This window comes from Paraburkholderia phenoliruptrix, from assembly GCF_019511605.1.
Classification (GTDB): domain Bacteria; phylum Pseudomonadota; class Gammaproteobacteria; order Burkholderiales; family Burkholderiaceae; genus Paraburkholderia; species Paraburkholderia phenoliruptrix_A.
In genome coordinates this window covers 1-166474 of the sequence record NZ_JAEUAV010000015.1, presented here as the reverse complement: position 1 = coordinate 166474, position 166474 = coordinate 1, and the positions used below count along the sequence as shown (strand labels likewise).

Annotated in this window: 162 protein-coding genes, 5 tRNA genes, 1 rRNA gene and 1 riboswitch; of the genes, 126 read left to right on the top strand and 42 right to left on the bottom strand. The window is 61.8% G+C overall.

Features of this window, described 5'->3' with window-relative positions:
- Positions 1 to 163 precede the first annotated feature (163 nt).
- The 50 genes from rrf to dsbD all read left to right on the top strand — a co-directional run bounded on the left by rrf (position 164) and on the right by dsbD (position 38355).
- Positions 164 to 277 (top strand): 5S ribosomal RNA (rrf, locus tag JNB89_RS19715).
- A 157-nt stretch (positions 278 to 434) separates the two neighbouring features.
- Positions 435 to 520, top strand: a tRNA-Tyr gene (locus tag JNB89_RS19710).
- Positions 521 to 561: 41 nt separating this feature from the next.
- A tRNA-Gly gene (locus tag JNB89_RS19705) sits at positions 562 to 635 on the top strand.
- Positions 636 to 651: 16 nt separating this feature from the next.
- Positions 652 to 726 (top strand) — tRNA-Thr (locus JNB89_RS19700).
- 63 nt (positions 727 to 789) lie between these two features.
- Entirely contained in the window at positions 790 to 1980 is a 1191-nt protein-coding gene (tuf, locus tag JNB89_RS19695) for an elongation factor Tu (protein WP_013340742.1), read from the top strand.
- Between the two features lie 64 nt (positions 1981 to 2044).
- Positions 2045 to 2120: transfer RNA gene (locus tag JNB89_RS19690), tRNA-Trp, on the top strand.
- Positions 2121 to 2156: 36 nt separating this feature from the next.
- Entirely contained in the window at positions 2157 to 2537 is a 381-nt protein-coding gene (secE, locus tag JNB89_RS19685; protein WP_013340749.1) for a preprotein translocase subunit SecE, read from the top strand.
- Position 2538: 1 nt separating this feature from the next.
- Positions 2539 to 3096, top strand: coding sequence for a transcription termination/antitermination protein NusG (nusG, locus tag JNB89_RS19680; RefSeq protein ID WP_007180147.1), 558 nt, complete (start codon positions 2539 to 2541; stop codon positions 3094 to 3096).
- 163 nt (positions 3097 to 3259) lie between these two features.
- On the top strand, positions 3260 to 3691 hold the full coding sequence (gene rplK, locus JNB89_RS19675; protein ID WP_007180146.1) for a 50S ribosomal protein L11: 432 nt from the start codon (positions 3260 to 3262) through the stop codon (positions 3689 to 3691).
- Positions 3692 to 4390, top strand: a complete 699-nt coding sequence (gene rplA / locus JNB89_RS19670; protein ID WP_006053278.1) for a 50S ribosomal protein L1 — start codon at positions 3692 to 3694, stop codon at positions 4388 to 4390. It abuts the gene before it with no gap.
- 299 nt (positions 4391 to 4689) lie between these two features.
- The gene (rplJ, locus tag JNB89_RS19665) at positions 4690 to 5193 is read left to right on the top strand and encodes a 50S ribosomal protein L10 (protein WP_013340748.1); all 504 of its coding nucleotides are present in this window, start codon (positions 4690 to 4692) and stop codon (positions 5191 to 5193) included.
- Between the two features lie 63 nt (positions 5194 to 5256).
- The gene (rplL, locus tag JNB89_RS19660) at positions 5257 to 5634 is read left to right on the top strand and encodes a 50S ribosomal protein L7/L12 (protein WP_013340747.1); all 378 of its coding nucleotides are present in this window, start codon (positions 5257 to 5259) and stop codon (positions 5632 to 5634) included.
- Positions 5635 to 6003: 369 nt separating this feature from the next.
- Entirely contained in the window at positions 6004 to 10110 is a 4107-nt protein-coding gene (rpoB, locus tag JNB89_RS19655; protein ID WP_013340746.1) for a DNA-directed RNA polymerase subunit beta, read from the top strand.
- Between the two features lie 21 nt (positions 10111 to 10131).
- Entirely contained in the window at positions 10132 to 14370 is a 4239-nt protein-coding gene (rpoC, locus tag JNB89_RS19650; RefSeq protein WP_013340745.1) for a DNA-directed RNA polymerase subunit beta', read from the top strand.
- A 201-nt stretch (positions 14371 to 14571) separates the two neighbouring features.
- Positions 14572 to 16419 carry a DNA helicase RecQ gene (gene recQ, locus JNB89_RS19645; RefSeq protein ID WP_220363326.1) on the top strand — a complete coding sequence of 616 codons (1848 nt, stop codon included), beginning with the start codon at positions 14572 to 14574 and terminating at the stop codon, positions 16417 to 16419.
- Between the two features lie 222 nt (positions 16420 to 16641).
- Positions 16642 to 17022, top strand: coding sequence for a 30S ribosomal protein S12 (gene rpsL, locus JNB89_RS19640; RefSeq protein ID WP_006053290.1), 381 nt, complete (start codon positions 16642 to 16644; stop codon positions 17020 to 17022).
- Positions 17023 to 17208: 186 nt separating this feature from the next.
- Entirely contained in the window at positions 17209 to 17679 is a 471-nt protein-coding gene (gene rpsG, locus JNB89_RS19635) for a 30S ribosomal protein S7 (RefSeq protein ID WP_006053291.1), read from the top strand.
- A 134-nt stretch (positions 17680 to 17813) separates the two neighbouring features.
- Complete coding sequence (gene fusA, locus JNB89_RS19630) at positions 17814 to 19916, top strand: elongation factor G (RefSeq protein ID WP_013340743.1); 2103 nt, start codon at positions 17814 to 17816, stop codon at positions 19914 to 19916.
- 46 nt (positions 19917 to 19962) lie between these two features.
- The gene (gene tuf / locus JNB89_RS19625) at positions 19963 to 21153 is read left to right on the top strand and encodes an elongation factor Tu (RefSeq protein WP_013340742.1); all 1191 of its coding nucleotides are present in this window, start codon (positions 19963 to 19965) and stop codon (positions 21151 to 21153) included.
- A gap of 125 nt (positions 21154 to 21278) precedes the next feature.
- The gene (gene rpsJ, locus JNB89_RS19620) at positions 21279 to 21590 is read left to right on the top strand and encodes a 30S ribosomal protein S10 (protein ID WP_006998489.1); all 312 of its coding nucleotides are present in this window, start codon (positions 21279 to 21281) and stop codon (positions 21588 to 21590) included.
- 201 nt (positions 21591 to 21791) lie between these two features.
- On the top strand, positions 21792 to 22451 hold the full coding sequence (gene rplC, locus JNB89_RS19615; RefSeq protein ID WP_013340741.1) for a 50S ribosomal protein L3: 660 nt from the start codon (positions 21792 to 21794) through the stop codon (positions 22449 to 22451).
- Complete coding sequence (gene rplD / locus JNB89_RS19610; protein ID WP_008923346.1) at positions 22451 to 23071, top strand: 50S ribosomal protein L4; 621 nt, start codon at positions 22451 to 22453, stop codon at positions 23069 to 23071. The genes rplC and rplD overlap by 1 nt, the downstream gene beginning before the upstream one ends.
- Positions 23068 to 23382, top strand: a complete 315-nt coding sequence (gene rplW / locus JNB89_RS19605; RefSeq protein WP_007180135.1) for a 50S ribosomal protein L23 — start codon at positions 23068 to 23070, stop codon at positions 23380 to 23382. The genes rplD and rplW overlap by 4 nt, the downstream gene beginning before the upstream one ends.
- A gap of 2 nt (positions 23383 to 23384) precedes the next feature.
- Positions 23385 to 24212 carry a 50S ribosomal protein L2 gene (gene rplB, locus JNB89_RS19600; RefSeq protein ID WP_013340740.1) on the top strand — a complete coding sequence of 276 codons (828 nt, stop codon included), beginning with the start codon at positions 23385 to 23387 and terminating at the stop codon, positions 24210 to 24212.
- A gap of 10 nt (positions 24213 to 24222) precedes the next feature.
- Positions 24223 to 24498, top strand: a complete 276-nt coding sequence (gene rpsS, locus JNB89_RS19595; protein ID WP_004199273.1) for a 30S ribosomal protein S19 — start codon at positions 24223 to 24225, stop codon at positions 24496 to 24498.
- A 10-nt stretch (positions 24499 to 24508) separates the two neighbouring features.
- A complete protein-coding gene (gene rplV, locus JNB89_RS19590) occupies positions 24509 to 24838 on the top strand; it encodes a 50S ribosomal protein L22 (protein ID WP_011490054.1) in 330 nt (109 codons plus the stop codon).
- 11 nt (positions 24839 to 24849) lie between these two features.
- Entirely contained in the window at positions 24850 to 25656 is an 807-nt protein-coding gene (gene rpsC, locus JNB89_RS19585; RefSeq protein WP_012434570.1) for a 30S ribosomal protein S3, read from the top strand.
- A gap of 2 nt (positions 25657 to 25658) precedes the next feature.
- A complete protein-coding gene (gene rplP, locus JNB89_RS19580) occupies positions 25659 to 26075 on the top strand; it encodes a 50S ribosomal protein L16 (protein WP_013340739.1) in 417 nt (138 codons plus the stop codon).
- A gap of 10 nt (positions 26076 to 26085) precedes the next feature.
- Positions 26086 to 26280, top strand: a complete 195-nt coding sequence (gene rpmC / locus JNB89_RS19575) for a 50S ribosomal protein L29 (protein WP_007180130.1) — start codon at positions 26086 to 26088, stop codon at positions 26278 to 26280.
- Complete coding sequence (gene rpsQ, locus JNB89_RS19570) at positions 26277 to 26549, top strand: 30S ribosomal protein S17 (protein WP_007180129.1); 273 nt, start codon at positions 26277 to 26279, stop codon at positions 26547 to 26549. The genes rpmC and rpsQ overlap by 4 nt, the downstream gene beginning before the upstream one ends.
- Before the next feature lie 289 nt (positions 26550 to 26838).
- Complete coding sequence (gene rplN / locus JNB89_RS19565; protein WP_006052212.1) at positions 26839 to 27207, top strand: 50S ribosomal protein L14; 369 nt, start codon at positions 26839 to 26841, stop codon at positions 27205 to 27207.
- Positions 27208 to 27216: 9 nt separating this feature from the next.
- Positions 27217 to 27525 carry a 50S ribosomal protein L24 gene (rplX, locus tag JNB89_RS19560; protein WP_013340738.1) on the top strand — a complete coding sequence of 103 codons (309 nt, stop codon included), beginning with the start codon at positions 27217 to 27219 and terminating at the stop codon, positions 27523 to 27525.
- Between the two features lie 17 nt (positions 27526 to 27542).
- Positions 27543 to 28082: a 50S ribosomal protein L5 gene (rplE, locus tag JNB89_RS19555; RefSeq protein ID WP_006052214.1), complete on the top strand. Its 540-nt coding sequence runs from the start codon at positions 27543 to 27545 to the stop codon at positions 28080 to 28082.
- Positions 28083 to 28089: 7 nt separating this feature from the next.
- On the top strand, positions 28090 to 28395 hold the full coding sequence (gene rpsN, locus JNB89_RS19550; protein ID WP_013340737.1) for a 30S ribosomal protein S14: 306 nt from the start codon (positions 28090 to 28092) through the stop codon (positions 28393 to 28395).
- Positions 28396 to 28409: 14 nt separating this feature from the next.
- The gene (gene rpsH, locus JNB89_RS19545) at positions 28410 to 28805 is read left to right on the top strand and encodes a 30S ribosomal protein S8 (protein WP_006052216.1); all 396 of its coding nucleotides are present in this window, start codon (positions 28410 to 28412) and stop codon (positions 28803 to 28805) included.
- 18 nt (positions 28806 to 28823) lie between these two features.
- Positions 28824 to 29354, top strand: a complete 531-nt coding sequence (gene rplF, locus JNB89_RS19540; RefSeq protein ID WP_013340736.1) for a 50S ribosomal protein L6 — start codon at positions 28824 to 28826, stop codon at positions 29352 to 29354.
- A gap of 12 nt (positions 29355 to 29366) precedes the next feature.
- Positions 29367 to 29732, top strand: coding sequence for a 50S ribosomal protein L18 (gene rplR, locus JNB89_RS19535; protein WP_006052218.1), 366 nt, complete (start codon positions 29367 to 29369; stop codon positions 29730 to 29732).
- 14 nt (positions 29733 to 29746) lie between these two features.
- Entirely contained in the window at positions 29747 to 30265 is a 519-nt protein-coding gene (rpsE, locus tag JNB89_RS19530) for a 30S ribosomal protein S5 (protein ID WP_006052219.1), read from the top strand.
- Between the two features lie 10 nt (positions 30266 to 30275).
- Positions 30276 to 30458 carry a 50S ribosomal protein L30 gene (gene rpmD / locus JNB89_RS19525; RefSeq protein ID WP_013340734.1) on the top strand — a complete coding sequence of 61 codons (183 nt, stop codon included), beginning with the start codon at positions 30276 to 30278 and terminating at the stop codon, positions 30456 to 30458.
- Between the two features lie 29 nt (positions 30459 to 30487).
- Complete coding sequence (rplO, locus tag JNB89_RS19520; protein WP_013340733.1) at positions 30488 to 30922, top strand: 50S ribosomal protein L15; 435 nt, start codon at positions 30488 to 30490, stop codon at positions 30920 to 30922.
- 46 nt (positions 30923 to 30968) lie between these two features.
- Positions 30969 to 32315 (top strand): preprotein translocase subunit SecY, encoded by a 1347-nt coding sequence (gene secY, locus JNB89_RS19515; RefSeq protein WP_013340732.1) that lies wholly within the window; start codon positions 30969 to 30971, stop codon positions 32313 to 32315.
- Positions 32316 to 32323: 8 nt separating this feature from the next.
- On the top strand, positions 32324 to 32542 hold the full coding sequence (infA, locus tag JNB89_RS19510) for a translation initiation factor IF-1 (RefSeq protein ID WP_004521905.1): 219 nt from the start codon (positions 32324 to 32326) through the stop codon (positions 32540 to 32542).
- A 20-nt stretch (positions 32543 to 32562) separates the two neighbouring features.
- Positions 32563 to 32679 (top strand): 50S ribosomal protein L36, encoded by a 117-nt coding sequence (gene rpmJ / locus JNB89_RS19505; protein WP_004199844.1) that lies wholly within the window; start codon positions 32563 to 32565, stop codon positions 32677 to 32679.
- Positions 32680 to 32720: 41 nt separating this feature from the next.
- Positions 32721 to 33086, top strand: a complete 366-nt coding sequence (gene rpsM / locus JNB89_RS19500; protein ID WP_006052223.1) for a 30S ribosomal protein S13 — start codon at positions 32721 to 32723, stop codon at positions 33084 to 33086.
- A gap of 28 nt (positions 33087 to 33114) precedes the next feature.
- A complete protein-coding gene (rpsK, locus tag JNB89_RS19495; RefSeq protein WP_006052224.1) occupies positions 33115 to 33519 on the top strand; it encodes a 30S ribosomal protein S11 in 405 nt (134 codons plus the stop codon).
- A 156-nt stretch (positions 33520 to 33675) separates the two neighbouring features.
- Positions 33676 to 34299, top strand: a complete 624-nt coding sequence (gene rpsD, locus JNB89_RS19490) for a 30S ribosomal protein S4 (protein WP_013340731.1) — start codon at positions 33676 to 33678, stop codon at positions 34297 to 34299.
- Between the two features lie 123 nt (positions 34300 to 34422).
- The gene (locus JNB89_RS19485) at positions 34423 to 35400 is read left to right on the top strand and encodes a DNA-directed RNA polymerase subunit alpha (RefSeq protein ID WP_006052226.1); all 978 of its coding nucleotides are present in this window, start codon (positions 34423 to 34425) and stop codon (positions 35398 to 35400) included.
- 181 nt (positions 35401 to 35581) lie between these two features.
- Positions 35582 to 35974, top strand: a complete 393-nt coding sequence (rplQ, locus tag JNB89_RS19480; RefSeq protein ID WP_006052227.1) for a 50S ribosomal protein L17 — start codon at positions 35582 to 35584, stop codon at positions 35972 to 35974.
- Positions 35975 to 36170: 196 nt separating this feature from the next.
- Positions 36171 to 36503, top strand: coding sequence for a divalent-cation tolerance protein CutA (gene cutA, locus JNB89_RS19475; RefSeq protein WP_431026595.1), 333 nt, complete (start codon positions 36171 to 36173; stop codon positions 36501 to 36503).
- Positions 36496 to 38355 (top strand): protein-disulfide reductase DsbD, encoded by a 1860-nt coding sequence (dsbD, locus tag JNB89_RS19470; RefSeq protein ID WP_220363325.1) that lies wholly within the window; start codon positions 36496 to 36498, stop codon positions 38353 to 38355. Before cutA ends, dsbD begins: the two co-directional genes overlap by 8 nt.
- A 351-nt stretch (positions 38356 to 38706) precedes the next feature.
- Here the strand turns inward: dsbD and hemB are convergent, their stop codons facing one another.
- Together hemB and yihA are read right to left on the bottom strand one after the other, a co-directional pair.
- Entirely contained in the window at positions 38707 to 39705 is a 999-nt protein-coding gene (hemB, locus tag JNB89_RS19465) for a porphobilinogen synthase (RefSeq protein ID WP_013340727.1), read from the bottom strand.
- 263 nt (positions 39706 to 39968) lie between these two features.
- Complete coding sequence (gene yihA, locus JNB89_RS19460) at positions 39969 to 40622, bottom strand: ribosome biogenesis GTP-binding protein YihA/YsxC (protein WP_220363324.1); 654 nt, start codon at positions 40620 to 40622, stop codon at positions 39969 to 39971.
- 217 nt (positions 40623 to 40839) lie between these two features.
- Between yihA and JNB89_RS19455 the strand changes: the two genes are divergently transcribed.
- The 5 genes from JNB89_RS19455 to msrQ all read left to right on the top strand — a co-directional run bounded on the left by JNB89_RS19455 (position 40840) and on the right by msrQ (position 46941).
- On the top strand, positions 40840 to 41508 hold the full coding sequence (locus JNB89_RS19455; protein WP_013340725.1) for a c-type cytochrome: 669 nt from the start codon (positions 40840 to 40842) through the stop codon (positions 41506 to 41508).
- A gap of 116 nt (positions 41509 to 41624) precedes the next feature.
- A complete protein-coding gene (locus tag JNB89_RS19450) occupies positions 41625 to 43823 on the top strand; it encodes a cytochrome c biogenesis protein ResB (protein WP_220363323.1) in 2199 nt (732 codons plus the stop codon).
- 4 nt (positions 43824 to 43827) lie between these two features.
- Positions 43828 to 45039 carry a c-type cytochrome biogenesis protein CcsB gene (gene ccsB / locus JNB89_RS19445; protein WP_013340723.1) on the top strand — a complete coding sequence of 404 codons (1212 nt, stop codon included), beginning with the start codon at positions 43828 to 43830 and terminating at the stop codon, positions 45037 to 45039.
- Positions 45040 to 45223: 184 nt separating this feature from the next.
- Positions 45224 to 46219, top strand: coding sequence for a protein-methionine-sulfoxide reductase catalytic subunit MsrP (msrP, locus tag JNB89_RS19440; protein ID WP_220363322.1), 996 nt, complete (start codon positions 45224 to 45226; stop codon positions 46217 to 46219).
- An 11-nt stretch (positions 46220 to 46230) separates the two neighbouring features.
- Complete coding sequence (gene msrQ / locus JNB89_RS19435; RefSeq protein ID WP_220363321.1) at positions 46231 to 46941, top strand: protein-methionine-sulfoxide reductase heme-binding subunit MsrQ; 711 nt, start codon at positions 46231 to 46233, stop codon at positions 46939 to 46941.
- 97 nt (positions 46942 to 47038) lie between these two features.
- Here msrQ and lysA read toward each other — a convergent pair whose 3' ends face one another.
- Entirely contained in the window at positions 47039 to 48301 is a 1263-nt protein-coding gene (gene lysA / locus JNB89_RS19430) for a diaminopimelate decarboxylase (protein WP_013340720.1), read from the bottom strand.
- A gap of 9 nt (positions 48302 to 48310) precedes the next feature.
- Positions 48311 to 48676, bottom strand: a complete 366-nt coding sequence (locus JNB89_RS19425) for a lipoprotein (protein ID WP_220363320.1) — start codon at positions 48674 to 48676, stop codon at positions 48311 to 48313.
- A gap of 35 nt (positions 48677 to 48711) precedes the next feature.
- On the opposite strand from JNB89_RS19425, the gene cyaY reads away from it, so the two are divergent.
- Positions 48712 to 49029 (top strand): iron donor protein CyaY, encoded by a 318-nt coding sequence (cyaY, locus tag JNB89_RS19420; protein WP_013340718.1) that lies wholly within the window; start codon positions 48712 to 48714, stop codon positions 49027 to 49029.
- Between the two features lie 106 nt (positions 49030 to 49135).
- Here cyaY and JNB89_RS19415 read toward each other — a convergent pair whose 3' ends face one another.
- Positions 49136 to 51529 (bottom strand): penicillin-binding protein 1A, encoded by a 2394-nt coding sequence (locus JNB89_RS19415; protein ID WP_013340717.1) that lies wholly within the window; start codon positions 51527 to 51529, stop codon positions 49136 to 49138.
- 254 nt (positions 51530 to 51783) lie between these two features.
- On the opposite strand from JNB89_RS19415, the gene pilM reads away from it, so the two are divergent.
- From pilM to JNB89_RS19380, 7 genes are all read left to right on the top strand, one after another.
- Positions 51784 to 52776, top strand: a complete 993-nt coding sequence (pilM, locus tag JNB89_RS19410) for a type IV pilus biogenesis protein PilM (protein WP_220363319.1) — start codon at positions 51784 to 51786, stop codon at positions 52774 to 52776.
- A complete protein-coding gene (locus tag JNB89_RS19405) occupies positions 52773 to 53513 on the top strand; it encodes a fimbrial assembly protein (protein ID WP_220363318.1) in 741 nt (246 codons plus the stop codon). The genes pilM and JNB89_RS19405 overlap by 4 nt, the downstream gene beginning before the upstream one ends.
- Complete coding sequence (gene pilO, locus JNB89_RS19400; protein ID WP_220363317.1) at positions 53510 to 54445, top strand: type 4a pilus biogenesis protein PilO; 936 nt, start codon at positions 53510 to 53512, stop codon at positions 54443 to 54445. The genes JNB89_RS19405 and pilO overlap by 4 nt, the downstream gene beginning before the upstream one ends.
- On the top strand, positions 54445 to 56292 hold the full coding sequence (locus tag JNB89_RS19395; RefSeq protein ID WP_220363316.1) for a type IV pilus secretin PilQ: 1848 nt from the start codon (positions 54445 to 54447) through the stop codon (positions 56290 to 56292). Before pilO ends, JNB89_RS19395 begins: the two co-directional genes overlap by 1 nt.
- Positions 56293 to 56398: 106 nt before the next feature.
- Positions 56399 to 56947: a shikimate kinase gene (locus JNB89_RS19390; protein WP_013340712.1), complete on the top strand. Its 549-nt coding sequence runs from the start codon at positions 56399 to 56401 to the stop codon at positions 56945 to 56947.
- Between the two features lie 11 nt (positions 56948 to 56958).
- The gene (aroB, locus tag JNB89_RS19385) at positions 56959 to 58035 is read left to right on the top strand and encodes a 3-dehydroquinate synthase (RefSeq protein ID WP_041729151.1); all 1077 of its coding nucleotides are present in this window, start codon (positions 56959 to 56961) and stop codon (positions 58033 to 58035) included.
- 55 nt (positions 58036 to 58090) lie between these two features.
- Positions 58091 to 59296 (top strand): deoxyguanosinetriphosphate triphosphohydrolase, encoded by a 1206-nt coding sequence (locus JNB89_RS19380; RefSeq protein WP_220363315.1) that lies wholly within the window; start codon positions 58091 to 58093, stop codon positions 59294 to 59296.
- A 282-nt stretch (positions 59297 to 59578) separates the two neighbouring features.
- Here JNB89_RS19380 and JNB89_RS19375 read toward each other — a convergent pair whose 3' ends face one another.
- Positions 59579 to 59959, bottom strand: a complete 381-nt coding sequence (locus JNB89_RS19375) for a DUF883 family protein (protein WP_025601828.1) — start codon at positions 59957 to 59959, stop codon at positions 59579 to 59581.
- A 351-nt stretch (positions 59960 to 60310) separates the two neighbouring features.
- Positions 60311 to 61036, bottom strand: a complete 726-nt coding sequence (locus JNB89_RS19370; protein ID WP_013340708.1) for an OmpW/AlkL family protein — start codon at positions 61034 to 61036, stop codon at positions 60311 to 60313.
- Between the two features lie 187 nt (positions 61037 to 61223).
- Here JNB89_RS19370 and JNB89_RS19365 point away from each other — a divergent pair, with 187 nt between their 5' ends.
- The 3 genes from JNB89_RS19365 (at position 61224) to JNB89_RS19355 (ending at position 68503) form a co-directional block, all read left to right on the top strand.
- On the top strand, positions 61224 to 61931 hold the full coding sequence (locus tag JNB89_RS19365; protein WP_013340707.1) for a transposase: 708 nt from the start codon (positions 61224 to 61226) through the stop codon (positions 61929 to 61931).
- A 292-nt stretch (positions 61932 to 62223) separates the two neighbouring features.
- Entirely contained in the window at positions 62224 to 66927 is a 4704-nt protein-coding gene (locus JNB89_RS19360) for a glutamate synthase-related protein (RefSeq protein WP_220363314.1), read from the top strand.
- A gap of 106 nt (positions 66928 to 67033) precedes the next feature.
- On the top strand, positions 67034 to 68503 hold the full coding sequence (locus JNB89_RS19355) for a glutamate synthase subunit beta (protein ID WP_220363313.1): 1470 nt from the start codon (positions 67034 to 67036) through the stop codon (positions 68501 to 68503).
- A 214-nt stretch (positions 68504 to 68717) separates the two neighbouring features.
- Here the strand turns inward: JNB89_RS19355 and JNB89_RS19350 are convergent, their stop codons facing one another.
- Positions 68718 to 70055: a D-amino acid dehydrogenase gene (locus JNB89_RS19350; protein WP_220363312.1), complete on the bottom strand. Its 1338-nt coding sequence runs from the start codon at positions 70053 to 70055 to the stop codon at positions 68718 to 68720.
- Positions 70056 to 70442: 387 nt separating this feature from the next.
- Between JNB89_RS19350 and JNB89_RS19345 the strand changes: the two genes are divergently transcribed.
- Complete coding sequence (locus JNB89_RS19345; RefSeq protein WP_220363311.1) at positions 70443 to 71357, top strand: tyrosine-protein phosphatase; 915 nt, start codon at positions 70443 to 70445, stop codon at positions 71355 to 71357.
- A 244-nt stretch (positions 71358 to 71601) separates the two neighbouring features.
- On the opposite strand, the gene JNB89_RS19340 is transcribed toward JNB89_RS19345, so the two are convergent.
- On the bottom strand, positions 71602 to 72939 hold the full coding sequence (locus tag JNB89_RS19340) for an ATP-binding protein (RefSeq protein WP_220363310.1): 1338 nt from the start codon (positions 72937 to 72939) through the stop codon (positions 71602 to 71604).
- Entirely contained in the window at positions 72936 to 73676 is a 741-nt protein-coding gene (locus JNB89_RS19335; RefSeq protein ID WP_013340700.1) for a response regulator, read from the bottom strand. The genes JNB89_RS19340 and JNB89_RS19335 overlap by 4 nt, the downstream gene beginning before the upstream one ends.
- Before the next feature lie 437 nt (positions 73677 to 74113).
- Here JNB89_RS19335 and JNB89_RS19330 point away from each other — a divergent pair, with 437 nt between their 5' ends.
- The 4 genes from JNB89_RS19330 (at position 74114) to JNB89_RS19315 (ending at position 75987) form a co-directional block, all read left to right on the top strand.
- Positions 74114 to 74305, top strand: coding sequence for a hypothetical protein (locus tag JNB89_RS19330; protein ID WP_013340699.1), 192 nt, complete (start codon positions 74114 to 74116; stop codon positions 74303 to 74305).
- Between the two features lie 45 nt (positions 74306 to 74350).
- Positions 74351 to 74518 (top strand): DUF6726 family protein, encoded by a 168-nt coding sequence (locus JNB89_RS19325; RefSeq protein ID WP_346655756.1) that lies wholly within the window; start codon positions 74351 to 74353, stop codon positions 74516 to 74518.
- Positions 74519 to 74521: 3 nt separating this feature from the next.
- Positions 74522 to 75241 (top strand): hypothetical protein, encoded by a 720-nt coding sequence (locus JNB89_RS19320; protein ID WP_220363309.1) that lies wholly within the window; start codon positions 74522 to 74524, stop codon positions 75239 to 75241.
- 77 nt (positions 75242 to 75318) lie between these two features.
- Entirely contained in the window at positions 75319 to 75987 is a 669-nt protein-coding gene (locus JNB89_RS19315; RefSeq protein ID WP_013340696.1) for a flagellar basal body L-ring protein FlgH, read from the top strand.
- A 56-nt stretch (positions 75988 to 76043) separates the two neighbouring features.
- Here JNB89_RS19315 and JNB89_RS19310 read toward each other — a convergent pair whose 3' ends face one another.
- The 4 genes from JNB89_RS19310 to JNB89_RS19295 form a co-directional block, all read right to left on the bottom strand.
- Positions 76044 to 76787 (bottom strand): response regulator, encoded by a 744-nt coding sequence (locus tag JNB89_RS19310; protein ID WP_013340695.1) that lies wholly within the window; start codon positions 76785 to 76787, stop codon positions 76044 to 76046.
- An 89-nt stretch (positions 76788 to 76876) separates the two neighbouring features.
- A complete protein-coding gene (locus JNB89_RS19305; protein WP_223216809.1) occupies positions 76877 to 77446 on the bottom strand; it encodes a hypothetical protein in 570 nt (189 codons plus the stop codon).
- 164 nt (positions 77447 to 77610) lie between these two features.
- Positions 77611 to 78072, bottom strand: a complete 462-nt coding sequence (locus JNB89_RS19300) for a hypothetical protein (RefSeq protein WP_013340693.1) — start codon at positions 78070 to 78072, stop codon at positions 77611 to 77613.
- A 316-nt stretch (positions 78073 to 78388) separates the two neighbouring features.
- The gene (locus JNB89_RS19295) at positions 78389 to 80140 is read right to left on the bottom strand and encodes an ABC transporter ATP-binding protein/permease (RefSeq protein WP_220363307.1); all 1752 of its coding nucleotides are present in this window, start codon (positions 80138 to 80140) and stop codon (positions 78389 to 78391) included.
- 393 nt (positions 80141 to 80533) lie between these two features.
- Positions 80534 to 80657, top strand: a riboswitch (TPP riboswitch).
- A 219-nt stretch (positions 80658 to 80876) separates the two neighbouring features.
- Here JNB89_RS19295 and JNB89_RS19290 point away from each other — a divergent pair.
- The 29 genes from JNB89_RS19290 (at position 80877) to tatC (ending at position 103397) form a co-directional block, all read left to right on the top strand.
- The gene (locus JNB89_RS19290; RefSeq protein WP_013340691.1) at positions 80877 to 82010 is read left to right on the top strand and encodes an FAD-dependent oxidoreductase; all 1134 of its coding nucleotides are present in this window, start codon (positions 80877 to 80879) and stop codon (positions 82008 to 82010) included.
- A 66-nt stretch (positions 82011 to 82076) separates the two neighbouring features.
- Positions 82077 to 82274 carry a sulfur carrier protein ThiS gene (gene thiS, locus JNB89_RS19285; protein WP_006052269.1) on the top strand — a complete coding sequence of 66 codons (198 nt, stop codon included), beginning with the start codon at positions 82077 to 82079 and terminating at the stop codon, positions 82272 to 82274.
- A gap of 203 nt (positions 82275 to 82477) precedes the next feature.
- Entirely contained in the window at positions 82478 to 83293 is an 816-nt protein-coding gene (locus JNB89_RS19280) for a thiazole synthase (protein WP_041729143.1), read from the top strand.
- Positions 83290 to 84402, top strand: coding sequence for a thiamine phosphate synthase (gene thiE / locus JNB89_RS19275; protein ID WP_220363306.1), 1113 nt, complete (start codon positions 83290 to 83292; stop codon positions 84400 to 84402). Before JNB89_RS19280 ends, thiE begins: the two co-directional genes overlap by 4 nt.
- Before the next feature lie 92 nt (positions 84403 to 84494).
- Complete coding sequence (locus JNB89_RS19270) at positions 84495 to 85316, top strand: ABC transporter ATP-binding protein (RefSeq protein ID WP_013340688.1); 822 nt, start codon at positions 84495 to 84497, stop codon at positions 85314 to 85316.
- Positions 85317 to 85324: 8 nt separating this feature from the next.
- Positions 85325 to 86092: a lipid asymmetry maintenance ABC transporter permease subunit MlaE gene (gene mlaE, locus JNB89_RS19265; protein WP_041729133.1), complete on the top strand. Its 768-nt coding sequence runs from the start codon at positions 85325 to 85327 to the stop codon at positions 86090 to 86092.
- A 94-nt stretch (positions 86093 to 86186) separates the two neighbouring features.
- Positions 86187 to 86741 (top strand): outer membrane lipid asymmetry maintenance protein MlaD, encoded by a 555-nt coding sequence (gene mlaD, locus JNB89_RS19260; RefSeq protein WP_135894970.1) that lies wholly within the window; start codon positions 86187 to 86189, stop codon positions 86739 to 86741.
- Positions 86742 to 86752: 11 nt separating this feature from the next.
- Positions 86753 to 87856, top strand: a complete 1104-nt coding sequence (locus JNB89_RS19255) for an MlaA family lipoprotein (RefSeq protein WP_013340685.1) — start codon at positions 86753 to 86755, stop codon at positions 87854 to 87856.
- Positions 87857 to 87994: 138 nt separating this feature from the next.
- Complete coding sequence (locus JNB89_RS19250) at positions 87995 to 88627, top strand: MlaC/ttg2D family ABC transporter substrate-binding protein (RefSeq protein WP_013340684.1); 633 nt, start codon at positions 87995 to 87997, stop codon at positions 88625 to 88627.
- Complete coding sequence (locus JNB89_RS19245) at positions 88624 to 88935, top strand: STAS domain-containing protein (protein WP_013340683.1); 312 nt, start codon at positions 88624 to 88626, stop codon at positions 88933 to 88935. Before JNB89_RS19250 ends, JNB89_RS19245 begins: the two co-directional genes overlap by 4 nt.
- A 290-nt stretch (positions 88936 to 89225) precedes the next feature.
- Positions 89226 to 90158 (top strand): ABC transporter ATP-binding protein, encoded by a 933-nt coding sequence (locus JNB89_RS19240; RefSeq protein WP_013340682.1) that lies wholly within the window; start codon positions 89226 to 89228, stop codon positions 90156 to 90158.
- Positions 90155 to 90919 (top strand): ABC transporter permease, encoded by a 765-nt coding sequence (locus JNB89_RS19235; RefSeq protein WP_013340681.1) that lies wholly within the window; start codon positions 90155 to 90157, stop codon positions 90917 to 90919. Before JNB89_RS19240 ends, JNB89_RS19235 begins: the two co-directional genes overlap by 4 nt.
- Positions 90920 to 90934: 15 nt before the next feature.
- Positions 90935 to 91174: a BolA family protein gene (locus JNB89_RS19230; RefSeq protein WP_006052280.1), complete on the top strand. Its 240-nt coding sequence runs from the start codon at positions 90935 to 90937 to the stop codon at positions 91172 to 91174.
- A 111-nt stretch (positions 91175 to 91285) separates the two neighbouring features.
- Positions 91286 to 92548, top strand: a complete 1263-nt coding sequence (gene murA, locus JNB89_RS19225; protein ID WP_220363305.1) for a UDP-N-acetylglucosamine 1-carboxyvinyltransferase — start codon at positions 91286 to 91288, stop codon at positions 92546 to 92548.
- Positions 92545 to 93243: an ATP phosphoribosyltransferase gene (hisG, locus tag JNB89_RS19220; protein WP_220363304.1), complete on the top strand. Its 699-nt coding sequence runs from the start codon at positions 92545 to 92547 to the stop codon at positions 93241 to 93243. The genes murA and hisG overlap by 4 nt, the downstream gene beginning before the upstream one ends.
- Before the next feature lie 60 nt (positions 93244 to 93303).
- Positions 93304 to 94626 carry a histidinol dehydrogenase gene (hisD, locus tag JNB89_RS19215; protein ID WP_220363303.1) on the top strand — a complete coding sequence of 441 codons (1323 nt, stop codon included), beginning with the start codon at positions 93304 to 93306 and terminating at the stop codon, positions 94624 to 94626.
- Positions 94627 to 94778: 152 nt separating this feature from the next.
- Entirely contained in the window at positions 94779 to 95849 is a 1071-nt protein-coding gene (hisC, locus tag JNB89_RS19210) for a histidinol-phosphate transaminase (protein WP_220363302.1), read from the top strand.
- Positions 95850 to 95912: 63 nt separating this feature from the next.
- A complete protein-coding gene (gene hisB, locus JNB89_RS19205; RefSeq protein WP_013340676.1) occupies positions 95913 to 96500 on the top strand; it encodes an imidazoleglycerol-phosphate dehydratase HisB in 588 nt (195 codons plus the stop codon).
- Positions 96501 to 96550: 50 nt separating this feature from the next.
- Positions 96551 to 97171, top strand: coding sequence for a YchE family NAAT transporter (locus JNB89_RS19200; protein ID WP_220363301.1), 621 nt, complete (start codon positions 96551 to 96553; stop codon positions 97169 to 97171).
- Positions 97168 to 97809 (top strand): imidazole glycerol phosphate synthase subunit HisH, encoded by a 642-nt coding sequence (gene hisH, locus JNB89_RS19195; protein ID WP_220363300.1) that lies wholly within the window; start codon positions 97168 to 97170, stop codon positions 97807 to 97809. The genes JNB89_RS19200 and hisH overlap by 4 nt, the downstream gene beginning before the upstream one ends.
- Before the next feature lie 214 nt (positions 97810 to 98023).
- Positions 98024 to 98776, top strand: a complete 753-nt coding sequence (hisA, locus tag JNB89_RS19190; RefSeq protein WP_013340673.1) for a 1-(5-phosphoribosyl)-5-[(5-phosphoribosylamino)methylideneamino]imidazole-4-carboxamide isomerase — start codon at positions 98024 to 98026, stop codon at positions 98774 to 98776.
- Between the two features lie 193 nt (positions 98777 to 98969).
- Positions 98970 to 99743, top strand: a complete 774-nt coding sequence (hisF, locus tag JNB89_RS19185; RefSeq protein ID WP_013340672.1) for an imidazole glycerol phosphate synthase subunit HisF — start codon at positions 98970 to 98972, stop codon at positions 99741 to 99743.
- Between the two features lies 1 nt (position 99744).
- Positions 99745 to 100155 carry a phosphoribosyl-AMP cyclohydrolase gene (hisI, locus tag JNB89_RS19180; protein ID WP_013340671.1) on the top strand — a complete coding sequence of 137 codons (411 nt, stop codon included), beginning with the start codon at positions 99745 to 99747 and terminating at the stop codon, positions 100153 to 100155.
- Positions 100152 to 100544 carry a phosphoribosyl-ATP diphosphatase gene (locus tag JNB89_RS19175; protein ID WP_220363299.1) on the top strand — a complete coding sequence of 131 codons (393 nt, stop codon included), beginning with the start codon at positions 100152 to 100154 and terminating at the stop codon, positions 100542 to 100544. Before hisI ends, JNB89_RS19175 begins: the two co-directional genes overlap by 4 nt.
- A 123-nt stretch (positions 100545 to 100667) precedes the next feature.
- A complete protein-coding gene (locus JNB89_RS19170; protein WP_013340669.1) occupies positions 100668 to 101063 on the top strand; it encodes a DUF4870 family protein in 396 nt (131 codons plus the stop codon).
- Between the two features lie 91 nt (positions 101064 to 101154).
- Positions 101155 to 101520: a histidine triad nucleotide-binding protein gene (locus tag JNB89_RS19165; protein ID WP_013340668.1), complete on the top strand. Its 366-nt coding sequence runs from the start codon at positions 101155 to 101157 to the stop codon at positions 101518 to 101520.
- A gap of 262 nt (positions 101521 to 101782) precedes the next feature.
- The gene (tatA, locus tag JNB89_RS19160; RefSeq protein WP_013340667.1) at positions 101783 to 102022 is read left to right on the top strand and encodes a Sec-independent protein translocase subunit TatA; all 240 of its coding nucleotides are present in this window, start codon (positions 101783 to 101785) and stop codon (positions 102020 to 102022) included.
- A gap of 39 nt (positions 102023 to 102061) precedes the next feature.
- The gene (gene tatB, locus JNB89_RS19155) at positions 102062 to 102583 is read left to right on the top strand and encodes a Sec-independent protein translocase protein TatB (RefSeq protein WP_220363298.1); all 522 of its coding nucleotides are present in this window, start codon (positions 102062 to 102064) and stop codon (positions 102581 to 102583) included.
- A gap of 34 nt (positions 102584 to 102617) precedes the next feature.
- Positions 102618 to 103397 (top strand): twin-arginine translocase subunit TatC, encoded by a 780-nt coding sequence (tatC, locus tag JNB89_RS19150; protein WP_013340665.1) that lies wholly within the window; start codon positions 102618 to 102620, stop codon positions 103395 to 103397.
- Positions 103398 to 103578: 181 nt separating this feature from the next.
- Here the strand turns inward: tatC and JNB89_RS19145 are convergent, their stop codons facing one another.
- Positions 103579 to 104793 (bottom strand): Do family serine endopeptidase, encoded by a 1215-nt coding sequence (locus JNB89_RS19145; RefSeq protein ID WP_027212928.1) that lies wholly within the window; start codon positions 104791 to 104793, stop codon positions 103579 to 103581.
- 19 nt (positions 104794 to 104812) lie between these two features.
- Here JNB89_RS19145 and JNB89_RS19140 point away from each other — a divergent pair, with 19 nt between their 5' ends.
- The 8 genes from JNB89_RS19140 to JNB89_RS19105 all read left to right on the top strand — a co-directional run bounded on the left by JNB89_RS19140 (position 104813) and on the right by JNB89_RS19105 (position 111318).
- On the top strand, positions 104813 to 105559 hold the full coding sequence (locus tag JNB89_RS19140; RefSeq protein ID WP_013340663.1) for a Nif3-like dinuclear metal center hexameric protein: 747 nt from the start codon (positions 104813 to 104815) through the stop codon (positions 105557 to 105559).
- A gap of 228 nt (positions 105560 to 105787) precedes the next feature.
- Positions 105788 to 106408, top strand: a complete 621-nt coding sequence (gene petA, locus JNB89_RS19135) for a ubiquinol-cytochrome c reductase iron-sulfur subunit (protein ID WP_013340662.1) — start codon at positions 105788 to 105790, stop codon at positions 106406 to 106408.
- Positions 106408 to 107787, top strand: coding sequence for a cytochrome b (locus tag JNB89_RS19130; protein ID WP_013340661.1), 1380 nt, complete (start codon positions 106408 to 106410; stop codon positions 107785 to 107787). The genes petA and JNB89_RS19130 overlap by 1 nt, the downstream gene beginning before the upstream one ends.
- A gap of 23 nt (positions 107788 to 107810) precedes the next feature.
- On the top strand, positions 107811 to 108566 hold the full coding sequence (locus JNB89_RS19125) for a cytochrome c1 (protein ID WP_220363297.1): 756 nt from the start codon (positions 107811 to 107813) through the stop codon (positions 108564 to 108566).
- A 96-nt stretch (positions 108567 to 108662) separates the two neighbouring features.
- The gene (locus JNB89_RS19120; protein WP_006052302.1) at positions 108663 to 109274 is read left to right on the top strand and encodes a glutathione S-transferase N-terminal domain-containing protein; all 612 of its coding nucleotides are present in this window, start codon (positions 108663 to 108665) and stop codon (positions 109272 to 109274) included.
- A 68-nt stretch (positions 109275 to 109342) separates the two neighbouring features.
- Positions 109343 to 109870, top strand: a complete 528-nt coding sequence (locus JNB89_RS19115) for a ClpXP protease specificity-enhancing factor (protein ID WP_135894979.1) — start codon at positions 109343 to 109345, stop codon at positions 109868 to 109870.
- 19 nt (positions 109871 to 109889) lie between these two features.
- Positions 109890 to 109965, top strand: a tRNA-Thr gene (locus tag JNB89_RS19110).
- A gap of 225 nt (positions 109966 to 110190) precedes the next feature.
- Positions 110191 to 111318 (top strand): methyltransferase, encoded by a 1128-nt coding sequence (locus JNB89_RS19105; RefSeq protein ID WP_220363296.1) that lies wholly within the window; start codon positions 110191 to 110193, stop codon positions 111316 to 111318.
- Positions 111319 to 111528: 210 nt separating this feature from the next.
- On the opposite strand, the gene JNB89_RS19100 is transcribed toward JNB89_RS19105, so the two are convergent.
- Entirely contained in the window at positions 111529 to 112821 is a 1293-nt protein-coding gene (locus JNB89_RS19100) for a TIGR03862 family flavoprotein (RefSeq protein WP_220363295.1), read from the bottom strand.
- A gap of 405 nt (positions 112822 to 113226) precedes the next feature.
- Between JNB89_RS19100 and JNB89_RS19095 the strand changes: the two genes are divergently transcribed.
- Positions 113227 to 113436, top strand: a complete 210-nt coding sequence (locus tag JNB89_RS19095; protein ID WP_013340656.1) for a DUF1059 domain-containing protein — start codon at positions 113227 to 113229, stop codon at positions 113434 to 113436.
- A gap of 169 nt (positions 113437 to 113605) precedes the next feature.
- Here JNB89_RS19095 and JNB89_RS19090 read toward each other — a convergent pair whose 3' ends face one another.
- A complete protein-coding gene (locus tag JNB89_RS19090; protein ID WP_013340655.1) occupies positions 113606 to 113926 on the bottom strand; it encodes a hypothetical protein in 321 nt (106 codons plus the stop codon).
- Between the two features lie 383 nt (positions 113927 to 114309).
- Between JNB89_RS19090 and JNB89_RS19085 the strand changes: the two genes are divergently transcribed.
- A complete protein-coding gene (locus JNB89_RS19085) occupies positions 114310 to 115152 on the top strand; it encodes a class I SAM-dependent methyltransferase (protein WP_220363294.1) in 843 nt (280 codons plus the stop codon).
- A gap of 54 nt (positions 115153 to 115206) precedes the next feature.
- On the opposite strand, the gene JNB89_RS19080 is transcribed toward JNB89_RS19085, so the two are convergent.
- Positions 115207 to 115761 (bottom strand): DUF1415 domain-containing protein, encoded by a 555-nt coding sequence (locus JNB89_RS19080; protein WP_220363293.1) that lies wholly within the window; start codon positions 115759 to 115761, stop codon positions 115207 to 115209.
- Between the two features lie 182 nt (positions 115762 to 115943).
- Positions 115944 to 116615, bottom strand: coding sequence for a TetR/AcrR family transcriptional regulator (locus JNB89_RS19075; RefSeq protein WP_220363292.1), 672 nt, complete (start codon positions 116613 to 116615; stop codon positions 115944 to 115946).
- Between the two features lie 162 nt (positions 116616 to 116777).
- Here JNB89_RS19075 and JNB89_RS19070 point away from each other — a divergent pair, with 162 nt between their 5' ends.
- Both JNB89_RS19070 and JNB89_RS19065 read left to right on the top strand, forming a co-directional pair.
- A complete protein-coding gene (locus JNB89_RS19070) occupies positions 116778 to 118061 on the top strand; it encodes an MFS transporter (protein ID WP_220363291.1) in 1284 nt (427 codons plus the stop codon).
- Between the two features lie 158 nt (positions 118062 to 118219).
- Entirely contained in the window at positions 118220 to 118813 is a 594-nt protein-coding gene (locus JNB89_RS19065) for a nitroreductase family protein (RefSeq protein WP_220363290.1), read from the top strand.
- Between the two features lie 76 nt (positions 118814 to 118889).
- Here JNB89_RS19065 and JNB89_RS19060 read toward each other — a convergent pair whose 3' ends face one another.
- Positions 118890 to 120371, bottom strand: coding sequence for an MFS transporter (locus JNB89_RS19060; RefSeq protein WP_220363289.1), 1482 nt, complete (start codon positions 120369 to 120371; stop codon positions 118890 to 118892).
- A 188-nt stretch (positions 120372 to 120559) separates the two neighbouring features.
- Here JNB89_RS19060 and JNB89_RS19055 point away from each other — a divergent pair, with 188 nt between their 5' ends.
- Positions 120560 to 121810 carry an Hsp70 family protein gene (locus JNB89_RS19055; RefSeq protein WP_220363288.1) on the top strand — a complete coding sequence of 417 codons (1251 nt, stop codon included), beginning with the start codon at positions 120560 to 120562 and terminating at the stop codon, positions 121808 to 121810.
- Between the two features lie 111 nt (positions 121811 to 121921).
- Here JNB89_RS19055 and JNB89_RS19050 read toward each other — a convergent pair whose 3' ends face one another.
- Positions 121922 to 122125 (bottom strand): cold-shock protein, encoded by a 204-nt coding sequence (locus JNB89_RS19050; protein WP_007180251.1) that lies wholly within the window; start codon positions 122123 to 122125, stop codon positions 121922 to 121924.
- A 428-nt stretch (positions 122126 to 122553) separates the two neighbouring features.
- Between JNB89_RS19050 and JNB89_RS19045 the strand changes: the two genes are divergently transcribed.
- The gene (locus tag JNB89_RS19045) at positions 122554 to 124149 is read left to right on the top strand and encodes an APC family permease (protein WP_135894988.1); all 1596 of its coding nucleotides are present in this window, start codon (positions 122554 to 122556) and stop codon (positions 124147 to 124149) included.
- Positions 124150 to 124258: 109 nt separating this feature from the next.
- On the opposite strand, the gene JNB89_RS19040 is transcribed toward JNB89_RS19045, so the two are convergent.
- The 7 genes from JNB89_RS19040 to JNB89_RS19010 all read right to left on the bottom strand — a co-directional run bounded on the left by JNB89_RS19040 (position 124259) and on the right by JNB89_RS19010 (position 130555).
- Positions 124259 to 125044, bottom strand: coding sequence for a DODA-type extradiol aromatic ring-opening family dioxygenase (locus JNB89_RS19040; RefSeq protein ID WP_220363287.1), 786 nt, complete (start codon positions 125042 to 125044; stop codon positions 124259 to 124261).
- A 182-nt stretch (positions 125045 to 125226) separates the two neighbouring features.
- Complete coding sequence (locus JNB89_RS19035; RefSeq protein WP_220363286.1) at positions 125227 to 125826, bottom strand: UbiX family flavin prenyltransferase; 600 nt, start codon at positions 125824 to 125826, stop codon at positions 125227 to 125229.
- 48 nt (positions 125827 to 125874) lie between these two features.
- Positions 125875 to 126186 carry a Grx4 family monothiol glutaredoxin gene (grxD, locus tag JNB89_RS19030; RefSeq protein WP_220363285.1) on the bottom strand — a complete coding sequence of 104 codons (312 nt, stop codon included), beginning with the start codon at positions 126184 to 126186 and terminating at the stop codon, positions 125875 to 125877.
- Positions 126187 to 126382: 196 nt separating this feature from the next.
- Positions 126383 to 127252: a peptide chain release factor N(5)-glutamine methyltransferase gene (prmC, locus tag JNB89_RS19025; RefSeq protein ID WP_220363284.1), complete on the bottom strand. Its 870-nt coding sequence runs from the start codon at positions 127250 to 127252 to the stop codon at positions 126383 to 126385.
- 6 nt (positions 127253 to 127258) lie between these two features.
- Positions 127259 to 128341, bottom strand: a complete 1083-nt coding sequence (gene prfA, locus JNB89_RS19020; protein WP_013340642.1) for a peptide chain release factor 1 — start codon at positions 128339 to 128341, stop codon at positions 127259 to 127261.
- Positions 128342 to 128470: 129 nt separating this feature from the next.
- Positions 128471 to 129757 (bottom strand): glutamyl-tRNA reductase, encoded by a 1287-nt coding sequence (gene hemA / locus JNB89_RS19015; RefSeq protein ID WP_013340641.1) that lies wholly within the window; start codon positions 129755 to 129757, stop codon positions 128471 to 128473.
- A gap of 87 nt (positions 129758 to 129844) precedes the next feature.
- Positions 129845 to 130555, bottom strand: coding sequence for a response regulator transcription factor (locus tag JNB89_RS19010; protein ID WP_013340640.1), 711 nt, complete (start codon positions 130553 to 130555; stop codon positions 129845 to 129847).
- Positions 130556 to 130755: 200 nt separating this feature from the next.
- Between JNB89_RS19010 and JNB89_RS19005 the strand changes: the two genes are divergently transcribed.
- Genes JNB89_RS19005 through JNB89_RS18995 form a run of 3 tightly spaced genes read left to right on the top strand, consistent with a single transcriptional unit; the run spans position 130756 to position 133505 of the window.
- The gene (locus tag JNB89_RS19005; RefSeq protein WP_013340639.1) at positions 130756 to 131019 is read left to right on the top strand and encodes a hypothetical protein; all 264 of its coding nucleotides are present in this window, start codon (positions 130756 to 130758) and stop codon (positions 131017 to 131019) included.
- Between the two features lie 19 nt (positions 131020 to 131038).
- On the top strand, positions 131039 to 132853 hold the full coding sequence (locus tag JNB89_RS19000; RefSeq protein ID WP_220363283.1) for an aminopeptidase P family protein: 1815 nt from the start codon (positions 131039 to 131041) through the stop codon (positions 132851 to 132853).
- A 28-nt stretch (positions 132854 to 132881) separates the two neighbouring features.
- Positions 132882 to 133505 (top strand): HAD family hydrolase, encoded by a 624-nt coding sequence (locus JNB89_RS18995; protein ID WP_220363282.1) that lies wholly within the window; start codon positions 132882 to 132884, stop codon positions 133503 to 133505.
- 123 nt (positions 133506 to 133628) lie between these two features.
- On the opposite strand, the gene JNB89_RS18990 is transcribed toward JNB89_RS18995, so the two are convergent.
- The 10 genes from JNB89_RS18990 to JNB89_RS18945 all read right to left on the bottom strand — a co-directional run bounded on the left by JNB89_RS18990 (position 133629) and on the right by JNB89_RS18945 (position 147715).
- Positions 133629 to 134753: a DUF748 domain-containing protein gene (locus JNB89_RS18990; protein WP_220363281.1), complete on the bottom strand. Its 1125-nt coding sequence runs from the start codon at positions 134751 to 134753 to the stop codon at positions 133629 to 133631.
- A gap of 378 nt (positions 134754 to 135131) precedes the next feature.
- A complete protein-coding gene (gene ettA, locus JNB89_RS18985) occupies positions 135132 to 136799 on the bottom strand; it encodes an energy-dependent translational throttle protein EttA (RefSeq protein ID WP_041728391.1) in 1668 nt (555 codons plus the stop codon).
- A gap of 237 nt (positions 136800 to 137036) precedes the next feature.
- Positions 137037 to 137348 (bottom strand): DUF3761 domain-containing protein, encoded by a 312-nt coding sequence (locus tag JNB89_RS18980; protein ID WP_220363280.1) that lies wholly within the window; start codon positions 137346 to 137348, stop codon positions 137037 to 137039.
- A gap of 96 nt (positions 137349 to 137444) precedes the next feature.
- A complete protein-coding gene (locus JNB89_RS18975; protein ID WP_220363279.1) occupies positions 137445 to 138533 on the bottom strand; it encodes a sn-glycerol-3-phosphate import ATP-binding protein UgpC in 1089 nt (362 codons plus the stop codon).
- Positions 138534 to 138611: 78 nt separating this feature from the next.
- Entirely contained in the window at positions 138612 to 139457 is an 846-nt protein-coding gene (gene ugpE / locus JNB89_RS18970) for a sn-glycerol-3-phosphate ABC transporter permease UgpE (RefSeq protein ID WP_013340617.1), read from the bottom strand.
- Positions 139454 to 140338: a sn-glycerol-3-phosphate ABC transporter permease UgpA gene (gene ugpA / locus JNB89_RS18965; protein ID WP_027212898.1), complete on the bottom strand. Its 885-nt coding sequence runs from the start codon at positions 140336 to 140338 to the stop codon at positions 139454 to 139456. Before ugpA ends, ugpE begins: the two co-directional genes overlap by 4 nt.
- 119 nt (positions 140339 to 140457) lie before the next feature.
- Positions 140458 to 141792 (bottom strand): sn-glycerol-3-phosphate ABC transporter substrate-binding protein UgpB, encoded by a 1335-nt coding sequence (gene ugpB / locus JNB89_RS18960; protein WP_220363278.1) that lies wholly within the window; start codon positions 141790 to 141792, stop codon positions 140458 to 140460.
- Between the two features lie 919 nt (positions 141793 to 142711).
- Positions 142712 to 144229: a hypothetical protein gene (locus JNB89_RS18955; RefSeq protein ID WP_220363277.1), complete on the bottom strand. Its 1518-nt coding sequence runs from the start codon at positions 144227 to 144229 to the stop codon at positions 142712 to 142714.
- A gap of 539 nt (positions 144230 to 144768) precedes the next feature.
- Positions 144769 to 146457, bottom strand: a complete 1689-nt coding sequence (locus tag JNB89_RS18950; protein WP_220363276.1) for a site-specific integrase — start codon at positions 146455 to 146457, stop codon at positions 144769 to 144771.
- Positions 146450 to 147715 (bottom strand): tyrosine-type recombinase/integrase, encoded by a 1266-nt coding sequence (locus JNB89_RS18945; RefSeq protein WP_220363275.1) that lies wholly within the window; start codon positions 147713 to 147715, stop codon positions 146450 to 146452. Before JNB89_RS18945 ends, JNB89_RS18950 begins: the two co-directional genes overlap by 8 nt.
- 1271 nt (positions 147716 to 148986) lie before the next feature.
- Between JNB89_RS18945 and JNB89_RS18940 the strand changes: the two genes are divergently transcribed.
- From JNB89_RS18940 to JNB89_RS31435, 7 genes are all read left to right on the top strand, one after another.
- The gene (locus JNB89_RS18940; protein WP_220363274.1) at positions 148987 to 150519 is read left to right on the top strand and encodes an alpha/beta hydrolase; all 1533 of its coding nucleotides are present in this window, start codon (positions 148987 to 148989) and stop codon (positions 150517 to 150519) included.
- Positions 150520 to 150813: 294 nt separating this feature from the next.
- Entirely contained in the window at positions 150814 to 151311 is a 498-nt protein-coding gene (locus JNB89_RS18935; RefSeq protein WP_220363273.1) for a hypothetical protein, read from the top strand.
- Positions 151304 to 153283 carry a hypothetical protein gene (locus tag JNB89_RS18930; RefSeq protein ID WP_220363272.1) on the top strand — a complete coding sequence of 660 codons (1980 nt, stop codon included), beginning with the start codon at positions 151304 to 151306 and terminating at the stop codon, positions 153281 to 153283. Before JNB89_RS18935 ends, JNB89_RS18930 begins: the two co-directional genes overlap by 8 nt.
- A gap of 24 nt (positions 153284 to 153307) precedes the next feature.
- Entirely contained in the window at positions 153308 to 155311 is a 2004-nt protein-coding gene (locus tag JNB89_RS18925) for a hypothetical protein (protein WP_220363271.1), read from the top strand.
- Between the two features lie 59 nt (positions 155312 to 155370).
- Positions 155371 to 158013 (top strand): DUF2726 domain-containing protein, encoded by a 2643-nt coding sequence (locus JNB89_RS31385; RefSeq protein ID WP_220363270.1) that lies wholly within the window; start codon positions 155371 to 155373, stop codon positions 158011 to 158013.
- 53 nt (positions 158014 to 158066) lie between these two features.
- Positions 158067 to 158591: a hypothetical protein gene (locus JNB89_RS18915; protein ID WP_220363269.1), complete on the top strand. Its 525-nt coding sequence runs from the start codon at positions 158067 to 158069 to the stop codon at positions 158589 to 158591.
- A complete protein-coding gene (locus JNB89_RS31435) occupies positions 158558 to 158764 on the top strand; it encodes a hypothetical protein (RefSeq protein WP_220363268.1) in 207 nt (68 codons plus the stop codon). The genes JNB89_RS18915 and JNB89_RS31435 overlap by 34 nt, the downstream gene beginning before the upstream one ends.
- A gap of 226 nt (positions 158765 to 158990) precedes the next feature.
- Here the strand turns inward: JNB89_RS31435 and JNB89_RS18905 are convergent, their stop codons facing one another.
- Positions 158991 to 161282, bottom strand: coding sequence for a hypothetical protein (locus JNB89_RS18905; RefSeq protein ID WP_220363267.1), 2292 nt, complete (start codon positions 161280 to 161282; stop codon positions 158991 to 158993).
- Positions 161283 to 161294: 12 nt separating this feature from the next.
- On the bottom strand, positions 161295 to 162581 hold the full coding sequence (locus JNB89_RS18900) for a hypothetical protein (RefSeq protein WP_220363266.1): 1287 nt from the start codon (positions 162579 to 162581) through the stop codon (positions 161295 to 161297).
- A 429-nt stretch (positions 162582 to 163010) separates the two neighbouring features.
- Here JNB89_RS18900 and JNB89_RS18895 point away from each other — a divergent pair, with 429 nt between their 5' ends.
- On the top strand, positions 163011 to 164387 hold the full coding sequence (locus JNB89_RS18895; protein ID WP_220363265.1) for an SIR2 family protein: 1377 nt from the start codon (positions 163011 to 163013) through the stop codon (positions 164385 to 164387).
- A 163-nt stretch (positions 164388 to 164550) separates the two neighbouring features.
- The gene (locus JNB89_RS18890; protein WP_220363264.1) at positions 164551 to 164754 is read left to right on the top strand and encodes a hypothetical protein; all 204 of its coding nucleotides are present in this window, start codon (positions 164551 to 164553) and stop codon (positions 164752 to 164754) included.
- Between the two features lie 157 nt (positions 164755 to 164911).
- Here JNB89_RS18890 and JNB89_RS18885 read toward each other — a convergent pair whose 3' ends face one another.
- Both JNB89_RS18885 and JNB89_RS31380 read right to left on the bottom strand, forming a co-directional pair.
- Positions 164912 to 165523: a hypothetical protein gene (locus JNB89_RS18885; RefSeq protein ID WP_220363263.1), complete on the bottom strand. Its 612-nt coding sequence runs from the start codon at positions 165521 to 165523 to the stop codon at positions 164912 to 164914.
- Between the two features lie 128 nt (positions 165524 to 165651).
- Positions 165652 to 165852, bottom strand: a complete 201-nt coding sequence (locus JNB89_RS31380) for a BPSL0761 family protein (protein WP_346656216.1) — start codon at positions 165850 to 165852, stop codon at positions 165652 to 165654.
- Between the last annotated feature and the right edge of the window lie 622 nt (positions 165853 to 166474).

Sequence of the window (166474 nt, the reverse complement as noted above, 5' to 3'; positions counted from 1 at the left end):
GGGATGCGCATGAACCCGCAGTGGGTTCGAGCCGGACACCCAGGTTGAGATCGTTGTTGTGCCAGAAACACCACAACCCGCTTCCCTCTGGTAAGCATCACCAGAAACTACTTCTTCCCAGATTGGCCGTGCCGCCCAAACGCGTCACGGCAACCCGTCAAAGCCTGATGACCATAGCGAGTCGGTCCCACCCCTTCCCATCCCGAACAGGACCGTGAAACGACTCCACGCCGATGATAGTGCGGATTACCCGTGTGAAAGTAGGTAATCGTCAGGCTCCCCAGCAGTGACCGCAACCCCACCCCACAAAGGTGGGGTTGCGGCGTTTACGGAGACACTGCTTTCGCAGCATATAAGTGAAGCATTTGGGTTCGGAACAGTCGAGTAACTCTTGACATTATGCGCTTGTTCCCCCATAATCATCAGTTCTCTACGGAGGGGTGCCCGAGTGGCTAAAGGGGGCAGACTGTAAATCTGTTGGCTTACGCCTACGTTGGTTCGAATCCAACCTCCTCCACCAAAATGCAAGCTGTAGCAGTTGTTGGGAATCCATGGGTCCTTGCGGGTGTAGCTCAATGGTAGAGCAGAAGCCTTCCAAGCTTACGACGAGGGTTCGATTCCCTTCACCCGCTCCAGCAGTATAGAAGCAACGCCCATGTGGCTCAGTGGTAGAGCACTCCCTTGGTAAGGGAGAGGTCGGCAGTTCGATCCTGCCCATGGGCACCAGAAGTACTCGATGATTGTTTGCGCCCGGCGCAACGTACGGAAAAATCCTCTTAGGAGTCGAAAATGGCCAAGGGTAAGTTTGAGCGGACCAAGCCGCACGTGAACGTCGGCACGATCGGTCACGTTGACCACGGCAAGACCACGCTGACGGCAGCGATCACGACGGTTCTGACGCAGAAGTTCGGCGGCGAAGCGAAGGCATACGACCAGATCGACGCGGCGCCGGAAGAAAAGGCACGTGGCATTACGATCAACACCGCGCACGTCGAGTACGAAACGGCTAACCGCCACTACGCACACGTCGACTGCCCGGGCCACGCTGACTATGTGAAGAACATGATCACGGGCGCGGCACAGATGGACGGCGCGATCCTGGTGTGCTCGGCTGCTGACGGCCCGATGCCGCAAACGCGTGAGCACATCCTGCTGGCGCGTCAGGTCGGTGTGCCGTACATCATCGTGTTCCTGAACAAGTGCGACATGGTGGACGACGCCGAGCTGCTGGAGCTGGTCGAGATGGAAGTGCGCGAGCTTCTGTCGAAGTACGACTTCCCGGGCGACGACACGCCGATCATCAAGGGCTCGGCCAAGCTGGCGCTGGAAGGCGACAAGGGCGAGCTGGGCGAAGTGGCGATCATGAACCTGGCCGACGCGCTGGACACGTACATCCCGACGCCGGAGCGCGCCGTGGACGGCACGTTCCTGATGCCGGTGGAAGACGTGTTCTCGATCTCGGGTCGCGGCACGGTGGTGACGGGTCGCGTTGAGCGCGGCGTCATCAAGGTCGGCGAGGAAATCGAAATCGTCGGTATCAAGCCGACGGTGAAGACGACCTGCACGGGCGTGGAAATGTTCCGCAAGCTGCTCGACCAGGGTCAGGCAGGCGACAACGTGGGTATCCTGCTGCGCGGCACGAAGCGCGAAGACGTGGAGCGTGGCCAGGTGCTGGCCAAGCCGGGTTCGATCAACCCGCACACGCACTTCACGGCAGAAGTCTACGTGCTGAGCAAGGACGAAGGCGGCCGCCACACGCCGTTCTTCAACAACTACCGTCCGCAGTTCTACTTCCGTACGACGGACGTGACGGGCTCGATCGAGCTGCCGAAGGACAAGGAAATGGTCATGCCGGGCGACAACGTGTCGATCACGGTGAAGCTGATCAACCCGATCGCGATGGAAGAAGGTCTGCGCTTCGCTATCCGCGAAGGCGGCCGTACCGTCGGCGCAGGTGTCGTTGCCAAGATTCTCGAGTAACGCCAGATAGTTCTCGTTAATCTGTAGTTTCGGGGTTGGCGGTGTCGTCAACCCCAAATGGTTTAGGGGTATAGCTCAACTGGCAGAGCGTCGGTCTCCAAAACCGAAGGTTGGGGGTTCGATTCCCTCTGCCCCTGCCAACTCTCGCGTCGAATGTGGCGCTTCGTTAAGGTGTTATGGCGAATCCTTCCGTCGAAACTGTAAATACATCCGGCGACAAGCTGATGCTCGTCGCGGGCGTATTGCTGGTCTTGGCCGGGTTCGTGGGGTTCTTCTGGCTCAACGGTCAGGAATGGTACGTCCGCGGAGCCGCCTTGGCTGTTGGTGCAATCGCGGGTGTTGCAGTCGGTCTTCTCTCCGCGCCTGGCAAGGGTTTCATCGCTTTCGCCAAAGATTCGTACAAAGAAGTCCGCAAGGTCGTTTGGCCGACTCGCAAAGAGGCTACTCAGACGACGCTGGTAGTGTTTGGCTTCGTATTCATCATGGCGATCTTTCTTTGGGTTAGTGATAAATCCATCGAATGGGCGATTTTCTCGGTGATTCTGGGTTGGAAATGATATGAGCGATACTCCGGCATCTCCGAGCGGCAAACGCTGGTACGTCGTGCACGCCTACTCCGGCATGGAGAAGAGCGTGCAACGTGCGCTTCAGGAGCGCATTGAGCGCGCCGGCATGCAAGACCAGTTTGGTCAAATCCTCGTTCCGACTGAAGAAGTTGTCGAGGTGAAAGGCGGTCACAAGTCGGTGACCGAGCGTCGGTTCTTCCCGGGCTATGTGCTGGTGGAAATGGAAATGACCGATGAAACGTGGCACCTCGTCAAGAACACGGCGAAAGTGACTGGCTTCGTGGGCGGCGCTCGCAATCGCCCGAGCCCGATCTCTCCGCGCGAAGTCGAGAAGATCATGTCGCAAATGCAGGAAGGCGTGGAGAAGCCGCGCCCCAAGACCCTGTTCGAAGTAGGCGAGATGGTGCGGGTGAAGGACGGTCCTTTTACCGATTTCAACGGCAGCGTCGAAGAAGTGAACTACGAAAAGTCGCGCGTCCGTGTTTCCGTTACCATTTTCGGCCGGGCAACGCCGGTCGAGCTGGAATTCGGTCAAGTCGAGAAGCTGTAATCTCAGAATTCTACGCAGCGCGCCAATGGGCGCGTTTCGTACTTCGCGCTTACGGTCCGCGTAATGGCCGTTGAGGAGCGCAAGTAGTCGGAGCTTCGGCGAACGCGCGCTACTACTCACTGAGTGTCCGCTGGTAATGCGGCGCTCCAAAGAGGTTTTCAACATGGCAAAGAAAATCATCGGCTTTATCAAGCTGCAGATTCCTGCAGGTAAAGCCAACCCGTCGCCGCCGGTCGGTCCGGCACTGGGCCAGCGCGGCCTGAACATCATGGAGTTCTGCAAGGCGTTCAACGCGCAGACTCAAGCATTGGAACCGGGTCTGCCGATTCCGGTCGTGATCACCGCGTTTGCTGACAAGAGCTTCACGTTCGTCCTGAAGACGCCGCCGGCAACGGTTCTGATCAAGAAGGCAGCGAAGATCGACAAGGGTTCGAGCAAGCCGCACACCGACAAGGTCGGCAAGATCACCCGCGCGCAAGCTGAAGACATCGCCAAGACCAAGATGCCCGATCTGACGGCAGCTGATCTGGACGCAGCGGTTCGTACGATCGCTGGTAGCGCCCGCTCGATGGGCATCACCGTGGAGGGCGTGTAAATGGCTAAGCTTTCTAAGCGTCTGCAAGCATTTGCAGCGAAGGTTGATCGTCAGAAGCTGTACCCGATCGACGACGCTCTGTCGCTCGTGAAGGAATGCGCAAGCGCAAAGTTCGACGAGTCGATCGACGTGGCCGTGCAGCTGGGCATCGACGCGAAGAAGTCGGACCAGGTGGTCCGCGGTTCGGTCGTTCTGCCGGCAGGTACGGGTAAGTCGGTGCGCGTCGCCGTGTTCGCACAGGGCGAAAAGGCTGAACAGGCTCGCGCAGCCGGCGCCGAAGTCGTTGGTATGGAAGACCTGGCTGAACAGGTCAAGGCTGGCAATCTGGATTTCGATATCGTGATCGCTTCGCCGGACACGATGCGCGTTGTCGGTACGCTCGGTCAGATCCTCGGCCCGCGCGGCCTGATGCCGAACCCGAAGGTCGGCACGGTCACGCCGGACGTCGCGACGGCAGTGAAGAACGCCAAGGCAGGTCAGGTGCAATTCCGCGTCGACAAGGCCGGTATCATCCACGCCACGATCGGTCGTGCTTCGTTCGAGCCGACGGCTCTGCGCAGCAACCTGAGCGCGCTTATCGACGCGCTGCAGAAGGCCAAGCCGGCGACCAGCAAGGGTGTGTACCTGCGCAAGGTCGCTCTGTCGAGCACGATGGGCGTCGGCGTTCGCGTCGATCAGGCGTCGCTCGCGGCACAGTAAGTAATTCATCGCCTCGGCGCAAGCCGGGGCGGTTTATGGGCTTTGGGCGGTTGTGCGGTGGCAGTTGCATCGTGCAACCGGTTGTCAAAGACCGTTGGCGGGCACGCATCAGGTAGGCGGGCCCTTAATGCAAAGCCAACGCAGATGGCGAACCCGAAAAAGTTTTGTAGTGATGAAGCTGTTGGATGCTCGCAGCGATGCGGGTGTCGGGCGGTCGAAATACTCCTGACTGGTCGGACGCCGTTATTGAACGCGGTACACAAGGCGCACGCTGCGTGTATCGAATCTGGAGGTTAACCGTGCCACTCAACAAAGAAAGCAAGCAGGCCGTCGTCGCTGAGGTTGCCGCGCAAGTCGCGAAAGCCCAGACCGTGGTTCTGGCTGAGTATCGTGGGATCACGGTTGGCGATCTGACCAAGCTGCGCGCGAAAGCGCGTGAGCAGCAGGTTTATCTTCGCGTGTTGAAAAATACGTTGGCGCGCCGCGCTGTCGAAGGTACCCCGTTTGCTCCGCTGGCAGAGCAGATGACTGGCCCCCTGATCTACGGCATCTCGGAAGATGCAATTGCTGCTGCGAAGGTCGTCAACGACTTCAGCAAGAGCAATGACAAGTTGGTCATCAAGGCCGGCGCCTACGAAGGCAACGTGATGGACAAGGCAGGCGTGCAAGCGCTGGCCAACATCCCGAGCCGCGAGGAGCTGCTCTCCAAGCTGTTGTTCGTTATGCAAGCACCTGTTTCTGGCTTCGCGCGCGCTCTGGCCGCGCTGGCAGAAAAGAAACAAGGCGAAGAATCCGCTGCGTAATGCACTTCAGCCGAGCGTAATTGATCGCTAGCTGTATCCGAATTCAATTTAGGAGTATTTCAAATGGCAATCGCAAAAGAAGACATCCTCGAAGCCGTAGGCTCGATGTCGGTTCTGGAACTGAACGAGCTGGTTAAGGCGTTCGAAGAAAAGTTTGGCGTGTCGGCAGCTGCTGTTGCAGTGGCGGGCCCGGCAGGTGCAGGCGGCGGCGCTGCTGCAGCTGAAGAGCAGACCGAATTCACGGTCAACCTGGTTGACGTTGGCGCGAACAAGGTTTCCGTCATTAAGGCAGTTCGTGAACTGACGGGTCTCGGCCTGAAGGAAGCGAAGGACCTGGTCGACGGTGCACCGAAGCCTGTTAAGGAATCGGTACCGAAGGCTGCTGCTGAAGAAGCCAAGAAGAAGCTGGAAGAAGCCGGCGCGAAGGCTGAAATCAAGTAAGTTTCAGCGCGCTGTGCGAAGGCTGGCGGTTTTTCACCGCCGGCCTTTTTGTGCTTTGTGGGGGACGCGTTTTTGCATTGCTGTCTGGCAACAATGCGACTCCCAGAAGCCAAAGAAAATCGCCTATCGGCAACATTGACCGGCGCTTCTCTTTGTCTTCTGAAGCGACTGCAGAAGGCAAGTTTGGTCGGGTAGCGGGCAACATAGGCATCCGCTGCCGTCAGCCAGCGGTTGGTAGCGGCCAACCACCAAGCTTCTAGGCTCGTTCAAGCCATCGGACGGCCATCGGGTCTCAGTCGGTGAACACTCGGGTTGTCTCATCAAGGTATCCTGCCTCGACAACAATGCCCGCCGTGATTCGGAGATCGTATGCAATATTCCTTCACCGAGAAGAAGCGTATTCGCAAGAGTTTTGCGAAGCGCCCCATCGTTCACCAAGTACCTTTCCTGCTGGCTACCCAGCTTGAATCATTCAGCACGTTTCTGCAAGCAGATACGCCGTCTACGCAGCGCAAGCCGGAAGGCCTGCAGGCCGCGTTCACATCCGTTTTCCCGATTGTTTCGCACAACGGGTTCGCACGTCTGGAGTTCGTCAGCTACATGCTGTCGCCGCCGGCGTTCAACATCAAGGAATGTCAGCAGCGCGGTCTGACGTACTGCTCGGCGCTGCGCGCCAAAGTGCGGCTCGTGCTGCTCGATAAAGAATCGCCGAGCAAGCCGGTCGTCAAGGAAGTGAAGGAACAGGAAGTGTACATGGGCGAAATCCCGCTCATGACGCCGACCGGTTCGTTCGTCATCAACGGCACGGAACGTGTGATCGTTTCGCAGCTGCACCGTTCGCCTGGCGTGTTCTTCGAGCACGACAAGGGCAAGACGCACAGCTCGGGCAAGCTCCTGTTCTCCGCACGTATCATCCCTTACCGCGGTTCGTGGCTCGACTTCGAATTCGACCCGAAGGACGTGTTGTACTTCCGCGTCGACCGTCGACGCAAGATGCCGGTCACGATCCTGCTGAAGGCCATCGGTCTCACGCCGGAACAGATCCTCGCAAACTTCTTCGTGTTCGACAACTTCACGCTGATGCCGGAAGGCGCGCAGATGGAGTTCGTACCGGAGCGTCTGCGTGGCGAAGTCGCGCGTTTCGACATTACGGACCGCGACGGCAACGTGATTGTCCAGAAGGACAAGCGGATCAACGCGAAGCACATTCGCGATCTGGACAACGCCAAGACGAAGTTCATTTCGGTTCCGGAAGACTATCTGCTCGGTCGCGTGCTGGCGAAGAATGTCGTGGACGGGGACACCGGCGAAGTCATCGCGAACGCGAACGACGAAATCACCGAGACCGTTCTCGAGAAGCTGCGCGAAGCGAAGATCAAAGACATCCAGACGCTCTACACGAACGATCTGGATCAAGGTCCGTACATTTCGTCCACGCTGCGTATCGACGAAACCGCCGACAAGATGGCCGCGCGCATCGCGATTTACCGCATGATGCGCCCGGGTGAACCGCCGACCGAAGAAGCGGTCGAGGCGCTGTTCAACCGTCTGTTCTACAGCGAAGACGCATACGACCTCTCGAAGGTGGGTCGTATGAAGTTCAACCGTCGCGTGGGTCGCGACGAGATCGTCGGCCCGATGACGCTGCAGGATGACGACATCCTCGCCACGATCAAGATTCTGGTCGAGCTGCGTAACGGTAAGGGCGAAGTCGACGACATCGACCACTTGGGCAACCGCCGCGTGCGTTGCGTCGGCGAACTGGCGGAGAACCAGTTCCGCGCGGGTCTCGTGCGTGTCGAGCGGGCTGTGAAGGAACGCCTCGGCCAGGCCGAAAGCGAAAACCTGATGCCGCACGACCTGATCAACTCGAAGCCGATTTCGTCGGCAATTCGTGAGTTCTTCGGTTCGTCGCAGCTGTCGCAGTTCATGGACCAGACCAACCCGCTGTCGGAAATTACCCACAAGCGCCGTGTTTCGGCACTGGGCCCGGGCGGTTTGACGCGTGAGCGCGCAGGCTTCGAAGTGCGCGACGTGCACCCGACTCACTACGGTCGCGTCTGCCCGATCGAAACGCCTGAAGGTCCGAACATCGGTCTGATCAACTCGCTCGCTCTGTACGCGCACCTAAACGAATACGGCTTCCTCGAAACGCCGTACCGCAAGGTCGTGGACGGCAAGGTGACCGACCAGATCGACTACCTGTCGGCGATTGAAGAAGGCCGTTACGTGATCGCTCAGGCGAACGCGGCCGTTGCTGAAGACGGCACGCTGACCGACGAACTGGTGTCGTCGCGTGAAGCCGGCGAAACGCTGATGGTGACGCCCGACCGCATCCAGTACATGGACGTGGCGCCGTCGCAGATCGTTTCGGTGGCTGCATCGTTGATTCCGTTCCTCGAGCACGACGACGCGAACCGCGCGTTGATGGGCTCGAACATGCAGCGTCAGGCTGTGCCGTGTCTGCGTCCGGAAAAGGCCGTGGTCGGTACGGGTATCGAGCGCACGGTGGCGGTCGACTCGGGCACGACGGTTCAGGCATTCCGCGGCGGTGTGGTCGACTACGTCGACGCAGGCCGTATCGTGATTCGCGTGAACGACGAAGAAGCGGTGGCGGGCGATGTCGGTGTCGACATCTACAACCTGATCAAGTACACGCGTTCGAACCAGAACACGAACATCAACCAGCGTCCGATCGTAAAGGTCGGCGACAAGGTTTCGCGTGGCGACGTGCTGGCTGACGGCGCATCGACGGACCTCGGCGAACTGGCTCTCGGCCAGAACATGCTGGTCGCGTTCATGCCGTGGAACGGCTACAACTTCGAAGACTCGATCCTGATCTCGGAGAAGGTGGTGGCCGACGACCGTTACACGTCGATCCACATCGAAGAACTGAACGTCGTAGCGCGCGACACGAAGCTCGGACCGGAAGAGATCACGCGCGACATCTCGAACCTGGCTGAAGTGCAACTCGGCCGTCTCGACGAGTCGGGCATCGTCTACATCGGCGCTGAAGTCGAAGCAGGCGACGTGCTGGTCGGCAAGGTCACGCCGAAGGGCGAAACCCAGCTGACGCCGGAAGAAAAGCTGCTGCGCGCAATCTTCGGCGAGAAGGCTTCGGACGTGAAGGACACTTCGCTGCGCGTGCCGTCGGGCATGAGCGGCACGGTGATCGACGTTCAGGTGTTCACGCGTGAAGGCATTCAGCGTGACAAGCGCGCGCAACAGATCATCGACGATGAACTGAAGCGCTATCGCCTCGACCTGAACGACCAGCTGCGTATCGTGGAAGGCGACGCGTTCCAGCGTCTCGCACGTATGCTGACCGGCAAGGTCGCGAACGGTGGTCCGAAGAAGCTGGCGAAGGGCACGAAGATCGAACAGGCTTACCTGGAAGATCTCGACCACTATCACTGGTTCGACATCCGCCTTGCGGACGAAGAAGCAGCAGCTCAGCTCGAAGCGATCAAGGACTCCATCGAACAGAAGCGTCACCAGTTCGATCTCGCGTTCGAAGAAAAGCGCAAGAAGCTCACGCAGGGCGACGAACTGCCGCCGGGCGTGCTGAAGATGGTCAAGGTGTATCTCGCAGTCAAGCGCCGTCTGCAGCCTGGCGACAAGATGGCAGGCCGTCACGGCAACAAGGGTGTCGTGTCGAAGATCGTGCCGATCGAAGACATGCCGTACATGGCCGACGGCCGTCCGGCTGACGTCGTTCTCAACCCGCTTGGCGTGCCGTCGCGGATGAACGTGGGTCAGGTGCTCGAAGTGCATCTGGGTTGGGCCGCGAAGGGTCTCGGCTGGCGTATCGGCGAAATGCTGCAGCGTCAGGCGAAGATCGAAGAACTGCGCGAATTCCTGACCAAGATTTACAACGAGTCGGGCCGCGCTGAAGAGCTGGACAGCTTCACCGACGACGAGATCGTGGAACTGGCGAAGAACCTGCGCGAAGGCGTGCCGTTCGCAACGCCGGTGTTCGACGGTGCGACGGAAGAAGAAATGTCGCGCGCGCTGGATCTGGCGTTCCCGGACGACATCGCGCAAAACCTCGGCATGACGCCGTCGAAGAACCAGGTTCGCCTGTACGACGGCCGCACGGGCGAGATGTTCGAACGTACGGTGACAGTCGGCTACATGCACTACCTGAAGCTGCACCACCTGGTCGACGACAAGATGCACGCGCGTTCTACGGGCCCGTACTCGCTCGTGACGCAGCAGCCGTTGGGCGGTAAGGCGCAGTTCGGTGGCCAGCGTTTCGGTGAGATGGAAGTGTGGGCGCTCGAAGCGTACGGTGCATCGTACGTGCTGCAAGAAATGCTGACGGTGAAGTCGGACGACGTGACGGGCCGGACCAAGGTGTACGAGAACCTGGTCAAGGGCGATCACGTGATCGATGCAGGCATGCCGGAGTCCTTCAACGTGTTGGTGAAGGAAATCCGCTCGCTCGGTATCGATATCGACCTCGACCGCAACTAATCGGACTACTGGAGAGAAGCGATGAAAGCTTTGCTCGATCTATTCAAGCAAGTCCAACAACCTGAAGTTTTTGACGCGATCAAGATCGGTCTGGCCTCGCCGGACAAGATCCGTTCGTGGTCGTTCGGTGAAGTGAAGAAGCCGGAAACCATCAACTACCGGACGTTCAAGCCGGAGCGCGATGGTCTGTTCTGCGCAAAGATCTTTGGTCCGATCAAAGACTACGAATGCCTTTGCGGCAAGTACAAGCGCCTGAAGCACCGTGGCGTGATCTGTGAGAAGTGCGGCGTCGAAGTGACGCTCGCCAAGGTGCGTCGCGAACGGATGGGCCACATCGAACTGGCCTCGCCGGTCGCGCACATCTGGTTCCTGAAGTCGCTGCCGTCGCGTCTGGGCATGGTGCTCGACATGACGCTGCGCGACATCGAGCGTGTGCTGTACTTCGAAGCGTATGTGGTGATCGACCCGGGCATGACGCCGCTGAAAGCGCGCCAGATCATGACCGAAGAGGATTACTACAACAAGGTCGAAGAATACGGTGACGAATTCCGTGCCGAGATGGGCGCGGAAGGCGTTCGCGAGTTGCTGCGCGCGATCAATATCGACGAACAGGTCGAACTGCTGCGCACGGAGCTCAAGAACACCGGCTCGGAAGCGAAGATCAAGAAGTACGCGAAGCGCCTGAAGGTGCTCGAGGCCTTCCAGCGTTCGGGCATCAAGCCTGACTGGATGGTGCTCGAAGTGCTGCCGGTGCTGCCGCCGGAACTGCGTCCGCTGGTGCCGCTCGATGGCGGCCGTTTCGCGACGTCGGACCTGAACGACCTGTATCGCCGGGTGATCAACCGTAACAACCGGTTGAAGCGTCTGCTCGAGCTGAAGGCGCCTGAAATCATCGTCCGCAACGAAAAGCGGATGTTGCAGGAAGCCGTCGACTCGCTGCTCGACAACGGTCGCCGCGGCAAGGCCATGACCGGCGCGAACAAGCGTCCGCTGAAGTCGCTCGCTGACATGATCAAGGGTAAGGGCGGTCGTTTCCGTCAGAACCTGCTCGGTAAGCGCGTGGACTACTCGGGCCGTTCGGTGATCGTGGTCGGCCCGACGCTCAAGCTGCACCAGTGCGGCCTGCCGAAGCTGATGGCGCTCGAACTGTTCAAGCCGTTCATCTTCAACAAGCTCGAGGTGATGGGTGTTGCTACCACCATCAAGGCTGCGAAGAAGGAAGTCGAGAACCAGACGCCGGTGGTGTGGGACATCCTCGAAGAGGTGATCCGCGAGCATCCGGTCATGCTGAACCGTGCGCCTACGCTGCACCGTCTCGGCATTCAGGCTTTCGAACCGGTGCTGATCGAAGGTAAGGCAATCCAGCTGCACCCGCTCGTTTGCGCGGCGTTCAACGCCGACTTCGACGGTGACCAGATGGCCGTTCACGTGCCGCTGTCGCTGGAAGCGCAAATGGAAGCGCGCACGCTGATGCTGGCGTCGAACAACGTGCTGTTCCCGGCCAACGGCGATCCGTCGATCGTGCCGTCGCAGGACATCGTGCTCGGTTTGTACTACGCGACCCGCGAGGCAGTGAACGGCAAGGGCGAAGGCCTGTCGTTCACGGGCGTCTCCGAAGTGCTGCGTGCTTACGAGAACAAGGAAGTCGAGCTCGCCTCGCGCGTCAACGTGCGGATCACCGAAATGGTCCACAACGAAGACAAGTCGGAGGGCGCGCCGGCGTTCGTGCCGAAGGTCACGCTGTATGCCACGACCGTTGGCCGTGCAATCCTGTCGGAAATCCTGCCGCCGGGCCTGCCGTTCTCGGTGCTGAACAAGCCGCTGAAGAAGAAGGAAATCTCGCGCCTCATCAACACCGCGTTCCGCAAGTGCGGTCTGCGCGAAACGGTGATTTTCGCCGACCAGTTGATGCAGTCGGGTTTCCGTCTGGCAACGCGCGCTGGTATCTCGATCTGTGTGGACGACATGCTCGTGCCGCCGCAGAAGGAAACCATCGTCGGCGACGCGGCGAAGAAGGTGAAGGAGTACGACCGTCAGTACATGTCGGGTCTCGTCACGTCGCAAGAGCGCTATAACAACGTGGTCGACATCTGGTCGGCAACGTCGGAAGCGGTCGGCAAGGCGATGATGGAACAGCTGTCGACGGAGCCGGTAATCGACCGCGACGGCAACGAAACGCGTCAGGAATCGTTCAACTCCATCTACATGATGGCGGACTCCGGCGCGCGGGGTTCAGCGGTTCAGATTCGTCAGCTGGCCGGTATGCGTGGCCTGATGGCGAAGCCGGACGGCTCGATCATCGAGACGCCGATTACGGCGAACTTCCGCGAAGGCCTGAACGTGTTGCAGTACTTCATCTCGACCCACGGTGCACGAAAGGGTCTGGCTGATACGGCACTGAAGACCGCGAACTCGGGCTACCTGACGCGTCGTCTCGTCGACGTCACGCAGGACCTGGTGGTGGTCGAGGACGATTGCGGCACGTCGCAAGGCGTGGCCATGAAGGCGCTGGTGGAAGGCGGTGAAGTCGTCGAGGCACTGCGTGACCGTATTCTGGGTCGCGTGGCGGTGGCTGACGTCGTCAATCCGGAATCGCAGGAAACGCTGTACGAAGCGGGCACGTTGCTCGACGAAGACGCGGTCGAAGAAATCGAACGCCTCGGCATCGACGAAGTGCGCGTGCGCACGCCGCTTACCTGCGAAACGCGCTACGGTCTGTGCGCAGCCTGCTATGGCCGCGACCTGGGCCGCGGTTCGCTCGTGAACGTCGGCGAGGCGGTGGGTGTGATCGCTGCTCAGTCGATCGGTGAGCCGGGCACACAGCTGACCATGCGTACGTTCCACATCGGTGGTGCGGCGTCGCGTGCGGCAGTGGCTTCGTCGGTTGAAGCCAAGTCGAACGGTACGGTGCGTTTCACGTCGACGATGCGTTACGTTACCAACGCGAAGGGCGAGCAGATCGTCATTTCGCGTTCGGGCGAAGCGATGATCACCGACGACCACGGCCGCGAGCGTGAACGTCACAAGGTGCCGTACGGCGCGACGCTGTTGCAGCTTGACGGCGCGCAGATCAAGGCCGGCACGCAACTGGCGACGTGGGACCCGATGACGCGTCCGATCATCACCGAGTACGGTGGCACGGTGAAGTTCGAAAACGTCGAAGAAGGCGTGACGGTTGCCAAGCAGATCGACGACGTGACCGGTCTGTCCACGCTGGTCGTGATCGACGTGAAGCGGCGCGGTTCGCAAGCTTCGAAGACCGTGCGTCCGCAGGTCAAGCTGCTCGACGCGAACGGCGAGGAAGTCAAGATCCCGAACACCGAGCACTCGGTGCAGATCGGCTTCCAGGTCGGCGCTCTGATCACCGTGAAGGACGGTCAGCAAGTGCAGGTCGGCGAAGTGCTCGCACGTATCCCGACCGAATCGCAGAAGACGCGTGACATTACCGGCGGTCTGCCGCGTGTGGCGGAACTGTTCGAAGCACGTTCGCCGAAGGACGCAGGTATCCTGGCGGAAGTCACGGGTACCACGTCGTTCGGTAAGGACACGAAGGGCAAGCAGCGTCTCGTTATTACGGACCTCGAGGGCAACCAGCACGAGTTCCTGATCGCGAAGGAAAAGCAGGTTCTGGTTCACGATGGTCAGGTCGTCAACAAGGGCGAAATGATCGTGGACGGACCGGCGGATCCGCACGACATCCTGCGTCTGCAGGGCGTCGAGGCGCTGTCGCGCTACATCGTGGACGAAGTGCAGGACGTGTACCGTCTGCAAGGCGTGAAGATCAACGACAAGCACATTGAAGTGATTGTTCGTCAGATGCTGCGCCGCGTGCAGATTACGGACAACGGCGATACGCGTTTCATCCCGGGCGAACAGGTCGAGCGGTCGGACATGCTCGACGAAAACGACCGCATGATCGCGGAAGACAAGCGTCCGGCAACGTACGAGAACGTCCTGCTCGGTATCACGAAGGCGTCGCTGTCGACCGATTCGTTCATCTCCGCTGCGTCGTTCCAGGAAACGACGCGCGTGCTGACCGAAGCGGCGATCATGGGTAAGCGCGACGATCTGCGTGGTCTGAAGGAAAACGTGATTGTCGGCCGTCTGATTCCGGCGGGTACGGGCCTCGCGTTCCACAAGGCGCGCAAGAGCAAGGAACTGTCCGACCGCGAGCGTTTCGATCAGATTGCAGCGGAAGAGTCGTTCGAATTCGGTACGCCGGAAACCCCGGCCGCCGAACAGCAGCACTCCGGCGAATAAGTCCGGGCGGCGCAAGCCGCCTGGGCTCAGCAGCCAGCGAAGCCGCTCAGTTTCGACTGAGCGGCTTTTTTTTATGCGCCGCTTCTTACGTGCTTTTGCCGATTCGTAGGCCGATGGCTAACGTTGTTGCAAAGCGCGGGCGCAGCACGAATGCGTTGGTAAAATTCGTGACACCCGTTTTACGCCGCCTCCGTCAAATTCATGTCCCGTCCGCTCGAAATCCTCAACGAAGTTTTTGGCTACCCCGCATTTCGAGGACAGCAGGGCGAAATTGTCGAGCACGTCGCCAGCGGCGGCGACTGTCTCGTGCTGATGCCAACGGGTGGCGGCAAATCGCTGTGTTACCAGATTCCGTCGCTTGTGCGCCGTGAGCGCGGCTTGGGCACAGGCATCGTGGTGTCTCCGCTGATCGCACTCATGCAGGATCAGGTCGCTGCGCTCACGGAAGTCGGTGTACGCGCCGCTTACCTGAACTCCACTCTTTCGAGCGCCGAGGCGATGGCGACGGAGCGCGCGCTGCGCGACGGCGAGATCGATCTGCTTTACGTCGCGCCGGAACGCTTGATGACGCCGCGTTTTCAGGAGCTGCTCGAGCGCACCCGTATCGGCTTGTTCGCGATCGACGAAGCGCACTGCGTGTCGCAATGGGGGCACGATTTCCGGCCCGAATACATTCAGCTGTCGGTGCTGCACGAGCGTTTCCCCAACGTGCCGCGCATTGCGCTGACTGCCACGGCGGACGCAATCACGCGCGACGAGATCATCCACCGCCTTGCGCTGGACGACGCGCGCGTCTTCGTGTCGAGCTTCGACCGGCCGAACATCCGCTACCGGATCGTCGAAAAGGACAATGCGCGCACGCAATTGCTCGACTTTATCCGCGCCGAGCATACGCGCGCCGACGGCACGACCGACGCCGGCGTCGTCTATTGTCTGTCGCGGCGCAAAGTAGAAGAAACGGCCGAGTGGCTCAAGGAGAAAGGCATGCGCGCGCTGCCTTATCACGCAGGCATGGAATTCGAGACGCGGCAGAAGCATCAGGAGATGTTCCAGCGCGAAGAGGGCATCGTGATGTGCGCGACGATCGCCTTCGGCATGGGTATCGACAAGCCCGACGTGCGCTTTGTCGCCCACCTGGATTTGCCGAAGAGCGTGGAAGGCTATTACCAGGAAACCGGCCGCGCGGGGCGCGACGGCATGCCGTCCAACGCGTGGATGGCCTATGGACTCGGCGACGTCGTCCAGCAGCGCAAGATGATCGACGAGTCCGACGCCGACGACGCCCACAAGCGCGTGCAAACGGGCAAGCTCGATGCACTTCTGGGCTTGTGCGAAGCAGCGACCTGCCGGCGCGTGCGATTGCTCGCTTATTTCGGCGAATCGAGCCAGCCTTGCGGCAACTGCGACAACTGCCTCGAGCCGCCGGCCACCTGGGACGCGACGCGCGAGGCGCAGATGGCGTTGTCCTGCGTGTTCCGCGCGCAAAGGGCAAGTGGTTTCAACTTCGGCGCCGGCCATCTGATCGACATTCTGCGCGGCAACCGCAGCGAAAAAATACTGCAGCGCGGTCATGAGAAGCTGACTACCTTTGGCATTGGCGCGGCGCTCGGCGAACCGGAATGGCGCGCGGTCTTTCGCCAGCTGGTGGCGTTCGGCTATCTGACGGTGGACCACGAAGGGTTCGGCTCGCTGGTTCTTACCGAAGCCAGCAAGCCGGTGCTGAAAGGCGAGCAGAGCGTCACGATGCGCCGCTATGTGAAGCCTACGCGCACGCGTCAGTCGTCGGGGCGGACGAGCGAGCGCGCGGATCCCACGGTCGGCATGGGACCGCGCGAGCGCGCGCGCTGGGAACGGCTGCGCGCGTGGCGCACGGAAACCGCGAAGAGCGACGGCGTGCCTGCGTATGTGATTTTCCACGATGCCACGCTCGCGGAGATCGCCCGCAACGGCCCCGATTCGATCGAGGATCTGCGCGGCATTCCAGGCATGGGCGCCCGCAAGCTGGACCGTTTCGGCGAAGAATTGCTGGAAGTCGTCGCGGCGGATTGACGCGGCGGGCATCACCAAGCGAGCTCCGCAGGTCTGCGAAGCATTGCAACCTGTTGACTCACTTAGTGTTTTCGGAATATTATGCTAGGTTCCGGTTCTTGGGATGCTTGCGCGCGGGCGCTGCCCGCATGGTTGTGACCCGAGCCGGAAGTTCGATGCGCAGGCGCTTTCGCTTTGCCCGAAAACAGATGCGTCGATTTTGTTCAATTTCAGGAATAAACAATGCCAACCATCAATCAACTGGTTCGCAAAGGCCGCACGTCGGAAACGACGAAGAGCAAGAGCCCGGCCTTGCAGGACTGCCCCCAGCGTCGCGGCGTGTGCACCCGTGTGTACACCACGACGCCGAAGAAGCCGAACTCGGCACTCCGTAAGGTTGCGAAGGTGCGCCTCACGAACGGCTTCGAAGTCATTTCGTACATCGGTGGTGAAGGCCACAACCTGCAGGAACACTCGGTCGTGCTGATTCGCGGCGGCCGTGTGAAGGACTTGCCGGGTGTGCGTTACCACATGGTTCGCGGCTCGCTGGATACCCAGGGCGTCAAGGATCGTAAGCAGGCTCGCTCGAAGTACGGTGCGAAGCGCGCCAAGGCCGGCAAGTAATCAGCCGGTCAGCAGTTCAGGTCGCCTGCAAAGGCGGTAATAGCGGTGGTGCCGGAATCGCCGGTGCTATCGAGTAAGTGGTCACCCGACCAGGCTGGTAAATCGTTGAGATGAATCGGGTTAGTTGGTGGCCGCGGGGCTAGATGGGTTCAACCCAGCTCCAACTGAAAAGTCAAAGGAAGAAACATGCCGCGTCGTCGCGAAGTCCCCAAGCGGGAAGTGTTGCCGGATCCGAAGTTCGGTAACGTTGATGTAGCTAAGTTCATGAACGTGCTGATGCTCTCCGGCAAGAAGTCGGTTGCTGAGCGCATCGTGTACGGCGCTTTCGAACAGATCCAGACCAAGGGTGGCAAGGACCCGCTGGAAGTGTTCACGGTAGCGCTCAACAACGTCAAGCCGGTGGTCGAAGTCAAGAGCCGCCGCGTTGGTGGTGCGAACTATCAGGTTCCGGTCGAAGTGCGCCCGTCGCGTCGTATGGCATTGGCGATGCGTTGGCTGCGTGAAGCCGCGAAGAAGCGCAGCGAGAAGTCGATGGCCCTGCGTCTGGCAGGTGAACTCTCCGAAGCGGCCGAAGGCCGTGGCGGCGCAATGAAGAAGCGCGACGAAGTTCACCGGATGGCAGAAGCCAACAAGGCGTTCTCGCATTTCCGTTTCTAAGCTTCCCGACCCCGGGTTAGCAGGCAAATACGGAAAGAAATTCCGGGCGGGTGCGCTTATCAGGCGCCTCGCCCGTTTGTGTTACAGCGCGATGGGTATTTTCTCGCATCGCGTCATCCCCATAGAGGATCAAAGTGGCTCGCAAGACACCTATCGAGCGCTACCGTAACATCGGTATTAGCGCTCACATCGACGCCGGCAAGACGACGACGACCGAGCGCATCCTGTTCTACACCGGCGTGAACCACAAGATTGGTGAAGTTCACGACGGCGCCGCCACCATGGACTGGATGGAGCAGGAGCAGGAACGCGGCATCACGATTACGTCGGCTGCTACGACGGCGTTCTGGAAAGGCATGGCTGGCGACCGCGCCGAGCACCGCATCAACATCATCGACACCCCGGGCCACGTCGACTTCACGATTGAAGTCGAGCGCTCGATGCGCGTGCTCGACGGCGCGTGCATGGTGTACTGCGCAGTGGGCGGCGTTCAGCCCCAGTCGGAAACCGTGTGGCGTCAGGCTAACAAGTACAAGGTTCCCCGTCTCGCGTTCATCAACAAGATGGACCGTACCGGCGCGAACTTCTTCAAGGTTTACGACCAGCTCAAGCTGCGTCTGAAGGCAAACCCGGTCCCGGTCGTTGTGCCTATCGGTGCAGAAGAAAACTTCACGGGCGTCGTCGACCTGATGAAGATGAAGGCGATCATTTGGGACGACGCGTCCCAGGGCACCAAGTTCTCGTACGAAGACATCCCGGCTGAACTGGTCGATTCGTGCAACGAGTGGCGCGAAAAGATGATCGAAGCGGCTGCCGAGTCGAGCGAAGAGCTGATGAACAAGTACCTGGAAGAGGGCGAGCTCTCTGAAGCGGAAATCATCAAGGGCCTGCGCGACCGTACGATCGCTTGCGAAATCCAGCCGATGCTGTGCGGCACCGCGTTCAAGAACAAGGGCGTGCAGCGTATGCTGGACGCGGTTCTGGACTTCCTGCCGTCGCCGATCGACATTCCGCCGGTTACGGGTGAACTGGAAAGCGGTGAAAAGGCTGAGCGCCGCGCTGCCGACGACGAAAAGTTCTCGGCACTGGCATTCAAGATCATGACCGACCCGTTCGTCGGCCAGCTGATCTTCTTCCGTGTGTACTCGGGCGTCGTCAATTCGGGCGACACGGTGCTGAACGCGACCAAGGACAAGAAGGAACGTCTGGGCCGTATTCTGCAGATGCACGCGAACCAGCGTGAAGAAATCAAGGAAGTGCGCGCGGGCGACATCGCTGCCGCGGTCGGCCTGAAGGAAGCAACCACGGGCGACACGCTGTGCGATCCGCAAAACCCGATCGTGCTCGAGCGCATGGTGTTCCCGGAGCCGGTGATTTCGCAGGCTGTCGAGCCGAAGACCAAGGCTGACCAGGAAAAGATGGGTCTGGCACTGAACCGTCTGGCTCAGGAAGACCCGTCGTTCCGCGTGCAAACGGACGAAGAATCGGGCCAGACCATTATTTCGGGCATGGGCGAGCTCCACCTCGAAATTCTGGTCGACCGCATGAAGCGCGAGTTCGGCGTGGAAGCTACCGTCGGCAAGCCGCAAGTGGCTTACCGCGAAACCATTCGCAGCACGGCGGCTGATGTCGACGGCAAGTTCGTCAAGCAGTCGGGCGGCCGCGGTCAGTACGGTCACGCTGTGATCACGCTGGAGCCGAACGAGCAGGGCAAGGGTTACGAGTTCCTCGACGAGATCAAGGGCGGCGTGATTCCGCGTGAATACATTCCGGCAGTCGACAAGGGTATCCAGGAAACGCTGAAGGCAGGCGTGCTGGCAGGCTTCCCGGTCGTTGACGTGAAGGTTCACCTGACCTTCGGTTCGTACCACGACGTCGACTCGAACGAAAATGCGTTCCGCATGGCTGGTTCGATGGCGTTCAAGGAAGCAATGCGCAAGGCAAACCCGGTCATCCTCGAACCGATGATGGCTGTGGAAGTTGAAACGCCGGAAGACTACATGGGCAACGTGATGGGCGACCTGTCGGGCCGTCGCGGTATCGTCCAGGGCATGGAAGACATGGTTGGCGGCGGCAAGATCGTTCGCGCCGAAGTGCCGCTGTCGGAAATGTTCGGCTACTCGACGTCGCTGCGCTCGCTGACCCAAGGTCGTGCAACGTACACGATGGAGTTCAAGCACTACGCCGAAGCACCGCGTAACGTGTCGGAAGCGATCATCAACGCCAAGTCGAAGTAATCGCGCGGCAAGTCATTAACGATTAACTTTTTGAAAGAAGAGAAACATGGCTAAAGGTAAATTCGAACGGACCAAGCCGCACGTGAACGTCGGCACGATCGGTCACGTTGACCACGGCAAGACCACGCTGACGGCAGCGATCACGACGGTTCTGACGCAGAAGTTCGGCGGCGAAGCGAAGGCATACGACCAGATCGACGCGGCGCCGGAAGAAAAGGCACGTGGCATCACGATCAACACCGCGCACGTCGAGTACGAAACGGCTAACCGCCACTACGCACACGTCGACTGCCCGGGCCACGCTGACTATGTGAAGAACATGATCACGGGCGCGGCACAGATGGACGGCGCGATCCTCGTGTGCTCGGCCGCTGACGGCCCGATGCCGCAAACGCGTGAGCACATCCTGCTGGCGCGTCAGGTCGGTGTGCCGTACATCATCGTGTTCCTGAACAAGTGCGACATGGTGGACGACGCCGAGCTGCTGGAGCTGGTCGAGATGGAAGTGCGCGAGCTTCTGTCGAAGTACGACTTCCCGGGCGACGACACGCCGATCATCAAGGGTTCGGCCAAGCTGGCGCTGGAAGGCGACAAGGGCGAGCTGGGCGAAGTGGCGATCATGAACCTGGCCGACGCGCTGGACACGTACATCCCGACGCCGGAGCGCGCTGTGGACGGCACGTTCCTGATGCCGGTGGAAGACGTGTTCTCGATCTCGGGTCGCGGCACGGTGGTGACGGGTCGCGTTGAGCGCGGCGTCATCAAGGTCGGCGAGGAAATCGAAATCGTCGGTATCAAGCCGACGGTGAAGACGACCTGCACGGGCGTGGAAATGTTCCGCAAGCTGCTCGACCAGGGTCAGGCAGGCGACAACGTGGGTATCCTGCTGCGCGGCACGAAGCGCGAAGACGTGGAGCGTGGCCAGGTGCTGGCCAAGCCGGGTTCGATCAACCCGCACACGCACTTCACGGCAGAAGTGTACGTGCTGAGCAAGGACGAAGGCGGCCGCCACACGCCGTTCTTCAACAACTACCGTCCGCAGTTCTACTTCCGTACGACGGACGTGACGGGCTCGATCGAGCTGCCGAAGGACAAGGAAATGGTCATGCCGGGCGACAACGTGTCGATCACGGTGAAGCTGATCAACCCGATCGCGATGGAAGAAGGTCTGCGCTTCGCTATCCGTGAAGGCGGCCGTACCGTCGGCGCAGGTGTCGTTGCCAAGATTCTCGAGTAAAATCGCGGATTAACTTGCAGTAAGTGGTGCCCGGAGCCGGGCGCCCGCCCCGGGCGGGCACCCGGCTCTACGTTCTTTTACTACCTGGCGGCGCAATACCGCCTCGCTCTTTTCAAGGAATTGTCATGCAGAACCAGAAAATCCGTATTCGCCTGAAGGCTTTCGACTATCGCCTGATCGACCAGTCGGCTGCTGAAATCGTCGACACGGCGAAGCGGACTGGCGCAATCGTTCGTGGTCCGGTGCCCCTGCCCACCCGCATTCAACGCTTCGACATCCTGCGCTCGCCGCACGTCAACAAGACGTCGCGCGATCAGCTCGAAATCCGCACCCACCAACGCCTGATGGACATCGTCGATCCGACGGACAAGACCGTCGACGCGCTGATGAAGCTGGACCTGCCGGCTGGCGTGGACGTCGAAATCAAGCTGCAGTAAGGCTCTCGGGCGTTGCCTGCCCGCGCGGGCGACGCTAAGTCTTTGATTGCTTGCGAAAAACGAAAAGCCTCGCTATAATGCAAGGCTTTTCGCGCATTTGCGCAAAAAAGTCGGTGTGCTGCAGCGTGGTTTCACGCCCGAAACGGCACCGGCATTTTGTAAATTAGCCCCGACCAATCGCAGTCGGGAATGGAGAAAACGATGAGCCTTGGACTCGTAGGTCGCAAGGTTGGCATGACCCGTATCTTCACGGCTGAAGGGGATTCGATTCCCGTTACCGTGCTGGACGTGTCCGACAACCGCGTGACGCAGATCAAGACTGTTGAAACCGACGGCTACACGGCCGTGCAGGTTGCATTCGGTACGCGCCGTGCATCGCGCGTGACGAAGCCGTTGGCCGGTCATCTCGCCAAAGCCGGTGTTCAAGCCGGTGAAATCCTCAAAGAATTCCAGATCGACGCCGCTAAGGCTGCCGAGTTGTCGAACGGCGCCGTGGTCGGTCCTGACCTGTTCGAAGTGGGCCAGAAGGTCGACGTGCAAGGCGTGTCGATCGGTAAGGGCTACGCCGGTACCATCAAGCGTTACAACTTCGCATCCGGCCGTGCATCGCACGGTAACTCGCGCTCGCACAACGTGCCGGGCTCGATCGGCATGGCGCAGGATCCGGGTCGTGTTTTCCCGGGTAAGCGCATGACCGGTCACATGGGTGACGAAACGGTAACGGTGCAAAACCTCGAGATCGCTCGTATCGACGCTGACCGCAAGCTGTTGCTGGTCAAGGGCGCCGTTCCGGGTGCGAAGGGTGGCAAGGTATTCGTTACGCCGGCCGTGAAGACGCGTGCCGTGAAAGGAGCGAAATAATGGAACTTAAGCTCCTGAATGCCAATGGTCAGGAAGGTGCAGGCGTTAGCGCGTCGGACGTCGTGTTCGGCCGTGACTACAACGAAGCCCTGATTCACCAGGTCGTGGTGGCGTATCAAGCGAATGCCCGTAGCGGCAACCGCGCGCAGAAGGACCGTGAGCAAGTCAAGCACACGACCAAGAAGCCGTGGCGCCAGAAGGGTACGGGCCGTGCCCGTGCCGGTATGTCGTCGAGCCCGCTGTGGCGCGGCGGTGGCCGGATCTTCCCGAATTCGCCGGAAGAAAACTTTTCGCACAAGGTCAACAAGAAGATGCATCGCGCAGGTCTCTGCTCGATCTTCTCGCAGCTGGCTCGCGAAGGCCGTATCTCGGTGGTCGACGAGCTGACGCTCGAAGCGCCGAAGACCAAGCTGCTGGCCGAAAAATTCAAGGCGATGGGTCTCGACTCCGTGCTGGTGATTACCGACACGGTTGACGAAAACCTGTACCTCGCGTCGCGCAACCTCGCCCACGTGGCGGTTGTCGAGCCGCGTTACGCCGACCCGCTGTCGCTGATCTACTTCAAGAAGGTCCTGATCACGAAGGCTGCGGTCGCCCAGATCGAGGAGTTGCTGTCATGAGCGAGATTCGCAAAAACGATCATCGTTTGATGCAGGTCCTGCTCGCGCCGGTGATCTCCGAAAAGGCGACGCTGGTGGCCGACAAGAACGAACAAGTTGTGTTCGAAGTCGCGCCCGATGCCACGAAGCAGGAAGTGAAAGCTGCAGTCGAGCTGCTGTTCAAGGTGGAAGTCAATTCCGTCAACGTGCTGGTCTCGAAGGGCAAAGCCAAGCGCTTTGGCCGCTTCATGGGCAAGCGCAAGGACGTGAAGAAGGCGTACGTCTGCCTGAAGCCCGGCCAGGAAATCAACTTTGAAGCGGAGGCCAAGTAATCATGGCAATCGTTAAAGTTAAGCCGACTTCGCCGGGTCGCCGTGCGATGGTGAAGGTGGTCAACAAGGACCTGTACAAGGGCAAGCCGTTCGCACCGCTGCTCGACTCGCAGTCCTCGACCGCCGGCCGTAACAACAATGGCCACATCACCACGCGTCATAAGGGCGGTGGTCATAAGCACCATTATCGCGTCGTCGATTTCCGTCGCAACAAGGACGGCATCGCAGCGAAGGTCGAGCGTCTGGAATACGATCCGAACCGTAGCGCGAACATCGCGCTGGTTCTGTACGCAGACGGCGAGCGCCGTTACATCATTGCGCCGAAGGGTGTGACCGTCGGTCAGCAACTGATGTCGGGTTCCGAAGCGCCGATCCGTGCAGGCAACACGCTGCCGATCCGCAATATTCCGGTCGGTACGACGATCCACTGCATCGAAATGTTGCCGGGCAAGGGCGCGCAAATGGCGCGTTCGGCCGGTACGTCGGCAATGCTGCTGGCTCGTGAAGGCATCTACGCACAGGTCCGCCTGCGCTCCGGTGAAATCCGCCGCGTCCACGTCGAGTGCCGCGCGACGATCGGTGAAGTTGGCAACGAAGAGCATAGCCTCCGTCAAATCGGTAAGGCTGGCGCGAACCGCTGGCGCGGTATCCGCCCGACGGTGCGCGGCGTTGCAATGAACCCGGTTGATCACCCGCACGGTGGTGGTGAAGGCAAGACGGCTGCAGGTCGCGATCCGGTGAGCCCGTGGGGCACGCCTGCTAAGGGTTATCGCACCCGCAGCAACAAGCGCACGACGAGCATGATCGTCCAGCGCCGTCACAAGCGTTAAGGAGTAGGCAATGGCACGTTCTGTAAAAAAAGGTCCGTTCTGCGACGCCCATTTGCTGAAGAAAGTTGAGGCGGCAGCAGCTTCGCGGGATAAGAAGCCGATCAAAACCTGGTCGCGTCGCTCGACGATCCTCCCGGATTTCATCGGTCTGACGATCGCCGTTCACAACGGCCGTCAACACGTTCCGGTGTACATCTCGGAAAACATGGTCGGCCACAAGCTTGGCGAGTTCGCACTGACCCGTACGTTCAAGGGTCATGCAGCCGACAAGAAGGCTAAGAAATAAGGGGCTCAAGATGGAAGTGAAAGCAATTCATCGCGGTGCCCGCATCTCGGCGCAGAAAACGCGCCTTGTGGCTGACCAGATCCGCGGTTTGCCGGTCGACAAGGCGCTGAACGTTCTGACGTTCTCGCCGAAGAAGGCTGCGGGAATCGTGAAAAAGGTCGTGCTGTCGGCGATCGCGAATGCGGAGCACAACGAAGGCGCCGATATCGATGAGCTCAAGATTACGAGCATCTACATCGACAAGGCTGCGTCGCTCAAGCGTTTCACCGCGCGCGCTAAGGGCCGCGGTAACCGCATCGAGAAGCAATCCTGTCACATCACTGTGACGGTCGGGAATTAAGGGGTCATACGATGGGACAGAAAATTCATCCGACTGGCTTCCGTTTGGCCGTCAGCCGCAATTGGGCGTCGCGTTGGTACGCGAACAACAACAATTTCGCGGCGATGTTGCAGGAAGACATCGGTGTTCGTGAATACCTGAAGAAGAAGCTGAAGAACGCGTCCGTCGGCCGCGTGGTGATCGAGCGTCCTGCAAAGAACGCGCGTATCACGATTTTCAGCTCACGTCCGGGTGTCGTGATCGGCAAGAAGGGTGAAGACATTGAACTGCTCAAGTCCGAGCTGCAAAAGCGCATGGGCGTTCCGGTTCACGTCAACATCGAAGAAATCCGCAAGCCGGAAACGGATGCGCAGCTGATCGCTGACTCGATCACGCAACAGCTCGAGCGCCGGATCATGTTCCGCCGCGCGATGAAGCGTGCGATGCAAAACGCGATGCGTCTGGGTGCTCAAGGCATCAAGATCATGAGCGCTGGCCGTCTGAACGGTATCGAAATCGCTCGTACGGAATGGTATCGCGAAGGTCGCGTGCCGCTTCATACGCTGCGTGCTGATATCGACTACGCGACTTCGGAAGCGAAGACGACGTACGGCATCATCGGCGTGAAGGTGTGGGTCTACAAGGGCGACACGCTCGGCCGCAACGACGCACCGGTGGTTGAAGAAGTCGCCGAAGAAAAGCGTCCGCGCCGCAACGCACGTCCGGGTGGCGATCGCCGTCCGCGTCGCGATGGTGAAGGTGGTGGCCCGGCAGGTGCACGCCGTGGCGCTCCTCGTCGTGCTGGCGGTGCCGGCGGCGACGGGAAGACTGGAGAATAACGATGCTGCAACCGAAACGCAGAAAGTATCGCAAAGAGCAGAAAGGTCGTAACACCGGCGTCGCAACCCGCGGTAACGCGGTGTCGTTCGGTGAGTTCGGCCTGAAGGCTATCGGTCGTGGTCGCCTGACCGCGCGCCAGATTGAAGCGGCACGTCGTGCAATGACGCGTCACATCAAGCGTGGTGGCCGCATCTGGATTCGCATCTTCCCGGACAAGCCGATCTCGCACAAGCCGGCGGAAGTGCGTATGGGTAACGGTAAAGGTAACCCTGAGTACTACGTCGCAGAGATTCAACCGGGCAAGATGCTGTACGAAATGGACGGCGTAACCGAAGAGCTGGCACGCGAAGCGTTCCGTCTGGCCGCAGCGAAGCTGCCGCTGAAGACGACCTTCATCGTGCGTCAGCTTGGCGCCTAAGGAGCAAATGATGAAGGCTTCCGAACTTCACCAGAAAGATCAGGCCGCGCTCAACAAGGAGCTGTCGGACCTGCTGAAGGCGCAATTCGGCCTGCGCATGCAACTCGCGACCCAGCAGCTCACGAACACGAGCCAGCTGAAGAAGGTTCGTCGCGACATCGCACGTGTGCGGACCGTCCTGACTGAGAAGGCGAACCAGAAATGAACGATAGCGTAAAAACCTCGCTCAAGCGGACGCTGGTCGGCAAGGTCGTCAGCAACAAGATGGACAAGACGGTCACCGTGCTGGTCGAGCACCGCGTGAAGCACCCGATTTACGGCAAGTACGTTGTGCGCTCGAAGAAGTACCACGCGCACGACGACGCGAACACGTACAACGAGGGCGACCTCGTTGAAATCCAGGAAACTCGTCCGATTTCGAAGACGAAGGCTTGGGTCGTGGCTCGCCTGGTCGAGGCTGCTCGCGTCATCTGACGCCGCGAAGCTGTAGAAGTAGTTGAAATCGCAGTAGATTTCGCTTGCAAGACCGAGATTATTTGTTATAATCTCGGTCTTCCCTCTTTATGGGAGCCCCGTCGCGGGCGAAGTTGGTGGGGGAAGCGGTTCAGGCGCCAGCCTGTCCCGAAGGATTCACCGGATTGCGATGGCGGGTTTCGTTTGCCGTCGCTGCTGTTCTAACCCAAGCAGCCGATTGGCTGACGGGACCAAGACTGACCGGGTGCGCCATGGTGGTGTGACCGGATTAAGTTGGGAAAGATAAACCATGATCCAGACCGAAACTCGGCTTGAAGTGGCCGACAACACGGGTGCGCGTGAAGTCATGTGCATCAAGGTGCTCGGCGGCTCGAAGCGTCGTTATGCCAGCATTGGCGACATCATCAAGGTGACCGTCAAAGAAGCAACGCCGCGCGGGCGCGTGAAGAAAGGCGAAATTTATAACGCCGTGGTGGTTCGTACCGCCAAGGGCGTGCGCCGTCAGGACGGCTCGCTGATCAAGTTCGACGGCAATGCCGCAGTGCTGTTGAATGCCAAGCTCGAACCTATTGGCACCCGTATTTTCGGGCCTGTCACGCGCGAGTTGCGCAGCGAACGATTCATGAAGATCGTTTCGTTGGCACCTGAAGTGCTGTAAGGAGTCGCGATGAACAAGATTCGCAAAGGTGACGAAGTTATCGTCATCACCGGCAAAGATAAAGGCAAGCGCGGTGTCGTGCTGTCCGTTGGCGATGGCAAGGTCACTGTCGAGGGTATCAACCTCGTCAAGAAACACGTCAAGCCGAACCCGATGAAGGGTACGACGGGTGGCGTGGAAGCCAGGACGATGCCGCTGCAAATTTCGAACGTCGCATTGGTCGACGCGAATGGCAAGGCGTCGCGTGTAGGCATCAAGGTCGAAGGAGACAAGAAAGTCCGTTTCCTTAAGACGACCGGTGCCGTGCTGAGCGCCTGACGCTGCGGAGTAAAAAAATGGCTCGTCTGCAAGAGTTTTACAAAGAAAAGGTTGTGCCCGGCCTCATCGAGAAGTTCGGGTACAAGTCCGTGATGGAAGTGCCGCGCATCACCAAGATCACCCTGAACATGGGCCTTGGCGAAGCGGTTGCTGACAAGAAGATCATCGAAAACGCCGTTGGCGACCTGACGAAGATCGCAGGCCAGAAGCCGGTGATCACGAAGGCACGAAAGGCAATTGCTGGCTTCAAGATCCGTCAGGGCTATCCGATCGGTGCAATGGTCACGCTCCGTGGTCAGGCAATGTACGAATTCCTGGACCGTTTCGTGACGGTCGCGCTCCCGCGTGTGCGTGACTTCCGCGGCGTGTCGGGTCGTGCGTTCGACGGTCGCGGCAACTACAACATCGGTGTGAAAGAGCAGATCATTTTCCCCGAAATCGACTACGACAAGATCGACGCACTGCGTGGGCTGAACATCAGCATCACGACGACTGCGAAGACCGACGACGAAGCAAAGGCTCTGCTCGCCAGCTTCAAGTTCCCGTTCAGAAACTGAGGTTACCGTGGCTAAACTGGCACTGATCGAACGTGAAAAGAAGCGTGCTCGCCTCGCTGCTAAGTACGCGCCCAAGCGTGCAGAGTTGAAGGCGATCATTAGCGATATGAGCAAGTCGGACGAAGAGCATTACGCAGCACGTCTGGAACTGCAACAATTGCCGCGCAACTCTAACCCGACCCGTAAGCGCAATCGTTGCGCAATTACCGGTCGTCCGCGCGGTACGTTCCGTAAATTCGGGCTGGCGCGTAACAAGATTCGCGAAATCGCGTTCCGCGGCGAGATCCCTGGCCTGACCAAGGCGAGCTGGTAATAGGAGAAACATAAATGAGCATGAGTGATCCTATCGCCGATATGCTGACTCGCATCCGCAACGCGCAGATGGTTGAGAAAGTCTCGGTGACTATGCCCTCGTCGAAAGTCAAGGTTGCGATTGCGCAGGTCCTGAAGGACGAAGGTTATATCGACGATTTCGCAGTGAAGTCCGAAGGTGCGAAGTCTGAATTGAACATCGTGTTGAAGTACTACGCTGGCCGTCCGGTTATCGAGCGCATTGAACGCGTTTCGAAGCCTGGTCTGCGTGTGTACCGCGGCCGTAACGACATCCCCGTGGTCATGAATGGCCTCGGCGTGGCAATCGTGTCGACGCCGAAGGGCGTGATGACGGACCGCAAGGCGCGCGCAACGGGCGTTGGCGGCGAAGTCATCTGCTACGTCGCTTAAGGCCGAAAGGAGAGAAACATGTCTCGAGTAGGTAAGAGCCCGATCGCGCTGCAAGGCGCAGAAGTGGCCCTGAGCGATGATCGCATCACCGTCAAGGGCCCGCTGGGTACGATTACGCAGGCGGCAAACCGCCTCGTGAAAGTGGTGAACGAAAACGGCATTCTGAAGATCGAGCCGGTTGACGAAAGCCGCGAAGCGAATGCGATGTCGGGCACGATGCGCGCACTGGTTGCGAACATGGTGAACGGCGTGACGAAGGGTTTCGAGCGCAAGCTGACGCTGGTTGGCGTTGGTTATCGTGCACAGGCGCAAGGCGACAAGCTGAACCTGTCGCTGGGTTTCTCGCACCCCGTGGTGCACCAGATGCCGGAAGGCGTGAAGGCTGAGACCCCGTCGCAAACCGAAATCGTGATCAAGGGGATCGACAAGCAGAAAGTTGGCCAGGTCGCTGCAGAAGTGCGCGGCTATCGCCCGCCGGAGCCCTATAAGGGCAAGGGTGTGCGCTACGCCAACGAGGTCGTGATCCTCAAAGAAACGAAGAAGAAGTAAGGGTGCGCAATCATGGATAAGACTCAATCTCGCCTGCGCCGCGCTCGTCAGACGCGTATCAAGATCGCTGAGCTGCAGGTCGCGCGTCTCGCCGTGCATCGCACGAACACGCACATCTATGCGCAAGTGTTCTCGCCGTGCGGCACCAAGGTGCTCGCCAGCGCTTCGACGCTCGAGGCCGAAGTGCGTGCGCAACTCGCCGACCAAACTGGCAAGGGCGGCAACGTCGCCGCTGCTACGCTGATCGGCAAGCGCATTGCAGAAAAGGCTAAGGCTGCCGGCATCGAATCCGTCGCCTTCGACCGTTCGGGTTTCCGTTACCACGGCCGCGTGAAAGCGCTGGCTGATGCGGCGCGCGAAGCCGGACTCAAGTTCTAAGGGAAGAATTCGTCATGGCAAAGATGCAAGCGAAAGTTCAGGCTGACGAACGCGACGACGGCCTGCGCGAAAAGATGATTTCGGTCAACCGCGTGACCAAGGTCGTGAAGGGTGGCCGTATTCTCGGCTTCGCCGCGCTGACCGTGGTTGGCGACGGTGATGGCCGCGTCGGTATGGGCAAGGGCAAGGCGAAGGAAGTGCCGGTCGCTGTCCAGAAGGCGATGGAACAGGCTCGCCGCAACATGTTCAAGGTGCCGCTGAAGAACGGTACCCTGCAACACGAAGTGCACGGCAAGCACGGCGCATCGATGGTTCTCCTCGCTCCGGCGAAGGACGGTACCGGTGTGATCGCTGGTGGTCCGATGCGCGCAGTGTTCGACGTGATGGGCGTGCAGAACGTTGTGGCCAAGAGCCACGGTTCGACGAACCCGTACAACCTCGTTCGTGCAACGCTCGACGGTCTGCGCAAGCAGTCCACCCCGGGCGATATCGCGGCGAAGCGCGGCAAGTCCGTCGAAGATATTCTGGGCTAAGGTGGACACCATGTCTGAAAAAACTGTCAAGGTCCAGCTCGTCAAGAGCCTGATCGGCACCCGTGATACGCATCGTGCAACGGTGCGTGGCTTGGGCCTGCGCCGACTCAACTCGGTTAGCGAGTTGCAGGACACGCCGGCCGTGCGCGGCATGATCAACAAGGTTTCGTACCTCGTTAAGGTCATCAGCTAAGCGGCTGACCAGGACTCAAGGAGTTGATAATGGAATTGAATAACCTGAAGCCGGCTGAAGGCGCGAAGCACGCAAAGCGTCGCGTTGGTCGCGGTATCGGCTCCGGCCTCGGCAAGACCGCTGGCCGTGGTCACAAGGGTCAGAAGTCGCGTTCGGGCGGCTTTCACAAGGTTGGCTTTGAAGGCGGTCAAATGCCGCTGCAACGTCGCCTGCCCAAGCGTGGCTTCACCTCGCTGACGAAGGAATTCGTTGGTGAAGTGCGTCTCTCGGATCTGGAAAAGCTGCCGGTCGACGAAGTCGATCTGCTGGCTCTGAAGCAAGCCGGTCTGGTCGGCGAGCTGATCAAGAGCGCCAAGATCATCGCGACGGGCGAGCTGAAGCGCAAGATCGTTGTGAAGGGTCTGGGTGCGACGAAGGGTGCGCGTGCTGCGATTGAAGCAGCCGGCGGCTCTTTTGCCGAGTAACGTGCAAGTTATTTGCCGTCACTAGCATTTGCATCGGAGAAGGTACTTGGCTAACAGCCCGAGTCTCGCAAAACCCGGTCGCAGCGCGGCGAAGTTCGGCGATCTGCGTCGGCGAGCAGTGTTTTTGCTGCTGGCGCTGATCGTCTACCGTATCGGCGCGCACATTCCGGTGCCGGGTATCGACCCGGACCAGCTGGCGAAGTTGTTCCAAAGCCAGTCGGGCGGCATCCTTGGCATGTTCAACATGTTCTCGGGTGGCGCGCTTTCGCGGTTCACGATCTTCGCGCTTGGGATCATGCCTTACATTTCGGCATCGATCATCATGCAGCTGCTGGCAATTGTTTCGCCGCAGCTCGAAGCGCTGAAGAAGGAAGGGCAGGCAGGTCAGCGCAAGATCACGCAGTACACGCGGATCTTCACGGTCCTGCTGGCGACGTTCCAGGCATTCGGCATCGCCGTGGCCTTGGAGAATCAGCCGGCTCTGGTGATCGATCCGGGAATGGTGTTTCGGTTGACGACGGTCGTGACGCTGGTGACCGGCACGATGTTCCTGATGTGGCTGGGTGAGCAGATCACGGAGCGCGGGCTTGGCAACGGTATCTCGATCATCATTTTCGGCGGTATTGCAGCGGGTTTCCCGAACGCGATCGGTGGTCTTTTCGAACTGGTGCGAACCGGCTCGATGAGCATCATCTCGGCGATCATAGTCGTCGCGCTGATTGCTGCTGTGACGTATCTGGTGGTGTTCATCGAACGCGGCCAGCGCAAGATTCTTGTGAACTACGCCAAGCGGCAAGTCGGTAACAAGATTTACGGCGGTCAGTCTTCGCACCTGCCGCTGAAGTTGAACATGTCGGGCGTGATTCCGCCGATCTTTGCGTCGTCGATCATTCTCTTCCCGGCAACCATCCTGAACTGGTTCAGTTCGGGGTCGCGCACCAGCTGGTTCGCAGACACGCTGCACAATGTGGCCGAAGCCCTCAAGCCCGGTCAGCCCGTGTACGTGTTGCTGTACGCGTTGGCGATCGTTTTCTTCTGTTTTTTCTACACCGCTTTGGTGTTCAACAGCAGAGAGACGGCCGACAACCTGAAAAAGAGTGGCGCTTTCGTTCCTGGCATCCGCCCGGGCGATCAAACGGCACGATATATCGACCGCATCCTCACGCGTCTGACGCTGGCCGGTGCGATCTACATCGTGTTTGTTTGCCTGCTGCCCGAGTTTCTGGTGCTGCGCTGGAACGTGCCGTTTTATTTTGGTGGAACGTCGCTGCTGATCATTGTCGTCGTCACAATGGACTTCATGGCGCAGGTGCAGTCGTACGTTATGTCGCAACAGTATGAATCGCTGCTGAAGAAAGCTAATTTCAAAGGCGGCGGCGTCCCGATGCGTTGAAAGGACTTATGGCCAAAGACGATGTTATCCAGATGCAGGGTGAAGTCATCGAAAACCTGCCTAACGCTACCTTCAGGGTGAAGCTGGAAAACGGCCATGTCGTATTGGGACACATATCCGGCAAGATGCGGATGCATTACATCCGAATCCTGCCGGGCGACAAGGTGACGGTTGAATTGACGCCTTACGATCTGTCGCGTGCGCGGATCGTGTTCCGGGCGAAGTGATTTGAAAAAAGGGTAATATCATGAAAGTGATGGCATCGGTTAAGCGCATTTGCCGCAATTGCAAGATCATCAAGCGCAAAGGCGTTGTGCGCGTGATTTGCAGCTCTGATCCGCGCCACAAACAGCGTCAAGGCTGAACGCCGCGCTTTTGCTTGCGCTTTTTGTTTGAGGAAAAACAATGGCTCGTATCGCAGGGGTTAACATCCCGAATCACCAGCATACTGAAATCGGCCTGACGGCTATTTACGGTATCGGCCGCACGCGCTCGCGCGACATTTGCGTCGCTGCTGGTGTGGCATTTTCGAAGAAGGTCAAAGACCTGAACGACGCAGACCTCGAAAAGCTGCGTGAAGAAGTCGGCAAGTTCATCGTTGAAGGCGATCTGCGCCGTGAAACGACGATGAACATCAAGCGCCTGATGGACCTCGGCTGCTACCGTGGTGTGCGGCATCGTAAGGGCTTGCCCCTGCGCGGCCAACGCACGCGTACGAATGCCCGTACGCGCAAGGGTCCGCGTCGTGCAGCGCAATCGCTGAAGAAGTAAGCGGAACTGACAGTTACAGGAAAACGTAATGGCTAAGGCTTCGAACAACTCCGCGGCGCAACGCGTTCGCAAGAAGGTCAAGAAGAACGTCGCCGAGGGCGTGGTTCACGTTCACGCGTCGTTCAACAACACCATCATCACGATCACCGATCGTCAAGGCAATGCACTTGCTTGGGCAACGTCGGGTGGTCAGGGCTTCAAGGGCTCGCGTAAGTCGACGCCGTTTGCAGCTCAGGTGGCCGCCGAATCGGCTGGTCGCGTGGCGATGGAATACGGCGTGAAGAACCTCGAAGTGCGGATCAAGGGCCCCGGTCCTGGCCGTGAGTCGGCGGTGCGCGCGTTGCATGGTCTTGGCATCAAGATCACCGCGATCTCCGACGTGACCCCGGTCCCGCACAACGGCTGCCGTCCGCCGAAGCGTCGTCGCATCTAAGACGCTGTTTTCGCTAGCGCCTGTTGCCGCCGGATCAAGTACCCGGCGAAACAGGCTGCTTGCGCTATTGAACTGACTAAGCCCACCGTTCGACCCAAAGGGCTCGGACTAGCGCGATTGCCCGCAGTCGCGTGACTAATCAACGAAGGAATCAACGTGGCACGTTATATCGGCCCTAAGGCCAAGCTGTCCCGCCGTGAAGGCACTGACCTCTTCCTGAAGAGCGCCCGTCGTTCGCTCGCTGACAAGTGCAAGCTTGACAGCAAGCCTGGCCAGCATGGCCGCACTTCGGGTGCACGTACGTCCGACTACGGCACGCAGTTGCGTGAAAAGCAAAAAGTGAAGCGCATCTACGGTGTGCTGGAGCGTCAATTCCGCCGTTACTTCGCTGAAGCCGACCGCCTGAAGGGCAACACGGGTGAAAACCTGCTGCAACTGCTCGAGTCGCGTCTGGACAACGTCGTGTATCGCATGGGCTTCGGTTCGACGCGCGCTGAAGCGCGTCAGCTCGTGAGCCACAAGGCGATCATGGTGAACGGCGTCGTCTCGAACATTCCGTCGATGCAAGTGAAGGCAGGCGACGTTGTCGCAGTGCGCGAACAGTCGAAGAAGCAGGCGCGTATTCTCGAAGCGCTGTCGCTGGCTGAGCAAGGCGGCATGCCGAGCTGGGTTTCGGTCGATTCGAAGAAGTTCGAAGGCACGTTCAAGCAGAAGCCGGAGCGCAGCGACATCGCTGGCGATATCAACGAAAGCCTGATCGTCGAATTGTATTCGCGGTAATCGGATCAACGGCCGGGGCACCCCGTTGCGTTGCGCAAGGGGGCGTCTCGGCTGTTTATTTTCAGGTTGTTACCGGTCAGCCTTATCGGTGTAACGAGCCGAGGGTATTGGAAAGGAAAACCTATGCAAACCAGTTTGTTGAAGCCCAAGATCATCGCAGTTGAATCGCTGGGCGAAAGCCACGCGAAAGTGGTCATGGAACCGTTTGAACGCGGTTACGGCCACACCTTGGGTAACGCGCTCCGGCGCGTGCTGCTGTCGTCCATGATCGGCTATGCGCCGACCGAAGTGACGATCGCAGGCGTCGTACATGAGTATTCGACGCTCGACGGTGTGCAAGAGGATGTGGTCAACCTGTTGTTGAACCTGAAGGGCGTGGTGTTCAAGCTGCATAACCGTGACGAAGTGACGGTTACGCTGCGCAAGGAAGGCGAAGGCGTGGTTACCGCCGGCGATATTGAACTGGCGCACGATTGTGAAGTGATCAACCCTGATCACGTGATCGCGCATCTGTCGAAAGGCGGCAAGCTCGACGTTCAGATCAAGGTTGAAAAGGGCCGCGGCTACGTGCCGGGCAACGTGCGTCGTTACGGCGAGGAATCGGCCAAGATCATCGGCCGTATCGTGCTGGACGCGTCGTTCTCGCCGGTTCGCCGCGTGAGCTACGCTGTGGAAAGCGCGCGTGTCGAACAGCGTACCGACCTCGACAAGCTCGTGATGAACATTGAAACCAACGGTGTGATTTCGCCTGAAGAAGCGATCCGTCAATCGGCTCGAATTCTGGTGGACCAACTGTCGGTGTTCGCTGCACTGGAAGGCACCGAAGCGACGGCTGAAGCACCGTCGCGCGCGCCGCAGATCGATCCGATCCTGCTGCGTCCGGTCGATGACCTCGAACTGACGGTTCGTTCCGCGAACTGCCTGAAGGCCGAGAACATCTACTACATCGGCGATCTGATCCAGCGTACCGAAAACGAACTGCTCAAGACGCCGAACCTCGGCCGCAAGTCGCTGAACGAAATCAAGGAAGTACTGGCGTCGCGTGGTCTGACGCTTGGCATGAAGCTGGAGAACTGGCCGCCCGCAGGGCTGGACAAGTAAGCCAGCAGTCAGCCGTGGCGGGACTCGCCGCTGCACTGGCAAAGACGCGGATTTTCCTTTAAAATCCGCGTCTTGTCTTTTTTCACTACCGGCCCGTGCGCTCGCTCCGTCCAGGTAAAACCTCGGGTGGAAGAAGTGCGATAGAAGAGCTGGACCAAAACTTTGAATCGAAGGAATTAACATGCGTCACCGTCATGGTCTGCGGAAACTGAACCGCACGAGCAGCCACCGTCTGGCAATGCTCCGTAACATGTCTAACTCGCTGATTGAGCACGAAGTCATCAAGACCACGCTGCCCAAGGCGAAAGAACTCCGCAAGGTTGTCGAGCCGCTGATCACGCTCGGCAAGAAGCCGTCGCTGGCAAATCGTCGTCTGGCTTTCAACCGCCTGCGCGATCGTGACTCGGTCACGAAGCTGTTCGAAGTGCTCGGCCCGCGTTACGCTACCCGTCCGGGTGGCTACCTGCGCGTGCTGAAGTTCGGCTTCCGAGTTGGCGACAACGCGCCGATGGCGCTCGTCGAACTGCTCGACCGTCCGGAAGTTGAAGAAGTTGAAGTGCAAGAAGCTGAATAAGCTTGCGGCGCTTAGTGTTCATGAAAGCCAGGCTCATAGCCTGGCTTTTTTGTTTCTGGCCCAGCAAGCGGCGATGCAGTCAGGCATGCGCAGGCTGGGCGGCGAAATGCCACATGCGCGCGTCCGCGCTAGGAGCGGCGCTCGCGGAGCAGGTGATACGATAGTGCGATACGACTGTGTATTGCCGGAGCCTGCTGTGAGCGTGAACGTGACTCTACTTCTGACGACTGTGCCCGGCGCGGTCGTCGCACAGAAACTGGCCGCGGATGCGCTCGCCGCGCGCCTGTGCGCATGTGTCACGCAGCTCGGTGCCGTGCAGTCGAGCTACCACTGGCAAGGTCAGATCGAAACGGCGCAGGAAATTCAGTTACTGTTCAAGACCAGCCCCGCGCGGGCGCGCGAGCTCGAGCAGTACCTACAGGCGCATCATCCCTACGACACCCCTGAAATTCTCTCGTGGCAAGCCGACGCGTCGGCCCCGTATGGCCAGTGGATCATTGCAGAAACTCAACGCCCGCTCCATGTTTAACTGCCTCAGTCGACGTGTGCGCCATGCGCTGCATGTCGCATTCTTCCTGTCCGTCTGCCTGATTCTCGCGCAGTTCACACCGCTTGCCCGTGCTGCGGACGACTTCCTTGACCCTGCGGTCGCCTTCAAGTTCAGCGCGACCGAAAAGCCAGGCGAAGTCGATGTCACCTACAAGATCGCGGACGGCTACTACATGTACCGCGAGCGTTTCGCATTCAAGACGCGCAACGGCGCTGCGACGCTCGGCGAGCCGCAATTGCCCGCGGGCCACATCAAATTCGATCAGACGTTCAACAAGGACGTCGAGACGTATCGCGATCAACTGACGATTCGGATTCCGGTGAAGCAGGCGGCTGGGGGATTCGACCTCGCTGTTACGTCGCAAGGCTGTGCGGACGCCGGCATCTGTTATCCACCGATGGAGCGCGTCTACCATGTGAGCGGTGCGGCATTGCTGCCGGCTGGTACTGGCGCCGCACCGCGGTCCACGGCGGGCGACGCCCCCTGGTATGAGCGTGCCACCAGCGCCGACTATGCGCAGTCGCTGCTGCAAGGCGGCGGCTTCCTCGCGATCGTCGGACTCTACTTCGTCGCAGGCATGGTGCTGAGCCTGTTGCCATGCTCGTACCCAATGATTCCGATTCTTTCAGCCATCATCATCGGTGAAGGCGCGCGGGTCACACGTCGGCGCGGTTTCGCACTTTCGCTGGCCTATGTCGTCGGGATGGCGCTTGTCTACACCGCTCTCGGCATTGCCGCCGCACTCGTGGGGCAAAGTCTCGGCGCGTGGTTGCAGAACCCGTGGGTGTTGGGCACGTTCGGCATTCTGCTGACTGTTTTCGCACTGACGCTGATTGCCGGCTTCGATATTGCGTTGCCGCAGCGCTGGCAGGATGGCGTGTCGCAGGCGTCGGCGGGCCACTCTGGCGGCAAGTTCGCAGCCGTGGCCGTCATGGGCGCGCTGTCCGCCTTAGTGGTCGGCGCCTGCATGACTGCGCCGCTTTTTGCGGTGCTCGCGTTCATCGCGCATACGGGGAACGCGGTGCTGGGGGGCGCGGCATTGTTCGCGATGGGCCTCGGGCTCGGCGTGCCGCTTCTGATCGTCGGCCTGGGCGCCGGCACCTTGCTGCCGCGCGCCGGCGCATGGATGGACGGCGTCAAGGTACTGTTCGGCGTAGTGCTGCTTGCCGCGGCGCTCTGGATCGTCTGGCCGGTGCTCGGCGCGGCGGCTACCATGCTGTTGAGCTCGCTCTGGTTGTTGATCGCGGCAGCATCGTTGGGATTTTTTGCGGCGCCTCTCCCGCAGGCGTCGATCTGGCGGCGGCTCGGGCGCGGATTGGGCGCCGCCCTCACCGTTTGGGCAGCGGTACTCCTCGTCGGGCTTGCAGCGGGTTCCTCGGACCCGTTGCGACCGCTGGCCGTACTGGCGGCGCGCGTTCCGCCAGGGAGCGCCGGGCTTCAGTCTGGGTCGCCCCAGACGGCCTCGCAGGTGGATCTCGCGTTTCAGCGGGTGCGCTCGACAGCTGAACTCGATCAGGCCGTCAAAGCGGCGCCACGGCCCTCCATGCTCGACTTCTACGCGGACTGGTGCGTAAGCTGCAAGGAGATGGAGAAATTCACCTTCAGCGACCCGCGCGTCCAGGCGAAGTTAAAGCAGATGAATTTAATGCGCGCCGACGTGACCGCCAACAACCCTGATGATCAGGCACTGTTGAAGCGTTTCGGCCTTTTCGGACCGCCCGGGATCATTTTCTTTGACCGCGGGGGCAAAGAAGTTCTTCGAGTGGTGGGGTACGAATCAGCTGACAAATTCCTGCGCTCGCTCGAGCGGGCGAGCGTCTCCGCGACCTGACTGGACGTCGCGCTGGCTTTGCGCCCGGCGGCGCATCAGCGCACGAGCACGGCAGCCCGAAAGCCCGAAAGCAGGCAGCAGCAGCACCCAGTACGCCGCAGACAGCCCACCACTTCAGCAGGCCACCCAACAGCGTCACGCCTGCCACCCGCTTGCGCTCCCTACCTCCACTTCCCCGACCAAGCACAAAAAAGGAGGCGCGACCACAAGGTCCGCCTCCCTCTCTTCCGGGCCAATCCGCCAAGCCCTCGGCAGCGCACCGCCCACGCGCATCAATCAATGCAATCCAATGCGCCAGACGCGGGAGCCGCGGCAGGCGCGGCAACCGCACCCACCAGCCCTAAAGCCACATCACTTCTGCGACCGCAAAATCCTCGCCGCATCCAGCGCAAAATAGGTCAAAACGCCGTCCGCGCCGGCACGCTTGAACGCAAGCAGTGATTCCATCATCGCCTTGTCGTGATCGAGCCAGCCGTTCTGCGCTGCCGCCTTCAGCATCGCGTACTCGCCGCTCACCTGGTAGACGTAAGTCGGAAAGCGGAACTCGTCCTTCACACGGCGCACGATGTCCAGGTACGGCATGCCTGGTTTGACCATCACCATATCCGCGCCTTCGTTGATGTCGGCCTCTACTTCGCGCAGCGCTTCGTTGGAATTCGCCGGGTCCATCTGGTACGTCATCTTGTTGCTCTTGCCGAGGTTCGTCGCGGAGCCCACGGCGTCGCGGAACGGCCCGTAGAACGCGGATGCGAACTTGGCCGCATACGCCATGATGCGCGTATGCACGTGGTCCTCGCTTTCCAGCATTTCGCGGATGGCACCAATGCGGCCGTCCATCATGTCCGAAGGCGCGACGATGTCGACGCCCGCCTCAGCCTGCGCGCGCGCCTGTTCGATCAGAATCTCGACGGTTTCGTCGTTGAGGACGTAGCCCGCCTCGTCGAGCACGCCGTCCTGCCCGTGGCTGGTGTAGGGGTCGAGCGCGACGTCGGTCAGCACCCCCAGTTCTGGGAAATGCTTCTTGAGTTCGCGCACGGCGCGAGGGATCAGGCCCGCCGGGTTGGTCGCCTCACGGCCATCGGGCGTTTTCAGCGACGGCTCGATCGCCGGAAATAGCGACAGCACGGGCACACCCAGCTCGACGCACTGCTCGGCGACCTTCATCAGCAGATCGACGGAGACGCGCTCCACGCCGGGCATCGACGCCACGGCCTGTCGCACGTTGGTGCCGTCTACCACGAAGACGGGATAGATCAGGTCATTGGTGGTGAGAATGTTCTCGCGCATCAGACGGCGCGAAAAGTCGTCGCGGCGCATGCGGCGCGGGCGGTAGTGCGGGTAGAAGCTCATGTGGGATCGAGAACTGTGGGTATCTTGAGTGGGGCGGTGACGCGGACGGTGCCGGTGGGGCCGGAGCCGCTCGCGGAAACTTTTCAAGACAATGGTATATCATACCGATCGAGCAAGGCGCCTGGCGCTGAGCTCCCCGCTTCTCCTCCCTGAGCGGGTGCCTGTCGTTTTTCGATTAGGCTGTTTGACCCGCCGTTAAAGCGGCGGGTTTTTTTATGGGCCGCCGAAACCGCATTTTTGGGCTTTGAAGCCGACCCCGCAATTTACTGCGCAAAGTTCTCTTCGCCCTTCACATCGGGGATAAGCCAGCTTTCGATCAGTTCGTGCGCTTCCTCGATACCTACCCGCTTGAGCGCCGAAAAGAGCTGCGCGGTCAGTTCGCCCTGGTAACCCGCGGCGCGGTATTCGGCAAGTCCCTTGTTCGTGGTGCGCAACGCGTTGACGCTTTCCTGGCGCGTCAATTTGTCGCATTTGGTCAGGAGCGCGTGAATCGGCTTACCGGTTGGCGCAAACCATTCGATCATCCGCCGGTCCAGATCGGTCAACGGACGGCGCGCATCCATCATCAGAATCATGCCGCGCAATTGCGAGCGCGATTGCAGGTACGTGGAAAGCAGCGCTTCCCAGTGAGCCTTGGCTGCGCCCGGAACTTCGGCATAGCCGTAGCCGGGCAGATCGACCAGATGCCCGGCGGGTTCATCGGCCTTACCCACTGAAAAGTAGTTGATGTGCTGCGTACGTCCCGGCGTCTTGCTCGCGAATGCCAGCCGCTTCTGATTGCACAAAATGTTGATGGCCGTCGACTTGCCCGCATTGGAGCGCCCGGCAAAAGCAATCTCTGGCTGAGCGGTGGCCGGCAGATCGCGCAGGTGATTGACGGTCGTGAAAAAGCGGGATTGGTGGAGCAGGAAGGACATGAGCAGGCCAGATTTCGAGACGCCGGGGAACCCGGAACGGGGACGGGTCAAGCCCGACTGGCGTCTTAGCGATTAGCGAGTTATTGTACAATACGATGGTTTACTGAAAACCTGAGGGGGCCAGCCCGCGTGCCTCGGCGGCTCCTGGCGGTCACTTGGGTCGCCGTCGTATTGTGCAAAACCTCTAAAATCCCACAAGACGAGACAGGGTGTGCGAATGAATCGACTGTGCAAGGCTCTGATGGTGTTTCAGGTAGCGGCAGGTCTTTCAGGTTTGGCAATTCAGGCACGAGCAGCAGATCCAGCAAAGGCAGATCCGGCAAAGCCGGACATTAATCGGGGGCAGGCAATCGCGGTGCAGGTTTGCGCGTCGTGTCACGGCGCAGACGGCAACAGTGCCGGCGGGGCGTATCCCAAGCTGGCCGGTCAGCATCCCGACTATCTCGTCAAACAACTCAAGGATTTCAAGCCGCAGCCCGGCGCGAAGCAGCCCGCGCGCAATAATGCGATCATGACGGGCATGGCTTCGGCGCTATCCGATCAAGACATGGTGAACGTCGCGGCTTATTTCGCGACGCAGGCTCAGAAGCCCGGCTACGCGCACAACAAGGACACGGTGGCGCTCGGGCAGAAGATTTATCGCGGCGGCATTGCGGACAAGGGCGTGCCGGCATGTGCAAGCTGCCACGGGCCCACGGGGCAGGGTATTCCGTCGCAATATCCGCGTTTGTCGGGACAATGGGCTGAATACACGGTCGCGCAGTTGACCGCGTTCACGCAGGGCCCCGGCGCGCGTAATAACAATGAGGCGATGCATGCTGTTGCATCGCGTCTGTCGGACAGCGAGATCAAAGCTGTTGCCGATTACATCGCGGGCTTGCACTAACAGGTCCGCGCGCAAGTGCAACCGGCCCGCCGAGGCCGGTGAAAAACAAGAAAAGGGTGGGGGCGTCGTAGCTACGATCGCCCTCCACCCTTTTTTGCTGTTCAGTCGGAGTATGAATGAGCGTCACCACGTCGGGTTTGCAGTCGAAGTCGGGCAATCGCGTCTTGCGCAGCGTCGTCGAGCTACTCAGTTCGATGCGCTTTGCGATTGCGCTGCTCGTGATCCTGTCCATCGCCAGCATCATCGGCACCGTTCTCACGCAGGACGATCCCTATCCCAACTACGTCAATCAGTTCGGCCCGTTCTGGGCCGACATCTTCCGCGCGCTGAGCCTGTACACGGTGTACAGCTCGTGGTGGTTCATGCTGATTCTGGGCTTTCTGATGGTGTCGGTGTCGCTGTGCGTGATCCGCAACGCGCCGAAAATGATCGCCGACGCGAAGAGCTGGAAAGACAAGGTCCGCGAAGCCAGCCTGCGCGCGTTTCATCACAAGAGCGAGTTCGCGGTGCAGGGCACACGCGAGCAGACGGCGGCGGTCCTCGGCAAACTGTCGGCGAAACTCGGCTACAAGTTTGTCACGCGCGAGTCGGACGGCGCGACGCTGATCGCCGCCAAGCGCGGCGCACTGACCAAGTTCGGCTACATCTCCGCGCACCTCGCTATCGTGGTGATTTGCCTCGGCGGCCTGCTGGACAGCAATCTGCCCATCAAGCTGCAGATGTGGCTCTTCGACAAGTCGCCGATCCGCGCCAACACGGTGATCAACGAAATTCCGCCGGAGCACCGCCTGTCGCAGTCCAACCCGACGTTCCGCGGCTACGCGTGGGTCCCGGAAGGACAGCACGTGTCCACCGCGATCCTCAATCAACCCGACGGCTCGCTGATCCAGGACCTGCCGTTCTCCATCGAATTGCAGAAGTTCATCGTCGACTATTACTCGACGGGCATGCCGAAGCTGTTCGCGAGCGACATCCTCGTGGTCGATCACAAAACCGGCGCGCGCGTGCCGGCGCGCATCGAGGTGAACAAACCGTTCGAGTACGACGGTGTGTCGATCTATCAGTCGAGCTTCCAGGACGGCGGCTCGCAAATGCAGATGACGGCCTACCCGATGACCGGCGCAAGCGCGAAAACCGCGCCGTTCGGCGGCACGATCGGCGGCAATGCGCCGTTGAGTTCTGCCACGCCGCTCGCGGACGGCCAGACAGTCGAATTCACCGATTTTCGCGCAATCAACGTCGAAAATATTTCGAACGCCAACGGCCAGACGGACGCCCGCGGCGTCGCCTCGCACCGCTCGCTGAAGGAAGCTTTCGACGAGCGGCTCGGTTCTGGCGCAAAGACCTCCAAGCCGCTCGACCTGCACAACGTGGGCCCTTCGGTGCAATACAAGGTGCGCGACAAGGACGGCCAGGCGCGCGAGTACAACAACTACATGCTGCCCGTCGCGGTGGGCGGCGAAAGGTTCTTTCTCGCGGGTATGCGCCTGAACCCCGACGATCCGTTCCGCTACCTGCGCATTCCCGCGGACGCGGGCGGCACCGTCAAGGAGTGGATGAACCTGCGCGCCACGCTGGAAAACCCGGCCGCGCGCGCGCAAGCCGCTCACCGTTTCGCGCTGCGCTCCGTTCCCGAAGCGAACCCGGAGTTGCAGCAGCACCTGGAAGAAAGCGCATTGCGCGTGCTGACACTGTTTGCGGGGGCGGACACGAGCGTGAAAATGCCGAACGGTCAACCGGTGGGTGGCTTTCAGGCCATCGCGGGTTTCATCGACCATTCGGTACCCAAAGGCGAGCAGGAAAAGGCCGCAGGCTTGCTGCTGCGCATGCTGGAAGGTTCCATGTGGGATCTGTGGCAAGAGTCGCGCGAGCAGCAGGGCGAGCCGCAGGCACAGGCGAATGCCGAGGCGAGCCGCTTCGTCCAGAGCTCGATCAACGCGATATCTGACAGCTTCCTGTATGGATCGCCGGTCTACCTGCAGCTCGACTCTTTCAAGCAGGTGCAGGCTTCGGTATTTCAGCTGACGCGCGCGCCGGGCAAAAAAGTCGTGTATCTTGGCAGCCTGCTCCTCGTATTGGGCATCTTTTCGATGTTCTACGTCCGCGAACGGCGCCTCTGGTTCTGGCTCAAAGATAGCGGGCAGGGCACGCAGGTCGTAATGGCCATGTCGAGCGCCCGCAAAACGCTGGACTTCGAGAAAGACTTCGCCCAGACACGCGACGCGGTTGGCGCCGCGTTGGGCGCCAAGCCCGCGGATGCGGCGTCCGGCAACGGCAGCGCGCAGTCCGCAAGCTCACAAGATTCGACCCGGTAATACCATGGACTTGACTCAGGTTTCCTCTTCTTCCCCTTCCTCCGCGCGGCCCGGCAAGTCGCCTGCGGACGAAGCGCTCAACGCGGCTCAATATGACGAGCGGCCGTTCCTGAAACGGCTTGGGGTGATCGACTGGCTGTTCGCCCTCGCAATGGTGGCGGGCGCGGGCTTTGCCCTGTCGCGATATCACCCGTTCATGAATTACTACGACAAGCTGGTGCTGGTGTGCTCGGTGCCGGTCTTCGTCGTACTGGGCTGGCGCTGGAAACCTGCGCGTGCGCTGATGGCGGCCATCGCAATACTGTCGCTGCTGGCTATCCAGATCTATCACGGCGACCTGAGCCGCGCCGACAACGCATTTTTCCTGAAGTATTTCCTGTCGAGCCAGTCCGCGATTCTGTGGATGAGCGCGCTCTTCGTATTCGCGACCGTGTTCTACTGGATCGGCCTGCTGTCGCGCTCGCCCACAGGCGCCGCAATCGGTTCGCGCATGACGTGGGTGGCCGTGGTGATGGGCTTTGTCGGCCTGATGGTGCGCTGGTACGAGTCGTATCTGATCGGCGCGGACGTCGGCCATATCCCCATTTCGAACCTCTACGAAGTGTTCGTGCTGTTCAGCCTGATCACCGCGCTCTTCTATCTGTATTACGAACAGCACTACAGCACGCGCGCGCTGGGCGCATTCGTTCTGCTCGTGATCAGCGCCGCCGTCGGCTTCCTGATGTGGTACTCGGTCGCCCGCGACGCGCAGCAGATCCAACCGCTCGTGCCGGCGCTGCAAAGCTGGTGGATGAAGATTCACGTGCCGGCGAACTTCATCGGCTACGGCAGCTTCGCGCTGTCGGCAATGGTCGCGGTCGCCTATCTGGCCAAGGAGCGCGGCGTGCTGGCCGATCGCCTGCCGGCGCTCGAAGTGCTCGACGACGTGATGTACAAGTCGATCGCCGTCGGCTTCGCGTTCTTCACGATCGCAACGATTCTTGGCGCGCTGTGGGCCGCCGAAGCCTGGGGCGGCTACTGGAGCTGGGACCCGAAGGAAACGTGGGCGTTGATCGTCTGGCTGAACTACGCGGCCTGGCTGCATATGCGTCTGATGAAGGGCCTGCGCGGCGCCGTTGCCGCCTGGTGGGCGCTGACGGGTCTGCTGGTCACGACCTTCGCGTTCCTCGGCGTGAACATGTTCCTGTCGGGGCTGCATAGTTACGGCAAGCTGTAATATTCGCCCGCCTGAACCGACAAAGAACCGCCGCGTGTTGTGCACCGGCGGTTTTTTTATGGCTGGCGGAATATTTGCGCATCGAATGTGTTCGTAATTAAGAGAACGCGTGAAATGGCCCGACGAGCGATCATCACTATGGCCCCGCTGGATAGCTGAAGCGCAGGCCGCAAGGAGCAGCACGATGTGGATCAAGCGAAGCGACAGGATTCAACTCACCGGCGACGATATCGCGCGCAGCGAAATCACGCCGCAGCACATTTTCGAGAACCGGCGGCGCCTGCTGCAGGCAGCCGGCGCATTGGCGCTCGGCAGTCTGACTGGCGTGAACGGCGAAGCGCTGGCGGCCTACACGTCGCCCGACCCGAAGGCGCAGAAACTGACGGCAAAGACCAACGCAAAGTTCGTCGCGCTCGACAAGGTCACGCCGTTCAAGGACATCACCAGTTACAACAACTACTACGAATTCGGCACCGACAAGGCAGATCCCGCCGAGCACGCGGGCACGTTGCGGCCGCGTCCGTGGAAAGTGAGCGTCGAGGGTGAGATCAAGAATCCGAAGGTGTACGACATCGACGAACTGCTCAAGCTGGCGCCGCTCGAGGAGCGCGTGTACCGCCTGCGTTGCGTGGAAGGTTGGTCGATGGTGATTCCGTGGATCGGCGTGCCGCTCGCGGAGCTGATCAAGCGGGTGCAGCCCACCGGCAACGCCAAATACGTGCAGTTCATTACGCTGGCCGACCCGTCGCAAATGCCGGGGCTTTCCACGCCGATACTCGACTGGCCGTACTCTGAAGGTCTGCGCATGGACGAGGCGATGAATCCGCTCACGCTGCTCACGATGGGCGTGTACGGTCAGGTACTGCCCAACCAGAACGGCGCGCCCGTGCGCATCGTGGTGCCATGGAAGTACGGCTTCAAGAGCGCGAAGTCGCTCGTGAAAATCCGTTTTGTCGAAAAGCAGCCGCCGACGAGCTGGAACACGTATGCGTCCAGCGAATATGGTTTTTATTCGAACGTGAACCCGAACGTCGACCACCCGCGCTGGAGCCAGGCGACCGAGCGGCGCATCGGCGAAGACGGGTTTTTCACGCCCAAGCGTAAAACGTTGATGTTCAATGGCTACGGCGATCAGGTGGCGTCGCTGTACCAGGGCATGGACCTGAAGAAAAACTTCTGAGCGACATGACGATGGCTTCCGACTCTCAACCCGCCGCCCGCATCGGGCGTCATGCGCCTCGCGCGCAGGCAGGTGCGACGGCGCCGGCCTCCGCGGCGGCGCGACGGCCGGCCGCCGGCTTGCGCTGGGTAGTGCCCGCGAAAATCGCGGTGTTTATCGCCGCCTGGTATCCGCTTGCGCGCATCGTGCTGTTCGGCTTGACCGACCGGCTCGGCGCCAACCCGATCGAGTTCATCACGCGTTCCACGGGGCTCTGGACGCTCGTCTTCCTGTGCATCACGCTGGCTGTGACGCCGTTGCGCCGGATCACCGGCATCGCGGCGTTCGTGCGGTTTCGCCGCATGCTAGGGCTCTACGCGTTTTTCTACGCGACGCTGCATTTCGCCACCTACCTCTGGTTCGACAAGTGGTTCAACGTCGAGGACATTGTCCAGGACATCGGCAAGCGGCCCTTCATCACCGTGGGCTTTGCCGCATTCGTGCTGTTGATCGCGTTGGCCGTCACGTCGCCGCGCGCGATGGTCCGCAAACTCGGTCGGCGCTGGCAGAGCTTGCATCGCGTGATCTATGCGATCGGCGCCCTGGCGATTCTTCACTTCTGGTGGATGAAGGCCGGCAAGCACGACCTGCTGCTGCCGAAGATCTACGGCGCGATCATGCTGGCGCTGCTGGGCTGGCGCTTGGTCGTGTGGCTGCGAGAGCGTGGATTGAAGTCGCGCTGAACGGGCGATCAGCGCGCGTTGCTCGCGTCAACACGAGAAAACAAAAGGCGATGCCCCTAGGGCATCGCCTTTTTCATGTGATCGCGAATCGGGCTGGTTACTCCGGCAAGACGGTTTCGCCGGCGAACAGCTGCTGTACTTCCTCGCGGGCGCGAACCACATGCGCTTGTGTACCATCTACCATCACCTCCGCGGCACGCGGGCGGGTGTTGTAGTTCGAGCTCATCACGAAGCCATAGGCGCCGGCCGAACGAATCGCCAGCAGATCGCCCGGCTCGACGGCGAGCAGCCGCTCGCGCCCGAGCCAGTCACCGCTTTCGCACACCGGGCCCACCACGTCGTACACATGCGCAGGCAGTTCGCGCTGGACCACGGCGTCGATGGCGTGATACGCCTCGTACATCGCGGGGCGGGCGAGATCGTTCATGGCCGCGTCGACGATGGCGAAGTTCTTTTCAGCGCCCGGCTTCAGAAACTCGACGCGCGTAAGCAGCACGCCTGCATTGCCGACCAGCGAGCGGCCCGGCTCGAAATACACCTCGCGATGGCCGTGACCGCGCGCCTCGATCCGGTCGAGCACGGTGCGCACGAAATCGCTTATGTCGGGGGGCGTTTCATCGTCGTAGGTAATGCCGAGACCGCCGCCGACGTCGATATGGCGAATCGTCATGCCGTCCTGCTCGATCTGTTCGACCAGTTCCAGGAGCTTGTCCACCGCGTCGAGATACGGCGCGACTTCGGTAATCTGCGAGCCGATATGGCAGTCGATACCCACCACCTCCAGGTTCGCCATGGCTGCCGCCGCCTGATAGGTGGCCCGGGCCTCGTCGAATGCAACGCCGAACTTGTTCGACTTCAGTCCGGTGGAGATGTACGGGTGCGTTTTCGCGTCGACGTCGGGGTTCACGCGCAGCGAAACCGGCGCCTTCTTGCCCATTTGCGCCGCCACCGCGTTCAGACGGTCGAGCTCTGGAATCGACTCGACATTGAAGCATTTGACGCCGGCGGCGAGCGCCTCGCGCATTTCGTTCGCATGCTTGCCGACGCCGGAAAACACCGTGTTTTCCGCTTTGCCGCCGGCCGCGAGCACGCGCGCCAGTTCGCCGCCCGACACGATGTCGAAGCCCGCCCCAAGCCGCGCGAACACGTTCAGCACCGCGAGATTGCTGTTGGCCTTCACGGCGACGTGCACGCTCGCGCGACGGCCGGCGCACGCGCTCGCGTAGGCGTTCCACGCTTCGGTCAGCGCCGCGCGTGAGTACACGTAGAGGGGCGTGCCGAACTGTTCGGCGAGCGAAACGGCGGACACGCCTTCGGCGTGAAGCACGCCGTCGACGTAGTCAAATGCGGGTCGAGTCATGCGAGAGTCTTATTGAGCGGGAGTGGCTGTGGCGGCCGGCTGGGAAGCCGATGCAGCAGATGCCGGCGAAACGGCGGACGTGGGCGGCGCGGACAGGTCGTTGGCCGGCGCGAGCGAGAGCGGTGTGCCGGAAGTGTCGGGAATGGAGTCTGCGTCCGATGCGGTCTCCGCACCCGGCTTCACTTCGTCGGGCGACGGCGGCTGCGTGCGGTCGATCGGCTTGGCCGGCAACGGCGGCACGGTGGGCAGATACAGCGAACCGCGCTGCCCGCAACCGGCAAGCGAACCGCCGAGCGCGCAACCTGCGAGAATGGCTAAACCCGCTACAATCGCGCGGCCGGGCGCCGCCGCGCGCATCCGAGATACGACTCGCATGACTGTCCCTGAATGAATAATCGATGGAGTTTAGCATGTCCGATAGTGATTACCTGACCCGCGCCGAGGCCGCGCTAGCCGCCATCGAACGCGCGCTGGACGACGCCGAGGCCGACATCGAACTGGAGCGCAGCGGCAACGTGCTGACCCTCGAGTTCGCGAATCGCTCGAAGATCATCGTCAATCTGCAGCCGCCAATGAGCGAGATCTGGATCGCCGCGAAGGCGGGCGGTTTTCACTACCGTTTCGTCGACGGCGAGTGGCGCGACACGCGCAACGGCAAGGAATTCTTCGCCGCGCTCTCGGAGTACGCGACGCAACAGGCCGGCGAACCGGTGCACTTCGGAGCGTAACCGCAGAGTAACTATGCTCGCGCTTGTCGAACCAGGCTGAAGGTGGAAAAAAGCCGCCGCGCATTCTGTGCGCGGCGGCTTTTTTCTGACAGGCGACGGCGCTGCGTCAGTGCCCGCGGAACAGATTCATGATGTCCTGCTTTTCCTGCTCGCCCACCTGTCCCGGCGCGGCGGATGCGGCGCTTGCTTCGTCCAGTGCCGCCTGACTGATGCCGACCGTAGCCACAAAGCCGTGGCCCGGTGTGAATTCGTCGAAGTACAACTCCGTGCCGAGCTCGACCACGCCGTCGGGCATCGGCATCTTGTATTCGGGCACGCCCTTGAGCGCACGTCCCATGTACTCGATCCACACCGGCAATGCGAGGCCGCCGCCGGTTTCCTTGTCGCCGAGACTGCGCGGGTTGTCGTAGCCGATCCACGCGATTGCAGTCAGCGTGTGCTGATAGCCGGCGAACCAGGCGTCGCGGGAATCGTTCGTCGTGCCGGTCTTGCCGCCCAGATCGGTGCGCTTGAGCACGTTCGATTTCGCGCCCGTGCCGCGTTGCGCGACGCTTTGCAGCAGGCTGTTCATCACGTATGCGTTGCGCGGCTCGATGGCGTGCGGCGCGCTCTGCTCGGCGACAAGCGGCTGCGCGTGTGCCACCACGACGCCACGCGGGTCGGTGACTTCGGCTATCAGGTATGGATTGATCCGATAGCCGCCGTTTGCGAACACCGAAAATGCGCCCGCCATCTGCAACGGCGTGACGAGACCCGCGCCGAGCGCCATGGGCAGATAGGCAGGGTGGCGGTCCGCGTCGAAGCCAAAGCGCGTGATGTACTGCTGCGCGTACTTCGTGCCGATGTGGTTGAGGATGCGGATCGACACCAGGTTCTTCGACTTCTGCAACGCGGTGCGCATGGTCATCGGCCCGTCGAAACCGCCGCCGTAGTTCTTCGGCTCCCATGCCTGGCCGCCGGTCTCCGCAGCGCTGAAAAAGAGCGGCGCGTCGTTGATGACGGTGGCCGGTCCAAGCCCCTTTTCGAGCGAAGCCGAATAGATGAAGGGCTTGAAACTCGACCCCGGCTGACGCCATGCCTGCGTGACGTGGTTGAACTTGTTCTTGTTGAAGTCGAACCCGCCGACGAGCGCGCGGATCGCACCGTCCTGCGGCACGACCGAGACAAACGCGCCTTCCACTTGCGGCAACTGGGTAATTGCCCACTCGCCTTCATCGTTCTTGACGAGACGAATGATCGCGCCCGGCCGCAGGCGCTGGTTCGGCTGTGCGCGTGCACTGAGCGCGGATTGCGCAAAGCGCAGCCCGTCGCCCTGAATGGTCGCGACATTGCCGTCGATAAACGTGGCCTGCACCTGCTTCGGGCTCGCGGCGGTTACGACTGCCGCGATAATTTCACCGTTGTCCGGGTGTTCGAGCAAAGCGTCGTCGATGGCCTGCTCGCGGTCGTCAGCATCGGCGGGCAAATTGATGAACGCTTCGGGCCCGCGATAACCGTGGCGCCGCTCGTAGTCCATCAGGCCCTTGCGCAACGCGCGATAGGCGACGTCCTGATCCGCGGAGTCGATCGTCGTCACGACGTTCAGGCCGCGCGTGTACGCTTCCTCGCGGTACTGCGCATACATCATCTGCCGCACCATTTCCGCAACATACTCGGCGTGTACGCTGAACTCCTTGCCCGCACCCTTGACGACGAGCGGCTGACGGCTCGCTTCGTCGTACTGCTGCTGGTTGATGTAGTGCAGCTCGTACATGCGTTGCAGGATGTACTCCTGACGTACCTTCGCGCGCTTCGGATTGACCACCGGGTTGTAGGCGGAGGGCGCCTTCGGCAAGCCGGCCAGCATCGCGGACTCCGCGAGAGTCAGGTCCTTCAGGTCCTTGCCGAAATAGACGCGCGCCGCGCTCGCGAAACCATACGCGCGCTGACCGAGATAGATCTGATTCATATACACCTCGAGAATCTGATCTTTCGTGAGCTTCGACTCGATCTTGTACGCGAGCAGCATCTCGTAGATCTTGCGCGTGTAGGTCTTCTCGCTCGAAAGGAAGAAGTTGCGCGCAACCTGCATGGTGATCGTGCTCGCGCCTTGCGTTGCATGGCCGTTGGTCAGCGCGACGAAGCCGGCGCGCGCAATGCCAGTGAGGTCGACGCCGCCGTGGTCGTAAAAGCGCGCGTCCTCGATGGCGAGCACGGCCTTTTTCAGGCTGTCCGGCACATCCTGGATGCGCACGATATCGCGCCGTTCCTCGCCGAACTCGCCGATCAGCACATGGTCGGCCGTGTAGATGCGCAGCGGCACTTTAGGCCGGTAGTCGGTAAGGGCGTCGAGCGAGGGCAGGTTCGGCGTGGCGACCACGAGCGCGTAACCGAGCACCAGCAGCACACACACGATACCCGCGACGATCAACCCGAAAAAACCAAGCAGGAGCTTGAGCCACAGCGGGCGTTTGCGCTTTGGCGGCGCGGGCGGCGGGGATGTGGGAGACGTGGATTGCATATAGGCACCAAAAAACAGTCCCGCGATTATAGCCGCCTCGCTTTTCAGCTTTCGGCGTGCTTACTGACAGTTCTTGACAAGTCCCTGCACTGCGTTGAGCGAGGCTTCACTGTAGCGGCTTTGATGATGGCCGGCGCGTGCACGACGCGACGTTAGCCATCTGGCCGAGTGTCGCTCAGACGCGCCCATCCGCACAATTGCCCCTCGCTGCTCGCGCTCGAATGGTTCGCCGCGCGAGTTTCAGGGAGGGCGTGATGACGATAAGAAGTTCATGGCTGCAAGCCGTGCAGGCAGGTATGCAGCGTTTCGCTGCGGGAATAGACGTGAGTTCGCAGGACGTCCGGCTCGTGGTGGTCAGTCGGCGTGCGCGCGCCAGCGCTTCGTTGCAGATCGAATATATGCGGACGGTGGCGCTGCCGGCCAATGCAATGGCCGGGATAGAGATTGCCGACCGTCAGGCTCTTGCACGCGCGTTGCGCGACGCGTTTGCCGGGCTGCCGCATCTGTGCGCGACATCCGCATTGCGATGCGCGATGGCCGTGCCGGCATCCGCGACGGTGATGGCCACGCTACCGCTCGCACGCCTCGCGGCGCAGAGCGGTTGCGCGGAAGACGGCGGCCACGAACTCGGCGAACTGGAGCCGGCGGTCATGAGCGAAGTCGAGCGCATCGCGGGACTGGAGCGGCATGCACTCGCCGTCGACTGGTTCGTGGATGAGCGGCCAACGCCGGTTCGCTCAGTGACGATCGCCGCGACGGGGCGTCAGCATCTCGAAGCGCGCATCGAATGCGCGGCGGCGGCGGGCATTTCGCTGACCGCTATCGACGGCGAGCCCCATGCCGCGCTGCGGGCCATGCGTTATGCGGCGGCTCGCGAACTCGATCCGCACGAACCATACGTGGCGCTGTGGATCGGCGCGGACGGCGTGCAAGGCTGGCGTCTGGTGGACGACAGCATCGCCGCCGAAATGCGTTACCCCGCACCCGAGCATTCCGATCTCGCCGACGCTTTGCGCGACCTCTTGCAAGGCCCCCAGTTCGATTGCGCGCTGGTGAGCGGCGAACTGCATCTGCTGGAAGGTGTCGGCTTTTCGATCGCGGACATCGCGGACGTTCTGGGCTGCACGGTGTTGCCATTTGAATGCGCCGCCCTGGGCGGCATCTCGCGCCAGGTGAGCGATCCGCTGCTGCATGAACCGGCCGCCGCCGTCGCATTCGGATTGGCGTTGCGCGGGGTGCTCGAATGAGCGCGACTCTTTTCGATGCGGGGCGTCTGAACGCGGCGGCGCAATTGCATGTCGCGCATGACATGCGGCGGCTTCGCGCCGCGCATGCGTTTCCGTCTGCTCCCGGCGGCTTCAATCTTCTGCCGCATAGGCAGCGCAAGGCGGAGCGCGCGCGCCGCCGATGTCTCATTGCATGGGCTGCAGCAGCGCTCGCCGGTTGTGTCGCTGTGGGCGCACTGGCCGGATATCAGGCGTTCGAAAAAGCGCGGCTCGATGCGCAGCGCGAGTCGGTCGAGCAAACACTTGCTCAACTCGCCGCGCCGTTGGCGGAGCATGCGCGCCTACTGCGCACGCGCGACCAGCAGCGCGCTGACGCCGCGCGAGCAAAGCGTCTCGCCGAGCCGCTGACCTATTTGCGCGACCTCCTCGACGCGCTCAGCTTCGAACCCGGCGACGGCGTGCTGTTGCAGCAGTTGCGCCAGCGCGACCACGAAACGGAACTGGTGGCGACTTCGCGGGCGCATATCGACTCCGCGCAATGGCTTAAGCGCCTCGGCGCAATTCGCGGCGTGTCGCGTGCGGAGATGAGCGAGTCGCATCACGCGTCGCCCAAGGCAAATGTGGACGGAGGCGCCGCTGGCGCAGTGCAATTCGGCGCTCGCCTGCACTGGGAGGGCGCGACGAAAAACGCGACCGCGAATGCGGCTTCGAGCGTATCGCCGAAAGCGGTTGCCGACTACACAGGAGGTTCGAAATGAGCACGACGTTTGCCGATTTTGCCGGCACACAACACGCAAGCCCGGCGCTGGCGCATTGGATCAGGCGTGCCCGCGCGCCGCTTCACACATGGAGCCTGCGCCGCCGCTGGGCCGTTGCGCTGGTGATCGCACTGGTGGTGTTCGGCCTTGGTGCACATGGCTGGATTGTCACCGATCTCGGCCGCGTGGAGGCAAGCCGAGCAGCACTGCATGCGAGCGTGCAGCGTCTAGCGAATGCCAAACGTGCGCTCGCCCAATTGCCCGCGCTGCGCCGGGAAGCCGACGCGGCAACCGGTGTGAGTGCGTTTGCTGCGGGTGTGCCGGCGCAGTGGACGTCAGCGGACGACGTGCGTGTCGTCTCCGAGCTTGCCGCGCAAAACGGCGTTCTGTTGCTCGCTGTCGAGCCAGGTGCGGCCAGCGGTACTGGCGCTCACGGCGAGCGTCCGCTGCAGCTCGCCGCGCGTAGCGACTTCATTCACCTCATGTCGTTCCTGCGCGGACTGACGGAGCTACCGGTGTTGATGGTTCCCGTCGACGTGACGATCAAGCGCGATGGCGCGTCGCTCGGCGTGAGCGCGACGCTGCGCGTCTATAGCGGCCTGCGTCCTGTGCCCGCAAGCCTCTCCGTGCAGGAGCTCGCCGACGCGAGCCTTGATTCGGACGACGAAGAAGATGTCGTGTTCTTCGATCCGTTCTCGCCGGCCCAGATGCAGGCCACGCACGATTCGCAGGGACTCGAGCAACTGCGCCTCGTCGGACTGCTGCATGATCGCGCGCGCGGCCTTGCGTTGATCGACACGCCGGACGGCGCAACGACTGTGGCGTCCGGCCAGCGGATCGGCGACGAGCGCTTCACGCGCTTCGATACGACCGCCATCACGCTTGCCAGGGGCGAGGCGACCCGAACGCTCGCGCTTGCGGAGGCGTCCTGATGAGCATGACGAAGCTGTTGGGCGCCGGAGCCCGCGCGTCCGATCGCGCGGTGGTGGTGTCGGGCTTACGTCGGTGCGTTCGCATCGGGCTGTCAAGCCGGCTGTCCATTGTGTCCCTTGTGTCCATTGGTAAGCGGAGGGAGCTGCCGGCCCGTCTGCCGCTCGCTCTGTCGAGCGCCCGGTCCATGGGGCTGCATTTGTGCGTACTGGTTGGCGCTGCGCTCGGCGGCAATGCCGCGCACGCCGCAATTCCATCGTTGCCGCCGTTGCCGGACTATATGCCGTCCGACGAGTCCGCGCTGACGTTCGACGCGCCCTACCAGGCAACGCCGCTGCCGCGCGCTGCGATTGCCGAAACGCCGAACCCGTTTCGCGACGATTCGTTGGACGACGCGGCCACCTCGCGACGATCAACTGCACCGGCACCGGACCCGGACCCGACGCCAGTTGCGGACAGCCGCACAGACGACGCAACCGACCCGTCCGACGGTTCGGTGCCGCTCGCGCGGCAAGCTGGGGCCCCACGCCGCGACGCCGCTGCGTCCGCCTCCGCACTGGAAGGCCCGCCGGTGCCGCTGCCGCCGCTCACGCGCTTGAGCGGTACGCCGAAGATCCCCGCGGACGCCACCCTCGCGGCCGACGACAAGCCGATTTCGCTGAATTTCCAGCGCGCCGAACTGGGCGCCGTGCTCAATGCGTTTGCGCAATTCACGGGCTTGAACATCGTGGCAAGCGAAAGGGTGCGCGGCTCGGTGTCATTGCGGCTCGACAAGGTGCCGTGGCGCGTCGCCTTCGACACGCTGCTGGACGTTCACGGCCTCGCGATGGAACGCCACGGAAACGTCGTGTGGGTCGCGCCAATCGCGGACCTGGCGGCGCGCGAGCGGCAACGCTTCGAGGCGCACGCGCGGGCGGCCGACCTGGAGCCGCTCGCGAGCCGCACGTTCCAACTGCACTATGCCCGCGCCGAGGACGTGCGGCGCCTGTTGACCGGCTCCGGCAACCAGCGCGTGCTGTCAAAGCGTGGCGCGGTGACCGCCGATCCGCGCACCAATCTGCTGTTCGTCACTGACCTGGAAGGCCGCCTCGCGCAGATCGCCGCGCTGCTCGATTCTGTCGACCGGCCGACGCGTCAGGTTCTGATAGAGGCGCGCATCGTCGAAGGCGAGCATGGTTTTTCGCGCAATCTGGGCGTGCGGCTTTCGATGGCCGGCACCAGCGCCGACGGCAGCACGCGCGGCCTGAGCGGCGGCAAGGACGGTCTCGTCTACGATCTGTCGGCCCGGCCGATCGCGGGCTTCGACGCCGCAACGGCGGGCCTGACGCTGTTTGCCGCCGGCGCCACGCGTCTTCTGAACATCGAACTGAGCGCGCTGGAGGCCGAGGGGCGCGGGCAGGTGGTTTCAAGTCCGCGGGTGGTCACAGCGGACCGGATGAAGGCCGTGGTCGAACAGGGCACCGAGCTGCCGTATCAGGCAAAGGTGGGGCAGGGAGTGTCGGGTGTGCAGTTCCGGCGCGCCACGCTGAAGCTGGAGGTCGAGCCGCAGATCATGCCGGACGGCCGCGTCGTGCTGGATCTCGACGTGGCCAAGGACAGCGTCGGCGAACAGACCGACGCCGGGCCCGCTATCAACACGAAACATGTGCAAACCCGCGTCGAGGTGGAAGATGGCGGTACGGTGTCGATCGGCGGAATCTACGCGACGGACGGCCGGGACGATGTGACTCGGGTGCCGGTCCTGGGCAAAATACCGATTCTAGGGGCACTTTTTCGCCATCGGGCTCATCGGGACCAGCGCAGCGAACTGGCTGTTTTCATCACGCCGCGCGTCGTTCAGACGAATTAGGGGCACGCTTGCGCGGCGCGAATGCGGCGGCGCGCAGGCTCGACAAGGCAGCCGCTTTGCCAGTAAGCTGCGGCACGAACCACACCGGATTAGCCAGAGGACACCGTTGCAAGCGCGGGACGCACACGCCAATGTATTTTTTGTAGGGCTCATGGGGGCAGGAAAAACCACCGTGGGCCGGGCCATTGCGCGCCGTCTCGACCGCCCGTTCTTCGATTCGGACCATGAAATCGAAGCGCGCACGGGCGCACGCATTCCGGTGATCTTCGAGTTGGAAGGCGAAGCGGGCTTTCGCGAGCGCGAGGCGAGCGTCATTTCCGAGCTGACCGGGCGCGACAATATCGTGCTCGCAACGGGCGGCGGCGCGGTGCTGCGGCCGGAAAACCGCGCGGCGCTGCAAAGCCGCGGTGTCGTGATCTACCTGCGCGCGAATCCGCACGATCTGTGGCTGCGCACCCGGCGCGACAAGAATCGTCCGCTTCTGCAAACCGAGGACCCCAAAGCGCGCCTCGAGGCGCTTTATGAAGTGCGCGACCCGCTCTACCGGGAGTGCGCGCATTTCGTCATAGAAACAGGCCGGCCTTCGGTCAACGGACTCGTCAACATGGTTCTGATGCAGCTCGAGATGGCCGGCGTCGCCAAACATCCTGCGTGATAATGGGTCGTATGATTACCGTCAACGTCGAACTGGGCGAACGCGCCTATCCCATCCATATCGGTGCCGACCTGATCGGCCAGACGGCTTTGTTCGCGCCGCACATCGCCGGCAATTCGGTCACGATCGTCACCAACACCACCGTCGAGCCGCTTTACGGCGACACGCTGCGCGCGGCGCTCGCGCCGCTCGGCAAGCAGGTGTCCACGGTCGTGCTGCCGGACGGCGAGGCGTACAAGAACCTCGAAACGCTGAATCTGATTTTCGACGCGCTGCTCGGCTCGCGCGCCGACCGCAAGACCACGCTGATCGCGCTGGGCGGCGGTGTGATCGGCGACATGACGGGGTTCGCGGCCGCCTGCTACATGCGCGGCGTGCCGTTCATCCAGGTGCCGACCACGCTGCTCTCGCAGGTGGATTCGTCGGTGGGCGGCAAGACCGGCATCAATCATCCGCTCGGCAAGAACATGATCGGCGCGTTCTACCAGCCGCAAGCCGTGATTGCCGACATTGGCGCGCTGCGCACGCTGCCCGCGCGCGAACGGGCGGCGGGCATTGCCGAAGTCATCAAGACCGGCGCGATTGCGGACGCCGGTTTTTTCCGCTGGATAGAAGAAAACGTCGAGGCGCTGAATCGCTGCGAGCCTGCGGCGCTTGCCGAGGCCGTCAAGCGCTCGTGCGAGATCAAGGCGTCGGTGGTCGCGCAGGACGAGCGCGAGGGCGGCCTGCGCGCCATTCTCAACTTCGGTCACACGTTCGGCCACGCCATTGAAGCCGGGCTCGGTTACGGCGAGTGGCTGCACGGCGAAGCGGTGGGCTGCGGGATGGTCATGGCGGCGGATCTCTCCGTGCGCTTGGGCTACCTGGACGAAGCGTCGCGCAAGCGGCTCGTCGACGTGATCGCCGCCGCGCATTTGCCGACTCGCGCGCCGGCACTCGGCGAATCGCGTTACGTCGAGCTCATGCAGGTCGACAAGAAAGCGGAAGCCGGCGCAATCAAATTCATTCTGCTGAAGCGTTTCGGTGAGACGCTCATCACCCAGGCGCCCGACGCCGAGGTGCACGCCACGCTGGCCGCCGCCGTCTGACAGGCGGCCCCACCAGCAGGCGCCGCGCGGCGCCGCCCATGTTTCGGAGAACCCGGTGACAGACAGGCGCAGCGACGATGTAAATCAGCACCCCACGGCAGGCGCGGCGGCGCTCGGCGTCCCGACGCAGGAAGCGCTCGAAGCGCACCTCGCGCCGTATGCCGCGCATTCGGCGCATTCGCGCGGTCGCCGCTATCCGGAAGCACCGCCGAGTGCACGCACCGAATTCCAGCGCGACCGCGACCGCATCGTTCACTCAACGGCGTTTCGTCGGCTCGAATATAAAACGCAGGTGTTCGTGAATCACGAGGGCGACCTCTTTCGCACGCGTCTCACGCATAGCCTCGAAGTCGCGCAGATTGCACGGTCCGTTGCGCGCAATCTGCGTGTCAACGAAGACCTCGTGGAGGCCATTTCGCTTGCTCACGACCTGGGCCATACGCCTTTTGGGCATGCCGGCCAGGACGCGCTGAATGAATGCATGCGCGAACACGGCGGCTTCGAGCACAATCTGCAAAGCCTCGCGGTGGTGGACGACCTCGAGGAACACTACGGCGCGTACAACGGCCTGAACCTGTGTTTCGAAACGCGCGAAGGCATTCTCAAGCACTGCTCGCGCGAGAATGCCCGGCGGCTAGGCGCGTTGGGAGAGCGGTTTCTGGAAGGACGGCAGCCGTCTATCGAAGCGCAGATCGCGAACGTGGCCGATGAAATCGCCTACAACAATCACGACGTGGACGACGGCCTGCGCTCCGGGCTGCTCACGGTCGAGCAACTGGCCGAAGTCGAGTTGTGGCAAACGCACTACGAAGCGGCGCGCCGCGATTTTCCGCACATAGAAGGCCGCAGGCTGATTCATGAGACGGTGCGGCGCATCATCAATACGCTGATCGTCGATTTGATCGGCACCACGCAGGCGAATCTCGTGCGTCATGCGCCCGATTCGCTCGACGCCGTGCGCGCCGCGCCGGCGCTCGTCGCCCATAGCGAGCCAATTGCGGCTCAGGCGGCGGCGTTGAAGCGCTTTCTGTTCAAGAACCTGTACCGCCACTACCGCGTGATGCGCATGGCAAACAAGGCGCGCCGGGTCGTCGTCGGTTTGTTCGACGCGTTCACCGACGACCCGCGGCTATTGCCGCCCAGCTACCAGTCGACCGATGCCGCGCTGCAACCGCGGCTGATCGCGCATTACATTGCTGGCATGACGGACCGGTACGCGCTCAAGGAGTATCAGCGGCTCTTCGTGATCGCCGACAACTGAGCAGAGTGAGCGGCATGGAGTGCCTCGCTCGCACGGCGCTCAGAGATGCACGCTCGCACGGGGGGCGACGCGGCACCGCGAGGCTGCGCGTCGAGCCCGACGCGCACCCAAGCCCAACCGACACCGCAAGCCCCGCCCCGCAGGCGCACCGCCTACGCCACGCGTCAAAGGCTGCCCGGCGTCGCTACAGTCGCGACGCGAGGCAGCCCGATCGAACTCGAGCCGCGGTCAGACTGCGGCTCGAGTTCAGCGTGTGTGCAAGGCTTACCGCAGTTGCAAACGTCACCGCATCCGCGAGGCAAACAGCGCACCCGCGATCAGCGCGACACCGCCTACGATCGCGAGCGTCTGCCACGGGTTCTCATGCACGTAATCGTCGGCATCGGAAAGCGCCACGTTGGCGCGTTCGCGCACCGCCTCGCGCGTGTCGTTCAAACGGGCGCGCGCGCTGTCCAGCTGCTTGCGCAGCTTGCCGCGCAGCGCCACGGCGTCCGCCTGCGTGCCGTCCGCCAGGGTGGATTCGAGTTCCGCCATCAGCGTGCGCAACTCGCCCGCTATGTCTTCGGCCGCATGGCGGCCGTGCCGGGCAATACGCCGCGCACGGCGGCTCGTGCTGGTCCAGGATTCGCCGAGGGCGTCTCGCGTGTTTGGAAGTGCTGTCATGGTCGCTCCGTCGATGAGGGTGAAAAGGCCCACGTTCACGGTTGCGTTAAACCACATCGCAACGCAGGAAACACCAGCAGAACGCAACTTCGGTGCCAAACCGTAAAGGCCCGGCGCACGGCGGTCTGCGCCGGTTTCGTCAGCACATATTTGCACGAAGCGCGCTGCGCGTGGGTCAAATTTACAAACGCAGTACGAGGCGGCGCGTCGCATCGGTAAAGCCGGCACGACGCCGTGTGGCGCACACCAAAGAAAAAACGCCGCCATTGGATGAATGACGGCGTTGTTCAAGCCACGGAAATTCGACTACCCTAATCGGACGGCATCATTCGATCGCGCACCGGTAAGGTGTTAGAAGCGGTAACCGATGTTGACGTAGGTGACGATCGGGTTCAGCTTGATCTTGGTTTGCGATTGCACGTTCAGCGTACCCACCGGCGTTCTCGCCTGCGTGTTGAGTTTGGCCGTCGTGCTGAGCGGCAGGTACGACACCGACACGCCCGCGAACCAGTGCTGGTTGAACGAGTAACTGAAGCCGGCATTAAACACAGGCTCCCACGAACTATCCGTAGTGACGCTGGTCGGACCATGCAGAACGTTAGCTTCGAATGTGCCGTTCGTGATCTTCTCGTCGGTGAACCAGATACGGCTCACGCCGATACCGAGATACGGGCGGAAGGCAGCAGTCGGAGCGTTGAAGTAATACTTGAACAGCAGAGTCGGGCTCCACTGTTTCGCCTGGCCAATCTTGCCGAATCGTTCGAGGCTGCCCGTGCCGTTCAGGTCGAACGAAGGCGGGTAGCCGACCACCAGTTCGGTGGCAATGTGATCGGTGACGAAGTAAGCCGCTGTGATGCCGATTGTGTCGGCGGAACTCAGTGTTGCTCCGGTGTTGGCTTCTACGATGTTGGTCGGGCTTCCGCCGATGCTTGTTACTCGCAGAGGCTGGCTGCTCGATTGAGGCGCAAGATGGAACCAGCCTGTTGAGATGGTAAAGCTACCGGCCGATTGTGCGTATGCTGCCGTTGTCATGCCGGCTAGCATCGCGGTCCCCACGACGGCCTGTTTTAATTTCATATGTGCTCCTCCAGAAAAGGCCCGCTCATTATGACCACAACGTTTGAAACTCACCATACGCGGCGATTAGAGCTTTCTCCCTAAGCTGCGCGCGCTTTCTGGCCTGGCCGCGCCGCGCCGAACCTCCGGCGCATGCGGTTCTTCGGACCTTCGGGTATGTACCAACGCGACTATCGGATACTTCAGCATGGCACGGCTTGCACGTCTTTATGTTCCTGACCAGCCGCAGCACGTCATCCTCCGCGGACTCGATCAGCAGCCTGCGTTCGTCGACGATCAGGACTATGAATTGTTCATCGACTGTTTGAAAGCGGCTTCGCGCGACCACCACTTGTCGATCCACGCTTATGCGCTCATGCCCGGCGCGGTGCAACTGCTCGTCACTCCCACGGAGGAGTCCAGCTTGCCCAAGGCAATGCAGGCAGTCGGGCGCCGCTACGTGGCGCACTTCAATCGCCGCTACGCGCGGCGCGGCACGCTGTGGGAAGGGCGCTATCGCGCGACCGTGATCGAGGGCGAGCGGTATTTTCTGCTGGCAAGCCGCGTCGTCGAAATGTGCCCGGTGCGCATGCAACTGGTGAGCGCGCCGGAAGACTACCGGTGGTCGAGCTACCGGCACCATATCGGTCTCACGCTCGACAGTCTCATCACCGACCATCCGCTTTACTGGTCGCTCGGCAACACCCCTTTCGAGCGGCAACGCGCGTACCGCGAACTGTGCGAGCAGCCGCTCGACGAACGCGAAGCAAGCCAGCTTCAGCAGGCCACGTTAAAGGGCTGGGTGCTCGGCAGCGACACCTATCGCGAATGGGCGGCGCGCGCGGCGAACCGGCGCGTATCTCCGCTGCCGCGAGGACGGCCGCGCAAGGTGCGCGAGACGCCGCAGGCGCAATAAGCGATATGAATCAGCAGTTTGTGTTTCAAACGGCATTTCGACATGCCGTTTTGTTTTGCCCTTTTATGATATGGCACCAATAAAAACGGGCTGCAATGCACTAAATTGATAATTGGGGATCGAACGCAACGTTTTATTTGCTATTCCATTGATTCGTCGCGTATATTCCGGATTCCGGCGTTTTGATATGCGCTGCTCGCGCATCGGAAAGCGCCTTCGCCGTGGCGGGTGTGCACGTGCGGCAACAAAAACGGTTTAACGGCCTGTCCGGCCCCTCACAGACGGTGTCCCCATGAACGATCACCAGCAACCGGCTCACCCGGTCCCCGCCGCGCAAGGGTTGTACGACCCGCAAAACGAACATGACGCCTGCGGCGTCGGCTTCGTTGCTCACATCAAGGGCAAGAAGAGCCACGAGATCATCGAGCAGGGCCTGAAGATTCTCGAGAACCTCGACCACCGGGGCGCCGTCGGCGCCGACCCGTTGATGGGCGACGGCGCCGGCATCCTGATCCAGATTCCGGACGGTTTCTATCGCGAGGAAATGGCCAAGCAGGGCGTGACCTTGCCGCCGTTCGGCGAATACGGCGTGGGCATGGTGTTCCTGCCGAAGGAACACGCGTCGCGGCTCGCCTGCGAACAGGAGCTCGAGCGCACGGTAAAGGCCGAAGGCCAGGTCGTGCTCGGCTGGCGCGACGTGCCGGTCGACCACACCATGCCGATCTCGCCCACCGTCAAGGCGAGCGAGCCGCTGATCCGGCAGATTTTCATTGGCCGCGGCAAGGACATCATGGTGACCGACGCGCTCGAGCGGAAGCTGTACGTGATCCGCAAGACCGCGAGCCACCGCATCCAGGCGCTCAAACTCAAGCACGGCAAGGAATACTTCGTGCCGTCCATGTCGGCGCGCACGGTGGTCTACAAGGGTCTGCTGCTGGCGGGTCAGGTCGGCGTGTACTACCGCGACCTGCAGGACGAGCGCACCGTCTCCGCGCTCGCGCTCGTGCACCAGCGCTTCTCGACCAACACGTTCCCTGCATGGGAACTGGCTCACCCGTACCGGATGATCGCCCACAACGGCGAAATCAACACCGTGAAGGGCAACGTGAACTGGCTGAACGCCCGTACCGGCGCGATCGCCTCGCACGTGCTCGGGGACGACCTGCCGAAGCTGTGGCCGCTCATTTATCCGGGCCAGTCCGACACCGCCTCGTTCGACAACTGCCTCGAACTGCTGGTGATGGCCGGCTACCCGCTCGTCCACGCAATGATGATGATGATCCCGGAAGCCTGGGAACAGCACACGCTGATGGACGACAACCGCCGCGCGTTCTACGAATACCACGCCGCGATGATGGAGCCGTGGGACGGCCCCGCTGCGATCGCCTTTACCGACGGCCGGCAGATCGGCGCGACGCTCGACCGTAACGGCCTGCGTCCGGCGCGCTACATCGTCACCGACGACGACCTCGTCATCATGGCCTCGGAAGCGGGCACGCTGCCCATTCCGGAGTCGAAGATCGTCAAGAAGTGGCGTCTGCAGCCGGGCAAGATGTTCCTGATCGACATGGAACACGGCCGCATCATCGACGACAAGGAACTGAAGGACAACCTCGCGAACGCCAAGCCGTACAAGAGCTGGATCGACGCGGTGCGCATCAAGCTCGACGAGATCGAGGCGAAGGCCGAAGACGTCGCGACCGAGCGCCGCGAAGCCGCGGCTCTGCTGGATCGCCAGCAGGCGTTCGGCTACACGCAGGAAGACCTCAAGTTCCTGATGGCGCCTATGGCGCAAGCAGGCGAAGAAGCCGTGGGCTCGATGGGCAACGACTCGCCGCTCGCGGTCATGTCCAACAAGAACAAGACGCTCTATCACTACTTCAAGCAGCTGTTCGCGCAGGTCACGAACCCGCCGATCGACCCGATCCGCGAAAACATGGTGATGTCGCTGGTGTCGTTCATCGGTCCGAAGCCGAACCTGCTCGACACCAACAACATCAACCCGCCGATGCGTCTCGAAGTGTCGCAGCCTGTGCTCGACTTCAAGGACATCGCGAAGATCCGCGCAATCGATCAGTACACGGGCGGCAAGTTCAGCTCGTACGAACTGAACATCTGCTATCCGGTCGCCTGGGGCAAGGAAGGCATCGAGGCGCGCCTCGCGTCGTTGTGCGCGGAAGCCGTCGACGCAGTGAAGTCCGGCTACAACATGCTGATCGTGTCGGACCGCAAGACCGATCGGGACAATGTCGCGATTCCGGCGCTGCTCGCTACCGCCGCCATTCACACGCACCTCGTGCAGCAGGGCTTGCGCACGAGCACGGGCCTCGTCGTCGAAACGGGTTCCGCGCGTGAAACGCACCACTTCGCGCTGCTCGCGGGCTACGGTGCGGAAGCCGTGCACCCGTACCTGGCAATGGAAACGCTCGGCCAGCTCGCAGCCGGTCTGAAGGGCGACCTGTCGCCGGAGAAGGCGGTCTACAACTTCACGAAGGCGGTCGGCAAGGGGCTGCAAAAGGTCATGTCGAAGATGGGCATTTCGACCTACATGTCATACACCGGCGCGCAGATTTTCGAAGCGGTGGGCCTCGCTGAAGACCTCGTGCAGAAGTACTTCAAGGGCACGTCGTCGAAGGTGGGCGGCATTGGGCTGTTCGACGTGGCGGAAGAAGCGATCCGTCTGCACCGCGACGCGTTCGGCGAGAGCCCGATTCTCTCGAACATGCTCGACGCGGGCGGCGAGTACGCCTACCGCGTGCGCGGCGAAGAACACATGTGGACGCCGGACGCGATCGCCAAGCTGCAACACTCGGCGCGCAGCAACTCGTATCAGACGTACAAGGAATACGCGCATCTGATCAACGACCAGACCAAACGCCACATGACGTTCCGCGGCCTGTTCGAGTTCAGGCTCGACCCGGCCAAAGCGATTCCGCTCGACGAAGTGGAACCGGCGAAGGAAATCGTCAAGCGCTTCGCGACCGGCGCAATGTCGCTCGGCTCGATCAGCACGGAAGCGCACGCCACGCTGGCTGTGGCGATGAACCGCATTGGCGGCAAGTCGAACACCGGCGAAGGCGGCGAGGACGAAAACCGCTATCGCAACGAACTGCGCGGCATTCCGATCAAGAACGGCGACACGATGAAGTCCGTGATCGGCGACGAAGTAATTGTCGACATTCCGTTGAAGGAAGGCGATTCGCTGCGCTCGAAGATCAAACAGGTTGCCTCCGGCCGCTTCGGCGTGACGGCGGAATACCTCGCCTCGGCCGACCAGATCCAGATCAAGATGGCGCAGGGCGCGAAGCCGGGCGAAGGCGGGCAGCTGCCGGGCCACAAGGTGTCGGACTACATCGGCAAGCTGCGTTACTCGGTGCCGGGCGTCGGTCTGATCTCGCCGCCGCCGCATCACGACATCTACTCGATCGAAGACCTGGCGCAACTGATTCACGACCTGAAGAACGCCAACCCGTCGGCTAGCGTGTCGGTCAAGCTCGTGTCGGAATCGGGCGTCGGCACGGTTGCCGCGGGTGTTGCCAAGGCCAAGGCCGATCACGTGGTGATCGCGGGTCACGACGGCGGCACCGGCGCGTCGCCGCTGTCGTCGATCAAGCATGCCGGCACGCCGTGGGAACTGGGTCTCGCCGAAACACAGCAGACGCTCGTGCTCAACCGGTTGCGCGGCCGTATCCGCGTGCAGGCGGACGGTCAGATGAAGACCGGCCGCGACGTGGTGATCGGCGCGCTGCTCGGCGCAGACGAGTTCGGCTTCGCGACGGCGCCGCTCGTCGTGGAAGGCTGCATCATGATGCGCAAGTGCCACCTGAACACGTGCCCGGTCGGCGTCGCGACGCAAGACCCGGTGCTGCGCGCCAAGTTCAAGGGGCAGCCGGAACACGTCGTCAACTTCTTCTTCTTTGTCGCGGAAGAAGCGCGCGAAATCATGGCGCAACTGGGCATCCGCAAGTTCGACGACCTGATCGGTCACGCCGAATTGCTCGACATGAAAAAGGGCATCGAGCACTGGAAAGCGAAGGGCCTCGACTTCTCGCGCGTGTTCTATCAGCCGCCAGTGCCGGCCGAAGTGGCGCGCAAGCACGTTGAAGAACAGGACCACGGTCTGGACCGCGCGCTCGACCACACGTTGATCGAGAAGGCGAAGGCGGCTATCGAGAAGGGCGAGCACGTCTCGTTCATCCAGCCGGTGCGCAACGTCAATCGCACGGTCGGCGCAATGCTGTCCGGCACGATTGCGAAGAAGTACGGCCACGACGGTCTGCCCGACGACACGATCCACATCCAGTTGAAGGGCACGGCGGGCCAGAGCTTCGGCGCGTTCCTCGCGAAGGGCATCACGCTTGATCTGGTCGGCGACGGCAACGACTACGTCGGAAAGGGCCTCTCGGGCGGGCGCATCATCATTCGTCCCACGAACGATTTCCGCGGCAAGTCGGAAGAGAACATCATCTGCGGCAACACGGTAATGTACGGCGCGATCGAAGGCGAGTCGTTCTTCCGCGGCGTGGCGGGCGAGCGTTTCTGCGTGCGTAACTCGGGCGCGACGGCGGTGGTTGAAGGCACAGGCGATCATGGCTGCGAATACATGACCGGCGGCACGGTGGTCGTGCTCGGCGAAACCGGCCGCAATTTCGCGGCAGGCATGTCGGGTGGCGTCGCGTACGTGTACGACCCGGACAACACGTTCGCGGGCAAGTGCAACAAGTCGATGGTCGCACTGGAGCCCGTGCTGCAACAGGCCGAACAGGAGCGCACCGTCGACCGTGGCCTGTGGCATGCCGGTACCACCGACGAAGCACTGCTCAAGGGTCTCGTCGAACGTCACTTCCAGTTCACGGGTTCGCCGCGTGCAAAAGCGCTGCTCGAAAACTGGGACGCGTCGCGCCGTCAATTCGTGAAGGTGTTCCCGACCGAATACAAGCGCGCGCTGGGCGAAATGGCCGCGAAGAAGGCGAACAAGGAAGTTCTCGCCGCCTGAGCCGTCAGCACGACGCCGCCACCCTTAGCCGTACCCGCCGCCGCTCGGCAATCCGATGCGCGGCGGGTCCAGATCACCCCTAGATACAGATAGAGAAGAGAACCACATGGGCAAGGCAACCGGTTTTCTCGAGTTCGAGCGCCGCCACGAGGCGTACGAAGCTCCGCTCACGCGTGTGAAGCACTACAAGGAATTCGTCGCGGCCCTCACCGACGACGAAGCGAAGATTCAAGGCGCGCGTTGCATGGACTGCGGCATTCCGTTCTGCAACAACGGCTGCCCGGTGAACAACATCATCCCGGACTTCAACGACCTGGTGTTCCATCAGGACTGGAAGAACGCGATTGAAGTGCTGCATTCCACCAACAACTTCCCCGAGTTCACGGGCCGCATCTGCCCGGCGCCGTGCGAAGCGGCGTGCACGCTCGGCATCAATGACGACCCGGTCGGCATCAAGTCGATCGAGCACGCGATCATCGACAAAGCCTGGGCCGAAGGCTGGGTTGCGCCGCAACCGCCGAAGCACAAGACCGGCAAGAAGGTTGCCGTGGTTGGATCGGGCCCGGCCGGCCTCGCAGTCGCGCAGCAACTCGCGCGCGCGGGCCACGAAGTGACGGTGTTCGAAAAGAACGACCGCATTGGCGGCCTGCTGCGTTACGGTATTCCGGACTTCAAGCTGGAGAAGTGGCTGATCGACCGCCGCATGCGCCAGATGGAAGCGGAAGGCGTGACGTTCCGCGCCAACGTGTTCGTCGGCAAAGCCGATTCGCTGCCGCCGTTTATCGGCAACACCGCGAAAGAAACGGTCACGCCGGAGCAGTTGAAGGAAGACTTCGACGCAGTGGTGATTGCGGGCGGTGCGGAAACGCCGCGCGATCTGCCCGTGCCTGGCCGCGAACTGGAAGGCGTCCATTACGCGATGGAATTCCTGCCGCAGCAGAACAAGGTGAATGCCGGCGACAAGGTCCCGCACCAGTTGCTCGCGAAGGGCAAGCACGTGGTGGTGATCGGCGGCGGCGATACCGGCTCGGACTGCGTGGGCACGTCCAACCGTCATGGCGCGAAGAGCGTTACGCAGTTCGAACTGCTGCCGCAGCCGCCCGAAGAAGAGAACAAGCCGCTCGTGTGGCCTTACTGGCCCATCAAGCTGCGCACGTCGTCGTCGCATGAAGAAGGCTGCTCGCGCGATTGGGCGGTTGCCACCAAGCGCCTCGAAGGCAAGAACGGCAAGGTCGAGAAGCTGATCGCGGCGCGCGTCGAATGGAAAGACGGCAAGATGCAGGAAGTGCCGGGCTCGGAATTCGAAATGAAGGCCGACCTCGTGCTGCTCGCCATGGGCTTCACGCAGCCGGTGTCGCCGGTGCTGGAGGCATTCGGTGTCGACAAGGACGCCCGCGGCAACGTGCGTGCGTCCACGGAAGGCGACAAGGCGTACTACACGTCGGTGGACAAGGTGTTCACGGCCGGGGACATGCGCCGCGGCCAGTCGCTCGTCGTGTGGGCGATCCGCGAAGGCCGCCAGTGCGCGCGCTCGGTCGACGCGTTCCTGATGGGCCATTCGGAGTTGCCGCGCTAACGTCGTCGGCTGCGGGCCAGAGCTTGCAGGAAGAGGTGGAGACGACACGGTGCCGGTCCGGAGCGATATCGGGCGGCACCGTTAAAGTGGTAAGAAGCAGCGGTAACAAGCAGCGGTAGAAGCAGCGGTAAGAAGCAGCGGTAAAAAGCAGAGCCGGGCGCCTCAACGAGGTGACCCGGTTTTTTTCGCGGGTCGGCATGGGACAGCGGTGCTGTCACTTGCCGTAACGCGCGAGGGTGAGCCCTTCCAGATCTATCTCGGGCTCGCGCTGTGCAATCAGATCGGCGACTACGCGCGCCGAGCCCATCGACATCGCCCAGCCGGTGGAGCCGTGGCCGACATTGAGCCACAAGTTGCCGATGCCCGACGGTCCGAGCAAGGGCGCGCCGTCCGGCGTCATCGGCCGGCGGCCGACCCAGAAGTGCGCGGAGGTGGGCGTCGCGGCGTGCGGGAACCAGTCCGCCAGCACTTTCATCAGCGTCTGTAAGGCCTGCTCGCGCAGCGTCGCTTCGCGGTTGCCGAGTTCCGCCGTGCCCGCTACCCGCAGGTTGTCGCCGAAGCGCGTAATGGCCGTCTTCAGCGATTCGTCCATGAGCACGGCGCGCGGCGCTTTTTCATCGTCGATGATGGGCAGCGTTGCAGAATAGCCTTTGACCGGATAGAGCGGCACCTTCACGCCGAGCGGCGCGAGCAGCGCCGCGCTGTCGACGCCCAGCGCGACCACCACGGCGTCCACCGGCTCGATCTGCGTGCCGCGCTCGCTTTGCATACCCACGCCACGCACCGTACCGCCTGCCACTTCGAGCGACGTCACGCGCGTGTCGAAACGAAAGCGTACGCCGTGGCGCTCGCAGATTGCACGCAGTTCGCGCGTGAAGCGGGCGCAGTCGCCGGCTTCGTCGTCGGGAAAATGGATGCCCGACACGGGCGTCGCACGCGCCCAACGCAGGCCCGGCTCGATGTCCACGCATTGTTTGGCGCTCACTTCCCGATACGCGACGCCCGCGTCGCGCAGCACCGCGAGCGCCGGTTGCGCGAGCTCCACGTCGCGCTCGCTGCGAAAGAGTTGCAGATAGCCCTGGCTGCGGCCGTAGTCGAACGGATGGCGGCTGCGGAATTCGCGCAGGCACTCGCTGCTGTAGTAGGCGATTCGCTGCATACGCTGCTTGTTGACGCGAAAGCGTTCGAGCTTGCATTCGCGCAGCCATTGCGCGATCCAGCGCCATTGAGCGGGGTCCAACGTCGGGCGAAAAATGAGCGGTGAAGCGGGCTGAAACACATGTTTGAGCATCTTCGCCGGCATGCCGGGCGCGGCCCACGGCGTCACATAGCCGGGCGCGATCACGCCCGCGTTGCCGAAGCTCGTGCCGAGCGCCACGTCCGGCTCCCGTTCGATCAGCGTGACCTTGCAGCCGTGCTGGACCAGATAAAAAGCGGTGGCTACACCGATCACGCCGCCTCCGAGAACAATCGTTTTCATGTGCTTATCTGGCAAATCAGCGGCAACGTGGGTCGCGGTCTCAGGTCGCAATGCGATGCAGGAGGCTGCCATGCCGAACACATTGCCTGCCTTTCTTGTAGAAGCGTGGACAGTACCGGTGTGCCGGCGGCGCGTGGGACCGTTTTCCATTCTACGGGGACTAGGCGTCGTGCGGCCACATCCGGTCAAGATTGGCAGCAAACGGTAAGCCGCCGATAGGAGAGATAAGAAGGCTGTTGCAGCCGGCACACCGGTAGCGCACGCCCGACAGCCGAGCCAACGTGCAAACATTGCTTACGAACTAATACGCCGTAACCAGAAGAATTATTGGAAACGTTAAACTGCGCCCGCAGCGTAACGGCTGCACGTTATTTACTCAGGCTTGCGCCTGCTACGTCGAATCGCCTGATGCCCGCCACCGCCAAAACCTGCCCGCCACGACGCCGCTATGTTGTGCCCATGGCCACGCCCGCACAGGCGCTTGCCGCGAGCCCATCGCGACGGGTTTTCCTGAAGCGCTCGGCGAGCGCGCTGCTTGCATCCGGCATGAGCAGCACGCTGCTCAGCGCATGCGGCGGCAGCGTGGACGACGGGCAGGGTGAGACGCCGCGGCTCGCATCGGTGGACAATTTTCGCGACGTCGCGGGCACTGCTGCGGGCTATCCGACTGTCGACGGCAAGAAGATGCGCCGCGGCGCCTTTTTCCGTTCGAATGCGTTGACGCTCAGCGTGGCCGACCAGACCACGCTGGAAAGGCTCGGCATTGTCGGCATCTTCGACCTGCGCACGCCGGGCGAGATCGAGCGAACGGCGGACATCCTGCCGCGCGGCGCGGTTTCGCAGGCGTTGGATGTATTGGGCGTGCGCGACTTCGTGCCACCCGCCTTCAATTCGGCGGCGGACGCGGTCGGGTTCATGGAATCGCAGGCACGCGGCTACGTGACCGGCGCCGCGCAGCGGGCGGGCTTCGGCGCGCTCTTGCGCCAACTTGCGGACGGCACCGGTGCGCAACTGTTCCATTCGAACGCGGGCAAGGACCGGGCCGGCTGGGTCGCGGCGCTTTTGCAGAGCATTGCGAACGTGCCGCTCGACGTGATCATGCAGGACTATCTGCTCAGCAACGTCTACCGCGCGCAGGCCATCAGGTCGATGAGGGACACGTTGCGTGCGCAGGACGGCGACGCCCTCGCCGCGATTCACGAGCCGTTGCTTGGCGTTCGGGAAAGTTTTCTGCAGGCAGGCTTCGATCAGGTGCAGGCAAGCTACGGGACGATGACGCGCTACCTCACCGAGGGTCTTGGCGTTTCGGATTCCGCAATCGAAAGCTTGCGCAGCAGACTCGTGGTTTCAACCACGGAGGGCAGCGGCGCGTAACACGCCGCCAGAAGACGCAAGCAAGAGACGCAAGCAAGAGACGCAAGCAAGAGACCCCGGCGCGACCGACCCGCCGGTCAAACGCGGGCAAAAAAAATCCGCCCCCAGATAAGCGGGCGGACTGAGAAGGGCGGCATCGAGGTTGCCAGGGCCAACTATAAGGCCTGCTGCGATCCGATACCCGATCCGGTAAGGCTGCGTAAGTACGGGCATCGCGCCGCCCCGTTGCGGTTTGGCCGGCACGTCACGCCGACACCGACGCCGACGCCGCCGCCAGCGCCGGCACGACCGGCAACTCGATACATACTTCCAGACCACCTTTCGCATGATTGCGCACATGGCAAGAGCCACCGCGATCGTGCGCGAGCCGCGCGACGATCGCGAGACCCAGCCCGCAATGGCCTTCTCCGCCGCGCGCGGCATCGAGCCTCACGAAGGGTTTCATCGCGGCCGCAATGCGGTCGTCCGGAATGCCGCCGCCGTGGTCGCGCACGCTGATGAGCCAGCGTCCGTCGCGCCGCGCGGTGGAAATTTCGACAGGCGGCGCGCCGTGCTCGAGCGCGTTCTCGACAAGGTTCGTCACGAGCCGGTCCAGCAACGTGCGCGGCAGCGTGAAAGACGGGCCCGCACGTAGATCGAGTCTGAACAACGGGGCTTCGTCGGGGTTGTCGCTGGCGTCGTGATCGGGAGCGGCGCTTGCGCTGTTCGCGCTGTCGGAAAACTGCTCGCGCAAGAATCCGTCGACAGCGACGGGCGGCCCCGCGTCGGCGGATTGGCCGGCGAATTCCAGGAACTGCTGGACGATGTTGGTGAGGGAATCCACATCGCGGATCAGCCCGGCCCGCTCGCTTTCCGCCACCAGCACGCTTGCACGTAGCTTCAGCCGGGTGAGCGGCGCTTTCAGGTCATGCGCGACGCCGGCCAGCATGACCGCCTGGTCGTCGCCGGCTTCGTTCAGGCGTCGCATCATGTCGTTGAACGAGCCGATCAGATCGCGCAATTCACGCGGGCCTTGCACCGTCACAGGCTCGGGCCGTCCGCCTGAGCCGAAGGCGCGCGCGGCGTCGGCGACGCGCGAGAGCGGGCGCTGCATCTGCCAGACCGCGAACAGCGACAGGATCAGCGCCGCCACCAGCATCGAAACGGCTTCGATCAGAAAGCGCGGCGGCGGCGGCAGGTGCACCGGCAGCACCACCCAGTTCGACTTGCCCGGAAACAGCACCCACAGTTGCGGCGGCCGCAGGTCGTCGACGGCGATCTGGGTGCCCGGCGGAAGCGTCTCGCGCAGATGCCGGGTCAACTGGACGACCAGATGGTCCGTCGGTTCACGCAGGTGCACGCTCGGCGGCATGTTCCAGGTCGGAACGAGATGAACGCGCATGGCGGGCGCGAGCGCCGCGCCCTGGATCGGCTCCCCGTTGACGGCCTGCAAGGCCAGCACGACGCCGCGTGCAAAGCCGTCGATCTCATGACGCGGCGGCTGCATGACGATGAGCACGAACCAGCCCGCCTGAATCGCGAGGAGCACCGCTGTGGAAAGCAACGCCATTCTGCCGAATAGCGTGTTCAGCGGGTTTCTCATGCGCCAGCGGCGGCCCCGTCGGCAAACGGTGTGCCGTCGGCGTCGGGCACGAACACGTAGCCTTTGCCGCGAACCGTCTGCACGTAGCGCGGATTGGACGGATCGTCCTCGATCACGCGGCGCAGGCGCCAGATCGGCACGTCGAGACTGCGGTCGCGAAAGGCAAGGTTGTCGCGGTGCACGAGGTCGTGAATCAGCACGCGCGACAACACCTTGTACGGGTTGTTGACGAAGATTTTCAGTAGCGCAAACTCACTGTCGCGCAATGGCAGCTTCGCGTCCGCGCGCGACAGCGAGCGCGTGGCGAAGTCCAGTTCGAAAGGACCGAACCTGTACGGCTTGCGGGCTTCAGGCGCGCTCGTGGTGGGCGGACCCCGGCGGCGCAGCACCGTGTGAATACGAGCGAGCAGTTCCCGCGGATCGAAGGGCTTGGTCAGATAGTCGTCCGCCCCGAGCGAGAGTCCGACGATGCGGTCGGCCACCGTACCGCGCGCCGTCACGAAGATCACTGGAATGTCGTCGCCGGCGGCGCGCAACGCGGTGAGCGCCCGCAGCCCGTCGGTGTTCGGCATCATGATGTCGAGCACGACGACCGACGGCCGTTCGCGCTCGAGCCGTCGCTGGAGATGGGTGCCGTCGTGCAGCACCGACGCGTCGAAGCCGTTCGACTGCAAGAACTTGCAAAGCAGATCGCGTACGACCGGATCGTCGTCGACGATAAGGACCTGTGGATTCATGGCGAAATTCTAGACCGACGCGCTCAACGCGCGGCCGACAGTTTTCTTACCAACGCTTACGTATTGCGCTGCCGCTTCGGTGCGAAGCCGGCAGATGAGCGCGTAAAGCCCGTCACCCAACGCTCACCGCATATTCCCACATAGCGCTCCTTGACAGCGCGCAGCACGCTGCCAGAGCGCATTCGCATCGCTTCGGGCCGCAAGGCGGAAACAATCCTGCTGCAACGGCAACTGCTGGAAACCCCTTGAAACCGGTCGTAAGAACCGCCGGAAAGCGCGCTTTTCTTCGTGCATCGGCGGGGCGGCGGCAGCGGGATGATTCGTCCTGCGATACGTCGCGCCGCACGCCGGCGAAGCCAAAGCCGCCGTGCATTCGTGCAGCCCGCGCGCGGCGCGCCGCAGACATCCAGCCAACCCAGCACTTTGCGAGGCTCACCATGACCGTTCCAGGCAAGCTCAATTCCACCCACTTTTCGTCGATCGCGCCAGCCAGGCCGGCGGAAAAGCCGGCGTCTACAGGCAGCGCCGCGAATTCCGCCAACACCACGCAAGCCAAAAGCTCCGCGACCCAGCAGCAGCCGTCGTTGCCTGCGGGTCTGGTGGGCCATCACGTCAACACCACCGCCTGACGTACCGAGGTTCGTGTGTCGACTCCGAAACTATCCAGGCGTCTGATACGCGCCGCTGCGTGGTTCGCGCTCGGCGCGGCGCTCGTGCCGCTCGACGGTTGCGCGGTGGCCGCGCTGCCGTGCCGGCTCACGTCGGCCACGTTGAAGATCATCCCGGTCGTCGGTCATGCGGCGGCCACCCCGTTCGACATGTGTTCATCCGCTATCGACTGAATCATGAGAGCCAAACGGATTGCCTGCGCGCTGGCGCTGCTGTGCTGCATGTGCCCGCTCACCGTGATCGCGCGCGATGCGGGCGTGATGGCCGCGCCGCCAGCTTCGAAAGACACGTTGGCCGACGCCCGACGGCGAACGCAGGACACGCCGTTCGCGTTCCGTGGCATTGCGCTTGGCATCACGCTCGACGAGTTTCGCGCCGGTTCGAACGTGCGGGCGACGCCGCTCGGCAGCGTGCCGGTCTGCGAGACCGACGTGCAGGCAGGCGCGCTCGGCATGCGGCTGAAGTCGCGCGAGAGCCTGACGGTCGCGTGCCACTGGGCGCATCGCGGCGATGACGGTTGGGCGCTTTCGCAAGCGGTGGTGGACGGCGCCCCGGCGGCCGAACATGTGCTGCGCTTTGCGCGCATGGGAGCTGAGAGCGATGGTCAAAGCGCGCTGCGCCTCTACGAGATGTCCTTCGTGATCGACGAAATTACCGCCGAGGACCTGCGCGATGCGCTCGTGGAGCGCTACGGCCCGCCGCGCCACGCGACGCAGAACGTGTCGTCGCCAGGCGCGCTTCCCGTCTACGTGTGGGAGAACGCGGTCAGCTCCATCACGCTGTGTTTCCTGCCCGGCACGCGCAACGGCACGCTCACGTACCTGCTCAAGGGCTCGGACGCGTGGGTCAAATCTGTCGTGCGGCAGTGGCAGGCGAGCGATGCGGAAGCCGGTTGAGATGCGCCGCGGCTCATGCGGTCATTGCAGTTGAAGAGTCGGCCGAAGTCAAACCCATAGAGGCCAGGAGTAAAACAATGCTTACGCTACGTGTTTCCGTCGCGCTATGCGCGGCGGCGGTTCTGTCCGCTTGTGCAAGCGGGGAGAGGTCGATTGTCGAAACGCCGATGGCGCCGCCGCTCGTTTCGGCGCCGCTGAACGTCAACACGCAGGGCGCTATCTACCAGGCCGGCACGCTGATGGTGCTGTACGAGACGCCGCGCGCGCAGCACATCGGCGACGTGCTGACGATCCGACTTTCCGAGTCGTATAGCGGCAACAATAGTTCGACCGCGGCCGCGAGCCGCGCGAGCAGCATTACCGCCGACGCCGCCGACAAATCAACGGGCGCAGCCGCGCGGCTTGCGAGGCTGTTCAATATCGGTTCGGCAAGCACGGATTTCAAAGGGCAGGGCAGCCTGACCGACGTGAGCGGCATGACCGGCACGCTCGCCGTGACCGTGATCGGCACCATGCCCACCGGCAATCTCATCGTATCGGGCGAGAAGGTGATTTCGATGAGCGGCAACCGCGACCGTCTGCGGCTGTCGGGTGTCGTCAATCCTAAGGATATCGAAGCAGGTAACTACGTCGCTTCGAGCAAGGTCGCGAATGCCCGCATCGAACAGGCCGGCACCGGCATGATCTCCGACGCGACGACCATGGGCTGGCTGCAGAAAATGTTCCTGAGTGTGCTGACGTTCTAGCGCGGGCCGCGGCGCGCTGCTGTGCGGTTCGCGTTGGGCTGCGACGGTTGCCGCGCTTATTCCGCAAGCGTGGCCGGGCCGCGCTCGGCTGCGCCTATCTCGCCATCGGGTACGAACACGTAGCCGCGTCCCCAGACCGTTTGAACGTAGCGCGGCTCGGACGGATCGACCTCGATTAGCCGGCGCAAACGCCAGATCGACACATCGAGACTGCGGTTGCGATGCGCCTCGCTGTTGCCGTGCAGTTTCTCCAGCAGTTGCGCGCGCGTGAGCACGGTCATCGCATGCGTGACGAACACTTTCAGCATCGCGAATTCGCTCGAGCGCAGCGCGATGCGCTCGCCGTCGCGGCGCAATTCGCGCGCCGGGAAATTCACTTCGAAGCGGCCGAACCGGTAAGGCGCGCGCTGTTCAGGCGCGCTCGGCGCAATCGAGCCGCGCCGCCGCAGCACCGTGCGGATTCGCGCGACCAGTTCACTCGGCTCGAACGGCTTGCCGAGATAATCGTCAGCACCGAGCTCAAGACCGATCACACGGTCGATAGGATCGGCGCGCGCGGTGAGCAGAATCACGGGAATGTCGTCGCCCGCCACGCGGAGCGCGCGCAGCGCACTGATGCCGTCGAGCTCCGGCATCATGATGTCGAGCACGACCAGCGCGGGACGTTCGTCGCGCAGCTTGCTTTGCAACGCCATGCCGTGCTCGAGGGTGGCGACCTTGAAACCGCGCCCTTCGAGATACTGGCTGACGAGATTGCGGACAACGGGGTCGTCGTCGACGACCAGAATGGATGGGTTCATCAGGTCATCTTAGTGTCCCGTGCGGGTGCGGCAAAGCCGGCAACGCTTTCCAATCCTTTCTCGCGTAAGGAAAAGCAAGCGGCCTATGTTTAATTGATCTGCGAAGTTTGCAGCGTCTGCCGGCTGAAATCGGTCCGGTCGATCACCATTCTGTCGATCAGCCCATTGAGCTTGGTGGACGCGGAGGAAAAGCGGTCGGTATTCAGGCCGCCTGTCTGATAGCGGGCGGTAACGAGAATGCGGCCGTTCTGCACGAGCGTGAGGTCGATGATCGACAGATACTGGATCGCATCGTCGCTGAACGAACGGCGGCCATAGTCGATCGCGGCGTTGTACACGAGGCGCGCTTCGCAACCTGCAGGCGAGGTGCCGGGATTGTAGACGTCCGAACGAATGCCGCGGCGCTCGAGCGCGAGTTGCAGCGCCGGCACGAAATCCCCGACCGACACTGCAGTGTTCACCTCGATGCAAACGTGGCTCACATCCGCGGGCCGGCCGCTCACGAAGGTCGGCGACGAATAGTTCGCGGCGATCGCGTAGCCGGCCTGAATCACCGAGCCGGTGGCGTCGGCAGCCTGAATGAGTGTCCACGCGCAGCCGTTCAGTGCGAACGTCAGCGCCGTGCACGCTGCAAGCCGCGCGCCGGGCCGCCGCAACATGACCCGCGCCGCCCGGGGGACTCGCGTGAAAGGGTCTGCACGTGTGCCAGGCAGGAAGGTCATGACGGAAAGCGAGGTGCGATAAACATGAACAACGCAGAAGCGCTTAGCGAGGCGCAAACGCGGTGAGCGATGCAACGTGTCCATCGTCGCGCGGGCACGATCTAGCGCGCGACGCGCAGGCGCAATTCGTTTTGACCTTGCACGCTCGCGCTCACGTTCACGCGACGACCGGCGGTGGTCACGATGAAATGCTGGCGTGTCGGTGTGTTGACGTCATGCACGACAGTCGGGAAGCACGCGGCGATGTCGGCGCCCATCTCCTCGAGCGGATCGTTGACGAAACCGTCGGCCTGCCAGTGCGCGCGCCAGTGGCAATCGTAGGCATGCGCGCTGGCGCGGCAGTCTTCGGCGCTTTGAATGCCTGGAAGTTGCGCGGCCGGCGCGGCGCGCAATTGCGTGAAGTCGGATGCTTCGACGATGTGCTTGAGCGCGGGGCACACGTCGGCGGGTTCGTTCGGCGGCGTGGTTTGCGCCGCGTGGGCGGTGCCTGCGATCAGCACGGCCGCGCCGAAAGCAAGCGCGAGACGATGAATCGAGGAACAGGCGGGGCGATAGAGTGACATGAGCGATAGTCCGTGAGCAGTGGATGGCGTGCGGGCCGCGGGGACGGCGCGCACGGCTATCGTCGCTGTTTCGGCCTTGTTTCAAAGGGCGGAAAAGCTTGCTCGCTTCGCAAATGCTTTCTAACTGTTCGCGTGCGTTTCCGAATGTTGCCGCGATTCAGACGCGGTTCTCATTTGCATGGACGTGAACGCTTCGCTCGGGTGTGCCGCAGTGACGCCGGCACCGACACCAGCACCGACACCAGCACCTGCGCCGGTGATCAGTGCGACGGGCTCGAAACCCCCCGGGCGTCGGCCGCGAGGTCACATCGCATAGTTAAGCCGCCACCGCTTCGGCGGCGCGCTCGACCTCGAGCGTTTCATCGTGGAATGCCGCCAGCGACTCGCGATGCGCGACGCTGACAATCGCCGCCTTCGGCAGCCGCTCGGTAAAGAGACGGTACAGACGCGCCTCGTTGTCCGCGTCGAGTGCACTCGTCGCTTCGTCGAGGAACAGATAATCCGGCTTGTGCAGCAGCACGCGCGCGGCGGCGAGGCGCTGTTGCTCGCCAGGCGAGAGAATGCGCGTCCAGTGGCCGGATTCCTGCAAACGGTCCGCGTATTGCGAAAGATGGCAGGTGACGAGCACCTCGCGGCATTCGTCGTCGGTAAAGGTGTCTGCCGCCGACGGGTATGCGAGCGCTGCTTTCAGCGTGCCGATGGGCAGGTAGCTCACTTGCGGGATGAACATCATGCGGGCGTTGACCGGCGCGTCGATTGCGCCGTCGCCGAACGGCCATAGTCCGGCGAGCGCGCGCATCAGCGTACTCTTGCCCGAACCGGACGGGCCGCGCACCAGCCAGCGCGAGCCGGGGCGAATCACAATGTCGCGGATCCGCGAGAGCGGGTTGCCGTTCGGCAGTGCGAGCTTGAGGCCGTCGGTGGCGAGCTTGTCGGCGTCGACGAAATGCAGGTTGATGCCGCCATGCGCGGTGGCCGGCGAGACGGATTCTTTCAGACGCGGCGCGTGCACGACACGCTTGAATTCACGCAGACGGTTGACCGTGGCGCGCCACTCGACCAGCGTGGAGTAACTGTTGATGAACCACGAAAACGAATCGCTGACGGTGCCAAACGCGCTGGAAATCTGCATCAGCACCCCGAACGTGAAGGCGCCGGCGAAATAACGCGGTGCGGCGACCACCAGCGGAAAGATGATCGCGATCTGGCCATAGAAGCTCAGCACGAAGGTGAGGCGCTTCGTGTACTTCATGACCTGCCACCAGTTGTCGCGGATGCGGCCGAACAGCGAATACGCGTTCTTCTTCTCCGTGTCCATGCCGTCGTAGAAGGCAATCTGCTCAGCGTTTTCGCGCAGGCGGATCAGGCCGAAACGGAAATCCGCTTCGACTTTCTGTGCCTGATAGTTGATCGGCACGAGTGGGTGCCCGATCTTCTGGATGACGAGCGATCCGACTACCGCGTAAAGCGCGGCCGCCCACACCATGTAGCCCGGAATATGCAGCGGCACGCCGCCGAGCGTGATGGTCAGCGCGCCGGCAAGCGTCCACAGGATCGTCATGAACGATACCAGGGTGACGACGGTGGACAGCAGGTCGAGCGTGAGCGAAAGCGTCGTGGTGGCGAACGACTGCAGGTCGTCGCTGATCCGCTGGTCGGGGTTGTCGGCGAGGCGGTCGCGCTCGATCCGGTAGAACGCGCCGTCGTGCAACCATTCGTTCAGATAGCGCCTGGTCAGCCACTGGCGCCAGCGAAAGCCGAGCATCTGCCGCAAGTAGCGCCCGTACACGGCGAGAATGATGTAGCCGAACGCAAGCCCCGAAAAGATCATCAGCAGATGCGGGAAGTCGCGCACGTTCTTGGTTTGCAGCGCGTTGTAGAAGTCCGCGCTCCAGCGGTTCAGGCGCACGTTGATCCACACGACCAACAGGTTCATCGCGATGATGGCGACAAGGAGCGCCCACGCCGTCTTTTTTTCTTCCGACACCCAGTAGGGCTTGATCAGGCTCCATGCGGAGACCTTGTCGTCGGGCGGCAGGGCAGGGCTGGCAGAAATATCTGTTCTCATGTGCGTCCTGAGGAGTGCTGTTCTATTTGGGCTGACGTGGCGACCAGCCATTCGGAAGTGCCCGGCCCGTCCGGGCGCCGCGTCTGGCGAGAGCACGTCGCGGCGCCAATTCTGGCGCCCAGCGCTTAAACGAGGATTAAGCAGCGGAGCGGAGCTTGCCGCAAGTCGGCCGCGCACCCCGCCGCGATACGTTGCGGCGGGCTTGCGCGAATGCCGCATTCGCCGCGCCATCTCTGCTGCATTGTGCCAGAGCGCCAGACGCTTACCTGGGATACCGCCCGGTCGCCTCGCGCGGAAGGAGAACGACGCAAAAACATAGTGCCGGATCAAGCCGCGTGCGCGGCGATGCGCCGCTCGTTTGCGAGCGCCGCGCCTTTTATGGTCTAATGACCTTTGACGAAACAGGGGTGCTTCGCACTTGAGCGGCGTGATTTCCACGCTGCGGCAGCGAGGCTGAGAGAGACCCTTTGCACCCGATCCGGGTAATACCGGCGCGGGAAGTTTCCGGAAGCAGCCAGTCTTCCATTCCCCGCCGGGCGGCGTACTCAAGACGAGCACGCCTGTTGCCCGGCCGGCCTTGCCCGCCGGTTTCGTCCTGGGTACGCGCTTCTTGTTGGCCGTACGGAAAGGACTCGATGACCGCCTATTGTTCAGTTATGTGTTTTGCTCCTGGCCGCGCTGCAAGTGACGCGCGCTGCATCGCTTTTACGCAGCGCCCTGAAACGGAGCTCGCCCGATGAGCCGCGCCGCGCAACAACCCGATTTCGCCGTGCTCGGTGGCGGCCTGTGCGGGCGCCTCGTCGCATGGCGGCTTGCCGGCGAAGGCCATCGCGTGGCGCTTTACGAACGCGGCGACGCCGCGGGTTCGCAGGCCGCCGCGTGGGTCGCCGCGGCCATGCTGGCGCCGCTAGCCGAAGCCGCCAGCGCCGAACTGCTGATCACGCGTCTGGGCGCGGCATCGCTCGACACATGGCCGCAAGTGCTGGCCGAGCTGCCGGAGCCGGTGTTCTTCCAGCGCAATGGCACGCTCGTGGTCTGGCATCACGCGGATCGAACCGAGGCGCCGTTGTTCGAAAGACGCGTACGCTCGAACGCCCCGGCTGAATTGCTGGACGGCGGCTTTGTCGCGCTCGCCGGCGAGCAGGTCGGTGCGGCCGAACCTGCGCTTGCAGGGCGCTTCAACCAGGGCTGGCTGTTGCCGCGCGAGGGGCAGCTCGATAACCGCCAGGTGCTGCGCGCTCTGGCGGCGGGGCTCGCTCAGCGCGGCGTGCAAACACATTGGAATACGCCGGTGCGCGACGACGCGCTGCCGCCGGCGCGCGTGACGATAGACTGCCGCGGTCTCGGCGCCAAACCCGTGTTGCCGACGCTGCGCGGCATTCGCGGCGAAGTGGCGCGCGTGCATGCGCCGGGCATCCGGTTGACCCGGCCGGTGCGGCTGCTGCACCCGCGCTACCCGCTCTATATCGCGCCCAAGCAGGACGACCTTTACGTGATCGGCGCAACAGAAGTGGAAGGCGAGGACATGTCGCCCGTGAGCGTGCGTTCCGCGCTGGAGCTGCTGAGTGCGGCGTTTTCGGTGCATCCGGGCTTCGGCGAGGCGCGCATTCTCGAGCTGAATTCGCAGTGCCGTCCGACCTTGCCGGATCATCGGCCTGCCTTGCTATGGGACGGCGGCCAGACGCTGCGAGTGAACGGGCTTTACCGGCACGGCTACATGATCGTGCCCGAAGTCGCCGACGAAGCCGCGCGCTTCGCGGCAGCGCTGCTGGACGGGCGCATCGGCGACGCCGACGCGTTCGCGCACTGGCAGCACGGCGCGCGCTGGAGCGAGCTGTTCCAGCAGGACCGCACGCGGGAGCCGGCATGAGCGCCGGCTCGCGGTGCGCGCTGCGGGCTTGCGCATTGGCCATCGACTGAACCGTAATTGAACGCCATGGACATTCATATCAATCAGAAGCCGTTGTCGCTGCCCGAGGGCGCGACTGTCGCGGATGCGCTCGCCGCCTACGGCGCGCGGCCGCCGTTTGCCGTTGCGCTGAACGGCGATTTTGTCGCGCGCACGCAGCATGCTGCGCGTGCGCTGCAACCGGGCGACAAGCTCGATGTGGTGCAGCCGGTGGCCGGCGGTTGACGATGGCTGGCGCGTGAGGTGGGCTCAGCGTGGGCAAGCGCCGCGCAAGCCCCTGGCGACGCCCGCGCAACGGCCACGCAATGGCCCTCGCGACAGCCATGCAACAGCCACGCAACAGCCACGCAACAGCCACGCCCCCGACGCACCGACCACGCTAATCCACGCAATCGCCGCCCTGCATTGCCGGAGACCAGATGATGCAAATGACTTCCCCCCAAACCGCCGACGCCCTCACGCTGTACGGCCAGACTTTCGCAAGCCGCGTACTGCTCGGCACGTCGCGCTATCCGTCGCTGCAGGCGCTGTCCGATTCGATCGACGCCGCGCGGCCCGGCATGGTGACCGTCGCGCTGCGCCGGCAGATGAACGAAGGCGGCGCCGAAGCCGGCTTCTTCGATCTGCTCAAGCGCCACGGCGTGCCGCTGCTGCCTAACACGGCCGGCTGCCTGACCGTCGGCGAAGCGGTGACCACCGCGCACATGGCCCGGGAAATTTTCGAAACCGAGTGGATCAAGCTGGAACTGATCGGCGACGACTACACGCTGCAGCCGGATCCGGTCGGCCTCATCGAGGCGGCCGCGAAGCTCGTCAAGGACGGCTTCAAGGTGCTGCCGTATTGCACCGAAGATCTGGTGATCGGCCGCCGTCTGCTCGACGCGGGCTGCGAGGCGCTCATGCCGTGGGGCGCGCCTATCGGCACCGGCAAAGGCGTGATCAATCCGTATGGCTTGCGGGTGTTGCGCGAACGGCTGCCCGACGTGCCGCTGATCGTCGACGCGGGGCTCGGCGTGCCGTCGCATGCGGCGCAGGTGATGGAATGGGGCTTCGACGGCGTCCTGCTCAACACCGCGGTGTCGCAGGCGACCCATCCGGAGGCCATGGCGCGCGCGTTTGCGCTGGGCGTCGAAGCGGGCCGCGAGGCGTTTCTCGCCGGGCCCATGGCCGAGCGCGAAAGCGCGCACGCGAGCACGCCGGTGGTCGGCATGCCGTTCTGGCACCAGGATGGGAGCGCCGCATGACGCAGACATTGACTTTGAAAGACCGCGACCTGTTCTGGCCGCCCGCCGACGAACTCACCGAAGCCGCCGAGCGCATCCGCGCCCGGCTCGGCGACTGGCCGCCCACGCACGCGCCGTGGCGCATCTGCCTGACTGCCCCGGACGAGCCGAACGGCGGCGATCTGATCGTGGTCGCCGACGCCGCCCGGCACGGCGAGCAGATGGCGCGCTGGCTCGTGCAGGGCGCGGCCGTGGTCGAAGCCGCCGAGCACAAGGCGACGCTGCATCTAGGCGGCGAAAAGTACCGGCTGGAAGGGCATCTGGCGGAAGACTGGATTGCCGCGCTCGCCGCCTTTCTGGATTGCGGTTTCGATCCCCACGACGCGCTCGTGCTGGCGCTGGCCTGGCGCGACGGCGACGAAACCCGCACGCATGCGGGCGGCGACGCGTTCCCTTGCAATCTCGAGACGTTTCCGCGCCTCGCCGGTCTGCCGCAGGCGCCGGCCGAGGCATTTGCGCGCTGCCCCGAGCGGCTCGGGCTGTATCCGGTCCTGCCGAACGTGGAGTGGGTCGAGCGAGTGCTTGGCTTTGGCGTAAAGACGATCCAACTGCGCCGCAAGTCGGCTCATCCCGCCGACGAACTCCAGCGTGAAATAGTTCGCTGCGTGGCGGCGGGGCGGCGCCACGACGCGCAGGTCTTCATCAACGATCACTGGCAGGCTGCGCTGGAGGCGGGCGCCTACGGCGTGCACCTCGGTCAGGAGGACGTGCACACGGCGGACCTCGCCGCGCTGGCGGCGGCGGGCATCCGCCTCGGGCTGTCTACGCACGGCTTTTACGAAATTCTGAAAGCGCTGCATTTTCGCCCCAGCTATATTGCGCTCGGCGCGGTGTTCCCGACCACCACGAAAGTCATGCCCACCGCGCCGCAGGGTCTCAAGCGACTTGCGCGCTACGTTCGCCTGCTGGACGGTGTGGTGCCGCTCGTGGCGATCGGCGGAATCGATCTGCAGGTGCTGCCCGCGGTGCTGGAAACCGGCGTGGGTTGTGCGGCGGTGGTGCGCGCGGTGACGGAAGCGGCCGATCCCGCAGCCGCCGTTGCCGCGCTGCAACAAGCGTTTACGCAATAATCGTTACGTTTCGTTAAGGAGAGGGCACCTCACGGCAACTTTTGCATGATGGCCCTATAATTCGGCCTTCCCTGTAAAAGGACTGTCAGTCAGTGTTTTCCTCTTCCGAGACCCTTCTCGAACTGCGCGACGTCGACTTCGGTTACGGCGACCGGCTCGTACTGTCGAACCTGAATCTGCGCTTTCAGCGCGGGCAGGTGGTCGCGGTCATGGGCGGCTCGGGCTGCGGCAAGACCACCGTGCTGCGGTTGATCGGCGGTCTGGTGCGCGCGCAGCGCGGCGAGATCCTGTTTCACGGCCAGAACGTCGGCGCGCAGACCCGTGAGGGCCTGTACGCGCTGCGCCGCAAAATGGGCATGCTGTTCCAGTTCGGCGCGCTGTTCACGGACATGTCGGTGTTCGAGAACGTGGCGTTTGCGCTGCGCGAGCACACCGATCTTCCCGAGGAACTGATCCGCGACCTGGTGCTGATGAAGCTCAACGCTGTCGGCCTGCGCGGCGCGCGCGACCTGCTGCCTTCGGAAATTTCCGGCGGTATGGCGCGGCGCGTGGCGCTCGCGCGCGCCATCGCCCTCGATCCCGAGCTGATGATGTACGACGAGCCGTTTGCCGGCCTCGATCCGATCTCGCTCGGCATTACCGCGAACCTGATCCGCGCGCTCAATCAGGCGCTCGGCGCGACGTCCATTCTGGTTACGCACGACGTGCCGGAATCGTTCGCGATTGCCGACTACGTGTACTTTCTCGCCAACGGCGGCGTGCATGCCGAGGGCACGCCCGCGCAATTGCGCGAGTCGACCGATCCGACCGTGCGGCAGTTCATCGACGGCGCACCCGACGGCCCGTTCAAATTTCACTACCCGACGAGGACGCCGCTCGCGGCCGACTTCGGCGTGGGCGGAGGTCGGGCATGATCGGCTCGTTGATCAGCACAGTCGGCCGCTCGGTGCTCGAGGGCCTCGGAACGGCCGGCTACGCCACGCGCTTCTTCTTCCGGCTGTTGTTCGAATTCTTCGCGCTGCTGCGCCGTCCGCGCCTTGTCACGAAGCAGATCCACTTCGTGGGTAATTATTCGCTCGTGATCATTGCGGTGTCGGGGCTGTTCGTCGGCTTCGTGCTTGGTTTGCAAGGTTATTACACGCTGAACCGCTACGGCTCCGAGCAGGCGCTCGGGCTGCTCGTCGCGCTGTCGCTCGTGCGCGAACTCGGGCCGGTGGTCACGGCGCTGCTGTTCGCCGGGCGCGCTGGCACCTCGCTGACCGCCGAAATTGGCCTGATGAAGGCCGGCGAGCAATTGACCGCGATGGAAATGATGGCGGTGGACCCGGTCAAGGTCGTGGTGGCGCCGCGTCTGTGGGCCGGGATCATTTCCATGCCGATTCTCGCCGCGATCTTCAGCGCGGTCGGCGTGCTGGGCGGCTACGTGGTCGGCGTGCTGCTGATCGGCGTGGACGCCGGCGCGTTCTGGTCGCAAATGCAAGGCGGCGTGGATGTCTGGCGCGACGTGGGCGCGGGCGTCGTCAAAAGCGTGGTGTTCGGCCTTGCCGTGACGTTCGTGGCGCTCTTCCAGGGCTATGAAGCGCGGCCCACGCCGGAAGGCGTGTCGCGCGCCACGACCAAAACGGTCGTGTACGCGTCGCTCGCGGTGCTCGGCCTCGATTTTCTGCTGACCGCGCTGATGTTCAGCTAAGACTGTGTTGCCTGCCGGACGCTGCCGCGCTGGGCGCGCGCGGCGCAACCACGGCGAGGCGACGACGGCGCGGCGGATTCACTTTGGGATGACAATGAAAAAGACTGCTCTCGACTTCTGGGTCGGCCTGTTCGTGGTGTTGGGTTTCGTGGCGTTGCTGTTTCTCGCGCTGAAGGCCGGCAACATGAGTTCGCTGTCGTTCCAGGCGACCTATCCGGTCAAGCTGAAGTTCGACAATATCGGCGGATTGAAGGCGCGCGCGCCTGTCAAGAGCGCGGGCGTGACGGTCGGCCGGGTCGCCTCGATAGGTTTCGACAGCAATGCCTATCAGGCGCTCGTCACCATCGACATCGACAGGCAATACCAGTTTCCGAAAGACACGTCGGCAAAGATTCTGACTTCGGGGCTGCTCGGCGAGCAATACATCGGGCTCGAGCCGGGCGGCGATTCCGAAATGCTCAAGGCCGGCGACACGATTTCCATGACCCAATCGGCAATCGTGCTGGAAAACCTGATCGGACAGTTCCTCTACAGCAAAGCGGCCGATTCGGGCGCATCCAGGCCGGGCACCGCGCCGGCGGCACCGGCGGCAGCACCCGCGGCGGCGCCCACGGCGGCGGTGCCCGCTTCCGGCTCGGCCGGTCAATAAGGAGAACAACAATGCAGACCTTACAGGCCGGAGGCGCGCGCGTCTTCCGGGTGGCCAGACTGGCCGTTGCGGCCGCGGCGCTCGCGGGTTGCACCACGGTGCAAACGCCGACCAAGGGCGATCCGCTCGAGGGGCTCAACCGCACCATCTTCACCGTCAACGACAAACTCGACCAGTACGCGCTGAAGCCGGTCGCCAAGGGCTACGTGTTCATCACGCCGCAGCCGGTGCGCGACAGCGTGACGAACTTCTTCTCGAATATCGGCGACGTCTATATTGCGGCCAACAACCTGCTGCAGTTGAAGATTACCGACGGCGTTCAGGACATCATGCGGATCGTGATCAACACGGTCTTCGGGGTCGGCGGCCTGTTCGACGTGGCGACGCTCGCCAAGCTGCCCAAGCACGACAACGACCTCGGGCTGACGCTCGGCCACTACGGCGTGCCGGCGGGGCCGTATCTGGTCCTGCCGCTGTTTGGCCCGAGCACCGTGCGCGACGCGGTCGGCTCGATCGGCAATTACTATGTCAACCCGCTCAGCTATGTCGATCCGGCAGGCTTGAGCTGGGCGCTGTATGGTCTGAACATCGTCAACACGCGCGCGAACCTGCTGAGTGCGAGCGACGTGCTGGAAGGCGCCGCGCTCGACAAGTATTCGTTCGTGCGTAATGCGTACTTGCAGCGCCGCCAGTATCTGCTGTCGGACGGCAAGCAGTCGCAGGCGCTGCCGAATTACGGCGATGAAGCGCCGCTGCCCAAGTACGACGACGTCGACGGCACGGCCGCCGGCGCGCCGGCTGGCGCAGTGACGGGAACCGCGGGAGCGGCGGGAACGGGCAGTGCTGCCGCGAAGGCGGGGGCCGCTTCCGGCGCGAGCGCCGCCACGGCGCCGCAGGCGGCTTCGGGCGCCGCGGCGGCGGAAAACGCGGCTAACGGCGCGGCCAATAACGGGACCAACGGCGGCGCCAACAGCGCAGCGGCGCCGCAAAACGCGTCGGGCAGCGCGGAGACACCGCCGCTCGACATCAACGGCGGTCCGGAGACCACGCAAATCCCGGCGGGGCAACTGGTGCCGCCCTCGCGCTTTAATTTTCCGTCGTTCAAGCTGCGTTGAGGTGCGTTGGCGTGCGTTGACGCAGGCGGTGCGGCCGTAACAGATCGATACGACTCTCGCAGTTTGCGCATGGATTGCCGCTGAACTCGCGTGTTAATGTCCGCTCAAACGGTTGCACTATTTTTTGTAAGGCTCGATATGAAAAAATTCTTCCTCTTTCCGTTGTTTGCCGCGCTGTTCTCGTTCATGAGCGCCGCAGCGTCGGCACAAGCTGTGGACAGCAGCGCACCGGACGTGCTCGTCAAGACGGTCACCGCCCAGGTGATCGACGCTGTGCGCGCCGACAAGTCGATCCAGCAGGGCGACATTTCGCATATCACGCGTCTCGTCAACGAAAAGATCCTGCCGTACACGGACTTTCGCCGCACCACGCAACTGGCGATGGGCCGCAACTGGCGCAGCGCGACGCCCGAGCAGCAATCGCAGGTGGTCGAGCAGTTCAAGATGCTGCTGATCCGCACGTATTCGGGCGCGCTCGCACAGGTGCGCGACCAGCAGATCCAGTACAAGCCGTTCCGCATGAACCCGGACGATACCGACACGGTGGTGCGTTCGGTGGTCATGAACAACGGTTCGCCGATCGAGCTCGACTATCGTCTTTATAAGACGCCGCAAGGCTGGCGCGTGTATGACATCAACGTGCTCGGCGCGTGGCTGATCCAGGCTTACCAGCAGCAGTTCAACGAGCAGATCCAGCAGAAGGGCGTCGACGGACTGATCCAGTTCCTCACGCAGCGCAACCAGCAACTCGCCGCAGGCAAGCAGTCGTGAGCGAAGTGCTGAGCCCGGTCGCCAATCGCTTCACGAGCGGCACGACGCTGACCCACGCGAGCGCGAGCGCCGCGCTCGCGGCGGGTCTCGAGCGGATCGCCGCAGGCGCGCGCGGCGTCGACTGCGCGCCGCTCACGCAGTTCGATTCGTCGGCGCTCGCTGTGCTACTCGCGTGGCGGCGGGCCGGCGAGGCGCGCGGCGGCGCGTTCGAAGTTCACAATCTGCCGGCCGGGTTGGCGAGCCTCGCGCATGCCTACGGCGTGGACACGCTGATCGCCGGCGCCGGTGATGGCGCGAGCCAGGGCTGAGCAAGCCCGCACCTGGCTGGCGTTTCTGTCGGCACTTCTGTTGCTACCCGGTGCTGCCAAACAGTGCGTCGCCAGGTTGACGCCGGCATTGTGTTGGCGCAGCCCGGCGCGCTGATCGCACGACCTCCAATCCCCCCACCTGAGATAGGGCCGTCAGGTTTTGCCCTATAATCAACCGTTTTTTGGGGCATGGTTCGGGCCACCCGACTCGCCTCAACTCCGTTTCTTTCCAGCATTTGTGCGCCCGCCCAGGGCTCTTTTAAGCGCCGCGACGCACGTGGCGCACTGTCATGTCAGCCATCGAAATTCGTAACGTCAAGAAGCGCTACAAGGACTTGCAGGCGCTCAAGGGCGTCAGCCTCACGGTAGAAGAAGGCGAGTTCTTCGGGCTGCTCGGTCCGAACGGCGCGGGCAAGACAACGCTCATCAGCATTCTCGCGGGCCTCGCGCGCGCGGACGAAGGCAGCATTGCCGTGCGCGGCCACGACGTGGTGGACGACTTTCGCGCAGCCCGTCGCGCGTTGGGCGTGGTGCCGCAGGAGCTCGTGTTCGATCCGTTCTTCACCGTGCGTGAAACCTTGCGCATTCAGTCGGGCTACTACGGGTTGCGCAACAACGACGCGTGGATCGACGAGATCATGGCCAACCTCGATCTCACGGACAAAGCCGACGCCAACATGCGCGCGCTGTCGGGTGGCATGAAGCGCCGCGTGCTGGTCGCGCAGGCGCTGGTGCACCGCCCGCCCGTCATCGTGCTGGACGAGCCGACCGCCGGTGTCGACGTCGAGCTGCGCCAGACGCTGTGGAAGTTCATTTCGCGTCTGAATCGCGAAGGGCATACCATCGTGCTGACCACGCACTATCTGGAAGAGGCGGAGTCGCTGTGCGACCGCATCGCGATGCTGCGTCGCGGCGAGGTAGTGGCGCTCGATCGCACGAGCACGCTGCTGCAACGCTTTGCCGGCATGCAGCTATTCGTGCGCTTCGCGCAGGGCGTTCTGCCCGCCGAACTGCGGCCGCTGGAAGCGGAAGGCGGCGCGGGCAACGGCAATAGCCGCCAGCATCTGCTGCGCCTCGCAAGCTACGACGACGTCGAGAAAATTCTCGCGCAATGCCGTGCGGCAGGCTGCACGTTCGAGGAAATCGAGGTCCGCAAGGCCGACCTCGAAGACGTATTCGTTCAGATCATGAACGGTCCGGAAGTGATCGAGGGACTCGCATGAGCGGCTATAGCGGTTTCGGCACGCTGTTCTACAAGGAAATACTGCGCTTCTGGAAGGTGTCGTTCCAGACGGTGCTTGCGCCCATCATCACGGCGCTGCTGTATCTCACCATTTTCGGCCACGCGCTGCGCAACCACGTGCAGGTTTATCCAGGCGTCGAATATACGAGCTTCCTCGTGCCGGGCCTCGTGATGATGAGCGTATTGCAGAATGCGTTCGCGAACAGTTCGTCGTCGCTGATCCAGTCGAAAATCACCGGAAATCTGGTGTTCGTGCTGCTGCCGCCGCTTTCGCACTACGAGATGTTCGCTGCCTACGTGCTCGCGGCGGTCGCGCGCGGTCTCGCGGTCGGCTTCGGGGTATTCATCGTGACGATCTGGTTCGTGCCGGTCAGCTTCACGGCGCCGCTCTACATCATTCTGTTTGCGATTTGCGGCGCGGCGATTCTCGGCACGCTCGGTCTGATCGCGGGCATCTGGGCCGAAAAGTTCGACCAGCTTGCCGCGTTCCAGAATTTCCTGATCATGCCGCTCACGTTTCTCTCGGGCGTGTTCTACTCGACGCATACGCTGCCGCCGGTGTGGCGCGAGGTGTCGCGGCTCAATCCCTTTTTCTACATGATCGACGGCTTTCGCTACGGTTTCTTCGGGATGTCGGATATCAATCCGCTCGAGAGCCTTGCGATTGTCGCCGGTTTCTTCGTGGTGCTGGCCGTGGTGGCGATGCGCATGCTCGCGTCCGGCTACAAGCTGCGCCACTGACGAGGAGCTTCTCTCATGTTGCCGACTCCCGAACAGGTCAAGCAATACATCGCTGCTGGACTCGCCTGCCAGCATCTCGAAGTCGAAGGCGACGGTCAGCATTTCTTTGCGACCATCGTTTCGCCGAGCTTCGAGGGCAAGCGGCTGATTCAGCGTCATCAACTCGTGTACGCGGCGCTCGGCGACCGCATGCGCGAGGAAATTCACGCGCTCAGCATGAAAACGCTGACGCCCGCCGAATGGCAGAACGCGTAATCTGGAAATTTAGTGCGAATTACTCAGGAAGGGCGCGACGCCGGCAGCGGCGCGCCGAACACAATTGAAGCAGTCCCGGCTCAGGGCCGGGTCGATCAGGAACAGACAGGCATGGACAAACTCGTCATTGAAGGTGGCTACCCGCTGTCGGGTGAGGTCGTTGTCTCGGGTGCGAAGAACGCGGCGTTGCCCATTCTGTGCGCGAGTCTACTGAGCGCGGAACCGGTGCAGCTCGACAACGTGCCCGATCTACAGGACGTGCGCACCATGCTCAAGCTGCTCGGGCAGATGGGCGTGCGCATTGAAAGCGGCGAGGGCCGCGTGTCGCTCGACGCGTCCAAAGTCGACAACCTCGTCGCGCCGTACGAAATGGTGAAGACCATGCGCGCGTCGATTCTCGTGCTCGGGCCGCTCGTCGCCCGGTTCGGCCACGCGCGGGTCTCGCTGCCCGGCGGCTGCGCAATCGGCGCGCGTCCGGTGGATCAGCACATCAAGGGCCTGCAGGCAATGGGCGCCGAGATCACGATCGAGCACGGCTTCATCGAAGCGCGCGCGAAGCGTCTGAAGGGCGCGCGCATCATCACCGACATGATCACGGTGACGGGCACCGAGAATCTGCTGATGGCGGCGGTGCTCGCCGAAGGCGAGACGGTCATCGAAAACGCGGCGCGGGAGCCCGAAGTGGGCGATCTGGCGCATCTGCTCGTGCAGATGGGCGCGAAAATCGAAGGCATCGGCACCGATCGTCTGGTGATTCAGGGCGTGGACAAGCTGCATGGCGCGACGCACACAGTGATTCCGGACCGCATTGAGGCCGGCACGTTCCTGTGCGCGGTGGCGGCCGCGGGCGGCGACGTCACGCTGCGCCGCGTGCGTCCGCAAATTCTGGAAGCGGTGACTGCGAAGCTGCGCGAAGCGGGCGTCACGATCGAGGAAGGCGACGACTGGATGCGCGTTCGCATGGACACGCGCCCGAGCGCGGTGTCGTTCCGCACGTCCGAATATCCGGCGTTCCCGACCGACATGCAGGCGCAATTCATGGCGCTGAACACGATCGCGCAAGGCAAGGCGCAGGTCGTCGAAACCATCTTCGAGAACCGCTTCATGCACGTGCAGGAGCTGAACCGCCTCGGCGCCAACATCACCACGGACGGCAAGACCGCGCTCGTCACGGGCGTGGACAAGCTCTCGGGCGCGAAGGTCATGGCGACGGATCTGCGCGCGTCGGCGAGTCTCGTCATCGCGGCGTTGCGCGCCGAAGGCGAAACGCTGATCGACCGCATCTACCATCTGGATCGCGGCTACGACCGCATGGAAAGCAAGCTGAACGCGATCGGCGCGAAGGTGCGCCGCATCTCCGGGAGCGAGGCATGAGCGCGACGCCGCAAACCTCGAGCTCTGCGGCAGTGAGCGCGCCGCTCACGCTGGCTTTGTCGAAGGGGCGTATCTTTGAGGAAACGTTGCCGCTTCTCGCCGCGGCCGGTATCGAAGTGGCCGAAGATCCGGAAAGCTCGCGCAAGCTGATCCTGCCGACCACCGACGCGAATCTGCGCGTGATCATCGTGCGCGCGACCGACGTGCCGACCTATGTGGAGTACGGCGCGGCCGACTTCGGCGTGGCGGGCAAGGACGTGCTGCTCGAACACGGCGGCAGCGGCCTGTATCAGCCGGTGGATCTGGACATCGCGCGCTGCCGCATGTCGGTCGCGGTGGCCGCGGGTTTCGACTATGCGAACGCGGTGCGCCAGGGCGCCCGCTTGCGCGTCGCGACCAAATACGTGGAGACGGCGCGTGAGCATTTTGCGGCCAAGGGCGTGCACGTGGACCTGATCAAGCTGTACGGTTCGATGGAACTGGCGCCGCTCGTCGGCCTGGCGGATGCGATCGTCGACCTGGTGAGCTCGGGCAATACCCTGCGCGCGAACAATCTCCTAGAGGTGGAGGAAATCATGCAGATTTCGTCACGCCTCGTTGTGAACCAGGCAGCGCTGAAGCTCAAGCGCGCGGCGTTGCGGCCGATTCTCGACGCGTTCGAACGCGCAACCAGAGCCGGCCTTGCCGCCGCCTGACACTGGATGGAACCAGTCTGAGCTTGCCTTAAAGCGCGCCTTACCGAAACGGATACCCGTATGTCTATCAAGATTCGCAAACTCGATTCTGCCGCTTCAGACTTCCGGAAGTCGCTGCACGCGGTGCTCGCGTTCGAGGCGAGCGAAGACGAAGCAATCGAGCGCTCAGTCGCGCAGATTCTGAGCGACGTGAAGGCGCGCGGCGACGCGGCGGTGCTCGAGTACACGAACCGCTTCGACCGGCTGAACGCACAGAACGTCGCGGCGCTGGAGTTGCCGATTGCGGAACTGGAAGCGGCGCTCGAAGGCCTGGAGCCGAAGCGCCGGGCCTCGCTCGAAGCCGCGGCAGCGCGCGTGCGCGGCTACCACGAGAAGCAGAAGATCGAATGCGGCAGCCATAGCTGGCAATACACGGAAGCCGACGGCACGGTGCTCGGCCAGAAGGTGACGCCGCTAGACCGCGCGGGCATCTACGTGCCGGGCGGCAAGGCGGCGTATCCGTCGTCGGTGCTGATGAATGCGATTCCGGCGCGCGTGGCGGGCGTGCGCGAAATCGTCATGGTCGTGCCGACACCTGACGGCGTGAAAAATCCGCTGGTGCTGGCGGCTGCCTTGCTCGGCGGCGTGGACCGCGTGTTTACCATCGGCGGCGCGCAAGCCGTGGCCGCGCTCGCGTACGGCACCGAAACCGTGCCCGCGGTCGACAAAATCTGCGGCCCGGGCAATGCTTTTGTAGCGTCGGCCAAGCGCCGCGTATTCGGCACGGTGGGCATCGACATGATTGCCGGGCCGTCTGAAATTCTGGTGCTGTGCGACGGCACGACTGATCCCCGCTGGGTTGCAATGGACCTGTTCTCGCAGGCCGAGCACGACGAACTCGCGCAGTCCATTCTGCTGTGTCCGGACGACGCGTTCATTGGCCGCGTGCAGGACGCCATCGACGAATTGCTGCCCACCATGCCGCGCCGCGACGTGATCCAGGCGTCGCTGGAAGGGCGCGGCGCGCTCGTCAAGGTGCGCGACATGGCCGAAGCCTGCGCGATTGCCAACGACATTGCGCCCGAGCACCTGGAAATTTCGGCGCTCGAGCCGCATCAGTGGGGGCAACTCATCCGCCATGCGGGCGCGATTTTCCTTGGCCGCTACACGAGCGAGAGTCTCGGCGACTATTGCGCCGGGCCGAACCATGTTCTGCCTACGTCGCGCACCGCACGGTTTTCGTCGCCGCTCGGGGTCTATGATTTCTTCAAGCGCTCGAGTCTGATCGAGGTGAGCGCGGAAGGCGCGCAAACGCTCGGCGAGATCGCTGCCGAGCTGGCTTACGGCGAAGGCTTGCCGGCGCACGCCCGCAGCGCGGAATACCGGATGCGCCAAGGTAGCTGAGCGGCGCAGCGCGGCCGCGCAGCAGGGGCGCCCGACGATAACGACAACACAGACCAACCCGGCGCGGCAGTCCTGCCGCGCAACGAGGCATGTCCGAAGCGTTCCATGCTCCCGACGGGGGCACCGTGCGCGCGGCACCGGCCGACTGAATTATGACGACACCTCAAGACATCATTCGCCAAGACGTGCTCGCGATGACGAGCTATCCCGTAGCGGACGCCACGGGCTACATCAAGCTCGACGCGATGGAAAATCCGTTTCCGCTGCCCCCCGTGCTGGCTGCGCATCTCGGCGAGCATCTGGCCGGCGTCGCGCTGAACCGTTACCCGGCGCCGCGCCCGGAAGCGCTCATCGACAAGATCAAGCGCGTGATGGGCGTGCCGGCCGGTTGCGACGTGCTGCTCGGCAACGGCTCGGACGAGATCATCAGCATGCTGTCTATCGCGTGCGCGAAGCCGGGGGCCAAGGTGCTCGCGCCGGTGCCGGGTTTCGTCATGTACCAGATGTCGGCGAAGCTCGCGAATCTCGAATTCGTCGGCGTGCCGCTGAACGCCGATTTCACGCTCGACACCGCCGCCATGCTCGCCGCAATCGCGGAGCACGAACCCGCGGTCATCTATCTGGCATACCCGAACAACCCGACCGGCACCTTGTTCGACGACTCGGACATGGAGCGCATCATCGCCGCCGCGACGAAGAGCCTTGTGGTAATCGACGAGGCTTATCAGCCGTTCGCGCAGCAAAGCTGGCTGCCGCGCGCCGACGCGTTCGACAACGTGGTGGTGATGCGCACGGTCTCGAAGCTCGGCCTCGCCGGCATCCGCCTCGGCTATCTGGTCGGCAAGCCCGCGTGGCTCACGGAACTGGACAAGGTGCGCCCGCCGTACAACACCAACGTGCTGACGCAGGCGGCGGCGGATTTCCTGCTGGATCACGTCGACGTGCTCGACTCGCAGGCGGAGAAATTGCGCGAAGAACGTGCGAAACTGGCAGCGGCTGTGGCTGAACTGCCGGGCGCCGAAGTGTTTCCGAGCGCCGGCAACTTCCTGCTGGTGCGCGTGCCCGACGCCTCCATTCTGTTTGAAACCCTGCTCACGGCGCGGGTTTTGATCAAAAACGTGAGTAAAATGCATCCATTGCTGGCCAATTGCGTGCGGTTGACCGTTGGTTCTCCCGACGAAAACGCCCAGTTGCTCGCCGCCCTGAAGCTCGTATTGCATTAAGCGGCGGCGTGCCGCTTCCCACCCACACTACTATCGCTTTCTAGCTCGATTCGAGGAATTACCATGCGCCTTGCGGAAGTCGTTCGCAATACCAGCGAAACGCAGATCCGTGTCAAGATCAATCTGGACGGCACCGGTCAGCAGAAGCTGGCCACCGGCGTGCCGTTTCTGGACCACATGCTCGACCAGATCGCGCGGCATGGCCTGTTCGACCTCGACATTGAAGCGCATGGCGACCTGCATATCGACGACCACCATACGGTCGAGGACACCGGCATTACGCTCGGCCAGGCGGTCGCCAAGGCAATCGGCGAGCGCAAGGGCATTCGCCGCTACGGCCATTCGTACGTGCCGCTCGACGAGGCGCTGTCGCGTGTCGTGATCGACTTCTCGGGCCGTCCGGGCCTGGAGTTCCATGTGCCGTTCACGCGCGCGCGCATCGGCACGTTCGACGTCGACCTGTCTATCGAATTCTTCCGCGGCTTCGTGAACCATGCGGGCGTGACGCTGCATATCGACAACTTGCGCGGTATCAACGCTCACCATCAGCTGGAAACGGTGTTCAAGGCTTTCGGCCGCGCGCTGCGCATGGCGGTGGAACTGGACGAACGCGCGGCGGGGCAGATTCCGTCGACCAAGGGCAGCCTCTAAGCGACTTATTTACCCGGACCGCGACGCGCTGCACGCGCGCCCGATGTTCAATGGATATTCTGAAGTCGTTTATTTCGCTGCTCGCGCTGATCAACCCGATCGGCGCGATTCCGTTCTTCATGAGTCTGACGGCGCTGCAGGGCGACGCCGAACGGCGAAGAACGATCCGGATCGCGGCTATTTCCGTGTTCTGCGTGATTTCGGTGACCACGTTGCTGGGACAGCAGATCATCAGCTTCTTTGGCATTTCGGTGGGCTCGCTTGAAGTGGGCGGCGGAATCATCATGTTGCTGATGGCAATCAACATGCTGAATGCGCAGATCGGCAACAGTCGTTCGACGCCCGAAGAACGCGACGAGGCCGAGCAGAAGGACAACATCGCCGTGGTGCCGCTTGCCATTCCGCTGTTGACCGGCCCCGGCGCGATCAGCACCACGATTGTCTATGCGGCGAACTCGCCGCACTGGTACGACCGGCTTGGTCTGATCCTGATCGGCGCCGTGCTGGCGGCGATCTGCTTTTTTTCGCTGCGTCTTGCCGAACCGATTGCCCGCTGGGTGGGTCGCACCGGTATCAACATCGGCACGCGGCTGATGGGTTTGATGTTGTCGGCGCTGGCGGTGGAGTTCATCGTCGACGGATTGAAGGCTTTGCTGCCTAACTTGAAATGAAAACTTCGATAGCGATTGTGGATTACGGCATGGGCAACCTGCGCTCGGTGGCGCAGGCGCTGCGCAAGGCCGCGCCGGAAGCGGACGTGGCGATCGTCGACCAGCCGGAAGAGATTCGCGCGGCCGACCGTGTGGTGCTGCCCGGCCAGGGCGCGATGCCCGACTGCATGCGCAGTCTCGCCGAATCGGGCTTGCAGGAAGCCGTGGTGGAAGCGTCGCGCACGAAGCCGCTAATGGGCGTGTGCGTCGGCGAGCAGATGCTGTTCGACTGGAGCGCGGAAGGCGACACGCCGGGCTTGGGCCTTCTGCCGGGCAAGGTGCTGCGTTTCGATCTGGAAGGCCGGGTGCAGGACGACGGCTCGCGCTTCAAGGTGCCGCAAATGGGCTGGAACCGCGTGCGTCAGGCGAAGCCGCATCCACTGTGGGACGGCGTGGCGGACAACGCGTTCTTCTACTTCGTGCATAGCTACTACGTGGTGCCGGACAATGCAGCGCATACGTCCGGCGAGACGGTGTACGGCGTGCCCTTTACCTCGGCGGTGGCGCGGGATAACATCTTCGCCACCCAATTTCACCCGGAAAAAAGCGCCGAAGCGGGACTGCGCGTGTATCGCAACTTCGTGCACTGGAACCCGTGAGCACCTTTATTCCGTCTGCCGCCGCGCGCTGTCCGGCCTCGTGCGGGGCCCTCGCCGCGCGCCGCAGCCGCGGCACCCCGATCGTGCCTTGCGCCGCCTGTGCGCAAGGGCGTCGAAAGAGTTGTACTAAACTAGCGGGACGGCGTTCTGGCGGGCTGGCCGACCAGCCGCCGTCGCCGACCTTCAACCCCTTCCCAGACAACACCCGATTGCTATGCTGCTGATCCCCGCCATCGACCTGAAAGATGGTCAGTGTGTACGCCTCAAACAGGGCGATATGGACCAGGCGACGATATTCTCCGAGGAACCGGCGGCGATGGCCCGACACTGGGTCGAACGCGGCGCGCGTCGTCTGCACCTCGTCGACCTTAACGGCGCGTTCGCCGGCAAGCCGAGGAATGAAGACGCGATTCGCGCGATTATCGAGGAAGTGGGCGGCGAGATTCCCGTGCAGCTTGGCGGCGGCATCCGCGACCTGAACACGATCGAGCGCTATCTCGACGACGGTCTCGAATATGTGATCATCGGCACGGCGGCAGTGAAAAATCCGGGCTTTCTGCAGGACGCGTGCACGGCATTCGGCGGCCATATCATCGTTGGGCTGGATGCGAAGGACGGCAAGGTCGCAACCGACGGTTGGAGCAAGCTGACCGGCCACGAAGTGGCGGATCTCGCGCGCAAGTTCGAGGACTACGGCTGCGAGTCGATCATTTACACCGACATCGGCCGCGACGGCATGCTCCAGGGCATCAATATCGAGGCGACAGTGCGCCTCGCGCGCGCCGTGAAGATTCCGGTGATCGCAAGCGGCGGCCTGTCGAATCTGACGGACATCGAGTCGCTGTGCGAAGTCGAGGACGAGGGCATTGAAGGCGTGATTTGCGGCCGGGCCATTTATTCGGGCGACCTGGACTTCGCAGCGGCGCAGACTCTGGCGGACCGGCTGCGCGAATCGGACGACGCCTGACGCGAGAAGCGCGCATCCCGCCTGTTCGCAGGCTGCGCGATTGGCGGCACAGCGGGCGGCGGCAACTGAGCCGCGTCTGCCCGCGAAGCGTCGCAGCCGCCCGCCGCCACGCGGCTCGCCACCCGGCACATCACCGCTCGCCTGCACCTGAAGCGAGCGGCCTCATCAGCGGTATTGGCTGAATTGCAAGATCATGGCTCTAGCTAAACGCATCATCCCCTGTCTCGACGTTACCGCCGGCCGCGTGGTCAAGGGCGTCAATTTCGTCGAGTTGCGCGACGCGGGCGACCCCGTCGAAATCGCGCGCCGTTACGACGATCAGGGCGCGGACGAACTCACCTTCCTCGACATTACCGCCACTTCCGACCAGCGCGATCTGATCCTGCCGATCATCGAAGCGGTGGCCTCGCAGGTCTTCATTCCGTTGACGGTCGGCGGCGGCGTGCGCGCCGTCGAAGACGTGCGGCGCCTGCTCAATGCCGGCGCGGACAAGATCAGCATGAACTCGTCGGCGGTCGCCAATCCGCAACTGGTGAAAGACGCCACCGACAAATACGGCTCGCAATGCATCGTCGTCGCGATCGACGCGAAGCGCGTGTCCGCAGAAGGCGAGCCGCCGCGCTGGGAAGTGTTCACGCATGGCGGGCGCAAGGCGACCGGCCTCGAGGCCGTCGAATGGGCGCGCAAGATGGCCGAACTCGGCGCCGGTGAAATTCTCCTGACCAGCATGGACCGCGACGGCACCAAAAGCGGTTTCGACCTCGCGCTCACGCGCGCGGTGTCCGACGCCGTGCCGGTTCCCGTCATCGCCTCCGGCGGCGTCGGCAATCTGCAGCACCTCGCGGACGGCATCAAGAGCGGCCATGCAGACGCCGTGCTTGCCGCCAGCATCTTTCACTACGGCGAACACACGGTCGGCGAGGCCAAGCGTTTCATGGCAGAGCAGGGCATTTCGGTGAGGTTGTGACGTGGTGAATCCTACGGCAGTCAATTGGCTCGACAAAGTGAAGTGGGACGCGAACGGCCTCGTGCCGGTCATCGCGCAGGAAGCGTCGACCAACGACGTGCTGATGTTCGCGTGGATGAACCGCGAGGCATTGGCGAAAACCATCGAACTGGGCCGCGCAGTGTATTTCTCGCGCTCGCGTCAGCGCCTGTGGTTCAAGGGCGAGGAATCGGGCCACGTACAGCATGTGCATGAAGTGCGGCTCGATTGCGACGAAGACGTCGTGTTGCTGAAAGTGGAGCAGGTGTCCGGCATTGCGTGCCACACCGGCCGCCACTCGTGCTTTTTCCAGAAATTCGAAGGCACCGCGGACGACGGCGACTGGGTCGCCGTCGATCCGGTGCTGAAAGACCCCGAACACATCTACAAATGACGCAAACCACTCAAGCCGCATCCGCCGCGCCCACGACGACCGACACGCTGATGCGCCTCGCGGCGATCATCGACAGCCGCAAGGGCGGCGACCCGGACGTGTCGTATGTGTCGCGCCTTTTCCACAAGGGCGACGACGCGGTGCTCAAGAAAATCGGCGAAGAGGCCACCGAAGTGGTACTGGCGGCCAAGGACACGCGCCACGGCGGCGAGACCCGCGCGCTAGTGGGCGAAGTCGCGGACCTATGGTTCCATTGTCTCGTGATGCTGTCACATTACGAGCTGAGCCCGGCCGACGTGCTCGCCGAGCTGGAGCGCCGCGAAGGCATGTCGGGCATCGAGGAAAAGGCGCTGCGCAAGAGCCGCGAGCGCGAGCAGAACGGCGACTGAGCGCGCTGTGTGCTCGTCCGGTGCGCTGGCGTTAGTATTTGCCGCACCGCCTTGAAGTGGTGAGCGCCGGTACCCACATTGCAGTGAACGCATCCGCACAACCCACTTCGGGAGGACGCAGCAATGGAACAGTCGCACGAGAGTTACCCGGCACCGGCTTACCGCCACACTATCGAGCCGGAGCGGGAACGCAGCCTGCGCACGCTCACGCATGTGCTGTACGCGCTGTATGCGGTCCACTGGCTGACGGGCGGGCTGACCATTCTGATCGCGATCATCATCAATTATGTGAAGCGCGGCGACGCGGCGGGCACGCCGTATGAACCGCACTTCGAGTGGCAGATCCGCACGTTCTGGATCGGGCTTCTGGGCTATGCGATTGGCGGGCTGCTGATCTTCGTCGTGATCGGCATTCCGCTGCTGTGGGCCGTCAGCATCTGGATGTTGTACCGTATTATCAAAGGCTGGCTGTATCTGTACGATAACAAGCCGCTTGTCAATCCGCGGGCGTGGTACTGAATTCGTCCGATGTTTAGCCGGACGGCGACGCGGTTCGCCGCGTCGTTCGAGATCACGTCTTGCGCTTTAGCCATACCGCTTCAGGAATGCGATGAGTCACGACCCGAATTGCCTCTTCTGCAAGATCGCCGCCGGCGAGATTCCCTCCACCAAAGTACATGAAGACGAAGAGTTTCTTGCGTTCCGCGACATCCGTCCGGCGGCCGAAACTCATGTGCTCGTCATTCCGCGCAAACACATCGCAACCCTGAGCGATTGCAGCGAAAGCGATGCGCCGCTGCTTGGTAGAATGCTTGTTTTGGTTGCGCGTCTGGCCGACCAATTGGGCGTGGCGTACACCGGTGGTGAAACCGGCTTCCGCACGGTCATCAATACCGGTCCGGGCGGCGGGCAAGAGGTGTATCACCTGCACGCGCACATTCTCGCCGGGCCGCGCCCCTGGCAGCGCATGGGCTGACGCGGCAGGCGCGCGCGAGCCGGCAGTGCCGGCCGTCGTCGGTCGGGCATGCATTATTTTTGCGGGACTGTAATTTTGGCGACGCGATTGTCTGTTCACAATACGCGCCGGATCATCGCGGTTCGGCGGCAAGTGCAGCAAATCGGCAAGGGTCGCAATGCTGCTGTAAGGTATAGCTGAGGCGCGTGCGCTTCCATTCAGGCCGCAAGGCTGACGAATTTTTGCCGCACCCTGTGCGGTGTCGGGGTCAAGGAGAGTAGTCATGGGTTCATTGAGCATTTGGCATTGGTTGATCGTGTTGCTGATCGTGGCGCTCGTGTTCGGCACGAAGAAGCTGCGCAACATCGGCGGGGATCTGGGTGGCGCCGTGAAGGGCTTCAAGGAAGGCATGCGGGAAAACGAAACCCCGTCGGCGGACGCGCAGCAGCGTGAACTGCCGCGCAACGGCGCGGTGGATGTGGAAGCCAAGGAAAAGACCCCGCGTTCGGGCGACTACCGCTAAGCCGCGGGCCAACCGCGTTACTGACGGACATTCCCCTCCATGCTGGACCTCGGTCTAACCAAGATGGCGCTGATCGGCGTCGTCGCTCTGGTCGTGCTCGGCCCTGAGCGGCTGCCGCGCGTCGCCCGCACGGCCGGCGCGCTGTTTGGACGCGCGCAGCGCTACATCAACGACGTGAAGGCGGAAGTCACGCGGGAAATAGAGCTAGACGAATTGCGTCGCATGAAAACCGAGTTCGAGACGGCGGCGAGCAATGTAGAAACCGCCGTCCAGGAAAACCTGCGCAAGCATGAAACCGAGTTGAACGACGCGTGGAACAGCGGCACGTCGGTGTCGCCCAGCATTGCGGGCGGCGCGATCGAAGACGCCGGCAACACTTCGTGGCCAACCAGCACCACGCCCGCCGCGACGACAAGGCGCAAGAACTGGCGCGTCAAGCAAACCGCCATGCCCACCTGGTACAAGCGCGCCACCACGCGCCGCACGCGCGTGCAGTCGGGCGCGGCGCGCGTGGCGCGGCATACGCCTGCCAGCATGCGTCGTCCGACGCGGTTTTTCTGATGACCAGAACGACAATCTCTAACCGAGGGCCGGTGTGAGCGACCCCCAGAATAGCCAGGAAGAAGGCACTGAAGAGACCTTCATTTCCCACCTCGTCGAATTGCGGGACCGCATCATCCGCGCGGGCCTTGCCGTCATCGTGGTGTTTGTCGGGCTGGTGTACTGGGCGCCGGATATCTTCCGGCTGCTGGCGCGCCCGCTCATGAACAACCTGCCGAAAGACGGCAAGATGATCGTGACCGACGTCACCGGCTCGTTCTTCGTGCCGATGAAAGTGACCATGCTGGTCGCCTTCGTGATCGCGTTGCCTTTCGTGCTGTACCAGATTTGGGCGTTCGTCGCGCCGGGTCTTTATCAGCACGAGAAAAAGCTCGTGGGGCCGCTGGTCGGCAGCAGCTACACGCTGTTCCTGTGCGGCATGGCGTTCGCGTATTTTGTCGTGTTTCCCACCATTTTCCGCGTGATGGCGCATTACAACGCGCCTCTCGGCGCGGAGATGACGACGGATATCGACAATTACCTGAGCTTCGTGCTCACCATGTTTATTGCATTCGGCGTGACGTTTGAAGTGCCGATTGTGGTGGTCCTGCTGGTGCGCATGAACGTGGTGACGCTGAAGAAGCTCAAGGAAGTGCGGCCGTACGTGATTGTCGGCGCGTTCGTGATTTCGGCTGTCGTTACGCCGCCCGACGTGTTCTCGCAGCTGATCCTGGCCATTCCGCTCGTCGTGCTGTACGAGGCGGGTATCATCGCGGCGCGGCTGATTGTCGGCAAGCAGCCTGCTGTAGTCGAGGACGCGAGTCCGCCCGGCTGATTAAGCAGCCCGGAGTATCGATCAGGTCCCTCGATTAACCGAGCAGCGAACAAAAAGGGCAGTCCGCGCGACGGACTGCCCTTTTTGTTTGCCTGCCGGCGTTCGACTGCTCCACCGTTTCGCCGCTCGGCTGCCGACGGGGCAGCCGACGCAGCGCCGGGTTCGCCGCGCGGCTCGCGCCTTAACCGCCTTCGTCGTCCTGCTGGTCGCTGTCTTCGACCGGCTGCTTCGGCGGCGGCGGCCGCTTGCCGATGATCACGTCCACATCCAGTTCGCGGTTCTTGCGCACCAGATGCACCTTCGCGGCCGTACCCGGCTTGATCTGTGCGATCACATTCAGCAAGCGGGTAGTGTCGGTGATTTCCTGGCCGTTCACGTTCATCAGAATGTCGCCCGGCTTGATGCCTGCGCGGTCGGCGGGGCCGTTCTTGAGCACGCCTGCCACGATTGCCCCCGACTTCTGGTCGAGTCCGAACGACTCCGCAATCTCCGGCGTGACGTCTTGCGGCTCCACGCCGATCCAGCCGCGCGTGACCGAGCCGGTGGTGATGATGCTCTCCAGCACGCTGCGCGCGGTCGACACGGGAATCGCAAAGCCAATGCCGAGCGAGCCGCCCGAGCGCGAGTAAATGGCTGTGTTGATACCCAACAGATTACCGTTCACGTCGACGAGGGCGCCGCCCGAGTTGCCGGGATTGATCGCCGCGTCAGTCTGAATGAAGTTTTCGAAGGTGTTGATGCCGAGGTGATTGCGCCCGAGCGCGCTCACGATACCCATGGTGACCGTCTGCCCCACGCCGAACGGATTGCCGATGGCCAGCACCACATCGCCTACGCGCGTCTGCTCCATGCGCCCGAGCGTGATGGTGGGCAGGTTCGTCATGTTGACCTTCAGCACGGCGAGATCCGTTTCGGGATCGATGCCGATGACCTTCGCATTCGTGGTGCGGCCGTCGGCGAGGGCGATTTCGATCTGATCTGCACCGTCGACAACGTGCTGGTTCGTTAGAATGTACCCTTCCGAACTCACGATTACCCCGGAGCCCAGGTTCGCGGCCGGTTGCTCGCGCTGCTTGCGATTGTTCTTGTCGCCGAAGAAGTAGCGGAACAGCGGGTCTTTCGCACGCGGATCCGGCGGCAGTGAGCCATCTTTGCTGGAAAACACATTGACGACCGCGGGCATGGCCTTTTGGGCGGCGTCCGCGTAGGACGTCGTTGCAGGCCCGCTGCCAATGCCAGGCGCCACTTCCCGCAGCGCGACGATCGGTTCGGCAAGCTGCTTGCCGAATTGCCCTTGACGCTGGAGCCACTGCGGTTTCAGGGTCGCGATGATGAACATCAGCGCCAACAGCACAGTCACCGCTTGGGCGAAGAACAGCCAGAAGCGTCTAAGCATCTGAAGACTAGAGGTTTATATGGATCGGATCGAACTTGAATTGTACTTGAACAATCTCCTTGAAACCGCGCGCTTCAAGGACTATTGCCCGAACGGCCTGCAAGTGGAGGGGCGCCGCAAGATCGGCAAACTCGCGACCGGCGTGACGGCCTCGGTGGCCTTTCTCGAAGCGGCGCTCGATTGGGGCGCGGACGCGGTGCTGGTCCACCACGGCTACTTCTGGCGCAACGAGGCGCCGCAGATCACCGGCCGCAAGTACGCGCGCCTGAAACTGCTGCTCGGCAACGACCTGAACCTCTTCGCCTATCACCTGCCGCTCGACGATCATCCGGAACTCGGCAACAACGCGCAGATCGCCGCGAAGATGGGTTGGATCAGCGACGCGCGCTTCGGCGAGAACGACCTCGGCTGGCTTGCCACGTTTGCGATGCCGATCACGCTCGCGCACTTCACCGCCGAGATCGAGCAGACGCTCGGCCGCACGCCGCTCGTGTTCGGCGATCAGGACCGCATGTTGCGCCGGGTCGCATGGTGCACCGGCGCCGCGCAAGGCATGTTCGACGCGGCGATCAACGCTGGCGCCGATGTCTACCTGACGGGCGAGGTGTCGGAGTCGGTCATGCACACGTCGGCGGAAAGCGGCGTTGCGTTTCTCGCGGCAGGTCATCACGCAACGGAGCGCTTCGGCGTGCAGGCGGTGGGCAAGCACCTCTCCGAGCAGTTCGATATCGAGCACCTCTTTATCGATATCCCGAATCCCGTTTAAGCGTCGAAATAGCAAATACGCATTAGCGAAGAAAAAAGCTCGAATAACGGAGGGAGCACTTAAAAGGAGGTGTGAAAAAGTTTGCGATACGTACGGAGAAACCCTGAGTTATCAAGGGCTTCGCACGGTTTTTGGCAATCGGCCCTTGTAAATGGCGACTCCATTCGAGCAAACTAGCGGCGGTAGAAGCGACCTGAAGGAAAATCCAACTCAGAAGTGGGGCGTGTGATGCGAGACAAGGAAGATGAACGCGTCGACGGCAGCCGCCGTACCTGGCTGATAGCGACGACCGTAGCAGGTGGCATTGGAGGCGTTGCCACTGTCGTACCCTTTGTTAGTTCGTTTGCACCATCTGAAAAAGCCAAGGCAGCCGGAGCACCGGTCGAAGTGGATATCAGTGATCTCAAACCTGGGGACATGAAAACCGTCGCGTGGCGCGGCAAACCAGTTTGGATCATCAACCGCACGGAGAAGATGCTCGCCGACGTCAAGAAGGCGGATAACGAGTTAGCCGACCCCGAGAGCAAGAATCCCTTTTCGATGCCGTTGCCGGAGTACTGCAACAACGAATTCCGTTCGCGCACCGACCACAAGAATATTTTTGTCGCCGTCGCTGTCTGCACGCATCTCGGCTGCACGCCGACGCCGCGCTTCCAGGAGGGCGCGCAGCCTAACCTGCCGGACGACTGGCCAGGCGGTTTCCTCTGCCCTTGCCACGGTTCGACCTATGACATGGCCGGCCGCGTCTTCAAGAACAAACCTGCGCCGCAGAACCTCGACATCCCGCCTTACATGTTCACCTCGGCCAACGGCCTCGTGATCGGCAAGGACGAGAAAGGAGAAGCGTAATGGCGATCGAACATGAAGTAGAGACGACCGGGCTCGTCGGCTGGCTCGACCGGCGCTTTCCGTTCACGTCCACCTGGAAAAAGCACGTTTCCGAGTACTACGCGCCGAAGAACTTCAACTTCTGGTACTTCTTCGGCTCGCTTGCGCTGCTGGTGCTGGTCAACCAGATCGTCACGGGCATCTTCCTCACGATGAACTACAAGCCCGACGCAACGCTCGCGTTCGCGTCGGTCGAGTACATCATGCGCGAAGTGCCGTGGGGCTGGCTGATCCGCTATATGCATTCCACGGGCGCCTCGATGTTCTTCGTGGTCGTTTATCTGCACATGTTCCGCGGGCTCATGTACGGCTCATACCGCAAGCCGCGCGAACTGGTGTGGATTTTCGGCTGCGCGATTTTTCTGTGCCTGATGGCGGAGGCGTTTTTCGGCTACCTGCTGCCGTGGGGCCAGATGTCGTTCTGGGGCGCGCAGGTGATCGTGAATCTGTTCTCGGCCATTCCGTTCATCGGTCCTGATCTGTCGCTGTGGATTCGTGGCGACTACGTGGTGTCGGACGTCACGCTGAACCGCTTCTTCGCATTTCACGTGATCGCGATTCCTCTCGTGCTGCTCGGGCTGGTGGTCGCGCATCTCGTCGCGCTGCACGAAGTGGGTTCGAACAATCCGGACGGCATCGAAATCAAGGCCAAGAAGGGCCCGGACGGCATTCCGCTCGACGGCATTCCGTTCCACCCGTACTACTCGGTGCACGATTTCATGGGGGTGTCCGTGTTCCTCATGATCTTCGCGGCCATCATTTTCTTTGCACCGGAGATGGGCGGGTACTTCCTCGAGGCGAACAACTTCGTGCCGGCCAACCCGCTGCAAACGCCGCCCGAAATCGCGCCGGTCTGGTACTTCACCGCGTTCTACGCGATGCTGCGCGCCACCACCGACCCGTTCAAGATCGTCCTGATGATCGTCATCGCGCTGCTCGGCCTGCTCGCGCTGGTGCGCGCGCGCGGCAAATGGAGGCTCGGCTTGCCGGTGCTCGCGGTGCTGGTGATTCTCGCCATGGCGTTCACCGAGTCGAAGTTCTGGGGCGTGGTGGTGATGGGCGGCGCGGTAATTTCGCTGTTCTTCCTGCCTTGGCTCGACCGCTCGCCGGTCAAGTCGATCCGTTACCGGCCGTTTTTCCACAAAGTGTTCTACGGAATTTTCGTGGTCGCCTTCCTGACGCTGGGCTTCCTCGGCACGAAACCGCCGTCGCCGACCGCCACGTTGATTGCGCAGGTTTGCGCGCTGATCTACTTCGCGTTTTTCCTCGGCATGCCGTTCTGGACGCGGCTTGGCACCTTCAGGCAACCGCCTGAGCGTGTGCGCTACAAGCCCCACTAACCGCGAGCGAGGAGAACACGAAGATGAGAAAGCTGCTTTCGACGTGCGCGCTGATCGGCGCGACACTGCTCGCGCTTGTGGGCGGCCCGGCGTACGCGGACGAGAACGTTCATCTCGACCGCGCGCCGGATAACGCGGACAATTTCGCTTCTTTGCAGCACGGCGCGCAATTGTTTGTAAACTACTGCCTGAATTGCCACAGCGCGAACCTGGTGCGCTACAACCGGCTGACCGATCTCGGCATCACGCCGAGCGAAATTCAGTCGAATCTGCTCTTCACGACCGACAAGATCGGCAACACGATGACGGTGGCCATGCGCCCGGACGACGCGAAGGCGTGGTTCGGCGCGAGTCCGCCGGATTTGTCGGTGGAAGCGCGGGCGCGCGGCAAGGACTGGCTGTACACGTATTTGCGCAGCTTTTATCGCGACAATACGCGGCCAACGGGCTGGAACAACCTGGTGTATGAAAACGTGAGCATGCCTCACGTGCTGTGGCAGCTTCAGGGGCAACGTACCGCGAAGTTCGGTGACGAAGTCGACGAAAAAACAGGCGAGACGGTGCACAAATTTGTGGGCTTCCAGCAGGTCACGCCGGGGACGATGTCGCCGGTAGATTATGATTCTGCTGTGGCCGACCTTGTGTCGTACCTGTCATGGATGTCCGAGCCGACGCAGAAAACCCGCAAGCAACTTGGCGTGTGGGTGCTGCTGTTCCTCGGTATTCTGAGCTTTTTCGCCTGGCGACTGAACGCCGCGTACTGGAAACATATCAAATAATCACGCCGCTACACGGCGTGGGGCCGGCGCCAGGAAAAACCTGTTGAACGGTTTTTCCGCGCGCTGGCCCTTCAGCTTTTTGAGGAAACGTAAATCATGATGGTTCTGTATTCCGGCACTACTTGCCCGTTCTCCCAGCGTTGCCGGCTGGTGTTGTTCGAAAAGGGCATGGACTTCGAGATCCGCGACGTCGACCTGTTTAACAAGCCGGAAGACATCGCCGTGATGAATCCGTATGGTCAAGTGCCGATTCTCGTCGAACGGGACCTGATTCTGTACGAATCGAACATCATCAACGAGTATATCGACGAGCGCTTTCCGCACCCGCAGCTGATGCCGGCCGATCCGGTGCAGCGTGCGCGCGCGCGCCTGTTCCTGCTGAACTTCGAAAAGGAACTGTTCGTCCACGTCGGCACGCTCGAAAACGAAAAGGGCAAGGCCGCGGAGAAAAATCACGAGAAAGCGCGCCTGGCTATTCGCGACCGCCTGACGCAACTCGCGCCGATCTTCCTGAAGAACAAGTACATGCTCGGCGAAGAGTTCTCCATGCTCGACGTCGCCATTGCACCGCTGCTGTGGCGTCTGGATCACTACGGCATCGAGCTGTCGAAGAACGCCGCGCCGCTCATGAAGTACGCCGAGCGCATTTTTAGCCGTCCGGCTTACATCGAGGCGCTCACGCCTTCGGAAAAGGTAATGCGTCGTTGAGTTGAGCTTTGGGTTCGGGCGCGCGCGGCTGCCTGCGCGCCTGCCCGCGCCCGGTAAAAGGACTGCTGATGCAAGAGATTTCCACCAAGCCTTATCTGCTGCGCGCGCTGTACGAGTGGTGCACGGATAACGGCTACACGCCGCACATCGCCGTGCGCGTCGACAATCACACGCGTGTGCCGCGCCAGTTCGTGCGCGAGAACGAGATCGTGTTGAACATCAGCTTCGAGGCCACAAGCCAGCTGCAGATGGGCAACGAATGGATAGAGTTCAGCGCCCGCTTCTCCGGCAAATCGCACAAGATCGAGGTGCCGGTCGGCAATGTCCTCGCGATCTACGCGCGCGAAAACGGGCAGGGCATGGCGTTCCAGGTCGAGTCCGCGGGCGGCGAGGCGCGCGATTCGGGTGCGGACGCTGAAGCCGTGGAGCCGGCCGCGGCCCCGGCCACGCCTGCCACGCCGGCCACACCGCGCGCGGTCGACAGTCCGTCCGCCGCGGATGCCCCCGCCGACGCTGAGCGTTCCCCGGAAGGCGAGCCGCCCGACGACGACGGTTCGAAAGGTGGCGGAAGGGCTCGCCTCAAGCTCGTAAAATGAAGTAGAATCACGGCCTCATGCCGGCTTAGCTCATCAGGTAGAGCGCTTGACTTGTAATCATGAGGTGGCGGGTTCGAGTCCTGCAGCCGGCACCAGTAGTGCGAAACGGGGTTTCTGTTCAATCAGGAACCCCGTTTTTTATTGGCCAATCAGCGCTTTGTAGCGTATGCGGTGAGCACGGGCGAGGGCTAAAATCGCCATATCTCTTTCACCTTGTCGATTGTGGACGAAACTGTCTACGTTCGCCGAGCCTGACCCACTGTGCGTTACCGCTGAAAGTGCGCCGTGACGCGCCCGCGCTTTCGTCAAACGACCTCACCATGACCAGCCCCGCAAGCATCACCTGGCCCGAAGCCGACGGCCCCCGCACCGCACGTTGGCGCTCCGAAGCGGCGGTGCCGCCGCCCAAGCGCGTGATCGTCGCCGACGACCGGACCACCGCAGATTCCGCCTACCGGCTCGCGTGCGAAGGCACGGCGCTGCTATGGAACGGCGACTTCCAGAACGCGCGGCAATTGCTGCAGGCGGTCACGCGTCGCCTTGAACGCAAGCAGCGCAAGCAGGGGGCGACGCCTCTCGAAGCGTTCAACCTGCACCGTCAGACGCAGTCGCAGCGCGCGCGTACCCTCGGCATGATCCTGATTCCGCTCGACGCCGGCTATGCGATTCCGCTGCGCCGTGCGCCCGATGTTCGCGAAGCGTGCATGGAAACCTACGGGCCGCCGACCGGCGAGGCATCGGTCGTGTCGTTGCGCGAGTTGCTCGGCTTGATCGGCGCGCACGAATGGCGCAAGAAGGGCGTGGAGATTCCGGCGCTCGGCGAGCGGATCCATCCGCATTACGGCGTGTTCTCGCCGGTGCGCGGCGAGTACGTGGATCTCGTCGCGCGCACGCCGCTGCCGTCGTTGAACAAGGCGTTCGACGTCGGCACCGGCACCGGTGTGCTGGCTGCGCTGCTCGCCAAACGCGGAGTCAAGAAGATTGTCGCGACCGACCAGGACCCGAGGGCGCTTGCGTGCGCACGCGAGAATCTTGCGCGTCTCGGCTACGGGCAGCAAGTCGACGTCGTACAGGCCGATCTCTTTCCGGAGGGGCGCGCGCCGCTCGTCGTCTGCAATCCGCCGTGGGTGCCGGCGCGGCCCGCTTCGCCGATCGAGCATGCGGTTTTCGATCCCGACAGCCGGATGCTGCTCGGCTTCCTCAATGGCCTTGCGGAGCACCTGTCGCCGGGCGGCGAAGGCTGGCTCATTCTCTCGGACTTCGCCGAGCATCTCGGGCTGCGCACACGCGAGTGGCTGCTCGCCGCTATCGAGAAGGCGGGGCTGACGGTGGCCGGGCGCGAGGACATTCGCCCACGGCACCCGAAGTCGACCGACGAGAGCGATGCGCTGCACAAGGCGCGGGTGGCGGAACTCACTTCGCTGTGGCGGTTGAAGGCGCGTTCGTGATGCGGGTGGAAAAGCGGGGGCTGCGAAGCGGTAGTCGGTGAAGGAGGGGAGCGGGTGGGGCCGTGGCAGCCTTTAAGGGGTTGTGAGCGGTTCGCACACCGGCCATGCCATGGTGCGGGCGCTGCGTCAGGCTACGTCGAGTCGCGCTGCGTCAGCGCATGTCGCGTCGGGCCGCATTAGGCCACGCCGCACCGAACTGCCCCCGCCCCCTCACAGCGCTGCCGCGCGCGCCCTCGCGAACGCTGCCGCACCGCGGCCGGCCGCCAGACCACTGGCGAAGCACGCCGTCAACAGATAGCCGCCCGTGGGCGCTTCCCAGTCCAGCATTTCCCCGGCGCAGAAAACGCCCGGCAAACGCTCGAGCATCAGATGCTGATTCAGCGCCTCGAACGGAACGCCGCCCGCGCTGCTGATCGCCTCGGCAATCGGCCGGGCGCGCAACAGCCGCACCGGCAGAGCCTTGATTGCGTGCGCGAGACACGTCGAATCCACGAAAACTTCCTTCGGCAGGACTTCGTGCAGAAGGGCTAGTTTCACTCCGCTAATGCCGACTCTTCCATGCAGGTGACTCGATATCGAACGCGAACCGCGCGGTCTGGAAACTTCCGCGACCACCCGCTCCAGCGCCAGGCCTGGCGCCAGGTCCAGCGAAATCGTGAGCTCGCCGTCCGCGAGAATCCGCTCGCGAATCGGCGCCGACAGCGCGTAGATCAGACTGCCTTCAAGGCCCGTTTCGGTCAGAAGTATTTCACCTTGTCGATTGTGGACTTTTCCGTCTACGTCAGGGAATGAAATGGCCACAGACTTCACCGGTTCGCCGGCAAAACGCTCACGCAAATAGGGACTCCAGTCTGCGTCGAATCCACAGTTCGCCGGTTGGAGCGGAGATACCGGCACCCCACGCGACGCGATCAGCGGCACCCAACTCGCGTCCGAACCGAGCCGCGGCCAGCTTGCGCCGCCGAGTGCGAGCACGACGGCGTCGCAAGCGACGAGCCGTTCGCCATCCGGTGTGGCGAAACGCAGAACCTGCGCGGCGCGAGTGGACGCGCCGGCCGCTACGTCCTGCTGCTCGCTGTTCCAGCCGTGCCACTTGTGCCGCATGTGAAAGCGCACCCCGTTTTCCCTCAGCCGATGCAGCCAGGCACGCAGCATGGGCGCGGCCTTCATGTCGGTCGGAAACACGCGTCCGGAACTGCCGACAAAGGTTTCCACACTGAGCCCGCGCAACCACGCGCGCAACGCGTGCGGCCCGAATGCTTCGACGAGCGGCGTGAGCGCCTCGCGACGCGCACCGTAACGGTCGAGAAACGGCTCGAGCGGCTCGGAATGCGTGATGTTCATGCCGCCTTTGCCCGCCATCAGGAATTTGCGGCCGACGGAAGGCATGGCGTCGTAGACGTCGACCTGCACGCCTTGCAGGCAAAGCGCCTCGGCGGCCATCAGGCCGGCGGGTCCGCCGCCGATGACGGCGACGCGGGCGGAATCGAACGAAGATGACATGCGGGCCTGCGGGTAAGCAAAAAGGCGGGGTGCGCCGCCGCGACTGACGGCCAACCGGCGCGCAACGCGGACAGGAGCTGCAACGAGCAGCGTCGGCGCTGCGAAGGGCGCTATTTTCACATTGCACGCAGCGCGGAGCAAACCCGCCGCGCGCCGCCGCCGACGCAAGAACCCTGGGTTTCGGCGCCTTCAGCCGCGCCGTGGTAGCGGCTTGCCGCTGGGTTAGTCAGCATCGCGAACTATAATTTTTGCACACCGTCCATCGGGCGCATTTCGCGTCGTTCCCACGTCGATCCCACTCGTCAGGTCTTTGCTGAACCTCATGCGCTGGCATGGCGGACGAGCCACGGGCTCGCGCCTGATGTCGCGCGAGGACGGCCCCAACATACGATCAAGGAGACTGCCATGACCCGCCATTACATTGACTGCCGGGAGTTCCCGAGCGAGATGAACTGCACGGTCGCGCTATCTGCCGACAGCGAGGACGAGCTGCTCGACGCGGCCGTCCAGCACGCCGTGAGTGTGCACAAACATGAGGATTCGCCGGAATTGCGCTCGCAATTGCGCACGCTCTTTCACGAAGGCACCCCGCCGGTGGAAGCGCCGCGCATGTGAAGCCGGGATTCGAGCCCTGAACGCGAGCCTGCGAAACAGGCTCCGGCGCCAGACAGCGATACGCCGGGATAAGAAGCCGCCGCGCTGACTCGCGAGAACGACGAGCGGCGCTTGACCGCTCGCGCGCGTGGCGGCGTGAGGTGGACATCTGGCCGCGTGGCCCGCGGTCTCAGGTTGGATACGCTTCGTCGACCTTGAGGCCGGCGAGCTTGAAGATGACGCGCAGCGTTTGCGGTTTGATGTCGCGCCGCGAAGCCAGCGTGGTCATCACGAAGTCCAGTACCTTCGCGTATTTGAGCAGCGTCAGGCAGGTTTCCATGTCGACGCTGCCGTCGCGCATGACTTCGGCAAGACGAAGCATTTCCGTGGAGATGTCGCGGGCCATCTCCAGTTCCAGTTGCTGCTTTTCGGTCCAGGCGGGCATGGCGGTGAGCTTCGCCATCATTTCCTGGAACTTCTGTTCGACGTTTCCGTTGGGTACCGTATCCATTGCCGCCTCTTCTATTGTCCGGGCGCGCATCCAGTAGAAATCGCGGCGCGCTGCCGGTTACGTAACGTTCGGCTCGTGTTACGGAGCCGTCCTCCCCACATGCATCGGGGCCGTGCCTGTCGAGCACGGCCGACAGCTTGTTGTTATGGGCACCACGTCTACGCCGTTGGGACCGTGGCGGCGCGAAACGGTTCGCCCGCGCGCGCAAAGCTCCCTCGTCGTGCCTGAAAACAGCAGGAAGTGTTCCAGGAATACGCTGCTTCCCGCCGGTTTTCGCGCGATCTTCGGTGAGCGCGCCGCCGTTTGGGTAAACTGGCAGCAACTTTTGTTTTTATCCGTCACCTGACGCACGTTCGCGCTGCAATTGCCGACGGCTCCCCACGATGTCCAGCAAAACTCACGAAATTCGCCCGAACCAGTCCATCGAGTTGCTCAAGGAACTGCACATCCTGACACGCGACGGCAAGATGAACCAGGACAGCCGCCGCAAGCTGAAGCAGGTCTACCACCTGTTTCAGTTCATCGAGCCGCTGCTCAAGGACCTGAAGGACGAGAAGGGCGCGGTGACCCTCGTCGACCACGGCGCGGGCAAGTCATATCTAGGTTTTATCCTGTACGACCTGTTCTTCAAGGAGTTTCAGGATGCTGCGGGTGGGGCGTCGCACATTTACGGCATCGAAACGCGCGAGGAACTGGTGGCCCGCTCGCAGGAACTGGCGGCGCGGCTCGGCTTCAAGGGAATGTCGTTTCTGAATCTATCGGTAGCGGATTCGATTACGTCGGAGCGCCTGCCGTCACAGATCGATATTGTTACCGCGCTGCATGCGTGCAATACCGCCACCGACGACGCCATTCGCTTCGCCCTCGAGAAAAAGGCGAAATACATTGTGGTTGTGCCGTGTTGCCAGGCTGAAGTGGCCGGCGTTTTACGTCAAAACAAGAGTAAATCGCTGAGTAATGCGTTGACGGAAATCTGGCGGCATCCGTTGCATACGCGCGAGTTCGGCAGCCAGATTACGAATGTGCTGCGCTGTCTGCAATTGGAGGCGCACGGTTATCAGGTGAGCGTAACGGAGCTCGTCGGCTGGGAGCATTCGATGAAAAACGAGCTCATCATCGCGCAGTTCAAGGACTTGCCGCGCAGGCGCCCCGCTGAGCGGCTCAACGAAGTGATGCACACTCTGGGGATCGAGGAACTGAAAGAGCGGTTTTTTGTTTCCGCATAATCGCGGAAATATCGCGGCAATTCCCGTGGCAGTTTTCGCGGTAATGGGTGTGCACTAGCCCTTCATCAATTTGTTCCAGCCCGCGAGGCCGATTTTGCGCAGCGTTTCCTGATTGCGCTCGTAAATCGCCTCGGCGTCGGGAAAAGCCTGAACCGCGCGTTCAATGCTGTCTTCTCTGAGTAAGTGCAAAATCGGATACGGCGCGCGATTCGTGTAGTTTTCGATGTCGTCGGGTTCGGTGCCTTCAAACTGATACGACGGGTGAAAGCTCGCAATCTGAATAATGCCTTCGAGGCGAAGCTGTTTCAGCATTCGCTCGGCGAAAAAGAGCGCGTCGTTATAGTCGAGAAAATCAGGCAGCGCTTGCGGCAGGATCAGCAGTGTCGTGTCCACGGCGGCCGGGTCCGCGGCGATCAAGGTGTTCAGTTCCGTTTCCAGATCGGCCAGCACGCCTTCCAGATCGGTCGCTTCGCTCACCGCGTAGCGAATTTGCCCCTTCACGTGGACGGCCTTCGCAAACGGGCACAGGTTGAGTCCGATCACGGCTTCGGTCAGCCAGTGACGGGTGGCGGCAACGACAGCGTCGTGCGATTGGGTGGACAACGGCATGGCAGGCGGCGGGACGGGCAAAGCGTCATTGTAATGGCGCGGATGTGTGTGCTGGCTGCGGCGGAACGGCTGGCTGCGCTCGCGTCGGGACGGTCGGCAAAGCCGACTGAGCCGAGAGGCCGACTAAGCCGAGAAGCCCACCGAACCCACCGAGCCGACCAAGCCGACCAAGCCGACAAACTCTAACGCTCCACCTTCCCCCCACACGCTGCCGCGATCAGTCGTGCAGCCGCCTTCGGCGCAGCCAGCACGGGCCCTGAACCAGCGCGATAAGTCTGGCTCGCCGCGTACACGCCCTCTATCAGCAGGGCCAGCGAGTTGGCAAGCATCTCGGGGTCGTCGGCGCCGGCGGCCGTCGCGAGTTCTGTCAGGCGGGCGAGCAGACGCTCCTTGTTGCGAAACACGAATTGCCGGGCGGCGTGTTCGGTGTCCGCGAACTCAACCGCGACATTCACGAACGGACAGCCGCGGTAGCCTTCCAGCGACGCCCGCGCGGCGAGATCGTCGAAATACTGCTGCAGTTGGCGCGCCGGGTCGCCGGGATGTTTGGCGAAACTTTTCTCGACATAGCCAAAAAACTGCGCGTCCTTGTGCTCCAGGTACGCCATGACCAGATCGTCTTTCGACGAGAACTGGCGGTACAGACTCATTTTATTGACGCCGGCGCGCTCGACCACTGCATCCACGCCGACCGCCCGCACCCCTTCCCGGTAGAACAGCTCGGCTGCGGCGCGCAGCAGATGCTGCTGCGCTTGCGGCCCGGACGTATGCGCGCCGCGCGCGCGCCGGCTGGCCGGTGCGGGCCTTGGCGCCGCCCGCGAACCGGCGCGCCTCGAGGTTTCGCTTTCAGACATAAACAGCCCCTGATTTCCGTCGAATCTGACCGACGCCTTGACATGTTACCGGTCGGTAACTAACATCGCAACACTCATTGTGACTGATCTGTCACAAGTCCTTTACGGAAGCGGTAAAACTGTGAACGGCGCGGGTGCTCGCATTCAACAAGAGGAGAGCCGATGAACTGGGCAGCAAAACTGATAGGCAAGCGCTTTCACTACGGCTGGTTGACGGTCGCGGTCGTGTTCCTGGTGTTGCTTGCGGCGGCCGGCACGCGCGCCACGCCGAGTGTGATGATGGTGCCGCTGGAGCACCAGTTCGGCTGGAGCCGCGGGACCATTTCGCTCGCAATCTCAGTGAACATCGCTCTTTACGGGCTGATGGGACCGTTCGCGGCGGCGGCCATGCAGCGCTTCGGCGTGCGGCCGACCTTGCTCGTCGCGTTGGGCACCATGGCGGCGGGCGTCGCGCTGTCGTCGCTGATGACCCAGCCTTGGCAGATGGTCCTCGTCTGGGGCGTGATGGTTGGCGGCGCGACCGGCGTCGCCGCGCTGTCTTTGTCGGCGACCGTGGTGACGCGCTGGTTCACCACGCATCGCGGGCTCGTCATGGGCATTCTCACGGCGAGTTCGGCGACCGGCCAACTGGTGTTTCTGCCGATGCTGGCGGCCATCGTCGAGCATTACGGCTGGCGTCAGGTGGTGTGGGTGGTTGCGGCGGCCGCGGCGGTCGTTCTGCCGCTGGTGGCGTTTCTGCTGCCCGAGCGCCCGGCGGACGTGCACCTGCGCCCGTACGGCGAAGCGCACGACGCGCCTGTGGCGCCCACCGCCACCAGGCAGAATCCGCTTGCCATTGCATTCGGTACGCTCGCCATGGCGAGCAGGACGCGCGATTTCTGGTTGCTGTTCTTCAGCTTCTTTATCTGCGGCGCGAGCACCAACGGTTACATCGGCACTCATCTGATCGCCATGTGCGGCGACTACGGCATGACCGAAGTGCAGGGCGCGTCGCTGCTCGCGGCGATGGGCATTTTCGATCTGTTCGGAACGACCCTCTCCGGCTGGCTCTCGGACCGCTTCAACAGCCGTGTGCTGCTGTTCTGGTATTACGGATTGCGCGGCCTGTCGCTGATGTATCTGCCGCACGCGTTCGGCATCGACTTCTTCGGCCTGCCGCTGTTCGCCGTGTTCTACGGACTCGACTGGATCGCCACGGTGCCGCCTACCGTGCGCCTCGCCACGGACGTCTACGGCAAGGAGTCGGCGCCTGTCGTGTTCGGCTGGGTGGTGGCCGGGCATCAACTGGGCGCGGCGTTCGCGGCTCTCGGCGCCGGCATGCTGCGCGCGAGCCTCGGCACCTACACGGTGGCGTCGATGATTTCCGGCGGCTTGTGCCTCGTGGCGGCGGTCATCGTCCTGCGGATCAACCGGCCCGCCAAGGTGCCGGAGCCGCAAGCCATCTAGTGCGAGGTCCGCAAAGGCGCGCAGCGGTTGCGCCCGCGTCTTTCCACACTACGCAAAAACGAACCATGGGCTCTGCACAGCAGGCACGCCGAACCTTGGGTATGCTATGTGACCCCGGGCAGTCGCCCGCGATCATGAATTTCCACCGAGAGAAGAGCATGACCCAGAAACCTGCCCCAACCGAAGTTGCCATTCACGATCTGATTGCCGGCCGCTGGAGCCCGCGCGCTTATTCGAGCGAGCCGGTGAGCAGCGAGAATCTGCACGCCGTGCTGGAGGCGGCACGCTGGGCGCCTTCGTCGTATAACGCACAGCCGTGGCGCTTTATCGTGTTCGACCGCAGCGTCGATGAAGTCGCGTTCAAGCAGGCGTTCGCGACCCTCGTGCCGTTCAACCAGGGCTGGAATGCGCCCGCGCCCGTGCTGATCGCCGTGACCACCCAAACGCGCACCGCCAAGGGCGAAGTGAACCGCTGCGCGCAATACGACGCCGGCGCAGCCGCTATGGCGCTGGTGTTGCAGGCGCATGCACTCGGCCTCGCCGCGCATCAGATGAGCGGCTTTGACCAGAACGCCTTCCGCACGGCTTTCGAACTGCCGAACGACGTCGAACCGATCGCAATCATTTCGCTCGGCCATTACGGCGACGTCGAGAAACTCGACCCGGTGCTGCGCGAACGCGAGAAGTCGGCCCGTCAGCGTTTGCCGCTGGCGGAAATTGCGTACGGCGGGGGCTGGAAGAAGGCGTTGTAAGCGGCTTCGAGCCGGCGCACGCCGGCAGCAGGACGCGCGGCGCAGCGAAGCGGCCGCGCGTATTTGTTTGGGCGCGTCAAAGCGGGTCGTCGTTGTCGGTCACGCTCGAAAGCGGCGCGGCCACGTGCTCCAGAGACTTGCGCTCCGCGTCCACGCCCCAGATCGCCGCGATCACCGCTGCGGCGAGCATCAGCGCGGAGCCGACCAGATAGCCCGAAAACACCTCGCTGCGCTGATGCGTGTCGATTAGCCGTCCAAAGAAAGCCGGTCCGGCGATGCCGCCGAGCGCCGTGCCGAACGCGTAGAACACGGCGATGGCGAGCGCGCGGATCTCGAGCGGAAACGATTCGCTGACGGTGAGGTAAGCGGAGCTCGCCGCGGCCGACGCGAAGAAGAAGATCACCATCCACGCGACGGTCTGCGTCACCACAGTCAACATGTGCTGCTGGAACAGATAGCCGCTTGCCGTCAGCAGAATGGCCGACATGCCGTAGGTCGATGCGATCATCTTGCGCCGCCCGATCACGTCGAAAAGACGGCCGAGCACCAGTGGTCCCAGAAAATTGCCCAGCGCGAAAGGCAGCAGATACCAGCCAATGTGCTCGCCGGGCACGCCATAGAAGTCCGTCAGTACGAGCGCGTAGGTAAAGAAAATGGCGTTGTAGAAGAACGCCTGCGCGGTCATGAGCGAAAGGCCCACCAGTGCGCGCCGCCGGTGCAGACTGAAAAGCGTGTGAAACACCTCGCGCAGCGGCGTGTGTTCGCGCGCCCGCAGACGCAGGCGAGTGAGGCCGTCGGCGGGCAGCACTTGCCCTTCGTTGCGAAAGCGCGTTTCGATTCCTTCGACGATTGCCCGCGCGTCGCGCTCGTCGCCGTGGGTGAGCAGCCAGCGCGGGCTTTCCGGAACCCAGATGCGCATGGGCAGCACGATCAAGGCGAGCGCCGCGCCAATGAAAAAGCACGCGCGCCAGCCCCAGTCGCCCGGCAACAGATTCGGATCCAGCAGAATCAGCGAGCCCGCCGCCCCCAGCCCCGCGCCGACCCAGAACGTGCCGTTGATCGCGAGATCGATCCAGCCGCGCACGCGCGGCGGCGTGAACTCCTGGATCGTCGAGTTGATCGCCGTGTATTCGCCGCCGATGCCGGCGCCGGTCAGAAAGCGGAACAATAGAAAGCTCGCCAGATTCCACGATGCGGCGGTCGCGGCGGTGGCCGTCAGATAGAGCGCGAGCGTAATGAAGAACAGCTTGCGCCGGCCCAGCCGGTCGGTGAGCCAGCCGAAACCGAGCGCACCGAGCACGGCACCGGCAATATAGGCGCTGCCGGCGAGCCCCACTTCCGCATTGGTGAAACGCAAGGTCGGGCTCGACTTCAATGCGCTCGCGACCGCGCCGGCGAGCGTCACTTCCAGTCCGTCGAGCAGCCAGGTCACACCCAGCGCGACGACGATTAGCGTGTGAAAGCGTCCCCAAGGCAGGCGGTCGAGCCGCGACGGCAGGTCGGTTTCGATGATCCCGGCGGTGTTTCGCTCGACGTCGGCGGCAGGCGGCGCGCTCATTGCTGGTGGTCTCCTGAGTCGTTGGAATGCGGGGCTCGAATAGCCGTCGCCAGCAAGTTGCGTTCCGCGCCCGCGTCGCCTTCTTCGCGTTCTGCCGCTCGATTGGCAAGTTGATGCTGGTCCGGCTTTCGTGATACAAAGCCGCTCCCCCTACCTGTGCGCGCCAGCCGTGAGCGGCGATTCCTGCCATGACCTATTGCGCGATTGACTTCGGTACTTCCAACTCGGCCGTCGCCGTTCCAGACGGCGTGGCGCTCAAGCTCGCACCGGTCGAAGGCGCCTACACGACGCTGCCGACGTCGGTGTTCTTCAACACCGACGAAGATACCCGCGAGTTCGGGCGCGCGGCGCTCGCCGCCTATATCGACGGCTTCGACGGCCGGTTGATGCGCTCGATGAAAAGCATTCTCGGCTCGCCGCTCGCCGAGAATTCGACCGACCTCGGCGACGGCACCGCGATCAGATACACAGACGTCATCGCGATTTTCCTCGACCATCTGAAGCGTTGCGCGGAAAAAAGCGCGGGAGCGCCGATCGAGCGCGCCGTGCTCGGCCGCCCGGTTTTTTTCGTCGACGACGACCCGCGCGCCGATCAGATGGCGCAAAAGCAGCTTGAAACAGCGGCGCGCGCGGTCGGGCTGCGCGAGATCCGCTTCCAGTACGAGCCAATCGCGGCTGCTTTCGACTACGAATCGCGCCTGACGCAGGAGGGGCTCGTGCTGGTTGCCGACATCGGCGGCGGCACTTCGGACTTTTCGCTGGTGCGAGTCGGGCCCGAGCGGGTAAAGCGCGTCGAGCGCAAGGACGACGTGCTGGCTCATCACGGCGTGCACGTGGCCGGAACGGACTTCGACCGCCGCGTGGAACTGGCGACCATCCTGCGCGAACTCGGTTATCAGTCGCTCGATCCGGAAGGCCGCGAAATTCCCAACCGGGTGTACTTCGACCTTGCGACCTGGCATCTGATCAACACCGTCTATGCGCCGAAGCGCGTGAGCGAACTCGCTCTGATGCGCCACCTGTTCACCGAGGTCAAGCACCACGACCGCCTGATGCGCGTGGTCGAACGTCGCCTCGGGCATGCGCTCGCGGCGCACGCCGAGGAGGCCAAGATCGGTGTCGCCGCGGGCGGCGAGACAGTAATCGATCTGGACGAAGTGGAAGACGATCTGCGCCTTGCGTTCGACGAGGCGCAGCTTATCGAGGCCGGACAGGAAGAGACGCGCCGCATCGTGGCTGCCGCACGCGACACGGTGCGCGCAGCCGGCGTTACAATTGGCGACGTGAGCGCGATTTACTTCACGGGCGGCTCGACCGGCCTCGCGTTTCTCTCTGGCGCGCTGGCCGCGGCATTTCCGGATGCGGAAGCGGTTTTCGGCGACCGGCTCGCCAGTGTGGCGACGGGACTCGGCATTTACGCGCGCCGCCTGTTCGGATAAGCCCAGTTCGCGCTTGCGAACCGGAGTTAATCACGGCGGGCAATCTCAGCCAATAAAAAAACCCCGCCGTGGCGGGGTTTTTTTTGCGTCCAGAAGGAAGCAGCGTAGCGCTTACACCGGCTTGATGTTAGCTGCTTGCTTGCCCTTCGGGCCCGTCTTCACTTCAAACGTGACCTTTTGGTTTTCCTGCAGCGTCTTGAAGCCTTCCGTGCGGATTTCCGAGAAATGCGCGAACAGATCTTCGCCGCCGCCGTCCGGGGTGATGAAGCCAAAGCCCTTTGCGTCATTGAACCACTTGACGGTACCGGTTTCCATATTACTTGTTCCTAAAGATGGTGAATAAGGCCGAAGCCCAATGAGTGCATGAAAATCAAGGAAGGGGGTAATGGGACCAACCGGAGTACCGTTGATGGGCGAACTACGAAAGACCAATTCACTCGCCGCTTGAAATCCTGCCCGAACGTTATACGGCGATTTCGAGAGAAGGTCAACACTCGGCCGTCAACTTTACAAAAATTCGCGATAGCGCCCAGAAAGTTGCTTACAAAGCTTGCGAGGAGGGCCAACATTTTGCTAGGGAGAACCCTTAGTTTCGCTGCAGGCGGCGGGTGCAACCGTTAAACTACGCGCCCGCGTCGGTTGCACCATACGGCTAACCGCCGCGCATGCATGCGCGTCACCCGTTTTAGCGCCATAAGCGCACGTCCTGGGGTGTCGACATGGGTTCTGAAACAGGAGAAGACGTGAAAAGTTCTATACAACGGAACATCGGGCCGTTTGCACTCATGCTGACCGGCCTGGGTTCGATCATCGGCTCCGGCTGGCTGTTCGGCGCGTGGAAGGCCGCGAAAATCGCGGGTCCGGCGTCGATCTGCGCGTGGATCATCGGCGCGGTCGTGATTCTGGCGATTGCGCTCACCTACGCCGAGCTGGGCGCGATGTTCCCGGAATCGGGCGGCATGGTGCGCTATGCGCGCTATTCGCATGGCGCGCTGGTGGGGTTCATCAGCGCGTGGGCCAACTGGATCGCCATCGTTTCGGTGATTCCAATCGAGGCCGAGGCATCCATTCAATACATGAGCACGTGGCCGTATGAGTGGGCGCATCAGTTGTTTGTCGACGGATCGCTCACCACCAACGGGTTGCTGCTCTCGGCGGCCCTCGTGATCATTTACTTCCTGCTGAACTATTGGGGCGTGAAGCTGTTCGCGCGCGCCAACTCGGCGATCACCATCTTCAAGTTCCTGATTCCGGGCGCGACGATCCTGGGCCTGATGCTGACCGGTTTTCACAAGGAAAACTTCGGCGAAGTGAGCACCTTTGCGCCGTATGGCTGGTCGGCTGTGCTGACTGCGGTCGCGACGAGCGGCATCGTGTTTGCGTTCAACGGTTTCCAGAGCCCGATCAACCTCGCCGGCGAGGCGCGTAATCCGGCGAAGAGCGTGCCGTTCGCGGTGATTGGCTCGATTCTTCTCGCGCTGGTCATCTACGTGCTGCTGCAGATCGCGTACATCGGCGCGGTGAGCCCGAGCGACGTGATGAAGGGCTGGAGCCACTTCAACTTCGCTTCGCCGTTCGCGGAACTGGCGATCGCGCTGAACCTGAACTGGCTGGCAATGCTGCTTTACATCGACGCCTTCGTGAGCCCGAGCGGCACCGGCACGACCTACATGGCGACCACCACGCGCATGATCTACGCGATGGAGCGCAACAACACCATGCCGAAGATTTTCGGCAGCGTGCATCCGTTCTACGGCGTGCCGCGCCCGGCCATGTGGTTCAACCTGCTGGTTTCGTTCATTTTCCTGTTCTTTTTCCGCGGATGGAGTTCGCTCGCAGCGGTGATATCGGTCGCGACCGTGATCTCGTATCTGACCGGCCCGATCAGTCTGATGGCGCTGCGCCGAGCGGCGACTGACCTCGAGCGTCCGCTGCACATTCCCGGCATGCAGGTGATCGCGCCGTTCGCCTTCGTATGCGCGTCGCTGATCCTCTATTGGGCCAAATGGCCGCTGACGGGCGAAATCATTCTGCTGATGGTTGTCGCGCTGCCGGTGTACTTCTACTTCCAGGCCAAGTCGGGTTTCAGCGGCTGGGGCCGCGACCTGAAGGCTGCATGGTGGCTGGTCGCCTATCTGCCGGTGATGGCGATTCTGTCGCTGATCGGCAGCAAGGAGTTTGGCGGCCACGGGCTGCTGCCGTACGGTTGGGACATGCTGGTGGTGATCGCGTTCTCGCTCGCCTTCTATTACTGGGGCGTCCATAGTGGCTACCGCTCCGAGTATCTGGACGAGCGTCAGACGCACGACGAAGTTCTCGAAGGTATGGGCGCGCATTAAGGCGCGCGCCGGCCGGGTAATGAAACCTGGCCGCATACTGAAAAGCCCGCCTGAGCGCTTGCTCAGGCGGGCTTTTTGTTTCCGGTTGCGGGCGATTGCCGCTCGGCGCTCAGGCGCTGCCGAACACGTAGTTGGTCATCGCGAGCGCTCGCTGATAGGTGCCCAGCGACTGAACGGTCAGCGAGTAATCGTCGTCGGCGGCGCCGAGGGCTGCGAAGACCGGCAGCAGATGCTCGTCGGTTGGGTGCATCAGTACCGCGTGCGGCGCCTGGCGGCGATAGTCGAGCAGCGCGTCGATGTCGCGCGCGGCGAGCTTTGCTTCGAACCAGTCGGTGAATTCGGCGACGCGCGGGTCGGCATCTTCGGGTCGTGCGGAAAAATCCGCGGCGCGCAGGTTGTGCGTGATCTGGCCGGAGCCGATCACCATCACGCCTTCGCCGCTTAACGCGCGCAGCGCGCGGCCGACGCGAAAATGGTGCTCCGCGTCGAGGTGAGGCTGAATCGACAACTGCGCGACGGGCACGTCGGCGTCGGGAAACATCAGCAGCATCGGCACCCACGCGCCGTGATCCAGCCCATGCCGCTGCGCGTCTGCGTGCAGGCCGCTGTCGCGAAGCATCACGGCTGCACGCCGCGCGACATCGGGCGCGCCCGGCGCCGGATACTGGATCTCATAGAGCTGGCGCGGAAACCCGTAAAAGTCGTGGATGGTTTCGGGCTCCGCAGACGTGCTGGCGACAGGCTGAGCGGTGCCCCAATGCGCCGAAAGCATGAGGACGGCCTCCGGGCGCGGCAACTTCGCACTGAGCGCCGCGAATTCGGCGGACGGCAGCGAGGGGTCGATCGGCAGCGTTGGCGCGCCGTGGGAAAGGAAGAGCGAAGGCAAGCGGTTCATGGCAGCGACGCGCCCGTGAGGCACGATCGGAAGTTCGATTGCCGCCACTATAGAATCGCACCGCTGTTTGATAAACAGGCTAAAGCGGAATTGATTGTCTTGCGACAGTTGGCAATCGCGGCCGTGCGGCGGATTCGTTCAACGCTGCGAGTGGCGCTGCCCACAGGCTCGCACGGCCACCATTAGTCTTCCGCGCCGCGCAGGCCGGACCATGCCGGCGCCAGCGCCGGGCCGAGCGCGAACAGATCGAGCACGCGCGCGGCCGTGTCGTCGACCATCTCGTCGATGCTGGCCGGCTGGTTGTAGAAAGCAGGCAGGGGCGGAAAAATCACGCCGCCCATTTCGGTCACCGCCGTCATATTGCGCAAATGCGCGAGGTTCAGCGGCGTTTCGCGCACGAGCAGCACAAGCCGGCGGCGCTCCTTGAGCGTGACGTCGGCGGCGCGGGTGATGAGGTTGTCGGCAAAACCGTGCGCAATGCTGGCGAGCGTTTTCATCGAACAGGGCGCGACGATCATACCGTCCGTCGCGAACGAACCCGATGCGATACTCGCGCCGACGTCGCGCACCGAATGCACGACGTCCGCGAGCGGATGCACGTCTTCTTTACCGAGCTTGAGTTCGTGCTGGATGTTGAGCCAGCCGGCGCTGGAAATCAGCAGGTGGCTTTCTACGCCGCCCAGCTTGCGCAGCGTTTGCAGCAAACGGACGCCGTAAATGGCGCCGGTCGCCCCTGTTATCGCGACAATCAGACGGCGTGGCGCGGCAGCGCGTGTTTCCATGGCCAGCGGCGCCTTACGGTGTTCAGCAAGCAGCTTTGCGGTGAACGGTCAGGCCGCAGCAAACAACTGCTGCAGTTCGCCGGACTCGTACATTTCCATCATGATGTCCGAGCCGCCGACAAATTCGCCCTTCACATAAAGCTGCGGAATGGTCGGCCAGTTCGAGAACTGCTTGATGCCCTGGCGGACTTCGTCGTCTTCGAGCACGTTGACGGTCTTGAAGTTCGACACGTTGCAAGCCTTCAGGATCTGGACGGCGCGGCCCGAGAAGCCGCACATCGGGAACTGGGCGTTGCCCTTCATGAAGAGCACGACGTTGTTTTCGTCGACGATTTGCTTGATGCGTTGTTGCGTATCCATGACTGACCTTGCGGTTCCGTATGTGTAGGGAATAGGCTGAAATGATAGCGGATTTCGCTCGCATCGGCCGGCGGACGGTTTGTTGATGCGCTAGACCGATCCCCGCTAGCCCGCGCTGTTGCCAGGCGACTGTCACGCAGTGAAGTGGCGTGTCGCGGGCTGATGCGCAGGCGCGCAGGGGAGTCGGCGTGCGTGCTTAGCCCGCAAGCCGCCCGCCGCTGATGCGTTCTATGCCGGCAAGATCGCGCTCGGATCTGACGTCAGCGAAACCTTGCGCTGTCAGGAGCGCACGGACCGCCTGCGCCTGATCGTAGCCGTGCTCCATCCAGAGCACGCCCTGAGGGGCAAGTCGCGTAGGCGCGCCGGCCACGATTGCACGGATCGCGCTGAGGCCGTCGGCTTCGTCGGTGAGGGCACCGCGCGGCTCATAGCGCAAATCGCCTTGCGCGAGGTGCGGATCGCCGCTCGCAATGTACGGCGGGTTGCTGACTATCACGTCAAAGCGCAGCGTGCTTTCCAGCGAGCCGTACCAGTCGCTTTGCATGAACGTCACGGCGCCGCCGGGCCGCTTCGCGCCGAGCAGACGGGCGGCGTTGCGTGCGGCGACCTCGAGTGCTTCCGCCGAACGGTCCAGTGCGCTCACTTGCGCGTCCGGCCGCATTGCCGCGATGGCCACCGCAATTGCGCCCGTTCCGGTGCCCAGATCGAGCACGCGCGGGCGCGCGAGGTTTTCCATTGCCGCGAGCGCCGTTTCGACCAGCAATTCGGTCTCCGGCCGCGGAATCAGCACATGCGGCGTGACCTCGAATTCAAGCTCGAAGAACTCGCGCACGCCCACCAGTTGCGCCACCGGCTCGCCTGCCACGCGCCTTGCCTGCAACGCCAGATAGCGCTCGACGCAGGCGCTCTCGAGCGCTTCGTCTGCGCGCGTAATCAACTGCGTTTGCCGCCAGCCGAGCACATGCGTGAGCAGAATCCGCGCTTCGAGCGATGGCAGCGGCGACGCGCGCAACAATGCGGCGGGCGTGGCCGCCTGGTCGCGATCGGCCGGCGTGGACGGGGTCATCGGCGCTTAATCCGCGTCGCCGAGCGACGCCAGCAACTCGGCCTGATGTTCGCTGACGAGCGCTCCGATCAGCTCGTCGAGGTCGCCGTCCATAATGGCGTCGAGGCGATACAGCGTCAGATTGATCCGGTGGTCTGTCAGACGCCCTTGCGGGAAGTTGTAGGTGCGAATCCGCTCCGAGCGGTCGCCGGAGCCGATCAGGCTCTTGCGCGTCGCGGCTTCCTTCGCCTGTTGCTCGTGCGATTGCTTGTCCTTGATGCGCGCTGCGAGCACCTTCAGCGCACGGTCCTTGTTCTTGTGCTGCGAGCGGTCGTCCTGACATTCGACGACAATGCCCGTCGGCAAATGCGTCACCCGCACCGCCGAATCCGTCTTGTTGATGTGCTGGCCGCCCGCGCCGGACGCGCGGAACGTGTCGATGCGCAGATCGGCCGGATTGATTTCGACTTCGCCGATTTCGTCGGCCTCCGGCATGACCGCCACCGTGCAGGCGGACGTGTGAATGCGGCCTTGCGTTTCGGTTGCCGGCACGCGCTGCACGCGATGTCCGCCGGACTCGAACTTCAGCTTCGAATACGCGGCTTCGCCGGCGATTCGCACGATCACTTCCTTATAGCCGCCCAGGTCCGATTCGCTCGCCGACATCATCTCGACCTGCCAGCGGTTGCGCTCGGCATAGCGCAGGTACATGCGCAGCAGGTCGCCGGCAAAGAGGGCGGACTCGTCGCCGCCCGTGCCGGCGCGAATTTCGAGGAAGATGTTGCGGTCGTCGTTGGGATCTTTCGGCAGCAGCATGGTTTGCAGTTTGCCGCCGAGCTGTTCCATCCGCTCACGTGCGGCGCGAATTTCCTCTTCCGCGAACTCGCGCATGGACGCGTCCGCCAGCAGTTCCTGCGCGGTCGCGGCGTCGTGCATGGCCTGACGCCATAGCGCGTATTGCTCGACTACGGGGCCCAGTTCGGCGTGTTCGCGCGTGAGCTTGCGATACTGATCGCGGTTCGAGGTGATGTCCTCTCGGCTCAGCAGGTCGTTCAGTTCGGCCAGCCGCGTGGTCAGCTGGTCGAGCTTGTGTTGCATGCTCGTTTTCATCGGGCGGGTATCGGAGCGGACTCCGGCAAGGACGGCAACCAGAAAAATGGGCGGATGCCCGGGACAGAAGCATGTGGCGGACCACTGCGCCGCCGCGGCGGGCGGCGCAAACAGGCGGCGTGGGCGCCGCTAACGCTCCGTGGAACCGGAGTGTTTATAGAAGCCGCCCAGCAATTCGATGAGCGTGTCGCGGTTCTCGCCGCTCGCGCGGTTCAGCGCATGGGTGGGACCGTGAATCAGCTTGTTGGTGAGCGCTTGCGAGAGCGCTTCGATGACGGCGGCCGGATCGTCGCCGCGCGCGAGCATTTTCTGCGCGCGTTCGACCTCGGCCCGGCGCAGCACGTCGGCCTGCGTGTGCATATGGCGGATTACCGGCACGATGCTGCGCGCGTCGAGCCATTGCATGAAATTCTGCACACGCGTTTCGATAATCGCTTCGGCCTGCGCCACCGCGGCCTGGCGGGACGCATTGCCTTCGCGAACGATCGCGCCGAGGTCGTCGACGGTATACAGAAACACGTCTTCCAGCTTGCCGACTTCAGGTTCGATGTCGCGCGGCACCGCCAGGTCGACCATGAAAATGGGCCGATGGCGGCGCGCCTTGACCGCGCGCTCGACCGCGCCCAGACCGATGATCGGCAACGTGGACGCCGTGCACGACACGATGATGTCGAACTCGTGCATGCGCGTGGGCAGCTCCGACAGCGGAATGGCGCGACCGTTGAATCGTTCCGCGAGGCGCATGCCGCGCTCCGCGGTGCGGTTGGCGACCACCAGTTCGCGCGGTTGCTGCGCGGCGAAGTGCGTGGCGCACAGTTCGATCATTTCGCCCGCGCCAATGAACAGCACGCGCTGGTTCGACACCTTGTCGAAAATTCGCTGCGCGAGCCGCACGGCGGCGGCTGCCATGGAAACCGACTGCGCGCCGATCTCGGTCGTGCTGCGCACCTCTTTCGCGACGGCGAAGGTGCGCTGGAACAACTGGTTCAGATAGGTGCCGAGGGCGCCGGCTTCCGACGCGGTGCGCACCGCGTCCTTCATTTGTCCGACGATTTGCGTTTCGCCGAGCACCATGGAATCCAGCCCGGATGCGACGCGAAACGCATGGCGCACGGCCTCGGACTGCGGCAGCGCATAGACGTGCGGCGCCAGTTCGCCAACCGGCAGGTTGTGATACCGCGAAAACCACTGGATGGCGGCTTCGCGCGCGGCCTCTTCGTCTGTCGCGCAATAAAGCTCAGTGCGGTTGCAGGTGGAAAGAATCGCCGCTTCAGGCGCCGAGCGGGCCGTGGTGCCGAGCCAGATGCTTTTGAATGTGTCCAGTGCAGGCTTGATCTGTTCGAGCGGAAACGCCACGCGTTCGCGCAAGGCGACAGGCGCAGTGTGGTGATTGATTCCGATCGTTAGAAGCTGCATGCTGAGGGACTATGGTTTAGCCCCATATTATAGCGTTTCCTCGATTCTTACATTGCCGCGCTCGCGCAACTGCGCTTATGCCGGGCATCAGGCCGAGGACACAGCGGCTTCCGTGGAGAAGGCGTCGAGGCGATACCCGTAGCCGTACAGCGGTGCAAGCGAATATCCGTTCTCCGGACGCAATTCGAGCTTGGAGCGCACGCGCGACGCGTGCGTGTCCACGGTGCGCGACTTTACGTCGCGGCGGCGCGCCCACACCGTTTCCATGATGTGCGCGCGGGACACTGGCCGCGAGAGGTTGCTGAACAGCAGCAGCGCGAAGCGGAATTCCTTCGGCGTGAGCGCGACCGTTCGGTCGCGGAACGTGACGGCGAAGTTCGCGGCGTCGAACGCATAGCCGCGGATCACGTCGTGCCGGCGGTTGGCCGGCCGCCGCAGGGCTGCGCGCCGCAGCAGCGCGTCCACGCGGGCGAGCATTTCGGGGCCGCGCACTGGCTTGGGCAGACAGTCGTCGGCGCCCGCGTGAAGCGCCGCGACGATCTGGCTTTCGCGCGGCTCGGCCATCATCACGATGACAGGCAGGCTCGGCAGCACGGCGCGGGCGCGGGCGATCACGTCTTCGGCGGAATGGTCGCCGGCCCAGTTTTCGGTAATCAGCAGATCGAAGAATTGGTCTGCGGCCTGCGCGAGGAACGGCGCGCTGGTGGTGAAGTGCTGGCAGACGTGGCCGCCGGCAAAAATCAGCCGCGTGACCAGTTTGGCGTGACCCGTGTCCGGCTCGATAAGGGCGATTCGCATGCGCGCGTTCCACTTGACGACGGCCAGGAACCAGGCTTTTCCGTAAGGCTTCCAGCTTGCCTAACCTAACCCCGACCCCTAAACTCAACCGCTGTGCGGAAAGCGCCGTGCTGATCTTTTAAGAAAGAGACAAAAATGCTAGCTGTCGTTGAGCCTCGCGCCCATGAGACAAATCCGAAATTGCGCGAGGCCACCCGCTGATGGGCTGGCCCGGAATCGTTGTGCTGGGCGCGGCAATCGGTTTTGTCGGGTGGTGGTTGCATCCGCTGCGCCGCATGAACCGCTCGGGCCGCGCCCGCTTATGGGTGGCGCTCGCGGCCGGTGTGCTGGGCGCCAGCGTGGCCCACATGGCCGGCAATGTGCTGGGTCTTTTCCACGACGGCGAAACGCTCGAATGGCCCGTATGCACGGCCGTCGCAATAATCGCCGTCGCCGTGACGGTCGGCTTGCTTTCCCGTCGATGAATACTTGCAGGTGACTTCCATGAATGCCCGACTTCCCCAAACCTCTTCCATTCCCGAACGGCTGGCCAGTTTGCGCAGCGCGATGGCGCGCGCAGGTGTCGCTGCTTACCTGGTGCCCTCCGCGGATCCGCACTTGTCCGAATATCTGCCGGGGCGCTGGCAAGGGCGGGAATGGCTCTCCGGTTTCACCGGCTCGGCGGGCACGCTCGTCGTCACCGCTGACTTCGCGGGCGTCTGGACAGACAGCCGCTACTGGGAGCAGGCCAACGCGCAACTGGCCGGCAGCGGTGTTCAGCTGATGAAAATGACGGGCGGCCAGCAAACCGCCCCGCATTTCGACTGGCTCGCCGAGAACGTGGCGCCTGGCGGCACCGTCGGCGTGGACGGCGCGGTGCTCGGCGTCGCGGCGGCGCGCGCCTTGACTCAGGCCCTCACGGCGCACGGCGTCAAGCTGCGCACCGACATCGATTTGTTCGAGGCCGTGTGGCCGCAGCGTCCGTCGCTGCCGGACGCCCAGGTGTTCGAACATGCCGCGCCGCATGCAAGCGTCACGCGTGCGGAAAAGCTCGCGCAAGTTCGCCGGATCATGGCGGAGAAGGGCGCCCAGTGGCACTTCATTTCCACGCTCGACGACCTCGCGTGGCTGCTCAATCTGCGCGGTGCGGACGTGAGCTTCAACCCGGTGTTCGTCGCGCATGCACTGATCGGCACGAGCAGCGCGTCGCTTTTCATTGCCGACGGCAAGGTGCCGCCCGCGCTCGCCGAGGCGCTTGCGCGAGACGGCGTCACCGTGAAGCCGTATGCGCAGGCAGCGGATGCGCTCACCGCGTTGCCGGCCGGCAGCACGCTGCTGATCGACCCGCGCCGCATCACTTACGGCTCATTGCAGTCGGTGCCGTCGACGGTGAAGGTGATCGAGGCGGTGAATCCGTCCACTTTCTTCAAGTCGCGCAAGACGGAAGCCGAAGCGCAGCAGGTGCGCGCAACGATGGAACAGGACGGCGCGGCGCTGGCCGAATTCTTCGCCTGGTTCGAGCTTGCGCTAGGCCGCGAAACGATTACCGAACTGACTATCGACGAACGTTTGACGGCTGCTCGCGCGCGTCGTCCGGGGTTCGTGTCGCTGAGCTTTGCAACCATTGCCGGCTTCAATGCAAACGGCGCGATGCCGCACTACCGCGCGACTGTTGAATCGCATGCGGTCATCGAAGGCAACGGCCTGTTGCTGATCGACTCGGGCGCGCAGTATCTGAGCGGCACGACCGACATCACGCGTGTGGTGCCAATCGGCACGATCAGCGACGCCCAGCGGCGCGATTTCACTATCGTGCTGAAGGGCATGATGGCGCTGTCGCGCGCGACGTTTCCGCGCGGCATCCGCTCGCCGATGCTCGACGCGATCGCCCGCGCGCCGATCTGGGAAGCCGGCGCGGATTACGGCCACGGCACTGGCCACGGAGTCGGCTATTTCCTCAACGTGCACGAAGGCCCGCAAGTGATCTCGCACTACGCGCCGGCCGAACCGTGGACGGCAATGCAAGAAGGCATGATCACGTCGGTCGAACCGGGCATCTATCGGCCGGGCAAGTGGGGCGTGCGCATCGAGAATCTGGTGCTGAACGTGCCTGCCGGGCAGACCGAATTCGGCGATTTCCTGAAGTTCGAAACGCTCACGCTGTGCCCGATCGACACGCGTTGCCTCGACCTGTCGCTGCTGCGCGAGGACGAGCGCGCGTGGCTGAACGACTATCACCAGACGGTGCGCACGCGGCTTGCGCCGCATGTTTCCGGCGACGCCCTGGCGTGGCTCGAGCAACGCACACAGCCGGTCTAAGCCCTAATCGCATAACGACGGAGAGCGCATGGCCATCAAGGCAGTCGTGTTCGATTTCGGCGGCGTGCTGATCGACTGGAGTCCCGAGTACTTGTACCGGCAACTCATTCCGGACGAAGCCGAGCGCCGCTGGTTTCTCACCCACGTGTGCTCGATGGATTGGGTCGTGCGTCAGGACGGCGGCCAGCCGATCGTCGAGGCAACCGCCGAACTCGTCGCACAGTTTCCCGACCACGAGGCGCTGATCCGCGCGTTCTATGAGCGCTGGCACGAAATGGTGGCCGGCGTGCTCGAAGACGGCGTAGCGATCATGGAGAAGCTCGAGGCCGCGCAAGTGCCGCTCTTCGGTCTGACGAACTGGTCGGCCGAGACGTTCCCGTACGCGTGGGAGAACTATCCGCTGCTGCGGCGCTTTCGCGACATTGTCGTGTCCGGGCGCGTGGGTCTCGTGAAGCCCGATCCGGCAATCTTCGCAGCCATGCGTGAGCGGATCGACGCGCACCTGCCGGGCACCCAGTCGTCCGAACTCGTCTTTATCGACGACAACCCGAAGAACGCCGCAGCCGCCACGGCCCTCGGCTGGCACGGCGTGCATCACACGAGCGCCGCTCAAACCGAAGCGCAACTGCGCGCGCTGGGCCTGCCGGTTTGACGCGAAGCGCGCCACGTGAGTGTTGGCGCGGGGCGGCGCAAAGTCTGCGCTAGACTGCGCGAGCGGTATGCACACCTGGCCTCGACGTATGCTGCCTGCGAGCGCGCGTGACGCCGCTCGCGCTCACTGGCCAAGCAAATTCTTCAAGGCATTGCCGAGCCCTTTGACGGTCTCGCCCGCGCCCTTCGCCACGCCTTCCACACTGACACCCAGCGCTTTCGCGAAGCCGGCGGCGATGCGCGTCGTCAGCCCCTCCTGCACGGAAAACTTCGGGTCCCGCAAGTTGCCGTCAAGCACGAAGTGCAGCGTGAGATCGCCGTTGCGCGTCTTCAGCGCGGCAACCGCGGCTTTGGTCGGAATGGACATGAACGTGTCGAGCGGATTGCCGGAGTCCGCTAGCTGCAACTGGTGGACGGTTATCCAGCCGGGCGCGTGCAGCTGGTAATTGCTTACCGTCGACTGGATGTTCATGTCGAGCGTGCCGCCTGTCACTTGCCCCTTCGCGCCGGCCTTTTTCACGAGGTATGGATCGAGCATCACCACGTCCACGCCGCGCAATGTGCTGGTGGTCTGCGAGTCCTTGCTGGCAATCCTGATCCATCCGCTGAAGGTGACGGTGCCCGTGTGCGACGGTCCCTTGATCGAGCCTTTCACGTCGACGTTGGTCGGCTCCGTGAGCGCAGGCAGACGGATGTTGTCGACGCTCGCGCTGGCGTTGCTCACCGTCACCTTGTAGGCGGGCGGGCCGACCGTCATGTCGTAGAAATGAAAGCGCCCCTGCTCGAAGCTGATGTGGTCCACCTGCTTGTCGCGCGGCATGGAGCTCGCGGATGCGCCGCTCGCGTCGTCGTTGGCGCTGCTCACCGATTGACGCAGATTCGGCAGCAAGCGGATCGTGCCGTTCTGCGTGCGCAGCACTGCCATGTCGAAGCCGCGTACCACCACGCTGCGGATGTGCATACGGTGCGCGAGCAGATCGCGAATGTCCGGCGTGAGGATGATCTCGTCGGCCTTCAATGGATCGCCGGCGGGCCAGCCGGGCGGCGGCTTGAGCAGAACGTTGGTGAGATGAACGGAGGTCAGTCCGACGTCGATGCTTTGCGCGCTGCCGAGCGGCCCAAGCGCAGCCACTACACGCGCTTTCACTTCGCGCTGCGCGTAGAGCAGCAGACCAAAGGCGATGACGACGAGCACCACCAGCACGCTGCCTGCGGCAACCACCCAGCGTTGGCCTTTCGACATCGCCATGCTTGTCCCCTTGTCACTTTGTCGCCGCCATGCGCGGCGTGGCTGTGATGAATGGCGCGCCGCCCGCGCGCCGTGCGGACGACGTATAGCACGCGCAGGCGAGCAATGCGTGTGCCGTGTCGCGATGCTGCCGTCCTCTGGCGGTTGGGGAAAGTATGACGGGGTTGGGAAGAGCGGTTGCGCACATCGCGAAACCGAGGCGGTCGCCTGAAATGCATGAAAAGAAGGACTGGATGGCAAACAGCCCGCTCGTCTTGCGGCGAGCGGGCTGTTTCGGAGGCTGCCTTGGCGGCTGCTTGCAACGCTGCCTCGTGTTGCCCCCGGTGTTGCCCCCGGTGTTGCCCGTGTGCTGCTTCCGTATTGCGGAAGCAGCGAAGCTTAACGCGTAATCGGCTTGTACCGCAGACGCTTGGGTCGTGCGGCTTCCTCGCCGAGGCGCGCGCGCTTGTCCGCTTCGTACTCCTGGTAATTGCCGTCGAAGAACGTGACTTGCGAATCGCCTTCGAACGCGAGAATGTGCGTCGCGATGCGGTCGAGGAACCAGCGGTCATGCGAGATCACCATGACCGAGCCGGCGAACTCGAGCAATGCGTCTTCGAGCGCGCGCAGCGTTTCGACATCGAGGTCGTTCGACGGTTCGTCGAGCAGCAGCACGTTGCCGCCCGCAATCAGCGTTTTCGCCAGATGCAGGCGCCCGCGCTCGCCGCCGGACAGATTGCCGACGATCTTCTGCTGGTCGCCGCCCTTGAAGTTGAAGCGTCCAATGTAGGCACGCGACGGCGTCTCGTACTTGCCGACCGTCAGCACGTCCGCACCGCCGGAAATTTCTTCGAACACGGTCTTGGACGGGTCGAGCGCGTCGCGGCTCTGGTCGACGTAAGCGAGCTTCACGGTCGGTCCCATCACGATCTCGCCCGAGTCCGGCTGTTCGCGGCCGGTCAGCATGCGGAACAGCGTCGACTTACCCGCGCCGTTCGGACCGATGATGCCGACAATCGCGCCGGCCGGCACCTTGAAGCTGACGTTGTCGAGCAGCAGCCGGTCGCCGTACGATTTGCTGACGTTCTTGAACTCGATCACTTCATTGCCGAGGCGGTCGCCGACCGGAATGAAGATTTCCTGGGTTTCGTTGCGCTTCTGGTAGTCCTGACTGTTCAGTTCCTCGAAACGCGCGATACGCGCTTTCGACTTCGCCTGACGGCCCTTGGGGTTTTGCCGCACCCATTCCAGTTCTTTCTTGATCGCCTTCTGACGCGCCGACTCGGACGCTTCCTCCTGCTTCAAGCGCTCTTCTTTCTGATCGAGCCAACTGCTGTAATTGCCCTTCCACGGAATGCCGTGGCCGCGGTCCAGTTCGAGAATCCACTCTGCGGCGTTATCGAGGAAATAGCGGTCGTGCGTCACCGCGACGACGGTGCCCGGAAAGCGCGTGAGGAACTGCTCGAGCCAGTCGACCGATTCCGCGTCCAGGTGGTTGGTCGGCTCATCCAGCAGCAACATGTCGGGCTTTTCGAGCAGCAGCTTGCACAGCGCGACACGGCGCTTTTCACCGCCCGACAGATGCTCGATCTTTGCGTCCCAGGCCGGCAGGCGCAGCGCGTCGGCGGCAATTTCGATCTGCTGTTCGGCGCTGCCGCCTTCGGTCGTCGCGAGAATCGCTTCGTACTTGGCCTGCTCCGCGGCGAGCGCGTCGAAGTCGGCGTCCGGTTCTGCGTAGGCCGCATAGATTTCGTCGAGCTTCTTCTGCGCGTTGAACACGTCGCCAAGACCTTCCTCGACGGTTTCGCGCACCGTCTTGTTCGGGTCGAGCTGCGGCTCCTGCGGCAGATAGCCGATGTTCAGATTGGGCATCGGCGTGGCTTCGCCCTCGATGTCCTTGTCCACCCCCGCCATGATGCGGATCAGCGTGGACTTGCCCGAGCCGTTCAGGCCGAGCAGGCCGATCTTCGCGCCGGGGAAAAACGACAGCGAGATGTCCTTCAGGATTTGACGCTTGGGCGGCACGATCTTGCCGACCCGGTTCATGGTGAAGACGTATTGAGCCATTTTGCTGTGTGCTTGGTAGACGTTGACGACGCCGGCCGCGTTGGGGCGGGCAGTCGTGGGTGGATGGGTAAGCGGTGTCATGCCGGGGCGAAGTGCCCGGCGCCGGCCGGCGCGGCGTCGAACGCGGTTTAGCGCGACGACGCCCGCGCGGGCCGGGTGCAGATTGCATTGTACTTCGACGTGACCGCGCCGCGGCAGGGCGCGCGCGGTGTCAGCTTGCGCGCGGAACTCGCGACATTACAGCCAGCTCGCTAGGCCGCCATGCCGCGAGCACGTTCCGCCGTGGTGCCGGCTGAAACTGTAGGTGCCGTCCCGGCAACGGGCCGTCGCGCCTTCCGGCACCTTGCCTGACATCGAGCGGGCCGGTGCATGCACCGTGTTGCCGTCGCGATTGGTATAGGTGTTGTGATTGCTCAAGTCGGCCTCGTCGGGCGTCGTGCCAGGCGCGACGTAGGCGAACGCCGACGACGCACTGAACGTCAGCGCGAGCAACAGCGTTACTGCAACGCGGGCTCCACCGCGCAAGGTTCCAGGGTCAGGGCTGTGCATGGTGTCGGTACGTCGTTGTGGTTGTTTTTGTCGCTGTCGCTGTCGCTGTCGCTGTCGTTGTCGTTCTTGTTCTTGTTCTTGTTCGTAAGCCGGCGTTCAGTTCACCCGCTGCCCGCTCGCCGGATCGAAGAAGTGCAGGTGGCGCGCGGGCAGCGCGACCTGCAACGCGTCGCCGGTCGCCGGCCGGTGCGCGTGCGGTAGACGCACTGTCACATCGTGATTGCCCCAGCGCCCGTGCGCGAGATTGTCCGCGCCGAGCAGCTCGCACGAATCGACGCTGAGCGTGGCGTGCGGCGCATTGGCCTCGCCGGGGCTCATGTGCTCCGGGCGAATGCCGAGCGTCAACTCGCGGCCCCTGGCGACTTCGCGGCCAATCGACGCTACGCCTGTGAGCGGCAGTTGCGGACCGTTGCCGGCCACGTCGAAGGTGGAACCGTCGTCAGAGACGCGGCCTTGCAGCAGGTTCATCCCCGGCGAGCCGATGAAGCTCGCGACGAACACGGTGGCCGGCCGCTCGTACACTTCGGTTGGGGCGCCGATCTGCTCCGCGTGGCCCTTGTTCATCACGATCACGCGCTGCGCGAGCGTCATTGCTTCGATCTGATCGTGCGTCACATACAGGCTCGTCGTGGCAAGGCGTGCATGCAGACGCTGAATCTCGAGTCGCATTTGCACGCGCAGCCGCGCGTCGAGATTGGAGAGCGGTTCGTCAAACAGAAACACCGCCGGTTCGCGCACGATTGCACGACCCATTGCCACGCGCTGACGCTGGCCGCCGGACAGCTCGCGCGGCTTGCGCTGCAACAGTGCCTGCAGTTCGAGAATCTGCGCGGCGGCGTTCACCCGCTGCGCGATCTGAGCCCGGTCCACGCCCGCGATTTTCAGCGCGTAGCCCATGTTTTCGGCCACGCTCATGTGCGGATAGAGCGCGTAGTTCTGAAACACCATCGCGATGTTGCGGTCCTTCGGCTCGAGCTCGTTCACCACCTTGCCGGCAATTGAAATGCTGCCTTCGGAAATGCGCTCGAGCCCCGCGACCATTCGCAGCAACGTGGACTTTCCGCAACCCGAGGGGCCCACCATGACGACGAACTCGCCGTCGTTCACGTCGACGTCGATGCCGTGCAATACGAACTGTTTGCCGTCGTAGGTTTTTTTAACGCCTTGTAGTGTCAGTGCAGCCATGCGTTGCTAGCCCTTCGTTTGCGTGTCTTCTTGCGATTGGTATGCGCGTTGTTCGCGCGTGCTTGCGCGCGGCGCGGATTATTTCTCTGCGTCGACGAGGCCGCGCACGAACCAGCGTTGCATCGTGAGCACGACCGCGAGCGGCGGCAGCATGGCGAGCAGCGTGGCGGCCATGACCAGATGCCATTGCGTTGCCGTATCGCCCGAGGCAATCATGCTCTTGATACCGACCACCGCTGTCGTCAGCGACTGCTGGCTCGTAATCAGAATCGGCCATAAATACTGATTCCAGCCGTAGATGAAAGTGATGACGAAGAGCGCCGCCATGTTCGTCTTCGACAGCGGCAGGACCACGTCCCAGAAAAAACGCATGGGACCCGCGCCGTCGATGCGCGCCGCTTCCATTAATTCGTCGGGCAGCGTCATGAAGAACTGGCGAAACAGGAACGTGGCGGTGGCCGACGCAATCAGCGGCAACGTCAATCCGCTATATGTATTGCTCAAATGCATCGACGACACCACTTGCACGGTCGGGAAAATCCGCACTTCGACCGGCAGCATTAGCGTGATGAAGATGAGCCAGAACGACAGGTTGCGAAACGGAAAGCGGAAGAACACGATCGCGTAAGCCGAGATCATCGACACCGCAATCTTGCCGATCGAGATGGCAAGCGCCATGACGAGGCTGTTGACCAGCATGCGGCCGAACGGTGCAGCCGCGTTGCCGCTGCCTTGTGTCCACACGGTCGCAATGTTGTCGAACAGATGCGAAGCGGGCACGAGCGAAAGCGGCACGGTGAACACCTCACGCTCGCTCATGGTGGCCGCGCAGAACGCGACGTACACGGGAAACACCACCAGCGCGACGCCCAGAATCAGCACTGCGTGGCAGAACAGGTCGAAACCGCGGCGGTTCTCGATCATGAGTATTGAACCCTGCGTTCGATGAAGCGGAATTGCACGACCGTCAAAGCAACGACGATCACCATCAGAACCACGGATTGCGCGCCCGAGCTGCCGATGTCCAGCCCCTGGAAACCTTCGGCGAAAATCTTGTAGATCAGTGTGCGGGTGGATTGCGCGGGTCCGCCGCCGGTCGCCGCGTCGATCACCGGGAAGGTGTCGAAAAACGCATACGTGATGTTGATGACGAGCAGAAAGAAGCTGGTCGGCGACAGCAACGGCAACGCAATGCCGAAGAAGCGGCGCACGGGACCGGCGCCGTCGATGGCCGCCGCTTCGATCAGCGAGCGCGGAATGGCTTGCAGGCCCGCGTAGAAAAACAGGAAGTTATAGCTGACCTGCTTCCACACCGAGGCGAGCACGACGAGAAACATCGCCTGTCCGGCGTTCAACGCGTGATTCCAGACCACGCCGTACTTGGCGAGCGCAAACGTGACGAGCCCGATGCTCGGGTTGAACAGAAACGACCACAGCACGGCGGCAATGGCGGGCGCGACCGCATACGGCCAGATGAGCAGCGTCTGATAAGCCTTCGCGCCGCGCGTCACGCGGTCTGCGCAAACGGCGAGCAGCAGCGAGATCGCGAGGCCCGACACGGTGACGAGCGCGCAGAAAACAATCGTCGTGGTGAACGACGACAGGTACAGCGGATCGGCAAATAGTTGCCTGAAGTTCGCGAGCCCGACAAATTCGCTCGACGTGCCGAACGCGTCCTGCGTTTGCGTGGATTGCCACAGCGCTTCGCCGGCGGGCCACAGGAAGAACAGCGCCGTGATCGCCAGTTGCGGCGCGACGAGCAGATAGGGCAGCAGGCTGGTGCCGAAGCGGGAGCGCTTTTCCATCGAGCAATCTCAAGAGTGTGGCTGCGAACAGGATGCTGCGCGAGAGGTTGCCGCGCGAGAGGTTGCCGCGCGAGTCCGCCGCAACCTGCCGGCTTGCGCTTGCCGTTGTAATGCGGCGTTCAACTGCCGGCTTTCTCGAAGCGCCGCAGCAGTTCGTCGCCCCGCGAAACCGCCGAGTCGAGCGCCTGTTGCGGCGTCTTCTTTTCAGCCCACACCTGCTCGAGCTCTTCGTCGATGATCGTGCGGATCTGCGGCATGTTGCCCAGGCGCAAGCCCTTGGTGTACGTGAGGGGCGGCTTGTTGAGCATCTGCTTGATGGCGGTGTCGCTGCCCGGGTTCTTCTCGTAGAAGCCCTGTTGCTGCGTCAATTGATATGCGGCGGTCGTGACCGGCAGATAGCCCGTATCCTGATGCCATTTCGCCGCGACTTCCGGCGAGCTCAGATACGCGAGGAATTTCGCCACGCCCTTGTAGACAGCCGGGTCCTTGCCCGCCAATACCCACAAGCTCGCTCCGCCGATAATCGCGTTCTGCGGCGCGCCCTTCACGTTTGCGTCGTAGGGCATCATGCCGGTGCCGAAGTTGAACTTCGCGTACTTCTTGATGGTAGCGAGCGAGCCGGACGAGTTCGTAATGATTCCGCAGTCGCCGCTATAGAACTTGGAAACCGGTTCGTCCTTGCGGCCCACGTAGCTGAACGTGCCTTCCTTCTGCATGTTCTGCAGGAACTGGATGTGCGCGACCTGTAGCGGCTTGTTGAATTCGAGCTGCGCGTCGGCGCCGTCGAAACCATTGCTCCTGGTCGCAAAGGGTGCACCGTGCCACGCGCTGTAGTTCTCCAGCTGGATCCAGCTTTGCCAGCCCGACGAATAGCCGCACGCCATGCCCGACGCTTTCAGCTTCTGCGCGTCCGCCTGCAGTTCGGCCCACGTTTTCGGCGGCTGGTTCGGGTCGAGCCCGGCCTTTTTGAACGCGTCCTTGTTGTAGTAAAGGACCGGCGTCGAGCTGTTGAACGGCATCGAGATCAGGTGGCCGGTCTTTGCGTCGCTGTAGTAGCTTGCGATGGTCGGCACGAACGCCTTTTCGTCGAGCGGCACGCCCGCCTGCCTGAACACCTCGGAGACCGGCACGACGGCTTTCTTCGCCTGCATCATGGTCGCGGTGCCGACTTCGTAGACCTGCAGGATGGCCGGCGCGTTGCCGCTGCGATAACCGGCGATGCCCGCCGCCAACGTCTGGTCGTAGGTGCCCTTGAACACCGGCACGATCTTGTAGTCCGACTGCGACGCGTTGAACGCGTTGGCGATGTCGTTCAGACGCTCGCCGAGCGCGGCTTCCATCGCGTGCCAGAACTGGATTTCAGTGGCGGCCCGAGCCGGTTGGCTGGCGCCGAGAACACCCGCGCTCAACATGGCGGCAACGGAAAGCGAACGGAACAGCGGCTTCAAACTCATCGATTTGTCTCCTGACGGAAGGTGCGCGAATGCGAATCGCGCGATTCTATTTGTGTTCGATGACAGTCCGGCGTCGGCCGGCAGCGCGGCGCGCATTCTGCGCTTCGCAGGCGTTATACGGTTTCGAGATGCGCCGAATGCCGCAATTTAACATCGGCTGTCACGAAACTGAAATAGTCGGCTTGTTCGGCTTCGGCAAGCGAATGAGCGGGCCCGGACGGACAGGTGGGTGATACAAGGCGTTTGGCGAGGCGTCGCCTGCGGCTGCGTGCGCCCGCAAAAAAGCCCGCACGAGGCGGGCTTCGAGACCATGCGGCGCGAGCCGACAGGCGGTGTCAGAGAGCGCGCGGCTCCAGCGGTGGCCTACACGTTGAGAAGCCACCCCGGAGTACACGAGGGATGGACAACGCCGTAAGTGCTTGTTCTGCCTAGGAAAATGTGCGGTCGACCGGGTGTCCATGCCTTCATGTGCTTTTGCACGGGTTTTAGGCCTCGGCTGTCCATAGTCGATAGTTACTTCCGCCACGGCGCTGGAGGGGGAATTAAATCATCAAGCCGGGACCGAAGTCGAGCATTTTCCTGCCGAAGCTCCAGCACCATGCGCCCTGCGCTATTGAGCTGCGACTGTGCTTTGTCGCGCTGATTCTCGAGCTCCTTAACCCTTGTTGACAGGTCGCTTTTGGCACTCCTTCGCTTTTCCTGGCGCTGCTTCTTTATCGCCCTCTCTAGGCCATTGATTTCCACCCACGCCTGTATCTCACGAATCAACGCCGGATATCGCGTCCTTCGTAGCGCGGTGGGGTCGGTACCAGCCTCTCTCGCGACGTTGTTCTGACTCACTGGAGTCCCGCGTGGCAGAACTTGCGGGTTGCCGGCCTTCAGACGTTCGAAGGCTAATCGGAATCGTTGCTCAGCCGACTCAGTTACGGATGACATTAAGGTAGCTCCTCAGACCGTTCGCCTCGGCTTGCAGCGCCTGCTCGCGGGGGCTGCCTCGCTGAGTTTTCGGAATTCGTTGTTCGATGCTTGCAAGCTGCCGCTCGACGGAGAGCTGTTTTGTTCTGTCATACACCGCGTCACGGCATGGTTTGTCGCCGTCACCTCCTGTACACCTCACTACTGACTCGATGCCGCCATAATCGCAGTGGCCGTCCTTAGTGCAGCCGCCCAGCCGTGTCTCCCGAAACGACACTTCGCCATTTCGACCAGCTTTGACAAGCGCCTTGAAATCTCTGTTTCCAATCAAGCGAACTACAATTTCGTGCTTTCGTTCTTCGCCCAACGGGGAGAGATAGCGCTCACTCACAAGGGTTTCAATCTGTCTCGCCATCACTTCGTATCGGGCCGCTACAACTTGACTTTCGAAGTCTTCACTAAAGCGCACCCGGCTGTAGTTCTGACCGTAATATCGGGTTTGGAGAATCGTAAGGTGCTTCATGATGACTTGGATAGAGCTGTCGCTCAGTACGCCACTGGCGAACATATTGATTCCGCCCGTCCGCCGAAGCTGGTGATAAGCCAACGGCCAAATCTCGCCAACCTTGAATTTTCCACCCTTGTCTAAGTTCGGAGTGAACATACGAGCAGTTACCAGGTCATCCTGGGTAATCTTCATCTGTTCGGGGTCAAAGAGACGCGGGTACCTCTGCATCACGAACTGGTAGTTATAGGCCCTTGGACGTGTTGAATAAGGTCGCCATCCATTCGGGAGGGAGGACCATGGTTCGAACGCCGTGTGGAAAAGGTAGGGGTTCATGAGGTCGTCGTCACTGCAATTGACCTCTGGGTTAGAGGCTGCACACCGGACCCGCAGCTTGGCTACCACTGTCATCGCGTCTACTGCTACCTCGACGCTGGGACTCGTCGGCCATCGTGCGTCACTGTCCGGGTCAGTTTTGGTGGTTTCACCACAAATGACAAGAATGCGGCCCAGGACTGGGTCCTCGTCCCACATAAGACAATCCGCCCTCAGCGCACCGACTTCTTCTTTTCGCTGGAGCGTAAAGTTGGCGATGTACGAGAGTCCAACCGACTGAACCAATGTCAAGTATGCCGAGAAGGACTTGATGTTGATGCTCTTCCTATTCGGCGGCTGAACCCATCTTTCAAGAAGCGCGTCGATTCCAAAACGCTGCGCAGTGAGCTCGAAGCGGCCATGGAATATTTGCCCGTTTCGCGCTCCGGCCTCGTTCTTCTGCACTGTAAATGGGCGGTGGCTATCGCGTCTCCCCTCATGGCCAAGTGCGCACAATATTGACCCAAAGTTGTGGGCATAGGCATCCACACAGAAATTGAAGCAGTCCTCGACCCGCTGTTTATGTTGGAGGAAGTCATCGAGACACTCCCTAAGTCGCCGAACTTGATAGGTCCAGATACGCGGCGGAATGTAGGCTGTTTGCTCTATGTCTTCCTTGCCGCCTTGAAAGTGCTCGGACAAGCGGCCAATGCCTGTCTCGTCCAGCAGAGTGAATCCAATTTTCTCTCTTACACGGAGTAGGCGGTCCAAAGTAATCACTAGGCGTTGACCGTCGAATACACAAGGGTACAGCCCAGGTACCTTCTCGAGGAGCTTTGGAAATCGGGCGAAGTTGCTCGCTAGAATACCTTCGCGGTCACAAAGGACCACCATTCGACGTAAGAGGTCGAATAGTTTTTTAACCGAAGACCAGCTTCTAGCACCTTTCGGCCCCCATACTATCCAAGTTGCTAAGAGTCTCATTATGTACTGGTTCTCTGGGCTGAGCGGGGGGGCGCTACGATTGTGCTGTCCTCCGGCGAAGTTAAGTCTGAGAGTTTTACCGGCCCACGCAGAGAATTCCCAAGAGCTGTCGCCCCATCGCGAAACCGGAAATCCTTGAGCATCTTCTGCCACAATCCAGTCCGCTGGGGGCGGCCAGCTGGGAGGCCGATAGCACTCGCTATTACGTGTAATCGGGGCGATAGTTAACTTGAACTCGAATTCGCAAGCTACGAAGCTCACCGCGTACCCTCCAGTTCTGCAATTTCGTCTCGAAATGTCGGGTGGAAGTCACCTTCGGTGATACGCATCTGCACTTCGGTCACCCACTCGCGCCGGACCTCGCTGGACTGCTCGAACCACCTCAGTTTTTCATGGATTCGGGTAACGACAAACTGCGCCGGTGGCACGTTTTCGCTTCCCTTAGGTTGATGCGCCTTGCTCATTTCATTCGTTTTGAGGTAACCGAAGCTCGCCAGTGCCCACACATAATCCAGCGAATCCACGTCGCGGTGGTTCTCACACCACAAGCATCCAGACGCTCGCACGCAATTGGGCTTCGGGGCCTCCTTGGGAACCTTCACAACCTGTTGAGGGGTGCCTGTGCACATCCCTGGCCCTACAGCTTGCATTTTTGCCGAATGTGGGTCGAACTTTGACCAGAATCGGGTAACCTCGACCATGGCACGTTGAAGGCTTGGTCGCGCGTACACCCGGAGCAATGTCTGCTTCGTGTGCTGTGCCATTTCAGCGGTCAGGTCAGGGTCGGCTGTCGTGCGCAACAGCCAGTTCACCCTTGTGCTCCGCAGTGAGCGTGGCGAGAAAAAGGGAACACCTAGTTCGTGGCATGCCGCTCGAATTCGGGAGCCTGTGAATCTCCGCTCAGGCCTACTTCCGTGGATTCCAATGAATGGAAAGAGTCGATTTGAAGATGGAAATAGTGCTCTGCGCCATTCAAGATATCGTTCAAAGTGGCGTTTGTAGTCCTTGAATATCTCAAATAGCACGGTGCCACCACGACGGTCTTTGTATTCTTTAACTTGATAACCATCGATGTGGCTTACATAAAAGAAGTGCCGAAACTCCAGGTGAGCTGCTTGGGCGGGGTTCATTCCCGTTTGAGCGATGAACATGAGCAGTTCAGCCTCTATTCTTAGATTGGCGAGCGGATGCCGTTTTCCCAGGCTCTCGACCTTCTCGGTAGTCGGTTGCAAATTTTTGTGACACTTGCGGGTTATCGTTTTTCCGCCCCTGAGCTTGATATGAAGGGGCAGAGGAGCATCAAGAACCGTCCCGATGGTTAATTCATCACAGATATCCTGCAGTAAGTGACCGAACACAAATGTATCGCTCAAGTTCTGCTTCTCTGCGCGAACGCCGGCGGCAGTTTTCCGCTGTTCTCTGTATTCGAGGCGGGTCATCTCAATAATACGGGTGTGTCGCTCGAGGGCACGGTCCAAGAGCGTTCCCACCGTCGCAGCATAGCTATAGGCTGAACGCGAGGAGAGATTCCGATGTTCGGGATAGCAGGGATTTGCTCCCTTTCCGTTATTCATACGCGCACGTTGAAACAACCAATCGGCCCAGGCGCAGTAAGTCTCCGCGACGGCTTCAACGTTTAACGGATGACCAGCGCTGTCCGCAAATCCGAAGAAGTACCTCAAGAAGCATACCTGTACAGATGCGGTTTCTCTTGACCCGCCGGTGGCCAGCCCCGTCTTCAGCTCCGCATGAAGTTTCACTACCAGTTCCAGACGGTCGACCTGTGGGTCACCTAGTGCTCCACCACCTATCAGCTGCTGCACGCGGTGTGATTTGGCTGCAGCGCCGCCCTTATAAAGCAGGATGGTGAGGTCCCACGGCGTTTCTTTTGCCCCGAAATTGACATCTGGAAAGGTCAGGTCCGGTAGTCGAAGTTCGTCACGCATCAGCGTCGTTCCAGTTTCTGTCTCGGAGCCCGGTGAAGGCTTCATTGAAATCCGCTGCGGCTTGCTTCTTGGCGCGGGTGTTTTCGAGGAATTTGATATACCCGAAGGTTGTTCTCTCGTCCTTGTGAAGCATGGCGTCTCTGACGATTCCAATTGCCTCGGCGGTATCGGTGCAGCTCTCGAGTAAGAGTTGGGTCAGCCAGGTACCGAATGTCGCGCGAGACTGATGGAACTTAAAGCGCTCCATGAACTGCATTCCAGCGTTGACCGCACGCTTTCTCATTTCATTGACCAGCCGGTCAACCGTTCCGACGGTGTATGGCTGAGCGCGCCTAGACAGAAAAAGCAGATTTTTATGTTCCGCTTTCGCCTTGGCTTCTCTTAGCAGGCGAGTTGTCGACGACGCGTAAGCTTTCAGGTCGACCAGAAGGGCTTCGGGCACAAAGAGCTCGCCGGCGACTGAGAATTTGGTAGCGACGCCGGTTCCAGGGCCGACAGGAAGTCGGAACACGCCAGGCGTATGTGGGTCTTCTCGTGCCGTGTGAACGCTGGTCACGGTCAAAGTGGTGACGGTGCCTAATCGTGCTCCAGTGAAAAAGCCTGCGCTAAGCATCAGATGTAGCTCGTTTGTTTCGTGCTTTGCGGTGTATGTCAACAGTTTGCTCATATGCTCGGAGCGAAGCGGTAGAAGACCGTCTTCGAGCAAACTGCCCACACGCTTGCGGTTTGGGATTGAGAGGTCGCAACTCAGGCGTACCATCGCCCGCTTAAAGCCAGTAGCATCGTGAAATGGAATGACGGCTAGTTGGTTAATCCACATTGGAGCGTCGGGTTCGACGAGATTGTGCGCGTCGGCGAATCGGTAAAACTGGATAACCGTGCTCATGCAGTTTGAAGCTGTAGTGCTGGCCAGTATGCCGTCGTCGCGCTCCTCAATTAGACGCTTTCTGTATGTCCTCAGCACCTGCGCATCCTTGCGGACGGGAAAGTGCCGCCAGTCGATTTCGCGAGACTCAAGAAAATTTGCGTAATGGTGAAGATGCTTCATCGTACGTTTGCTCGTCTCTGCGTCAATCTGATTGGAGGCTGCTCTGTCTAAAGCCCACAAATTTGCTTCGTGCCAACTACTGCCGTCATTCCAGAAAATTTGCGGCAGACGGTCGATAGGTTTTTTAGACTGCTTTATCCAGTCCAATTCATCGTTGTCGGACAACGACGCATCGAAGAACTCGTAACGAATGTACTCAAGCCGCGCCATCGCCGGCTCCACCGGAGCTGTTTTCTCCAGTAAGGCGTGAGTCGCGGCCTGCCAGAGCAAACCGAGCGAGACGGGGTGTGTCTAATGCCGCTCGGAAGGATGGGGTGGTATGGTCGAAAAGCGGATGTGGGTGAGAAACTGAGATTCGAGCAGCCCATCTAGTGGCGCTCTCGGAACGGAGCTCATGATGTTCCGCAGTCAGTTCGCGACGCATGCTATTGCAGAGAACAACATGTGGTGGACGAAGGTATCGCTGCCCTGGAAGTTCCTCTAGACTTCGACCACGGGGACCGGAGGTGCATGTGACGATGGTGGTCGGCCGCGGAAAAGTTCGACTGCGGCCATTCCGGCTCCGAGGAGTCCTGTCCTGATGCTCGATTGTGTGCCACATCGCATCCTCCTCAATGTACCCTCTCATATATAGGCACGGATGCCTCGATGCGGGTCCGAGATGAGTTTAAGTGCGATGTGGGTGAGTCGGGTGTTACGCCCATTTCCCAATCTAGCAAATGCATCGTCCCCGTTCAAGTATTTCGATTGCTGTTTGCGAACGAATCCGCAATTGCGGCCGCATCGAGTCACTTCAAGGGGATAAAAGTTAACCTTTCGCATTTCTCAATATATGTTATACGTATCCAATGATTAACTCGCTATTGTTGTATTTTTAATTATATTGTTTTGCTGGTCGTAATCCTTGGTGGAATGCGGACTCCTCGATTTGCCGTGCGCTTGGAAATGGTGAAGGACTGGAGCGGAGCGGCGCAGAATGGGAGTGCGCATCTATGGACACTATTCAAATCCAATGGCATGCCGGATGGGGGAATGACCTCGATTCGTGCCGCTCTCGCTCGCTGAAGAATTCCTCGGCGCGGCCGTTATTTCCGACAGGCGGGACTTGGCCGATGAAACACTGGAATCTTTCCATCTACGCGAGCCGGTACGAGGCGCTGCGTTATGGACGCCTTGCGGTGGGCGCGCATGGTCGGCTGATGAGCCACAAGGTGCAGGTGACATTCAAGTAACTTTCGAAAAAGTCTCTCAACCGGCCTCATTTTTGAGGTCTGGGCTCGTTCGCTTCCACTTGCCACAAGCATATCGGCTCACAGCTCAAGATTTCGGAGAAACAGCCGTTATCGCAGGGGGAATAGATGCCGACACTGGTACCTACGTTCAATTTCACTGCTCGCCATATTAGAGGCAGGCCATTCAAGCTTCGTAGGCAATAGTCGGATATCCTGCAAAATACAACTCTTTGATATGCGGTGGCGCGTATGGCAGAACTGACAGACGGCATGTTAGCTGAGCTGGAACGGCTCTTGATATCTCTCACGGAGATTCTGCGGCGATATTCGCTCGGTAGCGAACTTGGTCAGCTAGAAGAATTCAGGCACAAATTGGCGAAAATAGACTCTTTATTTAATGAGGAGGTTAATCAGCGTCCGTTGCCGTCATCATCCTTAATGTCGAGCGTCGAAGGCGATGTGTATCTCCGACGCGTATTAGTCGATGTCAGAGAGTTCGCGAGCCAACTTCTTCGTACTGACCCGGGGCTCTTAGGTGCTTACTTGAAATCGCCTTCAGGTGCCTTTTTATCGGATAGCATTCGCGCGCGGCTTTGGAAGCTAGAGGAGGCCATGAATCATGCGCTTCTGTTGCGAAGTGTTGAAGCTGAAGGAAACGCTATTGCTCGGTCATGGAAGTCACCGAGTGCAAGCGCTTCCCGCGAGAGGCAGCTGGTGGTTGCGCATACGATTGATGGCGATGTCAGCGCTATAGTGCGAGTCGCCGATGCGACCGCGACGAGAGGATTGGTGCGGGTATGGTTTGCAACTGATAGATATCCTTCAGTGCAGACGGGGAAGAAAAAGGCAGAAGGTCGTATCGAAAAATTCGATGATGGGCGTGGGTCAAAGACCTTGTCGTACGGTCATGCTGATGTCTCCATTCCGGCGTCCCACAGAGTCGGAAAAGTTGAAAGGCCATCTATTTGGAAGCTCGAACTACGCGAGGACGACACGAAGCATGTCGTCATCAAGGTTTGTCAGGTAGATGAGTTGTCGGCGTGGAAGCAATCTGCCGAGCAACGCTTCGACGAGGTCGGCAATCGTTGTGCGCTCGTTTTCATTCATGGATACAACGTTGGTTTTGACGCGGCACTACACCGCACGGCGCAAATCGGCTTTGACATCGACTTCGATGGTCTGCTTACGTGCTTTAGTTGGGGGTCGGAAAATAAGGTCGGGCGCTACCTTGCCGACCTAGATAATGCCGACCAAAGTGCTCCACGCCTTGCGGAATTTTTGCGTACCTTGCGAATTGAGCTAGAAATCAAATCTGTACACGTCATCGCGCACAGCATGGGCAATCGCGTACTGCTCGGCGCTTTGAAAGAACTCAGTCCATCCTATGCCAGTCGGCTCCATGAAATCGTGATGGCTGCGCCCGACGTTGACTGCGATGCCTTCCAGCAGTCATTTCCGAAAATCAAGAAGAAGGCGAAGCGATTTACGCTATATGGTTCAGATAAAGACAAGGCGCTTTTATTTTCAAAGAAGCTTCGCGCTGACTATCCTCGAATTGGTGATGGGGGAGAGAACGTTTTCGTAATGGCCGGCGTCGAAACACTAGACGCGTCAGACGTTACCACAAAGGTATTCGATGCAAGCCATGGCTATGCGTTCGACAACCGAGAGGTGCTCTCTGACCTTCACTATATCATTCGAACTTCGACCCCTATTGATAAACGGAGCGGCCTCACGCGGGTGGAGAAAAATGCACTACGATATTGGAAGTTCTGTGTCTGATAGTGCCGCCTAGTGCATCGGACCTTTGTAGATACCGTTAAGACTCAACCGGACTAGCATTCTGAGGCGCTCCGGTCTTGTTGGCCGCTCGTCGGCATTCGGCGTAACATAGGTGCGTCATCAGAAAAAAATCCCGGGGAGTACGAGGGCAGACCAATGGATGAAATAACAAGACAGTATCGGGACGCACTTCGACTGCTATTCATTTTTGCTCGCGCAGGGGACGCGCCGGCAGGAAACCTAGCCGTTCCAGGCTCAGTGCGAGTAGTCACTTCTGAGAAGAAGCTTCAGAAGATGGACTTCTGGGTGCGCAATCCGGACCACTTCGCATATGCCTTGCTGCAAGCGCATAACGACGATGCTTCTCTAGGCTATCTCGCGGCAGCACAGAGCATTGCAGATTCAGAGGAGCCTGAGTTACGACGCGACGCGATGGTGAAGTTTCTCTACGGTGCATACGAACCACTTGATACGGCTCTCGCGCCACTATTCAGCTGTGGCTTAGCGCGCATGGTCCGCGCCCCGGAGACGCGACAGCGGACGTACTTCTTGTTACCTGAAGGACTCGCGCGAGCTGACCAGATGGAGGCGGAACTACCTGAGGCGAAGTGGTATTCGGAGCGTGCGGCCCTGGTTGGTGACTTCTGCAAAGGGAAATCCGGAGACCAGCTTGCGCGCTGGCAATATCGGCACCCGACGTACTCCGGTGCAAAAAATGGAGAAACCATTAAATCAATCGCACACGAGGTGCGGCAACTGCTCGTAGCGGCATCGGAGGCAAGTAATGCGTGAAGAAAAAGACATGAATGAAGTGCTGGTTCCGTTGAAGGTCGAAGTTGCGCAAAAATCAAAAGTCTCGGTCGATATAGTAGAGCGTATTTTCGAGCAGATTGGCGTTTCGGAGGAGTTTGAGACGCGATACGCCGAGCATCTAACGATTAAAAGACTTATGTTCACGGGGGAGAAGCGTGCTGCAGAGCTTAAAAATGGTCCCTTTCGCTTTGAGTGGTCAGACCTCGAGACTGGCCTTTGGCTCATCCTGAGCGACGGAGTGAACCAAATCGGCAAGTCTTCAATTATTGAGGTGATGATATGGGCACTGCGTGGTAAGACGAGGCAAGTGCGCCCAGAGGTTCGGTCCTGGATTGATGCCGTGGAGCTGGATTTTTCGATTGGCGTAGATTCTTACCGGGTTCACTTCGTAGATAAAGACGATATCCCGGTGGGCCGGTTGTTGCGAGTTGCACCGGGACCGACTCAGGTGGTGGCGACCTTCGCTAGCGAAGACCAGTTTGAACAGGTTATGGACGCGTTAATGATGCGCAGATTTACGCTCCAGGCCATCCCGTACGTCAATCGGAGGGCCGAAGTGGCTGAGCAAGTTCACCACAACTGGACACTCTACGCCGGCTCGATGTTCATCGAAGGCTCGCATGCCGCAATTCTTGGTGACGTGGCGATTGGTGGCCTGTGGTGGCGCATGCTGACACTCTTCATCGGCATGCCGTATTCTGGGCCGTATATGGTACTCAAGAGCGCAAAGGCCTTGGCAGACTTGCGCTATCAGCAAGGCAGGAAGGGAGAGGCGGGCGATGATTCGCGACAGAGCGAGATTTCGGCTCTTCGGGAGCGAATCGAGGAACTGGAAGCTCAGATTTCCGCGTCGTCTGCGACCATGCCGCGAGCCGGCGACACACGAGAGGTCTTCTCGGCATATACGCAAAAAGCCATAGCATGCTCGATTCTCGAACAAGAGTACGAAGAGTTGAGGCATCAACTCACTATTGCAGATACACATCTCAACGAGTCACGTTCAGCTCTACGGAGATTAAACGAAGGTTCCTCCGCGCAGCGCTTCTTCTCTGGACTGAATCCAGTGTGTTGCCCCAGGTGCGCTCAACCCTTCTCGTCGAAGCGGCTCGACCTCGAACAGGCTGGAGGCAATTGCGCAGTTTGCGATAGAAACACTTCGGACGATGATGCGGAGGCGCTCGCTGCTGCAATCGCGGATGCGCAGGAACAAATCGACGCAGCCGCGCAAGCAAAGTTGGAATTGGCTGTTCGTGATGCTCAAATGCAGGCGGGCATACGCACTGCCAAGGCAGAGTTGAACCAGCTGGCAGATGACTTTAAAGTCATAGAGAACATGGCTGATGACCTCGAAGCCTTGCAGAATTGGCGTCTTGAACTCGAACGCACCCGAGGCGCATACGAGCAGCTCCTTAAGTTTGGTCCGACGGACGACCGACCGGTTCCCGACGCAGACCTTGACGAACTGCGCAGGATTTTGAACATCGCTGAGAGGATTGCAGAGAAACGCGCGAGGGATGGCGGTGAGGCGCTACTCGGGCAATTTGAAAGCAAGCTGGTTGAGGTGGCAACTCGTATCGGGTTCCGAGGCCTGGAGCGAGTCGAAATTCGCGGCAACGGAATTAAGCTTCGGGTATCGGGTGTCGATAGCAATTTCTCCGACCAGACGCCCGGACAGCGGTTGCGATTGCGCATCGCGCTTGTTATCGCGATGATGAAGCTAGCGCGCATCAGCGGCAAAGGAAATCATCCAGGCCTTCTGCTCATAGACTCGCCAGGTGCAGAAGAACTCAGTCCGGCTGATTTGACTGCGATGATGACCGAAATAAGCGCACTTTGCGACGAGACGAGCAACCTTCAGATTTTCGTGTCGTCGGCTCGAGGAGCAACGTTTCAGAACACAGTAAGGACCGTTAGGCAGCTTTGGGGTACGGCCACCGAACCAATATTTTAATAGACTACGACGCAACTTCTAGCCATGCATGACGACGAATTCGCCAAAGTATTGTCCGGCCAGAACCTGCCCAGTTCATCTGAACTAGGCGGGCTGTTAGTCGTGCTGAAGCGAGCTTCGGAGTTCACTACGAACATCTATGCGGAGCGGCTGGCTGAAGTGTTGATGCGCGAGGGAGCAAGTGCGCGGGAAGAGTACCTCGAGTTCGCGACGAGTGTGCTACGTACCAATCCATATCCGCCTGTGGTCGCAGCGGTTGGGCAGAAGCTGTCAGTCTCGGAGCTTTCGAGAGATGAAGCGCGTTCGGCCCAGTGCGTTCTGCTGGCGAGAGCGCGCGATACGGCTACTCCCTTGGCCATCGAGATGGCGTCGGAATGCTTGGCGGGAGCATTCTTGCTCGCCGCAGAGAAGAAGGCGCCAAGGTCAACTTTCATTGCTGCTCTTGAGGAATTCGGGCCAGGCGACAACGCATTGCTCGTGCGACGAGTTGCATTGCTTGCCGGGTTGGCGTGGTGTTGGGGCGGCTCTGAAGACGCTGAGGAAAGTCTCCGGCGCTTGGCCAAAGATGCAGACGCAGGAGAGCAAGCCGCGTTCGAGCTTGGAATGATTGAGATTGACCGTGCATTGTGCAGTCAAGACAAGGAGTCGCTATTCGCGCGATTGAGCGAAGCTGCAGCTTGGTTTGAGAAAGCGGAGCACATCGAACCGGAGATGCTCGAGGCGACAGCTTTTCGCGCCACGCTGGGCGCATTGATGCTGTTCTGCGACGGTGAGCCGGCGGAAAAGGTCGAACAGCTCGTCGAACAAGCGTGCGAGGCCGCGAGTGAACGTTTCCATTATCTCGACACCTCGTCTATGCGTGAATGGTTAAGACCTCGGCTGGACGTGCAGACAGCCTGGTACGAGCTGTCGTGCGCACTGAAGGGGCTGAGTCAGCACATGTCGGAACGGAGCTGGTTGCGCGCACTGCCTGTCCTCCAGCAAGTTGCAAATCTCCGGAGCACATTGCTCAGGCTTGCAACGGATTCTGGAGACGCATTGCGGCATACCATCACGGACCGCTTGGCATCAGGATTCGTAGCGCGCGAAGGTCTGTGCGCTCATCTGCAAGATTGGGCAAAAGAAGCTGACATTGACGAGACCAGTCGAGGCCATGCGCTCGCGTTGCTAGCGGCGGTCGATAGGATGAGGGCCGACCTGGGAAAAGCGGGGCCGCTGGTGAGCGACGATGGTCTCGCCAGCGGCGATAGACCAGACGATGAGATTCGCGCACGTGCCGGCGTACTGCTCACCGCACAGACGGCGTCCCCGCTCTCTGCGCAGCAGGAAAAGTGCTTCGTGCAAATCACATCGGCGCTCCAATCGCACGACGACTACTCTGGGAGCATTCGTCGAGATGTCGACGTCTTCATTATCTTCCTTCTCCGCTTCCTTTCACATTGCCTTGATGTTGGCTTTGAAATGGGAAAGACGTCGTTTTCATTCCTGTTTCACCATGCGGGTGCCAAGCCACTAGAACAGCAGTTGCAGGAAGCGATGTTCACTTGGCTGCATCTCGTGGCTTGGGGTTTCAAGAATCACCAAGTCCGGCGTGAGGTGCCAGATGTCGCTTCGGGGCGAGCCGATTTGGCTATCACGACCGAAGCTTGGACAATGTATGCGGAACTGAAGCGGGAGTCGACCGACGCATCACGAGCAGGCCTCACGAAGTACCTTGGACAAGCCTCGACCTACCAGCTGACCGGGCCACGCATCGGCTTTCTGGTCGTATTGGACCTCTGCACACAGAAGGATTGGACTTTAGCGCTCGAAGACAACTGCTGGGTCGAGTCCGTGCAAACGGCGCAAGACTCAAGTCCGCGAATGGTCGTCGTTTTTCGCATCCCGGGTATGCGCCCAGTACCGTCCGCCGTTGTCACGCCCTCGAGCAGTACCCGAACGAAGCGTGGTGGCAGGGAGTCAAAGCCAAAGACAGCGAAGCCGAAAGCCTCGAAGCTTGGAGAGATGGCTGAGTTCAGCGCGCTATGATTAGCGCGTAGGTGACAAGGTCATTGGCTTTGTCTGTCGTCCCCCTAGCGGAGTACGCAGTGACTCGCCACAAGAAGAAACGTACGGCGCCTCAACCTCTCAAACCCGCCAGGCCGGTAAACGAGCGGGGCGCGACAAGCGAAACCTCGATTACCGTCGACGAGTTCACCCGGGAAGCAGAACTGCTGCGCAGTGAGGGCAACTGGGCGGGGTTGCTCGAGCTGGGGGCGATGCCGATTTCAGCCTTTGCTGGGCAAGACCAGGAGCATGCGCATGTCCCGCTGCTTCTTTGCAAACTGCGCGGGCTGACCCAGCAGAAGGAATGGTATTCGGTCAGTCGCGACGTTTCGCCGGCCGAGTTGCTCGCGATACTGGAAGAACTGCGGCGACGCGTGCCGGACTTCCACCTGAAGCCTGAATTCGAGTTCTACTATAGTCTCGACCCTTATGAGGTAAAGGGATTGAGTCGGGCGCTGGATGTCACGGTGCAGGCCTTTGCACGGCACCCGAGTGCAACCTTGCTGCGGCATCTGCGGCGAGTGGTGTTTCGCCTGCACGCAATGCAGGGCGATGACTGGGAGCAGGACTACACCGAAGAAGAGCAGGTCGCGCTTGACGGGTTGCCGCCTTTGCTGCCGATTTTTCAAGACGCCTGTCGCGTTCTTGAACAAGCTGGCACGTCCGAGGAGGTTTTGCTTGCACGGATATTCCGACTCGACGCGACGTCGCTGGATGTGGCGCCCGATGAAGTCGAAGCCCTTGTCGCTGAAATCCGTGCGCTTCCGACGCCGGAAATTGCCCGCCTCGATGCGCTGCACATGGATTCCGACCCAAGCGGCGCGCTCACGGCGCTCGCGTGGGCCTTTCTGGTTGACGTGGCTCATACCGGACGGGACGGCTGGGGCGGGTTGGATGCCCGCTATCCGGATAGATTGGGCTTCGGCCTGTGTGACGGCTTGAAACTGTTGGTCAAGGCTGCCATTTCCACTGGGGAGGAAGCTGACCGGTTGTTGATTGCGGGCGTGACGAGGCTCTGTGCACAACCGGATGACGTCCGGGACGAAAGCGTTCCCCCGTACTTGTACCTCTCGGGCGACGCCACCGAAGTGCTCGAGTGTGGCTTCAGCCTCCCGTCGATTCCCGACTTTGTTCTCCGGCTAATCGAGCACGCCCCTGCTACATTGCAACGCGGCGACGCGCTCTTGACGCTGTATCACGTACTGGTGGCGAATAATCAGTACTCGCTCATTGGCGAATATGCAGACACCACCGTCGCGCTGCCCGAGCTGGACTGGTTGGCAGAGCAGTCGTCGTCCTTTGCCTGCTTGCTGGCCAGCGTCGCGCCGAGTGACGGCCAGCGCGCGTTTTTCGCCGTCCAGTCGTTGCGTCGGTATATCGAGCGCGGTGAAGCCTATCCGAGGCCTCCGATGCTTGACTGGAAAACCACCGAACGCGAGCTGTCGGTCGACGAGCCTTCCGCCCGCCGGATTCTCGCGGAGATGGAACGCGTGCTTGAATTGCGCGCGCTGATGGATGACAGTCACCGCAAGCGCTGGCACGACCTCGTGGCACCGGTGCTTGCCGCGGCGGCCGAAGCCTACGCGGACCTCGGTGCCTCGCCTGCGTACCAAGTGGCCCAGGCGTTGCGCGATGACCTGCTCGATACGGCTCCTCTGGTGCTGGCCCAGCTCGAATACAAGGTGGGCGACACCGCCCAGGCCTTCGTGTCGTATGGCAACTGTTTTGGCGGCCCGAATCAGGCAACCGCTACTTCCGCCATGCAGGCGTTGATACAACAGGCGACGACGTCTGAGTCGTTGCGCCACTTCCAGTCAGTGCTCACGGAAGGGCCTTGGGCGAGCACATATGCGGCCGCAACGGCACCGCTCGTGCAGAGCGTTCGCAAGCGGTTGAGCGAATGCGAGAAGCAGGAGCAATTCGAAAAAACGGCGCTGGCGCGCTGGCCGGCGCTGAGCCCCCAAGCCCGCAAAGTCCTCGCCGTGCTCGATACGGTCAACAGCTTTGCGAACTTCGAGGAGTTGGGTACCTATGCGGGTATGACCGGGGAATGGGCGGACCGTCACTACCGCCGGCTGCTTGCCGAAGGCATGATATTCGAGACTGACAACCACTACCGCCTCAATCCGCATATCCGGCCGCTCGTTGCGCAGGAATCTCGGCACACTGTCATTTCGAAAATTATCCGCTCGGGTGGGACCAGCGCGGCCGTCAAGCAGGTGTTCAACAGCGAACGCGAGCACACCATCTATCGGGCCATGGTGCAACTGTGCCCCAACCATCTGGTGTTCCCGAACTGCTCGCTGCAGAGCATTTTCAGCTACGAGCGGGTGAAGGGGATGGTCACCGCCGAGGAATTCTCGTACTACCTGATGGCCAGCGTCGACCTGGTTGTGGTGTCGACCGCCACCTACCTGCCGCTGCTTGCTATTGAAGTGGACAGCATCTATCACGACACCGAGAAGCAGCTCGAGCGCGATGGCAAGAAGGACCGCATCTTTGAAGCGGGCGGAGTACCGCTCATGCGCCTTAGGCCAGTGGGCAGCCCGTCGTCCGACACCATTCGCAGCCAGGTGGCCGAACACATGGAGGAGTTGGTGCGAAGCGTCCGGCAGGATATGCCCGGCTACCGGCAGGCCGTTGCGTTGCTGGAAGACCTGGCAGGCCTGGGGATTGGCGGTTAGCCGCCCGCGATAGGCGCCGACGTGCAGCAGCGAATCGACACGGAGAATGCACAATGCGGGAAAACAGACCGAAGATTCTCGTCTACAAAAGAACGCATACGGGCGACCCCAACGAAAGCGGCCTCTTTGGATGCAATGATTGCATGGGGCAGGTACGGAACTGGAGTTTCGACCATGTAATCGGTATTGGAGGAACGAGCCCCTGGCGCGGCGACGAAGGAATAGCGAAGAAAGTGAATTGGATTGGGATGGGCAGGAAAGCGTACGACGTCACTCCCAACGGGCATGCAATATGGGCCTTTGAGCATTTCATTCTGCTCAACGAGAACGGGCCATTGCTTCAGTCGGACTACCCACTGCTTTACGAGCATATGCTGGAAACAAATCGACGCGTCATCAAATCCGACAGCGTGTTCGAAGATATGTTTGCGGAATTAATGACTATCTTGCATCTTGCGAGCGGTGCTCCACCATCGCCGGTGCTTGGTAAGGGAAAAATCGCGATGAAGCAATCTCATTGCCCTCCCCAGCTTCCCTTAACAAAATGCCAGAAACCAAAATTCTGTTCCTACGGGTAGGAATCGACCGTGGCTGCGATGGTCGGCTATCTCCCATCGAAGCCGGCGGCAGATTTGAATACATGCCTATTCCGGAGGGGGGCGCCGGTACACAACGCCCTGAGATACGCCGACATTCCGTCGCGCCGGGGCGGCACTTTCGCGCAAGTTATAGGCATGGATGCACCGGTTGACGCGCCCAATCCGACGAGTGGACAAAGAGTCGCAGCCCAGGACAGCTAAGGCCGCCTACCTTCAGTCGGACATAGCAGAGGGGAGGCCGGGCCGTTGCACCGCGGCCCACGTGTAGCAAGCATCTGACTCTGACCCGATGTGACGCGCACCTGAGGGATTGGGTTTGGGAACCCAAGTGGGGGCTGCATCGACTGCGCGGGCATAGTGATATCTACCTGCGTGTGTTTATGGAGAAAGCGGTCGCGCCAAGACGGCCAGCCAGCCGGCGAGGCTCGAGCATGCGTGTTCAATTTGGGGAAGGTCGTCTCGATGCAAAGTTAGCTTTTTGAGCCGGAGAGCGAGAATGAACTCGGGCGCTGCGCTACCCGCTGGCGATTTGTGCAGCCCGATGAATTTGGCAATCAGACGTGCCATATCACGACTGGCTGCTCTATCAGCTGCGTAATCCAATTCTGACGGGTAGGCGGCACGCAACAATGCGGACTGAATGGCCCCATCGTTGAAACGAGTGAATGTTCCCGGCTCAATCAGTGTTTGCTGAAACACACCGCTCCGAAGCGATGTTTCCGGGTCGCCCGAGCGGGCACGCCGCGAAGCCTCAAGAAATGTGGCGACTGTAAGCAGAACGCCCGCACCAAAGTTGCTTCCTTCCTGCGGATGGTCAACCTCCCACAGTAAAAAGCCGGCCGAAAGCGGCTGCGGTTCCCCACCCGCTGATGGCATGAATGCCAATTCGTCCGACAGTCCGTTTGGCGCGCGCATCGCCTCTATGCGCTCGAGCAATCGCGGAGGGACATCAACATTCTCGGATTCGCAGGACTCGATGAATTCGTCAAGCAGTGCGGCCTCCTTGTCCCACTTGATGGCCTTGTCAATACGACCAACCGGCAAGGTGAAGCCGTGCTTAAACCGGTAAGCGCTGTCGGCAGAATTAGACCCTATGTCGCTGGCAAGCTCCTTCAGCCTGGCGTCGGACTCTGGCAGTACAGCTAGGGCGATATATAGCCGGGGTCCGGAACGCTGTACGATGCGGAGCATGGCACTTATCTGCTTGAAGACGAAACCATCGGAGACGATGGGGCTTGCGACAATCGCTGCCGCATTTCCCAGGAACGCGCGGAGGTCTTCGTCAGGGTTCTCCAATTTCATGTGGTCGACAACCCGAGTGTCAGTTCCCGGCGCACGCTCTTTCAACAATTCATCAATGCGCTTCGCTAAACGCTCATTGTGACGTTCCCCGCTCCCCAAGTCCTCTGGGTAGATGATGACAGTCGGTCCGGGCGCTGCATAGTTGCATATCCATTCTCGGAGTTTGCAACTGCCGTCGGCGCCCGGTGCTGCGTAGCGAGCAATCAATGCGGGAATGTTCAGTGATAACGACCACCATTTGCTACCAACAGCCTTTCGACGTCCGGCCAGTACGATGTGGGCGTCCGCGAGTTCAGCCAGGGTGCGCTTGTCCTTCTGAGCAAGCGACTTATGGGCCATGCGGACCACCTTTGGTCTGTTGTTGTGGCTCAGAAATCGCTCACCAATTACTCGAACGCTCTCCGCCCCGGCAGGCAAGCTTTTGACGTCCGGCTGAAAATCTGCGCGGAGGCCGTCAAGCGCGGGCTCACCAACGAGTTGTCGCGGTACACGGAACAGACAGGTCGACTGAGATTCGTCGGCGATACACTCGTCAACTTGACCATCGGATTGCAAACCTATGAGGGTGACGACTGGAACCTTCTTCGATAGACCGAGCTTCGTTCGTACCTTTGTTTCGAGCCCGCCCGAAGTCGACGCCGAGATGAGAACGAATGCCGCATCTGGGAGTGGTTCCCATTCGGCTAGCCCTTCGTATCCGTGAAAGCTTTCGATTGAATATCTTCGGACGCCAGTCGCCGTTGTGCAATGCAGCTGCGTAAGCATTTGCGCCACGGGCCAAATCGCCATCGAATCGATGAAGATGCGGAGGGTGGGTGAAGACTGCTCCTGCTCGCAGAAGCTAGAAAACTTCGGCAGAATGGCCATCGAAAGCAGTTCAATTTCGCTCGTACCGCTTAGCAAGGACTCTGCGCGCAGGAAGTGGCTTGCATAGCGCTCGGATTGTTTAGCGAAGAAGAACCCCGGCGGCGCCGCGACCACAACATCTCCACGTTGGCTTGCTTGCCTCATAAACTCTTCGGTTGCGCAAGCAAAGCATGAAGTTAGGTCGAGTCCATCGCCCGTATCGTCTTCTCCTGCTTCGACAATGCGCCCTGAGCAATCGAATCCAGCGATTGTTAGCTTTCCTTTGGCGAGAATGTCGGTATGGCCCGTTGCGGTTTTGTCCTTGACGGCCTTCCAAAGGGATTGTGCATGAGCACGCGGCGCGACCAGCAACGTGCGAGGAAGCACGACGTTCGACTTGGACCAATCGCTGAACTTCGAACTTATTTCTGGCCAATTAGCCAGCTCTTGGCCAAGAAAGATGAGAACGCAATGCCGAAAAGCGCCCGCATAGCGCGCGCCAGAAAATGGAAAAATCAGCATCGTCGTTCCCCTTCAGGCCGGCAAGAGGATTGAGAAAGATGTGCCCTCGACGGCGCCGAGGGCTTCCTCAGTCCATGGCCGGAGGAAGAACAGCATTTTGCCGTCCTCCAAAAAGACGTGCGTCTTGTCTTCAAGCTGGAGATACGGCAACGAGATGTCCTTTTTTTCGGAAGTTAGCCTTCGCTCGATGTCTGAAATTGCTGAGCGCGTGCCGAACAGGAAGGAAAGTCTGCCAGTGCGCAAGCGCATGAAGCCGTTGCGCTTGCGCAGCAAGCGGGCAACGGCGAAGAGACCTACTCCGCGATTCGTGTCGCCTGACGATGTTGCCCACTTGCGAAAGCAGGCGACGACGGCTTCTTCTTCCTCTGAGATGGGCAGCTCTCGAACGTCGGAAACCTCCCGTCTATCTTTTGCTCCGCTAGATAGCCAGCGGCGGGCGAGGCCGGGCCCTGAGTCAACAATCGAAAGCTCGACAAATGACAGTACGCGAAGGTCCTGCTTCCTGTCGCTACCTATGGCCGGGTGACGAACCGAGTCTTCGGCGAGGCTTTGGTGCAGGTAATTTCTGACATGAGTGTTGTCGCCGGAGAACCGCTCAACGCCGTCATCGTCAATGTCAACGTGGCGAAATGTGATTGCTCGGATGCCCTTCGAATAAAACACGCCACGTTCGTCAGTCCGCGCCCACCAGTCGGAGTTCTCGACAAGTTCGCGAGTGAGCTGAGTTGCCGCCTCAGAGATGTCTAGAAGCTTTCTTGCGGACCAGTCCTGTGCGATATGAGCGAGCGCAGCCTGGACGACAACACGAACCTCACCGAACTGCCGAAGCTTTCGGTCGCCATCGCTGCCTTCGTACAGTGGACGGATGAATTCTCGCGGTGAGCCTTGCACGCAGAGCAAGTTGACACCCCCGCTCGAAGGATGCGTCCGCGGGAAATCGAACTCGTCCATCGCATCGAGATAGCTGCTGTAGACCTTCCCTTCGGAGCGTCCCATCCGCTGCCCATTGGTGTCGAGCAGTAGCTTTGCCATAACCCACGCGGCGAGTGCATATGGCCTTCCCAGGAGTTTTTCCAGGCCAGCTTTGAAGCCCGGTGCTTTGCAGTCGATGTCATCGAAGGTGGCTTTGCTGCCTGCACTTCTTCTCGCCCAAGTGATGACCAACTGCAGTAGGCCGGCGTCGGCAAAGAAGGACATGAAGGCGGCGGGTGCGGGTACTCGCAGTTCGTCCGCGTCCGGGCCGGCCAACTTCCGTAGGGCTGCTTCTATGTTTTCAACGGTTGCTTCAGGAATTTCCATTTCAACCGCTCTCGCTCGTTGGACTGCGATGCGCTGTGCAAAGACCTCACCCGTCCAGGGTGACGCCACGATTGACTCAAGGTGCTACAGATTCGACGAGCGCCATTGCAAGTCGCCATTCTGGCATGTATTTTTACGTCGCCTAACATGCGCGTCCCTCGGGACTTTCGCCACGTTTCCTTACCGGACCCAAATGAAGGGCGTGGGGCGAGAAAACACGCTGCGACTGCGGCTAGATTTCTGCATTGCGGATTGCCCTAATTTACCGTATGTTGTAATTTCTTTCTGGCGGCAAGTCAAATCGACACAACATGCTGACAGCTTAAGCGCGTGAGAACGAATACGGGGTTAGGGGAGGCGTCTCAATGCGGCCTCCAGAGAACGAAAAAGGAAGCGCACGTCCAGCGTGTCGTATTCTGAGAGACCACCATGCCGATGGATTACGGGCGGTATCAGGAAGAAGTAAGGACAGACATTGCGAACGTGCTGAAGCTTGCGGGCTGTCAGCCAATACTGTTTGTCGGGTCTGGGTTTTCACGGCGATACGCCGACGCACCGAACTGGGACGAGCTGCTGAAGAAGCTGGCCGAGAACTGCCCGAGAATTGACCATCCTTACGCTTACTACAAGCAGAAATTTCAGGACCAACCGCGTATCGCGAGCATGTTCGCGGAGGCATATCGAGACTGGGCGTGGGACAAGGGACGCGGGAGCTTCCCTCCTGAATATTTCAACGAGTCGTTCCCGACGGAAGTGTTCTTGAAGCATGCGACAGCGGCTATGCTTCACAACCTCAAACCGGTGCACGCGAGCCTCAAGGCGGAGCTCAAGGCGCTGCAGGCGATTAATCCGCACGCTATCGTTACGACCAACTACGACGAGTTGCTGGAACCGCTGTTTCCACAGTACGAGGCGGTCGTCGGCCAGACGATTCTGAAGCAGCCGTATCTTTCCATCGGCGAAATCTTCAAGATTCATGGCTCGGTCGCGGACCCGCTTTCGCTTGTGCTAACGCACGAGGATTACGAAGCCTTCGAAACGGACAAGAAATACCTGAGCGCGAAGCTGCTGACCTACTTCGCGGAGCATCCGCTGCTGTTTATTGGCTACGGCGCGAGCGACCCTAATATCCGCAGCGTGCTCTACGACGTTGACCGGATGATTCGCGCGGATTTCGCACTCATCCCGAACATCTACATTCTCGAGTGGGACCCCGCGATTGACGAAAACTCCTACCCTGCGCGAGACAGGGTGCTCGCGGTCGGCGAGAACCGGGAGATTCGGATTAAGAGCATCTCCGCGTCGTCGTTCGAGTGGGTCTACGAGGCGTTCAGCAGCGGTGGCGCGCTCGAGAAGGTGAACATGAAGCTGCTGCGGTCACTGCTCGCACGCACGATTGACCTAGTCCGCAAGGACGTGCCGACCAAGAAGGTAGAAATCGATTTCCAGACGCTCGAGCACAAGCTCCAGGAGGGCGAGGGTGTCGCAACGCTGCTCGGCATTACGGCAATCGGAGACCCGGCGAAGGTCAACCTGCATTTTCCGTTTACCCTGACTGAAGTTGCGGAGCAACTCGGTTTTCAAGGCTGGAATGCTGCGCATCGCCTTATAGCGCTGGTAGAGGAACAGACAGGCTTCGACCTGAAGTCTTCCGACAACACGTATCACATCACGATGCGTACTGGAAAATCAAGCAGCACAAACAAGTATTCGCAGGCGTGTGTCGACTTGTTAAGAGCAGTGCTAAACGGAGAGCCATATAAGCTGGCAGAAGATTGCGTCGTGGCGGTACAGAAGGTGGCATAGTCGGCTGGTGCCAGCGTACCGGTGAGAGCCGACGGGCTCTGTGAGCGTGACTCCAGAGCGCTAATCCGGGTCGTTGGCGGCTCGTGCACGTTGCTCCGCACGAGGTCAGGGTTGTGGATGTTGTAGAGCGGTTCTCATGTTCAACACCATAAGGAGCACCACCATGAAGCAACCAGGACTCGATGGCCGTCATCGCGACAGGGACGGGAAGATTGACTTAAAGCATGGCAACACGATGAACAAGAACTTGCCTAATCCCATCCAGGGCTTTGGGCCGAATACCACGCTGAAGGCGATGCGCGACAAGACCGGCAAGGTGAGCGAAAAGGACATCAGGGCGGTTATGGCGAAGAAGCGCGGCAAATGATAGAGCACGTCAAGTGACGGCGGCCTTACGCGTCGCTTGTAATGACTTGCGCTTAGTGCCGTCGACCACATGGCCGCGCCGCGACCTGATGTTGCATGGCGTGCAGACTACACGCGGACGCAATTCAATTGAGGTATGTGTGGTCGTGATGGAGGGGTCAATTCCGAGAAGTAGACCGCGGCAGCGATTTGCGGAATTTTCTTTCGGACCGCGTCCTGCCTGCAAGTCCCTCCTCGAGCGCCTTCTCTGTATCATCCAACATGACCGCTTGGCTGTCCGCTGCGTGACCGCGGTCAATGCTACTGTCTCGGGTCATCACGCGAAGTATTGAGGAATTCGCATGAGCGAGATGCTCCATTTGCACGTTGTAGCCATAAAGCTGATGAAGTCCCAGTGCTATGGCACACGACCGCGAGTAGCCGCCCTCGCAGTGAACGACAATCGCGGTGATTTCCTCGGGCAGGGATGCGACGAATGAGCGAGTCATCTCGGCGTGCTCGCGGGTGAATGCTTGAGTGAGCTTCTTTGTTGCCTTTCTGGATAGGTCAGGTTTCAGGAAGTCCACGTCAGCGAAGCTCAGGCGTAGCACGTGGTTGAAGCCGTCGAGATTCGCTGTCGAGCGTTCCGGAGCGGTGATTGAGATGATGGCCACCGACGGCAGGCGGGGCAGTTTTTCAGCTTCGCTTCGCGATACTGCGAAGACCTGACGTGCGTGGTCAACTGGCGACCGATACAGCTGACTAACTATGTCCTGAAGGCGTTGCGTCATACACTTCCCGGTAAGTTGAATCTATGCAATGCGTAGGCGTCGGAGCAGTTAGCGCACCGGACACTGCTGCACCATCCAGGTTCTCGAGCGACCACAGCCTCCTTCGAGAGTCCTGTCGCACATGCGGGCTACCGCCGAGGAGCAGCCCAGATTCCCGGCAAGGCCGCGGCTGATATCTCGAGGTCGATGTCCAGCGGATAGTGTCGGAGAAGTAACAGCGCGGCGTTGTGAACTGCATCGCGCGTGGGGGTACTGGCGGGGGAGCCAAGCAGTTGCAAAAGCTTGCGTGTTTCGATAACGGCTTTCGTGCGCTCATACGCTGTGGTCATGGGGATTGCTCATATACGTTGCCAACGCAATCGGTCGCTTCGACCAGCAGTTTTTGCTGGTCTACGCGTGTGATTCTGCGGGGCTGAGGTCGGCGGTTGGGACGATGCACCCGTTGCAATAGACGCGATGCCAATAGCCCTTCCGGAGTTCGCCTGGCTTGCCGCAGCTCTCGCATACGTGCCGGGCGCCTGCAACTGCGATTTGCACTTGCGCTTGGATGCGCGATTCCACATCCGGGGGACACAGCTGTCCACTGAGTAGAACTACCGTAAGCTCGCCGCCGACTTGTGTGATGTCGGTGCAAAGGGGAAGCATGGGATAGGTGGCCCGGCCGTGCTGGAGTGCCCTCTCCATCTGGGCGATTTGCTCCGGAAACTGGAGTTGCTCCCGCCACAAGGCGCGAAGCTCCGCCTCAATGTCGCGTGCTAGCGCTTCAATGATTGGATACCAGCCAACGCCGCACTGAATGCCGAAGTGCGAGATGTTCGCCAAGTTGTTAGCGCCGATGTGAAACTGACCCACCCGCCGAAGTAAACCTGACCCACCTGGGAGACGATGGCGGCTTTTTGCCGCCGATGCTGACTCAGGAGCAAGCAGTGGAAATCAAGGTATTGGCAAGAC

What these genes read in the sequence shown, in the direction of transcription:
- tuf (WP_013340742.1), top strand. Translation starts at nt 790, where the DNA reads ATGGCCAAGGGTAAGTTTGAGCGGACCAAGCCGCACGTGAACGTCGGC.
- secE (WP_013340749.1), top strand. Translation starts at nt 2,157, where the DNA reads ATGGCGAATCCTTCCGTCGAAACTGTAAATACATCCGGCGACAAGCTG.
- nusG (WP_007180147.1), top strand. Translation starts at nt 2,539, where the DNA reads ATGAGCGATACTCCGGCATCTCCGAGCGGCAAACGCTGGTACGTCGTG.
- rplK (WP_007180146.1), top strand. Translation starts at nt 3,260, where the DNA reads ATGGCAAAGAAAATCATCGGCTTTATCAAGCTGCAGATTCCTGCAGGT.
- rplA (WP_006053278.1), top strand. Translation starts at nt 3,692, where the DNA reads ATGGCTAAGCTTTCTAAGCGTCTGCAAGCATTTGCAGCGAAGGTTGAT.
- rplL (WP_013340747.1), top strand. Translation starts at nt 5,257, where the DNA reads ATGGCAATCGCAAAAGAAGACATCCTCGAAGCCGTAGGCTCGATGTCG.
- rpoB (WP_013340746.1), top strand. Translation starts at nt 6,004, where the DNA reads ATGCAATATTCCTTCACCGAGAAGAAGCGTATTCGCAAGAGTTTTGCG.
- rpoC (WP_013340745.1), top strand. Translation starts at nt 10,132, where the DNA reads ATGAAAGCTTTGCTCGATCTATTCAAGCAAGTCCAACAACCTGAAGTT.
- recQ (WP_220363326.1), top strand. Translation starts at nt 14,572, where the DNA reads ATGTCCCGTCCGCTCGAAATCCTCAACGAAGTTTTTGGCTACCCCGCA.
- rpsL (WP_006053290.1), top strand. Translation starts at nt 16,642, where the DNA reads ATGCCAACCATCAATCAACTGGTTCGCAAAGGCCGCACGTCGGAAACG.
- rpsG (WP_006053291.1), top strand. Translation starts at nt 17,209, where the DNA reads ATGCCGCGTCGTCGCGAAGTCCCCAAGCGGGAAGTGTTGCCGGATCCG.
- tuf (WP_013340742.1), top strand. Translation starts at nt 19,963, where the DNA reads ATGGCTAAAGGTAAATTCGAACGGACCAAGCCGCACGTGAACGTCGGC.
- rpsJ (WP_006998489.1), top strand. Translation starts at nt 21,279, where the DNA reads ATGCAGAACCAGAAAATCCGTATTCGCCTGAAGGCTTTCGACTATCGC.
- rplC (WP_013340741.1), top strand. Translation starts at nt 21,792, where the DNA reads ATGAGCCTTGGACTCGTAGGTCGCAAGGTTGGCATGACCCGTATCTTC.
- rplD (WP_008923346.1), top strand. Translation starts at nt 22,451, where the DNA reads ATGGAACTTAAGCTCCTGAATGCCAATGGTCAGGAAGGTGCAGGCGTT.
- rplW (WP_007180135.1), top strand. Translation starts at nt 23,068, where the DNA reads ATGAGCGAGATTCGCAAAAACGATCATCGTTTGATGCAGGTCCTGCTC.
- rplB (WP_013340740.1), top strand. Translation starts at nt 23,385, where the DNA reads ATGGCAATCGTTAAAGTTAAGCCGACTTCGCCGGGTCGCCGTGCGATG.
- rpsS (WP_004199273.1), top strand. Translation starts at nt 24,223, where the DNA reads ATGGCACGTTCTGTAAAAAAAGGTCCGTTCTGCGACGCCCATTTGCTG.
- rplV (WP_011490054.1), top strand. Translation starts at nt 24,509, where the DNA reads ATGGAAGTGAAAGCAATTCATCGCGGTGCCCGCATCTCGGCGCAGAAA.
- rpsC (WP_012434570.1), top strand. Translation starts at nt 24,850, where the DNA reads ATGGGACAGAAAATTCATCCGACTGGCTTCCGTTTGGCCGTCAGCCGC.
- rplP (WP_013340739.1), top strand. Translation starts at nt 25,659, where the DNA reads ATGCTGCAACCGAAACGCAGAAAGTATCGCAAAGAGCAGAAAGGTCGT.
- rpmC (WP_007180130.1), top strand. Translation starts at nt 26,086, where the DNA reads ATGAAGGCTTCCGAACTTCACCAGAAAGATCAGGCCGCGCTCAACAAG.
- rpsQ (WP_007180129.1), top strand. Translation starts at nt 26,277, where the DNA reads ATGAACGATAGCGTAAAAACCTCGCTCAAGCGGACGCTGGTCGGCAAG.
- rplN (WP_006052212.1), top strand. Translation starts at nt 26,839, where the DNA reads ATGATCCAGACCGAAACTCGGCTTGAAGTGGCCGACAACACGGGTGCG.
- rplX (WP_013340738.1), top strand. Translation starts at nt 27,217, where the DNA reads ATGAACAAGATTCGCAAAGGTGACGAAGTTATCGTCATCACCGGCAAA.
- rplE (WP_006052214.1), top strand. Translation starts at nt 27,543, where the DNA reads ATGGCTCGTCTGCAAGAGTTTTACAAAGAAAAGGTTGTGCCCGGCCTC.
- rpsH (WP_006052216.1), top strand. Translation starts at nt 28,410, where the DNA reads ATGAGCATGAGTGATCCTATCGCCGATATGCTGACTCGCATCCGCAAC.
- rplF (WP_013340736.1), top strand. Translation starts at nt 28,824, where the DNA reads ATGTCTCGAGTAGGTAAGAGCCCGATCGCGCTGCAAGGCGCAGAAGTG.
- rplR (WP_006052218.1), top strand. Translation starts at nt 29,367, where the DNA reads ATGGATAAGACTCAATCTCGCCTGCGCCGCGCTCGTCAGACGCGTATC.
- rpsE (WP_006052219.1), top strand. Translation starts at nt 29,747, where the DNA reads ATGGCAAAGATGCAAGCGAAAGTTCAGGCTGACGAACGCGACGACGGC.
- rpmD (WP_013340734.1), top strand. Translation starts at nt 30,276, where the DNA reads ATGTCTGAAAAAACTGTCAAGGTCCAGCTCGTCAAGAGCCTGATCGGC.
- rplO (WP_013340733.1), top strand. Translation starts at nt 30,488, where the DNA reads ATGGAATTGAATAACCTGAAGCCGGCTGAAGGCGCGAAGCACGCAAAG.
- infA (WP_004521905.1), top strand. Translation starts at nt 32,324, where the DNA reads ATGGCCAAAGACGATGTTATCCAGATGCAGGGTGAAGTCATCGAAAAC.
- rpmJ (WP_004199844.1), top strand. Translation starts at nt 32,563, where the DNA reads ATGAAAGTGATGGCATCGGTTAAGCGCATTTGCCGCAATTGCAAGATC.
- rpsM (WP_006052223.1), top strand. Translation starts at nt 32,721, where the DNA reads ATGGCTCGTATCGCAGGGGTTAACATCCCGAATCACCAGCATACTGAA.
- rpsK (WP_006052224.1), top strand. Translation starts at nt 33,115, where the DNA reads ATGGCTAAGGCTTCGAACAACTCCGCGGCGCAACGCGTTCGCAAGAAG.
- JNB89_RS19485 (WP_006052226.1), top strand. Translation starts at nt 34,423, where the DNA reads ATGCAAACCAGTTTGTTGAAGCCCAAGATCATCGCAGTTGAATCGCTG.
- rplQ (WP_006052227.1), top strand. Translation starts at nt 35,582, where the DNA reads ATGCGTCACCGTCATGGTCTGCGGAAACTGAACCGCACGAGCAGCCAC.
- dsbD (WP_220363325.1), top strand. Translation starts at nt 36,496, where the DNA reads ATGTTTAACTGCCTCAGTCGACGTGTGCGCCATGCGCTGCATGTCGCA.
- hemB (WP_013340727.1), bottom strand. Translation starts at nt 39,705, where the DNA reads ATGAGCTTCTACCCGCACTACCGCCCGCGCCGCATGCGCCGCGACGAC.
- yihA (WP_220363324.1), bottom strand. Translation starts at nt 40,622, where the DNA reads ATGTCCTTCCTGCTCCACCAATCCCGCTTTTTCACGACCGTCAATCAC.
- JNB89_RS19455 (WP_013340725.1), top strand. Translation starts at nt 40,840, where the DNA reads ATGAATCGACTGTGCAAGGCTCTGATGGTGTTTCAGGTAGCGGCAGGT.
- JNB89_RS19450 (WP_220363323.1), top strand. Translation starts at nt 41,625, where the DNA reads ATGAGCGTCACCACGTCGGGTTTGCAGTCGAAGTCGGGCAATCGCGTC.
- ccsB (WP_013340723.1), top strand. Translation starts at nt 43,828, where the DNA reads ATGGACTTGACTCAGGTTTCCTCTTCTTCCCCTTCCTCCGCGCGGCCC.
- msrP (WP_220363322.1), top strand. Translation starts at nt 45,224, where the DNA reads ATGTGGATCAAGCGAAGCGACAGGATTCAACTCACCGGCGACGATATC.
- msrQ (WP_220363321.1), top strand. Translation starts at nt 46,231, where the DNA reads ATGGCTTCCGACTCTCAACCCGCCGCCCGCATCGGGCGTCATGCGCCT.
- lysA (WP_013340720.1), bottom strand. Translation starts at nt 48,301, where the DNA reads ATGACTCGACCCGCATTTGACTACGTCGACGGCGTGCTTCACGCCGAA.
- JNB89_RS19425 (WP_220363320.1), bottom strand. Translation starts at nt 48,676, where the DNA reads ATGCGAGTCGTATCTCGGATGCGCGCGGCGGCGCCCGGCCGCGCGATT.
- cyaY (WP_013340718.1), top strand. Translation starts at nt 48,712, where the DNA reads ATGTCCGATAGTGATTACCTGACCCGCGCCGAGGCCGCGCTAGCCGCC.
- JNB89_RS19415 (WP_013340717.1), bottom strand. Translation starts at nt 51,529, where the DNA reads ATGCAATCCACGTCTCCCACATCCCCGCCGCCCGCGCCGCCAAAGCGC.
- pilM (WP_220363319.1), top strand. Translation starts at nt 51,784, where the DNA reads ATGACGATAAGAAGTTCATGGCTGCAAGCCGTGCAGGCAGGTATGCAG.
- JNB89_RS19405 (WP_220363318.1), top strand. Translation starts at nt 52,773, where the DNA reads ATGAGCGCGACTCTTTTCGATGCGGGGCGTCTGAACGCGGCGGCGCAA.
- pilO (WP_220363317.1), top strand. Translation starts at nt 53,510, where the DNA reads ATGAGCACGACGTTTGCCGATTTTGCCGGCACACAACACGCAAGCCCG.
- JNB89_RS19395 (WP_220363316.1), top strand. Translation starts at nt 54,445, where the DNA reads ATGAGCATGACGAAGCTGTTGGGCGCCGGAGCCCGCGCGTCCGATCGC.
- aroB (WP_041729151.1), top strand. Translation starts at nt 56,959, where the DNA reads ATGATTACCGTCAACGTCGAACTGGGCGAACGCGCCTATCCCATCCAT.
- JNB89_RS19375 (WP_025601828.1), bottom strand. Translation starts at nt 59,959, where the DNA reads ATGACAGCACTTCCAAACACGCGAGACGCCCTCGGCGAATCCTGGACC.
- JNB89_RS19370 (WP_013340708.1), bottom strand. Translation starts at nt 61,036, where the DNA reads ATGAAATTAAAACAGGCCGTCGTGGGGACCGCGATGCTAGCCGGCATG.
- JNB89_RS19365 (WP_013340707.1), top strand. Translation starts at nt 61,224, where the DNA reads ATGGCACGGCTTGCACGTCTTTATGTTCCTGACCAGCCGCAGCACGTC.
- JNB89_RS19360 (WP_220363314.1), top strand. Translation starts at nt 62,224, where the DNA reads ATGAACGATCACCAGCAACCGGCTCACCCGGTCCCCGCCGCGCAAGGG.
- JNB89_RS19355 (WP_220363313.1), top strand. Translation starts at nt 67,034, where the DNA reads ATGGGCAAGGCAACCGGTTTTCTCGAGTTCGAGCGCCGCCACGAGGCG.
- JNB89_RS19350 (WP_220363312.1), bottom strand. Translation starts at nt 70,055, where the DNA reads ATGGCAGCCTCCTGCATCGCATTGCGACCTGAGACCGCGACCCACGTT.
- JNB89_RS19345 (WP_220363311.1), top strand. Translation starts at nt 70,443, where the DNA reads ATGGCCACGCCCGCACAGGCGCTTGCCGCGAGCCCATCGCGACGGGTT.
- JNB89_RS19340 (WP_220363310.1), bottom strand. Translation starts at nt 72,939, where the DNA reads ATGAGAAACCCGCTGAACACGCTATTCGGCAGAATGGCGTTGCTTTCC.
- JNB89_RS19335 (WP_013340700.1), bottom strand. Translation starts at nt 73,676, where the DNA reads ATGAATCCACAGGTCCTTATCGTCGACGACGATCCGGTCGTACGCGAT.
- JNB89_RS19330 (WP_013340699.1), top strand. Translation starts at nt 74,114, where the DNA reads ATGACCGTTCCAGGCAAGCTCAATTCCACCCACTTTTCGTCGATCGCG.
- JNB89_RS19320 (WP_220363309.1), top strand. Translation starts at nt 74,522, where the DNA reads ATGAGAGCCAAACGGATTGCCTGCGCGCTGGCGCTGCTGTGCTGCATG.
- JNB89_RS19315 (WP_013340696.1), top strand. Translation starts at nt 75,319, where the DNA reads ATGCTTACGCTACGTGTTTCCGTCGCGCTATGCGCGGCGGCGGTTCTG.
- JNB89_RS19310 (WP_013340695.1), bottom strand. Translation starts at nt 76,787, where the DNA reads ATGAACCCATCCATTCTGGTCGTCGACGACGACCCCGTTGTCCGCAAT.
- JNB89_RS19305 (WP_223216809.1), bottom strand. Translation starts at nt 77,446, where the DNA reads ATGTTGCGGCGGCCCGGCGCGCGGCTTGCAGCGTGCACGGCGCTGACG.
- JNB89_RS19300 (WP_013340693.1), bottom strand. Translation starts at nt 78,072, where the DNA reads ATGTCACTCTATCGCCCCGCCTGTTCCTCGATTCATCGTCTCGCGCTT.
- JNB89_RS19295 (WP_220363307.1), bottom strand. Translation starts at nt 80,140, where the DNA reads ATGAGAACAGATATTTCTGCCAGCCCTGCCCTGCCGCCCGACGACAAG.
- JNB89_RS19290 (WP_013340691.1), top strand. Translation starts at nt 80,877, where the DNA reads ATGAGCCGCGCCGCGCAACAACCCGATTTCGCCGTGCTCGGTGGCGGC.
- thiS (WP_006052269.1), top strand. Translation starts at nt 82,077, where the DNA reads ATGGACATTCATATCAATCAGAAGCCGTTGTCGCTGCCCGAGGGCGCG.
- JNB89_RS19280 (WP_041729143.1), top strand. Translation starts at nt 82,478, where the DNA reads ATGACTTCCCCCCAAACCGCCGACGCCCTCACGCTGTACGGCCAGACT.
- thiE (WP_220363306.1), top strand. Translation starts at nt 83,290, where the DNA reads ATGACGCAGACATTGACTTTGAAAGACCGCGACCTGTTCTGGCCGCCC.
- mlaD (WP_135894970.1), top strand. Translation starts at nt 86,187, where the DNA reads ATGAAAAAGACTGCTCTCGACTTCTGGGTCGGCCTGTTCGTGGTGTTG.
- JNB89_RS19255 (WP_013340685.1), top strand. Translation starts at nt 86,753, where the DNA reads ATGCAGACCTTACAGGCCGGAGGCGCGCGCGTCTTCCGGGTGGCCAGA.
- JNB89_RS19250 (WP_013340684.1), top strand. Translation starts at nt 87,995, where the DNA reads ATGAAAAAATTCTTCCTCTTTCCGTTGTTTGCCGCGCTGTTCTCGTTC.
- JNB89_RS19240 (WP_013340682.1), top strand. Translation starts at nt 89,226, where the DNA reads ATGTCAGCCATCGAAATTCGTAACGTCAAGAAGCGCTACAAGGACTTG.
- JNB89_RS19235 (WP_013340681.1), top strand. Translation starts at nt 90,155, where the DNA reads ATGAGCGGCTATAGCGGTTTCGGCACGCTGTTCTACAAGGAAATACTG.
- JNB89_RS19230 (WP_006052280.1), top strand. Translation starts at nt 90,935, where the DNA reads ATGTTGCCGACTCCCGAACAGGTCAAGCAATACATCGCTGCTGGACTC.
- murA (WP_220363305.1), top strand. Translation starts at nt 91,286, where the DNA reads ATGGACAAACTCGTCATTGAAGGTGGCTACCCGCTGTCGGGTGAGGTC.
- hisG (WP_220363304.1), top strand. Translation starts at nt 92,545, where the DNA reads ATGAGCGCGACGCCGCAAACCTCGAGCTCTGCGGCAGTGAGCGCGCCG.
- hisD (WP_220363303.1), top strand. Translation starts at nt 93,304, where the DNA reads ATGTCTATCAAGATTCGCAAACTCGATTCTGCCGCTTCAGACTTCCGG.
- hisC (WP_220363302.1), top strand. Translation starts at nt 94,779, where the DNA reads ATGACGACACCTCAAGACATCATTCGCCAAGACGTGCTCGCGATGACG.
- hisB (WP_013340676.1), top strand. Translation starts at nt 95,913, where the DNA reads ATGCGCCTTGCGGAAGTCGTTCGCAATACCAGCGAAACGCAGATCCGT.
- JNB89_RS19200 (WP_220363301.1), top strand. Translation starts at nt 96,551, where the DNA reads ATGGATATTCTGAAGTCGTTTATTTCGCTGCTCGCGCTGATCAACCCG.
- hisH (WP_220363300.1), top strand. Translation starts at nt 97,168, where the DNA reads ATGAAAACTTCGATAGCGATTGTGGATTACGGCATGGGCAACCTGCGC.
- hisA (WP_013340673.1), top strand. Translation starts at nt 98,024, where the DNA reads ATGCTGCTGATCCCCGCCATCGACCTGAAAGATGGTCAGTGTGTACGC.
- hisF (WP_013340672.1), top strand. Translation starts at nt 98,970, where the DNA reads ATGGCTCTAGCTAAACGCATCATCCCCTGTCTCGACGTTACCGCCGGC.
- JNB89_RS19175 (WP_220363299.1), top strand. Translation starts at nt 100,152, where the DNA reads ATGACGCAAACCACTCAAGCCGCATCCGCCGCGCCCACGACGACCGAC.
- JNB89_RS19170 (WP_013340669.1), top strand. Translation starts at nt 100,668, where the DNA reads ATGGAACAGTCGCACGAGAGTTACCCGGCACCGGCTTACCGCCACACT.
- JNB89_RS19165 (WP_013340668.1), top strand. Translation starts at nt 101,155, where the DNA reads ATGAGTCACGACCCGAATTGCCTCTTCTGCAAGATCGCCGCCGGCGAG.
- tatA (WP_013340667.1), top strand. Translation starts at nt 101,783, where the DNA reads ATGGGTTCATTGAGCATTTGGCATTGGTTGATCGTGTTGCTGATCGTG.
- tatB (WP_220363298.1), top strand. Translation starts at nt 102,062, where the DNA reads ATGCTGGACCTCGGTCTAACCAAGATGGCGCTGATCGGCGTCGTCGCT.
- JNB89_RS19145 (WP_027212928.1), bottom strand. Translation starts at nt 104,793, where the DNA reads ATGCTTAGACGCTTCTGGCTGTTCTTCGCCCAAGCGGTGACTGTGCTG.
- JNB89_RS19140 (WP_013340663.1), top strand. Translation starts at nt 104,813, where the DNA reads ATGGATCGGATCGAACTTGAATTGTACTTGAACAATCTCCTTGAAACC.
- petA (WP_013340662.1), top strand. Translation starts at nt 105,788, where the DNA reads ATGCGAGACAAGGAAGATGAACGCGTCGACGGCAGCCGCCGTACCTGG.
- JNB89_RS19130 (WP_013340661.1), top strand. Translation starts at nt 106,408, where the DNA reads ATGGCGATCGAACATGAAGTAGAGACGACCGGGCTCGTCGGCTGGCTC.
- JNB89_RS19125 (WP_220363297.1), top strand. Translation starts at nt 107,811, where the DNA reads ATGAGAAAGCTGCTTTCGACGTGCGCGCTGATCGGCGCGACACTGCTC.
- JNB89_RS19120 (WP_006052302.1), top strand. Translation starts at nt 108,663, where the DNA reads ATGATGGTTCTGTATTCCGGCACTACTTGCCCGTTCTCCCAGCGTTGC.
- JNB89_RS19115 (WP_135894979.1), top strand. Translation starts at nt 109,343, where the DNA reads ATGCAAGAGATTTCCACCAAGCCTTATCTGCTGCGCGCGCTGTACGAG.
- JNB89_RS19105 (WP_220363296.1), top strand. Translation starts at nt 110,191, where the DNA reads ATGACCAGCCCCGCAAGCATCACCTGGCCCGAAGCCGACGGCCCCCGC.
- JNB89_RS19100 (WP_220363295.1), bottom strand. Translation starts at nt 112,821, where the DNA reads ATGTCATCTTCGTTCGATTCCGCCCGCGTCGCCGTCATCGGCGGCGGA.
- JNB89_RS19095 (WP_013340656.1), top strand. Translation starts at nt 113,227, where the DNA reads ATGACCCGCCATTACATTGACTGCCGGGAGTTCCCGAGCGAGATGAAC.
- JNB89_RS19090 (WP_013340655.1), bottom strand. Translation starts at nt 113,926, where the DNA reads ATGGATACGGTACCCAACGGAAACGTCGAACAGAAGTTCCAGGAAATG.
- JNB89_RS19085 (WP_220363294.1), top strand. Translation starts at nt 114,310, where the DNA reads ATGTCCAGCAAAACTCACGAAATTCGCCCGAACCAGTCCATCGAGTTG.
- JNB89_RS19080 (WP_220363293.1), bottom strand. Translation starts at nt 115,761, where the DNA reads ATGCCGTTGTCCACCCAATCGCACGACGCTGTCGTTGCCGCCACCCGT.
- JNB89_RS19075 (WP_220363292.1), bottom strand. Translation starts at nt 116,615, where the DNA reads ATGTCTGAAAGCGAAACCTCGAGGCGCGCCGGTTCGCGGGCGGCGCCA.
- JNB89_RS19070 (WP_220363291.1), top strand. Translation starts at nt 116,778, where the DNA reads ATGAACTGGGCAGCAAAACTGATAGGCAAGCGCTTTCACTACGGCTGG.
- JNB89_RS19065 (WP_220363290.1), top strand. Translation starts at nt 118,220, where the DNA reads ATGACCCAGAAACCTGCCCCAACCGAAGTTGCCATTCACGATCTGATT.
- JNB89_RS19060 (WP_220363289.1), bottom strand. Translation starts at nt 120,371, where the DNA reads ATGAGCGCGCCGCCTGCCGCCGACGTCGAGCGAAACACCGCCGGGATC.
- JNB89_RS19055 (WP_220363288.1), top strand. Translation starts at nt 120,560, where the DNA reads ATGACCTATTGCGCGATTGACTTCGGTACTTCCAACTCGGCCGTCGCC.
- JNB89_RS19050 (WP_007180251.1), bottom strand. Translation starts at nt 122,125, where the DNA reads ATGGAAACCGGTACCGTCAAGTGGTTCAATGACGCAAAGGGCTTTGGC.
- JNB89_RS19040 (WP_220363287.1), bottom strand. Translation starts at nt 125,044, where the DNA reads ATGAACCGCTTGCCTTCGCTCTTCCTTTCCCACGGCGCGCCAACGCTG.
- JNB89_RS19035 (WP_220363286.1), bottom strand. Translation starts at nt 125,826, where the DNA reads ATGGAAACACGCGCTGCCGCGCCACGCCGTCTGATTGTCGCGATAACA.
- grxD (WP_220363285.1), bottom strand. Translation starts at nt 126,186, where the DNA reads ATGGATACGCAACAACGCATCAAGCAAATCGTCGACGAAAACAACGTC.
- prmC (WP_220363284.1), bottom strand. Translation starts at nt 127,252, where the DNA reads ATGACCCCGTCCACGCCGGCCGATCGCGACCAGGCGGCCACGCCCGCC.
- prfA (WP_013340642.1), bottom strand. Translation starts at nt 128,341, where the DNA reads ATGAAAACGAGCATGCAACACAAGCTCGACCAGCTGACCACGCGGCTG.
- hemA (WP_013340641.1), bottom strand. Translation starts at nt 129,757, where the DNA reads ATGCAGCTTCTAACGATCGGAATCAATCACCACACTGCGCCTGTCGCC.
- JNB89_RS19010 (WP_013340640.1), bottom strand. Translation starts at nt 130,555, where the DNA reads ATGCGAATCGCCCTTATCGAGCCGGACACGGGTCACGCCAAACTGGTC.
- JNB89_RS19005 (WP_013340639.1), top strand. Translation starts at nt 130,756, where the DNA reads ATGGGCTGGCCCGGAATCGTTGTGCTGGGCGCGGCAATCGGTTTTGTC.
- JNB89_RS19000 (WP_220363283.1), top strand. Translation starts at nt 131,039, where the DNA reads ATGAATGCCCGACTTCCCCAAACCTCTTCCATTCCCGAACGGCTGGCC.
- JNB89_RS18995 (WP_220363282.1), top strand. Translation starts at nt 132,882, where the DNA reads ATGGCCATCAAGGCAGTCGTGTTCGATTTCGGCGGCGTGCTGATCGAC.
- JNB89_RS18990 (WP_220363281.1), bottom strand. Translation starts at nt 134,753, where the DNA reads ATGGCGATGTCGAAAGGCCAACGCTGGGTGGTTGCCGCAGGCAGCGTG.
- ettA (WP_041728391.1), bottom strand. Translation starts at nt 136,799, where the DNA reads ATGGCTCAATACGTCTTCACCATGAACCGGGTCGGCAAGATCGTGCCG.
- JNB89_RS18980 (WP_220363280.1), bottom strand. Translation starts at nt 137,348, where the DNA reads ATGCACAGCCCTGACCCTGGAACCTTGCGCGGTGGAGCCCGCGTTGCA.
- JNB89_RS18975 (WP_220363279.1), bottom strand. Translation starts at nt 138,533, where the DNA reads ATGGCTGCACTGACACTACAAGGCGTTAAAAAAACCTACGACGGCAAA.
- ugpE (WP_013340617.1), bottom strand. Translation starts at nt 139,457, where the DNA reads ATGATCGAGAACCGCCGCGGTTTCGACCTGTTCTGCCACGCAGTGCTG.
- ugpA (WP_027212898.1), bottom strand. Translation starts at nt 140,338, where the DNA reads ATGGAAAAGCGCTCCCGCTTCGGCACCAGCCTGCTGCCCTATCTGCTC.
- ugpB (WP_220363278.1), bottom strand. Translation starts at nt 141,792, where the DNA reads ATGAGTTTGAAGCCGCTGTTCCGTTCGCTTTCCGTTGCCGCCATGTTG.
- JNB89_RS18950 (WP_220363276.1), bottom strand. Translation starts at nt 146,457, where the DNA reads ATGCGTGACGAACTTCGACTACCGGACCTGACCTTTCCAGATGTCAAT.
- JNB89_RS18945 (WP_220363275.1), bottom strand. Translation starts at nt 147,715, where the DNA reads ATGGCGCGGCTTGAGTACATTCGTTACGAGTTCTTCGATGCGTCGTTG.
- JNB89_RS18940 (WP_220363274.1), top strand. Translation starts at nt 148,987, where the DNA reads ATGGCAGAACTGACAGACGGCATGTTAGCTGAGCTGGAACGGCTCTTG.
- JNB89_RS18935 (WP_220363273.1), top strand. Translation starts at nt 150,814, where the DNA reads ATGGACTTCTGGGTGCGCAATCCGGACCACTTCGCATATGCCTTGCTG.
- JNB89_RS18930 (WP_220363272.1), top strand. Translation starts at nt 151,304, where the DNA reads ATGCGTGAAGAAAAAGACATGAATGAAGTGCTGGTTCCGTTGAAGGTC.
- JNB89_RS18925 (WP_220363271.1), top strand. Translation starts at nt 153,308, where the DNA reads ATGCATGACGACGAATTCGCCAAAGTATTGTCCGGCCAGAACCTGCCC.
- JNB89_RS18915 (WP_220363269.1), top strand. Translation starts at nt 158,067, where the DNA reads ATGCGGGAAAACAGACCGAAGATTCTCGTCTACAAAAGAACGCATACG.
- JNB89_RS31435 (WP_220363268.1), top strand. Translation starts at nt 158,558, where the DNA reads ATGCCAGAAACCAAAATTCTGTTCCTACGGGTAGGAATCGACCGTGGC.
- JNB89_RS18905 (WP_220363267.1), bottom strand. Translation starts at nt 161,282, where the DNA reads ATGCTGATTTTTCCATTTTCTGGCGCGCGCTATGCGGGCGCTTTTCGG.
- JNB89_RS18900 (WP_220363266.1), bottom strand. Translation starts at nt 162,581, where the DNA reads ATGGAAATTCCTGAAGCAACCGTTGAAAACATAGAAGCAGCCCTACGG.
- JNB89_RS18895 (WP_220363265.1), top strand. Translation starts at nt 163,011, where the DNA reads ATGCCGATGGATTACGGGCGGTATCAGGAAGAAGTAAGGACAGACATT.
- JNB89_RS18890 (WP_220363264.1), top strand. Translation starts at nt 164,551, where the DNA reads ATGAAGCAACCAGGACTCGATGGCCGTCATCGCGACAGGGACGGGAAG.
- JNB89_RS18885 (WP_220363263.1), bottom strand. Translation starts at nt 165,523, where the DNA reads ATGACGCAACGCCTTCAGGACATAGTTAGTCAGCTGTATCGGTCGCCA.
- JNB89_RS31380 (WP_346656216.1), bottom strand. Translation starts at nt 165,852, where the DNA reads ATGACCACAGCGTATGAGCGCACGAAAGCCGTTATCGAAACACGCAAG.